The 230,686-nt window shown below is 72.3% G+C and carries 181 protein-coding genes (1 of these 181 only partly in view); 94 read left to right on the forward strand and 87 right to left on the reverse strand.

Features of this window, described 5'->3' with window-relative positions; genetic code table 11:
- Window positions 1-306: 306 nt before the first annotated feature.
- The 4 genes from O0S08_RS18240 to O0S08_RS18255 all read right to left on the reverse strand — a co-directional run bounded on the left by O0S08_RS18240 (window position 307) and on the right by O0S08_RS18255 (window position 14,414).
- A complete protein-coding gene (locus O0S08_RS18240; RefSeq protein ID WP_269040448.1) occupies window positions 307-918 on the reverse strand; it encodes a hypothetical protein in 612 nt (203 codons plus the stop codon).
- Window positions 919-1,216: 298 nt separating this feature from the next.
- A complete protein-coding gene (locus O0S08_RS18245; protein WP_269040449.1) occupies window positions 1,217-10,846 on the reverse strand; it encodes a tetratricopeptide repeat protein in 9,630 nt (3,209 codons plus the stop codon).
- 1,595 nt (window positions 10,847-12,441) lie between these two features.
- Window positions 12,442-13,413, reverse strand: a complete 972-nt coding sequence (locus O0S08_RS18250; protein WP_269040450.1) for a DUF4215 domain-containing protein — start codon at window positions 13,411-13,413, stop codon at window positions 12,442-12,444.
- A gap of 179 nt (window positions 13,414-13,592) precedes the next feature.
- Window positions 13,593-14,414 (reverse strand): phosphatase PAP2 family protein, encoded by an 822-nt coding sequence (locus O0S08_RS18255; protein ID WP_269040451.1) that lies wholly within the window; start codon window positions 14,412-14,414, stop codon window positions 13,593-13,595.
- A 495-nt stretch (window positions 14,415-14,909) separates the two neighbouring features.
- On the opposite strand from O0S08_RS18255, the gene O0S08_RS18260 reads away from it, so the two are divergent.
- Both O0S08_RS18260 and O0S08_RS18265 read left to right on the forward strand, forming a co-directional pair.
- On the forward strand, window positions 14,910-16,229 hold the full coding sequence (locus O0S08_RS18260; protein WP_269040452.1) for an SMI1/KNR4 family protein: 1,320 nt from the start codon (window positions 14,910-14,912) through the stop codon (window positions 16,227-16,229).
- Between the two features lie 246 nt (window positions 16,230-16,475).
- The gene (locus O0S08_RS18265; RefSeq protein ID WP_269040453.1) at window positions 16,476-16,964 is read left to right on the forward strand and encodes a hypothetical protein; all 489 of its coding nucleotides are present in this window, start codon (window positions 16,476-16,478) and stop codon (window positions 16,962-16,964) included.
- Between the two features lie 50 nt (window positions 16,965-17,014).
- On the opposite strand, the gene O0S08_RS18270 is transcribed toward O0S08_RS18265, so the two are convergent.
- On the reverse strand, window positions 17,015-18,559 hold the full coding sequence (locus O0S08_RS18270; RefSeq protein WP_269040454.1) for a hypothetical protein: 1,545 nt from the start codon (window positions 18,557-18,559) through the stop codon (window positions 17,015-17,017).
- A 344-nt stretch (window positions 18,560-18,903) separates the two neighbouring features.
- On the opposite strand from O0S08_RS18270, the gene O0S08_RS18275 reads away from it, so the two are divergent.
- A complete protein-coding gene (locus O0S08_RS18275; protein ID WP_269040455.1) occupies window positions 18,904-19,611 on the forward strand; it encodes a TetR/AcrR family transcriptional regulator in 708 nt (235 codons plus the stop codon).
- Between the two features lie 25 nt (window positions 19,612-19,636).
- A complete protein-coding gene (locus tag O0S08_RS18280) occupies window positions 19,637-20,770 on the forward strand; it encodes a S41 family peptidase (RefSeq protein ID WP_269040456.1) in 1,134 nt (377 codons plus the stop codon).
- Window positions 20,771-21,241: 471 nt separating this feature from the next.
- Here O0S08_RS18280 and O0S08_RS18285 read toward each other — a convergent pair whose 3' ends face one another.
- The 3 genes from O0S08_RS18285 to O0S08_RS18295 form a co-directional block, all read right to left on the reverse strand.
- Window positions 21,242-22,006, reverse strand: coding sequence for an SDR family NAD(P)-dependent oxidoreductase (locus O0S08_RS18285; protein WP_269040457.1), 765 nt, complete (start codon window positions 22,004-22,006; stop codon window positions 21,242-21,244).
- An 83-nt stretch (window positions 22,007-22,089) separates the two neighbouring features.
- Complete coding sequence (locus O0S08_RS18290; RefSeq protein ID WP_269040458.1) at window positions 22,090-22,509, reverse strand: hypothetical protein; 420 nt, start codon at window positions 22,507-22,509, stop codon at window positions 22,090-22,092.
- A 70-nt stretch (window positions 22,510-22,579) separates the two neighbouring features.
- On the reverse strand, window positions 22,580-24,574 hold the full coding sequence (locus O0S08_RS18295) for a hypothetical protein (RefSeq protein ID WP_269040459.1): 1,995 nt from the start codon (window positions 24,572-24,574) through the stop codon (window positions 22,580-22,582).
- A gap of 464 nt (window positions 24,575-25,038) precedes the next feature.
- On the opposite strand from O0S08_RS18295, the gene O0S08_RS18300 reads away from it, so the two are divergent.
- A complete protein-coding gene (locus O0S08_RS18300; protein WP_269040460.1) occupies window positions 25,039-27,750 on the forward strand; it encodes a M16 family metallopeptidase in 2,712 nt (903 codons plus the stop codon).
- 250 nt (window positions 27,751-28,000) lie between these two features.
- Here the strand turns inward: O0S08_RS18300 and O0S08_RS18305 are convergent, their stop codons facing one another.
- On the reverse strand, window positions 28,001-28,240 hold the full coding sequence (locus O0S08_RS18305) for a hypothetical protein (RefSeq protein WP_269040461.1): 240 nt from the start codon (window positions 28,238-28,240) through the stop codon (window positions 28,001-28,003).
- A gap of 4 nt (window positions 28,241-28,244) precedes the next feature.
- Between O0S08_RS18305 and O0S08_RS18310 the strand changes: the two genes are divergently transcribed.
- Window positions 28,245-28,532 (forward strand): hypothetical protein, encoded by a 288-nt coding sequence (locus O0S08_RS18310; RefSeq protein WP_269040462.1) that lies wholly within the window; start codon window positions 28,245-28,247, stop codon window positions 28,530-28,532.
- A 134-nt stretch (window positions 28,533-28,666) separates the two neighbouring features.
- On the opposite strand, the gene O0S08_RS18315 is transcribed toward O0S08_RS18310, so the two are convergent.
- The gene (locus O0S08_RS18315; RefSeq protein ID WP_269040463.1) at window positions 28,667-29,095 is read right to left on the reverse strand and encodes a hypothetical protein; all 429 of its coding nucleotides are present in this window, start codon (window positions 29,093-29,095) and stop codon (window positions 28,667-28,669) included.
- Between the two features lie 428 nt (window positions 29,096-29,523).
- Window positions 29,524-29,739 carry a hypothetical protein gene (locus O0S08_RS18320; RefSeq protein ID WP_269040464.1) on the reverse strand — a complete coding sequence of 72 codons (216 nt, stop codon included), beginning with the start codon at window positions 29,737-29,739 and terminating at the stop codon, window positions 29,524-29,526.
- 214 nt (window positions 29,740-29,953) lie between these two features.
- Here O0S08_RS18320 and O0S08_RS18325 point away from each other — a divergent pair, with 214 nt between their 5' ends.
- Window positions 29,954-30,583 (forward strand): hypothetical protein, encoded by a 630-nt coding sequence (locus tag O0S08_RS18325; RefSeq protein WP_269040465.1) that lies wholly within the window; start codon window positions 29,954-29,956, stop codon window positions 30,581-30,583.
- Between the two features lie 575 nt (window positions 30,584-31,158).
- On the opposite strand, the gene O0S08_RS18330 is transcribed toward O0S08_RS18325, so the two are convergent.
- Window positions 31,159-32,934 carry a hypothetical protein gene (locus O0S08_RS18330; protein WP_269040466.1) on the reverse strand — a complete coding sequence of 592 codons (1,776 nt, stop codon included), beginning with the start codon at window positions 32,932-32,934 and terminating at the stop codon, window positions 31,159-31,161.
- A 181-nt stretch (window positions 32,935-33,115) separates the two neighbouring features.
- Complete coding sequence (fabG, locus tag O0S08_RS18335) at window positions 33,116-33,895, reverse strand: 3-oxoacyl-ACP reductase FabG (protein WP_269040467.1); 780 nt, start codon at window positions 33,893-33,895, stop codon at window positions 33,116-33,118.
- A gap of 173 nt (window positions 33,896-34,068) precedes the next feature.
- Here fabG and O0S08_RS18340 point away from each other — a divergent pair, with 173 nt between their 5' ends.
- The 11 genes from O0S08_RS18340 (at window position 34,069) to O0S08_RS18390 (ending at window position 45,838) form a co-directional block, all read left to right on the forward strand.
- Window positions 34,069-34,356 (forward strand): phosphopantetheine-binding protein, encoded by a 288-nt coding sequence (locus O0S08_RS18340; RefSeq protein WP_269040468.1) that lies wholly within the window; start codon window positions 34,069-34,071, stop codon window positions 34,354-34,356.
- A gap of 8 nt (window positions 34,357-34,364) precedes the next feature.
- A complete protein-coding gene (locus O0S08_RS18345; protein ID WP_269040469.1) occupies window positions 34,365-35,015 on the forward strand; it encodes a COG4648 family protein in 651 nt (216 codons plus the stop codon).
- The gene (locus tag O0S08_RS18350) at window positions 35,012-36,940 is read left to right on the forward strand and encodes an AMP-binding protein (RefSeq protein ID WP_269040470.1); all 1,929 of its coding nucleotides are present in this window, start codon (window positions 35,012-35,014) and stop codon (window positions 36,938-36,940) included. Before O0S08_RS18345 ends, O0S08_RS18350 begins: the two co-directional genes overlap by 4 nt.
- A 228-nt stretch (window positions 36,941-37,168) precedes the next feature.
- Window positions 37,169-37,945 (forward strand): glycosyltransferase family 2 protein, encoded by a 777-nt coding sequence (locus O0S08_RS18355; protein WP_269040471.1) that lies wholly within the window; start codon window positions 37,169-37,171, stop codon window positions 37,943-37,945.
- Window positions 37,946-37,977: 32 nt separating this feature from the next.
- Window positions 37,978-38,961: a lysophospholipid acyltransferase family protein gene (locus tag O0S08_RS18360; RefSeq protein ID WP_269040472.1), complete on the forward strand. Its 984-nt coding sequence runs from the start codon at window positions 37,978-37,980 to the stop codon at window positions 38,959-38,961.
- Window positions 38,958-40,487, forward strand: coding sequence for an HAL/PAL/TAL family ammonia-lyase (locus tag O0S08_RS18365; protein WP_269040473.1), 1,530 nt, complete (start codon window positions 38,958-38,960; stop codon window positions 40,485-40,487). Before O0S08_RS18360 ends, O0S08_RS18365 begins: the two co-directional genes overlap by 4 nt.
- Window positions 40,484-40,888: an acyl-CoA thioesterase gene (locus tag O0S08_RS18370; RefSeq protein WP_269040474.1), complete on the forward strand. Its 405-nt coding sequence runs from the start codon at window positions 40,484-40,486 to the stop codon at window positions 40,886-40,888. Before O0S08_RS18365 ends, O0S08_RS18370 begins: the two co-directional genes overlap by 4 nt.
- Window positions 40,889-40,952: 64 nt before the next feature.
- Complete coding sequence (locus O0S08_RS18375) at window positions 40,953-41,630, forward strand: outer membrane lipoprotein carrier protein LolA (RefSeq protein ID WP_269040475.1); 678 nt, start codon at window positions 40,953-40,955, stop codon at window positions 41,628-41,630.
- A 22-nt stretch (window positions 41,631-41,652) separates the two neighbouring features.
- Window positions 41,653-44,040, forward strand: coding sequence for an MMPL family transporter (locus tag O0S08_RS18380; RefSeq protein WP_269040476.1), 2,388 nt, complete (start codon window positions 41,653-41,655; stop codon window positions 44,038-44,040).
- The gene (locus tag O0S08_RS18385) at window positions 44,037-44,678 is read left to right on the forward strand and encodes a DUF3261 domain-containing protein (RefSeq protein ID WP_269040477.1); all 642 of its coding nucleotides are present in this window, start codon (window positions 44,037-44,039) and stop codon (window positions 44,676-44,678) included. Before O0S08_RS18380 ends, O0S08_RS18385 begins: the two co-directional genes overlap by 4 nt.
- The gene (locus O0S08_RS18390; protein WP_269040478.1) at window positions 44,663-45,838 is read left to right on the forward strand and encodes a serine hydrolase domain-containing protein; all 1,176 of its coding nucleotides are present in this window, start codon (window positions 44,663-44,665) and stop codon (window positions 45,836-45,838) included. The genes O0S08_RS18385 and O0S08_RS18390 overlap by 16 nt, the downstream gene beginning before the upstream one ends.
- A 72-nt stretch (window positions 45,839-45,910) precedes the next feature.
- On the opposite strand, the gene O0S08_RS18395 is transcribed toward O0S08_RS18390, so the two are convergent.
- From O0S08_RS18395 to O0S08_RS18410, 4 genes are all read right to left on the reverse strand, one after another.
- A complete protein-coding gene (locus O0S08_RS18395) occupies window positions 45,911-46,270 on the reverse strand; it encodes a hypothetical protein (RefSeq protein WP_269040479.1) in 360 nt (119 codons plus the stop codon).
- 315 nt (window positions 46,271-46,585) lie between these two features.
- Window positions 46,586-47,506 (reverse strand): hypothetical protein, encoded by a 921-nt coding sequence (locus O0S08_RS18400; protein ID WP_269040480.1) that lies wholly within the window; start codon window positions 47,504-47,506, stop codon window positions 46,586-46,588.
- Window positions 47,503-47,799: a tetratricopeptide repeat protein gene (locus O0S08_RS18405; RefSeq protein WP_269040481.1), complete on the reverse strand. Its 297-nt coding sequence runs from the start codon at window positions 47,797-47,799 to the stop codon at window positions 47,503-47,505. Before O0S08_RS18405 ends, O0S08_RS18400 begins: the two co-directional genes overlap by 4 nt.
- 23 nt (window positions 47,800-47,822) lie before the next feature.
- On the reverse strand, window positions 47,823-48,383 hold the full coding sequence (locus O0S08_RS18410) for a hypothetical protein (protein ID WP_269040482.1): 561 nt from the start codon (window positions 48,381-48,383) through the stop codon (window positions 47,823-47,825).
- Window positions 48,384-48,557: 174 nt separating this feature from the next.
- Between O0S08_RS18410 and O0S08_RS18415 the strand changes: the two genes are divergently transcribed.
- The 6 genes from O0S08_RS18415 to O0S08_RS18440 all read left to right on the forward strand — a co-directional run bounded on the left by O0S08_RS18415 (window position 48,558) and on the right by O0S08_RS18440 (window position 57,933).
- Complete coding sequence (locus O0S08_RS18415; RefSeq protein ID WP_269040483.1) at window positions 48,558-51,383, forward strand: VWA domain-containing protein; 2,826 nt, start codon at window positions 48,558-48,560, stop codon at window positions 51,381-51,383.
- 556 nt (window positions 51,384-51,939) lie between these two features.
- Entirely contained in the window at window positions 51,940-52,788 is an 849-nt protein-coding gene (locus tag O0S08_RS18420; RefSeq protein ID WP_269040484.1) for a glycine-rich protein, read from the forward strand.
- Between the two features lie 454 nt (window positions 52,789-53,242).
- Entirely contained in the window at window positions 53,243-54,259 is a 1,017-nt protein-coding gene (locus tag O0S08_RS18425) for a glycine-rich protein (RefSeq protein WP_269040485.1), read from the forward strand.
- Between the two features lie 180 nt (window positions 54,260-54,439).
- Window positions 54,440-55,276: an alpha/beta fold hydrolase gene (locus tag O0S08_RS18430; protein WP_269040486.1), complete on the forward strand. Its 837-nt coding sequence runs from the start codon at window positions 54,440-54,442 to the stop codon at window positions 55,274-55,276.
- Between the two features lie 9 nt (window positions 55,277-55,285).
- Window positions 55,286-56,569 (forward strand): alpha/beta hydrolase family protein, encoded by a 1,284-nt coding sequence (locus O0S08_RS18435; protein ID WP_269040487.1) that lies wholly within the window; start codon window positions 55,286-55,288, stop codon window positions 56,567-56,569.
- Between the two features lie 305 nt (window positions 56,570-56,874).
- A complete protein-coding gene (locus tag O0S08_RS18440; protein WP_269040488.1) occupies window positions 56,875-57,933 on the forward strand; it encodes a hypothetical protein in 1,059 nt (352 codons plus the stop codon).
- 393 nt (window positions 57,934-58,326) lie between these two features.
- On the opposite strand, the gene O0S08_RS18445 is transcribed toward O0S08_RS18440, so the two are convergent.
- The 3 genes from O0S08_RS18445 to O0S08_RS18455 form a co-directional block, all read right to left on the reverse strand.
- A complete protein-coding gene (locus O0S08_RS18445; RefSeq protein WP_269040489.1) occupies window positions 58,327-59,637 on the reverse strand; it encodes a radical SAM/SPASM domain-containing protein in 1,311 nt (436 codons plus the stop codon).
- 4 nt (window positions 59,638-59,641) lie between these two features.
- On the reverse strand, window positions 59,642-60,085 hold the full coding sequence (locus tag O0S08_RS18450; protein WP_269040490.1) for a hypothetical protein: 444 nt from the start codon (window positions 60,083-60,085) through the stop codon (window positions 59,642-59,644).
- A gap of 182 nt (window positions 60,086-60,267) precedes the next feature.
- A complete protein-coding gene (locus O0S08_RS18455) occupies window positions 60,268-61,602 on the reverse strand; it encodes an FAD-dependent oxidoreductase (RefSeq protein WP_269040491.1) in 1,335 nt (444 codons plus the stop codon).
- 602 nt (window positions 61,603-62,204) lie between these two features.
- Here O0S08_RS18455 and thrS point away from each other — a divergent pair.
- From thrS to O0S08_RS18475, 4 genes are all read left to right on the forward strand, one after another.
- Entirely contained in the window at window positions 62,205-63,425 is a 1,221-nt protein-coding gene (thrS, locus tag O0S08_RS18460) for a threonine--tRNA ligase (protein WP_269040492.1), read from the forward strand.
- Between the two features lie 1,244 nt (window positions 63,426-64,669).
- Window positions 64,670-65,740, forward strand: a complete 1,071-nt coding sequence (locus O0S08_RS18465) for a methyltransferase (protein ID WP_269040493.1) — start codon at window positions 64,670-64,672, stop codon at window positions 65,738-65,740.
- A gap of 95 nt (window positions 65,741-65,835) precedes the next feature.
- Window positions 65,836-67,128: a M16 family metallopeptidase gene (locus O0S08_RS18470; protein ID WP_269040494.1), complete on the forward strand. Its 1,293-nt coding sequence runs from the start codon at window positions 65,836-65,838 to the stop codon at window positions 67,126-67,128.
- 164 nt (window positions 67,129-67,292) lie between these two features.
- Window positions 67,293-68,618 (forward strand): M16 family metallopeptidase, encoded by a 1,326-nt coding sequence (locus O0S08_RS18475; RefSeq protein ID WP_269040495.1) that lies wholly within the window; start codon window positions 67,293-67,295, stop codon window positions 68,616-68,618.
- A 182-nt stretch (window positions 68,619-68,800) separates the two neighbouring features.
- Here the strand turns inward: O0S08_RS18475 and O0S08_RS18480 are convergent, their stop codons facing one another.
- The 3 genes from O0S08_RS18480 to O0S08_RS18490 form a co-directional block, all read right to left on the reverse strand.
- Entirely contained in the window at window positions 68,801-70,135 is a 1,335-nt protein-coding gene (locus O0S08_RS18480; RefSeq protein ID WP_269040497.1) for an OmpA family protein, read from the reverse strand.
- A gap of 218 nt (window positions 70,136-70,353) precedes the next feature.
- Window positions 70,354-72,663 (reverse strand): ATP-binding protein, encoded by a 2,310-nt coding sequence (locus O0S08_RS18485; protein WP_269040498.1) that lies wholly within the window; start codon window positions 72,661-72,663, stop codon window positions 70,354-70,356.
- Window positions 72,664-72,965: 302 nt separating this feature from the next.
- The gene (locus O0S08_RS18490) at window positions 72,966-73,988 is read right to left on the reverse strand and encodes a Glu/Leu/Phe/Val dehydrogenase dimerization domain-containing protein (protein WP_269040499.1); all 1,023 of its coding nucleotides are present in this window, start codon (window positions 73,986-73,988) and stop codon (window positions 72,966-72,968) included.
- 2 nt (window positions 73,989-73,990) lie between these two features.
- On the opposite strand from O0S08_RS18490, the gene O0S08_RS18495 reads away from it, so the two are divergent.
- The 3 genes from O0S08_RS18495 (at window position 73,991) to O0S08_RS18505 (ending at window position 78,383) form a co-directional block, all read left to right on the forward strand.
- Window positions 73,991-74,308 (forward strand): hypothetical protein, encoded by a 318-nt coding sequence (locus O0S08_RS18495; protein ID WP_269040500.1) that lies wholly within the window; start codon window positions 73,991-73,993, stop codon window positions 74,306-74,308.
- Window positions 74,309-74,410: 102 nt separating this feature from the next.
- On the forward strand, window positions 74,411-76,909 hold the full coding sequence (locus O0S08_RS18500) for an SPFH domain-containing protein (RefSeq protein WP_269040501.1): 2,499 nt from the start codon (window positions 74,411-74,413) through the stop codon (window positions 76,907-76,909).
- Window positions 76,910-77,063: 154 nt separating this feature from the next.
- A complete protein-coding gene (locus O0S08_RS18505; RefSeq protein WP_269040502.1) occupies window positions 77,064-78,383 on the forward strand; it encodes a radical SAM/SPASM domain-containing protein in 1,320 nt (439 codons plus the stop codon).
- 286 nt (window positions 78,384-78,669) lie between these two features.
- Here O0S08_RS18505 and O0S08_RS18510 read toward each other — a convergent pair whose 3' ends face one another.
- Window positions 78,670-79,254: a hypothetical protein gene (locus tag O0S08_RS18510; RefSeq protein WP_269040503.1), complete on the reverse strand. Its 585-nt coding sequence runs from the start codon at window positions 79,252-79,254 to the stop codon at window positions 78,670-78,672.
- 89 nt (window positions 79,255-79,343) lie between these two features.
- Here O0S08_RS18510 and O0S08_RS18515 point away from each other — a divergent pair, with 89 nt between their 5' ends.
- Together O0S08_RS18515 and O0S08_RS18520 are read left to right on the forward strand one after the other, a co-directional pair.
- Window positions 79,344-81,773 (forward strand): HTTM domain-containing protein, encoded by a 2,430-nt coding sequence (locus tag O0S08_RS18515; protein ID WP_269040504.1) that lies wholly within the window; start codon window positions 79,344-79,346, stop codon window positions 81,771-81,773.
- Window positions 81,774-82,198: 425 nt separating this feature from the next.
- On the forward strand, window positions 82,199-83,911 hold the full coding sequence (locus tag O0S08_RS18520; protein ID WP_269040505.1) for a KGGVGR-motif variant AAA ATPase: 1,713 nt from the start codon (window positions 82,199-82,201) through the stop codon (window positions 83,909-83,911).
- A 461-nt stretch (window positions 83,912-84,372) separates the two neighbouring features.
- Here the strand turns inward: O0S08_RS18520 and O0S08_RS18525 are convergent, their stop codons facing one another.
- The 3 genes from O0S08_RS18525 to O0S08_RS18535 all read right to left on the reverse strand — a co-directional run bounded on the left by O0S08_RS18525 (window position 84,373) and on the right by O0S08_RS18535 (window position 88,157).
- Complete coding sequence (locus O0S08_RS18525) at window positions 84,373-84,798, reverse strand: GFA family protein (RefSeq protein ID WP_269040506.1); 426 nt, start codon at window positions 84,796-84,798, stop codon at window positions 84,373-84,375.
- Window positions 84,799-84,960: 162 nt separating this feature from the next.
- Window positions 84,961-86,373, reverse strand: coding sequence for a DUF1552 domain-containing protein (locus tag O0S08_RS18530; protein ID WP_269040507.1), 1,413 nt, complete (start codon window positions 86,371-86,373; stop codon window positions 84,961-84,963).
- A gap of 5 nt (window positions 86,374-86,378) precedes the next feature.
- Window positions 86,379-88,157: a DUF1592 domain-containing protein gene (locus tag O0S08_RS18535; RefSeq protein ID WP_269040508.1), complete on the reverse strand. Its 1,779-nt coding sequence runs from the start codon at window positions 88,155-88,157 to the stop codon at window positions 86,379-86,381.
- Between the two features lie 142 nt (window positions 88,158-88,299).
- Here O0S08_RS18535 and msrB point away from each other — a divergent pair, with 142 nt between their 5' ends.
- Window positions 88,300-88,710 carry a peptide-methionine (R)-S-oxide reductase MsrB gene (msrB, locus tag O0S08_RS18540; protein WP_269040509.1) on the forward strand — a complete coding sequence of 137 codons (411 nt, stop codon included), beginning with the start codon at window positions 88,300-88,302 and terminating at the stop codon, window positions 88,708-88,710.
- An 11-nt stretch (window positions 88,711-88,721) separates the two neighbouring features.
- On the opposite strand, the gene O0S08_RS18545 is transcribed toward msrB, so the two are convergent.
- From O0S08_RS18545 to O0S08_RS18565, 5 genes are all read right to left on the reverse strand, one after another.
- On the reverse strand, window positions 88,722-89,315 hold the full coding sequence (locus tag O0S08_RS18545; RefSeq protein ID WP_269040510.1) for a hypothetical protein: 594 nt from the start codon (window positions 89,313-89,315) through the stop codon (window positions 88,722-88,724).
- Window positions 89,316-90,242: 927 nt separating this feature from the next.
- A complete protein-coding gene (locus O0S08_RS18550; protein ID WP_269040511.1) occupies window positions 90,243-91,226 on the reverse strand; it encodes a hypothetical protein in 984 nt (327 codons plus the stop codon).
- Window positions 91,227-91,365: 139 nt separating this feature from the next.
- Window positions 91,366-92,475, reverse strand: a complete 1,110-nt coding sequence (gene rsgA, locus O0S08_RS18555) for a ribosome small subunit-dependent GTPase A (protein WP_269040512.1) — start codon at window positions 92,473-92,475, stop codon at window positions 91,366-91,368.
- Complete coding sequence (locus O0S08_RS18560; RefSeq protein ID WP_269040513.1) at window positions 92,472-93,959, reverse strand: WG repeat-containing protein; 1,488 nt, start codon at window positions 93,957-93,959, stop codon at window positions 92,472-92,474. Before O0S08_RS18560 ends, rsgA begins: the two co-directional genes overlap by 4 nt.
- Before the next feature lie 85 nt (window positions 93,960-94,044).
- Entirely contained in the window at window positions 94,045-94,704 is a 660-nt protein-coding gene (locus O0S08_RS18565; RefSeq protein ID WP_269040514.1) for an RNA polymerase sigma factor, read from the reverse strand.
- A 72-nt stretch (window positions 94,705-94,776) separates the two neighbouring features.
- Here O0S08_RS18565 and O0S08_RS18570 point away from each other — a divergent pair, with 72 nt between their 5' ends.
- The 5 genes from O0S08_RS18570 to O0S08_RS18590 all read left to right on the forward strand — a co-directional run bounded on the left by O0S08_RS18570 (window position 94,777) and on the right by O0S08_RS18590 (window position 105,568).
- Window positions 94,777-98,187: a protein kinase domain-containing protein gene (locus O0S08_RS18570; RefSeq protein WP_269040515.1), complete on the forward strand. Its 3,411-nt coding sequence runs from the start codon at window positions 94,777-94,779 to the stop codon at window positions 98,185-98,187.
- Between the two features lie 415 nt (window positions 98,188-98,602).
- Window positions 98,603-99,601 carry a hypothetical protein gene (locus O0S08_RS18575; protein ID WP_269040516.1) on the forward strand — a complete coding sequence of 333 codons (999 nt, stop codon included), beginning with the start codon at window positions 98,603-98,605 and terminating at the stop codon, window positions 99,599-99,601.
- 95 nt (window positions 99,602-99,696) lie between these two features.
- The gene (locus O0S08_RS18580) at window positions 99,697-101,544 is read left to right on the forward strand and encodes a c-type cytochrome domain-containing protein (RefSeq protein WP_269040517.1); all 1,848 of its coding nucleotides are present in this window, start codon (window positions 99,697-99,699) and stop codon (window positions 101,542-101,544) included.
- A 202-nt stretch (window positions 101,545-101,746) separates the two neighbouring features.
- The gene (locus O0S08_RS18585; RefSeq protein ID WP_269040518.1) at window positions 101,747-104,635 is read left to right on the forward strand and encodes a serine/threonine-protein kinase; all 2,889 of its coding nucleotides are present in this window, start codon (window positions 101,747-101,749) and stop codon (window positions 104,633-104,635) included.
- A 189-nt stretch (window positions 104,636-104,824) separates the two neighbouring features.
- Window positions 104,825-105,568 (forward strand): SDR family NAD(P)-dependent oxidoreductase, encoded by a 744-nt coding sequence (locus tag O0S08_RS18590; RefSeq protein ID WP_269040519.1) that lies wholly within the window; start codon window positions 104,825-104,827, stop codon window positions 105,566-105,568.
- Between the two features lie 85 nt (window positions 105,569-105,653).
- Here the strand turns inward: O0S08_RS18590 and O0S08_RS18595 are convergent, their stop codons facing one another.
- Window positions 105,654-107,222 carry an NAD(P)H-binding protein gene (locus O0S08_RS18595; protein WP_269040520.1) on the reverse strand — a complete coding sequence of 523 codons (1,569 nt, stop codon included), beginning with the start codon at window positions 107,220-107,222 and terminating at the stop codon, window positions 105,654-105,656.
- 95 nt (window positions 107,223-107,317) lie between these two features.
- Here O0S08_RS18595 and O0S08_RS18600 point away from each other — a divergent pair, with 95 nt between their 5' ends.
- Complete coding sequence (locus O0S08_RS18600) at window positions 107,318-108,400, forward strand: alpha/beta hydrolase family protein (RefSeq protein WP_269040521.1); 1,083 nt, start codon at window positions 107,318-107,320, stop codon at window positions 108,398-108,400.
- Window positions 108,401-108,615: 215 nt separating this feature from the next.
- Here the strand turns inward: O0S08_RS18600 and O0S08_RS18605 are convergent, their stop codons facing one another.
- Window positions 108,616-108,825 (reverse strand): hypothetical protein, encoded by a 210-nt coding sequence (locus O0S08_RS18605; RefSeq protein WP_269040522.1) that lies wholly within the window; start codon window positions 108,823-108,825, stop codon window positions 108,616-108,618.
- A gap of 978 nt (window positions 108,826-109,803) precedes the next feature.
- On the opposite strand from O0S08_RS18605, the gene O0S08_RS18610 reads away from it, so the two are divergent.
- From O0S08_RS18610 to O0S08_RS18630, 5 genes are all read left to right on the forward strand, one after another.
- Window positions 109,804-110,778: a hypothetical protein gene (locus O0S08_RS18610; protein ID WP_269040523.1), complete on the forward strand. Its 975-nt coding sequence runs from the start codon at window positions 109,804-109,806 to the stop codon at window positions 110,776-110,778.
- Window positions 110,779-111,214: 436 nt separating this feature from the next.
- Entirely contained in the window at window positions 111,215-111,769 is a 555-nt protein-coding gene (locus O0S08_RS18615; protein ID WP_269040524.1) for a polyhydroxyalkanoate synthesis regulator DNA-binding domain-containing protein, read from the forward strand.
- 138 nt (window positions 111,770-111,907) lie between these two features.
- Complete coding sequence (locus O0S08_RS18620; protein WP_269040525.1) at window positions 111,908-113,431, forward strand: class I adenylate-forming enzyme family protein; 1,524 nt, start codon at window positions 111,908-111,910, stop codon at window positions 113,429-113,431.
- Between the two features lie 12 nt (window positions 113,432-113,443).
- Window positions 113,444-113,842 (forward strand): hypothetical protein, encoded by a 399-nt coding sequence (locus O0S08_RS18625; RefSeq protein WP_269040526.1) that lies wholly within the window; start codon window positions 113,444-113,446, stop codon window positions 113,840-113,842.
- Window positions 113,839-114,996, forward strand: coding sequence for an alpha/beta fold hydrolase (locus O0S08_RS18630; protein ID WP_269040527.1), 1,158 nt, complete (start codon window positions 113,839-113,841; stop codon window positions 114,994-114,996). Before O0S08_RS18625 ends, O0S08_RS18630 begins: the two co-directional genes overlap by 4 nt.
- 15 nt (window positions 114,997-115,011) lie before the next feature.
- Here the strand turns inward: O0S08_RS18630 and O0S08_RS18635 are convergent, their stop codons facing one another.
- From O0S08_RS18635 to O0S08_RS18645, 3 genes are all read right to left on the reverse strand, one after another.
- Entirely contained in the window at window positions 115,012-116,523 is a 1,512-nt protein-coding gene (locus O0S08_RS18635) for an esterase/lipase family protein (RefSeq protein WP_269040528.1), read from the reverse strand.
- A 61-nt stretch (window positions 116,524-116,584) separates the two neighbouring features.
- Window positions 116,585-117,637: an alpha/beta hydrolase gene (locus O0S08_RS18640; RefSeq protein ID WP_269040529.1), complete on the reverse strand. Its 1,053-nt coding sequence runs from the start codon at window positions 117,635-117,637 to the stop codon at window positions 116,585-116,587.
- Between the two features lie 185 nt (window positions 117,638-117,822).
- Complete coding sequence (locus O0S08_RS18645; RefSeq protein ID WP_269040530.1) at window positions 117,823-118,371, reverse strand: MYXO-CTERM sorting domain-containing protein; 549 nt, start codon at window positions 118,369-118,371, stop codon at window positions 117,823-117,825.
- A 357-nt stretch (window positions 118,372-118,728) separates the two neighbouring features.
- Here O0S08_RS18645 and O0S08_RS18650 point away from each other — a divergent pair, with 357 nt between their 5' ends.
- Window positions 118,729-119,382: a hypothetical protein gene (locus O0S08_RS18650; protein WP_269040531.1), complete on the forward strand. Its 654-nt coding sequence runs from the start codon at window positions 118,729-118,731 to the stop codon at window positions 119,380-119,382.
- A 135-nt stretch (window positions 119,383-119,517) separates the two neighbouring features.
- On the opposite strand, the gene O0S08_RS18655 is transcribed toward O0S08_RS18650, so the two are convergent.
- Together O0S08_RS18655 and O0S08_RS18660 are read right to left on the reverse strand one after the other, a co-directional pair.
- Entirely contained in the window at window positions 119,518-120,324 is an 807-nt protein-coding gene (locus O0S08_RS18655; RefSeq protein ID WP_269040532.1) for an SIR2 family NAD-dependent protein deacylase, read from the reverse strand.
- Between the two features lie 115 nt (window positions 120,325-120,439).
- Window positions 120,440-121,168, reverse strand: coding sequence for a 2OG-Fe(II) oxygenase (locus O0S08_RS18660; RefSeq protein WP_269040533.1), 729 nt, complete (start codon window positions 121,166-121,168; stop codon window positions 120,440-120,442).
- Window positions 121,169-121,335: 167 nt separating this feature from the next.
- Here O0S08_RS18660 and O0S08_RS18665 point away from each other — a divergent pair, with 167 nt between their 5' ends.
- From O0S08_RS18665 to O0S08_RS18745, 17 genes are all read left to right on the forward strand, one after another.
- Window positions 121,336-123,243 carry an acyl-CoA dehydrogenase family protein gene (locus tag O0S08_RS18665; RefSeq protein WP_269040534.1) on the forward strand — a complete coding sequence of 636 codons (1,908 nt, stop codon included), beginning with the start codon at window positions 121,336-121,338 and terminating at the stop codon, window positions 123,241-123,243.
- A gap of 193 nt (window positions 123,244-123,436) precedes the next feature.
- Window positions 123,437-125,095: a DNA methyltransferase gene (locus O0S08_RS18670; protein ID WP_269040535.1), complete on the forward strand. Its 1,659-nt coding sequence runs from the start codon at window positions 123,437-123,439 to the stop codon at window positions 125,093-125,095.
- Window positions 125,096-125,264: 169 nt separating this feature from the next.
- Window positions 125,265-126,674: a sigma-54-dependent transcriptional regulator gene (locus O0S08_RS18675; RefSeq protein WP_269040536.1), complete on the forward strand. Its 1,410-nt coding sequence runs from the start codon at window positions 125,265-125,267 to the stop codon at window positions 126,672-126,674.
- Window positions 126,675-126,683: 9 nt separating this feature from the next.
- Window positions 126,684-127,742 (forward strand): type II secretion system protein GspC, encoded by a 1,059-nt coding sequence (gspC, locus tag O0S08_RS18680; RefSeq protein WP_269040537.1) that lies wholly within the window; start codon window positions 126,684-126,686, stop codon window positions 127,740-127,742.
- Window positions 127,739-130,150: a type II secretion system secretin GspD gene (gene gspD / locus O0S08_RS18685; RefSeq protein ID WP_269040538.1), complete on the forward strand. Its 2,412-nt coding sequence runs from the start codon at window positions 127,739-127,741 to the stop codon at window positions 130,148-130,150. The genes gspC and gspD overlap by 4 nt, the downstream gene beginning before the upstream one ends.
- A 19-nt stretch (window positions 130,151-130,169) precedes the next feature.
- Window positions 130,170-132,035: a GspE/PulE family protein gene (locus O0S08_RS18690; protein WP_269040539.1), complete on the forward strand. Its 1,866-nt coding sequence runs from the start codon at window positions 130,170-130,172 to the stop codon at window positions 132,033-132,035.
- A gap of 6 nt (window positions 132,036-132,041) precedes the next feature.
- Window positions 132,042-133,280, forward strand: a complete 1,239-nt coding sequence (gene gspF, locus O0S08_RS18695) for a type II secretion system inner membrane protein GspF (protein WP_269040540.1) — start codon at window positions 132,042-132,044, stop codon at window positions 133,278-133,280.
- 25 nt (window positions 133,281-133,305) lie between these two features.
- Window positions 133,306-133,752: a type II secretion system protein GspG gene (locus O0S08_RS18700; protein WP_269040541.1), complete on the forward strand. Its 447-nt coding sequence runs from the start codon at window positions 133,306-133,308 to the stop codon at window positions 133,750-133,752.
- Window positions 133,753-133,799: 47 nt separating this feature from the next.
- Window positions 133,800-134,786, forward strand: coding sequence for a pilus assembly FimT family protein (locus tag O0S08_RS18705; RefSeq protein ID WP_269040542.1), 987 nt, complete (start codon window positions 133,800-133,802; stop codon window positions 134,784-134,786).
- 1 nt (window position 134,787) lies between these two features.
- On the forward strand, window positions 134,788-135,555 hold the full coding sequence (locus tag O0S08_RS18710) for a type IV pilus modification PilV family protein (RefSeq protein ID WP_269040543.1): 768 nt from the start codon (window positions 134,788-134,790) through the stop codon (window positions 135,553-135,555).
- Between the two features lie 26 nt (window positions 135,556-135,581).
- Window positions 135,582-136,277, forward strand: coding sequence for a type II secretion system protein GspJ (locus tag O0S08_RS18715; protein ID WP_269040544.1), 696 nt, complete (start codon window positions 135,582-135,584; stop codon window positions 136,275-136,277).
- A 12-nt stretch (window positions 136,278-136,289) separates the two neighbouring features.
- On the forward strand, window positions 136,290-137,660 hold the full coding sequence (locus tag O0S08_RS18720; protein WP_269040545.1) for a type II secretion system minor pseudopilin: 1,371 nt from the start codon (window positions 136,290-136,292) through the stop codon (window positions 137,658-137,660).
- A gap of 40 nt (window positions 137,661-137,700) precedes the next feature.
- Window positions 137,701-139,455 (forward strand): pilus assembly protein PilM, encoded by a 1,755-nt coding sequence (gene pilM / locus O0S08_RS18725; protein WP_269040546.1) that lies wholly within the window; start codon window positions 137,701-137,703, stop codon window positions 139,453-139,455.
- On the forward strand, window positions 139,452-140,057 hold the full coding sequence (locus O0S08_RS18730; RefSeq protein ID WP_269040547.1) for a hypothetical protein: 606 nt from the start codon (window positions 139,452-139,454) through the stop codon (window positions 140,055-140,057). The genes pilM and O0S08_RS18730 overlap by 4 nt, the downstream gene beginning before the upstream one ends.
- On the forward strand, window positions 140,054-141,598 hold the full coding sequence (gspN, locus tag O0S08_RS18735; RefSeq protein WP_269040548.1) for a type II secretion system protein GspN: 1,545 nt from the start codon (window positions 140,054-140,056) through the stop codon (window positions 141,596-141,598). Before O0S08_RS18730 ends, gspN begins: the two co-directional genes overlap by 4 nt.
- 161 nt (window positions 141,599-141,759) lie before the next feature.
- Window positions 141,760-143,181 (forward strand): sigma-54-dependent transcriptional regulator, encoded by a 1,422-nt coding sequence (locus tag O0S08_RS18740; protein WP_269040549.1) that lies wholly within the window; start codon window positions 141,760-141,762, stop codon window positions 143,179-143,181.
- Window positions 143,182-143,346: 165 nt separating this feature from the next.
- Complete coding sequence (locus O0S08_RS18745) at window positions 143,347-145,746, forward strand: hypothetical protein (RefSeq protein ID WP_269040550.1); 2,400 nt, start codon at window positions 143,347-143,349, stop codon at window positions 145,744-145,746.
- A 113-nt stretch (window positions 145,747-145,859) separates the two neighbouring features.
- Here O0S08_RS18745 and O0S08_RS18750 read toward each other — a convergent pair whose 3' ends face one another.
- Window positions 145,860-146,867: a hypothetical protein gene (locus O0S08_RS18750; protein WP_269040551.1), complete on the reverse strand. Its 1,008-nt coding sequence runs from the start codon at window positions 146,865-146,867 to the stop codon at window positions 145,860-145,862.
- Between the two features lie 109 nt (window positions 146,868-146,976).
- Between O0S08_RS18750 and O0S08_RS18755 the strand changes: the two genes are divergently transcribed.
- Complete coding sequence (locus O0S08_RS18755) at window positions 146,977-147,822, forward strand: hypothetical protein (protein ID WP_269040552.1); 846 nt, start codon at window positions 146,977-146,979, stop codon at window positions 147,820-147,822.
- Window positions 147,823-148,269: 447 nt separating this feature from the next.
- Here the strand turns inward: O0S08_RS18755 and O0S08_RS18760 are convergent, their stop codons facing one another.
- From O0S08_RS18760 to O0S08_RS18775, 4 genes are all read right to left on the reverse strand, one after another.
- Window positions 148,270-153,792, reverse strand: coding sequence for a hypothetical protein (locus O0S08_RS18760; RefSeq protein ID WP_269040553.1), 5,523 nt, complete (start codon window positions 153,790-153,792; stop codon window positions 148,270-148,272).
- Entirely contained in the window at window positions 153,789-154,370 is a 582-nt protein-coding gene (locus tag O0S08_RS18765; protein ID WP_269040554.1) for an RDD family protein, read from the reverse strand. Before O0S08_RS18765 ends, O0S08_RS18760 begins: the two co-directional genes overlap by 4 nt.
- 70 nt (window positions 154,371-154,440) lie before the next feature.
- The gene (locus tag O0S08_RS18770; RefSeq protein ID WP_269040555.1) at window positions 154,441-155,130 is read right to left on the reverse strand and encodes an RsmE family RNA methyltransferase; all 690 of its coding nucleotides are present in this window, start codon (window positions 155,128-155,130) and stop codon (window positions 154,441-154,443) included.
- Window positions 155,127-156,095 (reverse strand): 50S ribosomal protein L11 methyltransferase, encoded by a 969-nt coding sequence (locus O0S08_RS18775; protein WP_269040556.1) that lies wholly within the window; start codon window positions 156,093-156,095, stop codon window positions 155,127-155,129. The genes O0S08_RS18770 and O0S08_RS18775 overlap by 4 nt, the downstream gene beginning before the upstream one ends.
- Before the next feature lie 245 nt (window positions 156,096-156,340).
- Between O0S08_RS18775 and O0S08_RS18780 the strand changes: the two genes are divergently transcribed.
- The 3 genes from O0S08_RS18780 (at window position 156,341) to O0S08_RS18790 (ending at window position 159,619) form a co-directional block, all read left to right on the forward strand.
- Window positions 156,341-156,565, forward strand: coding sequence for a hypothetical protein (locus O0S08_RS18780; RefSeq protein WP_269040557.1), 225 nt, complete (start codon window positions 156,341-156,343; stop codon window positions 156,563-156,565).
- A 217-nt stretch (window positions 156,566-156,782) separates the two neighbouring features.
- Complete coding sequence (meaB, locus tag O0S08_RS18785) at window positions 156,783-157,784, forward strand: methylmalonyl Co-A mutase-associated GTPase MeaB (RefSeq protein ID WP_269040558.1); 1,002 nt, start codon at window positions 156,783-156,785, stop codon at window positions 157,782-157,784.
- A 338-nt stretch (window positions 157,785-158,122) separates the two neighbouring features.
- On the forward strand, window positions 158,123-159,619 hold the full coding sequence (locus O0S08_RS18790) for a DUF1963 domain-containing protein (protein WP_269040559.1): 1,497 nt from the start codon (window positions 158,123-158,125) through the stop codon (window positions 159,617-159,619).
- Window positions 159,620-159,688: 69 nt separating this feature from the next.
- On the opposite strand, the gene O0S08_RS18795 is transcribed toward O0S08_RS18790, so the two are convergent.
- The 4 genes from O0S08_RS18795 to O0S08_RS18810 all read right to left on the reverse strand — a co-directional run bounded on the left by O0S08_RS18795 (window position 159,689) and on the right by O0S08_RS18810 (window position 166,146).
- A complete protein-coding gene (locus O0S08_RS18795; protein ID WP_269040560.1) occupies window positions 159,689-161,104 on the reverse strand; it encodes an MATE family efflux transporter in 1,416 nt (471 codons plus the stop codon).
- A 43-nt stretch (window positions 161,105-161,147) separates the two neighbouring features.
- The gene (locus O0S08_RS18800) at window positions 161,148-162,737 is read right to left on the reverse strand and encodes a glucose-6-phosphate isomerase (protein ID WP_269040561.1); all 1,590 of its coding nucleotides are present in this window, start codon (window positions 162,735-162,737) and stop codon (window positions 161,148-161,150) included.
- A 696-nt stretch (window positions 162,738-163,433) separates the two neighbouring features.
- Window positions 163,434-164,558, reverse strand: a complete 1,125-nt coding sequence (locus tag O0S08_RS18805; RefSeq protein ID WP_269040562.1) for a UTP--glucose-1-phosphate uridylyltransferase — start codon at window positions 164,556-164,558, stop codon at window positions 163,434-163,436.
- Between the two features lie 493 nt (window positions 164,559-165,051).
- Window positions 165,052-166,146: an NAD-dependent epimerase/dehydratase family protein gene (locus tag O0S08_RS18810; protein ID WP_269040563.1), complete on the reverse strand. Its 1,095-nt coding sequence runs from the start codon at window positions 166,144-166,146 to the stop codon at window positions 165,052-165,054.
- Between the two features lie 447 nt (window positions 166,147-166,593).
- Between O0S08_RS18810 and O0S08_RS18815 the strand changes: the two genes are divergently transcribed.
- From O0S08_RS18815 to O0S08_RS18865, 11 genes are all read left to right on the forward strand, one after another.
- Window positions 166,594-167,850: an aminotransferase class I/II-fold pyridoxal phosphate-dependent enzyme gene (locus O0S08_RS18815; protein ID WP_269040564.1), complete on the forward strand. Its 1,257-nt coding sequence runs from the start codon at window positions 166,594-166,596 to the stop codon at window positions 167,848-167,850.
- Window positions 167,851-167,872: 22 nt separating this feature from the next.
- The gene (locus O0S08_RS18820) at window positions 167,873-168,883 is read left to right on the forward strand and encodes an ACP S-malonyltransferase (protein ID WP_269040565.1); all 1,011 of its coding nucleotides are present in this window, start codon (window positions 167,873-167,875) and stop codon (window positions 168,881-168,883) included.
- Window positions 168,871-169,425 (forward strand): 3-hydroxyacyl-ACP dehydratase FabZ family protein, encoded by a 555-nt coding sequence (locus O0S08_RS18825; protein ID WP_269040566.1) that lies wholly within the window; start codon window positions 168,871-168,873, stop codon window positions 169,423-169,425. The genes O0S08_RS18820 and O0S08_RS18825 overlap by 13 nt, the downstream gene beginning before the upstream one ends.
- A 15-nt stretch (window positions 169,426-169,440) precedes the next feature.
- A complete protein-coding gene (locus O0S08_RS18830) occupies window positions 169,441-170,751 on the forward strand; it encodes a beta-ketoacyl-[acyl-carrier-protein] synthase family protein (protein ID WP_269040567.1) in 1,311 nt (436 codons plus the stop codon).
- A gap of 8 nt (window positions 170,752-170,759) precedes the next feature.
- Window positions 170,760-171,503 carry an SDR family oxidoreductase gene (locus O0S08_RS18835; RefSeq protein WP_269040568.1) on the forward strand — a complete coding sequence of 248 codons (744 nt, stop codon included), beginning with the start codon at window positions 170,760-170,762 and terminating at the stop codon, window positions 171,501-171,503.
- A 17-nt stretch (window positions 171,504-171,520) separates the two neighbouring features.
- A complete protein-coding gene (locus tag O0S08_RS18840) occupies window positions 171,521-172,762 on the forward strand; it encodes a hydroxymethylglutaryl-CoA synthase family protein (protein ID WP_269040569.1) in 1,242 nt (413 codons plus the stop codon).
- Between the two features lie 108 nt (window positions 172,763-172,870).
- Complete coding sequence (locus O0S08_RS18845) at window positions 172,871-173,626, forward strand: enoyl-CoA hydratase/isomerase family protein (RefSeq protein WP_269040570.1); 756 nt, start codon at window positions 172,871-172,873, stop codon at window positions 173,624-173,626.
- Window positions 173,623-174,399, forward strand: coding sequence for a polyketide synthase (locus tag O0S08_RS18850; protein WP_269040571.1), 777 nt, complete (start codon window positions 173,623-173,625; stop codon window positions 174,397-174,399). The genes O0S08_RS18845 and O0S08_RS18850 overlap by 4 nt, the downstream gene beginning before the upstream one ends.
- A 3-nt stretch (window positions 174,400-174,402) precedes the next feature.
- Window positions 174,403-175,227 (forward strand): SDR family oxidoreductase, encoded by an 825-nt coding sequence (locus tag O0S08_RS18855; protein WP_269040572.1) that lies wholly within the window; start codon window positions 174,403-174,405, stop codon window positions 175,225-175,227.
- Complete coding sequence (locus O0S08_RS18860; protein WP_269040573.1) at window positions 175,224-176,039, forward strand: SDR family oxidoreductase; 816 nt, start codon at window positions 175,224-175,226, stop codon at window positions 176,037-176,039. Before O0S08_RS18855 ends, O0S08_RS18860 begins: the two co-directional genes overlap by 4 nt.
- Window positions 176,040-176,102: 63 nt before the next feature.
- On the forward strand, window positions 176,103-176,369 hold the full coding sequence (locus O0S08_RS18865; protein ID WP_269040574.1) for a phosphopantetheine-binding protein: 267 nt from the start codon (window positions 176,103-176,105) through the stop codon (window positions 176,367-176,369).
- Between the two features lie 275 nt (window positions 176,370-176,644).
- On the opposite strand, the gene O0S08_RS18870 is transcribed toward O0S08_RS18865, so the two are convergent.
- The 5 genes from O0S08_RS18870 to O0S08_RS18890 form a co-directional block, all read right to left on the reverse strand.
- On the reverse strand, window positions 176,645-177,442 hold the full coding sequence (locus O0S08_RS18870) for a hypothetical protein (protein WP_269040575.1): 798 nt from the start codon (window positions 177,440-177,442) through the stop codon (window positions 176,645-176,647).
- Between the two features lie 63 nt (window positions 177,443-177,505).
- Window positions 177,506-177,733 (reverse strand): hypothetical protein, encoded by a 228-nt coding sequence (locus O0S08_RS18875; protein ID WP_269040576.1) that lies wholly within the window; start codon window positions 177,731-177,733, stop codon window positions 177,506-177,508.
- Window positions 177,730-178,338 (reverse strand): cob(I)yrinic acid a,c-diamide adenosyltransferase, encoded by a 609-nt coding sequence (locus O0S08_RS18880; RefSeq protein WP_269040577.1) that lies wholly within the window; start codon window positions 178,336-178,338, stop codon window positions 177,730-177,732. The genes O0S08_RS18875 and O0S08_RS18880 overlap by 4 nt, the downstream gene beginning before the upstream one ends.
- A gap of 95 nt (window positions 178,339-178,433) precedes the next feature.
- Complete coding sequence (locus O0S08_RS18885) at window positions 178,434-179,444, reverse strand: DUF4388 domain-containing protein (protein ID WP_269040578.1); 1,011 nt, start codon at window positions 179,442-179,444, stop codon at window positions 178,434-178,436.
- Window positions 179,445-179,751: 307 nt separating this feature from the next.
- Window positions 179,752-181,101: an NADH-quinone oxidoreductase subunit H gene (locus tag O0S08_RS18890; RefSeq protein ID WP_269040579.1), complete on the reverse strand. Its 1,350-nt coding sequence runs from the start codon at window positions 181,099-181,101 to the stop codon at window positions 179,752-179,754.
- Between O0S08_RS18890 and O0S08_RS18895 the strand changes: the two genes are divergently transcribed.
- Window positions 181,094-181,570 (forward strand): hypothetical protein, encoded by a 477-nt coding sequence (locus tag O0S08_RS18895; protein ID WP_269040580.1) that lies wholly within the window; start codon window positions 181,094-181,096, stop codon window positions 181,568-181,570. The two genes, O0S08_RS18890 and O0S08_RS18895, sit on opposite strands and share 8 nt — an antisense overlap.
- Before the next feature lie 67 nt (window positions 181,571-181,637).
- Here the strand turns inward: O0S08_RS18895 and O0S08_RS18900 are convergent, their stop codons facing one another.
- The 5 genes from O0S08_RS18900 to nadB form a co-directional block, all read right to left on the reverse strand.
- Window positions 181,638-181,985 carry a hypothetical protein gene (locus O0S08_RS18900; protein WP_269040581.1) on the reverse strand — a complete coding sequence of 116 codons (348 nt, stop codon included), beginning with the start codon at window positions 181,983-181,985 and terminating at the stop codon, window positions 181,638-181,640.
- Complete coding sequence (locus O0S08_RS18905) at window positions 181,985-182,512, reverse strand: macro domain-containing protein (RefSeq protein WP_269040582.1); 528 nt, start codon at window positions 182,510-182,512, stop codon at window positions 181,985-181,987. Before O0S08_RS18905 ends, O0S08_RS18900 begins: the two co-directional genes overlap by 1 nt.
- Window positions 182,513-182,525: 13 nt before the next feature.
- Entirely contained in the window at window positions 182,526-183,017 is a 492-nt protein-coding gene (locus O0S08_RS18910) for a CarD family transcriptional regulator (protein WP_096333423.1), read from the reverse strand.
- A 460-nt stretch (window positions 183,018-183,477) separates the two neighbouring features.
- On the reverse strand, window positions 183,478-184,158 hold the full coding sequence (locus O0S08_RS18915; RefSeq protein ID WP_269040583.1) for a hypothetical protein: 681 nt from the start codon (window positions 184,156-184,158) through the stop codon (window positions 183,478-183,480).
- Window positions 184,159-184,195: 37 nt separating this feature from the next.
- On the reverse strand, window positions 184,196-185,809 hold the full coding sequence (gene nadB / locus O0S08_RS18920; RefSeq protein ID WP_269040584.1) for an L-aspartate oxidase: 1,614 nt from the start codon (window positions 185,807-185,809) through the stop codon (window positions 184,196-184,198).
- A 125-nt stretch (window positions 185,810-185,934) separates the two neighbouring features.
- Here nadB and O0S08_RS18925 point away from each other — a divergent pair, with 125 nt between their 5' ends.
- From O0S08_RS18925 to O0S08_RS18935, 3 genes are all read left to right on the forward strand, one after another.
- Window positions 185,935-186,627 carry a lytic transglycosylase domain-containing protein gene (locus tag O0S08_RS18925; RefSeq protein WP_269040585.1) on the forward strand — a complete coding sequence of 231 codons (693 nt, stop codon included), beginning with the start codon at window positions 185,935-185,937 and terminating at the stop codon, window positions 186,625-186,627.
- Between the two features lie 77 nt (window positions 186,628-186,704).
- The gene (gene pgsA / locus O0S08_RS18930; RefSeq protein ID WP_371879540.1) at window positions 186,705-187,304 is read left to right on the forward strand and encodes a CDP-diacylglycerol--glycerol-3-phosphate 3-phosphatidyltransferase; all 600 of its coding nucleotides are present in this window, start codon (window positions 186,705-186,707) and stop codon (window positions 187,302-187,304) included.
- Window positions 187,301-188,566 carry a chorismate-binding protein gene (locus O0S08_RS18935; RefSeq protein WP_269040587.1) on the forward strand — a complete coding sequence of 422 codons (1,266 nt, stop codon included), beginning with the start codon at window positions 187,301-187,303 and terminating at the stop codon, window positions 188,564-188,566. Before pgsA ends, O0S08_RS18935 begins: the two co-directional genes overlap by 4 nt.
- A gap of 261 nt (window positions 188,567-188,827) precedes the next feature.
- Here O0S08_RS18935 and O0S08_RS18940 read toward each other — a convergent pair whose 3' ends face one another.
- The 5 genes from O0S08_RS18940 to O0S08_RS18960 all read right to left on the reverse strand — a co-directional run bounded on the left by O0S08_RS18940 (window position 188,828) and on the right by O0S08_RS18960 (window position 192,717).
- Window positions 188,828-189,418, reverse strand: coding sequence for a signal peptidase II (locus tag O0S08_RS18940; protein WP_269040588.1), 591 nt, complete (start codon window positions 189,416-189,418; stop codon window positions 188,828-188,830).
- Between the two features lie 143 nt (window positions 189,419-189,561).
- Window positions 189,562-190,098, reverse strand: a complete 537-nt coding sequence (gene lspA / locus O0S08_RS18945; RefSeq protein ID WP_269040589.1) for a signal peptidase II — start codon at window positions 190,096-190,098, stop codon at window positions 189,562-189,564.
- A 226-nt stretch (window positions 190,099-190,324) separates the two neighbouring features.
- Window positions 190,325-191,221 carry a hypothetical protein gene (locus O0S08_RS18950; protein WP_269040590.1) on the reverse strand — a complete coding sequence of 299 codons (897 nt, stop codon included), beginning with the start codon at window positions 191,219-191,221 and terminating at the stop codon, window positions 190,325-190,327.
- Between the two features lie 42 nt (window positions 191,222-191,263).
- Entirely contained in the window at window positions 191,264-192,136 is an 873-nt protein-coding gene (locus O0S08_RS18955; RefSeq protein ID WP_269040591.1) for an NAD-dependent epimerase/dehydratase family protein, read from the reverse strand.
- 2 nt (window positions 192,137-192,138) lie between these two features.
- Entirely contained in the window at window positions 192,139-192,717 is a 579-nt protein-coding gene (locus O0S08_RS18960; protein WP_269040592.1) for a hypothetical protein, read from the reverse strand.
- A gap of 371 nt (window positions 192,718-193,088) precedes the next feature.
- Between O0S08_RS18960 and O0S08_RS18965 the strand changes: the two genes are divergently transcribed.
- A complete protein-coding gene (locus O0S08_RS18965) occupies window positions 193,089-193,781 on the forward strand; it encodes a hypothetical protein (RefSeq protein ID WP_269040593.1) in 693 nt (230 codons plus the stop codon).
- A 40-nt stretch (window positions 193,782-193,821) separates the two neighbouring features.
- Here the strand turns inward: O0S08_RS18965 and O0S08_RS18970 are convergent, their stop codons facing one another.
- From O0S08_RS18970 to O0S08_RS19000, 7 genes are all read right to left on the reverse strand, one after another.
- On the reverse strand, window positions 193,822-194,733 hold the full coding sequence (locus O0S08_RS18970) for an NAD-dependent epimerase/dehydratase family protein (protein WP_269040594.1): 912 nt from the start codon (window positions 194,731-194,733) through the stop codon (window positions 193,822-193,824).
- Window positions 194,730-195,650 carry a lysophospholipid acyltransferase family protein gene (locus tag O0S08_RS18975; RefSeq protein ID WP_269040595.1) on the reverse strand — a complete coding sequence of 307 codons (921 nt, stop codon included), beginning with the start codon at window positions 195,648-195,650 and terminating at the stop codon, window positions 194,730-194,732. Before O0S08_RS18975 ends, O0S08_RS18970 begins: the two co-directional genes overlap by 4 nt.
- 282 nt (window positions 195,651-195,932) lie before the next feature.
- Entirely contained in the window at window positions 195,933-197,030 is a 1,098-nt protein-coding gene (locus O0S08_RS18980) for a DUF4215 domain-containing protein (protein WP_269040596.1), read from the reverse strand.
- Window positions 197,031-197,194: 164 nt separating this feature from the next.
- Window positions 197,195-198,088 (reverse strand): succinate--CoA ligase subunit alpha, encoded by an 894-nt coding sequence (gene sucD / locus O0S08_RS18985; RefSeq protein WP_269040597.1) that lies wholly within the window; start codon window positions 198,086-198,088, stop codon window positions 197,195-197,197.
- A complete protein-coding gene (sucC, locus tag O0S08_RS18990; RefSeq protein WP_269040598.1) occupies window positions 198,085-199,284 on the reverse strand; it encodes an ADP-forming succinate--CoA ligase subunit beta in 1,200 nt (399 codons plus the stop codon). The genes sucD and sucC overlap by 4 nt, the downstream gene beginning before the upstream one ends.
- Window positions 199,284-200,249: a malate dehydrogenase gene (gene mdh / locus O0S08_RS18995; protein WP_269040599.1), complete on the reverse strand. Its 966-nt coding sequence runs from the start codon at window positions 200,247-200,249 to the stop codon at window positions 199,284-199,286. The genes sucC and mdh overlap by 1 nt, the downstream gene beginning before the upstream one ends.
- A 178-nt stretch (window positions 200,250-200,427) precedes the next feature.
- Entirely contained in the window at window positions 200,428-202,245 is a 1,818-nt protein-coding gene (locus O0S08_RS19000; RefSeq protein WP_269040600.1) for a M20/M25/M40 family metallo-hydrolase, read from the reverse strand.
- Between the two features lie 558 nt (window positions 202,246-202,803).
- Between O0S08_RS19000 and O0S08_RS19005 the strand changes: the two genes are divergently transcribed.
- Window positions 202,804-204,000 (forward strand): PQQ-binding-like beta-propeller repeat protein, encoded by a 1,197-nt coding sequence (locus O0S08_RS19005; RefSeq protein WP_269040601.1) that lies wholly within the window; start codon window positions 202,804-202,806, stop codon window positions 203,998-204,000.
- A gap of 234 nt (window positions 204,001-204,234) precedes the next feature.
- Here O0S08_RS19005 and O0S08_RS19010 read toward each other — a convergent pair whose 3' ends face one another.
- A complete protein-coding gene (locus O0S08_RS19010) occupies window positions 204,235-205,941 on the reverse strand; it encodes a M3 family metallopeptidase (protein ID WP_269040602.1) in 1,707 nt (568 codons plus the stop codon).
- Window positions 205,942-206,312: 371 nt separating this feature from the next.
- Window positions 206,313-206,939: a TetR/AcrR family transcriptional regulator gene (locus tag O0S08_RS19015; RefSeq protein ID WP_269040603.1), complete on the reverse strand. Its 627-nt coding sequence runs from the start codon at window positions 206,937-206,939 to the stop codon at window positions 206,313-206,315.
- A 92-nt stretch (window positions 206,940-207,031) separates the two neighbouring features.
- On the opposite strand from O0S08_RS19015, the gene O0S08_RS19020 reads away from it, so the two are divergent.
- A complete protein-coding gene (locus O0S08_RS19020; RefSeq protein ID WP_269040604.1) occupies window positions 207,032-208,594 on the forward strand; it encodes an FAD-dependent monooxygenase in 1,563 nt (520 codons plus the stop codon).
- Window positions 208,595-208,651: 57 nt separating this feature from the next.
- Here the strand turns inward: O0S08_RS19020 and O0S08_RS19025 are convergent, their stop codons facing one another.
- The gene (locus O0S08_RS19025; RefSeq protein ID WP_096333403.1) at window positions 208,652-209,014 is read right to left on the reverse strand and encodes a hypothetical protein; all 363 of its coding nucleotides are present in this window, start codon (window positions 209,012-209,014) and stop codon (window positions 208,652-208,654) included.
- A 76-nt stretch (window positions 209,015-209,090) separates the two neighbouring features.
- Here O0S08_RS19025 and O0S08_RS19030 point away from each other — a divergent pair, with 76 nt between their 5' ends.
- Window positions 209,091-209,873, forward strand: a complete 783-nt coding sequence (locus O0S08_RS19030) for a dienelactone hydrolase family protein (protein ID WP_269040606.1) — start codon at window positions 209,091-209,093, stop codon at window positions 209,871-209,873.
- A gap of 84 nt (window positions 209,874-209,957) precedes the next feature.
- On the opposite strand, the gene O0S08_RS19035 is transcribed toward O0S08_RS19030, so the two are convergent.
- The 9 genes from O0S08_RS19035 to O0S08_RS19075 all read right to left on the reverse strand — a co-directional run bounded on the left by O0S08_RS19035 (window position 209,958) and on the right by O0S08_RS19075 (window position 216,386).
- The gene (locus tag O0S08_RS19035) at window positions 209,958-210,539 is read right to left on the reverse strand and encodes a hypothetical protein (protein ID WP_269040607.1); all 582 of its coding nucleotides are present in this window, start codon (window positions 210,537-210,539) and stop codon (window positions 209,958-209,960) included.
- Window positions 210,532-211,254, reverse strand: a complete 723-nt coding sequence (locus O0S08_RS19040; RefSeq protein WP_269040608.1) for a molybdopterin-dependent oxidoreductase — start codon at window positions 211,252-211,254, stop codon at window positions 210,532-210,534. The genes O0S08_RS19035 and O0S08_RS19040 overlap by 8 nt, the downstream gene beginning before the upstream one ends.
- Window positions 211,255-211,298: 44 nt before the next feature.
- Window positions 211,299-211,703 carry a hypothetical protein gene (locus O0S08_RS19045; protein WP_269040609.1) on the reverse strand — a complete coding sequence of 135 codons (405 nt, stop codon included), beginning with the start codon at window positions 211,701-211,703 and terminating at the stop codon, window positions 211,299-211,301.
- A complete protein-coding gene (locus O0S08_RS19050; RefSeq protein ID WP_269040610.1) occupies window positions 211,700-211,885 on the reverse strand; it encodes a hypothetical protein in 186 nt (61 codons plus the stop codon). The genes O0S08_RS19045 and O0S08_RS19050 overlap by 4 nt, the downstream gene beginning before the upstream one ends.
- Before the next feature lie 95 nt (window positions 211,886-211,980).
- Entirely contained in the window at window positions 211,981-212,712 is a 732-nt protein-coding gene (locus tag O0S08_RS19055; protein WP_096333397.1) for a response regulator, read from the reverse strand.
- 279 nt (window positions 212,713-212,991) lie between these two features.
- Window positions 212,992-214,488 (reverse strand): AAA family ATPase, encoded by a 1,497-nt coding sequence (locus tag O0S08_RS19060; RefSeq protein WP_269040612.1) that lies wholly within the window; start codon window positions 214,486-214,488, stop codon window positions 212,992-212,994.
- 24 nt (window positions 214,489-214,512) lie between these two features.
- A complete protein-coding gene (locus O0S08_RS19065) occupies window positions 214,513-215,256 on the reverse strand; it encodes a hypothetical protein (RefSeq protein WP_269040613.1) in 744 nt (247 codons plus the stop codon).
- Window positions 215,253-215,732 carry an SsrA-binding protein SmpB gene (gene smpB / locus O0S08_RS19070; protein WP_269040614.1) on the reverse strand — a complete coding sequence of 160 codons (480 nt, stop codon included), beginning with the start codon at window positions 215,730-215,732 and terminating at the stop codon, window positions 215,253-215,255. Before smpB ends, O0S08_RS19065 begins: the two co-directional genes overlap by 4 nt.
- A 15-nt stretch (window positions 215,733-215,747) precedes the next feature.
- Window positions 215,748-216,386, reverse strand: coding sequence for a ComF family protein (locus O0S08_RS19075; RefSeq protein WP_269040616.1), 639 nt, complete (start codon window positions 216,384-216,386; stop codon window positions 215,748-215,750).
- 320 nt (window positions 216,387-216,706) lie between these two features.
- Here O0S08_RS19075 and O0S08_RS19080 point away from each other — a divergent pair, with 320 nt between their 5' ends.
- The 7 genes from O0S08_RS19080 to O0S08_RS19110 all read left to right on the forward strand — a co-directional run bounded on the left by O0S08_RS19080 (window position 216,707) and on the right by O0S08_RS19110 (window position 222,048).
- On the forward strand, window positions 216,707-217,192 hold the full coding sequence (locus O0S08_RS19080; RefSeq protein ID WP_269040617.1) for a hypothetical protein: 486 nt from the start codon (window positions 216,707-216,709) through the stop codon (window positions 217,190-217,192).
- A gap of 267 nt (window positions 217,193-217,459) precedes the next feature.
- Window positions 217,460-218,575: a GRAS family protein gene (locus tag O0S08_RS19085; RefSeq protein WP_269040618.1), complete on the forward strand. Its 1,116-nt coding sequence runs from the start codon at window positions 217,460-217,462 to the stop codon at window positions 218,573-218,575.
- Complete coding sequence (locus tag O0S08_RS19090) at window positions 218,572-219,114, forward strand: hypothetical protein (RefSeq protein ID WP_269040619.1); 543 nt, start codon at window positions 218,572-218,574, stop codon at window positions 219,112-219,114. The genes O0S08_RS19085 and O0S08_RS19090 overlap by 4 nt, the downstream gene beginning before the upstream one ends.
- Before the next feature lies 1 nt (window position 219,115).
- A complete protein-coding gene (locus O0S08_RS19095) occupies window positions 219,116-220,042 on the forward strand; it encodes a PP2C family protein-serine/threonine phosphatase (protein WP_269040620.1) in 927 nt (308 codons plus the stop codon).
- Window positions 220,039-220,554, forward strand: a complete 516-nt coding sequence (locus O0S08_RS19100) for an ATP-binding protein (RefSeq protein WP_269040621.1) — start codon at window positions 220,039-220,041, stop codon at window positions 220,552-220,554. Before O0S08_RS19095 ends, O0S08_RS19100 begins: the two co-directional genes overlap by 4 nt.
- Complete coding sequence (locus O0S08_RS19105) at window positions 220,551-220,958, forward strand: hypothetical protein (protein ID WP_267708056.1); 408 nt, start codon at window positions 220,551-220,553, stop codon at window positions 220,956-220,958. Before O0S08_RS19100 ends, O0S08_RS19105 begins: the two co-directional genes overlap by 4 nt.
- A 1-nt stretch (window position 220,959) precedes the next feature.
- Complete coding sequence (locus O0S08_RS19110; RefSeq protein ID WP_269040622.1) at window positions 220,960-222,048, forward strand: adenylate/guanylate cyclase domain-containing protein; 1,089 nt, start codon at window positions 220,960-220,962, stop codon at window positions 222,046-222,048.
- An 84-nt stretch (window positions 222,049-222,132) separates the two neighbouring features.
- Here O0S08_RS19110 and O0S08_RS19115 read toward each other — a convergent pair whose 3' ends face one another.
- The 5 genes from O0S08_RS19115 to O0S08_RS19135 all read right to left on the reverse strand — a co-directional run bounded on the left by O0S08_RS19115 (window position 222,133) and on the right by O0S08_RS19135 (window position 230,093).
- Entirely contained in the window at window positions 222,133-222,576 is a 444-nt protein-coding gene (locus O0S08_RS19115; RefSeq protein ID WP_269040623.1) for an HAD domain-containing protein, read from the reverse strand.
- A gap of 13 nt (window positions 222,577-222,589) precedes the next feature.
- Window positions 222,590-223,174 carry a YdcF family protein gene (locus tag O0S08_RS19120; protein WP_269040624.1) on the reverse strand — a complete coding sequence of 195 codons (585 nt, stop codon included), beginning with the start codon at window positions 223,172-223,174 and terminating at the stop codon, window positions 222,590-222,592.
- A gap of 11 nt (window positions 223,175-223,185) precedes the next feature.
- Complete coding sequence (locus tag O0S08_RS19125; RefSeq protein ID WP_269040625.1) at window positions 223,186-224,133, reverse strand: hypothetical protein; 948 nt, start codon at window positions 224,131-224,133, stop codon at window positions 223,186-223,188.
- 453 nt (window positions 224,134-224,586) lie between these two features.
- Window positions 224,587-226,671: an alpha/beta hydrolase family protein gene (locus O0S08_RS19130; protein ID WP_269040626.1), complete on the reverse strand. Its 2,085-nt coding sequence runs from the start codon at window positions 226,669-226,671 to the stop codon at window positions 224,587-224,589.
- Window positions 226,672-226,907: 236 nt separating this feature from the next.
- Window positions 226,908-230,093, reverse strand: a complete 3,186-nt coding sequence (locus O0S08_RS19135; RefSeq protein WP_269040627.1) for a tetratricopeptide repeat protein — start codon at window positions 230,091-230,093, stop codon at window positions 226,908-226,910.
- A gap of 89 nt (window positions 230,094-230,182) precedes the next feature.
- Between O0S08_RS19135 and O0S08_RS19140 the strand changes: the two genes are divergently transcribed.
- Window positions 230,183-230,686, forward strand: partial view of an NAD-dependent epimerase/dehydratase family protein gene (locus O0S08_RS19140; RefSeq protein WP_269040628.1) — the beginning only. It continues 522 nt past the right edge of the window; only the first 504 of its 1,026 coding nucleotides appear in the window; the start codon lies at window positions 230,183-230,185; its stop codon lies beyond the right edge, outside the window.

Consider the following 230,686-nt stretch of genomic DNA (forward strand, 5'->3'; position numbering starts at 1 on the left):
TGCCGGCCTCGCCCCGCGGTCGACATCGACCCTTCGCGCCGCCCCGATCGCGGTCCTCGCGAGCACGACGTCATGTCCTTGCGGACAGGTGCATCACGACCGATCCGTCGCCGAGCTGCCAGGACTGCGAGATCTCACGCTCACTCATTCAGGCCAGCGCCTTGTCTCAAAGTTATGGACAGGCCGCCGCCGGCGGTGCAGCCGCGCTGCCGTTGCTCGCGCTCGCATCGCACCTCCGTGCTCGTCATGCACGGCGAGACCGTGGCGGAACCCGCGGGCCGCCTGCCGGCGTGCGACAGACCGCTGCTACGTGAAAACGACCTGGACGGCAGTGAGCAGGAACTCGAACAGTTGGTCGTCGCCGCTGAACGGGTACTCCACGTCGGCGATCGTCACGGTGCCCGAGAAGGTGGCGCTGCGGGTCGAATCGAACTCGAGGACGTTGACCAGCACTCCGTCCAGGTTGTCGTGCGTGGTGATCTTGTCTTCGGCGACCTCTCCGACTCCCTGCCATGTGACGGCGAACGCGACCTCCACGGGCTCCGGCTCGGCCCCGTTGTCGAACGATTTTTTCGTGGCGAACGTGAACGAGGCCGCTCCTCCGGCCAGGCTCACGGCGAGCTCCTCCGGCGGAATCTCCCCGCTCACGAATCCACTATTGATCGTGGTGCCTTCGCAAGTGTTTCTCACGAACACCCGCGCGGTGAACGATGCGGAGTCGGCCGCGTCGCTGCCGGGCAGCTCGTCGGCTTCCTGAACGGAGATGTCGAAGACCCGCCGCTCGCAGCTGTCTTCGCTGAACGTAAAGGCTCTGGCGAGGCTGACATGGGTCCTGAAGAGTTGCTGTTGGGGCTTCGCCGAGGCGCTCGCCGTGATCAGGAGCGCGCAGCCTGCCGCAACCATCCATGAGTTCTTCATCGAGCCTCCGGTCCGCCAAAGGTAGCACCTGTCCCCGCAAGACCCGTGAGCCGCTGCCCGATGTTCGTGTCTCGCGTCACGTCGGCGTGCCCACGGCCGGCCGCGACCTGTCCTCGACGACAGCTCATCATCGAAGCCCGAGAGCGCTGACGCGGGGCCATGGAGACGGCGGGCACAGAGCGGCGGAGCGGGGCACTCGCGACGACTGAGTGTCTTCGGGTGCCGCTTCGGAGCGACGTGCTCGAGCGCTCGGACGCACGCGCGCCGCGAGCACGGGCTCGCGGCGCGCGGGAGGGCGTCAGCGGGACTTGACCTCGAAGCCGAGGGCGCGGCGGGCACCGACGTAGGCGGGGCTGACCGCGAACACCAGCAGGTCGCGCAGGTCGGCGTCGTGGGCGGCGCGGGCCTTGAGAGCGGCGCTGCGTTCACCTGGCTCTTGGGGCAGGCCGAGGATGTCGAGGGCGGCGCCGAGGTTGCGCGACAGGCACAGGCCGACGCGATCGCCGGAGCGCTGGACCCATGCACGCCAGTCGCGGCTGTCGAAGCCCTCCTGCTCGCGCTCCTTGAACTGGCTGCTGAGCTGACGCGCGAGCCGGATCGGCAGCTTGCGCGCGAGGGTCTGGCCGAGGCGCGCGGCGAGGTCGACCTCCTCGCGGGCGCGCACGCGCCGGGTGTGGCGCGGGTGGAACGCCTGCAGGGCGGCCGCGAGGACGCCGGCGAACAGCGGCTTGGGCAGGCCGGCGACCAGGATCGCGGCCGGGCGGGTGAAGAACAGCGCGCGACCGAGGGCGAAGCGCAGCCGCGGGGCGGTGGTCTCGGCGCGGGCGGCCGGGCCGACCATGATCACCGGCGGGTGCACGCACGAGACGCTGGTCCAGCCGCCGTCGACGCGGCCGTCGGGGATCAGCTCGACGTCGGCGATGCGCACGCCCTGGGCCGGCATCTGCGTGCCGAGCTCGGTCCACACCTTCCACAGCAGGGTGTCCTTGTCGGTCTCGGCCTCGATCCAGGCGGCCTCGCTGAACTGCGGGCGCGGCAGCTCCTCCGCCAGCAGCTCGGCGGCGCCCTCCCACAGGGCGGTCATGGCCGGGACGACGCCGGCGTCGGCCGGGGCTGGCTCGACGACGGTCGACGGGTCGAGCTTGCCGCTGCGCACCGACAGCAGCTCGTGGCTGGTGAGGAAGGCGCCGGCCTCGGCGTGGCCGGGGCTGACGATCCGCAGCAGCTGGTGGATGGCGTGGGCGCGGTCGCGTTCGCCGTGGTCGGCGCAGTGACGGGCGAGGGCGGCCAGGCTGGCCTCGTCGAGCGGGTCGAGGTGGAGCAGCGCGTCGGAGTTGCTGCGCACCTGCGGGCCCTGGATCTTCTCGTCGACGTAGAGCCGCGCGAGCTGCCGCCGCGGGGCCAGGCCGAGGCCGGCGGGGTCGAGCTCGGCGGCCCGCTCGAGCAGCCGGATCGCCTGCGCGGGGCGGCTGTCCTTCGGGTCAGGCGGTGGCTCGGCCTGGACCACGAGGTCGGCCAGGCGGACCAACAGGCGCTGGCGATCGCGGGCCTCGCGTGGGTCGCCGGGCGGCTTCTGGACGCTGTCTCGGGCCAGGTAGGCGCGCACCGCCGGCTCGATCTCGTCGACCTCGCCGGCGGCCCGCAGGGCGTCGACGAGGCCGTGGATCGGGGCGGCGGCGTCGGGCAGGAGCTCGACGGCGGCGCGGGCGTAGCCGAGGGCGCGCGCGGGGTCGTCGGGCTGGCCGCGCTGGAGGGCGATCTTGACGCCCTCGAGCAGGAAGGCGGCCCGCTTGGCGTCGCGCAGGTCGGGGTGGTGGAGCAGGCGGTCGAGGCAGCCGAGGGCGATGCCGGCGTTGCGGGTGACGGCGGTCCAGAAGGCGGCCTCGAGCTGGCGGCGATCGAGGACCGGGTGCGGGATGTCCTGGATCAGCGCGAGGCCGGCCTGGACGGCGTCGAAGGCGGCGCCGAGGATCTTCTGCGCCGAGGTGCTGGCGACCGTCTCCTCGCCGGCCTCGGCGGCGGCGCCGGCGGCCTCGTGGAACAGCATGCCGGCGGCCAGGAGCGCCCGGCCGCGCGCCTCGGGATCGGTCTCGAGGTCGGCGAGGGCGAGGGTGTGCTCGGCCGCATCGACGAGTCGACCTGACTCTTGGGCCAGCTGAGCGAGGGCCGCGCGGGCCTTGCGGTGGCGCGGGGCCAGCTCGAGGGCGCGGGCGTAGCGGGCGGCGAGGCGCTCGGCGGGGGCGTTCTGCTTGGCGTCGCACTCGGCGGCGAGGATCAGCAGGTCGGCGACCACGGGGGCGCGCTCGGGCGGGACCGGGGTGCCGGCGGCGAGGCGCTGCTCGACCGGCTCGAGCGCGGCGACCGCGTCGCGGTGGCGCCCGGCGGCGGCGCGGTTGTGGGCCATGGCGGCGCGGATCTCGAGGTCGTCCGGGACGTGGCGCAGGGCCATCGACAGCCGGCGGTAGGCCTCGTTGGCGCGATCTGTCTGTTCGAACAGGTGCGCCAGCATCAACAGGCCCTCGACCAGGCGCGGCTGGTCGCGGGTGAGGCCGAACGCCTCGACCGCGGCCTCGAGCGTGGCCTCGGCCTCGGCGTGCAGGCCGGCGTCGATGAGCGACGCGCCGAGGGCCAGGCGCGCGGGGGCGTAGTCGGGGTCGGCGGCGAGGGCGGCCTCGAAGCGCTGGCGGGCGCGGGCGAACTCCTGGCCGCCGCGCAGGAGGGCGCGGCCGCTCTCGGTGAGGATCCGGGCGCGGATCTCGGGGTCGTCGATCTGCGCCAGCTGGGCGTCGAGCAGGGCGTCGGCGCCGGCGAGGTCGCCGGCGGCCAGGCGCAGGCCGACCAGGCCCTCGATCGCCTGCGACAGCCGGCGGCTGCGCTGCGGGGCGCCAGGGGCCAGCTCGGCGAGGACGCGGGTGAACAGCTGGGCGGCCAGCTCGGGCTCGCGCAGGCGGTCGCGGGCGATCGCGGCGGCCTCGAGCAGGCCGTCGGGCTCGCCGACGGCGGCGAGGCTGACGGTGAGGGCCCGGTCGTCGCCGAGGGTCCGCGCGAGGGCGACGCGGCGCTGCTGCAGGCCGAGCGCGGCGTCCGGCGGGGCGGCGGCGAGCGCCTCGTCGAGGGTCTCGAGCGCGCCCCGCGGGTCACCTGCCTCTTCGGCCAGGGCGGTCGCCAGCGCCTCGGCGATCCGCACGCGGCGGGCCGCCAGCGCCGGCGAGACCGGCTCGGGGACGTCGAACGGCAGCGGCTCCTCGTCGAGCGGCTCGCTGCGCACTTCCATGTCGCTGACGATCTCGGCCAGGCGCCGGCGCAGCATCTCGACGCCGTCGTCCATGCGGCCGCCCTTGCGGTAGAGGCGGGACAGGCCGAGCACGACGTCGTCGTTCTCGGGCGCCTCGGCGGCGAGGGTCTCGAGCGTCTCGAGCGCGGCGGCCTCGTCGCCCTGGCCCTCTTGCAGGGCGCGGGCCTTGACGACGAGGAGGGCGATCCGGGCGTCGCGGTCGCCGGGCGCGACCTGGCCGAGGCGGCGGTCGAGGATCGGCAGCAGCTTGGCGTACTGCTCGGTGCGCAGGTAGAGGTTCTGCAGGCGGGCGAGGGCGTCGGGGTCGCCGGGGTTGTAGATCAGGACCTCGCACCAGGTGGCGATCGCGGCGTCGAGCTGGCCGAGGCGCTCCTCGGTGAGGGTGGCGGCGCGGGCCAGGCAGCGCACGCGGGCGTCGGGGTTGGGCACCACCTCGGAGGCGGCGCGCAGGGCCTCGACGGCGCGGACCCACAGGCCCTCGCGCTGGAGGATCTCGATCAGCTCGGCGTGGACGTCGGCGGTCTCGGGGGTCTCCTTGACCAGGGCCTCGAGGCGGCGGATGGCCTCGAGCGAGCGGTCGGCGCGGTAGGCGAGGTCGCGCGCCAGTTGGAGGACGCGGGGGATCCGCTCCTCGAGCGTGAGGCCGTCGACCTCGGCGTCGTAGAGGCGCGCCGACGCCTCGGCGGCCTCGCGCTCGCGGCCGGTCTTGGCGTGCAGCGCGGCCAGGCTGCGCAGCGCCGGCAGGTGCTTCGGCGAGACCGCCAGGACGCCGCGGTACTGCTCCTCGGCGCGCTCGGGTTGACCTGTCTGTTCGTACAGGTCGGCGAGGCGCGAGTGATAGGCGACGATGTGCTCCGGCAGGGTGAGGTCGGACAGCAGGCGCGAGAGGGCGGTGATCAGGCGCTCGGGGTCACCTGTCCGTTCGGCCATGTTGACGAGGCCCGAGAGCGCGGCCGCGTCGTCGGGCACCAGCGCGAGGGCCTCCTCGTAGCGCTCGAGCGCGGCGTCGGGCATGCCGGCGCCCTCGTCCCACAGGCGGGCGAGCAGGCGCTGCAGGCCGGCGCGCTCGGACTTGCTGGCGGGGACCACCGAGGCGTAGGCGTGGGCCAGCTCGTGCCAGGCGGAGCTGGCCGACGGGCGGGTCGGCAGGACCGGGGCGTCGAGCTCGGGCAGCGCGGGCAGGCCGGCGGTGACGGCGTCGATCAGCTCGCGGCTGGCGACCGGCGGCGGCGGGGGCAGGCTGGCCGCAGGGACAGGTTCGGGCGGACGCGACGGCGGCGGCGGAGCGGCGGGGCGGCGGGTCGGCGGCGGGGCCTTGGCGACCGGCTTGCCGCCCGGCGGGCGCGGCGGGATCGGCTTGAGAGGCTTGGCCGCGGGCCGCGGCAGCGAGCGCTTGTGCGAGACCGGCCGCGGGGCGTCGTCGTCGAGCTCGAGCATCTCGTCGAGGTCGAGCACGCCGGACACCTCGGCGCTCGGCCGCTTCGGCGCCGGACCGACCAGGCTGTCCTCGATCGGCTCGAGGTCGGCGAGGTCGAACACGCCGCTCTCCTGCCGCGGCAGGCCGGCCGCGCGGACGCTGACCGACGAGGCCTCGACCGGCTCGAGGTCGGCGATGTCGACGATGTCGGTCTCGCCGCGGGGCGGCCGGGGACTGCGGATCTTGACCGCGGTGGCCGACAGCTCGACGGGCTCGAGCTCGGCGATGTCGACGATGTTGGTGTGCGTCTCGGCGCGGACGTTGCCCTTGCCGGGGCGGGCGACGACCTCCTTGCCGCCGCCGCGCCGCAGCTCCTCGAGCGGCTCGAGCTCGGACAGGAGGATCTCGGCGGTCGGGCGCGAGACCTCCTCGAGGTCGTCGAGCTCCATCACGCTCGACTCCTCCTTGTCCTTGGTCGTGGCGCGCGGCTTGACTGCGATCCGCGGGGCGAGAGTGTCGGGGTCGAGGCCGAGCTTGCGCCACTGGTCGCGGTCGGCGAGCTCGGGCGGGACGATCTGCGGCCACAGCAGCGGGTCGCGGGCCGGCGGCGGGGTGTGGTAGGTGCCGGTCAGGCCGGCGAGGTGCCACATCTTGCTGTGCGTGGGTCCGAGCTCACCTGTCTCGGGGGGCAGGTCGCCCTGCAGCTTCCAGGCGGCGATCCGGGCCCTCAGCGCGTACTCGGGCCGGCCGAGGCAGTTCTCGTAGAGCTCGGCGATCTGGGTCAGCAGCTTGCCCTGCTGGGCCTTGCCTGTCCCGAAGGCCAGCTCGCTCGCGGGCGCGAGCAGCAGCAGGTGCCACAGGTTGTCGCGCTCGGCCAGGCGATCGAGCTCGAAGCGGGCCTCCTCGCTGCCGGGGTGGAGCGAGAGGGCGCGCAGCCACTCGGCGATCGCGCCGGCGGTGTCGCCGAGGCCGGTGCGCAGCTCGGCCCGGCGCTTGAGCAGCTGCAGCTTGAGCGCGGGGTCGACGGTCTGGCCGATGATCTGCTGGGTGACCGAGAGCAGGGTGAGGGCGCCGGTCGGCGGGGTGTCGGGGCTGCGCTTCTCGTCGACCTTGGCGGCCATCGCCTCGATCGCGGGCATCAGCGCGGCGCCGTCGCGGTCGTAGGCGACGCCGAGCCGGAGGGTGCGCAGGGCGGCCAGCGGATCCTGGCGCTTCTCGTAGTCGATGCGGGCCGAGTCCTTGAGCTGGTTCAGGCCGCCGCGTTCGTTGCGCTGCAGCTTGGCGAGGGCGAGGCCGCGGTGGTGGTCGGCGAGCTCGGGCCACAGCGCATGGCGCTGGGCCAGCTCGGTCATCAGGCCGGCGGCCTCCTCGGCCAGCGACGGGTCGGCCGGGCGCAGGTCGGTCTCGGCCCGGCGCAGCCACTGGAAGGCGCGCTTCGGGTCGCTCAGGTGGCGCTCGTAGAGCTTGGCGATCGCGACGCAGGCGTCGAAGCGGCCGAGGCCGGTCTTGGCGCGGGCGAGCTTGGCCTCCTGCAGGTCGATCAGCGCCTGCCACATCTGGTGCTGCTCGCCGAGCGCCTCGATCTGGCGCCCGAGGTCCTCGTCGTCGGGGCGCAGCTTGTAGGCGCGCTGCAAATAGCCGATCGCGCGGGCGGGGTCGCCGAGGCGCTCGCGGGCGATCTCGGCGGCCGACATCAGCAGGGCGATGGTGCCGAAGTCGCCGTAGTTGGGGGTCTTCTCCTGGAAGGCCAGCTCCTGCTCGCTGACCTCGAGCATCTGCGGCCACAGGCCGTGGGCCTGGGCCAGGCCCTCGAGGCGGCCCTGCACCGGGCCGGCGTCGAGGCCGGCGCGCAGGGCCACGAAGTAGGCCTTGCGGGCCCAGGCGAAGGCGAGGTCGGCGTCGCCGATCTTCTTCTCGGCGGTGGCCGAGGCGCCGAGGCACAGGTCGATCTGGCCGCGGCTCTCGGCCCGCCCGCTCATCTCGGTGAAGCGCTCGCCGTAGACGACCAGCAGGTCCTTGTACATGCCGTGGCGCTCGGCGAACCCCTCGATCTTCTGCTTGAGGTCGCGGCTGCCGGGGGCGATGCCGAGGGCCCGCCCGAGCAGGGCGAGCGCCCGCTTGGCGTGGCCGAGGCCGTACTCGCACACCTCCGCCATCTGCTCGAGGGTGACGACCTGCTGGGCGGCGTCGGTGAGGCTCTCGAGCCGCTTGCCGAGGGTGTCGAGGGTGGCTTGATGGTCGCCGGCCAGGGCCTGCAGCTCGCCGAGGATCTTGAGGCCCTCGCCGTCGTCGGGCTCCTCGCGCATGAACCGCTGGAAGGCGGCGATGGCCTTCTGCGGGGCGCTGAGGTTGACGACGTAGGTGCGGGCGACCAGCGAGAACAGCTCGCGCCGCTCGTCGGTCTCGAGCGCCGAGAGCAGCAGGATCTCGGCGTGGCGGATCAGGCGGTCGAACTGGCCGGCGCGCTCGTACAGCTCGAGCAGCTTGAGGGCGACGTCGCGGTTGCCGACGGCGGTGGTCGAGGCGAGCTGCTCGAGCACGCGGATCGCCGCGGCCGGGTTGTCGAGCCGGTCGGCCAGGATCTCGGCGCGCTCCCAGCCGATGCCGAGCGCCTCCTCGTCGCTGTCGGCCATCTCCTGCAGGGTGCCGAGCGAGGCGGCCAGGCCGTGCCAGCTGCCGAGGTTGCGGTAGAGGCGGGTCAGGGCCTCGGTCGCGCCGCGGTGGTCGCGGTGGATCCGCAGGGCGCGCTCGAAGGCCGAGCAGGCCAGGTCGGCGTCGCCGAGCGACGACTCGGCGACGTGGCCCAGGCGCATGAGGTAGTCGAGCTGGCGGATCGGCGGGGTGCGGGCCGAGCTGGCGGCCTTGCCGAGCAGGTTGGCCAGCTCCTCGCGGTTGCCGAGCGCCTCGTAGGCGGCGATCAGCTTGTCGGTGACCTCGAGGTTGTGCGGGTCGCCGGCCTGCAGCTGCGTCCACGCCTGCGCCGAGCGCTGCGGGTCCTGCAGCTTGCGGTCGGCGACGTCGGCCATGCGCCGGATGATGCGGGTGCGCTGGGCCGGGTCGCCGACCAGGCCGAGCTCGCGCGACAGCGCCTCGTACTCGCCGCCGGCGTCGCCGAGCTCGGCGCACAGGCCCTGCATGCGGTGCACTGCGTCCATGTCCGACGGGCTGTAGCCGAGGATCTGCTCGCACGCCCACAGCGCCTCGCGCGGGCTGTGCAGCTCGTGCTGCCACAGCTCGGCCATGCGCCGCAGCAGGACCACGCGCTGCGAGATGCTGCGGGTGACGTCGTGCTGGCGCCGCAGCAGGTCGATGACCTGGTCGTAAGCACCTGTCCGTTCGTACATCTCCGCCAGCGCGCGCAGGGCCCCCTCGTGGCCGGGCGCCAGCGCCAGCATCTCCTGCAGGAGGAAGATGGTGCGCTGCGGGTCGGTCATGCGCTCGCGGTGCGCCTGCGACAGCCGCCGCAGCACCTCGAAGCGGCGCTGCGGGTCGGCGGTGCGCTGCAGCTCGGCCTCGAGGCCGGCGAGGTTGGCGTCGAGCATGCGCGCGCGCTTGTCGATGCGGGCGATCTGGTCGCGCGGCCGCCAGTCGTTCGGGTAGGCGAGGGCGAGCCGGTTCCAGGCGTCGAGGGCGCCGGCGAGGTCGCCGAGGCGCCGCTCGTAGATCTCGGCCAGCTCGACGAAGTGCTCGGCGAACTCGGGGCGGGCGAGCGGGCTGTCCGAACCACCGCCCATCTGCAGCGCCTGGTCGACCTGATAGAGGATGAGCCCGGCCAGGTGCGACCAGTTGTTCTTGCGCCGCCAGTGCTCCTTGTAGCCCTCGAAGGCCTCGTGGTTGAAGGGCTCGCGCTCGAGCACGCGGTAGAAGCTGACTGCGGCCCGCTCCTCGTCGCCGAGGTCCTCGCGGGCGACGCGGGCGGCCCACAGCAGCTTGCCGGTCGGCAGGCTGCCGGGGTCCTGCTCCGACCAGCGCTCGTACAGGCTGACGAGGCCGTGGTTGTCGCCGAGCTCGACCAGCAGCGCCTCGAGCCGCAGCCAGGCGTCGCCGCCGGGCCGCTCGAGCCGCGAGGCCTGCTCGTAGCAGGCGCGCGCCTCCTCGCGCCGGGCGAGGCGCGTCTCGAGCAGCTCGCCGCGCGACAGCCACAGGCCGTAGCTGTCGGCCTCGGTGACGTAGCCGATCCACGCCCCGTAGAGGTCGTCGAGCTCCATCCACTTCTCCTGCGCCATCAACAGCTCGGCCAGGGCGTTGCCGGCCTCGTGGTGATCGGGGCGCAGGCTCATGGCCCGGCGCAACAGGCTGTAGGCGATCTTGTCGTCGCTCTGGCTGCGCGCGAGCTTGGCCGCCCGAAAGAACACGTCGGCGGCCTTCTGCAGGCCCTCGTCGCTGGCCTTGCCGCTGCCGAGGTAGAGCGCGCCGAAGGCCCGCAAGGCGGCGACGTCGTCAGGGTTGGCCTTGAGCGCGGCCTGCAGGTGGAGCGCGGCCGAGGGGATGTTCTCGAGCTGCTCGGCCTCGATGCGGGCGAGGCGGAGGTGGAGCGCGGCGAAGCGGTCGCGCTCGCGGACGCTGTCGGTGCGCGCGAGCTCGGCGTTGATCAGATCGATGACGCGCAACCACGCGCCGGCCTGGAGGTGCAGGCGGATCAGCTGATCGCTGGCGTCGCGCTCCTGCGGGTTGATCTCGAGGGCGGCCCTGTAGCAAGCGATCGCCTCGTCGATCTGGCACCGCTGCTCGTCGACCTTGCCGAGCTCGACGAGGGCGCCCGGGACGGCGGCCCGATCGTGCCGCCGCAGGTGATCGAGGCGGAACTTGAGCAGGGTAGCGAGCTCGTCGAGCGCGCCCAGCTCGCCGTAGACCTTGCGCAGCAGCTCGAAGGCGCGACTGTTGTGCGGCTCGGCCTGCAGGGCGCGCACCAGGGCGTAGGCGGCCTGCGACTTGTCCTTGACCCGGTCGTACCAGAGCTCGTACGCCTGCACGCACAGCTCTCCGACCTTCGGCGGGCCGGTGATCGCAGCCGCGTGCACGACGAGCAGGGTGGCGAGCCCGCTCCAGTTCTCGGCCTCGCGGAAGGCCCGCCGCAGCTTCAAGAAGGCGTCGTCGCTGGGCTTGCTGCGAAACGCGGTCAGCTCGGGCGGCTCTCCAGGAGCCACCGGCGGCAGCGGACAGGGCAGATCGTGAGGCGAGGGCTGGCGCTTGGGCGCGACGGCAGTTTCGGGCATGGGCGTGGTGCCGCGAGCGGGGCCGCCCAACGTACCACGGCCGCACAGGCGTGTGGGTGCGCAGGCGGACAGGTGACCGTGGGTGAAAACGCGCTGGGCTCGCGGAGGGGCGAAGCGGTGGGGGGAAGAGGCCTCGGACTTCGCAGACTGCTCGCGACGTTGGCGGTGACCCGCAAGGAGGTGTCGCGCTGCGGCGGGGTGAGTGCCCAGGCCGACGATGCCGGGCGATCGGGGGCGGGGCCGCGATCGTGGCAGGGGCAGCCGTCCGCCCTGTCATCGCCGTCGCCCGTGGTCGCGCAACGCCGGTACTGCTGGCGCAGGGCCGGGGCCCGCCACGGAGCTCGTGCCGCATGGTTGCAGTGCCGTCGCAGACGCCGCGGCTGGTGCCGCCGGTCGTCGGCTCCTGGCCCGTGATTCGCGGAGGTCGGACCTCGATCGCAAGATCCGCGGAGGCGATCGCCTCGAGGCCTGCGGGGCCGGGCCAACATGACGTCGACTTCGGCCGCGCGAGGTCGTCCAGAAAGGAGCGCGTCACTGGCTTCCGATCGGTCCGGCGCTCCGGCAGGGTCGAGACGCGACGAGGAGCACACAGTGCTGTCCTTGGAGACATGTTCGAAGGGTATGGCATGCGAGCGCGGCGTCGCTCGTTTCTGTTTTTGGAGACATGTTCGAACGGGCATGTCATGCGATCACGGCATCGCGCGGGCGAAGAGCGTCGCACGGCGCGAGCGGGTCCCGGATGGATGCGCGGCGAAGGTCGCGGGGCCGGTGTCCGGGGCGCCCTGTCCCCTCAAACAGTTGCTCGGACTTCGTGACGGGTGGGGCGCTTCGAGGCGAAACTTGCCTCGTCCTGCGCAAACTCGGTGCCAGGGCGCCCCGGCCCCCGTCCTCCGGGAGCTTTCTTGGGGCGGTGACGGTCGGCTGCGCCGAGATCCGGGACCCGCTCGCGCCTGAACCACGAGCGGCCCCTCGCGGCGAGTTGAAGGTGCGGCCTGTTCGATGAGACAGGCATGGCAGAGGTTGTCGCGGCGCTCAGAAGTGGAGACATGGGCTGTCCGATGTGACAGGTGACGCGGGAGTCTGCGAGCCGCCGGGTGCGGCGATCTATGTCTTTATAGATATGTTTTAAAAAGCATGTGATGCGATCGCGGCATCGCGGGTCCGGCGAGCGTCGCACGGCGCGAGCGGGTCCCGGATGGATGCGCGGCGAAGGTCGTACGGCGCGAGCGGGTCCCGGATGGATGCGCGGCGAAGGTCGCACGGCGCGAGCGGGTCCCGGATGGATGCGCGGCGAAGGTCGCGGGGCCGGTGTCCGGGGCGCCCTGTCCCCTCAAACAGTTGCTCGGACTTCGTGACGGGTGGGGCGCTTCGAGGCGAGACTTGCCTCGTCCTGCGCAAACTCGGTGCCAGGGCGCCCCGGCCCCCGCGACGCTCGTAGCGCATCGATCCGGGACCCGCTCGCGCCGTGCGACGCTCGTCGCGCATCTGTCCGGGACCCGCTCGGCGCTCCTCGCACCTCGGTGCCGCGACGCGCGCCTGCCCGAGCTAACGTTCGGTCCGCGAGCCGGGCGAGTGAATGTCGACAGTCGGGAGCGTCAGCCGGTCTCGATGCAATAGAAGCGGTGGGCCTCGTCGCAGTTGGTGACGTTGCAGGCGGTCCAACTGCTGACAGTGTCGCCGTAGGCGCCGTAGACGGCGGAGGACAGGGGGTCGGTCCAGTTGAGGCAGTTCTGGTCCTCGGCGTTGCCGCCCTCCATGGTGGTGCCGGTCCACACGGCCTCGTTGGGGCTGTCCGCGCACTTGGCCTTGTCGGGCGGGGCTTTTTTGCCGTCGTCCTGGACGTCGATCGGAGCCAGCAGCGGGCCGGACCAGAAGGCGGCGGTGCCGTTGGCGACGACGGTGCCGCCGGGCAGGACGTAGTTGCCGGCGAATGCGGTGAGGCGCGAGCTGGCGCTCTGCCCGTCGGCGCTGAGCCAGGCCTTGAAGGTGCGCTGCTTCAGGGGGGCGGCGGACTCGGCGAGCTGGGCCCGGGCGTTGCACGCCGCGTCGGCGCCGGCGAGGCCGCCGAACTCGCCCACGGTGTAGGCGACGCCGGTGAGGAAGACATAGCGGATGCCCGCTTCGCTCTTGCAGGAGGCGCTGCAGCCGTCGCCGTCGACGAGGTTGCCGTCCTCGCACTCCTCGTCGACGCCGTGAATGCCGTCGCCGCAGATCGATTCCGGCGCAGTGGTGCCCGGATCGCCCGAGGTGTCGGTGTCGATGGACGAGGTCAGGGTGCCCGTGGCGGACGGGTCCGTCGATTGCGTGGTGGCGGTGCCGGTGGTGGCAGGGTCGACGTCGGTGGTGACGTCGGGGGTGGCGGGCCGGGTGGTGGTTCCGGAGAGACCGGCCTCGGTGGTCGGCCCGGGGGCGGTGGTCGTCGTGGTCGCGCCGGGGCTGGTGCCGGTGGTGCCCGCGGTGACTGGATCGCTGCCCTCGGGCGAAAAACAGGCGGCGAGGAGCCCCGCCGGTGTGAGGGCGAGGAGGCCCGCGCACGCACGGCCGCGAAGGACGGCGAGGAGACGCATGGAGAGTGGTTCTACCGCGAATCGCCGGCGCGGCCAAACGGCTGAGCGGGCGCGCAGACGCTCGCGGCGTTCGTGTCGGCCGAGGCCCCCAATCGAGGGGCGCGAATGAGGGCAGTCGATCGCGCGGGGCGAGTGTGACGATTCGCGGGCGAACGGCCGAGCTCGCCGGGATGCGCGCTTCAGAAGCGACCGCTGAGGTTGAGGAGGGCGCCGCGCGCGGTGGGGCTCATGCCGGCGGAGAAGCGGCGGCCGAGATCGTTGCGGTGGAGCAGGGGGACGAGGACGCCGAGCGAGGCGCCGGCGAGGGAGCCGGCGATGACGTCGGTCCAGAAGTGCTTGCCGGCCTCGACGCGCAGGACGCCGGTGGTCGTTGCGAGGGCGATCGCGGCCAGCCACACCGGGACGGCCGCGCGCGCCCGGGGGTGCCGCAGGGTGAAGAGGGTGGCCCAGGCGGTCATCATGGCGAAGGCGGTGGAGGTGTGACCTGAATAAAAGGACAGGCGCGCCTCCTCGGCCTGGACGTCGCCGAGGTCGCTCTCGGGCTCGTAGCTGTAGGGCCGCGGGCGCCGGACGGCGTATTTGACGAGGTTATTGAGGCCGACGTTGACGGCCAGGACCTCGAACAGGACGACGACGTCGCGGGCCCAACCGCCGGCGGCCCGACGAACCCCGCCGGGGGCGCGACGGCCGGTGACGAGGGCGTCGGCGAGGTCGGCGACCAGCGGGGCGGCGATCGCGGTGTAGAGCAGGGCGTCGGAGGCGTGGGCGGCGGCGAGGTTGTCGTTGCCGAGGACGCGGCGATCGAGGCCGTTGATGTGGCTGCGATCGCAGGCGGCACAGCCGGACCAGCGCATATCGCGAGCGGCGAGGTCGGTGCCGAGCCACATGACGAGGCCCAGGGTGATGACGGGGACGTCGACGGCCGGCCGCAGACGCATGAGGTGCAGCGGGAGCGGCGGCGGGAGCGGGGGGTCGGCGGCCGGGAATGTCCTCGGGGACATGTCCTGAGAGACTTTCGTAACTGTCCCTGGGGACATGTCCGGAGCGGCGGGCGGAGATGTCCCGGGGGACATGTCCGCGGTGGGCAGCTCCGTCCCGGGGGACGGGTCCGGTGCGTCCGCTGGCGACGGCGCGGACGGTGATGTCGCCTGCGACATGTCCTTCGAGTCATGTACGAAAGGACCGGGCTGCCAGGCGCCCAGGGGGACGCCGCTCGGCGGGCTCTGGAGCGGCGCGAGGCCGGTTCGGGCGGTCACGAGCGGATGGGCGGCGACGGGCGGGGCGGCCAGGGCGACGAGCAGGGCGGGGAGCAGGCGGCGCGTCATTCGGGTCCGAAAAAGTATGCCCGGTCGCGGTGGTGAAGGGGGTGCGTCGGTCCCCGGCGCGCCGGGGTCCGTGAGCCGGTCGTCGCAATGGTGAGAGTCGGCAGGTCGCCGCAAAGCGTAGACCGCGCGGCGTGGTCGGGAGGCGCGGTTGCGAGTAACCTGCTCGCCGCGATGCAGACCGAGACGTTGGCGGAGCTCGAATCACGATGGACGGCGCTGGCGAGGGCGGCCGCGGGCGGGGACGCGGCCGCGGCGGCGTCGCTGGTCACGGGGCTGGAGGCGCTGGCCGAGGCGCCGCCGTGCCGGGAGGGCTGGCCGCGGCCGGGGAGCGTGGCGTTCATGGCGTTCGACGCGTTCCTCAAGGTCGAGGGGGCCGATCGGGCGCTGCTGGGCCGGCTCGCGGGGCCGTTCCTGCGGGTGATCGCGGCGCACTCGGAGACGATGAGCGTGCCGTATCGCTTCGAGCCGGCGAAGATGCTCGGGCCGTCGGCGATCCCGCTGCTGGTGGAGCTGCTGGATCGCGGAATGCGGCAGACGTCGCGGGCGGCGATCGAGGCGCTCGGCGAGTACCACCCGGGCAACGAGGTCGGGTTCAAGCTGGCGAGCGACGCGGTGACGCGGCTCCTGGCGTACGAGGACGGGGAGGCGGTGGCGGCGGGGCTGCTGGCGATCGAATGGACGGACGAGCGCATGTGGCTGCTGTTCCGCGTGCTGACCGAGGCGCACGCGCTGCGGCCGGGAGAGGTCGCGCCGGGGATTCGAGCGGCGCTGGCGCGATTGGTGGCAGAGACCGCGACGATCACGGGCTCGGGCGCGGACAGGCTGCGGGCGCTGCTGCTGCGCGCGAAGGTCATCCCGAAGGCGATGGCGCCGGGGGTCAAGCTGACGACGCTGCCGAAGCAGCTGCCCCAGACGGTGGCCGAGGCGCTGGCGCTGATGGGCACGTGGAACTTGGCGGCGGCGGAGGTGCCGGCGAAGGGGCCGGCCAAACCGCGCGAGATCGAGGCGCTGGCGAAGCAGGTGAGCCCGCGACTGCCGAAGGAGTTGACGCAATTGCTGGCGGTGCACGCGGCGCTGGGGGACCGCGAGTTCGGGCCGCCGGCGCGCATGCGCCAGCTGGTCCGCGAATTGGCGGAGACGCTCGAGGAGGACGATGAAGACGCGGACGAGGCGCCGAGCGGCCGCGGAAAATACGACGTGCGGGGCTTCGATCCGGGGAAGAAGGCGATCCCGCTCGGCAGCGATCCGTCGGGCGACATGTTCTTCCTGGCGACGGGGGCGAAGTCCGGGGCGAACGCGGCGCCGGTGATCCGCTACCACCACGATCAAACGCTGGTGGCCACGCTCGCGGCCGATTCCCTCGGCGAGTACGTGGCGCTGCTCCTGGCCCGCGCGTACGCCCGCCGCGAGGGGATCGAGGCGCAGTTCGACAAGCTCGAGGGGCGCAAGCGGACGATCGTGTCCGGTTACAAGCCGCCGAAGCAAGGCTGACCGGCGGGTCGATCGAGCGGGGGAGCACAGCTCGGCGGCGAGCGATGCGGGCGGCTGTTGGGCCGCGGCGAGTGTTCGCCGAGGAAGGGCGCGAGGGCGGTTCGCGGGCGCGGCGAGGGCGGGCGTCCGGGGGTCGGCGCGGGCAGGTCCAGGGAGGGCAGGCTCGTCTTTCCAGGTGTAGCGGCGGGGACGGTCCCGACAGATTTTGGTCGGAGCACGAGGAGGCGCGGCGTATCCTCGCGGACGATGAGCCGGGCGAGCTTTCCTCCCGACCGCCGGGTCGTGTTCGTCGATTGCGTGTACCGCGTGCTCGAGGGCAGCGGCACGATCGCGCGCGCGCGCGAGGTGCTGTGGGCGGCGGAGCAGCGGCACGGGGTGTTCCTGCGGCCGGCCGACGACGACCGGCCCCACATCGACCACTCGCTCCACGAGGACTGGTTCGAGCGCAACCTCTACCCGTTCCTCGACGACACGCACATCACCCTGGCGGGCGGCGACTTCTGCAACGACGTCGACGTGTGCGACGCGTACGGGGCGCAGCTCGGGGAGACGTGGCGCAACTGGGGCGGGATCCTGGCGGACTGGGCCAACCTGCGCGGCTGGCCGGCGACCTCCCCCTCGGCGCCGAAGCGGTGGGAGTACCTCGACTTCTACATGGCGGGCTACCGCGGCGCCGAGCTCGAGCGCTACGACGAGTTCGCGCGGGTGGTGCGGGCGGTGATCGGGGTGAAGTAGGCTGGCGGCGAGGGCATGTCACGGCGGACATGACGTTTGGGACATGGCCTTCAGGGCATGTCCTTCGGGAAGGGGAGGGCGCGCACGCCGGGCTCGTCGCTGAAGAGGTCGAGGTAGATCCACCCCTCATCGAGGCGGAGGACCTCGGGGACGTCGTCGGCGAGGCGCCGGCGGGCGCCCGTGGCCGGGTCGATGGCGAGGATGTCGGAGGGGTAGAAAGCGACGTGCTGGCGGAAGGGGGCCTCGACCAGGCGCGACTGGGTGAAGGCGATGTACTCGGGGGCGCCGGGGACGTGCGAGCGCGGGATGCTGGCGAACAGCTCGACCGTGTCGCCGGTGCGCAGGTCGACCCGGACGAGGCGGCCGTCGGGCTCGCCGTCGACGTCGCCGAGGAAGATGTCGGCGAGGTCGCCGTCGAGGCGGCTCAGATACGGCCGCGGGTGGTCGCCGCGGTACCACTCGCGGACCTCGCCGGTCTCGATGTCCCACAGGGCGGCGACGGTCTGGGACGGATCGCCGAGGCGGAGGCCGAGGACGTGCGAGAGCTGGACGACGAGGTCCTCGGGGTAGAGGTGGGCGGGGACTTCGACCGGCTCGCCGGTGTCGGTCCGGACGGCGGCGGCGAAGCTGCCGTCGAGGCCGATCTGCAGGGCGTAGGCGCCGTCGAGGGTGAAGCTCCAGGTGCCCACGCGGCGGTAGACCGGCCCGGAGTTGTTCTCGGCGGGGTGCCAGGACTGCGCGCCGTGGGTGTTGCTGCCGAGCTGGAGGTCGTCGCCGCCGTCGAGGTCGCGGAGGTACACGGGCTCGGAGCCGCCGTCGCCGAGGGGTTGCCACAGCAAGCGCGAGCCGTCGGGCGAGAGCTCGAAGTAGCGGACGCCGGCGAGCAGGAGCTCGCGCTCCTGCGTGCGAGGGGAGGCCCACTCGAGGGTGCCGTCGTCGTGCTGGAGGAGCAGGCGCTGGTCGGGTCGTGTCATGCGGACGACGCTGTCGCCGAGGTGCCAGGCGGGGACGTCCGGGTCGCCGGCGTGGGTGTACATATCGTGGTAGTCGGCGTCGACGCCGGCGACGCCGTACAGATCGGCGCCGTTGTCGGTGCCCTCGCCGTAGAAGATCACGAAGGTCGTGTCGGGGATGTAGGGGGCGTCGGAGTAGGCGAGGACACGTCCGGCGGGGAGGCCGGTGATCCGCCGGCGCGGCGTGGCTGCGTCGTCGCCGAGATCGTCGATCAGGTAGAAGCTGCCGGCGCGGTCGTTGGCGTAGACGAGCGGCCCGTCGGGGCCGTGGATCCAGAGCACGTTGTGCAGGCCGGGGGCCATCGGGGCGTAGCGCTCGGGCTCGCCGCCGCACAGGCTCTTGCGCCAATAGACGCGGTCGGGATCCTCGGGGCTGTCGAAGGTGAACAGCAGCTCGTCGCCGACGACCGCGAGGTCGTAATAGGTGTCGCGCCGGGCGACGAAGGACTCCGGCGCGGCCGCGAGCAAGGTGGGTGCGGTCAGCGGGCACGCGCCCTCCTCGCCGGTGGCCGGGGGCGAGTCGTCGCCGCAAGCGGGGAGGGCGAGGAGGAGGACGACGAGGACAGCTGGCCGATGAGACATGAGAGGAACTCCGGGGCGGTGCGCAGGCCGGCCGGGGCGAGAGCGCTGGCAAGTTAGCATGTGCAGGCGGTCGGCGAGGGAAGGGCCGCGCGTTCGCGGCCGGAGCACGGCCAGGAGCGGTCGCCGGTGGTGAGCCGAGGTCGGAGCGGTCGCCCGCCCGCGCGAGCACGAGCGGCGCGGTCGGGCGGCCGGTCGGGGGCACACGGGGGCGAGGGTCGCGAGTTCGACGGCGCCGACGACCGGCGAAGACGAGGGGGGGGCGTGACGGTTCGCTGCACAAACTCGGCCGGGTGTGCAATGGTGCCTTGCACAATGTCGTCTCCGTGTGCAATGCTGTGTGGGCGGTGAACGGCTCGCGGGGCAACGGTGAGACGCGGGAGGCCATCCTCGACGCGACCGATCGGCTGCTGACCACCCGCGGGTTCCGCAGCGTGACGATGGAGGACCTCGCCGGCGAGGCGGGGGTCAGCCGGCGGACGATCTACATGTACTTCCCGAGCAAGGAAGAGGTCGGGCTGTCGTCGATCGACCGGGTGGTGGCGCAGACGTACGCGCGGCTGGTCGCGCTGGCGAGCGGGGGCGACGACCCGGCCGAGGTGCTGCGGGCGGTGCTGATCGAGCGGGTGCTGCGGCGGTTCGACAGCGTCAGCGCGTATCGCCAGAGCCTCGACGAGCTGTTCGAGGCGGTGCGGCCGGCGTACATGGCCCGAAGGACAGCTCACATGGCGCGCGAGGTGGCGCTGGTGGCCGGGGTGCTGGCGGCCGGCGCTGCGAGCGGGCGGTTCGTGATCGACGACGCGGCGGCGACTGCATCGACGCTGGTGAAGGCGACCAACGCGTTCCTGCCGTACAGCCTGAGCGTGCACGAGCTCGGCGAACGGGTGAAGATCGAGGTCGAGGTGCGGCGCATGGTCGACCTGCTGCTGCGCAGCCTGGTCGCGCCGGCGGTCGTCGGGACGCCGGCCCGGCGGCCCAGGCCCGCGCGTCGGGAGGCGAAGACGAAGACGAAGACGAAGGCGCAGCCGGCGAAGACGCGAGCGCGGGCGCGGTGAGGCGAGCGAAGATCGGAGGTCGAAGATGCGATTGTCCACGGGGATCCTCGGTTGGCTGGTTCTGTCCACCATGGCCGCGATCGGCTGCGCGCAGGCGGCAGCCGCGACGCCGGCCGCGCTGCCGCCGAGCAGCGGCGGGCCGCAGATGGCCGCCCCGGAGGCGCCGGCCCCACGAGGCCCCGACGGGCCGATCACCGCGGCGGAGCGCGACGCGGCGATCGAGGCGCTGGCGCGCGAGCTGACGGAGAAGTACGTGTTCCCGGCCAAGGCGACCGAGGTGGTCAGGGCGATCCGCGCCCGCCGCAAGCGCGGCGAGTACGACAAGATCGCGACGGGCCACGCGCTGGCGACGACGCTGACGAATCATATCAACGAGGTGCTGCGCGACGCGCACTTCCACGTCCGCTACAGCAAGGAGCCGCTGCCGCCGCGGCAGGACAACGCGAGGCCGTCGGCGGAGGAGCTGGCGCGCTACGAGCAGTTCTCGCGGCGGGCGAACGGCGGGTTCGAGAAGGTCGAGCGCCTGCCGGGCAACATCGGCTACCTCGAGGTGCGCGGGTTCGCGTTCCCCGGCCGCGGCTTCGAGGCGGCGACCGCGGCGATGGCGTTCCTGGCGGAGACCGACGCGCTGATCATCGACCTCCGCCGCAACGGCGGCGGGGCGCCGGAGGTGGTGGCGTACCTGTGCAGCTACCTGTTCGACGAGCCGGTGCACCTGAACGACCTGTACTTTCGGCCAGCCAACGAGACGCGCCAGTTCTGGACGGCGCCGGTGCCGGGCAAGGCCTACGTCGGCCGCGAGGTCTACGTGCTGACGAGCAAGAAGACCGGGTCGGCGGCGGAGGAGTTCGCCTACAACCTGAAGAACCTGAAGCGCGCGACGATCGTCGGCGAGGTGACGTGGGGCGGGGCGAACCCGGGCGACCTGGTCCGCCTCGGCGACCACTTCGCGGCGTTCGTGCCGACGGGCCGGGCGATCAACCCGATCTCGAAGACGAACTGGGAGGGCGTGGGCGTGCTGCCCGACATCGAGGCGCCCGCCGACGACGCGCTGCGCGTGGCGCAGGTCAAGCTGCTCGAGCGGCAGATCGCCCAGGCGACGGACCCGGAGCTGAAGGCGAGCCTCGAGGAGCGACTGCGCGAGCTGCAGCCGCAGTGAGGCGGCCGACTCGGTCGAGAGCCTCGTGGCCGTACGCGACCTCGGCGGTCATGGCGGAGGCCGGCGATCCGACGGTGGCGCGGATTTTCGTGTACGACGCGAGCTGTTCGCGCGCAGATGACCGCAGACACCAGGCGATAGGTCGTGAAGGATATGTCCTTATGGACATGTTGGTGAGAGCAGGCCGATCCCCCGGAGATCGGCGATCAGACTGCCAGCTGGGCGCCGGCGATCGCCAGGCGCGCAGTGGGCCGCGGACGCCAGGCGACGGGTCGTGAAGGAGATGTCCTTTGGGGCATGTTCATCGGGGCAGGGGTGTCGGCCCGGGTCGGCGGCACTTTAGAGGGCCAGCTGGGCGCCGCGGAGCGCCAGGCGCGCAGTCGGCCGCGGACATCAGGCGACGGGTCGCAAAGGACATGTCCTTTGGGGCATGTTCGTAGAGGCAGGGACGTCGGCCCGGTCGGCGGCACTTTAGAGCGCCAGCTGGGCGCCGTCGATCGCCAGGGAGTGGCCGGAGACGAAGGAGGCTTCGTCGCTGCTGAGCCAGGCGATGGCGCGGCCGACCTCGTCGGCGCGGCCGGGCCGGCCCATCGGGATGGCGGCGATGACGGGCTCCATGACCGCGGGGTAGTTGGCCAGGGCGTCGTCGACCATCGGGGTGCCGGTGATCGCGGTCGGGGCGACGCAGTTGACGCGGATGCCCTGCCTGGCGTGACCGAGGGCGGCGGCGCGGGTGATGCCGAGGACGGCGTGCTTGGTGGCGACGTAGGCCGAACCGGTGGGCGTGCCGACGTGGGAGAGGATCGAGGCGACGTTGACGATGCTGCCGCCGCCGCCCTGGGCGACCATCTGCCGCAGCTGGTGCTTCATGCCGAGCAGGGTGCCGCGGACGTTGACGGCCATCATGCGATCGAAGGCGGCGCCGTCGACGTCGGTGACGGGGCCGAAGTCCTCGCAGATCCCGGCGGAGTTGACGGCGCAGTCGAGCCGGCCGAACTCGGCGACCGTGGCCGCGACGCCGGCGACGATGTCGTCCTCGACGGTGACGTCGAGGGCGACGAAGATCGCGGCCGCCCCGCGGGCGCGCAGCTGCTCGACGACCTCCTGCCCCTCGGCCCGCCGCCGCGCGGCCACGACGATCTTGGCCCCGGCGTCGGCGAAGGCGAAGGCGGTCGCCTTCCCGATGCCCGAATTGCCCCCGACGATCAGCGCGACCCTGTCTCGCAATGAAACCATACGGCGATGTCCTCGCCGCCAGAATAGCCGGAGGCGCGGCCGGGGGACGAGGAGGTCGTCGCTGCGACCCTCGGCGAGAGCGATCAACGCGCGCCGGGGTCGACGCGAACGCAGGCGCCCCGGGCACCCTCGGCGACGAACTTGGCCAGCAGCGCCTCCATCTCGACGCGGGTGCCGTGCGCGAGGCGATCGAGGCGCGCCCGCGCGGCGGCGGGCCAGAACCCGAGGATGTCGCGGATCGCCCGCAGGACCCAGATCGGCCGCGGGCCGAGGCTGGTGAGGGCGACGGTCCACTCGCCGTGGGCGGCCAGCACGGCGGCCCGCGCCTCCAGGTCGCCGACGTCGTCGTCCGACTCCTGGCGCAGGCCGCATGCGAGGCAGTGGACAGAGGCGGACCAGCGGATGTCGTCGACGCGGCGGGCGACGGTGTGGCGCACGATCACGTCGGCGCCGCACTCGGAGCAGCGGGCGGACGTCGTCGCGGTTTCGCGGGTGACCGACATGGGGACGTCGCTGGGCAAGCGGTGGCTCGAGGTGCTCGCACGGGCGGCCGCACGCGTGCCGATCGCGTCGCTACGGCGCGGTCACGGGCTCGGCGCCGAGATCGCGGGCGAGGTCGGCGAGCTCGCCGATCGGGACCTGCAGCGCGGGCAGGCGCGTGATGTCGGCGCGCGCGGCCTGGGCGATCGACTCGCTGGCGCGCATGACGAGGCCGCCGTGGGCGTCGGTGACGACGGTGTAGCCGGCCTTGCGCAGGCGCGTGAGGCGGGCCTGGGCTGCGGGCGAGAGGTCGGTCGCGGTCATGCGCAGCGAGGGCACGCGGCTGGGCCAGATCGCGGCGAGGTAGGCGGTGATCCGCGGCGGGTAGACGACGCCGCCGGCTGTCTTTTCGTTCAGGTGGACGTCGACCAGGGCGGGGTAGCCGTGGACGTCGCAGCGGACTGCGCCGTGGAGGTGGCTGGTCCACATCGCCTCGGGGCTGACGGGGGCGGGCCACAGGCGGTCGAACCACGCGGTGATGGCGTCGTAGCTGGGGAGGCGCTGGCCGCCGAGGGCGTCGCCGAGGCGCTGGACCTCGGCGCCGAACCGCTCGCCGCGCTCCTCCCGGTGCAGGCGCAGGAGGACGGCGAGGACGGCGATCGGGGCGGCGACGTACCACAGGCCGAACAGCAGCAGGCCGGCGCAGACGACCGCGGCGAACAGGAGGCCGAGGCCGCCGTCGCGGACCTGCTGCTGGCGCCGCTCGTCGGCGTGGCGCGCGAGGAGGGCCCGGCGGGCGACCGCGAGGGCGGTGGCGGGGATCCGCCCCTCGGGCTCGGGTCCGGCGGCGTCAGGGCGATCGGGGAGGAAGGAGCGGACGGCGGCGACGAGCACCTCGGTCGCAGGGGCGGGCGCGCCGTCGGCCGGCTCGCGCACTGCAGACACCAGCAGCGGCGCCTCGGCCAGGCCGCCGGGCGGCGCGGTCAGGCCGGCGCTCGAGGAGGGGGTGCTGAGGCTGGCGCCGGAGCGGTTGTAGAGGATCGCCAAGAGCGACGAATTCGCCGGGCTGACCGCCGCGCCGGGGACGGTGTCGCCGGCGCCGCTGCGGACGGCCGGGTCGCGGGCGAGGCTGACCCCGAGGACAGAGCTGTCGCGCGGGGCCGGCAAGGGGCCGGACAGGGCGGCGGGGTCGAAGCCCGGAGCGACGGCGGAGACCGGCGCGTCGGGGACTTCGTGGTCGGGGCTGTCCGCGGGGACAGGTGCGCGCGAGGCGGGGGCGGACCCAGGGAAGCGGCTGTCCGCGGGGACAGGTGAGCCCTGGGTGTCCGAAGGGGCAGGTCTGGACGAGGTGTCCGAAGGGACAGGTGAGACCCGGGTGGCCGAAGGGGCAGGTCGGGATGAGATGTCCGCGGGGACAGGTGATGCGTGGATGTCCGAAGGGGCAGGTCGTGGTGGGCTGTCCGCGGGGACAGGTGAGGGCGGGGCCAGGTGGGCGAACCGCGAGGCCGGGGCGGGGCCGTCGAGGGGGGCCTGGGACAGGTGGGCGAACTGCGGGGCCGGGGCGAGGTCGTGGCGGTCGGCGGCAAGGCCGGCCGCCAGCTCGGCGGACAGGGAGCCGGGGCGGCTGGGGCGGCCGGGGCGGGTCGCGGGCGTGGCGGCGGGCCCCTGGAGGGTGTCGCCGGGCTGGAGGCCGTCGAACGCGGGTGAGCTGTCCTGCAGGACAGGCCGCACCGGGGCCGCGACGGACGGCGGGGGGGCAGGACCGATGGACAGCAAGGTGGTCGGCGGGACCGGAGCGGCGAGCAGTCTGGCCGAGGGGCCCGGCTGGCTCTGCGCGCGGACCGGTGGGCTCGCCGGCGCGAACTCCGCCGCGGTCTCGTGGCTGGCCGTCGGGACAGGTCCGCCCTGGATCAGGTCGCTCACTGCCTGCTGGATCGCCCGCTCGTAGAGGGCCAGCGCGTCGGCGACGGTCGGGGGCAAGCCGTGGGGCTGCCCGCACGCCGGGCAGGCGGGGGCGCCGCGGAGATCGGCGAGCGAGAGCGCGTGCTGACAATGTGGGCAGCGCAACGCGAGGGTCGGAGAGAGCACGCCGGGACGATACCGCAGAACCCGGGCGACGCACCGGCCTGCGGGCGCGGGCGCCGGCGCGCAGGCCGAGCGACCGCGGCGAGGGCCGGACGAGATCGACCGAGGAGGCGCGTCCGCGTCGCGCGTGGCGACCGGGATCGACCGAGGAGGTGGGTCCGCGTCGCGCGAGTCGACCGGGAGCGACCGTGACGTCGGGGATCGAGGCGCGTGACGGGAGCGACAGGGTGAGTCGCCGAGCACGAAGGCGCGGCGACTGGAGCGATCGAGGCCTCGCCGGTTCGCGGGCACGGGGACGCGGGCGCGGGGTTGCCGAGGCCGGTCGCGGGCTCGGGGGCCGCGTGGGCGGCGGGCCGCTGGCGGACAGAGGACCGGGCGACCGCGGAGGTGGCGGGCGAGGATGCGCGCGGCGGCGACTCGCGGTATGAGGAGGCGCCGCGCGCGACCGGCGAGCGGCGAGCTTCACCGTGCCCGATCTGCCCGTCTCGCCCCCTTCGCCCCGCGGCCTCGATCTCCCCGGCGCCGTCACCCAATTCGCGCCGCTCGTCGACGAGCGGCTGGCCAACGGCGCCCGCCTGCTGGTCCTGCCTGGACGACCGGTCTGCGCCGGGCCGGCCTCGGTGCAGCTGTGGGTGGGCTCGGGGACGGCGGCGGAGCGCCCGGACGAGCACGGCTGCGCCCACCTGCTCGAGCACATGCTCTTCAAGCCATGTATTTTGGGACATGGCCCGAAGAGCAACCGCGCGCGCCTGGCCGCGGCCGGGGTGCGGCGCGCCGAGGAGGCGCTCGACCTGGCGGGGGCGATCGAGGCGCTGGGCGGCGACATCAACGCGTTCACCAGCCACGACGAGACCGTGGTGCACGTGACCGCGCCGGCGGCCCGCGCGGCCGAGGCGGCGGCGATCGTCGCCACTGCGACGCTGTTCCCGACGCTCGACCCGGCCACGCTGGCGCAGGAGCGCGAGGTGGTGATCGAGGAGATCAAGCAGTACGACGACGACCCGGGCCAGCGGGTGACGCAGGCGGCGCTGTCGCGGGTGTACGGGGCCCACCCGTACGCGCGGCCGGTGCTCGGGCTCGCCGAGGAGGTCGCAGGGCACACTGCGGCGCGGCTGCGGGCGTACCACCGGCGCGCCTACGCCGGGGAGCGGCTGACTCTGGTGGCGGTCGGCGCGGTCGACGTGGCGGCGCTGCGCAAGGTGGCGCGGGCGATCGTCGGCGCGCTGCCGGCTGCCAAGGTGCGGGCCGCGGCGGGCGAGCCGGCGCCCAAGCCGGGGGTGACGGTGCGCCGGGCCGAGGTCCAGGAGACCTACGCGCTGCTGGCCTGGCCGGCCCCGGCGGCGGGGGCGGCCGAGGCGGCGGCGATCGACGCGGCGGCGGTGGTGCTCGGCAACGGCGAGTCGTCGCGCCTGGTCGCCGAGACACGTCGCAAAGAACAGGTCGTTTCGGACATCCAGGCCCACTGCGACACGCTGCGGCTGGGCGGGACGGTGATGGTTTCGGCGCGCACGACCGCCGGCCAGACGGCGGCGGCGGTGGCGGCGGTGCTGGCCCAGGTGCGGCGGCTGGCGGACGCGCCGGTGTCGGCGGAGGAGCTGGCGCGGGCCAAGGCGATCCTCGAGAGCGACCTGGTGTACCGGCGCGAGACGGTGCAGGGCCAGGCCAACGCGCTCGGGGCCTGCGCGACGCTGTTCGGCGACCTGGCCCGCGAGCGCGAGTACTACGCGGCTCTGGCGGCGCTGACGCCGGAGGCGGTCCGCTCGGCCTGCGTGCGCTGGCTCGACCCGGCCCGCGCGTGCGTCAGCCTCGAGCTGCCGCGCGCGGAGGTGGATGTCCAAACGGCCAGGTCCCTCAAGACAGCCGTGAGCGAGGCGCTGAAGCCGGGGCCGGCGCGGGCGCGCAAGGCTTCGGCGCCGCGGCGGGCGGCCGACGGGATCGACACGATCACGCTGCCGGGCGGGCTGCGCCTGCTGGCCCGGGTCGAGCCGGCGGTGCCGGTGGCGGCGGGCTGGCTGATGTGGCCCGGAGGGCTGCGGCGCGAGCCGGCGGCGCTGGCCGGCGCGAACTCGCTGATCGCGGCGCTGCTCACCCGCGGCAACGCCCGCACCGGCGGCGAGGCGCTGAGCCGGGCGATCGACGGCATGGCCGCGGGGCTCGACGGGTTCGCCGGCCGCAACAGCCTCGGCCTGCACTTCGAGTGCCTGGCCCGCCACTTCCCGGCGGTGCTCGGGCACGCGCTCGACTGCGCGACGACGCCGAAGTTCGCCGCCGACGAGCTCGAGGAGGAGCGGCGGGTGGCGCTGCAGGACCTCGCCGCCGAGGTCGACGACCCGGGGCAGGTGGCGAGCCGCGGGCTGTACGCGCTGCTGTACGGCGAGCACCCGTTCAGCCGGCCGGGCCGCGGCACGCCGGCGGGGCTGCGCGCGCTGACGCCGGCCAAGCTGCGCGGGCTGTGGCGCCGCGACTACCCGATCGGCCAGGCGGTGCTGGCCCTGGCCGGCGACATCGACGTGGCGGCGGCCGCGGCCCAGGTCGAGGCGGCGCTGCGCGAGGCTGGCCTTTCAGACAGGCTGTCCTCTGGGCCAGGTGCGCCCAAGAAGTTCGCGGCGCCGACCGGGCCGCGCGAGCGCGAGATCTTCCAGGACCGCGAGCAGGCCCACATCGCCCTCGGCTGGCCGGGCATCGCCGTCGGCGACGAGCGCGAGCCGACCCTCGACGTGCTCAGCGCGATCCTCGGCGGGCAGACCGGGCGGCTGTTCACGGCGCTGCGCGAGGTCCAGGGGCTGGTGTACGAGGTGTCGATGAGCAGCGTGGAGGGCGTCGACGCCGGCCACGTGGCGATCCACGCGTCTACGAGCCAGGACAAGCTGCCGAAGGCGCTGGCGGCGATCGCGGCGGAGGTCGATCGCGCGGTGCGAGAGCCGCCGTCCAGGGCGGAGGTCGAGCGCGCGCAGGCGTGGCTGGTCGGCCAGTTCGAGCTCGGCCAGCAGCGCCGCAGCCGGATGGCGTCGCTGCTGGCGCTGTCCGAGGTCTACGGGCTGCCGCGCGCGCGGGCGTTCGCGTATCCGCAGCGGGTCGCGGCGGTGACGACGGAGGGGGTGTGGGCGCTGGCCCGCACGCTGTTCCGCCCGCAATGGGCGGCCCGCTGCGTGGTCCGGGCGCGCCGGCGCAAGGAGTGAGGCGGGGGCGCCCGGATATGTCCGAAGGGGCAGGTTCGGGGTGCGACGCTGGGAGCGTGGCAGGCGCGACGCTCGCAAGGGCGAGCTGGCGCTCGGGACATGGGCGAAGAGGCAGGTCCGAGGCGCCACGCAGTGAGCGTGGCAGGTGTGACGCTCGTAAGGGCGAGCTGGCGCTCGGGACATGAGCGAAGGGGCAGGCGTCGCGTCGGCGCGAGCGCGACGCGGACGCCGTCGCAGGCTGCTTCCGGGGTCAGCCGCCGCAGCTGAACAGAACGCAGCTGCCGCTGCAGCACTGGGAGCTGTTGCCGCAGCTCTGGCCGGCCAGCTTGCAACACTTGGCGAAGTCGAAGGCCGTGCAGGTCGGGTTGCACGAGAGAGCTCCGCCGCCGTAGCTGGCGGGGAAGTCGGAGCACTCCTTGCCCTTGGTGTCGGCGCCGTCGCAGGTCTCGCCCGCCTCGGCGACGCCGTTGCCGCAGACCGGCTCGGACATCGTCGTGGTCCCCGGGTCAGGCTCGCCGCTGCTGGTCGAGCTCGTGGCGTCGGTGGTGGTTGTGGTCGTGCTCGGGTCGCCCGTGGTGGTCGAGGTCGTGCTCGTGCTCGTGGTGGTCGTGCTCGTGCCGACGCTCGAGTCGCTCGCGGTCACGGTCGACGAGGTGGTCGACGAGGACGAGGTGCTCGTCGAGAGCGTTGCGTCGGTCGTCGTCGTGGCCGTGGTCGAGGTGGTCGAGGCGGTCGAGGTGGCCCCGGTGGTCGAGGATCCACCAGCCCCGGCAGGCTGGTAAAAGCAGGCCGACGTCAGGCCGAAGAGGAGCCCCAGGGCACGTCGCGTCACGTTCCCTCTCTAACACGGAAGCGCGGACGGAACGGCGCGGATGCGCCCCTCCGGCTCATCTCGCAAAGGGAGTGGGCCGGAGGATCAGTCGTCGTCCGGGTCGCCGTCGGGCTCGGCGACCGAGCGCGCGCCGGCGACAGTGAGGTACTCGTCGCGGTCGCGCAGGCGATCGACTCGCAGGTCGCCGCCGACGTAGAACTCGGTCTCGAAGATGGCCAGCTCGCGGGCCACGAGGTCGCCGAGGACCACTGCGCACATCAGCCGATCGGACACGCAGAGGCGGCCGCGCACGACGAGGTCGCCGGTGACGACGAGGGTGCCGATGTCGTCGGGCGCAGCGGCGACCTGCAGCTGCGACCAGTGCTCGTCGCTCAGCCAGCCGTCGCCGTCGATCGTGACGTCGCCCTCGTAGACGGCGCAGGCGCAGTCGTGGCGGCCGCCCGAGGCGAGGCGGGCGAAGGTGCCGTGGCGACGGTCGAGCTCGGCCTCGCTGATGACGACGGGCTTCAGCACGCGCGGAGTGTGCCAGGCGACAGCAGGGCTGTCACGCGGAGGAGCCCTCGATCGTGCGGCCGATCGAGGGCTGGTGCGATCCCTGCTCGTCCGTCGCCCATACGGGCCGCGACGGGCTGGTTCAACCTCGCGGTGAGGCTTCCATGAGGCCACTGCGGCGCGGAATGGACATGTGCTGCGGGACATGTCGAAACAGACTTGTCATGCACAGGCCCGCGCGAGGCCGCAGCGACCGAACCCGTCATGGCTCGGACGAGGCTGCAGGGTTGCGTCGACCATCTCGTCTGAACTCGTGATGCCGAGGCGGCCTCGGGGCGGGAGCTCGGCGTCACGGGCTGAAGCGAGGCGTGGTGAAGTGCGGTGTCCGGTGGCCGCGCGCCAGAGACGGCCGCGATGGACCTACGCGAGGTGGCCTCAAGGACATGTCCTCATGGCCAGTCGTCGAGGTCGAGGTCGCGGGCCAGCTCGGGGTCGTCGGCCAGCAGATCGCGCAGGGTCGCCTCGCGCAGGCCGAGCGCCCGGGCGCCGGCGCTCACGCTGGCCTGAGCGCCGAGGACGGCCCGGACCTCGCGGCGGAAGGCGAGCGGATCGGCGCGGCGAAGGGCCAGGAGCAGCGGCTCGCGGGGCTCGGCGGGCAGGGTCACGCGCAGGGACTGTAGCGCCTGTCGCCGCCCCGGGTCGCGCGTCGCGCTTTGGGTGGACGTTGAAGTCGAGGCCGATGGGAGCTCGACGAGCACCGTGGAGCCTGTCGCGGGCGGAAGCGCTGAAGTCGGGGCCGATGGGGCTCGGCGGGCGGGGCCACGCGCAGGGACTGCGGCGCTTGTCGCCGCCCGGGCGGACGTGCTGAAGTCGAGGCCGATGCAGGGGAGACGAGTCGAGGTGTGGTTCGTGCTGGGGCTCTTGCTGAGCGGGTGCGACCGCGCCGCGGAGGCGGAGCTGGCGGGGATGCGGGCGGAGCTGGCGGCGACGTCGACGCTGCTCAAGGAGCAGGGGCAGCGGATCGAGACGCTGACGGTCGAGTTGGAGAAGGCGCGGGCCGAGCGCGCGGCCTGCGAGGCCGACCGGTCGAGGCCGGTGCGGACGGGCAGCGACCCGTGGGCCGACCCGAGCGACCCCGCGTCGGCGATCCTCGACGAGGTGCGGCCGACGCTGACGGCGACCTGCGCCGACGGGACCTGCGTGGTGAAGCGCAGCGAGCTCGACGCGTTCCTGGCGAACCCCGCGGCCATGGCCCGGCAGGTGCGCGTGGTCCCGGCGGTGGAGGACGGCAAGCCGGCCGGCCTCAAGCTGTTTGCCATCCGCGCCGAGTCGCTGCTGGCCCGCGTCGGGTTCAAAAATGGCGACGTGGTGCGCACGATCGCCGGCTTCGACGTGAGCGACGCCGATGCGGCGATGAGCGCCTACGCGGAGCTGCGCAAGCTCGACCGCTGGACGATCGCCGGCGTGCGCAAGGGGGCGCCGTTCGAGGTGACGATCGTGTTCGAGTGAGCGCGGGCGGTGCCCGAGAGGCGGCCGGAGTTGTTCGAAGGGCGGCGTTCGACTCGCACGATGGGGCAGGGAGCCGGGTGGGTCTCCGACGGAGCGGGCGAGAGCCGGCTGAGTGATCGTGTCCGAAGGGACAGGCGGCCGCGTCGAAGCGGCCGCAGTTGGATGTCCTGAGGGACAGCCGGCGCTGGGGCGTCGATGCAGACAGGGGCTCGGGATGGGGCACAGGCCGCGGGGCGAGGCTCACGTAGATGTCTCAAGAGACAGGCAAGATGCGGCGGGGCTCGGGCCGGCCGGTGTCTGCTCGATGTGTCTGAAGGGACAGGTGAGGGCGCGCGGCCTCGGGGACAGGTCCTGTGGGACAGGTGTCCGCGGCGGACGGATGGATTGCGGAGATGCCTGGCCTGCAGCCGCTGGCGGGTGCGCGGGCGATGTTGCGCGATCACGAGGTCGCCCGGTCGGCGCTCCACGCGGTGTGGCGCGGACCACACGGATCTGCTCCAGAACGCGGGCTGTCCGATCGGACAGGTGACGCCGCGGCCGCGAGCGAGGGGCGCGGATCTACGGGCGGCGCGGGCTCAGGCGGCGGTGGCGACGCCGAGGCTGCGGGCGAGGGCGCGGGCGACGGCGAGGGGGCGGCCCTTGAACACGCGGACGTAGGGGATGGCGCTCGCACGCGCCGCGCGGGCGAGGATCCCGTCGATGTTGTGGGCCTGGAAGCCGGTGGCGATCAACACGTAGTCGTAGCTGTGGCGCGAGATGCTCTCGCACTGGGCCTGGACCTTGCGGGCGTTGCCGTCGCACCAGGTGATGTCGAGGCCGAGCGACTCCTCGAGCTTCGACTTGAGGTCCGGGTCCTCGCGGTTGCTGACGAACAGGACCCGCTTGCCCTCGACCTTGGGCCGGACCTGGGCGACCAGGTGCGCGCCCGGATCGTCGACGTCGTCGGTCTCCTCCTCGAGGTCGCCCTCGCCGTCGGACGGCAGGACGCCGAGCTCGCCGCGCTTTATCACGTCTTGCAGGCCGGTGAGGCGGCGACGCATGCGTCGGTCCTCGAACAGGTCGGGGCGCAGGGCGTCGATGCGCGGGCGGATCGGCTGGACCAGCGAGGCCACCTCGGGCGTGTTGTGGGCGTCGAAGGCCCGGCCGAGGAAGGCGAGCAGGACCTCGTCGTCGAAGCTGTCGGCGGCGACCAGCGCGTCGCGTTCGGCCCGCACCGCCGCCTGTTGCTGGCGCACCTGATCGGCCGAGGGCCCGGTCTTGGCGCGCTCCGGCGGCGGGATGAACTCGGGGTCGAGCCAGCGCCGCAGCTGCGGCAGGCGCTCGCCGAGGCGCCCCGCGAGCCAGCGCAGGCGGCCCATCACCGCGCCCCAGGTCTCGGGGTCCTCGGCGGCGATGAAGCGACGGATGTCGCGCAGCGCCTGCGCGTGCTTGACGAGGGCGTCGAGCTGGTCGTTGGGCAGCTCCTCGGGCGGCGTGGTGAGGTGCCGCGGCGGCGGGTCGGTGACGTTGCCGGCGATCGACTCGATGGCGCGCTGGGCCTCGCGCAGGACGGTGCGGGGCGGGCCCGGCGGGGTCTTGCGCGGGCGGTCGGCCCAGCCGTAGTCGTCGACCGGGACCTCGCTGGTCATCGCCCGCTCGCGATGGTTCTGCACGAACTCGTGCGCCTCGGCCCAGGTCTTGGGCGCGTGCAAGGTCTTGAGCCCGAGCTCGGTCACCACACAGGCCGGCACCGCGTTCATCTGCAGCGCCTGCACCGAGCCCGGCCACAGCGTCTTGCTCAGGTTCGTCAGCTCGTGGGCGATCCGCCGCACCAGCACGGTGATCTTGTGCTCGCCCTGGAACTGCTCGTCGAAGCTGCGCGCGCGCGAGATCCAGGCCAGCATGTAGACCTTTTGATAGCGCGGGGACATCAGCGCGAAGTCGGGGCGCATGTCCTGGATGTCCTTGAGGATCTCTTCCAGGGTCTCGCGCGCCTCGGCGACCGCGGCCGCCGGATACGTGGGCAGCTGGATCCGGCCGACGATCGGGCTGCGCGGCAGCTCGGGCTCGGGCGAGGCGGGCGGGACGGGGATAACTTCGGCGGATACCGCGGCGCTGACCGGCGCCGACTGCGGACGGGCTGGCTCCTGGAGGCCCTCGCGGAAGCGATCGAAGAGCTGGCGGGCCGCCGCCGACGGAAACATCTGCGTCAGCGCATCTTCGAGGGCGCTGTCGCGGTCGGGCCCGCGGCCGAGCCAGCGCTCCGCGTCGCGCCAGATCAGCACCTCCGTCCACTGATGGGTATACATCGCGTGGCGGTAGCCGCTGTCCGCGAGAAACTTGGGTAGCCAGCGCGCGCCGTCGTCGTGCATCGCCCGTTACGCTAGTCTTTTCGCGCTGCTGCTGCAACGAAGGGGCAAAATGCCGCGCGCGGCCCGAGGTCCGCGCGGGCAGGGTGAGGGCCTGCCGTGGCGGAGGCTGTTCAGCGCCGCGCGCGCCGACACGGACGCCGTTCGCCGCCCGTGAGGCCCGACCGGAACCTCGTGCCGAGGTTCAGGTGCCGATGACCGAGCCGCCGTCGACGCTCAAGATGGCGCCGTTGATGAAGCTCGACTTGTCGTCGGCCAGGAAGAGATAGGCGCGAGCGATGTCGTCGGGTTGACCGGCGCGGCCGACCGGGGTGTGCTCGATCAGCGCGTTATAAACCTTCTCCGGGATCGACTTGACCATGTCGGTGGCGATGAAACCCGGGGCGACGGCGTTCGCCGTGATGCCGTAGCGGCCGAGCTCGCGCGCCCATACGCGCGTCATGCCGACCACGCCGGCCTTGGCGGCGACGTAGTTGGTCTGGCCGAAGTTGCCGTACAGCGCGACCACCGAGCTGGTGCTGACGATGCGGCCGTACTTCTGGGCGATCATGGTCGGCACCACGGCCTGGGTGCAGTTGAACACGCCCTTCAGGCAGACATCGAGGACGAACTGGAACTGGTCGGCGCTCATCTGTCCGACCACCTGACCGTCCTTGACCTTGACCAGCTGGCCGTCGCGGACGACGCCGGCGTTGTTGATGAGGACGTCGATGCGGCCGAACCGCTCGAGCACGGCGGCGACCCCGGCGACGCAGTCCTCCGGCTTGCTGACGTCGACCTTGCGGGCGATGGCGACGCCGCCGGCGGCGGTGATCGCGGACACGACCTCCTCGGCTGCCTGTTCGGCCAGGTCCCACACGGCCACGGCGTAACCCGCCTCGGCGAACTTGAGGGCGGTGGCGCGGCCGATGCCGTTGCCGCCGCCGGTGACGATGGCGATCCGCGGTTGATTGGTGCTTGTCATGGGGCGGCGAGGGTACCGAGAGGCTCCGGACGCCGCCTGCACCAAGAGTCCGAGAGAAGATGTGAGCTTGCGCAGTGTCGGTGGGGCGGGACACGCGGCGCTCGGGCGTCCACGGAGGCCGATGGCCGCCGCTTGTCGTCTCCAGGGCGATCCCCGTAGGATGCGCCGACCCCATGACAGATGCCGCCCCGCCCGACGCGCTGGTCCGCGAGATCAAGGAGCTCATCATCGAGGCCCTGATGCTGCAGGACATGACCCCCGAGGACATCGACCCAGAGGCGCCGCTGCTGGTCGAGGGGCTGGGCCTCGACTCGATCGACGTGCTCGAGCTGGCGATGGCGATCGGCAAGAAGTACGGCGTCAAGACCCGGGCCGACGACGCGCAGAACCGGCACATCTTCGCCAGCGTGACCAACCTGGCCCGCTTCGTCGCCGAACAGCGGGCCGCGGCGATCAGCTGAGGCCGAGCATGGCGGACCCGAGTGGCGAGCCGCGGCGAGCCGCGGGGGTCCCGAGGTGGGTGCCGGCCGCGCTGCGGTCGGTGCTCGTCGGCGGTTATCCGCTGGTGGTGTACCTCGGCATGACGCGCTGGAGCCCGCGCACGCTGGCGCTGGTGCTGGCGGCCGCGCTGCTGCCGGGGCTCCTCCTGCGCCTGCGCGAGGCCCGGCGCGAGGACCTGTGGCCGGTGCTGCGGGTGCCGCTGTCGCTGCTGGGGCTGTTCGCAGTGGCGGCGCTGTCGGGCGAGCAGCGGCTGTTCATGGCCCTGCCGGTGCTGGTCAACCTGGGCCTCCTGGCCAACTTCGCGGCCAGCCTGCGCGGGCCGGTGTCGCTGGTCGAACGGTTCGCCCGCCTGCAGGAGCCCGACCTGCCGCCCGGCGGGCCGGCGTACTGCCGCAAGGTCACCAAGGTGTGGTGCGGGTTCTTCGTCGCCAACGCGGCCGTCAGCGCCGGCCTGGCGCTGTGGGCCCCGGTGGCCTGGTGGACGCTCTACACCGGACTTTTGGCCTACCTGCTGATCGGGGTAATGTTCACCGTCGAGTACGTCGTCCGCAAGGCGACCTTCCGTCGCTTCGGCGACGCGCTGCCCGACCGCCTGCTCCGCCGGCTGCTCCGCGCATGAGGTCCTTCGTCCCGCTCGTCCACACCGATCCCGCGGCGCCCGTCGCCGTGGGCGAGGCGGGTGCGCGCACCGCCGGCGAGCTCATGCGCGACGCGAAGGCGGTGGCCGCACGCCTGCCGCCCGCGGTTCCCGGCAGCGAGGTGCTGGCGGTCTGCGGCGATCGCTACCACCTCGCGGTGACCGCCCTGGCGGCGTGGCTGCGCGGGCACGCGGTCGCCCTGCCGCCCAACGCCCAGCCGGCGGCGGTGCGCGAGCTGGCCGGCCGGCCGTCGGTGGTCGCGCTGCTGCACGACTCCGACCTGGCCGACGCGCAGGACGTCCGCGAGTGGCTGGACGGACATGTTTTGAGGGACATGGCCGATCCGACATGGCCCGAAGCGCTGGCCGCCGAGCGCCGGCTGGCGGTCGTGTACACCTCGGGCAGCACCGGCGACCACCAGCCGTGCGCCAAGACTGCCGCGCAGCTGCTCGGCGAGGCGCAGGCGCTGGCGGCGACGTTCGCCCTGCGGGCCGGCGAGGTGGCGCTGGCGACGGTGCCGCCGTACCACCTCTACGGGCTGCTGTTCGGGATCCTCGCCCCGCTGGCCGCCGGGGCGGCGTTCGCCCGCGAGACGCCGCTGCACGCCGAGACCGTGGCCCGGGCGGCGCGGCAGGTCGGGGCGACGGTGCTGGTCAGCACGCCGGCGCACCTGCGCGGGCTGACGGTGCTGGAGCGCGGCGACCTGCCGCCGCTCTCGCGGGTGTTCTCCTCCGGGGCGCCGCTGCCGCGGGCGACCGCCGACGAGCTGCTGGCGCGGCTGGGGCTGCAGGTGACCGAGGTGTACGGCTCGTCGGAGACCGGCGGGATCGGCTGGCGTCGGCACGAGCATGTCCTCGGGGACATGTCTCCAGAGCCAGCCTGGACGCCGCTGCCCGGGGTCGCGGTCGAGGTCGCTTCCGAGGGGCGGCTGCTGCTGCGCTCGCCGTTTTTGGCCCCGGACGCGCCGGTGCCGTACCCGTGCGAGGACCGGGTCGAGATCGACGCGCGCGGCGGGTTCCACCTGCGCGGCCGGCTCGACGGGGTGGTGAAGATCGCGGGCAAGCGGGTCGCGGTGGCCGAGGTCGAGCAGCGCCTGCTGGCCCTGCCGACGGTGGCCGACGCGGCGGTGGTCGCGGTCGAGTCGCCGGGCGCCCGCGGGCACGAGCTGGTGGCCGCGGTGGTGCCGCGCGAGGCCGGACGCGACGCCGAGCTGGTCGCCGAGCTGCGCCGGGCGCTGCTGCCGTGGTTCGACCCTGTCGTGGTGCCGCGGCGGATCAAGCTGGTGCCGGCGCTGCCGCGCGAGCCGAGCGGCAAGCTGACGCGGCGCAAGCTGCACGCGCTGCTCGGCCTCGCGGTCGAGGCGGGGGCGGAGGGTCCGGGGCAGGACTCGGGTGGCCCTGAGGACATGTCCGAAGGGCCAGCGAACGAGCCGTCGCGAACGAGCGGGTCGGACGGCTCGCGGGACATGCCTGCGGGGACAGCGAGGGGTCCGTCCGGAGCTTCTGGCTCGAAGGACATGTCCGATGGAGCCGCCGCGAACGCGGGCGCACGCGCGTTCGCGCTGGGCGAGCCCGCGCGGCGCGACGAGGGCGGGGCGGCGGTGCACGAGGTCGAGGTCGGGGTGCCGGCCGATCTGGCGTACTTCCGCGGGCACTTCGAGGGGATGCCGGTGCTGCCGGGGGTGGCGCAGCTGACCGCGCTGGTGGTGCCGCAGGTGGCGGCGCTGCGGCCGGAGCTGGGGCCGCTGCGGCGGGCGGCGCGGCTGAAGTTCACGCGGCCGATCGCGCCGGGCGACGCGCTGGTGCTGCGGCTCGAGGTGCGCGGGACGAACGTGCGCTTCTCGCTCGCGCGCGCGGGCGAGGTGGTCACCGCCGGCGCGCTCGAGTACGAGGCGCGCGGTGGGTGAGGTGGTACGTATGTCCGGAGGGACAGGTCGTAGCGAGGGGGCCGAGGTCGTGCGGATGTCCGGAGAGACAGGTCGTCGCGGCGCGCGCTCGGGCGCGAGGCGTGCTGCGGCGCGAGCACAAGAGATGTCCGCAGGGACAGGGCGGCCCGGGGGGTGGACGTGAGCGCGGACGGGGTCGGAGCGGCGGGTCCGCGCGTGGTAGGAGGAGGGACCCGGGGCGCAGGGGACATGTCCGCCGGGACAGATTCGTTCCGGCCGTGCGCGCTGATCCCGACCTACGACAACCCGCGGACGGTGCGCGACGTGGTGCTGCGGGTCAAGGCGCACCTGCCGGACGTCGTCGTCATCGACGACGGCTCGGGGCCGGAGGGGCGGGCGGCGGTCGAGGCGCTCGGGGCCGAGGGGCTGGCGCACGTGCGGCGGCGGGCGCAAAACGGCGGCAAGGGGGCGGCGGTCAAGACCGGGTTCCAGTTCGCCCACGAGCTCGGCTACACCCACGCGCTGCAGGTCGACGCCGACGGCCAACATGACCTCGGGGACATCCCGCAGTTCCTCGCCACCGCGCGCGGGCGGCCCGACGCGCTGATCCTCGGGGCGCCGGTGTACGACGCGTCGGCGCCGAAAGGGCGGCTCATCGCCCGCAAGATCACCCTGTTCTGGACCAACTTTGAGGCCGGGCGCGGCGTCATCACCGACCCGATGTGCGGCTTCCGGGTCTACCCGCTGGCGCCGGCGCTGGCGCTCGGGCGCACCGGCGACCGCATGGACTTCGACATCGAGGTGGCGGTCCGCCTGGTGTGGGCCGGCGTGCCGGTGATCAACCTGCCGACGAAGGTCCGCTACATCGGCCGCGACGAGGGCGGGGTGTCGCACTTCCGCGTGTTCGGCGACAACGTCAAGATCTCGTGGCTGCACACCCGGCTGTCGTTCCAGCGCGTGATGGTGCGCCCGTGGATCGACCTCTACCGCCGCCTGCGCCGCCCGGCGCTGCCGGCCGGTCGCTGACCGGCTGCGCGAGAGGACAGGTTCGATCGGCCATGGTGGAAGAGGCAGGCGCGAAGGGACATGTCCCGGCGGTCACGTCCTCCGGGGACGCGAGCGCGGCGCCGGCGGTCGGCGCCGGCGAGGGCGACCGGGCGTGGATGACCCGGCCCGAGCGCGGGACGGTGATCGGGATCAAGGCGACCCTGCTGTTCTGCCGGGTGTTCGGCCGCCGCGGGGCGGGGGCGCTGCTGGCGGTGATCACGTTCTACTACGCGCTGTTCGCCGGAGCGGCGCGCCGGGCCTCGCAGGACTACCTGCGGCGGATCGGCCAGCCGCACGGGTTCTGGGCCAGCTGGCGCCACATCTACACGTTCGCCCGCTGCGCCCTCGACCGCGTGTTCCTGGTCCGCGGGGAGACGTCGCGGTTCCGCATCACGCACACGGGCATCGAGCACCTGCGGGCGCTGCAGCAGCAGGGGCGGGGGGCGCTGCTGCTGGGGGCCCACCTCGGCTCGTTCGAGGCGATGCGGGCCAGCAGCGTCGACAAGCGGCTGCCGATCCACATCCTCGCGTACTGGCAGAACGCCAAGATGATCAACGACTTCTTGCGCACGGTCGGGGCCGACTTCGACGTGCGCGTGATCCCGATCGACCCGCGCGACACCAGCTACATCCTGGCCGCGAAGGAGGCGATCGAGCGCGGCGAGCTGGTGGCGGTGCTCGGCGACCGGGTCGGGGTCAACGACAAGACCTCCACGGCGACCTTCCTCGGCGCCCCCGCGCGCTTCCCGACCGGCCCCTACACCCTCGCGGCGCTGCTAAAGTGCCCGATCTACTTGACTTTCGGCCTCTATCACGGGCCCGACCGCTACGATCTTTATTGCGAGCCTTTCGCCGAACAATTAGAACTCCCCAGAGGCCGCCGTGAGGCCGCCACCGCCGCCCATGTCCAGCGCTACGCCGAACGCCTCGAGCACTACTGCCGCCTCGCGCCGCTCAATTGGTTCAACTTCTACGAGTTCTGGAGGTCGGAGTGAGTAGCGCCCGCGTGCTCATCGTGGGGCCCGGCGGGCTCGGCCTCGACGACGTGGTCCAGCTGGCCGAAGGGACAGCTTTCCCCGCACTCGACGACGCCCCGGAGTACCGGGCGCTGCTGGCCCGCGGCGCCGACCACCTGGCGCGGCGGCTGGCCGCCGGCGAGGTGGTCTACGGGGTCACGACGGGGTTCGGCGACTCGTGCGAGACCGCCGTCCCGGCGGAGCACGTGGCGGCGATGCCGGTCAACCTGATGCGCTTCCACGGCTGCGGTACCGGGCGGATCCTCGACGAGGTCGAGGCGGCGGCGGTCGTGGCGGTGCGCCTCGTCGCGCTCGCGCGCGGCTGGTCCGGCGTGCGCGTCGAGGTGCTCGAGCGGCTGTGCGACTTGCTGAGGCACCGCTTGTTGCCGCGGATCCCCGCCGAGGGCTCGGTCGGGGCCAGCGGCGATCTGACGCCGCTGTCGTACGTGGTCGCGGCGCTGGTGGGCGAGCGCGAGGTCTGGTTCAAGGGACAGGTCACGCCCGCCGCCGAGGCCCTGCGCGAGGCCGGCGTCCCGCCGCTGACGCTGCAGCCCAAGGAGAGCCTGGCGCTGATGAACGGGACCAGCGTCATGGTCGGGCTCGGTTGCCTGGCGGTCGCCCGCGCGCAGCGGCTGGCGCGCCTGTGCGCGGCGCTGACGGCGATGGGCAGCGACGTCCTCGGCGGCAATCCCGCTCACTTCGACGACCGGATCTTCGCCGCCAAGCCGCACCCGGGCCAGAGGACCTGCGCGCGGTGGATCCGCGAGGATATCGAGTACCCGCGGCCGGCCGCCCCCGCGCGGATCCAGGACCGTTACTCGATCCGCTGCGCCCCGCACGTGATCGGGGTCCTCGTCGACGCGCTACCCTGGGTCCGGCAGTGGCTCGAGGTCGAGATCGTCGGCGCCAACGACAACCCGCTGGTCGACCCGGAGACCGGCGAGGTGCTGCACGGCGGCAACTTCTACGGGGGTCACGCCTGCTTCGCGCTCGACGCCCTGAAGACGGCGGTGGCCAACCTCGCCGACCTGGTCGATCGCCAGATCGCGCTGGTCTGCAACCCCGACACGAACGCGGGCTTGCCGGCGAACCTGGTCGGGCGCGAGGGGCCCGATCGTGCGGCGCACCACGGCTTCAAGGCGATGCAGATCTCGGCCTCGGCGCTGGCGGCCGAGGCGTTGAAGCTGACGATGCCGGCCAGCGTCTTCAGCCGAAGCACCGAATGCCACAACCAGGACAAGGTGAGCATGGGCACGATCGCGGCGCGCGACTGCCTGCGGATCGTCGAGCTGACCGAGACGGTCGCCGCGATCGGGCTGCTCACCATGTGCCAGGCGGTCGACCTGCGCTCGGGCCACAACGTCCACGCGCGCGCGCGCACCCTGCACGCGGCGGTGCGCGGAGTCATCCCCAGGGTCGACGCCGACCGCCGCCAGGACCACGACATCGCCGCGGTGCTGACGCTGCTGCGCGCGGGCGCGTTGCCGATCGGAGCGCTGTCGTGAGCCGGCTGCACGAGGTCTCGGTCGAGTTCGAGGTCCCGTTCCACGACGTGGACATCCTCCACATCGTCTGGCACGGGCATTACTACAAGTACATGGAGTACGGCCGGACCGCGCTGATGCGCTCGCGCGGGCTCGACGTCCCCGACCTCCACCGCCTCGGCTACGCCGCGCTGCTGGTCGACAGCCACTGCCGCTACACCTACCCGCTGCGCTACGCCGACCGCGTGCGCGTCGACGCGTGGTTCGTGTCGGTCCAGCCGCGGCTGGTGGTGGCCTACCGGATCCGCAACCTCAACCAGGACCGCTGCTCGGCCCGCGGGCAGACGATCCTCGTCACCACCGACCAGGAAGGTCGCCTCTTGCAGGAGACGCCCGATGCGCTGCTCAAGTACCTGGTGTAGCCCGCTCACGCCGCGAGCACGCATGTCCGTGAGGACAGGTCGTTTCGCGCATGTCCTCATGGTCATGGCCGTCATGACAGGCTCGATCGGCCAGGCCCAGGCGGCCGAGCCGCTGCCGATCACGGTGGCCGCGCCGGCGGTCGCCAGCATCACGCTGGAGCAGCTGCTCGGGCAGTTCGCCGGGATGAGCGGGCTGCAGGCCAGCTTCCGCGAGGAGAAGCGGATGGCGCTGCTGGCCGCGCCGCTCGTCAACGAGGGCACGATCTACTTCGTGCCCAACGGCAAGAAGTCGCGCCTGGCCCGGCACACGGCCAAGCCGGCCCGCTCGGTGGTGGTGATCGACGGCAGCGCGCTGAAGCTGGCCGACGACGCCGGCCGCGAGGAGATCGCGCTCGACAAGAGCCCGGCGGTGCGGCTGTTCGTCGACTCGTTCGTCCGGATCTTCGCCGGCGACCGCGAGGCGCTGGCGGCCATGTACGCGATGGAGCTGCAGGCCGAGGGCCAGCGCTGGACGCTGAAGCTGAAGCCGAAGCTCGCGCCGCTCGACAAGCTGATCGAGCGGGTCGAGATCGCGGGCGACGGGGTCGTGATCTCGACGATGCGCGTGGTCGAGGTCGGCGGCGACGAGGCCGTCACCACCTTCTCGGGCGTCGATCCCAGGCGCAAGTTCTCCGCCGAGGAGCAGGCGTCGCTGTTCAGCCTGCCGCCCAAGCCGGCCGCGGCGGCGCCGGCGGGCCGCTGAGGCCGCGCTCATCACCTGTTCCATGGAACCTGCCCGATCAGACAGGCCGAGCGCGTGGCGGGCGGGGCTCGGCGCGGCGCTGGTCGCCGGGCTGGTGGCGTTCTGCGTCCTGCGCCTGCAGGTGGTCACCGACATCACCGCGTTCATGGCCGACGTCGCCGACCCCAAGCTGGCGGCCCTGTCGCGCGGCATGGCCAGCTCGGAGCTGACGCGCACTCTGGTGCTGTCGGTCTCGGACGAGCGCGGCGAGCCCGACGTCGCCATCGCCGGGGCGCAGGCGCTGGCCGACCGCTTGCAGAGCCGACCCGAGGTGGCGTGGCTGCGCACCGGGCCGGGCGAGCTGCACGCGGAGGCGATCCACAACCTCTACTACCCGCGGCGGTTCTTCCTCCTGGCCGACGAGCCAGCTGCGCTTCAGGACAGGTTGTCCGACGACGGCCTGCGCGCGGCGGCCCGCGAGCTGCGGCGCCAGCTCGGCCTGCCGACGTCGGGGGTGATCAAGCAGATCGCGCCGGCCGACCCGCTGCTGGCCTATCCGGCCCAGCTGCGCCGGCTCGAGGCGGCCCAGGGCGGCGGGGTGGGCCTGCGCGACGGCCACTTCGTCGCCGAGGACCAGCACGCGCTGGTGATGCTGGCGACCCGCAGCTCGCCGTTCGACGCGACGGACCAGGCGCCGCTGCAGGCGGCGATCGAGGCGGCGTTCGCCGAGGTCGACGCGCAGTCGGGCGGACGCCTGGTGCTCGAGCAGTCGGGCGTGGCCCGCTTCGCCCTCGCGGCCGAGACCAGCATGCGCGCCGACATCGGCCGGATCTCCACCGTCTCGCTGGTCGGCATCGTCGCGCTGTTCCTCGTCATGTTCCGCTCGCCGCGGCTGGTCCTGCTGTCGCTGGCGCCGCTGGTCGCCGGCGTGGCGGCGGCGCTGGCGGCCTGCCTGGCGCTGTTCGGCGCGGTGCACGGGCTGACTCTGGCGTTCGGGGCGACGCTGATCGGCGTGTGCATCGACTACTCGGTGCACCTGTTCAACCACCACATGCTCGACCCGGCGAGCGGCGGGCCGCGCCACAGCGCGCGGCGGATCTGGCCGGGCCTGCTGCTCGGGGCGCTGACGACCGTGGCGGGCTTCGCCGGGCTGGCGTGGACCAGCTTCCCCGGGCTGCGCGAGGTGGCGCTGTTCGCCTCGATCGGGGTGCTGGTGGCGGCCCTGGCGACGCGCTACTGGCTGCCTGACCTTTTGCCCATGGCCCCAAAGCCAGGTTGGGTGCAGCGCCGGGCGGCCGCCGGGCTGGCGCGCGTGGTGGCGGCGATGCGGCGGCGGCGGTCGGCGGTGGCGGTGCTGCCGGCGGCGGCGCTCGGCCTGTGCGTGGTCGGGCTGCCGCGGATCGAGTTCTCCGACGACGTGCGCCTGTTGACCGCGCTCGATCCGGCGATGCTGGCCGAGGACGAGCGGGTGCGGTCGCGGGTGTCGCGGATGGACGGCGGCCGCTTCGTGGTCGCGTTCGGGGCCGACGAGGAGGAGGCGCTGGCCGGCAACGACGCGGTCGCGGTCCGCCTGCGCGCGGCCCAGGCGGCGGGGGAGATCGAGGCGTTCCGCAGCCTGCACGCGCTGGTGTGGTCGGCGGCGCTGCAGAAGGACAACGCGGCGGCGCTGGCCGACCCGAGCCTGCCGGCCCGGCTCGACGCGGCGTTCGTGGCCGAGGGCTTCCGCGCCGGCTCGTTCGCCAAGTTCTTTTCGGACATGTCCCACGGGCCAGACGTGATGCGACCGGCCGACCTGGCCGCGACGCCGCTGGCCGAGGCGGCGCGGACGTTCCGGGCGGAGATCGAGGGCGGCGAGGTGGCCCTGGTGACGCTGCTGCGCGGGGTCGACGACGTCGCGGCGCTGCAGGCCCGCCTGCAGGGCCTGGCGCAGGTGCGTTACTTCGACCAGCAGGGCATGATGCAGGCGGCGTTCGGCCGCTACCGCGCGCGCACGCTCGAGCTGGTGGTGTTCGGGCTGTTCGCGGTGCTGGCGATGGTGTGGCTGCGATATCGCCGGCTGGGGCTGGCGCTGGCGGCGTTCACCCCGGCGGTGCTGGCGGCCGCGACGGCGCTGTCGCTGGTGGCGCTGTCGGGGGTGACGATCGGGATCCTCCACGTCGTCGCGCTGCTGCTGGTGCTCAGCATGGGCGTCGACTACGGGGTGTTCCTGGCCGAGAGCCGACGCGACCCGGGCGGCTTCGACGCGACGGTGCTCAGCGTGCTGCTGGCCTGCCTGTCGACGGTGCTGGCGTTCGGCCTGCTGGCGATGTCGCAGAGCCCGGCGCTGCAGGCGATCGGGGTCACGGTCGGGCTCGGGGTGCTGCTCAGCCTGGTGCTGGCGCCGGCCGCCCTGGTGCTGGCGGGGGCGGGCGAGGGGAAGGACCGCGAATGAATCTCAGGACATGGGCGATCGGGCATGTCGCCTCGGTCATGCTCCTGGGAGCATGTTCGAAGGGACATGAGGCCGAGACGGCGCCGCCGCAGCTGTCGGAGGCCGACTACCCGGGGGCGCTGGCGACGAGCCTGGCCGGGCCCGACTTCATGGCCCGCCAGCGGCTGCGCGGGACGGCGCGGGGCCGCGAGATCGGCGGCGAGGTGGTGCTGCAGAAGCAGGGCGACGCGCTGACCCTGGTCGGCCTGACGCCGTTCGCGACCAAGGCGTTCGTGGCCGCGCAGAAGGGCGCCGAGGTGAAGGTCGAGGTGTTCGCGCCGGAGGGCAAGCTGCCGTTCCCGCCGCGCTTCATGCTGCTCGACGTCCACCGGGTGCAGTTCCTCGGCCTGCCGGGGGCGCCGCTGGCCGACGGGACGCACCGCGGCGAGGTCGGCGAGGAGGCCGTGACCGAGGTGTGGCAGGGCGGGGCGCTGCTCGAGCGCCGCTTCGAGCGCAAGGACGGCAAGCCCGCCGGGACGATCGTGATCACCTACGAGGGCGGGATGAAGGACGGGGCGCTGCCGCCCAGGGTGAAGCTCGTCAACGGGTGGTTCGGCTACGAGATCGCGGTCGAGACGGTGCAGTGGCAGCCGCTGTGATCTCGCGCCGCAGCGTGCTCGGCCTGGTCACGCTCGCGGCGTGTCGGGCCGATCCGCGCGACCCGGAGTGCCGGCGCGCGAGCGGTTACGTGGGCGCGCCGCGACGCGACGCGCTGCCCCTCGACGGGCGGCAGGCGGGGGCGATCGGCGGCGTGCTGGCGCCCGACTTTGTGGCGCGGCTCGAGACGCGGCTCGACGAGGTGCTGGCGAGGTCGCAGGCGCCGGCGATCTCGGCGGCCTACGCGGTGCCGGGGAGCGGCATGTGGACTGCGACGCGCGGGCTCGCGTGCGTGGAGCCGGCGACGCCGGTGGGCGAGGGGGCGCGGTTCCAGGCGTGCAGCGTCGGCAAGCTGATCACCGCGGCGCTGATCTGGCGGCTCGTCGAGCGCGGGCAGCTCGGGATCGAGGACCCGATCTCGAAGTGGTTCCCGCGTTACCCGGGCGCGGCGAACATCACGATCGATCAGCTGCTCTCGCACACGAGCGGGATCTACAGCTTCAACAGCGACCCGAACTTCGAGCGCGAGCTGCGGGCGTACCACTCGCCGGAGGCGCTGATCGAGGAGGCGGCCGGTCACGCGAACCTGTTCTGCCCGGGCGCGACGTGGTCCTACTCGAACACCGGCTACGTGATGCTCGGGCGGATCGTCGAGCGCTGTCACGATCGCTCGCTCGCCGAGGTGATCGCGGCCGAGGTGGCGCAGCCGCTGGAGCTGCACGGGCTGGTGGGGCAAGAACCGGGCGTGGCGGTCGCGGGGCTGGTGCGCGGCCACCGGGCGCGCGTTCCGGTGCCGGCGGACACGCGCTACGAGGTGCCGCACGGGGCCGGCTCGGTCGCCACCGGGGCCGACGATCTGGTGCGGGTGCTGCACGCGGTGCTGGCCGCACGACTGGTGGCCGCGACGTCGCTGCAGGCGATGCTGCGCGACATGGCGCCGATGTTCGAGGATCCGTCGCAGCGCTACGGGCGAGGATTGATGATGGTCGAGGTGCCCGGCGGGCCGGGGCTGATGATCGGGCACAGCGGCGGCGCGCCGGGCTTCCGGGCGGTCGTCGCCTACCTGCCGGCCGAGCCGGCGTTCGTCGCGGTGATGATCAACGACGAGTTGCCGGCCGAGGCGGGGCTGTGGGCGCTGGTCCAGGCGGCGCGCGCCGCCTGAGGATCCGCGGTGATGATCGACGACGAACGCTCGGCCGAGCCGGCCGTGCAGGCGGCGCGCGGCGCCTGAGGATCAGCGGTTCTCCAGCTTGAAGCCGGTGAGGCAGCGCTCGCCGCCGTTGCCGGCCTTGTAGGTCGGCGTGACCTCGACCTGCTTCTTCTCGCGCAGGGCCTGGAACAGCAGGTTGATCGAGTTGGCGCTGAGATCGCGGCCGGGGCACAGCGAGCCGCCCCACTTGTAGTCGCGCTTCTGGCCGGTCCGCTCCTTGATCGTGACGGCGCCGTTGAACATGGCGTGGTTGTCGCTGCTGCTCTCGTAGACGGTGAGGGCTTCGACGTTGCCGGCGCTGCCGGCGGAGTCGGCGAGGGCGACGGCGGGGAGCATCACGGACGTCAGCGCGGCGATCAGGGAGAGACGAATACGGTGCGACATGAGCGGTTCTCCTGGGGGGATGGGCCCTTGGTGGGCACTCGGACTGCGGGCTGCAGGGTCCTATTTGCGTCCGCGACCTGCAACCCAAAGTGAGCGCTCGATCCGGGCGCGATCATGCGGGAGACGGCGCGTGAGCGCGCTGCGGGGCGCGCTGACCCGCGCCGCGCGGGCCCTCGGCGACAGGGCGACCTGGAGACAGAGATGTCTCTCGGGACATGTCGCGTCGGGCCGGCCGGCCCCGAGCGACAGGAGTGGCCTGGAGCCGGGGATGGCTCTCGGGACATGTCGAATGCGACAGTGTCCCGAAGGACAGGCTCAGCCGCGCTCGCGCAGGGCGGCGCGGATCTTGTCGAGGGTGGCGTCGAGGCGCGAGGCGGGGACGCTGACGCGGGTCGGCATGCCGCCGCCGAGGCCGAGCAGGGCGACGAAGTCGAGGCCGCTGTCGAAGCCGGCGGCGATGTTCAAGGTCTGGCCGTCGATGACGACGGCCACGGTGGCGCGCTCCTGGCCGAGCAGGAGCAGCTCGGTCTTGTCGAACGGGCGCGGGTTCGGGGGCACGCGCACGAGGGCGACGTCGTCCTCGACGACGTAGGCGCGGGCCAGCGCGGCCGCCTCGGCGGCCATGGCGTCGAAGTCGGCAGCGGCGACGGCGATCGCCTCCTGCTCGGGGCCGCGCGGGCGGCCGGCGACCAGCCAGCGGACGATCTTGATCAGGAGGACGGTGTCCTCGTAGTGGGCCCGCAGGGCCTTGTCGACGAGGGTGCCGACCGGGCCGACGGCGCCGATTCGGGTGTCGACCGCGCGGGCGTCGGCGTCAGCGCCAGGGTACGGCTCGACGCCGCCGAGCAGCCACTTCGCCGCCGAGTAGAGGCCGTCGAGGTCGAAGTGGGCGACGATGGTGTCGATCGGACCTGTCTCTTCGACCATCCTCGGTGTGATGATCTCGGGGCAGGCGCCGTGCTCGGCCTTGGTGTGGAGCACGAACCGCGGGTCGCCGCGGAACTGGGCGTGGCGCTCGTGATCGTGGTGGTCGACCCACCGGGCCAGGCGCGCGCCCAGGCCGGTGAGGAACTTGCCGGTGATCTTCTCGAAGCCGCTGCCGATGCCCTCGGCCGCGAAGGCGACGTCGAGCACGACCACGCGCCCGCGCAGGCTCGCGGGCTTGGGCAGCCGCCGCGGGCTGGCGAACACGAGGTCGATCGCGGCGGCGTGGGCGGGGCCGGACGTGGCGCTCACCCTTCCAGCGCGGCGCGGGCGGATTCGAGCTCGCCGAGCGCGTGCGCGTCACCGGCCGCGCGCGCGGCCTGTTCGCCCTGCGTGAGGATCTGCAGGGCGCCGTCGCGGTCGCCGGCCTCGACCAGGGCGTTGCCGGCCATCAGGTAGGCGGGCACGTACTCGGGGTTGTTGGCGATCAGGGCGCGGAATTCGATGATCGCGTCGACGAGCTGCCCGCGGCGCTTCAGCTCCATCGCCAGGCCGTAGCGCGGGAACGCCTCACCTGGCTTTTGGGCCACGAACTGTCGGAGCATCGCCAGGCGATCCACGGCGGACCTCAGGAGGCGGCCTGCTGCTGGCGCATGCGCGGCTTGTAGGTCTGCTTGTGCTTCTCGATGTAGTCGGCCGCGGCCGCGTCCTCGACGCCCAGCGCCTTGAGGACCTCGGGGGTCTGGTCGAACACCGGGGTGTCCTGCAGGTGGCCGACCAGCAGCAGGTAGCTGGCGACGTGCGCGGGCGGGTACTTCTTGAGCAGCTCGGCGACGCCCTCGCGCAGCTTCTCGGGCGTGTTGGTGACGCAGAAATCCTCGTCGGTCTCGCCCATGGTGTGCTTGACGCCGAGGAAGTCGAGGTAGTCGACCAGCATCTGGCGGTGGTGGCGCATCAGCCACTCGAGCAGGAGCGCGAGCGCGAGGTTGTCGTTGCCCCCGGTCAGCTCGGTGTCGAAGCGGCGGCGCCAGGCGCGGCGGCGGGCGGCCTGCGTGTACGCGGTCGGCGGGACGTTGACGCTGCAGCCGCCGGCCTTGAGCACCTCGCGGACTTCCTTGCCGGAGAGCTCGTCGTAGTACGCGTCGATGTGGCCTTGGCCCAGGTGTTGACAGATCTCGATCGGCTTCACAGCGCTTCCTTCGGGTGGGCGGCACCCTAACCGCCCTGCCGCTTCCGCGCAACCCGGCCGCGCCGCGAACGCCGTCCGGCAGCAGGCCGGCTTTTGCCGGGCGGTCCGGGGCGCTATGGTTGCCGGACCCTCGCCGATGCGATTTTTCCCTGGCCCGCGCGCCCCGGTGCGCCCGTGACCCGCTCACAACCCCACGGGGCTCGCCCCTGGGCGCTCCTCTGGCTGGCGCTCGGCCTCGCCGCCGCGGCGGCGCTGCATCGCTTCGGCCCCGACGTTCCTGTCCTTTTGTTCACCCTGCCCGAGTGGCTGGCCGCCAGGCTGTCCGAGGCCGGCGACCGCACGCTCGTGCTGGCGCGCCCGTCCGTGCTGTGGCTCATGCCGGTCGCGCTGCTGCCGTTCCTCGTCGCGGTCGCGCGCCGCTCGCTGGTCGACCTGCCGGCCTGGCAGGTCGCGCTGCAGCTCGGCGCGCGCGTGCTGCTGCTGCTGGCGCTGGCGCTGGCGCTGTCGGCCCCGAGCCTGCAGGCGCCGCGGCGCGGCAAGACCGTGGTGGTGGCGGTCGACGTGTCGGCCAGCGTCGACGACGGCCAGCTGGCCGCGTTCACGGCGGTCGCGCGCGACGTGGTGCGGCTGGTGAAGGCGGAGACCGGCGACCGCGACGACCGCACGCGGCTGCGCCTCGTGAGCTACGCGAGCCGGGCGCAGGCGGTGCCGCTGTCCGAAGAGGCAGGTGAGATCGAGCTGCCCCGAGAGACAGGCGGCGGCCTGGCCAGCGACCACGCGGGGGCGCTGCGGCTGGCGGAGGCGTTGCTCGACCCCGACACCGAGGGCCGGGTGGTGCTGGTCAGCGACGGCGCGGCCAGCGTGGCCGAGCGCACCGACCTGATCGCCGCGGCCGAGGGCCTGCGCCGCCGCGGGGTCGCCCTGCACACCCGCACGGCGGCGCCGGCGGCCCGCGGCGACGTGCTGGTCGCGGGCGTGCACCTGCCGGGCGAGCTGCGCGTGGGGCAGACGTTCGACGCGGCGATCGACGTGTGGGCCAGCGGGCCGCGCACGCTCAAGCTGTACGTCGACAAGGACGGGGTGCCGAACGCGCTGTCGCCGAGCGTCGACGTGGCGCTGCGCGGCGGGCCGCAGCAGATCAAGGTGCCGGTCCGCGCCAACGCGCCGGGGCCGATCGTGGTCGCGGCCAGGCTCGACGCGGCCGAGCTCGACGCGGCCGACAACCGCAGCCTCGACAACGATCGCGCCGCGGCCGTCGGCGAGGTCCGCGGGCGACCGCGCGTGCTCCTGGTCGGCGAGGGCGACCCGTCGGGCGCGCTGGCGCGGGCGCTGCGGGCCGACCACCTGCAGGTCGACGCGGAGGCGGCGTCGGCGATCCCGGCGGCGGCCGAGGGGCTGTCGCCGTTCGACCTGGTGATCCTGTCCGACGTGCCGTCGCGCCACGTGTCGGGGGCGCAGCAGCAGGCGATCGCGAAGTGGGTCCAGGACGGCGGCGGCTTCGTGATGATCGGGGGCGAGAGCGCGTTCGGGGTCGGCGGCTGGGGCGGCAGCGTGCTCGAGGACGTGCTGCCGGTCCGCTTCGAGGGCGAGCGCCAGCGCGAGCAGCCGACGCTGGCGCTGGTGCTGGTGATCGACAAGAGCGGATCGATGTCGAGCGAGGACCGGCTCGACCTGGTCAAAGAGGCAGCTCGCTCGACGGCCAGCACGCTCGACCCGGGCGACGAGATCGGGGTGATCGCGTTCGACTCGCGGCCGGTCACTCTGGTGCGCCTGCAACCGGCGGCCAACCGCATCCGCATCGCCGGCGACATCCGCAGGCTCAGCGCCGGCGGCGGGACCAACGCGCTGCCGGCCCTGCGCGAGGCGTACATGCAGCTGGCCGGCAGCAAGGCGCTGGTCAAGCACGTGATCCTGCTGTCCGACGGGCAGTCGCCGGAGGCCGGGGTGTCGGCCCTCATCACCGACATGCGCGATGCCGACATCACCGTGTCGGCGGTCGGCGTCGGCGCGGGCGCGGGCAAGGACTTCCTCGCGCGGGTCGCCGAGCGCGGCCGCGGCCGCTACTACTTCAGCCAGGACGGCACCGACGTGCCGCGGATCTTCTCCCGCGAGACCCGCGAGGTGACCCGCAACGCGGTGGTCGAGCGGGATCTGTTCCCGCGGGTGGCCAAGAGCGCCCAGGTGCTGCGCGGGATCGACTTCGACCGCGCGCCCGGGCTCGGCGGGGTGATCCCGCTGAAGACCAAGCCGCTGGCCGAGCTGCTGCTGCGCACGCACGTCGGCGACCCGCTGCTGGTCCGCGGCCGCCGCGGGCTCGGGCGCACCGCCGCGTTCGCGTCCGACGCCAAGCCGCGCTGGGCCCACCGCTGGATCGGCTGGGACGGCTTCCCCAAGTTCTGGTCGCAGGTGGCCCGCGACCTGATGCGCCAGGGCGCCGCGTCGCTCGGCGGGGCGTCGCTGCGGATCACCCCCGGCGCCGACGAGGGCAGCTTCCGCGCGGTCGTCGACCTCGACGCGAGCACCGGCTTCGTCAGCGACCTGCGCGGCGAGCTGCAGGTCATCGACCCGTCCCTTCCGCCAGGTTCCGAGGGACATACGACGAAGCTGGCGACCCAGCTGACGGCGCCCGGCCGCTACGAGGCGACGGTCCTCGGGGTGCGCGCGGGGCAGCGGCTGATCAAGGCGCAGATGTTCGACGACGGGCAGACGCCGCCGCGCCTGGTGGCCGAGGCGACCGGCCAGGCGAGCGTGCCGTACCCGGGCGAGCTGGCCCCCGATCAGCTCGACGCCGACCCGGCCTGGCTGGCCACGCTGGCGCCCGAAGGCTCGCACGCAGGGCCGATCGACGCGGTGGTGACGACCCCCGGGGCGCCCCAGGGGACCCGCCAGCGCGCGGTCTGGCCCGAGGTGCTGTGGGCGCTGGCGCTGCCGCTGCTGATCCTCGATCTGCTGCTGCGGCGCGTGGCGTTCGGCCGGGCGCGGCGCGGCGAGATCGGCTGAGGCCGCGACGGGCGACGGCTCCCCGATCGGGGGTGAGGTTGCGAGGTGTCCTGGAGGACATGTCTTGAAGGGCATTCTACGAGCGCGGGCGAGCGGCCTTCGGCCGGCGCGGCTCCCGGATCGGCGCGGTGGGGTCGCGTCGGGTCTTGAGGACATGTCCTGAAGGTCATGCGATGAGCGTGGGGAGGGCGTTCGGCGTTGCGCGGCGAGCTCGGCTGAGCCCGCGATCGCCGGTGCGGCTCCCGGAGCGGCGATCGCGGGGTGACCTGGGCGATATGTCTTGAAGCTCATGCGATGAGCGCGGGAGAGGGGCTTTCGGCGCGGCGAGCTCGGCCGAGCCCGCGATCGCCGGCGCTGCTCTCGGGTCGGCGCGATGGAATTTGTTAGTGTCCTTCAGGACATGTCTTTATAGGCATTCAAGAACGCGGTCCGCCCGGAGGGCAGGAATGCTTGAATGGGTATGTCCTTGAGGACATGTTTGAACCGCCCGTGACGCGCAGCACGGCCGCCGTTTGCGTCGCGGACGGCGCCGCGCATCTGTGGAGAAGGGGGCGAGATGCAGGGGAACGACACTCACACTCGACGCGGCCGCGGGGCCGTGGCGCTCGTGGCGCTGCTCGGTTGTCACGCGCCGGAGGTGGCCGGGCTCGACGGGATGGTGCTCGACGCCACGCCGGCGTGCGCGGGGCCGGGAGGGCGCGGGTTCGCGTTCACGCGCGCCCCGCAGGTGTTCGTGGTGCCTGACTGCGTGACGACGTTGACGGTCGAGCTGTGGGGCGCGCAGGGCGGTCCCAGTCGCTGCGGCATCGACGAGGTCCACGGCCTGCCCGACGTGCAGGAGGACGGGGGACGCGGCGGCTGGTTGCGCGCCGACGTATCGGTCACTCCGGGCCAGATCCTGGTGGTGGTGGTGGGCGGGCGCGGGGGCATCGACGGCGCTCCGGGCTGGAACGGAGGCGGGCGCGGCGGCGTGTGGGGGGGCGGCGGCGGCGGTGGAGCGGACATCCGGATCGACGGCGCGAGCCTGATCGATCGCGCGCTGGTGGTCGGCGGCGGGGGCGGCGGCTCGTGCGGCTTCCCCGATCACGGCGGAGGTGGCCACGGCGGCGGCGTGATCGGCGAGGACGGGGTGGTCGGCGACGAGCTGTGGAACGCGGGCGGCGGCGGCCAGCAGCACGCGGGAGGCGCGGCCGGCTCACCGCCCGGTCAGCCGGGCGTGTTCGGCCTCGGCGGCGGGTCGGCGCGCTACCACGTGGCCGGAGGCGGCGGCGGCTGGTACGGCGGCGGCGGGTCGTTCGGCGCGGGCGGAGGCGGCGGTTCGTCGCACGTCGGCGTCACCGCCAGCGGGGTGGAGTTCGAGGCCGGCGTCCACAGCGGAGACGGGGCGGTGCAGATCTACTGGTGACGAATGGGCTGGTCGTCGCGGCCCGGGCTCGCTGCGCCGCGGCGTCCCTTCGCCCCTTCGGGGATGACCGCGAGGCGACGACGGTGACGTGATGCGGCTGGAGCGTCGTTGCGACGATGGGCCGCGAGACGGCAATGATCGGACCGCGCGTGCGAGCGGAGGTGAATGGGGGCAGTCGTGATCGCGGCGACGGAATCGTCGCGCGGCCGGGTGGCCGTACACGCTCGGGCAGCGGAATTGACCGGCGCACGGGCGGTCGCCACGTTCGCGAGTGCGGGGCGCGGCGCGCAAGAGGATGTCTTTCGGACATGTCTCGAAGGACATGCGATGCGATCGCGTCGCGATCGCTCGTGACAGGGGACACAGCCGTGTTTGCGTGCCTGCCTCGTGCGCATCATGCCTACAGGTCGCAGGGGAGGCCGCGCCGATGGTACTCGAGGGTCGATGGTGCACGATGTCGGTGATGCTCGCGATCGTGGTCGGCGGCTGCGACGAGATCAACGACGCGCGCCAGCTGCGGCCGGTGCCGAACACGTTCGCCGACGCGAGCGCCGAGGCGGACGCCGACGAGGTGCTGGCGCGGGCGTGCGAGGCGGAGGCGCTCGACCTGTGCGCGGCCGAGTGCGTCGACCTCCAGTTCGACGCGCGTCACTGCGGTGGTTGCGGTCGCGAGTGCGCCGGCACGTGCGCGAGCGGCTACTGCGAGGGGTCGTGCGAGGTCGGGCAGATCCGCTGCGACGGACGCTGCGTCGACCGCACGCGGGTGGTGCCCGGCGGAGGCGCGCGCGAGTTCGAATTCAGCGGCGCGGCGCAGACGTTCGTGGTGCCCGACTGCGTGGCGCGGATCACCGTCGAGCTGTGGGGCGCGCAGGGCGGCGGCTCGCGCTGTTGCGACGGGCCCGAGCAGGACGATGGAGGCCTCGGCGCCTACGTGCGCGCGGAGCTCGACGTGGTGCCCGGCGAGGCGCTGCAGATCCGCGTCGGCGGGCGCGGCGGGCTCGAGGGCGCGGCCGGCTACAACGGCGGCGGCCTCGGCGGAGAGTTCGCGGGCGGCGGCGGCGGTGCCAGCGATGTCCGCCAGGGCGGCGCGACGCTCGAGGACCGGATCTTCGTCGCCGCGGGCGGCGGAGGCGGGCAGTGCGGCTGCCCGGATCACGGCGCGGGCGGCCCCGGCGGCCTGGCGCTCGGCGGCCCCGGCGTGGCGCTGCTGCCCGAGTGGCAGGCCGCCGGCGGTGGCTCGCAGAGCGCTGGCGGGATCGTGGGCTCGACGCCCGCCGAGGCCGGTGAGTTCGGCGACGGCGGCGGGGGCGGGCGCTATCACGTGGCGGGGGGCGGGGGCGGCTGGTTCGGCGGCGGCTCGGCCTTCGCGGCGGGCGGCGGCGGTGGGTCGTCGCTGCTCGGCAGCGATCCGGCCACCAGCGGCCTCCCGGGCGTGCGCGCGGGCGACGGGCTGGTGCGGATCCGCTGGTGACCGCGGCGCGAGGTCCTGTGTTTGTTCGCACATGACCGAAAAGACATCCACTCGACCCGCCGGCCCGGCCTTCCCCCCTCTGCCGCGGCCGGCGGGTTTTCTTTTGCCGAGGTCGTGGCATCCTCGCCGGCGCGCATGTCCGCTCGTGACCGCAGCATTTTCGCTGCCGATGGCACCCGCGTGGCCTATCGCCGCGAGGGCGAGGGGCCGGCGCTGCTGCTGTGCAATGGGATCACGACGTCGCGGTTCTTCTGGACCCACCTGGCGCCGCGCTGGGCCCGGCGGTTCACCGTGATCACGTGGGACCTCAAGGGCCACGGGCGCAGCGAGCCGGCCCGCACTGCGGCGGGCGTGGAGATCCCGGCGCTGGCGCGCGACGCGTTGCAGATCCTCGACGCCGAGGGGCTGACCGACGCGGTGCCGGTCGGCTTCTCGATGGGCTGCCAGGTGGCGCTCGAGATCTATCGCGCGGCGCCGCAGCGAGTGCGCGGGCTGGTGCTGCTGCTCGGGCCGTCGGGGCGAGTGTTCGACACGGCGCTCGGTCCGTTCGGGCCGGCGCTGCACGGGCTCATCGCCCGCATGCCGGCGCCGGGCTTTCGGCTGGCGTTCCGCGGGGCGCGCAGGATCGTCGGCCTGCCGGGCAGTCGCCGCCTCGGCCAGCTGCTCGGGCTCATCGGCCCCACGGCCGCGCCGGCCGACGTGAAGCTGTACATCGACCACTTCGTGCGCGAGCTCGATCCAGGCACGCTGGCGGCGATGGCGCTGGCGGCCCAGAGCCACTGCGCCGCCGATCTGCTGCCGACGATCGCGGCGCCGACGCTGATCGTGGCCGGCGATCGCGACGTGTTCGCGCCGGCGCCCCGGGTCGGCGTGCCGCTGCATCGCGCGATCCCGGGCAGCCGGCTCGTTCGCCTGGCGGACGGGACACACACCAGCCTGTTCGAGCACCACCGGGAGATCGGGGCCGCGGTCGAACGCTTCTGCGAGGACCTCACGGGGCGCCGCGAGGTCGGGTAAAACGGCGCCATGCGCCGCTTCGCCTCGCTTAGTCTCCTCCTCGCCGCCTGCAGCACCGCCGCCCAGAGCTCCGGCCCCGGTGTCGGCGGCGGCACCGACACCGCGGACACGTCGCCGGGATCGTCGACGCTCGACGAGCCGCCGGGCGGCACTGCCAGCGGGACGGACACGCCGACCACCGGGGCCGGGACGACGGAGAGCGACACCTTCGCGCCGACCACCTCCGGCACGTCCAGCGGCTCCGAGGAGGACTACGACGCGCCCGGTGCGGCGCCGGTCGGCAACGCGACGTTCTCGGTGGTGGCCGGCGACCGGACGCTGCTGGTGGAGGCGTGGTACCCGGCCGACGCGTCGGCGCAGGCGGCCGCCGACGCCGGGCACCCGATCGCCGAGTTCGTGCCCGAGGGCCCGAACCGCGACGCGATCGTCGGCATGCTGGCCAAGCTGTCGGAGCACGGGCAGGTCGGGGTGCGCGAGCAGACCCGCTCGGCGCGCGACGCCGCGTCGGCGGGCACGGGGCCGTACCCGCTGGTGATGTTCTCGCACTGCCACGGCTGCGTGCGCTTCTCGATGTTCACGATCGCCGAGCACCTGGCCAGCCACGGGTTCGTGGTCGTGGCCCCCGACCACGCCGGCAACACCCTGTTCGACGAGTCGCAGCCGGAGCTCGGCGAGGCGTTCTTGCAGGTCCGCGTGGCCGACCAGAGCGCGGTGCTCGACGCAGTGCTCGACGCCGGCAACTCGGCTGTCCCGGAGGCCATCCGCGGGGCGATCGACGCGACCCGCGTCGGCGCGATGGGCCACAGCTTCGGCGCAGCGACGGCCGGGCGACTGGCCCAGGAGGACGACCGGATCGTGGCCGCGATGCCGATCGCCGCACCGGTCCAGAACCCGCTCTTCCCCGGCTCCAAGCTGGCCGAGATCGTCGAGCCGGAGCTGTTCGTGCTCGCCGTCGAGGACAACAGCATCCAGAAGATCGGCAACAACCTCATCGAGTCGAACTTCGACGCCGCGGCGACGCCGGCCTACCTGGTGCGGATGAAGGACACCGGCCACTGGGGCCCGACCGACATCTGCGGCCTGGTCGAGCAGTTCGACGCCGGCTGCGGCCCGGGCGCGCGCCAGAGCGATGGCACCGAGTTCGTGTACCTCGAGCCGCTGCAGGCGCGGGCGATCGTCGCCGCCTACGCGGTCGCGTTCTTCGACCATCACCTGCGCGGCAACGTCTCGGCGCTGGATTACTTGCAGACGGCGACGCCGCCCGAGGTGGTCGAGGTCGAGACGCGGCTGTAGGCCGTGGGCTGCGTTCGCGGTGAGATGGCCTCGAGGACATGTCCTCGAGGCCATGGAAGAGATGCCCCCACGGAGGGACGCGGGCGGCCGCGGACTCGCTTCGGTGACGAGGGCGGCGCTCGTCGAACGATTGATCTATGTCCTCAAGGACATGTCTTCAGGGCCAGCGCGGTGACGCCCGGCGGGGTGCGGCGGCGCCCGCGGACCCGCCTCGCCCCCGACGAGCGGGGGCTGGGAGCGGCGCCTGAGCGGCGCCCGGCGAGCGGCGCTTGTCGAGCGGCGCGGGGCGGGCGAGACTGCGGGGCATGGAGTTCGCACGGCTCGCGGAGGCGCTCGGCGGCGAGACCCTGGCGGTGGAGCAGGGCGGGCGGAGCGAGCTGGCGCCGTTCGTGCTGCGCTCGGGGACAGGTCCCGAAGTACAGGTGTATCCCGAGCTCGAGGAGGGGGCGTGCGTCGGCGCGGTGTTCGCGGTGGCGCGGGCCGACGCGGCCGAGACGCCGCGGATCGTCCTGCGGGCCGAGGGGGCGCTCGAGCGCGGCGCCAAGGCGGTCGGTCTGAGCCGCGAGCTGCAGCTCGGCGACCCGGCCTTCGACGCGGCGGTCTACGTCGAGTCGGAGGCCCCCGAGGCGCTGGTGGCCCGGGTGCTGGCCGACCCGGCGGCCCGCGCGGCCGCGGCGGCGCTGGTCCGCGGGCCGGCCGGCGAGGTCCAGCTGGGCGAGGGACGGGTGACCGCGCGGCTGTCGGCGGCGCAGCTCGAGCAGCCGGCGGCGGCGCACGAGCTGGTGGCGTCGCTGCGGGCCCTGGCGGCGGCCATGGCTGTCCCGAAGGACATGCCGACGCGCGGCGAGCTGGTGCGCCGGCGCGCCGTCGGCCACATCTTCGGCATCGCCTTCGCCTGGCTGCTGACGCTCGGCCTGGCGGTCCTGCTGCGCCCGCCGCAGGTGCTGGCGTGGGGGCCGGTGTTCGGCGCGCTCGGGCTCGGCGGACTGCTGTGGCTGCTGGTGTGCGCGCCGCTGGGCCTGGTCCTGCGCGGGGCGCCCGACTCGCTGCGGTGGTTCGCGCTGGCGGCGGGGGCCTTCTTGCTGACGACGCCGTTCGCGGGGATGAAGCTGGCGCTGTGGGCCAACGCGGCCCTCGACAAGGGGCCCGAGGTCGCGGTCCGGCTGCCGGTGACCCTGGTCGATCGGAGCGAGACGCTGGTGCTGATCGACGTGGTCGGGCTCGAGAGCGGGCGCACGTCGACGCGACTGGCTGTCCCGATGGACAGGGTCTTCGGGACATTGCCGAAAGCGCCCGGCTCGTTGATCCTCACGACCGGCGAGGGCGCGCTCGGCTGGCCGTGGCTGGTCGACGTGCGGCCGTGAGCGAGGGCCCGCGCGGGCGCGTCGTGCGGTCGGGCTGTCCCTCGGGACAGGACGGGCGGGTGGTCCGAGGAGCGCCCGAGGCGAGCCCGCGCTTGACCGCTGCGGCCAGGGGCGGGCGACTCCCACGGGTTCTTCGCCGCGCTGTGCTCGTCGGAGCCGGAGGTGTACCGGCACAGACGGAGCTTTTCGGGGCGTCGTGAGGCGTGGCCCCGTTGAGCGGGAAAGGGCCGCCGGGAGGGGTTCTGCTCGCCGGCCGAGGGTCGACGGCCGGTGACTTCCCCCGAAGCATGCGCAGCCTTCTCGGGGATGCTCTTGTCCATATCGGCGGGATATGACCCGCCGCTGTCGACCGGCGCGAGGGTCGAGCGCAGAGATGTCCCAGAGGACAGGCGGTCAGCCGATCGGCCGGCCGGGGCCGAACGGCTCGACGGCCCGTGACACGCGCGGCTCGTCGACGCCGACCGGGCCGTGCTGGCGGCGCAGCTCGGGGTCGATGTGCTCGCGGACGACGCGGAACAGGCCGTTGTCGAACGGCAGGCCGCTGGCGGGCGCGACGTGCTCGATGCGCTCGCGCAGGCCCTGGCGCTGCAGCGTCTCGGCGCGGTGGTGACAGAACGGGTTGTTGCCGGGGCGGCCGAGCAGCGGCTCGCTGGCGGCGGTGCAGCCGGCCATGCAGGTCTCGGCGTAGTAGCACTCGCGGCAGAAGCCCCACAGGTCGTCGACGGTGCGGGCGCGGATGTAGCCGAGCTGGTAAGAGTCGTCCCAGATCTCGCGGATCGATCTCTGGCGCCAGTTGCCGCCGACGTTGAGCGGACCGCCGAGGCTCGGACAGCTCTTGATCCCGCCGTCGCTGTCGATGCCGAGGGTGTTGACGCCCGCGCCGCAGCCGCGCCAGTGCGTGCGCAGGGCGGCGCGCAGGCGGGTCTCGAGCGGGCCGAAGTAGCCGAGGCTGTTGGCCGGCCAGAACTTGATGCCGAGCGCGCGACAGCGGTCGAGGACCTGCGCGAGCGTGTCGAACAGCTCGGGGATCATGTACGGCTGAAGGATCAGGTCGGGGTGGTCGGCGGCGTTGCCGTGGGCGACCGTCAGCTGCAGCTGCCAGGCGCGGATGCCCTCGGCGGCCAGCAGCTCGAGCAGGGCGAGCAGCTCGTGGCGGGTGCGTTGATTGATCTGGCAGTTGCTGGCGATCGGCAGGCCGGCCGCGCGGGCCCGTCGCAGCGCCGAGAAGGCGGCGCGCCAGCTGCCCGGGACGCCGCGCAGAGAGTCGTGGCTGGCCTCGAGGCCGTCGATCGAGACGGCGAGGCTCGACACGCCGGCCTCGATCATGGCGGACAGGCGGTCGTCGTCGAGGTTGAGGCCGCCGGTGGTGATCATGCACTTCATGCCGGCCTCGCGGATGGCCCGCACGATCAGCACGAAGTCGTTGCGCAGGTAGGCCTCGCCGCCGATCAGCACGACCTCGCCGCAGCCGAGCTCCTTGAGCTCGGCGACGACGCGCAGGGCCTCGTCGGTGTCGAGCTCGTGCGGGCGGCGGTGCCCGGCCCGCGGCCCGCAGTGGATGCACTTCTGATCGCAGGCGAGGGTGAGCTCCCAGATCGCCCAGGTCGGGCGACCCTTCGCCGCGCCGGGGCGGCCGTAGCGATCGGCGGCCGGCGGCAGGGCGGTGACGACGGGCAGGCGGCGACGGGCGTCGGCGAGCTTCATCGCGCTACTCGGGCTCGCCGGTGTCGTCGGTGTCGCTCTCGGTCACGGCCGGCGGCGCGCCGGCGGACTCGCCGTCGAGCGCGGCGGCGTAGGCGGTGGTGACGTTGAACGAGTCCATCGAGTCGGAGGCGCTGCCGTCGGTGGTGCTCGTGGTCGTCGTGCTCGTGGTCGTGGTGTTGCCCTCGGTCACGGCGGTGGTCGGGTCGGTCGAGGTCGAGGTCGAGGTCGGCGTCGAGGTCGAGGTCGTCGTCGAGGTCGAGGTCGATGTCGTCTCGGTGTCGGGGCCGGACTTTTCGCCGCAGCTGGCGGTCATCAGCCCGAGCCATACGCCGAACACGATGAACCTCGGGCCCTCGATGCGCCGCTGCTCGGCGCCGCAGAACGGACAGGCGGTCTCCTCGCGTCGGAGGGCGCGCGCACACGCGGGACAGTCGATGAGTTGCGGCATACCGGCCCACGCTAGCAGAACCTGCGCGGGGCGGGGCGGGGCATGTCCGCGCCCGGACGCCGGGCCGCCGGTGAAGCGCAGTTCGTGGGTATCTCTTTGGACATGTCTTTGTAGACAAGACTCAAGAGGTAGGTTTTTTAAGACATGTCCTATCGGGCATGTCTTAATGAGCAGCGAAAGGCTCAGCGCGCCAGCAGGGCCCGGCGTAGCACGCTCGGGTGGAACAGCGCGCGGCTCGGGCGCATCAGGTGCAGCACCTCGACGAGGCGGAGGTGGATCTCGGGCGAGCGGGTGGCGGCGGCGAAGATCCGGTCGACGAGGCGGTGCAGGACCTTGAGGCCAGGCGAGGCCTTGCCGGTGGTGCCGGGCCAGCGCAGGTCGTCGCTGCTGGCGGTCATGAAGGCGGCCAGGTTGCCGGCGGCGAGGCGCTTCTGGAAGCGCAGGCCGAGCGGCTCGCCGGGGCGCTCGCGCAGGGCCGTGTCGAGGGCGGTGGCGGCGACGGCGGCGACGCTCATGCCCTGGCCGTAGACGGGGTTGAGGGCGCAGGCGGCGTCGCCGAGGACGACGAAGCCGCCGGGCCAGCGGCGCATCCGCTCGTAGTGGCGCAGGCGGTTCTCGGTCTTGCGATAGCCGTGGATCGGCGTGCACGGGGCGGCGCCGGCGAGGACGTCGCGCAGGGCCGGGGTCTCGAGCGCGCCGGCGAAGTCGAGGAAGCCGGCCTCGTCGACCGGCGGGAAGACGCCGCCGTAGCCGACGAGGGTGACGATGTGGCGGCCGCCCTCGACCGGATACACGACGCCGCCGCGCGGGTTCTTGCCCGGCTTGCCCATGACGTAGAGGACCTTCCAGCCGGGCCGGGCCCGCAGCTCGTAGAGGCGGGTGGCGTAGCCGAGCTGGGCGTCGATGACGGTCTCGGCGGGCTCGGGGTAGCCGAGCGCGGCCAGCCAGGTCGGGGCTTTGGAGGCGCGGCCGCCGGCGTCGACGACGAGCTCGGCGCGCAGGTCGTCGGGCGCGAGCTCGGGGGCGCCGCTGCGGCGATGGACCTGGACGCCGACGATCCGGTCGCCCGCCGCCTGAAGGCCGGTGACCTCGAGGCCCGAGCACACCTGGACGCGGCCGTCGGCGAGCAGGGCAGCGCGCGCGTGGTACTCGAGCAGGCCGCGGGTGCAGGCGCGCGAGCGCAGCGGCGAGGGCACCCGCGGCGCCTGACCGAAGGGGGTGTGCCAGGCGACGTCGTCCAGCCAGTCGATCTCGTGGGCGCCCGCGGCCGTCAGCGCGTCGCCGAGGGCGGGGAACTGGTCGCTCAGGATCTGCCAGCCGCGCGTCAGCAGGACGTGGACGTGGTGGCTCTGCGGGGCGCCGGCGCGCGGGTCCGGGCCGGCCGGCAAGGCGTCGCGATCGAGGAGGGTGACGCGCTCGAAGTGACGCGTGAGCACGCGAGCCGCGAGGAGACCGGCGATGCCGCCGCCGACCACGATCGCGCGGCGACGGGCCGGCGCGGAGCCTGATGTGGGCATGGCGCAGTGATACGACAGCGCGGCCACGGCCGGAAGCGGGCCCGCTTGCAGGGGGGGCGCGCGATCGCCCGCACCGGGTCGGCGAGGTCGGCGAGCTCGCCGACCAGGAGGTTCAGGTCCGGAGGTCGCGTACGCGGGCCGAGGCGGGCTGGCTGAAGAGACAGGTTGTGGACGGTCGTCGCGGGGAGCGGCTTCGCCGGCGGCGATGGAGGATGTCTGAAGAGACAGGTCGGTAGTAGCGACGGTGATCGACTGCACGCGGCGGCCGACTCGCCGCTCGAGCGGGCAAGCGGTGCGGAAGGCGGAGTGCTCGCAATCGCAGGTGTCGGCGGTGCTGCGATTCGCGGGTCGATGCATACGAGCTTCCGCACGAACTTTCGCCTTGACCGGGTGCGGGGCCGCGTGTATCCCCAAATCGATGCTCCGGCGCGCCACCACCGCGACCACTACCACCACCCTTCCGGGTGGGGTCGGTCGCGTGCGCGTGCGCTGAGAGTCTCGTACACACGCCCTGCGAAGCCCCGCCCGAGCCGGCGGGGCTTTTGCGCGCATGGTGGCGTCGCTCCGTCCGGCCGGCCCTTTCCACCCCGGAGACCGCCGCCATGAGCCACGACATCAGCCCCAATTCCGTCCTCGACGCCCACGACCACCGCGCCCTCGGCCCCCGCCTCGGCCTGTTCCATCTGCAGGAAGAGGCGCCGGCGATGGTGTTCTGGCACCCCCGCGGCCTGATCCTCGCCCGCGCGCTCGAGGACGCGGCCCGCCGCCGCGCCAGCGCCGACGGCTATCGCGAGGTCCGTACGCCGCAATTGTTGAGACAGCCGATCTGGGAGAAGAGCGGCCACTGGCAGCATTTCCGCCAGGGAATGTTCGCAGTCGCCGACGAGGGCTGCGGGGCGGCGCTGAAGCCGGTCAGCTGCCCAGGCCACATCCAGATCGCCCAGCGCAGCGCGCTGTCGTACCGCGACCTGCCGCTGCGCCTGTGCGAGTTCGGGCTGTGCCACCGCGACGAGCCGAGCGGGACGCTGCACGGGCTGTTCCGACTGCGTCAATTCACGCAGGACGACGGCCACGTGTTCTGCGCGGAGGACCAGATCGCGGCCGAGATCGTGCGATTCTGCCGGGGGGCCCGCGAGTTCTACGCGGGCTTCGGCTTCGAGGAGTTCGCGGTGGGACTGTCGACGCGTCCGCCGGAGCGGGTGGGCGACGATTCGCTGTGGGACCGCGCGGAGGCCCAACTGGCGGCGGCGGCCCGCGAGGCGGGGCTCGAGTACGTGGTGCAGCCGGGCGAGGGCGCGTTCTACGGGCCGAAGCTCGAGTTCTCGCTGCGCGACCGCCTGGGCCGCTCGTGGCAGTGCGGGACGATCCAGCTCGACTTCAACCTGCCGGAGCGCTTCGGCCTGCATTACATCGACGAGGCCGGCCAGCGCCGCCGCCCGGCGATGCTCCACCGGGCGATCTACGGCAGCCTCGAGCGCTTCCTGGCGATCGTGCTCGAGCACCACGCGGGGGCGCTCCCGGCCTGGCTGGCGCCCGTGCAGGTGGTGGTGGCTCCCGTCGCTCCGGGGCAGCAGGCTGCGGCGGAGTCGGCGGCGGCGGAGCTGCGCGCGGCAGGGGTCCGCGTGGAGCTCGACGACCGCCGCGAGACGCTGGCGCGCCGGGTCGCGGAGGCGCACGCGCAAGGGGTGCCGATGTTCGTCGTCATCGGGGCGCGCGAGGCGGCGAGTGAGGCGATGACGCTGCGCGTCCGCGAGGTGCAGCAGGTGCTGCCGCGGGCGCAGGCGGTGGCGCAGATCGCTCGGGACTGCGCGCCGCCGGTATGAGCGGGGGCAGTTCTCGTGCGTGGGGGAGGGATCGGCGGTTCGCGAACTGCCGAGGCCGCCGTGCAGCGGTCGGGGACGCGGGCCGGCGCCCAGTCCTCGCGGATGCACCCTCCTTCGTCGGGCGCATCTCGCTGCGGATGGGCGCCGACCCGCGTCCCCGACCGCTGCACGGCCAGCCTCGTGGGTGGCCCGAGCGCCGGTCGTGGGCTTCGCCGGGAGCTTCTTCGCTGCGCAGGCCCTCTCCGCGCGATGGCCGGCCGGGGCCGGCCGGCCATCGCACGGACCTCTCGACGTCCTATCCGGCGCTCGCCGGTGGTGCGGCGATGGGCGGCACGGCGGGGGCGAGTCGGTGCGAGCGCGGCGACGGAGCGGTGCGAGGAGCTGGATCCTCGCGCCGGCAGAGCGCGGTCTGGCTGGCCTTGGGGACATCTGTTCGTGGGGCGTGGCGGGAGGTCTGCACGAGCGCGGCGCTCGTCGGTGTGAGGAGCCGTGGTTGGCTGTCCTTCGGGACATCTGAGGGCGTTGCGCGGAGGGAGGTCCTCACGAGCGCGGTGCTTCATCGGTGTGAGGAGCCGGGTCTGGCTGTCCTTCGGGACATCTGAGGGCGTTGCGCGGAGGGAGGTCCTCACGAGCGCGGTACTGCGTCGGTGCGAGGAGCCGGGGATGGCTGTCCTTCGGGACATCTGAGGGCGTTGCGCGGAGGGAGGGCCTCACGAGCGCGGCGATGAGTCGGTGTGAGGTCAGGATCCTCGCCTCGAGGAGGCGCCGATGGGCTGTCTTCACGGACAGGTGAGAGCGTCGGGCGAAAGGAGATCCGCACGGGGATGGCGAGGAGGTGCGATGCTTTGTACGGATTCGTGGCACCTGGCGTCGGGCCGCGGACTCTGGTGATTCGCGGCCCGCGAGTCCGGCGAATACGCCGAGCGGGATGCGGCTGCGGTGCGGGGCGCGAGGGGCGGGCGGGCGAGGGTGGCGCGAGGGCGCGAGCGGGGAATGGGGTGTCGAGAAATTCGCCGCGGCATTGCGAATCGGACAGACCCGGGGGCGAGGGAGATCGCCCGCGTCGCGCGGGCCGGAGGCCGGGCGCTCGGGCCGCCCGTGGCTGGCGGGGAGCCGCTCGCGGCCTGTCTGGGGGGCCGTAGCCGCGGGTCTGGCTCCGGGGGATGGGCGAAAGCGCGCGTCGCGCTCCTGGACTTCTGCCACTCGTCGGCGGGGCCGTGGTGAGCGAAAGTCGGGCCCTCGGCATGACCGTCCACGCCCCCAAGCCCATCACCGCGCTCGAGGCGCTGGAGCGCGCGCAGTGGATCGCGTTCGCTCCGTTCGTGTTTCAGGCGGCCCGCGTGCTGCGCGACCGCGGGATCCTCCTCGCCATCGAGCGCAGCCGGGACGGGCTCACGCTCGAGGAGGTCGCGGCGGCGGCGGAGCTGCCGATCTACGGGACGCGCGTGGTGCTCGAGGCGGGGCTCGGGATCGGGCTCGTGACGGAGGTCGAGGGCCGCTATCGCCTGACCAAGACCGGCGTGTACGTGCAACACGACCCGATGACGCGGGCCAACTTCGACTTCACCCGCGACGTGAATTACCACGGGATCGCGGGGCTCGACGCGGCGGTGGCGTCGGGCAAGCCGGAGGGGCTCAAGGTGTTCGGCGAGTGGCCGACGGTGTACGCGGGGCTGTCGCAGCTGCCGGAGTCGGTGCGAAAGTCGTGGTTTCAGTTCGACCACTACTATTCCGACGGGGCGTTCGGGGCGGCGCTGCCGCTGGTGTTCGCGGGCAAGCCGAAGCGGCTGCTCGACATCGGCGGCAACACGGGCAAGTGGGCGGCGGCGTGCATGAAGCACGACGCCGACGTCGAGGTGACGCTGATGGACCTGCCGGGCCAGCTGCGCAACGCCGAGCAGAACCTGCGCGAGGCGGGGCTGCTGGCGCGCGCGCGCTTCCTCGAGGCGGACCTGCTCGACGAGCGCACGGTGATCCCGGGCGACTTCGACGCGATCTGGATGAGCCAGTTCCTCGATTGCTTCTCCGAGGCCGAGATCGTGTCGATCCTGCGCCGCTGCGTGGCGGCGACCGGGCCAAATTGCAAGATCTACATCCTCGAGGCGTTCTGGGACCGCCAGCGCTTCGAGGCCGCGAGCTTCTGCCTGCAGATGACGTCGCTGTACTTCACGGCGATCGCCAACGGCACCAGCCAGATGTACCGCTCGACGACCTTCCTCGCCTGCGTGCACGCGGCCGGCCTCGAGGTCGAGCGCGAGTACGACGACCTCGGGGTCAGTCACACGCTGCTGGTGTGCCGCCCGCGACCGATGTGACGGCGAGGCGGTGACGGCCCGCGGGTGAGGACGGCGGTCGCGTCCGATCGGCGACCGCGGCGCCGAAGCGCGGGCTCGCGGTACCTTGATCGGCGATGCTCGCCGCCGTGCTCGCGCTGCTCGCCGCTCCGATCGTGACGCCGGGCCAGGACGCGCATTACCGGCTCGACAACGGGCTGGAGGTGATCCTCCGCCACGATCGGCGAGCCCCGCTGGTGGCGGCGCGGCTGCGCGTCCACGCGGGCAGCGTCGACGACCCGCGCGGGCGCAGCGGGCTGGCCCACGTGGTCGAACACGTGGCCCACGAGGGCTCGACGCACGTCGATCGCGGCCGCCGCGAGGGCCTCGAATACGCGCTGTCGGCCCACGCGAACAACGCGGAGACGGGGTTCTACGCGACGGAGTATTACTATACCGCGCCAGCGCAGGCGACCGAGCACGTGCTGTGGATCGAGGCCGATCGCCTGGGCTTCGTGCGCGGCCAGCACGGCGAGACGACGCTGGCGGAGGTGCGGCGGATCGTGCTCAACGAGCGGCGCCAGCGGGCGGAGCAAGACCCCCTGGCGCGGCTCGAGATCCAGGCGATGACCGCGTTGTTCCCGGCAGAGCATCCGTATCACGGGGCCATCGTCGGCAGCGCGGACGATCTGGCGGCGGCGAGGATCGCCGATGTCGACGCGTTCCTCGCCGCGTGGGTCCAGCCGGGCAACGCGACTCTGGTGATGGTGGGCGACCTGCCGGCCGAGACGCCGGCGTGGATCGAGCGGCAGTTCGGCGGGCTGCCGGGTCGGCCGCGACCGACCGCGCGCGGGGTGCCGCCGGTGACGCGCTCGAGCGAGCTGCGTCTGGCGGCGGAGCGACCGGTCGGCGCGGCCCCTGCGGTGCTGATGGCCTGGCCGTCGCCGGCGCTCGACGCCGAGGGGGACGCTGCGGCCGATGTGCTGGCCGAGGCGCTCGAGCGCGGCGGATTCTTCCGCCTGGCCCGCGCGGAGGGTCCGCCGCAGGTGGCCGAATTTCAGGCGACGCAGCGCAGCCTGCCGAATCAGTCGATCTTCTTCGTGCGGGTGATCGGCCGGGTCGGCGGCTCGCCGGCGCAGCTGATCGCGGAGGTCGATCGCGTGCTCGCGGAGGTGGCCGCGGGGGCGCTGGCGGAGCCTGCGGTGCGACGCGCTCGCTCGCGGATCGTGCGAGAGCATCGCAGCGCGCAGCAAGACCTGCAGGACCGCGCGGCCATCCTGGCGGACGAGGCGGCCGCGGGCAAACCGCTCGGCGGATCGCAAGACGTTGCGGAGTGGACGGCGGTGACGCCCGCGGCGGTGGCCCGCTTCGCCCGCGAGGTGCTGCGACCCGAGGCCCGCGTGGCGGTGGTGGCGGAGGGCGAGCGATGAGCTCGAGGATGCGTCGCGGTGCGCCGGAAACCGGTGGCGCAGGTGGTGGCGGAGGGCGAGCGAGGAACGAGGGAGGTGCGTCGATCGCCGGGTGCGGCGCGGGCCGTGGTGGCGGAGGGTGAGCGGCGAGCGATGGGCGACGCGGGCGAAGGACCCGGACGTGGTTGCTCTCGGGGGCGCTGCTGGGCGCGTGCGCCGGCAATCAGTCGTGGCGGCACACGGGGCCCGAGCTGCCGGGCGAGGCGCCGCCGGTGGTCGCGCCGCGGGTCGAGCGGAGCGGGCCGTCGCTGCTGCAGGTGCGGCGGGCCGGGCCGACGGCGGCGATCGGTCTGGTCTTGCGGACAGGTGGGGAGATCGATCCGCCGCTCGGGAGCTTCACCCTCGAGCTGCTGGCGCGCGGGCCCGATCGCGCCGTCGAGGACGCGCTGGGCGAGCTCGGCGGGGCGATCGAGGTGGTGTGGCTCGGGGACGGGGCGCTGCTGCAGGTCGAGGTCGAGGCGTCGGCGTGGAAGCCGGCGCTGGCGATCTTGACGGCGGCGGTGCGCAGGCCGGAGCTCACCGCGGAGGACGTCGAGGTGCTGCGGAGCGAGCGGCTGGCCGCGCTGCAGCGGCGCGACGGCGATCCGGCCGGGCGGGCGCTGCACCTGCTGCAGCGCCGCTCCGCGCCCGGCCTCGACGCGCTCGGCGAGGCGCGGGCGACGGCTGGCTGGTCGATCGAACATGTCCGAAAGGCGCATGAGCAGTGGCTGCGGGCCCGGCCGGCGCTGGTGTTCGTCGGCGAGGCGCCGCGGGCCGAGCTGGCGCAGGCGGCCGCGGACGCGCTGGCCGATTGGCCCCTGTCGACGGAGGGGCGGGCGGCCGCGCCGGGGCCGGTCCTGCCGCGCCGCGAGGTGCTGGTGGTGCCGCGGCCCGGGCTGGCCCAGACGGCGATCGCGGTGGGTCGAACGGTCGCCGGCGACGCCGACGACCTCGCGCTCGAGCTGGCGTCGGCGGTGGTCGGCTCGGCCCTGCGTGAGGTGCTACGGCGCGAGCGCGGCGACACGTACAGCGTGTCCGTCAGCCACGCGCCGGCCGGTCGCGGCGGCCTGCTGGCGATCGAGACCCAGGTCGACGCGAAAGCGACCGGATCGTCGCTGCGGGCGATGTTCTCGCAGCTGAGGTCGGTGCAGGGCCGCTTCCTGACCGGCGACCTGCTGCGCCTGCTCGGGCGGGCGTTCCAGGTCGAGCGCATGCTGGGACACCAGCGCCGCTCGGCGGTGGTCGAGGCCGTCGCGCGCATGCAGGCGGGCGGACGCCCCGACGACGCCCTCGCGGACGAGCTGCGCCGCCTCGGCGCGGTGCGCGACGACGACGTGGAGCGCGCGCTGGCGGAGTGGTTCGAACCGGCGCAGCTGCAGGTGGTGCTGGTCGGCGATCCCGAGACGATCCGCGCCCAGGTCGAGCCGCTCGGCCTCGGTCCGCTGAAGCTGATCGACGACGGTGTTCATTAATCGACGGCGCCATGGCCCCCGGCCTCGTGCTTTTCAGGACATGTTCATGAGGGCATGTTTGATAGTGCATGTTCTGTTGGACATGTCTTTATCTACATGAAGCGAGCGGACGCAAAACGCCGGGAGCCCGGACTCGGGCTGCCCGGCGGGGGGATCGTCGATGACGTCGAGGGGTGTGCGGCTCACGACTTCGGTTGCAGCACGCGGAGGGCGATCCGGCGGTTGTGGGCGCGGCCCTCCTCGGTGGTGTTGGAGGCGACGGGGTGTTGCTCGCCGTAGCCCTCGGTCTCGATGCGATCGCCGGCGATCCCGCGGGTGACCAGCTCCTTCTTCACGTTGTCGGCGCGCTCCTGCGACAGCTTGAGGTTGGCGTTCGGATCGCCGGTGTTGTCGGTGTAGCCGCCGATCTTGACGTGCACGTTGGGATAGGCCTTGAGGATCGCCGCGAGGTTCTCGAGCTGCTCGTGCGAGCCGGCGGCCAGAGTCTGCGCGTTGGTGTCGAACACCAGGCGATCGAACTCGAACCAGGTCTTGTCGTCGACCTTGGCGTTCTTGTCGCGCAGGAACGTCAGCAGCTGGGACTCGATGCCGTTCTCGGCGAACCGCAGCTCGCGGTTGACCTCGGCGACGTGGACCGACTTGACCTCCGGCTCGGGCCTCGTCGCCGGCTTGCTCTCGGGCGTCGGTTCGGGGGCGGGCGCGCGCTGGGTGGTGGGCGCCGGCGCAGCGGGCCGGGTCGCGGGCGGCGTGGCCGGAGGCGTGCGCGTGGCCACTGCGGCGGGGGTCTCGTAGCGCGTAGTGGTGGTGTCGACCTGCTTCTCGAGCCGGCGCTCGCCGAGGAACCACCAGGCGAGCAGGGCAAGCGGCAGGAGGGCCAGCGGGATCGCCCACCAGGCCGGTCGCTTGGGCTCGACGACCGCGGGATGCGACAGGTGAGGCAGCTGTGGCGGGGCCTCGCGGACGACGTCGTAGATCTGGGCGCGGCCGACGAGGTTGGCGATCGACGGCGGCACCGCGTTCATGATCTCGCTCTGGTTGCCGAGCAGCGCTTGCCCGAGCGAGCCGACAGTCAGGCCGCTGCCGCGCACGAGGCCGCCGACGGCTCGCAGCACGAGCGGGGCCGCCAGGCCCATCAGCGAGGCGGCGGCGGTGGTCCCGACCCCGGAGTGGCGGGCCAGCCCGGCGACGACGTCGTCCGTCCGACCGCCGAACAGACTCGACGTGAAGCGGCTGCCGAGCTCGCGCGCGCGGGTGGCCTCGGGAGCGCCGCTGAGCAGACGCGCCGGGTCGTCGAGCGTGGCGCTGCTCAGCGCGGGGTCCTGGACCATGTTGAAAAATTCGCCGAGCGCCAGCGGATCCCGGGCCTTGTTGGCCAGACCGGCGAGCATGACCGAGCCCGCGGCCCCCATGGCCTTCGACGCCGACGCGGCCGAGATCCCGAGGGCGGACGCGGCGCCGTTGACGATGCCGCCGGAGGTCAGGGCGTCGCGAACTGTGTCTGTCAGGGAGAACGTCATGGTGGTTCCTTTCGAGTCCGCGCAAAGAGTAATCAGGTCGCGCGATGCGACAACCCGAGGACGCTGCCGCCCGCCGCCGGCGAGCGAGCGGCCGCGCGGCGAGCTCGCGGCTGCGACGAGCGCCGGGGCGGATCGTCACAATGACCCAAGGGACATGTCGAAAGGGATATGCGGTCGGCGCCCGGGCCCGCCGGCGCGCGACGCGGCCGCCGCGGCGCTCACGAGACCGCCGGCCCGCCGTCGAGGATCCGCCGGACCAGGCCGACGAGGACCTCGCCGGTGAACGGCTTGGCGATGAAGCTGGCGGTGGCGTCGACCTCGGCGGCGGCCTGCAGCGCGCGCTCGGACGAGCCGCTCATGAACAGGACGCGCATGCCGGGGCAGCGCGCGGCGATCCGCTGGGCCAGGCTGGCGCCGGTGGTCCACGGCATCACGAGGTCGGTGATGAGGAGGTGGATCTCGCTGGTCTTGCGCTCGCAGAGGAGGAGCGCCTCGGCCGCGTCGGTGGCCGTCAGGACGCGATAGCCGGCCGCCTCGAGCACGCGCAGGACGAGGCGCCGCACCGGCTCGCTGGCCTCGACGAGCAGGACGGTCTCGCCGCCGGGCTCGCGGGACTGCGGCGCGAGGACGACCCCGCCTCGTCGCGGCAGCGGCTCCTGGTCGCGCGGGAAGTAGATCCGGAAGGTGGTGCCGCGGCCCGGGTTGCTGTCGACGACGATGGCGCCGCCGGCCTGGCGGACGATGCCGTAGACGATAGCGAGGCCCATGCCGGTGCCGAGGCCGGGCGCCTTGGTGGTGAAGAACGGCTCGAAGATCCGCGCCCTGGTCGCCGCGTCCATGCCGCTGCCGTCGTCGCGCACGGTCATGACGACGCGAGGACCGGGCGGCAGGTCGAGGTGCACGCCGTCGTGGTCGTCGGCCTCGATCGTGGCGGTGGCGATCACGACGCGGCCGCCGGCGCGGGTGGCGTCGCGGGCGTTGATCACGAGGTTGACGAGGACTTGATCGATCTGCCCCGGACCGATCCGCACCGGACACGGCGCGCCGGCCAGCGAGACCGTCAAGAGCCGCTCCTCGCCGAGCAGGCGGGCGAGCATGCCGCGGAGCTCGCGGACCTTGTCGCCGAGGTCGAAGACCTCGGGCGCGACGATGTCGCGCCGGCTGAAGCTCAGCAGCTGCTGCGTGAGCGCGGCGGCCCGCTCGCTCGCCTTGCGGATCTCCTCGAGGTCGGCGACGTCGGAGCCGGCGGCCTGGCTGGCGGCGACGCTCTTCTCGAGGATGCCGGTGTAACTGAGGATCACGGTGAGGAGGTTGTTGAAGTCGTGGGCGACGCCGGCCGCCATGCGCCCGAGCACCTCCATCTTCTGCGCCTCCTGGAAGCGGCGCTCGAGGTGGCGCTCGCGGGTGACGTCGACCACGTGGGTGAGCACGAGGTCGGGCGGGACGAACCCGAACGAGACGACGTAGATCGCCGACGGGACGTCGGCCCTGGCGAGCTCGACCTCGCGGCGGAGGGGGCTCTCGGTGGCGACGCAGACCTTCATGGCGTCGACGAGCTCGGGGCGGTCGGGCAGCAGCTCGGCGAGGCCGTGGCCGACCCACGCCGGCACGTGGCCGTCGCTGAGGGCGAAGGCGGCCCGGTTGTGATCGACGAGGACGAAGGCGTCGCCGCGGCGCTGCCACACGAGGGTGGCGATCGGCAGGCGCTCGTAGAGCTCGCGGGTGTGGCGCTCGCTGGCCCGCAGGGCCTCGACGATGCGGGCCCGCTCGGCGAGGGCGCCGATCCGGCCGGCGATGACGTGCAGCATCTCCTGCTCCTCGCGCAGGAAGTAGCGCGCGCTCGGGATCTCGGAGTCGGAGATCCGGCACACCTCGAGGACGCCGGCGGCCCGGCCGGCGACGCTGATCGGCGCCGATTGACGGCACGGGTCGGGGGCGAAGCGCGGCGAGGTGTAGAGGCGGTCGCCGAGCTGGATCCGCGCGGCGACCTCGGGCGGGTAGCTGTAGCCGCGCGGGATCCGTTCGGCGATCTGCCACAGAGCCTCGTCGAGCGTGATCTCGTCGCCGGCGATCGACGAGACCTCGTAGAGCAGCTCGAGCTCCTTGATCCGCTCGCGCAGGTCGTGCTCGGCGCGGCGCAGCGGCGAGACGTCGGTGACGAAGCCCTCGAGCACGGCGGCGCTGCCTTCGCCGCGCAGCAGTCGCCCGCGCTCCCACACGTGCTTGGTGCGCCCGGCGCGGTCGCAGATCCGATACTCCATGGTGAACGACTGGCCCGCGGCGACCGCCGATTCGACGGCCGCCTCGACCGCGCGGCGATCCATGGGAATGATGAGATCGGCGTACGACCGCCGCTCGCTCGCCAGCAATTCGTCGGGTCGATATCCCGTCAGCTCGAGCGCGCCGGCGCTGACGTAGTCGAGCGTCCAGAGGCGATCGGCCCGGCAGCGATAGACCATCCCCGGGAGGCTGTCGAGCAGCGCGGCGAGGTCGTGCGGGGCGCAGGCGTCTCCCTCGGACTTTTGCATACGCGCCTCAGCATAGCGGACCGGCCGGGCGTGTTCTCGTCGCCGGAGCAGCGAACGCGGTTGACGCCGTTCGTGGCGCGGCGGGCGCGACACCTGTTTCAAGGGATAGGTGCGGCGAAAACGACTGTGGTCATTCACCCGCGCGGGGTCGCCGGCCGAGCGGCGTCGGCAGCAGCAGACGAGCGGAGGACCTCGGTCGCGTCGGCCCCCACGTGGTCCGCACGTGGGGGCAGCGCTCCTCGCGACCTGCAGCCATCAATGACCCATCAGACATGGCGCCTCGGACATGTCCAAGGTGACAGCTAGCGGCGGGCGGCGGCGATCCGGGCGGCGGCCCGGGTCGCTGCGAGGGCCTCGGTGGTGCGGCCGGTGGCGGCGCTCTCGGCCAGGAGCTCGCCGGCGGTCACGCCGAGCGCGGCGATGAGCGGCTCGCGGTCGGCGAGGTTCATCACCGAGCGGCCGATGCCCTCGATCACGGCGCCGGCCGAGGCGACCACGTCGGGCACGTGCAGGACCCCGCGGGCCCGCAAGGCCTCGGCGACCGCGGGCTCGGCGAGCAGGTTGTTGGCCGCGCCGCACAGCGCCCACGCCGGCATGGCGGCGGCGACCTCGGCGGTGATCACCCCGCCGACGGCGCAGGGCGCCAAGATGTCGACCGGCGCCAGCAAGATGTCCTTCGGGTCATGGACGTGAGAACCTGTCGCTTCGGCCACGTCGTGGGCGCGCCGGGGGTCGACGTCGGCGACCAGCAGGAACGCGCCCTCGGCCGCGAGCGCGCGGGCGACGGCCGAGCCGATCGCGCCGCAGCCCTGCACTGCGACCCGGAGTCCGCCGAGGCCGCGGCCGCGGGCGCGGGCGCAGGCGCGGACGCAGGCGACCAGGCCGCGGGCGACTGCGTCGGCGAGGCCGCGGTCGTCGGTGTGCACGTAGGGGCAGGCCTCGGCCATCGCCGCGAGGTCGGCGGGGGTGGTGCCGAGGTCGCCGGCGGTGCGGAAGATGCCGCCGAGATCGGCGATGAAGCGGCCGAGGGCGCGGAAGGCCGCCGGGCGGTCGAGGCCGGGGTGGTCGAGCACGACGGCCTTGGCCCCGCCGGCGTCGAGGCCCGCGAGCGCGCACTTGCGGGTCATCGCCCGCGCCAGCGCGGCGGCCTCGGCGATCATCGCCGCGGCGTCGGGATAGGCCCGGGTCCGGACGCCGCCGGCAGCTGGCCCGAGGGACAGGTCGTCGATCACCAGGGCGGCGGCCAGGCCCGAGGGAGGGTCGCGCCACAGCACGCAGCGAGCGGCGCCGGCGGGGTCGAGGAGCTCGGAGATCGTCGCGGACATCGGTGCGATTTTACCCGGCTTGTGCGCGCGCGGGCGCCGGCCCACCGTCGCATGGGCACCTGACGGGCGAGCGGGCGGCGAAGGACCTCGAGCGCATCGACCGTGGCGGCCTCGATCCGTACGAGATCGCGGGCGACCTCGGGGCGCTCGGCGTCGTCGTCGAGCTGGTCGACGCCGGCTTGTGGAAGCCTGCGCTGCGCGCCTCGCCGAGTGGCGTCGGCTTCGCGCGCGCCGACGAGGCCACCCGCGCCGAGCGGGGCTTCCGGGACACGTACGCCGCGCGCGTGCGCCTCGGCTTCGAGCTCGTCGCGCGCGCGTGAGCGCGCCTGCGCGATCGCGGCGCGCGGCCCCGGGGCTGCCGTAGCGCTGCGCCGGCTCGTATGCTCGGGGCCCGCGACGTCCGCCGTCGCGACAGGAGCCCCATGAACGACCGAGGCCGTGAACGAGACCTTGTCCTCGCACCGAACGAGTTCGCCTTCATCCTGGACGAGACGAAGGGCAACATCAACGTCTACGTCGGGCCGCACAAGACGAGCCTCGCCAACACCGACGCGCCGGTGGTGTTCGACGCCGGCAGCAAGCGGTTCGAGCGGCGCCAGCTCGACGGCGCGATCCAGGCGCTGTCGATCGCGCCCGAGGGCTGGTACCTGGTGCTGAAGAACCCGGCGACCGACAAGAGCCACCCGCGGACCGGCGCGCTCAACAACCTGCCGTCGCTCGACACCGGTCGCAAGGTCAACATCCCCGGGCCGGCCTCGTTCGCGCTGTGGCCCGGGCAGATGGTGCGGGTCATCCAGGGCCACCACCTGCGCTCCAATCAATACCTGCTGGTCCGCGTGTACGACGAGGAGGGCGCCAAGGCCAACTGGAAGAACGCGGTGCTGCGCATGCGCCCGGAGGCGGCCGCGGACGAGGGCGAGGCGGTCCACGTGCAGCGTCCGCCCGACCTGACGATGGGCACGCTGTTGATCATCCGCGGCACCGAGGTCGCGTTCTACATCCCGCCGACCGGCGTCGAGGTGGTGCCCGACGTCGAAGGCAACTACGTGCGCGAGGCGATCACGCTCGAGCGGCTCGAGTACTGCATCCTGCTCGACGAGAACGGCAACAAGCGCTACATCCAGGGCCCCGCGGTGGTGTTTCCGCAGCCGACGGAGACGTTCGTCGCCATGCGAGGCGCGCGCAAGTTCCGGGCGATCGAGCTCAACGAGAACACCGGCCTCTACATCAAGGTCATCGCGCCGTACGAGGAGAACGGGGTCCGCTACAAGGTCGGCGACGAGCTGTTCATCACCGGCAAGGACACGATGATCTACCTGCCGCGGCCGGAGCACGCGATCATCAAGTACGGCGATCAGGAGCGGCACTACGCGGTCGCGATCCCGGCCGGCGAGGCGCGCTACGTGCTCGACCGCAACAAGGGCAGCATCACGCTCAAGCGCGGGCCGGCGATCTATCTGCCGGATCCGCGGATCGAGCTGATCATCCGCCGCGTCCTCGACCCCAAGACCGTCTCGCTGTGGTTCCCCGGCAACCGCGAGGCCTACGATTACAACCGTCGACTGGCGCAGCAGAACGCGCCGCAGATCGCGGCCGAGTTCGCGGCGGTGACGTCGGTGCCGGCGCAGGCGACGCGGGCCTCGGCGGCGCCCAAGGCCGCGCCGGCCCCGGGTGGCCCGGCCGCGCCGCCGCCTCCGCCGCCGCCGTCGTCGGAGTTCGCCGGCGACGACTTCACGCGCAACCAGACCTTCACCGGGCCGCGCACGATCGTGCTCGACACCCGCTACGACGGCGCGGTCGCCATCGACGTGTGGACCGGCTACGCGGTGCTGGTGGTGTCGAAGACCGGCGAGCGCAAGGTCGTGGCCGGGCCGCACACGCACCTGCTCGAGTACGACGAGACGCTGCAGGTGCTCGAGCTGTCGACCGGCACGCCGAAGACCGAGCAGAACCTGTACAAGACGGTCTACCTGCGGGTGCTCAACAACAAGGTGTCCGACCAGGTCGAGGTCGAGACCCGCGACCTCGTGCGCGTGCAGCTGCAGCTCAGCTACCGCGTCAACTTCGAGGGCGACCCGAACAAGTGGTTCGAGGTCGAGAATTACGTCAAGTTCCTGACCGACCACCTGCGCTCGCTGATCCGCGCGGCGGTCAAGCGCCACGGCATCGAGCAGTTCTACGCCGACTCGGTGGCGATCCTGCGCGACGTGATCCTCGGGACCGCCGGCGACGACGGCAAGCGGCCGGGCCGGCGCTTCGAGGAGAACGGGATGCGCGTGTACGACGTCGAGGTGCTCGAGGTGACGATCGGCGACGAGGCGATCGCCGAGCTGCTGGTCCAGGCGCAGCACGCCGCGGTCCAGCAGACGCTGTCGCTGGCGGCCGAGCAGCGCCGCCTCGACATGGTGCGGCAGACCGAGGCGGTCACGCAGCAGGTCGCCGAGGCCAAGTCGGCGACGCTGCAGCAGGCGATCGGGCTGCGCACCCGCGAGGGCGAGCAGCAGCAGCGCTATCAGCTGGCGGAGCTGGCCGCCAAACTCGACCTGCACGAGCGCCAGCAGCAGGCGCTGCAGGCCGAGCAGGAGCGGCTCGGGGCGATCCACGGGGCCGAGCTCGGCCGGCGCCAGGCGACCGCGACGCTCGAGCTGTCGGTGCAGCAGCAACAGCTCGACCAGCGGCTGCGCGAGCTGCAGGCCGAGGTCGCGGCGGTGGTCGAGAAGGCGCGGGCGGTCTCGCCCGACCTGATCGCGGCGTTGCAGGCGTTCGGCGACCGGGCGCTGGCCGAGAAGATGGCGGAGTCGATGGCCCCGCTGGCGATCCTCGGCGGCGAGAGCGTGGCGGAGGTGCTCGGCCGACTGCTGCGCGGCTCTCCGCTGGCGCGCCTGCTGCCGGGCGCGGCGAACGAGCCGGACAGGGCGTGAGCGCGGGGCCCCGGCGCCGCGCGGGTGTGGCCGCGGCGACCGGGGCAGCGACGTCGCGGTCGCGCCAATGAAGTCGTGAGGCTTCAGCCTCGCGCTCGCAGGCCGGCTCGCGCCCGCGCGAGCGTCGGTCCGGGCGGCGTGTTAGGCTGTCGCCATGAGCTTAAGTGATGTGCGCCGTCGTTTGCCCGTGGTCGCCTCGTTGCCCACACCAGCCAACCGCTGGATGACCCACGAGGGCCGCAGGGAGGCCAAGGCGCCGCGCTGGGCGGTGTGGGAGCTGACGCTGGCGTGCGACCAGCACTGTGCGCATTGCGGGCCGCGGGCGGGCCACAAGCGGCCCGACGAGCTGTCGACCGAGGAGTGCCTGCAGGTGGTGCGCGAGCTGGCGGACCTCGGCTGCGGCGAGGTGGTGCTGATCGGCGGCGAGGCGTACCTGCGCAACGATTTCATCCTCATCATCCGGGCGATCCGCGAGGCCGGGATGGCGTGCACGATGACGACCGGCGGCCTCAACCTGACCGAGGAGCGCGCGGCGGCGATGATCGAGGCCGGGATCGGCAGCGTGACCTTCTCGGTCGACGGCCTCGAGGCGACGCACGATCGCCTGCGCGGGGTGCAGGGCAGCTGGAAGCGGGCGTTCGCGGCGATGCGGCGGATCCGCGCGGCCGGCGGCAAGATCGCCAGCAACACCCAGATCAACGCGCTGACCCGCCACGAGCTGCTGCCGCTGTTCGAGCTGCTGGCCGACGAGGGCATCCATTCGTGGCAGCTGCAGATCACGGTGCCGCACGGCAACGCGGCCGATCACCCGGAGATCCTGCTGCAGCCGCACATGTTCATCGACATCTTCGCCACGCTCGAGCAGGTGCTCGACCGCTGCGAGGCCCGCAAGGTCCGGCTGTGGCCCGGCAACAACCTCGGCTACTTCGGCCCGCTCGAGCGGCGCCTGCGGAGCTCGCAGCGCAAGCACTGGCGCGGCTGCACGGCCGGCGTGTCGGTGATGGGCATCGAGAGCGACGGGTCGATCAAGAACTGCCCGAGCCTCGGCGGCGGCACCAACATCGGCGGCAACTGGCGCGTGCACGGGGTCAAGAAGGTGTGGGAGGAGTCGTATCAGCTCGGCTACGTCCGCGCGCGCACGGTCGACGACCTGTGGGGCTATTGCCGCGAGTGCTACTACGCCGAGATGTGCATGGCCGGCTGCACCGCCGCCGCCGAGCCGCTGCTCGGCAGGCCCGGCAACAATCCGTTCTGCCACCACCGCGCGCTGATGATGGACCGCGCCGGGCTGCGCGAGCGCATCGAGCAGGTCCGCGGCGCCGGCGGCAAGTCGTTCGACAACGGCCTGTTCCGGGTGATCCGCGAGCACGTCGATCCGGCGCTGCGCGAGCAGCACGGGCCGGTGGCGATCGAGGAGCCGCGGGTGTCGCGGCTCGAGGAGCCGTACGGGGCCGGTCGCACGGTCACGCTGTGAGGCGATCGACCTCGCGGTGAGGCACGCAGCCGTTCGCCTCGAGGGTGAGCGCGCCCCCGGGGCTCCTCGAGCGCCCGCGGCTCGTGGGGCCGCTGCTTGTATTCGGGCTGGGCGCTCGGAGTCCTCGGCGCGAGCGCCGGATTCGACGGATGACGTCGAGGACATGTCCTTTCGGGCATGCCATCCAATCGGCGAATGAAACAACGCATGGCCTCGCACGAACGGGTTCGTGCGGCCATGCGTCGTGGGCCGAGATCTCCGCGGCGGCGAGGACCGCCGGGGGGGCTCAGAAGGTGTCGGTGTCCGGGCCGGCGTAGGTGCTGGCGTCGGACGTGCTGGTGGTCGAGTCGCTGGTGCCCCAGGTCTCGTCGGGGCCGGCGTAGGTGCTGGCGTCGGACGAGTCGTTGGTCGCGTTCGTCGTGGTCGTCGTGGTGCCGGGCGTCGTGTTGGTGGTCGTCGACGTATCGGTGGTGGTCGTGGTGGTGGTGGTGTCCCCCCACGTGTCCCAGTCCTCGTCGGGGCCGGCATAGGTGGCGCCGTCGCTGGAGTTGGTGGTGATCGTCGGATCGATCGTCTCGCCGCCGGGGTCGGTCGATTCGGTCGGCTTCGAGGTGTCGACGGCGGTGTTGGCCGTATCGGCCGTGTCGCCGGTCGACGTCGAGGTCTGGTCGCCGGCGGTCGCCGAGGTCTCGTCGCCGAGGTCCCGGTCGACCTGGCAGGCGGCGCCGAAGGCTCCCAGACTGGCGGTGAAAGCGACGGCGGCCCACGTCGAGCCGAGCGAGTGACGCTGCGTATGGCCGCAGAACGGGCAGGTCGCGTCGGAGGCTCGGAACAAACAGGCGCACTCGGGGCAATCGATAAGCGAAGACATGTCCGGACCTTAGCAGATCGGGTCCGCGTGACGCCAGAAAATCTGCCACCGTCCGGACGCCTCCGCCGCGCCTCGGCTACACTGAACCGGTGTCTCCGGGACTCGCGGTGGCGCTCGCCCTGATGGCGGCGAGCCTCGTCGGCCTCGTGGCTCTCCACCGCGAGGGCCTCCGCCGGGTGCTGCTCCGCGCGGTCGATCCGCGGCCGCTGGCGCTGTTCCGCATCGCGTTCGGTTGCTGTCTGCTCGTCAACTTGCTCGAGATCGCGCCGCTCGCCGACTATCTGTTCTCCGACGAGGGGCTCCTGCCGCGCGCGGCGGTGCCGGAGCTGATGGGTCGCGGGGCGCTGGTCGGGTTCGGCGACGGGGTGCGCGAGCCCGCGGGCTTGCTGGACGGCGCGGCGGTGCTCGAGTTCGTGACCAGCGGCCGGTGGTCGCTGCTGTACTTCGCCGACAGCCCGGGTGTGGTCGGCGTCTACCTCGGCCTGTTGTTCGCGGCCACGCTCTCGCTCACTCTCGGGTTTCGCACCCGGCTCAGCGCGATCGCCACGTGGTTGCTCTACGCCGGGCTGCTGCGGCGCGGCGACGCCCACTGGGGCGGGGAGCAGGTGTTCTGCGCGTTCCTGTTCCTGCTGATGTGGTCGCGCTGCGGGGCGGCGTACAGCGTCGACAACTGGCGGCGCTGCCGGGCGCTGCGGCGACGTGGCCTTTTGAGCATGCCCTCGGGGCCAGGTGCGGGCGCGGGGGCGGGGCCGTCCCCGGCGGCGCCGCACGGGCTGGCGGCGATCTACCGCCGGATCCCCGCCTGGCCGCAGGCGCTGATCGCCGCCGAGCTGGCCCTGTGCTACGGCGCCAACGGGTGGGCCAAGGCCGGCGTGGCCTGGCAGAGCGGCGACGCGCTGCAGCTGGTGCTGCTGCGCGACACGTATGTCCGTTGGGACATGTCCTCCGCGATCGCGGCGATTGGCCCGTGGCCGCTGCGCCTGGCCAGCTGGGGCGTGATGTGGTGGGAGCGGCTGTTCCCGCTGGTGCTGGTCGGCCTGGCCGCGCGGGCGCTCGGGCGCTCGGGGGCGGCGGCGCTGCGCGGGCCGGCGGCGGCGCTGGCCCGGCTGTGCTGGGGCGGGCTGGCGGCGGCGGCGGCGATCGCCGCGGCTGTCCCCGAGGACCTGGTCGAAAAGACAGGGATACCGGGGGCGGCGGAGCGGGCGGCGGCGCTGGGGGTGCTGGCGATGGTGGCCGCGGCGGTGGCGATCGCGGGGCCGCGGGCGGGGGCGGCGGCGCGGCGGCTGGCCGCGGGCCCGCTGGCGCCGAAGTGGTGGCTGGGGTTCGGGGCGCTGTTCCACCTCGTCAACCACGCGATGCTGGCGGTCGGGGCGTTCGCGCCGGCGACGATGGCGGCGTACCTGGTCTGTGGGGCAGGCCCGTGGGCGGTGGCGACGCTGCAGCGAGGGCTGGGCCGGCTGAGACGATGGGGCGCGCCTGTCCCGGAGAGCATGTGCAAAGAGACAGCCTCGGAGGACACGTCGCTGCCGCACCTGCACCGCGACGCGGCGGCGCTGCCGGGATGGGCGATCGCGGGGGCCGGCGGTCTGGTGCTCGCGGGCGGGGCGATCGCGCTGGTCGCCGGCGGCGGGCCGCGGGTGTGGCACGCGGCCTGGCTGGCCGCAGGGACAGGTCTGACGCTCGTCGGCTGGCGGATCGCGCGGCGCGATCGGGACGAGGTCGCGCCGCTGCGCGAGCCGTGGGCGCACGGCCCCGCGGGTCGACTGGCGGCGGGCGGGCTGGTCGCGTACCACGTGGTGGCGCTGCTGGTGTGGCAGCTGCCTCCCTGGTCGAGCCTGCCGTGGCGCGCGCAGGCGCGGGCGCTGGCAGGGCCGTGGGTCGAGCTCAGCTACACCAGCCAGCTGTGGTCGATGTTCGCCCCCAACCCGCCGCGCGACCAGGCGCTGCTGCGCGCGACCGTGGTCGACGCTGCCGGGGTGCAGCACCGCTTCGGCGCGGAGCCGCAGCGCGAGGACGATCTGCCGCGGCCGTACTTGTGGCACGACCGCTGGCGAAAGGTCGGCGACAACGTGCTCGGGCAGCGCGAGCGTATGTCGCGGTTGCACGCGCGCTACCTGTGCCGCCGCTGGGCGCTCGCGCACGACGGCGAGCCCGCGCGCGAGGTGGTGCTCGAGATGCTGCTCGCCCCGCTGACGCCGTCGGGGAGCGACCCGCGCGAGCACTTTGCGGCGCAGCAGAAGTCGCGAGCGCTGGTCCAGGTGAGCTGCGCGGACGAGCCGTTCGCCCAGCTGCAGCCCGAGGTGCGCGCGCGCCACGGGCTGGGACCCGTGTCGGAGGGGTCGCTGCAGTTCGCGTGGGAGCGGCCGGCGACGTGGGCGGAGCGCAAGACGCGACGCGATCCGCTGGCGCCGCTGTGGCCGCTGGCTGCCCTGGGGCTGCTGGCGGCGCTGGCACGCTGGGCCCGCGAGGATCGCCGGGCTCGCGTGGCGGCCCGGGTGCGCGAGGCAGAACCGCGGTGAGCATCCTGGATTGTGAGCGGTTCGGCCCGGACCCGGCCGATCATCGCCGGACCTGCGTCCCGGTCGAGTCGGGCCGGGAGGACATGTCCTCGAGGTCCTGTGTCTCGCCTCGCGGACGTCGGCGCGAGACGGGCGTGAGGCGGCGCTTCGCTCGCGTAGCTGTCTAGAAGGACATATCATCGCCGGGCCTGCGTCCCGGTCGAGTCGGGTCGGAAGGACATGTCCTCCAGGTCATGTATATCACCTGCGGACGTCGGCGGGAGACGGGCGTGAGGCGGCGCTTCGGTCGCGGAGCGGTCTCGAAGGACATGTCCTCGAGGGCATGTACGTGGCGCGCCGGGCGGCGCGGGCGACCGGGGGAAGCGCACGTCGCTCCCGGGGTCGGGGCGCGTGCGCGGGCCGGAGCCGCACGGTAAGAGTCGCGCATGCAGACGCCGTCGTTCGTCGCGTTCGGTTCGGCTCACGGCGGGGTGGGGCGCACTCTGGCGGTTTGGGGCGTGGGGCGAGTGCTGGCGGCGCGCGGGCTGCGGGTGCTGCTGGTCGACGTCGATCTCGAGTCGCCGGGGTTGACGCGGCTCGTGGCGCACGACTGCGAGGGCATCGTCGAGTGGGCCGCCGCGCGCGGATCGGGCACCGAGCAGGCGCTGGTCGAACGGTGCGTGGCGATCGCCGAGGGCCTGAAGGTGTTGCCCGCCGGGCGGCTCGACGCGGCCTACTGGGACCGGCTGGAGGCGTGGACGCGTGGGGAACGATCGGCGGTGTGGGAGGAATTGCGGGGAGCGATCGCGGCGGCCGGGATCGCGGACGTCGTGCTCGTCGACGTCGCGGCCGGTTCGTCGCGGGTCAGCGAAAAAATCGTGCGCGCTGTGGCCGATCGGGCGGTGCTGTTCACGGCGCTGAATCGCCAGCACGTGGCGGGCACGGCGGAGTTGGCGCGTCGCTGCGGCGAGGCGGGGGTGCCGACGCGGGTGGTGGGCAGCCTGTTGCCGCTCGGCGAGGACGAGCTGAGGGCGGCGCGCGAGGCCGCGGCGCGCGAGGCGGGGCTCGAGCTGTCGCTGGTGATCCCGCAGCACCCGCGCGTGGCCCTCGACGAGCGGGCGTGCGAGCGCGGGCCGGTGTTCGCGGCGCACGTGGAGCTGGCGCGGGCGGTGGTGGTCGACGCGGGGTTCGAGGTGCGATCGATCCTCCGCGCGCTCGAGGCGGCGATCGCCGAGGAGGCGTGGCCGCGCGTGCTGTCGCTGCTGCGGCTGGCGCGGGTGGTCGAACCCGGCGGCGAGCCGCTGACCGCGACTCTGGCGTGGCTGCGCGAGCACACGGCGCCGGCAGACGCGACCGACCCGGTGTTCGCGCTGCTGGCGGAGGCGCTGCCGGCCGACTCGCCGACGCACGCGAGTTTCGCCACTGCGCTGCACCGGACCGAAAATCCGCGGGCGCGCGGCTTCTACGAGCGATTCCTGGCCGGGGCGCCTGACCACGCGGACATGCTCGGCAACTTCGCGGCGTTCCTCAGCGACGTGTGCGGCGAGCACGACCTGGCCGAGACGTACTACGAGCGGGCGCTTGCGGCCGACGACGAGGACGCCGATCATCGCGGCAACTACGCCAACTTCCTCGCGCTGGTCCGCGGCGATCGGTCGCGGGCCGACGCGTGCTATCGCGAGACGATCGCGCGGGCCCCCGAGGACGCGCATCACCTCGGCAACTACGCGAATTTTCGCGTCAGCGCGTTCGCCGACGTCGCGGGTGCGGAGGCGCTGTACCGCCGGGCGCTGGCGGTCGAGCCGGACGACTGCAACCTGCTCGGGAACTTCGCGCGGCTGCTGTTCGCGGAGGGCCGCGCGGAGGAGGGGCGAGAGCCGCTGGCGCGAGCGCTGGATGCGTCCGAGCCGGGGTCGGCGCTGCGCTGCGAGCTGTGCTTCTACGCGTTGGCCCACGCGCCCGAGCTGTGCCCCGACGCGACGTCCCAGCTGCTGGCGGCGCTGACCGCCGGGGTGCGCTCGCCGGGCTGGGACCTGGCGGCGAACGTGGCCCGGGCGCGACGCGACGGGCACCCGCAGCCGGAGCTGCTGGCAGCGCTGGCGAAGGTGATCGCGGACGAGGCGCCGCTGGCCGTGCTCGACGCATTGCCGCGAGCGTGACGGCTACCCGACGCGAACGAGCGGCCGAGCGCGTTCGCGGACGCATCGGCGTGGGATCGCAGCGCCGCCACGAATGGCGCGTGCCACAGCGCGAGGCGATCACTCGGGTCACGCGTGGGTGCTCGCCGGACGTGTTGCGAGGCGAGCGCAGGGTCGTCGCGTCCGCCCGATATGAGCCCGCAGATGCTTGCGCGAGGGCCATGCGCGGACAGTCTCGCCACGGGCACGCGCGTGCAGGGCGTTCGCTCTCGGCCAGGGTTTCCTGATGCGCCTCACGGCATGTTCATGCGAGTCGAGGCGCGCCGCTCGAGCATGCTCGAACCATTCCGCTGCCTCGGCCGCGGTGACGAGCCGAGCAACCGCATGAGGGGGCCGACAGCAGGCTCATGCGACTTGGACATCAGGGCCGCGAGTCCGTCAATCCTCGCGGCGTACTTGCTGTCTTTGTGACCCGCGGCGAATCACAGGTAGGCGGTGATCGCCGGCGGGCGGTCCTGGCGGTCGCGCTTGCCGTCCTCGTAGAGGACGGGAGCGGCTGCCAGCTCCTCCTCGGTGGCGTCGTCGAGGCAGGCGACGTTGACCGCCCAGAAGTGGCCGCCCATCTCCTTTTCGAGGTAGCCGCGCGAGAACACGTGGGCGCCGCAGGTGCCGCAGTGGTAATGGTTGATGTCGCCGGGCGGCCAGTGCAGCGGGGTCGGCTGGTAGTCCTTCATGACGTCCTGGCCGGCGGTGATGCGCACGGCCTCGTGAGGCACGAGGGCCTTGCGGTAGCCGAGCTTCCAGCAGAAGCTGCAGTTGCACTTGCGAATGCCGGTGGCCGCCAGATCGATGTCGGCCTCGAAGCGGATGGCGCCGCAGTGACAGCTGCCGTGATACGTCCTTGGCATGGTCGTGTCTCCGCGAGGAGCATGGGCGACGGAGCATCGCCGCGCCAGTAGCGACGCTGCTCGCGGCCGGACGAGCTGTCTTTCGGGACATCTTCAGCGGGTGACCCAAGGACAGGGAGACCGCCGGGCCGCGGCTCGGTGGTCTCCGTCTCTGCCTGTCTCTCAGGCCAGGAGCTCGGCGTACTCGCCCTGCTCGAGGCCGGCGCGGCCGAACTGCGTGACCGGGCCGCCGTTGTCGGTGCAGCCGACGGCGTTGAGGAGGGTGATGAGCAGGCGGTTGTGCGGGTGGGTCTGGACCCAGGGGTCCTGGCCGCCGATGAGGTCGAGGTAGTGGCCCTGCTTGAGGTAGCCGCCGGCGCCGCCGGCGATGACGACCGGGAGGTCGAGGTACGAGTGGCCCTTGCCGTCGGACAGCTCGTTGAACCAGGCGACCGCGGAGTTGTCGAGCACGGTGCCGTCACCCTCGGTATAGGACGAGAGGCGGTCCAGGAGGTGCCGGTACTGCTCGGCGTGCCAGCGATCGATCTGGGTCAGCATCTCGAGGTAGCCGGCCACTTCCTCGCCCGAGTTGTCGTCCTTGGTGTTGCCGTGCGACAGCTTGTGGTGGTTGAACTCGTGGTTCATGCCGTCCCACTTGTAGATCGGGCCGCCGGAGCCGGAGGCCCATTGAATGCTGCCGACGCTGGTCGCCCCGCAGGCGATCGCCATGGCCAGGATGTCGAGCTGCATCAGGCCGATGGCCTTGAACTGCCAGTCCTCGAGCACGGAGTCGGGGTCGATGGCCTCGATCTCGGCGGCCCGCGCGGGGTCGAGGGCGCACTCGATGAGGCCGTTGCCGACCATGTCGATCTCGAGGTCGCGGATCGAGTCGGCGTGCATCTCGATCTTCTGCACGTCAGCCTGGCTGAGGTTCTTGGCCTTGAGCGCCTTGAACTCCTCCTCGACCAGGTCGAGGACGCTCTGGCGACGGGCGGCGATCTGCATCTTCACCATGTCGTCGAGGCCGCCCAGGCCCATGAGGTCCTGGTAGGTGAGCCACGGGTTGCCCTCGGGCGTGACGGGGGTGTTGTTGCCGGCGTACGAGATGTGGCCGAGCCAGTTGGTGTGGCGCCAGCCGACCGAGAGGGTCATCGACGGGCCGCCGTCCTTGTTGAGCTGCTTGGCCGCGAACTGGTCGATCGAGATCCCGCGGGCGTAGAGGGTGCCGGGATCGAGGGCCTCGGCGGTGAGCTTGTGGCCCATGCCCTTGGCGTGGTCGTCGCCCGGAGTGTCGGCGTCCTGGCCCCAACCCTTGGGCACCATGTGCATGCCGCGAGGGATCAGCAGCTTGCCGGCGTAGTCGGCCACGGGCTCGAGGCTGGTGCCCATCAGCGAGGCCGCGGTCAGCGGGCCGGGCGCGGCGGGGAAGAAGGTCTCCATGTTGACGCCGTTGCACATGAAGAACACGACCAGCCGCTTGCCGCCGGGCTCGGCGGCCCGGGCGGTCCTGATGAAGCGCCGCCAGTTCAGCGACTCGAGGAAGGGCAGCGCGACCGCGACTCCGCACGCGCCTCGCAAGAAGTTGCGCCGTCTCATGGTCATCACTCCTCCACCGCGCGGAAGCGGAAGGTTCGGGTCAGGGTGAGGGACACCAGCAGCTCCTTGATGTTGTAGCCGGAGGCGGCCAGCTCGGCGTCGAGGGCGTCGATCGTGCAGCGATCGATCGGGCTGACGTCGCGGCCGTAGCCGTAGCGGAACCAGTTGGTGAGGTAGCAGCGGGTGCCGTTGGCGGACTCGCCGATCTGGCCGACCATGTCGACCGCGTCGGTGAACGAGAACAGCCACGCGCCCGAGACGGCCTCGCCGCTGGCGTCGACGGGGGCGCCGTTGTCGAGGTCGCGCCACTTGCCGAGCGCGTCGTAGTGCTCGAAGGCGAAGCCGGGCGGGTTGATGATGCCCTTGTGGCAGCCGGCGCAGTACGGGTCCTGCTGGGTGTGGGCCTCGACCTGATCGCGGGTGGTGACGATGTCGTCGCCGGGCGGCGGCAGGTTGGGATCGATGCCTCCCGGCGGCGGCGGAGGCGGGGTGCAGAGGATCTGCTTCTGCACGAAGGCGCCGCGGAAGATCGGCGACGACATGCTCTGGTAGGCGTGGGTGGCGAGGAAGCTCGGCTGGGTCAGGATGCCGGCGCGCTTCTGCGGGTCGAGGGCGGCCTCGGTGAAGTCGGCGCCGAACTGGCCCTGGAGGCCGTAGAGGGCGGCGAGCTCGGCGTTGACGAAGGTGACCGGGGCGGTCAAGAGGGCGGCGTAGTCGCCCTCGAGCTCGAACACGACGTGACGCACGAACCGCTGCGTCTCCTCGCGCATGGCGCCGGCGAGGCCCTTGTTGAACTCGGGGTAGAGGTCGCTGTTCTTCTGCAGGTTGTCGACCTTGTCGAGCTCGAGCCACTGGCGGTGGAAGTCGGCGACGGGAGCCTCGGCCTTGGGGCTGTCGAGCAGGCGCCGCGCCTGGGCCTCGATGCCGGCAGGGGTGCCCAACTCGCCGGCCTCGGCGGCGGCGAGCAAGACGTCGTCGGGCATGCTGCCCCAGAGCAGGTAGGACAGGCGCGAGGCGAGCTCGTAGCCGCCGAGCGGGATGACCTGGTCGCTGTCGACGCTGTCGCTCAGCTCGACGCGGTACAGGAAGTGCGGCGACTGCAGGATGGCCTCGATGATGAAGCGGATGCCCTGCTCGAACGGGGTGCCCTCGGGATAGAGGCCCTGGCCGGCGGTGAAGAGGCCGCTGTAGGTGGTCTGCTCGCCGGCGGTGAGCGGGCGACGGAAGGCGCGGCGGCCGAACTCGGTGACGAACTGGGCGGCGCACTGCGAGCCGTCGCCCTCGGGCTGGCACGGGAGGAGGGCGGCGAGCGCCGCGGGGGCGACCGCCTCGCCGGCGAGGCGCTCGGCGGCGCGGCGATAGTCGCGGCCGAGGCGGTCCTTGACGACCATCTGCTCGGCGTTGTTGTCGAAGCCGGCGACCGCGGGATCGGCGAGGAACTCGGCCGAGGGCAGCGGGTCGAGGTTCAACTTCAAGAGGTCGGCGACGGTGAGGTCGTACTGGTGATGCGTGAGCCGCACGAGCCGTGGGGTCGGGCCGGGCTGCGGGCCGTCCTCGCACGAGACGGGCTGGCCGCCCTCGGTGGGATCGTCGCTGGTGTCGCCGCCACCCTCGGTGGGATCGCTGCCGTCGGTGCCGGCGGAGCCCTCGGTCGGCCCGGGGTTCTCGGTGACGCCGGCGGTCGCGGTGGCATCGTCGTTGCCGCCGCCGCCTCCGCCGCCGCAGCCGCTCGCCAGCGCGGCGACTGCCAGCGCGGCCAGGGTTCGTGGTAGGGATCGTGACACTCGGGTCGCCTCCTCGGACGCCACGGTAGAGGCCGGCCGGAGGGCTTGCAACGCATGTTCGCCGGGGGGCCCATGGCCCCGCTCGCGCGCGTCGGCGCCAGCGAGCGCGAGCGTTCGGGCGCGGACGCGCTATGGTGCCGGCATGTCGGAACGAGAGGTGAACAAGGACGACGCCGAGTGGCGCGCGACGCTGACCCCGGAGCAGTACCGGGTGCTGCGACAGGCAGGCACCGAGCGCGCGTTCACGGGGGCGTACTGGGACGAGAAGGCGCCGGGCCGCTACCTGTGCGCCGGCTGCGGGGCGCTGCTGTTCGACGCGACGACGAAGTTCGACTCCGGCTGCGGCTGGCCGAGCTTCTTCGACGCGGTCGATCGCTCGGCGATCGAGGAGCGGCTCGACACCAGCCACGGAATGCGGCGCATCGAGGTCCTGTGTCGCCGCTGCGGCGGCCACCTGGGGCATGTGTTCCCTGATGGTCCGCAGCCGACACGTCTGCGTTATTGCATCAACTCGGCGAGCCTCGACTTCGAGCGCGAGGGCGGATCGGCGTAGCGGATCTCGCGTCAGTCGGTCAGCCAGTGGCTGCGAAAGCGGGCGCCGTCCCAGTAGACGAGCGCGCTCGAGGACTCGAGCTTCATCATGACGATGCCGTCGCCCTTGAGCTCCGGCGGCTTGCCGCCGGGGCCCGCGGGCACGGAGGTGCCGCGGTCGTGGACGTACCAGGCGTCGCGCGCGGGCAGGGTGAGGCCGGCCTTGGGGTCGTCATCGAGCCAGATCGCCGGGCGACCGCCGCCGCGCAGGACGACGAGCCGCGGTACGGCGCCGGCGCCGAGCTTGGGCACGACGCTCACCAGGTAATCGGGCGCGCCGTCGCCGTCGAAGTCGCCGCGCAGGTAGAACGGGTTGATGCCGCGGTCGATGGCGTGGTCGGCCCAGATCTTGGCGGCCGCGCCCCGCTCGAGCAGCTCGGGCGGGGTGTTGGCGTCGCCGAGGCGATCGGCGAGGGCGGTATCGTCCTGGGCAGGCGGCGGCGGTGGCGGCGGCGCGGCGGGGGTGGGCTCGACCTTCGCCGGCGCGGGCGAGGGGGTCGCCGCCGGCGCGGTGCAGGCGAGGACGGACAGGCCGAGGGTGACGAGGAGGTCGATGCGGGCGCTCATGACGAGGAGGCGGAGCGTGACGACAACGGCAGCGGCCGGCGATGCATTCCGTCGCGGCACGAGATAGCACGCTCGCCCCGCGCGCCCAGTCGTCGCGGCCGCCGGACGCGCACGCGGCCGTCGGCGCGGCGAGCGGCCGGGAGGGCGCGGGCGGCGGCCAGCGAGCTCGGCCGTGGGTGCGCGGCGGGTGCTCCTCGGGACATGGTGAGGAGGGCATGTGTTTTTGCACATGCTTCGAGGAACATGCCCGATCGAGCGCGGGGAGGATCGCCCGTAGCGACCGGCATGCGCCTCGACGGGGAGCGAGTGGGTGTCTCATGGGACATGTCTAGAAAGACGTGCGGGCGAGGGCGGGATGAGCGACCCCTCGGCGTCCGGCTTGCGGCTCGACGAGGGGAGAATTGGTGACTCATGAGACATGTCGAGAAGGATATCCTCCGGCGCGTCGAGGTCGTCTCGTCGCGGTCGGTATTCGCTTCGGCGGGCCGGGGCCTCATGAAACATGTCGCCGAGGACATGTTTTAAAATTGCCTGTCCGGAGAACATGTCCAAAGGGACATGGCCAAGAGATCGGCGATGGATTGCGGTGAAGAGCCGGGGTCGGCGAGGTCGGGGTCGAAACATGTCGCCGAGGACATGCTCCAAAATCGCATGCCGGGAGAGCATGTCCCGAGGGACATGATCTGGAGCTCCGCGCGGGCTTGCGCGCGAGAAGCCGGGCCGGCGAGGTCGGGGTCGAAACATGTCGCCGAGGACATGTTCTAAAATCGCATGTCCGGAGCGCCTGTTCCGAGGGATATGGCTCAAAGATCAGCGCGGGCGTGCGGGGAGAAGCCGGGGCCGACAGGCCGGGTCGCAACATGTCGACATGGACATGTTCTGAAGCGCATGTCCGGAGAGTATGTCCCAAAAGACATGGCCACGAGCTCAGCGCGGGCGGGCGGGCGAGAAGCCGGGGCCGGGGTCGGGGCCGACGGGGGTCGGGAGCGCGGCGGGAGGCAATGGATCGGGGGGCGGCGGCTCGGCGCGCGGGGTGTCGGCGGCGGTGCCGAGCTCGGCCTCGGCGTTGATGTCCTGCGGCAGCACGGGGGCGTCGTAGGGGCGAAAGCGGGTCTTGCCGGCCCGCCCGGCGTTGAAGCGATCGAGCTCCTCGTCGGTGAAGGCCTGCGGTGAGCCGAGCGGCGCGACCTGGCGGACGAAGGCCTCGATCTTGGCGCGGGCGGTGCGGGCGACGTCGAGGCGCATGTCGTCGATGTCGGTGCGGCGGGTGCTGGTGGCGTCCTCGCACTCCTCCCAGCGCTCGAAGATCCGCCGCTTGCGCTCGGTCAGCGGCAGCTTGGCGTCGCGCCACACCTCGAGCAGCTGGCCGCCGAGGTCGGCGAGCTCGCTGCGCAGGCGCTGCTTGTACCAGGCGTTGGCGAGGTGGAAGCGCAGCTGCTCGGTGGCGATCATGAACGCCTGCTTGGCGCTCTTGTGACGGTTCTTGCGGCGGCCGTCGGCGAGGCCGCCGAAGCGGGCGCCGAAGGCGGCGAGGATCGGCGCGGGCCCGTACGGGGCGAATCGCTTGGAGTAGAGGGCCTCGTCGACGACGCCCATGAACCACGGCGGCTGACGCTCGGGCTCGGGCTCGCGGAGGCGACGACGCCACAGGTCGAGGCCGAGGAAGTTGATGTCGGCGGTGCCGCCGTGGTCGCGGAACTCGACCGAGCCGTCGGGGTGGATGATGGCGGTGAAGCCGTCGCCGCGGTGCTTGAGGCGGCCGGCGCCGTCAGGCTCGAGGTCGACGGAAGGGCGCGGGATGTTGGGCGGGAGCTTGGCCGGGGCGGCGAGGGCGACGGGCGCGACCGACAGGCCCAGGACGACCGCGCTGGCGCGGACGAGACTGGACAGGGGCGAGGGTCGCGGGCGCATCGACGGGCTCCAGCACGAACACGACGGGCTGGGCCGGCATTTCCGCGGCCGGTGCCGCCGTGGGCCCTCAGTTCATCGCTGAACGCGGTGGCTGTAAAGCGGCGCGGAGGTCGCTGGCGTGGCCAGGCCGACAGGCGAATCAGTCGCGCTGGCCACGGGTGCGCGGATCCTTGTAGTAGGACCGCAGCGCCCGGTGGTCGGCCCTGCGGGCGCGATTTCGCGCGGCGGTCTCGCGGTCGCGCGCGAGGGAGGCCAGCTCGGCGACCAGCTTGCGGTAGCTGTCGAGGCGCTCGGGCTCGATCTGGCCGGCCGCGGCGGCGGCCACGACGGCGCAGCCGGGCTCGTGGGCGTGGGTGCAGTCGCGGAAGCGGCAGGCCTCGGCGACCGCGGCGATGTCGGCGAAGGCCTCGGGCACGCTCTCGTCGGCGTTCCACAGCCCGAGCTCGCGCATGCCGGGGGTGTCGATGACGAGGCCGCCGCGCGGCAGGACCAGCAGCTCGCGGTGAGTGGTGGTGTGGCGGCCCTTGCCGTCGTCGCGCAGGCCGCCGGTGCTGAGCCGCTCCTCGCCGAGCCAGCGGTTGATGAGGGTGCTCTTGCCGACGCCCGAGGCGCCGATCAGCGCGGTGGTCTGCGGGCGGGCGACGTAGGCGTCGAGCTCGTCCAGGCCCTGGCCGCTGACGCTCGACAGCACGTGGACCGGGACCGGGCGATCGCCGGCGACGCGGGCGAGCAGCGGGCGGATGGCCGAAAGGACAGGTTCAGCGCTGTCGACCAGGTCGGCCTTGGTCAGCGCGAGCACCGGGGCGGCGCCGCTGGCGAGGGTGATCGCCAGGTAGCGCTCGAGCCGGCGCAGGTTGGGCGCCTGGTCGAGCGGGTGGACGATGAAGACGGCGTCGACGTCGGCGGCGACGATCTGCGGGGCGGCGGCGCGGCCGGCGGCGCGGCGGGTGAGGACGGTCTTGCGCGGCAGGACGGCGTGGATGGTGGCGGTGCCGGCGGCGGCGTGGACGTCGAGCGCGACCCAGTCGCCGACGGCCGGCTTCTGCATGGCGTCCTTGGCCGCGGCCTTGCGCAGCTTGCCGGCCAGCTCGCCGCGCAGCTCGCCGGCGGCGGCGAGGACGATGTAGCCGCCGCGGTGCTCGGCGGCGACGCGGCCGGGCAGGTTGCCGTCGCCGCGGTGCGCCGCCCAGGCGCCGGCGGCGTGCTCGTCCCAGCCGAGGCGTGCCAGTGGATCTGGCGCTTCGGTCATGTCTTCTTGCCCATGTTGATGATGACCTTCTTCGACCCGGTATGGATCACGGGGCGCGGGTCGGCGAACTTGCGCACGCAGGCGACGCCGTCGCCGAACGGGCCGGCGCCCTCGTAGATCGGCTCGATGACGACGCGGCCGGCGCGGTCGATGAAGCCCCACTTGTGATCGAGGCGCACCGCGGCCAGGCCCTCGCTGAAGCTCTGGGCCAGGTCGAAGCGCGGCTCGATGACCATGCGGCCCTCGCGGTCGATGAAGCCGGTCTTGGCGCCGACGCCGACCGGCGCCAGGCCCTCGGCGAAGTTGCCGGCGCGGAGGAAGCGGAAGTCGACCACCGCGGTGCCGCTGGTGTCGCAGTAGCCGTACTGGCCGCTGTCGCCGACGGCGGCGAGGCCGCCGTGGAAGTCGCCGGCGTCGGTGAAGCGCGGCTCGATGGCCCAGGCGCCGCTGGTGTCGATGAAGCCGAACAGGTCGTCCTGCTGGACGCAGGCGAGGCCCTCGCAGAACTCGCCGGCGTAGTCGAAGTTGGCCGGGACGACGACCTGGCCGCTGCGGTCGAGGTAGCCCCACGCGGGCATGCCGATCCGCGAGAGGGCGCGGAAGGGGGCCCGGCCCTCGGCGAACCGGCCGAGCTGCGAGGCCTGCGGCGGCGCCGGCACGAACGCGCCGGCGCGGTCGCAGTAGCCGGTGTGATCGCCGAGCTGCACGCACGCGAGGCCGTCGGCGAAGCTGGCGGCGGCGGCGAAGCGGGCCGGGATGACGAGCTCGCCGCGGACGTCGATGAAGCCCCAGCCGCCCTCGACCTTCACCGCCGCGAGGCCCTCGCTGAAGCCGAGAGTCAGCGCGAAGGCCGGGGCGATCACGACCTCGCCGGTCGGGCGGGCGAAGCCGAAGCGGTCGCCGTCGCGGAACGGCAACAGACCGCTGGCGTGGGGCAGGGCGAACCGCAGCGACGAGGCCGCGAGCACCTGCCCGCGCGGGTCGATCAGCTGGAACACGCCCGGCTCGCCGTGCGGGTTGACGTAGGGGAAGTCGATGTTGCGGAGCAGCGCGCCCATCAGCGCGTCCGGCGACTCGGACAGGTCGGCGCCCGACTCGACGCGGCTGGCGACGCGGTCGAGCAGGGCGACGACCTCCTTCATGCCGATCGGCGCCTCGCCGAGGTAGGTGCCGAACTCGTGGCCGAGCCGCAGGGTGCAGCGCGACTTCTTCTTCGGCCCCTCGAGCACCTCGATCTCGTGCTGGTAGTCGGCCATCGCGTCGCCGTGCAGGCCGGTCGCCGCCTTGAAGCCGTACTGCGCCAGGCGGCCGAGGATGTCGCCGTAGACCTCGGGCGGCAGCTGCACCTCGCAATGCCGGCCCTGCGAGGTCCAGGTCGCCCGCCCGTCGGGGTCGAGCGTCAGCGTGTCGACCTCGCTCGAGTGGCGAGAGCCGACGCGATAGACGATCTGGGTCGCACGGCTGAGGGTGCCGGTGGCGTTCATCTGGGGGGACCTCGGGGGGCCCGACTATAGCGCGGCGATCGGCCGCGGGAGGCCGGCGAACCCGCGCCGTCCCCGGCGCGCCCGCTCACGAGCCGGTCGCGGCCGGGCCGGCGTCGCCGTCGTCGCGGTCGAGCGCGCGGCGGATGCTGGCGGCCCAGCCCTCGAGGTCGGTGAGGGTGGCCTGGAGCTCGGCCGGCGAGCGGGCCAGCTCGGCGAGGCGGGCCCGCAGCTGCTCCTTGCCGAGTCGCAGCCGGCCGCGAACGGTGCCCTCGGGCACGCTGAGCAGCTCGCTGATCTCGCGCCCCGACAGGCCCTCGAAGATGTTGAGCTCGAGCACGATTTGCTGGTCGAGCGGGATCTCTCGCAGCGCCAGCACCAGCAATTGGGCCTCGCGCCGGCGCATGACGATCGAGCTCATCGACGACGGCGCGAGGTCCTTGACGCACAGCGCTCCGAAGTCGAGCGCCTCGCCCTGGCGCTTGTGCTTGGTGCGGATGTAGAGCCGCAGCACGTTGAGGGCGATGGCGAAGACGAAGCGCTTGAAGCTGGTCTCGCCGCGGAACCCGTCCTTCGCCTTGGTGCACTCGAGGAAGGTCTGGCTGACGAGGTCGGCGGCGTCGTGTTCGCTCGAGACCTTGTTGCGGAAGAACCGCGCGATCGCGCCGAAGTGTCGCTTCACCAGCCGCTCTCCCGCGCCGCGATCGCCGCTGCGCCAGGCCGAGAGCAGTTCCCAGTCGGGGTCCATGGCGCCTCGATCTTACCTCGATCGCGGCGCCCGCGGGGACGCTTCGCCTGTTATCTTCTCCGCGATCCGACGATGTCGACGCCGCCCCACACGCCGCCCGACTCGAAGGCCGCCCGCGGCGCAGGTGCGGGCACGTGGGCCGACGTCGACGTCCATCGTCTGCACGCGCGCGTGATGGGGCGACTGTTCGGCGAGCCGGCCGCGCCCACCATGATCGGGCGGTTCCACGTCGAGCGTCGACTCGGGGAGGGGGCCATGGGCGTCGTGTATGCGGCTGTCGACGCCCAGCTCAATCGCCGCGTCGCCATCAAGCTGCTGCACCCGCACCTCCAGGGCGACGAGCAGGGCCGCGCCCGTCTGCTGCGCGAGGCCCGGGCGATGGCGCGTCTCGAGCACGAGCACGTGGCGCGGATCTACGAGGTCGGCGCGTGGGGCGACCAGATCTACATCGCCATGGAGCTGATCGAGGGCGTGACCCTCGACGCGTGGCTGCGCGAGCGCCCGCGACCCTGGCAAGAGGTGCTCACGGTGTACCTGCAAGCCGGGCGGGCGCTGGCGGCGGCGCACCACGCCAACCTGCTGCACCGCGACTTCAAGCCGGAGAACGTGCTCGTCGACAGCCGCGGCCGCGCGCGCGTCCTCGACTTCGGGCTCACGTGCGCGCTCGACAACGGCGAGGCTCTCGACGACGAGCTGATGCCGCTGACCCGCACCGGCAGCATCCTCGGCACGCCCGCCTACATGGCGCCCGAGCAGCAGCGAACGGGCAACGCCGAGCCGCGCTCCGACCAATTCAGCTTCTGCGTGGCGCTGTTCGAAGGATTGTTCGGTCTGCGACCATTCGGCTCGCTGCCGCGCTTCGGGCAGGTCGAGATCGCGCCGATTCCGCGCGAAAGTCGCGTGCCGTTGCGCATCCGCCGCGCGATCGCTCGCGGCCTGTCCGAAAAGCCAGATGCTCGCTGGCCGACGATGGAGGAGCTGCTGGCGGCCCTGCAGCCGCGGCGACGGTTCGCCGAGGTCCCCGAGGCCGGACGCGCGCGGACGTGGGTGATCGCGGGCGGGGCCGCGGCGGCCGCCGCCGGGCTGGTCGCGCTCGGCGTGTCGCTGGCGCAGCCCGAGGCCGGCGAGGGGGCCGTCGCGCCGCAGCCGGAGGTCGCGCCGGCGGAGGCCCCCGTCGACGCGCAGGCGGACGAACTCGCGGCCGAGCGGGCCGCCGCCGAACGCCAGGCCCACGCGCTGCGCGTCCGCGAGGCGGCGTTCTCGCTGCTGCCGCGCGACCCGACCGCGGCGGCGCTGCTGCTGCGCGAGCTCGACGACCCCGGCGCGCTGGCCCAGCGCGTGCTGGCCGAGCCGATCAGCGCGGTGATCCTGCGCGGCCACGACGGGCCGGTGACTGCCGTGCGGTGGGTCGAGGCTGTCCCGGAGGACAGGAGAGGCGGGACGGTGCCGGGGGCGGCGGCGGGCCGCGAAGGCGGAGCTGTCCCGGAGGACAGGCGAGGCGGGGCGGCTGGGCGGGGCCGCGACGTGGTGCTGGCGAGCGCCGCCGCTGTCTCTCGGGACAGGTCGTATGAAAGCCGCGACGGGTCGGAGCGGGCGGAGGCTCGGGCGGTCGCGGGGTCGTCCGGAGGGCGGAGCGGGTCGACGCCGGCGCGCGGTGGGGCTGTCTCTGGGGCCAGGTTGTCTCGGGACGGCGCCGTGCTGGCGAGGGTGGTGCTCGGGCAGGCCGAGTCCTTCGACGCCGCCGGCGCGGCAGCTGTCCCCGGGGACAGCCAGGCAGTCGGGCCCGCCGCGTCGCCACCTGTCCCTGCGGACAGGGCGGACGACCTGCGCGGCGCGGTCGAGACGCTCGACGCCGGCGGGCACGTCCGCCGCTTCGCGCTCGCCGGCGGTCCGCCGGTCCCGGGCAGCGCCACCTTCGCCCCCGATCCGCGGCGCGGCCCGGCGGGCGAGGTGCTCCGCGCCGACGCGCGCGGGGTCGTCTCGCTGGTCGCCGACAACCGCGTCACCCCGCTGCGCGGCGTCGCCGGCCCGCTCGGGGTCGTCGCCTGGAGCCCCGACGGCGCGCGCGTGGCCGCGGCCGGTCCGCGCGGCGAGGTCTGGCTGGTGACGGACGGGCGCGCGGTCGCGGTCGGCGGTCGCGGCGCGGCCGTCGGCGCGCTGGCCTGGGATCGCAGCGGGCGGCAGCTGGCGCTCGGCCGCGACGACGGCGGCGTCGAGGTCTGGCGGGTCGACGGCGCGCCGCGGCGGATCGCGGCGGTGGTCGGCGACGGCGGCGTCACGGGCCTGTCTCTCGGGACAGGTTGGTTCGCCAGCGGCAGCGACGACGGCAGCGCGCGGGTGTGGCGGATCGGCGGCTCCGGTCGGCCGTACGTGCTGCGCGGTCACACCGGGCCGGTGCGGGCGCTGGCGTTCGCGCCGGTGGGCGTCCGCGTGATCACCGGCAGCGACGACGGCAGCGCGCGGGTGTGGCGGCTGACGCCGGCCGCCCTGCGCGAGCACGACGTCGGCGCGGCGGTCCACGCGGTCGCCTGGAGCCCCGACGGCACCGCGCTGGCGGCCGCGGGGGCGCGCAGCGTGTGGCTGCTGCCGACCGACGGCGGACCGGTGCGCCGGCGCGACCACGCCGGCACCGCGCTGGCCCTCGCATGGCGGCGCGACGGCCAGGAGCTCGCGGTCGCCGACGACAGCGGCGCGGTCACGTGGATCCCCCGCGGCGAGGGCGAGACGCGGCGCGCCAGCGTCGACCGCCGCCCCGTGTCCGCGCTGGCCTGGGACCCGCGCACCGGCGACCTGGCCGCCGGCGGCAGCGACGGCGCGTTCTTCCTCTGGCCTTCGGGACATGACTTCAAGGACATGGTCGATCCGACACGCGCGCCGCAGGGCCGCGGGGCCATCACCGGGCTGGCCTGGTCGCCCGTCGACGCGCGCCTGGCGGCCGTCACCGCCTCCGGCTTCGTGCTGGTGCGGGTCGAGCAGACGGTGTTCATCGAGCTCGGCCACCCGCTGCGCGGCCTGGCCTGGAGCCCCGCCGGCGACGCCCTCGCGGTCGCGGGCGAGGGCAGGGCGCTGGTCCGCGTGGCCGCGGCCACCGGCGTGCGCACGGAGCTGGGGCGGGCCGCCGCGGCGCTGAACAGCGTGGCCTGGGACCCGCGCGACGGCTGGATCGTCGCCGGCGCGGCCGACGGCGCGCTCCTCTTCTGGTCGCTGCAGGGCGACGCCGGTCCCGAGCTGCTCGCGGGCCATGGCGGCGGCGTCAACGCGCTCGCCTTCGACGCCGGCGGCGAACGCCTGGCCTCGGCCGGGGCCGACGGCCGCGTCGTCGTGTGGGGCCGGCCGGGCGAGGGCCTGCAGGCGCGCCTCGTCGCCGCCACGCGTGCCTGCCTGTTGCCTGCGGAGCGCCGGCGCCATCTGGGTGAATCCGACGACGTCGCCGAGGCGCGAGCCGGCGTGTGCGAGCGATCATTTGGTAATTCGAATTACTAAATGATCGAATGCGGCCCGTCGGGTGTCGCAATGCGCATACTCGATCGCACGGCGGTCTTTCGCCCCCAGGGTTCGCGAGTGACCCGGGCAGGCGCGCGCCGCGACCGCCAAATCGTTGTCATACACCTGTTACACAGCTTTCGAGAATTTTTTGTCGGTGGCGGTGATCGATCGGGCGGGCGCCGTTACTCGAGGGACAGGTCGGGTCCCGCGGTCGTCGCGGAGATCCCGCCCATGCGCCACGGATGGTGCTCTGCCATGGAGGCTGTCTTTTAGGCCAGGATGGCCAATCCTAATTCCTCGCGGTCCGCCACGGCCGTCGCCAGCCTTGTATGTCCCATACAAGGCCGGCCTGTCGGACAGCATCGTCGCCGCGCGCCGCAATGACGCGGCCGCGGCCCTCTAAGGAGAGCACATGTCGACAGTACGATCGCAGGGGCGCCGTTCGCTCCTGGTGGTGGGGATCGCATTGTCCCTGGTGGCGCCGGCGCCCGCGTGGGCCGGCCAGCCGGGGGAATCCAATGGATGGAAGACCGAATCGTCGGCCGCGCCGGCCGAGGACGACGACACCGTCGTCCTCGACGACTCGCCGGGGCCGGCGAAGAAGAAGAGCAGCAGCGGCAAGAAGAAGGACAAGGTCAAGGCGCAGCCGCGCGAGGCGATGATCAAGGCCCAGGTCGAGAAGGCCGAGGCCGAGCGCGCGCCGCTGCAGGACCAGGCGCAGCAGCTGTCCGACGCCGGCAACCTCGAGGGCGCCGTCGGCCTGCTCGCCGGCGGGGCCGAGGCCCTGCGCGACCCGGTGCTGCACCTCGCGGCCGCTGACGCCCGGCAGAAGCTCGCGCGCAAGCGCAGCGCCGACCAGGCCAAGGCCGAGTGGGAGGCCAGCCTGCGCCACATCGACCGCGCCGACGCCTTGCTCGCGGCCAACAGCGGCGGGGCCGTCGACGGCATCCGCGTCAACCCGGACGACCTCGAGACCATGCACGCGTGGAGCACCGAGCTGCGGACCGCGGCCGACGGCGCGCTCCCGGACCTGGTGCGGCGCACCAACCCGGTGCGCCGCAACGCCCGCGGCGAGCTGATCGCGGGCTCGATCTTCCTCGCCGGCGGCCTCGCGGCCCTCGGCGTCATGGGCGGCGGCATCTACCTCAGCAAGTCCGCCGACCGCGAGCTGCCGAAGGCCGGCGACAACCCCGAGTACCTGGCGCCGCTCGAGGCGCAGAAGAAGCAGGGCGACACGATGACCGCCGCGGGCGCGGTCGCCGGGGTCCTCGGCGTCGCGCTCGGCGTCACCCTCGTCGCCCTCGGCGCGACCGACTTCAAGAAGGCGCGCCAGGAGCAGCTCTCGCGCGTCCGCGTCTCGCCGGCCGTCGCGCCGACCTTCGGCGGCCTGTTCGTGTCTGCTCGCTTCTGACCCCCTCCGGCCTGAGGGCCGCGATCGTCGCCTGGCCCGGGCCCCGCGATCCCCACCTGTCCTACGGGCCACATCTTCCAGGAGCACCTTCGACCATGACTCAACGATTCTACTCATCGATCCCGCTGATCTCCGCCGCAGCGCTCGCGCTGATGATGGGCGGCGCTTGCAAGGTCGTCCAGCTGCCGGGCAACGAGGGCGGCGACGAGACCGAGGGCACGGGCACCGGCGCCACCGGTGCCGGCGGCACCGAGGGCGCCACCAGCACCGACGGCGGTGACGGCGAGCAGGGCGAGGCCAACTGCGGCGAGCTGTCGGCGCAGACCCTCAACATCCTCGACAAGAACTGCAAGCAGTGTCACGGGGCCGACAGCGCGGCTCTCGGCAGCATCAACTACATCACGAACCTCGACGCGCTGATCTCGAACGGCAAGGTCGTCCCCGGCGAGCCGAACAACTCGGCGATCTACCGCCGCATGAGCGCGACGATGCTGCCGATGCCGCCCGAGGGCCAGGAGCCGCGTCCGAGCGAGGACGACATCCGCGCGGTCGAGCAGTGGATCGGCGAGTGCGCCGGCGTGACCGGGTGCGGCGAGAACCCGTGGATGACCCGCACGCAGGTGATCGACCTGATCCGCAACGACCTGCTGAACACGCAGGAGATCTCGGCGGACGCGCGGCCCTTCATCCGCTACTTCAGCCTGGTCCACCTCTACAACTACGGCTGGTGCGACGACCAGATCGAGATCTACCGCAACGCCCTGTCGAAGCTGGCCAACAGCCTGTCGAACGAGATCAAGGTCGTGGCGCCGGTGCCGATCGACAAGGACAAGCTGATCTTCCGCATCGACATCCGCGACTACGACTGGGACGCGCCGGGCCGCGTGCTCGACATCGAGACCAACACCTTCGTCGAGGAGTTCCGCGACACCTGGGAGCTCATCGCCAACAAGGACCCGTACGCGATCGAGTTCATCGGCGACAGCGCCGAGGACGTGAAGCAGGCCACCAACACCAAGTTCTTCCTGCTGCAGGCCGACGCGTTCGTCGAGGTGTCCGCCCAGCCGCCGCTCTACCACGACGTCCTGCGGATCCCCGCGACCCGCTTCGAGCTCGAGCAGAGCTTCGGCATCGACGTCGACGCCAACGTCACCGAGGAGATCGAGACCAACCCGAACCGGGTCGCGCGCGCCGCGTTCCACGAGTCGGGCGTGTCCGAGAACCACCGCGTGATCGAGCGCCACGACTTCCCGAACGCCAGCAACCGCGTCTACTGGATCAGCTACGACTTCCAGAGCAACGCCGGCGACGCCAACGTGTTCGTCGATCCGTTCGGCTTCGTCGAGGACGGCAGCGAGATCATCTACAGCCTGCCGAACGGCCTCCAGGGCTACATGATCGTCGGCGGCGACGGCCGCCGCATCGACGACGCGCCGATCCAGATCGTGCAGGACAAGAACGCCCCCGACGGCGTGGTCCGCAACGGCAAGTCGTGCATGGGCTGCCACAGCGTCGGCATGATCAACAAGGAGGACGACCTGCGCTGGGAGGTCGACCAGAACCTCGGCGAGGGCGACTTCGACGACAACGAGCTCGACGCCATCCGCGCCCTGTACCCGCAGCGCGACGACTACAACGGCCTGCTCGCGCTCGACTCCGACCGCTTCAACCTCGCCGTCAAGGCGGCCGGCGTGCCGCTCGGCGGCGACAAGGAGCCGATCGTCACGGTGTTCAACGCCTTCGACGAAGACGTCGAGATCCGCCGCGCCGCCGCCGAGCTGTGGACCACCGAGACGACCCTGCGCGAGAAGCTCGGGCAGCTGAGCCCCGACCTCGACGACCTCGGCAAGAGCCAGACCGGCGTCCGCCGCGACGTGTTCACCGCCGCCTACGCCGACGCGATCTGCCAGCTCAAGGTCGGCCTCACCAAGGCCTGCAAGTAATCCTCACCCACCGGACCGCCCGGGCAGATCTGGCGACCTGCCCGGGCGGTCGTCTGTCGATTCCACCACCTGTCCGAAAGGACAGAGCGCCGGTCCGCGCGGCCATAGGTCCGCGCGTGGGCCGGAGCACGCGGGGTGGGGCGGTCGCGCCCGTGCGCGCTGGCGTCCTCGCCGGAGGGGCACAGGTCGTGTACCGTCCTCCATGGTGGGCGCCTTCGACGACAAGCGCTCCGGGCCCCCGGACCCGGACCTGCTCGCGACCACCGACACCAAGTCGCCGGCGCTCGACGTCACCGCCCGGGCGCGCCCGAGTCCGATCGAAGAGACCGTTCTCGCTACACCTGTTCGAAGGGACAGCACCCCGGTCCAGTCGGCCTCGGGCGTCAGTCTGCGCGGCGCTGCGGCCCCGCTCGAAGAGTCGCTGGCGATCCGCCAGTCGCGCCGGATCGGCCGCTACGCGATCCTGAGCGAGCTCGGCGAGGGCGGCATGGGCGTGGTCCTGTCGGGCTACGACGAGGTGCTCGAGCGCCGCGTCGCCATCAAGGTCGTGCGCTCGCACCACCGCCAGGACGACCGCCTGCAGGCCCGACTGCTGCGCGAGGCGCAGGCCCTCGCCCGCCTGTCGCACCCCAACGTCGTCCAGGTCTACGAGGCCGGCACGCTCGGCGACGAGCTGTTCATCGCCATGGAGTTCGTCCGCGGCGTCACCCTCTCGGCCTGGCTGGCGGACCGCGAGCGCACGCAGCAAGAGATCCTCACGGTGTTCGCCGAGGCCGGCCGCGGTCTGGCGGCGGCCCACCGCGTCGGCCTGACCCACCGCGACTTCAAGCCGGGCAACGTCCTCGTCGACCTCGAGGGCCGCGTCCGCGTGGTCGACTTCGGCCTGGCCGCGCTGGCCGAGCAGGCCGAGCGGCCCGCCGACGACGACCTCGGCGACGTCGGCGTCCTGCGCACCGTCTTCTTCGCCGGCACCCCGGCGTACATGTCCCCGGAGCAATGGCTCGGAGGACAGGTCGACGCCCGCACCGATCAGTTCAGCTTCTGCGTCGCGCTGTGGGAGGCGCTGTGGGGCTCGCGGCCGTTCGCCGGCGAGTCCGTCGACGAGCTGCGCGACCAGGTCCTCGTCGCCGACCTGCCCCAGCGCGTCCAGGTCGGCCCGCGCGTCGGCAAGCGGCTCTACCGGGCGCTCTCGCGCGGCCTCGCGCGAGTCCCCGACGCCCGCTACCCGAGCATGGACGCGCTCCTGGCCGACCTCGCCGGCCCGCAGGTGCGCGCGCGCCATGCCGTGGTCGGCCTCGGCCTCGGCGCGGTGATCGGCCTGGCCGCGGCCGCGTGGAGCCTGCAGGACGAGGGGCGCTGCGTCGGCGGCGAGGCCCGGCTGGAGGGGGTGTGGGACCCGGCCCGCCGCGACGCCGCCGCCGACGCCTTCGAGGCCACCGGGGTCGACTTCGCCGACGAGGCCTGGACGCAGGTGGCGAGCCGCCTCGACGCCCGCGCCGACGCGATCGTCGCCATGCACCGCGACGCCTGCGAGGCCCACGCCCGCGGCGAGCAGTCCGAGCACCTGCTCGACCTGCGCATGGCCTGTCTCTCGCGCCATGTCCATGAGGTCAGGGCGGTGACCGACCTGCTGGTGGCCGCCGACGCCGGGGTGGTCGAGCGGGCCGTCGACGCAGTGGCCGCGCTGCCGCCGATCGAGCGCTGCGCCGACGTCGCGGTGCTCCGCGCCGAGGTCCCGCCGCCGGCCGACCCGGCCACCGCGCTGGCGGTCGACAACGTCCGCCGCGAGCTCGCCAACGTCGCCGCGCTCGAGCACACCGGCCGCTACGAGGCCGGCCTGCTCGGCGCCGACCAGGCGGTGTCCGCCGCCGAGGTCGCCGCCTACGCCCCCGCCGTCGCCGAGGCCCAGCTCGCGCGCGGCCGCCTGCTCGCGCTCCTGCAGCGCGACGCCGAGGCGGAGGCCAGCCTGCGCGCCGCCTTCACCACCGCCACCGCCAGCCGCCAGGACGCGGTCGCCCGCGACGCCGCGGCCGCCCTGGTCGAGACCCTCAACACCCTCGGCCGCCTCGATCACGCCGAGGTCTGGTTCGAGATCGCCGCCGCCGCCCAGACCCGCGCCCCCGACGACGGCGCCGCCGCGTTCCTCGACCTCGCCCGCAGCAAGCTGCTGTGGTCGCTCGGGCGCTACGCCGAGTCCGAGGCCGTCATCGAGCGCAGCGTCGCCGCCTACGACGCCCTCCACGGCCCCGACAACCCCGCCACCGCCCGCGCCCGCCAGTGGTTCGGCACCGCCCTGTGGGGCCGCCAGGAGTTCGACCGCTCGAAGGCTGTCCTTCCGGACAGCCGCGCCCGGCTCGAGCGCCTCTACGGCCCCGAGCACCCCGAGGTCGCCACCGCCCTGCGCTACGAGGGCAACCTCTACTTCGTCCTCACCGACTTCGACGCCGCGCTGGCGACCTGGCGCCGCGGCCTCGACATCATCCTCCGCACCCGCGGCGAGGACGACCCCCTGGTCGTCGTGTTCCAGGGCAACATCGCCGCCGCGCTGGCCCGCGCCCGCCGCCCGGTCGACGCCATCGCCGCCTTCGAGGCGGTCGTGCGCTCGCTCGAGCGCCGCTACGGCCCCGACCACCTCGAGCTGTGCACGCAGCTCGACAACCTCGGCGCCTCGTACCTCGAGGCCGGCCAGCTCGGCCCGGCGCGCGAGGTCATCGACCGCTCGCTGGCGATCCGCCGCCGCGTCCTCGGCGACGGCCACGCCGAGGTCGCGCGCTCGCTGCTGGGCCTGGGCGAGTGGGGCCTCCATGCCGGCGACTACGCGACCGCCATCCCCGCCTTCGAGCGCGCCCTGGCGATCCGCGCCGGCACCGACGTCCACGCCCTCCTGCGCGGCCGCGCCGAGTACGGCCTGGCCCGCGCGCTGTGGCTGTCCGACCGCGACCGCGTCCGCGCCCGCGCCCTCATCGACCAGGCCGTCGCCACCTTCACCGCCCTGGGCCCCGCCGGCTCGCTCGACCTGACCGAGGCGGTCGCCTGGCGCGCCGAGAACGTGTCGCCCGGCGGCGCCGCGCCGGTCCAGCCCAAGCGGTGAGGCCGTCGGTCATTGTTCCTGGCGAAAAGAGCATGTTCGAAGGACCATGACTTTTTAAGCATGTCGATCCAGGAAGGCGCTCGCCACCTGTCCGAACGAACAGCTCCAAGGCCCGGCCGCTCTGAACGGTCCGCAGCGCCCGCATCGCCAGGCTGGTGCTCGCCCGCCCGAACGCGCTACCTTCCGCGCATGCGTCACGTCATCGTCTTCGGGGCCACCTCCGCGATCGCCGCCGAGGTGTGCGCGCGCTGGGCCACGCGCGGCGATCGGCTTCACCTCGTGGGCCGCGATCCCGACAAGCTCGCCGCCGTGGCCGCCCGTTGCGCCGGCGCCGACATTACGACGGCGGCGGGCGACTTCACCGACCTCGCGCGCGCCGAGGCGCTGGCGAGCGAGGCAGTGGCCGCGCTGGGCGGTCGCGTCGACGTCGTCCTCGTCGCCCACGGCGACCTCGGCGATCAGCAGCGCAGCGAGCACGACGTCGCCGAGGCCGCGCGGATCGTCCAGACCAACTTCCTCTCGGTGATCGCCCTGCTGGTCCCGCTGGCGAACGCGCTCGAGCGGCAGCGCAGCGGCACGCTCGCCGTCATCACCTCCGTCGCCGGCGAGCGCGGACGCCCGCGCAACTACACCTACGGCGCGGCCAAGGGCGCGCTGCACGTCTACCTGCAGGGCCTGCGCAGCCGCCTCTACCCCGCGGGCGTCACCGTCACCACCCTCAAGCTCGGCCCGGTCGACACGCCGATGACGGTCGGCCACCCCAAGAACGCCCTGTTCGCCACCCCGCAGCGGGCCGCCCGTGACATCGACCGCGCGCTCGCCCGCCGGGCCGTCGTCGCCTTCGTGCCCTGGTACTGGCGCCCGATCCTCTTCGTCGTCCGCCACACCCCCGAGCCGCTGTTCCAGCGCCTCGGCTTCCTCTCGGGCCGCTAGCAGGTCCGACCACGGGCGCGGGCGTCCGCGGTGGGACAGTGAACGAGATGTCCTTGAGGACATGTCCCGAAGGCTGCCTGGATCTTCAATACAAGCGCAGCACCGCCACGCACGCGTCCCACAGCACGTGGCAGACCAGCACCACGAACAGGCTGCGGGTCTTGAGCCCGAGCCAGGCCCAGAAGAACCCCGCGCCGGCCGCGGCGACCACCAGCGCCGGCACTCCCAGGCTCACGTGCGCGACCGCGAAGGCCGCCGCCGACGTCGCCGCCCCCCACCACGGACCCGCGCGAGACGCCACCGCGAACGCCACTGCGCCGCGCCACACCACCTCCTCGGCCGCTGCGATCAGCGGCAGCAGCACCGCCGCCGCGCCGATCGGCAGCAGGTGGACCCAGCTGTACACCGCCGCCACCTCGGTCCGCGCCTCCGGCGTCACCGCGAACAGCACCAGGCTGCCGAGCCAGCCGGCCACGAGCAGCACCGCCGCCGCCGCCACTCCTTGCAACAGCCCGCGCAGGCTCGGCCGCCACAGCTCCAGCCACGGCAGCCGCACCATCGCCAGGCACGCGGGCACCAGCACCAGGTTGGCCGCCAGCATCCGCCACCACACGTGCGGCGTCAGCGAGCCCAGCACCCAGATCAGCGCCACCGCCAGCGGCACCAGCCAGGCCACGTGCACCGCGCCCTTCGAACATGTCTTTAAAAACATGTCCTCATCGCCACGTCGTAGCCGCAGCGACAGCCCCAGCCACGGCTCGACCCCGGCCGACAGCGCCACGATCTTGGCGGCGGTGAGCGGTTGCGCCACCAGCCCCAGCTCCGCCGTCGCCGGCCCCGGATCGCCGACCAGCCCGTGCGTCAACAGCCCCAGCTGCGCCCGCGTCAACAGCGGCTCGGGCAGCTTCTCGAGCGCCGCGACCGCGACCGCCAGCAGCGGGGCAGGGCAGGGCACCAGAGTCACCGGCAGCGCCAGCGCGTCGGCCACCCGCGTCACCACCTCGCGCAGCGTCAGCACCTCCGGGCCGACCACGTCGTAGCAGCGGCCGATCGCTGCCGGCCGCTCCAGCGCCGCCGCGATCGCCAGCGCCACGTCCTCGACCAGCACCGGCTGCAGCGGCGCGTGTCCGCCGTCGGGGGCGGGGAACACCCCTGCGTGGCGGATCGTCGCCGCCAGGTTGCGCACGAAGTCGTCGCCGGGCCCCGCCACCGGCCCCGGGCGGAGGATCGTCCAGTCTGTCCCCGAGGACATGACCGCTCGTTCTCCCGCGCGCTTGCTCGCCAGATACTGCGTCGGTCGGTGCGGCTCCGACCGGGGCCTGGCCACGCTCACGTGGATCAGCCGCCGGATCGCCGCCGACTGCATCGCCGTCATGATCGCCGCCACCGCCGCCACGTGGGCCGACTCGAACGTCTGTCCGGGCTCGGGCCGCTTGATCCCCACCAGGTTGATCACCGCCTCGCAGTCCGCGAGCGCCGAGGCCAGCTCGGGCCCGCCGCGGCTCGCGTCGACCTCGCGCCACACGAGCCCGGGCCGGTCGGAGCGGCCCCGACGGCCGCGCGACAGCCCCACCACCTCGTGTCCGGCCTGCAGCAGCGCGTGCACGGTCGCCTGTCCGATGAACCCGCTCGCTCCGGCCACGGCGACCCGCATGCGCAGCCAGCCTCGCACCGGCGGGGTCCGGGGCGCAAGGCGGGTTTTTGCTTCTCAAACGCCGTCCGCGCGCCTACAACAAAAATCAGACCCGCATGCTCAGCGCTCTCGCCGACCACGCCTGCGCCCGCTTCGACCGCGTCATGCGGCATGGCCTTCGCCGCGTCCTCATGCAGCGCAACGAGCTCGACCGGCTCGCCCGCGCCGAGCACGAGCGTCGCCTCGAGGCCATCGCGCGGTACACCGATCCCGCAGTGCTGGCCGAGCCCGACCGCCTGCTCGCGCCGCCGCCGGGCCCGCCGCCGCTCGCGCCGCAGGCGGTGCGGCGCCTCGTCGACGGCCGCGCCACCCACTTCACGTTCGCCTCTCCGTACCGCCCGCGCGACCCCGACTACGCCCGCGAGTACGCCACCTACGATCGCGTCGACACCGTGCACCTGCACGCCTGGCAGCACGATCGGCCCGCGCCCGCCTCGATCTTGCTCGCCCACGGCTGGTGCGTCGGCAACCGGCGCCTGCACGAGTTCGAGTTCAGCATCTCCACCCTCTACCGGGACCTCGGCCTCGACGTCTACCTCTACGTCCAGCCGTTCCACAGCCTGCGCAAACCGACCTCCGCGCGCTTCTCGGGCGAGCTGTTCCCCTCGACCGACCTCGTGCGCACCAACGAGGCCTTCATCCAGACCGCCCAGGACGTGCGGGCCGCCATCACCGCCATCCTGCGCCGCAGCCCGGCGCCGCTCGGCATGATGGGCTCGAGCCTCGGTGGTTACACCTCCGCGCTGGTCGCCTCGATCGATCCGCGGCTGTCCTTCGTCGTCCCGATCATGGCCCCCGCCTCCTTCGCCCACCTCTTGTGGGATCACGGCGAGGGCGACCCGTTCCGCCGCCAGGCCGAGGCGCTCGGCATGACGCGCGAGCGCTTCCACAGCGCGTGGGCCCTGCACAGCCCCCTCACGTACGCGCCCAAGGTCCCGTGGGAGCGCCGCCTCGTCGTCTCCGCCCGCGGCGACGCCCTCGTGACCGAGGCCCACGCCGACGTGCTCTGGAACCACTGGCAGCGCCCCCGCCGCTTCCGCTTCACCGGCGGCCACTTCCTGCAGCTGGGCCGCCGCGACTACATCCGCGAGCTCGCCCGCTTCCTCGCCGACCTCGACATCATCCCCGCGCCGCGCTGAGGGCAGGGGGGTCGCCGCCCGAGCTGCAGCCGGCGCGACTGCATGGACATGTTCGATGAGACATGCCCATAAAAGCATGTTCAAAGGGGAATGACCGAGCGGACATGCTCCTCAAGGCATGCGTGCTGGTGGGCCCCGGGCGCGCGGGCGAGCGCCTGGGAGCCCTCAAGGACTCGAGAGCCGTACTCCATCGCGCCGCTGCTCGCGGCGCCGGCTCACCCCCGCGTGACCGCCCGCGTCTTCGGGATATTGGCGATGGCCAGGTCCGCGGCCTCCTGGGCGAATTCATCCAGCGGCTTCTCGTCAGGGCCGCTCGGGTTGGCGAGCCTTTGCATGTAAGCCACGGAGAACACGTGGGCGTACACGCGTCGCCAGATATCCTGCCGCTCGTCCTGGTTGTCGAAGTGCTCGATGTGCTTGCTCATGACTCACCGTCGCGTGGCGTTCTGTAGCACGGGACGTCCCAGCAGAGTCCTGTCCACGCGCGGCTGCTCGATCGTCTCATCCGGCCTCCGTGGCGAGTGCCGGCGCGGAGCGGAATGACCGCCTTGCGCGGGCGCGCCCCGGAATTACGCAGCCCGACCCAGTGCGCTTCTCCTCGGCCACGCGTGCGAGCGCCTCGGTGCACGCATTTGCTTTCGGGACCCGGAGGCGAGTGCCGACGCGAAGCAGAACAACAGACACGCCCCGGAACCACGCAGAACAATCGCAGCGCGATCTCCTCGGCCACGCGGGTGAGCGCCCGGGAGCACGCATTTGCTTCGGGCTCCGCAGGCGAGTGCCGGCGCGAAGCAGAACAACCCCCCATGCAGGCGCGCCCCCGGAACCACGCAGGACCACCACAGCGCGCATCTCCTCGCTCGCGCGGGCGCCGGCGTGCATAGCGACAGGCCACGCGGGCGGCGTCGTGCATGGCGACAGGCGTGGGCCTCTCCTCGGCCACGCGAGCGAGCGCCGTCATCCTTCATGACAGCCGGCCGCGCCGACTTGCGCGGGTATTCGACGGTGCGGCCCCCTGCGCCTGGACACGTGTACTGCCGACGCCGAAACCGCCGGCCACCGATGGGCGCATCGTACTTCGCCGATCGGTCCTGGCGCAGGGCCGAACGGCGCGCCGAGAGCCGGCACGCGCACCTCATGGCCGAAGAAACACATTCGGGCGTGCGGCCGCGACGGCCCCGAAGAGCCGCGTCCCTGGCGACTCGTGATGCCCGGCTTCGTCTCCAGAAAGGGCGTCGAGCGGCGGCGTTCCGGCGAGCATCGAGTGTTGCCTCGTCACCTTCTTACACCGGAGATGCTCGCCCACATCTCGAAGGGCCCACGGTGTGCTCCTTGTCGCCGCGCACGGGCCGCCTGCGCCGCGATTTCTTGATCTCGTGGCCGCGCTCTGGCAACATGGAACCGTGCGGCTTAGTTTTGGCGCTTGCTGGGCAGGCGTCGCCTATCTCTTCTCGTGGCTGGTGACGACCGGGTGTAACCCTGGCCGGTCCGACGCGGCGTCGCGCGGCACCGACAGCGAGGGAACCACCCTTGCGACCCCGAGCGAGGGTGGCACGACCGGCGTCGTCGGTGCTTCGAGCACGGGCGAGGCTGGGACCGGCGTGCCTGCCACGGGCACGGGCGCGCTCGTCACTCCGCCGCCGGACCTCGCGCCCGAGCTCGCGCCGACGCCCGTCGAGCCGTGCGAGTCGCACGCGGCCGAGGGCGACTGCGACGCCGCCGGTTGCATCTGGTTCGCCACCGAGCGTGTCGCCGATCGCTCGAGCTGCGCCCTCGAGCCCGCGGGTTTCTGCGCCACTGCCAGCGCCTCGACCGGCGACGAGGACTACGACTCTGCCTTCTTCAAGCGCGTCGGTGATGTCGTCCACCTCCGCCGCGTCGGCCGCAAGTCCAGCGACTTCCCCGGCCCCGAGCACCCGGCGGGCTGGACCGAGTGCGGCCTCGGCCCGGGCGATCCGGACGAGTGCGCGTGCGTGTGCGCGGCCGGTCGCTGCCCGGGCGACATTGCCCTCGCGCTGCTCGACGCCTGCGGCGCGCCGCGCCCGTGCGACGACGAAGTCGACGGCGACGCCTGCCTCTACCAGTCGCTCGCCGCCGCCGCCGCCGCCAGCCTGCGCCTCCGCAACCTCCTCGACGGCCGCAGCGTCGACGACCGCGTCTTCCTCCGCGGCGACGGCACCGCCACCTGGATGCGCAGCACTTGCGATCCACGCGACCACAGCTGCAGCGACCGCAAGTGGGAGCTGCCGCGCCTGTGTACCCTGCGCGACCGCGCCGTCTTCACCGCCTGCGCCGCCTCCGCCCAGCTCGACCCACAATGCCGCGACGTCGCCGCCTGGTTCACCGACTGCAAGCTGGCCCCGCCGACATGTCCATAAGGTCATGTCCTGCCCGCCCGCCAGCACGGGGCCGCCAGGACATGCCTGTGAGGCCATGTTTTGAAGTGCATGAGCGATCGGTCTGATCGCGAGGTCTGATCGCCACCTCCGCTCCGGCCCGCTGCGCGTCCCTCTCTTTCGTTCTGCTCACAAGCTTGGGTGCGACGAGTCGCACGCGACCCTCGCCGCGCATCGATCCGGGACCCGGTCGCGCCGTACGACGCTCGCCGTGTCCCGAGCTCTCGACGACCGCCGTCCCATCTGTCCTATCGGACAGGCAGTGCCTCCCGGCAGCCGGCCCTGCGACCTCGCTGCGCCGTGCGACGCTCGCCGCGCCGCGTTCGCCGAGCCTCGGTGCATCGCCGACTCCGCTGCCGATCAGGCGCGAATTCGCCCATCGCACCTGCAGCACCACCTCGGCTACCGTATCGGCCGCATGTTGCAGGTCAAGAAGTACGGCAACCGTCGGCTCTACGACACCGAGGGCAGCCGGTACGTCACCCTCGAGGAGATCGCCGAGCGCGTGCGCATGGGAGAGGACCTCAAGGTCGTCGACGCCAAGAGCGGGCAGGACCTCACCCAGGTCACCCTCGCGCAGATCATCCTCGAGAGTCGGGGTGCAGCGCGTCTGCTCCCTGTCTCCTTGCTCAAGCAGCTCGTGCGCATGCGGGACGACGCCCTCGCCGAATTTTTCGGCCGCTACATCGCCTGGGCGCTCGAGGTGTACCTGCAGCTCAAGGGGGGCGCGCGAGCTGTCGTCCCGTGGAACCCGCTGGCGGATCTGGCCATGCCCGGGATCCTCAAGCGCTGGTTCGGCGGCGGTGCGCCTGCCGCGGGCGAGCCTGCCCCGCCGCCGTTTCCGGACGAGCCGCCGCCCGAGCCTGCGGGCATGGGCGACGAGCTCGCCGCCTTGAGGCGGGAGCTCGCCGAGTTGCGGCGGACCGTCGAGGACGGCCGGCCCGCCCGCAAGGGCAGGCGGTCCACCTCCTGATCCATTTGTGCGCCGCACAATTCTCGTCTTGACCCTCGGTCACGGCGGCCTATCCTCGGCCGACAGACCCCGGCCGGGCCTTTCGCACGTGCAGCACGGACCGGCCTTCGGGTAGCCTCGGGAGCGGAGGACCAGAGCATGTTCATCGGCGACTGGATGCGGCGCGGAGCGCAGTACTGGCCGGACCACCTCGCGGTGGTCGACGTCGCCAAGGGCGAGGGCGGCCGCTTCACCTACGCCGCGCTCAACCGGCGCGCCGACACCGTCGCCGGGTGGTTGCGCGGCCGCGGCGTCGTCCGCGGCGACCGCGTCGCCTTGCTCGCGCACAGCGGCGTCGAGGTCCTCGACTTCTTCTTCGCCTGCGCCAAGCTCGGCGCCGTCTTCGTCCCGCTCAACTGGCGCAGCCCCTGGCGCGAGCTCGTCGACGTCATCCTCCCGGTCGCGCCGAAGGTGCTCGTCTTCGGCCCCGAGTTCGCCGCCGCCACCGCCGAGCTGCGGCCGCACACCGCCATCGCCGAGCTCGTCCACCTCGAAGGCGCGCCCGTGGCCGGCAGCACCGCCTACGCCGAGGTCCTCGCCGGTCCGGCCGACCCCGTCGACAACCCGGCCGTCGACGCCGAGGACATCGCCTGCCTGCTGTTCACCGGCGGCACCACCGGCGCGCCCAAGGCCGCGCGGATCTCGTACCGCCAGATCGCGTGGAACACCCTCAACACGATGGTCCACGAGATCCAGCGCGGCGACGTCACGATCACCCACACGCCGATGTTCCACACCGGCGGCCTGTTCGTGTACACGATCCCGCTGCTCACGCTCGGCGGCACCGTCGTGATCATGAAGAAGTGGACCGCCGACGACATGCTGGCGCTGCTCGAGCAGTACAAGGTCACCGCGCTGTTCTGCGTGCCGACGCAGTACCAGATGATGCTCGACTCGCCGCGCTTCGCCGCCACCTCGTTCGCCAGCATCCGCTTCTTGACCAGCGGCGGCGCCCCGCTGCCCGTGCCGCTGATCCACGCCTTTTGTGCGGTGCACAAGGTCGCCTTCAAGCAGGGCTTCGGCATGACCGAGTTCGGCCCCGGCGTCTTCTCGCTCGCGCCCGAGTTCGCCGAGGCCAGGGCGGGCAGCATCGGCCGGCCCAACTACTTCATCGACGCGCGGATCGTCGACGACGACAACGTGCCGGTGAAGGACGGCGAGGTCGGCGAGCTCGTCCTCAAGGGCCCGGTCGCCTGCTCGGGCTACTTCGGCGTCGACGCCCCGCACTTCGACGAGGCCGGCTTCTTCCACACCGGCGACCTCGCGCGCCGCGACGCCGACGGCTTCTACTACATCGTCGATCGCAAGAAGGACATGTTCATCTCCGGCGGCGAGAACGTCTACCCGGTGGAGATCGAGAAGATCCTCTACGAGCACCCAGCGGTGGCCCAGTGCGCGGTGATCAGCGTGCCCGATCCGCAGTGGGGCGAGGTCGGCAAGGCCGTCGTCGCCCTCCGCCCCGGCGCCGGCGTCACCGAGGCCGAGCTGCTGCAGCGCTGCCGCGACCACCTCGCGCGCTACAAGGTCCCCAAGTCGGTCGTCTTCCTCGACGCCCTCCCGCTCTCGCCGGCCGGCAAGATCCTCAAGCGCGAGCTGCGGGTCCTGCTCTCCACCTCCGCATAGGACCCTTTCGCCATGTCCCAAGAGACAGCCTCCAGGAACCTCACCGCCCGGATCCTCCGGCTCGTCGGCTACCTCACCGACCCCAAGAGCGGCCCCGGCAAGCTGTGGATGCGCTTCGAGGGCGCCTCGACCGGCGTCATGGCGCGGCTCGCCACCAGCCCGCGCTACCTGCGATTCGCCGGCCGCGGCCTGACGAAGATGTTCCACCTCCACCGCGACCTCGTCGACCTCACCGAGGAGGTCCTGCACTTCTGGCGCGTGCCCACGCTCGGCGACTTCAACGAGGTCCGCGCCCAGCTGCGGCGGGCCGAGGACCGGCTCGAGATCACCACCACCCAGCTCGAGCTCGCCCTCGAGCTGCTGGAGAAGCTGCAGGCCGAGATGGCGCGCTCGGTGCGGGGGGCCGCGTGACGGTGGCCGACGGCGGGCCGTTCTCGAGGGTCAAGGGCGCCGCGCGCAAGCTCGCCGACATGGCCGAAGGGACAGCCACGATCGGGGCCGCCTGGCAGCGGGCGCTGCGCGACCGCGCCGTCAGCCCCACGCGCTATCTGGCGCCGCTGGTCAAGCGCGCCGCCGGGCTCGGCGACCCACCGGTCAACTCGACGCCCAAGCGGGTCGTGTACGCGCGCGGCGGCATGAAGCTGATCCGCTTCGAGCCGGCCGTGCGTCGCTTCCGCACCCCGATCCTGTTCGTCTACTCGCTGATCAACCGCTACTACATCCTCGACTTCCTGCCGGGTCGCAGCCTGATCGAGTTCATGACCCAGCAGGGCTTCGACGTGTACGCCATCGACTGGGGCACGCCCGGTCCCGTCGAGCAGGACATGACCTGGGAGGACCTGCTCGGCGGCTTCGTCGAGGCGGCCAAGCGGTGGGTCCTCAAGCTGTCCGGCGCCGACGACCTGACGATGTACGGCTACTGCATGGGCGGCACCATGGCGCTGGCCGCCGCCGCGCTCTACCCGAAGGGCGTGCGCAACTTCGTCGCCCAGGCCACCCCGGTCGACTTCAAGCACGGCGGCATCTTCACCACCTGGACCGATCCGGAGTTCTTCGACGTCGACGCCATGGTCGACGCCTACGGCAACGTCCCGATCGACCTGATGGAGTCGGGCTTCTCGATGATGGCGCCGGTCCAGCGGATCTCGAAGTGGTTCGAGGTGTTCCGCCGCCTCGACGACCGAGAGTTCGTCACCAGCTTCCTCGCCATGGAGCACTGGGCCGCCGACAACGTCCCGTTCCCCGGCGAGGTGTACCGGCAGTACATCCGCGACTGCTACCAGGAGAACAACTTCTTCGAGGGCCGCATGGTCGTCGGCGGGCGGCGCGTCGATCTGCGCGAGATCCACGGCCCGCTGCTCGTGCTCGTCGCCGACAACGACACCATCGCCCCGCCGCCGTCCTCGGAGGCGCTGCTCGGCGCGGTCGGCTCGACCGACAAGACCCTGCTGCGCTTCCCGGTCGGGCACATCGGCCTGTCGACCTCGAGCAAGGGGCCCAAGGTCATCTGGCCGAAGGTCGCCGCCTGGCTGGCCGAGCGCAGCGAGCCGCTGCCGCCCGGCTGAGGCCGCGGGCGCGCCTCACTGCCCCAGCCACGTCGAGATCTGGGCGGCGGCCGTCGGGTGCCAGCCCAGCTTGAGGTGGTTGATGTCCGCGAGGACAGCCGAGTCCGAGAGCGCGCCGATGCCGTCGGGCGCCGCGCAGCTGTCGACGAACACCACGCCGTCGCTCGGTCCGGCGATCTCGTTGGGGATCCCCGGGATCAGCACGCTGTTGTCGTTGAGGTCGAGGTCGCCGCACAGCAAGTGGGTCGAGATCGAGGCCGGGATCCCCGCGTCGATCATCTCCTCGATCACCGAGCCCTGCGAGATCGCGTAGTCGATGCCCTTGCCGCGGGCATACACGCCCTTGTACTCGCCCTCGCCGTAGTAGGTCGACTCGCTGTCGCCGACGATCCACTGCATCAGGCCGTTGTTGGCCGTGCCGGTCAGCGGATAGACGTCGTCCCAGGCCGCGAGCATCTGCAGCTGCCCGCGGTAGTTGTCGCCGGCGGCCGACTTGTAGATCGCGTACTCCGAGCGGTCCTCCCACAGGCCGAAGATCAGCAGCTCGTCGTGCGGCCCGGGCGCGTGGATCTTGCCGCCGAAGTCGGCGTAGACGCCGGCGTTGTGGGCCGTGCCGTAGCGGAAGATGTAGTCGAAGCCGAGGTTCGGCCCGCCGATCAGGATCAGCTTGCCGATGTCGTCGCGGTACTCGAGCTTGCCGCCCGTGAGCCCCGACGCGTACATGCGCGTCGACATCACGCCCTTGCTCCACCCGATCACGTCGACCTTGTCGACGCCGGTGCGCTCGCGGATGATGTCGATGGCCCACGCGATCTGCAGGGCCCAGAACACGTTGTCGCCCTGGCTGTGCGGATGCGACACCGCGAACACGCGGTGGCCGGCGGCGGCCAGCTCCTGCATCAGGCCGATGTCGGGGCAGGTCGACTGCCCGCAGCCGAAGTCGCCGCTCTCGCCCGGGTTGGCCCACGCGCGGTCGGCCTGGTCATTGGCGCCGTGGGCCAGCAGCACCGTCGACTTGGCGCCGTTGTTCCAGCCGGGCGCGTAGTACAGCAAGAACCGCCCGCTGTGCGGCACCGGGTCGTTGCCGAAGAACTCGAGGCGCTGGCCGGTCTGGTGGGCCCGCTGGTCGAGGTCGAAGCGATCTTCTTGGATGAAGAACGGATCGGGGTCGAACCACCGCTCGACGCGGACCCATCCGTTCAAGATCCCGTCCTCGAACGTGTCCTCGAGGACGAGGCCGTGCAACGAGTCGCCGGTGGTCTCCGTCGTGGTCGTGGCCGTGTCGGTCGGCGAGGTCGTCCCGTCCGTCGTCGAGGTCGAGGTCGACGGCGGCTCGCTCGTCGTGCCGGTCGGCGGCTCGTCGCCGGTCGACGTCGGCCCGGTCGTCGCCGTGCCGGTCGCGTCGCTCGAGTCGGTGCCCGGCGTTGAGTCGGTCACCGCCGCGGTCGAAGCGTCGGTGTCACCGCCACCTTCCGGCGTGCAGGCGAGGAGGAGGGTGAGGGCGGCGCAGGGACGGCTTGTTCGCATGTGCAGCAATTTAGCCCATTCCGGCCCTGTGCAATAGCGCGTAGAACCGCAGCTAGCGGCCCTAGAACGCGGAGTCTGCAAAATTTCGCAGCGCCGCAAGGAAGCGCTCTGCCTGCTCGATGTGCGGGGAGTGCCCGCATTCGCTGAAGACCTCTTCGTGGACCCGACCGCCCGCCGCGGCGTAGGCGTCGAGGACCGCGCGGGTCTGGCCGATCATCGGCTGCGGCGGCACGACCTCCTCGCCGGGCCAGCCCGGCACCGCGCCGACCTTGCCGAGGAAGCCGAAGTCGAACAGCGAGGTGTCGCTGACGATCTGGTCGTCGGCGCCGCGGATCCACAGCACCGGCGGTCGCGGGTCGATCGCCGCGAAGCCCGAGAGGTCGACGTACTTCGGCGAGATCGCATTGTTCATGCCGCGCGTGCCGGGAGCGACCCCCGGCCAGTTCGACGAGGCCGTCATGTCGCCCGGGTAGTGGTCGTCGCCGATCTTGGTCTTCAGCAGCGCCTCGACGAACGCGTCCTCGAGCGCCGGCTCGACCCGGAACGGCGGCTTGAAGTAGAACGCGTTCATGACGTTGCGCGGCGACACCTGGCTGTCGTTGCCGCGGTCGCCGGCCTTGATCAGGCGCGCGAACTCGGGGTTGGCAGTGCCGCCGCCCGAGCCGGCGAAGTCGGCGCTGGTCGGGGTGCCGCGCGCGTCGCGGGTGCCGCCGAAGCCGTACGGCGACATCGGGTTCTCGAGCACCAGGCCGGCCACGCTGGCGGCGTGATCGATCGCGTACTGCATGATCACCCCACCGCCCGCCGACCAGCCGACGAACAGGGCTGGCCGCGAGGACAGGTCGAGCGCGACCAGCAGCGCGTGCAGGTCGTCGGCGAAGTCGCGCACGCCGCGGGTCGCGTCGATCGGCGCCGGCTCGGTGTCGCCGAACCCGCGCATGTCGGGCGCGAGCACGTGGAAGCGATCGGCGAGCGCGTGCATCAGCGGCTCGAAGAAGCCGCCGCTCGAGGCGTTGCCGTGGACGAGGACGACGACCGGGGCACCGGCCGGACCCGCGATGCGGGTGTGGACGCGGATACGCGAGGTGGGGACGAGCTGCTGATCGATCGGCATGAGGGCAGCATCGAGGGTCGCAAATGGGTCCCCGCTTGTCGATGCGCGGGCGATGCGCGATTGCGACCGTCTGGCGTAAGGGACAGGTCGCCCGCCCTCCGCGGCGACGCGAGCAGGGCAGGGGAGCCGCGCCGTGCCACCGGTCTGCCCCTGCGTTTCGGGTCGTGCCCGAGTGCGGTCGGTCTTCAGCTGCGCCGCTGCGATCGCCGCCGGATCACCAGCCCGAGGAGGCCCAGGGCCAGCAGCGGCAGGGCGCCGTCGTCGCCGGCCCGGCAGCCCTCGCAGCCGTCTTTCTTCGGCGGCGTGCCGCCGCTGGCGCTGTCCGAGTCGCTGCCCTGCGAGGTGCCGGTGCCGTCGCCCGTCGTCTGGCCCGTCTCCGAGACGCACAGCTTGAACGACCTGCACGTGCCCACGGCACAGGAGTCGCCCTCGCCGCACGCGCCGAGGACGTTGTCGGCAGTGTAGCCGCCCCCGGTGCTCGTCAATCCGCCGCCGCACGAGACCGTGTCGGCGCACCGCTCGACCTCCATGCAGACCTTGCCTTCGGAGCAGTTGGAGTCGTCGACGCACGTGTTCGGATCGCAGTACTCGCCGCCGTGGCAGCCGCCGGGCGTCGTGCCTTCGGGGCAGCTCGGCGGCTCGGAGATGGCGTCGGCGTGGGCCGATCGACTCGCGGTGGCGAGGAGCAGCGTCGCGGCGACGACGGACAACTTGCGCTGGAGGGACCAAGTCATCCCGCCATCGTACACGCCGCACGTCCGCCTCCGCAACCGCGGGCGCGGGCGCGCCGGCTCGATGGAGATATGACGCATGGGACATGTCCATACGAACACCTTGAATCAGGCGCGCGACGGGGCGGGGGCTGGTGCCCTCGCTCCGTCGATCGGACATGTCCGAAGAGACAGCATCTCACGCGCCCGCGAACGAGACGCGAACGCGTGGCTGGGCGACGAACTCGTGCTCGCCGACCGCGTGTCCTCGCGGCTCGGTCGAGCCCGGCGAAGCTCGGCCGACCTCGCTGCGCGCCCAACGTGAATCCGTCGCGCTCGATTTGCCGTTGCCGCGCTGGACCCCGGTGATACGTTCCGGCGATGATGAGAGCTCTCGATGGAGCGGCGGCGCTGTCGATCCTCGCGGCGTGTCCGGACTCAGGGTCAGGGATGGGTCCGCACACCACGACCACGACGACTGAGGCATCGACGACCACGACCGAAGCGAGCACGACGGGGGGCGAGGCCGAGGCGCTCACCGTCCACGGCGTCATCAAGGGCCGCGAACTGACCGAGCCCGTCAAGGTGGTGGTTCTCTGGTGGGTCGAGACCGAGGAGGGCGACGGGCTGTACAAGTTCGGCGACGGGGCCGTCGACGGCATGGACTTCTCGCTGACGCTCCCCGCGCCGCTGCCGGCCGGGGCCACCCTGGGCGGGGAGCTCGGCGTCGGGTTGGTGGCGCTCGTGCCGGCGACGCTCGAGCTGCCCGATGGGCTCGTCATGGACGACATCGAGGAGCAGCTCGTCGGCGCCGCGGGCGAAGAATTGCTCGTCTGGCGGACGGCCGGGCCGATGACGTTGATCGGTCCGGACTGGGTGGAGGCGTTCCCGCCCGGGTACTCCTGCAGCGACTGCGTCCAGGCGATGGACGTGGGCAGCTTCGACTCCTTCGACTCGCTGGCCGTCGGCCCTTGCGACGACCTCACCCTGTACGTCCCGTTCGACGCGGTGGCCCCGTTCTGCGAGTGGTCGTGAGGCCGCGATGCTGCGGCGTAAAATGTCCGAAGAGACAGGTTTTCCCGGCGCGCGCAAGGATGCCCGAAGAGACATGCAAGAGACTCGACCTCGGCGAGCGCGTCGGACGAGCGCTCGCGGCCCTGCCTCACGCGCTCAGTCGGCCCCGAGCGCCCGGCACAGCGCCGGCAGCCCGTCCTCGGCGGTCGCGACCACGGGCACCACGCTCGGGTGCGGGTCGCGGGCGACGGGGTCGAGCGCGAACAGCTTCGCGCCCCGCGACAGCCCGCGCTCGAGGATCATCTCCGTCACCCCGACCGCGAACGAGGTGCCGACGAACAGCACCACCGCGGCGCGCTTCGCAGCCTGCAGCACGCGATCGATCTCGTAGTCGCGGTGACCCGTGTAGTACTCGTCGAACCACAGCACGTGCTGCCGCAGCGGCGCGTCGCAGGCCGGGCAGCGCGGCAGGTTGGCGGCCGTCGGTTCGCGCAGGAACGCCTCCTCCCGCTCCCGATCGCGCGGCAGCCAACCCTTCGGCTGCGCGTATCGGCAGCCGAACTGCGAGCAGCGGACCCGGTCGGCCCGACCGTGCACCTGCACCAGCTCGCGCGACCCGGCCTGTTCGTGCAGCCCGTCGACGTTCTGAGTGACCAGCAGGAACTCGCCGCCGCGCGCGACCTGCCAGCGCTCGAGCGTCGCCAGGGCGAAGTGGGCAGGGTTCGGCCGGGCGGCGTGCAGGGAGCCGAAGCGGCGGAGATACCATTGCCACGACCCGATCGGATCGCGGCGAAAGTAGTCCACCGTCCCGAGCTCGGTCACGTCGACCGACCACACCGCGCCCGGATCGGCGCCGCGGAACGTCGGGATCCCGCTCGCCAGACTGACGCCGGCCCCGGTGACCACGAGCAGCAGCCCGGAACTCGCCATTGCGCACGCGGAGGTCAGCGGATCGATCGACACGCCGCGAGTGTACCGGGCCCGCCCGCGGCGTGCGAGAGGTCAGGACCGCTCCCGTCGCTCGCGCGCGAGCTGTCCTTGATTGCATGTCCTTCGAGACATGCATCGCGCCTCCGGCCTACTTCGCCGCGTAGATCACGTCGGAGCGCACCGCATACTTCACGCCGGCCGTCACCTCCGCGCCCTCGTGGAGCAGCAGGTGATCGAACACCACCGCGCCGCCGACGGCCGGCTTCAGCGCGAACCTCACCTTGTTGTCGAACTTGCGCCCGCGGCCCTCGCCGCGGCGCTGCGACTTTTCCTTCTCCTCGAAGAAGCGGGTCGCGCCGCCCTCGAACTCGGCGTTGAGGAAGATGACCAGCGACTCGCGCGTCTCGCCGAGCGGCACCGCGGTGCGGACGTCGACGTGCGGGGAGAAGCGCATGCCGACCTCGTAGCGGTACACGCGGAAGCGGAAGTTCAGCCCGCGCACCGGAGCGCCCTCGTGCTGAGGATTCACCGCGCCGCGGATCCGCTGCCACAGCCCGTCCGCCAGCTCCGGCGCGTCGAACACCACCCGCAGGTTGTTGCGGGCCGCCAGGTTGACCCGGTAGGTGTCGTCGCCGATCGCCAGGCCCGCGTGCGTGAAGCCGATCGCCTCCGCCGCCGCGATCAACCGCTTGCACTCCTTCGGCGACATCACCCCGTGGAGCACATTCACCGCGGGCGCCACCTCTTCGCGGCGGGCGGTCGCCTCGCGGTCCGCCTCGAGCACCGTCTCCGTCAGCGCGTGGGGCGCCGCGTGAAACGTCGCCTCGCGCCGGAACGACGCGTGCTCCCGGTTCCGCATCCCCTTGCCCCGGCTCACAGTCCTCCTTTTATAAACCAACGGCGAGGCGCTCCGCGGCGCGGACATTCGACCGGCCTGGCGCTGCTCGCGCAGTGTCCGCATTGGCCCAAACTGCCTCCAGGCCGCCGCCTGCACGGACTTTTCCTGAGCTTGCTCAGCATATCGGCCTCGGCTAGTGTCGTCTCGTGGCCAACTACTTCGACGACAACGAAGACCTCCAGTTCTACATGGATCGCGGCCTCGACTGGGCGCCGATCGTCGGGCTCGTCGAGCAGGACTTCCGCATCCCCGGCGGTTACACCTCGCTGGACGAGGCGCGGGCGGCCTATCGGGACATCCTCGGCATGGTCGGCGAGTTCGCGGCCGAGCAGATCGCGCCGCGGTCGATGGCCATCGATCAGAAGGGCGTGCACCTGAAGGACGGCGAGGGCCACCTCGCGCCCGAGACCGACGCCCTGTTCGAGCAGATCAAGGGCCTCGACCTCCACGGCCTGGCGCTGCCGCGCGAGCTCGGCGGCATCGGCTGCCCGGCGGTCGTGCACTTCATGGTGTGCGAGCTGATGGCGCGGGCCGACAACGTCGTGATGACCCACTACAACTTCTACAGCGGCATCGCCTTGATGCTCCTGCTGTACTCGGTGCACGAGGGCACGACCACCTTCGACCGCGAGCAGCGGGTCATCACCGGCACCCGCTTCCAGCCCGAGATCGCCGAGATCCTGCGCGGCGACGCGTGGGGCAGCATGGACATCACCGAGCCCGACGCCGGCAGCGATATGGCCGCGCTCAAGGCCCGCGCCGAGCAGGACGAGCAGGGCAACTGGTACATCTCCGGCCAGAAGATCTTCCTGACCTCCGGCCACGGCAAGCACCACATCGTCATCGCCCGCACCGAGCCCGACAAGCCCGGCCTCGGCGGCCTCTCGCTGTTCCATGTCCCTGCCTACGAGGACATGCCCGATGGGACACGTCGCCGGATCGCCGTGATCGACCGGCTCGAGGAGAAGCTCGGCCACCACGGCTCGGCCACCGCCGCCGTCAGCTTCGACCGCGCCCCCGGGCGCCTGATCGGCAAGCGCGGCGAGGGCTTCCAGCTGATGCTCCTGCTGATGAACAACGCCCGCGTCGGCGTCGGCTTCGAGTCGATCGGCGCCTGCGAGGCCGCCTACCGCAAGGCCAAGGCCTACGCGGCCGAGCGGCGCAGCATGGGCAAGTCGATCGATCGCCACGAGATGATCGCCGACTTCCTCGACGAGATGCAGACCGAGATCCTCGGCCTGCGCGCGCTCGCCATGCAGTGCGCCTACCACGAGGAGCTGCACCAGCGGACCCGGATGCAGGGCGTGCTCGACACCGACCCCGACAGCCTCGAGCGGGCGCGCGTGCTCAAGCAGGCCAAGCGCCACGCCAACCGGGCCCGCCGGCTCACCCCGCTGCTGAAGTACATCGCCAGCGAGAAGGCTGTCGAGATGTCGCGCAAGTGCATCCAGATCCTCGGCGGCGCCGGCTACATCCGCGAGTACGGGGCCGAGAAGCTGCTGCGCGACGCCATGGTCCTGCCGATCTATGAGGGCACCAGCCAGATCCAGTCGCTCATGGCGATGAAGGACGCGATGAGCGGCATCATGCGCAACCCGCAGCGGTTCCTCACCCGCGTCGCCCAGGCCCGCTGGCGCAGCCTCTCGGCCCTCGACGCGCTCGAGCGCCGCGTCGCCCGCCTCACCTCGCTGACCCTCGCCGCCCAGCAGCACCTGATCCAGCGCACCGCCGCCGACAAGCTGCGCGGCCTCGGCAAGCACAAGATCACCGAGTGGTCGAAGGAGTTCTTCCAGAACTGGGACCCCAAGCGCGACTTCTCCTACGCCATGCTCCACGCCGAGCGGCTGACGCGCCTGATGGCCGACACTGCGATCGTCGAGATCCTCCTCGAGCAATCGCGCAAGCACCCGGAGCGCCGCAGCATCCTCGAGCGCTGGCTAGAGCGCGCCGAGCCGCGCTGCAACGCCCTCTACGAGGAGATCACGACCCGGGGCGACCGTCTCCTGGCCCAGCTGCGCGAGCAGCAGGACGACGAGGCCGCGTCCGGCCGCTGAGCCCGCGGTCCTGAACGGCGCCGGCCGGTCCTGCCGCGGGCGGGCCGCGCCGGCGCGCGCAATTCGGGCCAGCGGCCGCGAGATCGGGTACCGTCCGGCCCCCATGGCCGCCCGCCGACGACCCGCTGCCGAGCCGCGTCCCGCCACCGCGCGCCGCGTGAAGGCCCGCGAGGCTGCGGCTGAGTCGGGCACCGTGGGCAACCGCGGAGCCGGGACCGAGCCGCCTGCGGCCGCGCGCCGGGTGCAGGGCGGGGTGGCCACTGCGGACGTCGTCGTATCCGCGCGGGTCGGCGACAACGCCGAGTTGTTCGCCCAGATCCTCGAGCTGCACGTCCCGCACGGCAGCACCGTCGCCGACGTCACCTACGGCCTCGGCGTGTTCTGGCGCCGGGTCCCGGACGGGCGTTACACGCTGCTCGCCAGCGACATCGCCCTCAAGCCCGAGGCTCCCGCGCGGGCGGGCGCCGAGCTGACGAATGGCGTCGACTGTCGCGACTTGCCGTTCGCCGATGCCAGCCTCGACTGCGTCGTCCTCGACCCGCCGTACATGGAGGGCATGTACCGCCGCAGCGTCGATCACATGGCCGGCTCGGGCACGCACGCCGCGTTCCGCCGCGCCTACTCGGCAGCCGCGGCCACCGAGGCCGGGCCCAAGTGGCACGACGCCGTCGTCGACCTCTATGAAAAAGCCTGCCGCGAGGCTGCCCGCGTGCTCGTGCCCGGCGGCGTGCTGATCGTCAAGTGCCAGGACGAGGTCAGCGCCAACAAGCAGCGCCTCACCCACGTCGAGCTGATCACGGGCGGCGAGTCGCTCGGCCTCTACTGCAAGGACCTGTTCGTGCTCGTGCGCCCCAACAGCCCCGGGGTCAGCCGGCTCAAGGCCCAGGTCCACGCGCGCAAGAACCACTCGTACTTCCTGGTGTTCGAGAAGCGGCGGGTGGCGATCCGCAGCGTCCGCGACTTCGCGGCCGGCGCCGAGCTGCCCGCCCGGACGGACGAACCCTCCCGGTCGAAGCGGCCGTCGCGTGCCACCGTCGCGGCGCACAGCGCGGAGCTGGCCGCAGGGACAGGTGGATCTTCGCCGGTCGAGGTGGACGCCGAGCGCGCTGTGACGACCACGGCCGTCGTCACGCCGCCGGCAGCGGCTCAGCCCCCGGCAAAGACCGGCGAGAAGAAGCCCACCAGGACCGGCGGGAGCAAGCGGCCCGCCGCCGAGGCGAACGTGTCCCCCCGGACAGCCGCCTCCAAAGACGAGAAGGGATCGCGGCGGACCGGCGGGAGCAAGCGGCCCGCCGCCGAGGCGAACGTGTCCCCACGGACAGCCGCCTCCAAAGACGAGAAGGGATCGCGGCGGACCGGCGGGAGCAAGCGGCCCGCGGCCGGATCGAACCTGTCCGCCAGGACAGTCGCACCGAAGGGCGCGACGCGACCCGAGCGTACCGGCGGGAGCAAGAGGCGCGTTGCCCAGCCGACCCTGTCCGTCGGGGCAGCCGCGCCGGACGGTGAAAAGGGCGCCAGGCGGAACGGCGGGAGCAAGCGGCCCGCTGCTGAACCGAACCTGTCTGTCGGGACAGCCGCTCCGAAGGGCGCGACGCAGAATCTGTCCCTGGAGACATCTTCTGCGGCTACTCTCATCCTGTCCCCAGGGACAGCCGATCCACCTCCTCTCGCCCTTCCAGACATGTCCGAAGGCGCAGGTTCAGCGGCACCCATCCTCGCGCCTCGATCCGTCCCCGAGCGCTTGCCGCGGCAGACCTCGTTCCTCGACATGACCGAAGAGACAGCCGCCGTGCCCTCGACCAAACCCTCCGCGCGTCGCCCTGGAAAAGCGGGGAAGGGGGGCGGCGGTTGAGGCGCCACGCGTTCCGCGCGTGGAGCGCGGTTGCCATTTTGGCAAGCGGCCTCGGACTGCCTGACAATTGCGCGTGACAGCCCCGTTCTGGCTCCAGGAGATGCCGTAGAATCATTCGTTTTTCGCCCAGGACCCCGACTTGCACACCCCGGCATCGACTCGAGCGCCCATGACCAGCACCGCCCGTACCCCGACCATCCTCGTCGTCGACGACGAGCCCAGCATCCTCGACGCGTTGCAGAAGGTATTGGCCAAGGAGAACATGTCCGTTCGGACAGCCTCGAGCGGCCAGCAGGCGCTCGAGATCCTGCGGACCGTGCCGGTGCAGGTCATGATCACCGACCTGCGCATGCCGGGCATGACCGGCGAGGACCTGCTCAAGGCGGTCAAGGCCCTCACGCCCGAGGTCGAGGTGATCATGATGACCGCCTACGGCACCGTCGAGAACGCCGTGGGGGCGATGAAGCTGGGCGCGTACGACTTCATCTCCAAGCCGCTCAAGCGCGCCGCGATCATCGCCGCGGTGCAGAAGGCGCTCGACAAGCACGCGCTGGTCGCCGAAAACCGCGAGCTCAAGGCCCAGCTGGCGGCCGCGACCAACCGCCCGATCGTCGGCAACAGCCAGGTGCTGCGGGCCGCCCTCGACATGGCGCGCCAGGCCGCGGGCTCGTCGGCGACCGTGCTCCTGCTCGGCGAGAGCGGCACCGGCAAGGAGCTGTTCGCCCGCTACATCCAGCAGCACAGCCCGCGCGCCGCTCGGCCGCTGGTGCCGACCAACTGCGCCGCGCTGCCGGAGTCGATCCTCGAGAGCGAGCTGTTCGGCCACGAGAAGGGCGCCTTCACCGGCGCGGTGCGGGCCCGCGAGGGTCGCTTCCTCGAGGCGCACACCGGCACGCTGTTCCTCGACGAGATCGGCGAGATCCCGCTGCACATCCAGGTCAAGCTGCTGCGGGCGCTGCAGGAGGGTGAGATCGAGCCGGTCGGCGGGCGCCTGTCGAAGGTCGACGTGCGGCTCATCTGCGCCACCAACCGCGACCTGTCCGAGGAAGTGAAGGCCGGGCGCTTCCGCGAGGATCTTTTCTACCGCATCAACGTCATCCCGATCCGCGTGCCCCCGCTCCGCGACCGCCTCGAGGACGTCCCGCTGCTCGCCGACCACTTCCTGCGCATCTTCGCCGGCAAGCACGGCAAGCCGGTGTCGGGCTTCACCGAGGCCGCGCTCTATCGCATGGGCAACTACGGCTGGCCGGGCAACGTGCGCGAGATGGAGAACGCGGTCGAGCGCGCGGTCGTGCTGTGCCGGGGCGGTCTCGTCGACGAGCACGACCTCCCGCCGGAGCTCCGCGACCCGCAGGCCGGTCATGGGCGTCAGATCACATTCTCCGTCGGGACCCCGCTGGAGGAGGTCGAGCGCCGGATGATCACGGAGACGCTAAAGTTCACGCGCGGCGACAAGCGGCTGGCCGCCGACCTGCTCGGCATCGCCACCCGCACGATCTACCGCAAGCTCGAGTCCGGCGCGCAGCAAGTCGAGCCCGCGCCGCGCGTCGAGTCGGAGAGCGACGAGGTCATCCACTAGCGGAGAGCGATGGAAGCCGTCTTCAAGCAGCACTTCTGGGTCGTCAAGGCGCTCGGCCTCAGCGTCGCCGCTGCGTTCGCCGCCTCGGCGTTCACCACCTGGCTCGGCACCTCGTACATCTACGAGACGCCGACCGACGAGGCGGAGGCGACCGGCACCGACACCGACGGCGCCGCCAGGGAAGAGGACGAGGACGAGGAGGACAAGCCCATCATCAACCCGCGGATGATGTCGAGCCCCTCGCGCGGACCTTCCGCGGCCGACCGCAACAAGGTCACGCAGACGATCCTCTCGCTCAACCTGTTCTGCCCGACCTGCACCAAGGTCATCACGCCCGAGACCGGCCCCGGCGGCACGGGGCTGCCGCCCGACAACGGGCCCGGCGACCTGCAGCCCGTGGCCGGGGGCAAGCAGCCCGGCGAGGGCCCGTGCACGCAGCCGCTGCGGCTCATCGCCACGATGGAGACCAACATCCCCGAGTACTCGTGGGCGACCATCCGCGACGAGGAGGACGGCAGCGTCGGCCCCTACTGGCCCGGCGATCGGATCCGGTCCGGCGTCTACCTCGTCAGCGTCGAGCGCAGCCTCGTGCACGTCAAGAACAGCGGCGCCCTCGAGTACATCGAGCTCGGCGTCGAGCCGCCGAAGCCCACGGCCAAGCCGGTGCAGGTGGCCGAGAAGAAGGAGGACGCGCCGCCGGCAGCGGGCGCCATCCCCGGGGCCGAGGACGCGATCAAGTGCGAGAGCGAGAACTCGTGCACCGTCGATCGCATGTTCATCGACAGCCTGTTCGCCAACCCGGCCGCGCTGACCAAGCAGGCGCGGGTGATGCCGTCGATCAAGGACGGCGAGACCAAGGGCTTCAAGTTCTACGGGATCCGCCCGGGCAGCCTGCCCAAGCTGCTCGGCATGAAGAACGGCGACCTCCTCACCTCGGTCAACGGCATCGAGCTGAAGTCGGTCGATCAGGTCATGGGCCTTTTGACCAAGATGCGCAGCGCCAGCAACCTCCAGGTCACGATTGAGCGCAAGGGCGAGTCGATCACCAAGGACATCACGATCCAATGATTGCGCGTAGCACCCCCGTCCGCCCGACTGCTTTGGGCCTCGTCTCTCTCGGTCTGGCCGCTCTGACGCTCGGCCCGACCACCGTCTCCGCGCAGGATCCGACCACCGGCGCGCCCAGCCGCGGCGGCGAGCTGATCGGCGACGAGGGCGGCGGCACGCCCGGCGGCGGCCCGATCCCGTTCAACACGTGCAAGAAGACCCCGCGCGGGGCCAAGTTCACGATCACGTTGCCGAAGGAGACCGAGCTCGAGGACCTCGTCAACTGGATCATGTCGATCACGTGTCAGAAGTTCATCTGGGACCGCAAGGTGCGGTCCGGCAAGGTGACGATTCTGTCGCCCGAGCCGGTCACGGCGGAGGAGGCGTACGCGGCCTTCTACGCCGCGCTCGAGACGATGGGCCTGACGGTCGAGCCCTCGGGCAAGTACTTCAAGATCGTCGAGACCACCGACGCCAAGAACCGCACCCTGCCGACCTACGGTGACGACGCCGACGCGCCCAACAGCGACCGTTTCGTCACCAAGCTGATGCGCGTCAAGCACGGCAACAGCAAGGAGATCAGCGACGTCCTCGGCCAGCTGAAGAGCAAGTCGGGCAGCGTCGACCTGGTCGGCAACCTGCTCATCATCACCGACAAGGGCTCGATGGTGCGGCGGCTCGAGACCTTCGCCGCCGAGCTCGATCAGCCGATGGGCAGCGAGAAGATCTTCTTCTACCAGCTGCAGTACGCCAACGCCGAGGAGGTCGCGCAGATCATCCGCGACATCTTCGGCGAGTCCAAGGCCAGCGGCGGCGGCGGCGGCGGCGGCGCGGCCACCGGCGGCCGCGCCGGTCGGCGGGCCAGCGGCGGGGGCGGCGGCGGCGCTGCGACGGAGTCCGCGATCAGCCGCGTGATCGTCGACGAGCGCAGCAGCACGCTCATCATCGTCACCACCGAGTCCGACTACGTCGTCATCCGCAAGCTGATCGAGCGCCTCGACGTCAAGCTGCCCGGCGGCGGCGGCCGGATCCACGTCTACAAGCTCAAGAACGCCGACGCCACCGAGGTCGCGCAGGTGCTGTCGCAGCTGGCGACCGGCGCCAAGCAGGCGGCCCAGGCCTCGCAGCAGGGCGGGCAGAAGCCGCCGGCGGGCAACCCCGTCAGCGCCGACCTGTTCTCGGGCGACGTCAAGGTCACGCCCGACCCGGCCACGCGCTCGCTGGTCATCATCGCCTCGGCGGCCGACTACAAGAACTTGGAGCCGGTGATCGAGAAGCTCGACCGCGAGCGGCGCCAGCTCTACATCGAGATCTACATGCTCGAGGTGAGCATCAAGCACAGCACCGACGCCGGCGCGGGCGGCCACTTCGGCTACCCGATCAACACCACGCTCGGCGGCAACGCCAACACCGCCATCGGCGTGGTGAGCAGCGCCCCGACGCCCGCGCTCAACTCGCTGCTCCTCTCGCCCGACTCGCTGAAGAACTTCACCCTCGGCCTCATCGGCCCGCCGCTGCTCAACTCGGGCACGATCCTCGGCACCGGCCGCGACGTGCCGGCGTTCGGCGCCGTCATCCAGGCGCTGCAGAGCAACAGCGACGTCAACGTCGTCAGCGAGCCGCACATGTACGCGGCCGACAACCAGGAGGCCACCATCGAGGTCGGCCGCAACGTCCCGACCCCGGGCGCCCTGTCCTTCGGAGCAGGCGGCGGCGGCGGCACCGGCCTGGTCCCGCTGCAGTCCGTCGAGCGCCAGGACGTCACCCTGCGCATCAAGGTCAAGCCCTACATCAACGACGAGCGCAACGTGACGATGGACGTCGAGGTCGAGGACCGCGACATCACCGAGAAGGACCCGGTGCTCGGCGTCACCACCACCAAGCGGCGCATCAAGCTCGACAAGATCGTCGGCCGCGACGGCCAGCCGGTCGTGCTCGGCGGCCTCATCCGCGACCGCGAGAGCGAGAACGTCAAGCAGGTCCCGGGCCTCGGCTCGATCCCGCTCCTCGGCTGGCTGTTCAAGAACCGCGTCAAGGAGAAGGAGAAGATCAACCTCCTCCTCGTCATGGTCCCGCACATCATCGACAGCCCCGACGACGTGCGCCGGATCCACGAGCGGCGCGACAAGGAGCGGCTCGAGTTCATCGAGCGCGAGACCAACTTCCGCAAGCGCGAGCTCAAGAGCAACATCAACTACCGCAAGAAGTCCGGCATCTTGGCCGCGATCGACAAGGAGGCCCGGCGCATGGAGCAGGAGGAGCTGCTGCTGCGCCGCGCCGAGGAGGAGATGCGGCGCGAGATCATCACCGGCGAGCTCGGCCTCAGCCCGCGCTCGGCCGCGGTCGACGACAACGTCGGCGGCGAGGGGGGCGGCGGCGCGCCGCCCGCGACGGTGAACCCGGCGCCGGTGATCCGGCGCGAGCCCTGAAGCTATCCTTTCGTCTGACATGCCCGAGTCATCCAGGCAGGCCATGGACACCGCCCTCAAGACCACCGCAGAACGCAACGCCGGCCCGACCTTCGCGCCGCTCGGGGTCCGTCCGCTCTCGCGCCCGCTCGGCGAGATCATGATCGAGATGGGCTGCATCACCGCCGAGGCGCTGGCCGAGGGCCTGCAGGCGCAGCACCTCGAGGGCGAGAAGATCGGCGAGACGCTGGTGCGGCTCAAGCACTGCAGCGAGTGGGACCTCGCGCGCGGCCTGGCGCGGCAGTTCGGCCTGCCCGCGCGCGAGAACGTCGAGATCGGCGACATCCAGGACGAGCTGGTCGAGCAGCTGCCGATCCAGTACGCGCGGGCCAACAAGGTCCTGCCGTACCGCCTCGACCGCGAGCGCGGCGTGCTCGGCGTCTACGCCGCCGACCCGCTGCGGATTCTCGACCTCGACGACCTGGGCACCCTCTACGAGGCCGACGTCGACGTCACGCTGATGCCGGAGTCGAACGTCCTCGAGCTCATCAACCGCACCTACGCCCGGCGCACCAAGGACGTCGACCTCGAGAAGAAGGAAGAGGAGTACGAGGAGGAGGACGAGGACATCCTGCACGCCTCGGCCGAGGACGCCCCGATCATCCGCTTCGTCAACAGCCTGATCTTCAACGCCTCGAAGGAGAAGGCCAGCGACATCCACATCGAGCCGGGCGACAAGGAGATCATCGTCCGCAACCGCGTCGACGGCGTGCTGCACGAGGTCAAGCGGGCGCCCAAGGCCCACCTTCCCAGCGTCATCGCCCGCGTCAAGATCATGGCGGGCCTCAACATCGCCGAGAAGCGGCTGCCGCAGGACGGCCGCATCCGCCGCAAGATCGCCGGCAAGGAGGTCGACATGCGCGTCGCCACCGTGCCGACGGCCCACGGCGAGCGCGTCACGGTCCGTCTCCTCGACAAGTCGGCGGTCGCGCTCAAGCTCGACAACATCGGCATCGCCGCCGACCACCTGCGGATGATCCGCGACGTCATCAACCGGCCGCACGGCATCTTCCTCGTCACCGGCCCGACCGGTTCGGGCAAGACGACCACGCTGTACTCGGCGCTGACGGAGATCAACACGCCGGACCTCAACATCCTCACCGTCGAGGACCCGGTCGAGTACCAGCTCGCCGGCATCTCGCAGGTGCAGGTGCAGAGCAAGATCAACCTGACCTTCGCGGCCGGCCTGCGCTCCTTCCTGCGCCACGACCCCGACGTGATCATGGTCGGCGAGATCCGCGACGTCGAGACCGCCGAGATCGCGATCCAGGCGTCGCTCACCGGTCACTTGGTGCTCAGCACCATCCACACCAACGACGCCGCGACCGGCATCACCCGCCTGGTCGACATGGGCGTGCAGCCGTTCCTGGTCGCCTCGTCGCTGGTCGCGCTGCAGGCCCAGCGCCTGATCCGCCGCGTGTGCGTGCACTGCTGCGAGCCGTACCGGCCGTTGGCGACCGAGCTCGAGGAGATCGGCATCATCCCCGCGGCCTTCTACGCCGGCGAGCAGGCGTTGAAGGTGCCGGTGCGCGACGAGAACGGCGAGGTCATACCGCTGTCGGTGCCCGAGCCGCGGCGGCTGCCCCCGCGCGGGCACGTCTACCGCGCGGTCGGCTGCGACAAGTGCCAGGGCAGCGGCTACGCCGGGCGAACCGGCGTGTACGAGGTCCTGATGGTCAGCGAAGAGGTCCGGCGCCTGGCGATCCGCAACGCCGACGCCATGCAGATCAAGCAGGCGGCGCTGGCCCAGGGTCTGCGTACGCTCCGCGACGACGGCGCGCACAAGGTCGTCTGCGGCATCAGCACCCTCGACGAGGTCCTGCGCGCGACCTCGGTGGAGTCGTAACGGGGCATGCCGGCGTACGCGTACACGGGTCTCCGCAAGGACGGCAAGACGGTCAAGGGCGTCGAGTCGGCCGACACTGTCGCCGCGCTCAAGGCCAACCTCAAGCGCGCCGGCGTCTTCCTCACCGCGGTCAGCGAGACCACGGCGCAGGTGGCGGCGGCCGGCGGCGCGGGCGGCCGCGAGGTCGACCTGGGGGCGCTGTTCGACCGCGTCTCGCAGAAGACGGTGTCGCGGACGACGCGGCTCCTGGCCACGCTGCTGTGCGCCGGCGTCACGCTGCCCGAGTCGCTGGCGGCGATCACCGAGCAGAGCGAGAGCCGGCGGCTCAAGGGCATCCTCAGCGACATCGCCAACAAGGTGAACGAGGGCAGCTCGCTGGCCGACGCCTGCGCGCGCTACCCCGACGTGTTCCAGCCGCTGTTCATCAACATGGTCCGCGCGGGCGAGGCGTCCGGCTCGCTCGAGACCGTGCTCCTGCGCATCGCCGACTTCATGGATCAGCAGGAGGAGCTGAAGGGCAAGGTCACCTCGGCGATGATCTACCCGGCGATCATGACCGTGCTGTCGGGCGGCATCATCACGATGCTGATGCTCAACGTGGTCCCGCAGATCACGGAGATGTTCGAGGGCATGAACGCCCAGCTGCCGTGGAACACCGCGTTCCTGATCTGGCTCAGCGACTTCATCGCCGCCTGGTGGTACATGATCATCGCCGGCTTCTTCGGCCTCGGCTGGCTGTTCCGCCGCTGGCGCAAGACCGACATCGGCCGCGCGACCGGCGACACCATCTTGCTCAAGCTGCCGATCATCGGCGACCTCGCGCGCAAGCTGGCGATCGCGCGGTTCGCCCGTACACTTGCGACGATGCTCGCCAGCGGCGTGCAGCTGCTCGCGGCGCTCGACATCGTGCGGGCGCTGCTCGGCAACTGGGTGCTCGAGAAGGTCGTCGCCACCGCCCGCGACAACATCCGCGAGGGCGAGGGCATCGCGCCGGCGCTCAAGCGCAGCGGCCAGTTCCCCGCCCTGGTGACGCACATGATCTCGGTCGGCGAGCGCTCCGGCCAGCTCGAGCAGATGCTCACCGACGTCGCCAACGCCTACGACCGCGAGGTCAACACCGCGCTCACGCGCATGACCGCGCTGCTGGAGCCCCTCATGATCGTGCTCATGGGCGGCAGCGTCGGCTTTATCGTGTTCTCGATCATGCAGCCGATCATGATGCTCAACGAAATGGCCGCGCAGTAGCCCGAGTACTCAGGAGAGACCATCCATGAACCCGCAACTTCACACCGTCCGCCAGGCCGTCCGCCGCCGCCGCCGCAGCCGCGGCATGACGCTGATCGAGATCCTCGTCGTGCTGGCGATCATCGGCCTCATCGTCGGCGGCGTCAGCGTCGTCGCCTTCAACGCGCTCTCGGACTCGAAGGTCAAGGTCGCCTACAACGAGGTGGTCGAGATCCAGAAGCTCAGCGAGCAGTACATGCTGCAGAAGAACGACAAGTGCCCGAAGAGCATGGCGGACCTCAAGGCCGCCGGCGTCACGGCGCGCGTCAAGAAGGACCCGTGGGGCGAGGAGTACGTCATCGTCTGCCCCGGCCAGCACGGCCCGGTCGACGTCACCTCCAACGGCCCCGACAAGAAGCCGGCCGGCGGCGACGACATCAACAGCTGGGAGGACCCGAAGGAGATCGAGGCCGCCAAGGAGGAGAAGAAGTGATCGGGCGCTAGCCCCGATCGTTCTCTCCCGCGAGGATCGTCATGGTCATGCGGAGCCCCACCACAGCAGCGCGCCGGCGGCGAGGGAGCCTCGGCTTCACGCTGATCGAGGTCCTCGTCGTCATGGGGATCCTCGCGCTGCTGATCGGCTCCGTGATCACCGGCCTCGGCGCCAGCAAGCAGGCGCAGGTGGCCCGCGTCACCAACCAGCTCGCCAACACGATCCGCTTCGCCTACAACAAGGCCCGCGTCACCGGCACCTACTACCGCCTCCTCATCGACATCGACAAGAACTCCTTCACCATGCAGCGCGGCGACGACCGCATGTACCTGCCGGCCACCGACCGCTACGGCCGCATCGTCATGGTCGACCCGGGCAAGGTGAGGGAGAAGGAGGAGCGGGACAAGCGGGCCGAGGAGAACTACAACCGCTCGCTGCAGGCGCGGGTGCTCGACGCAGTCAAGGGCGCGCCGGTCGGCAAGCCGGGCCAGACGATGGGCCCGCTCGGCCAGCCGATGGCGGGCGTGTCCCAGGGGACAGGTACTCCGGGACAGCCGACCAAGGCGGGCACCCCGGGCGCGCCGGGGCAGCCCGCGGCGGCCGGCGCGGCCAAGCCGGGAACGACCCCGCCTTCGGGCCAGTCGCTCGACAAGTACATCACGCCGCCGAAGAAGGTCCCGCGGCGCAAGCCGCCGATCTTCGGCGCCTTCGAGGACGACAACAGCCTGTCGGAGCTGCGCAAGCCGTTCAAGTTCCCGCCCGAGGTCAAGGTCGTCGCAGTGCGCACCGCCGAGGACCTCAAGCCGATCACCAAGGGCGAGGCGAGCCTCTACTTCTTCCCGCAGGGGCACACCCAGCTGGCGCACATCCACGTGCAAGAGGTCGCCAACCCGGAGAACGAGTTCACCATCATCGTCAAGCCGCTGACCGGCCGGGTCGAGGTCAAGGAGGGCCACGTCGACCTGGCGCTGCCCGAGGACCCGATGGCGATCCGCGACGACCTCGGCAAGAAGATGAACCGGAGGGCGTTCTGACATGACCGCGCCGGAGACCGTTCGCCCGCGCCTGCGGCCGCCCGAGCAGCGCTACGCTGCCGCCGGCTTCACCCTGCTCGAGGTCATGATCGCCATGGCCGTGCTGGCGCTGTCGCTGACGTCGATGCTGACGTCGCAGATGGCCAGCCTGCGGGCCACCCGCTACGCGCAGACCATCACCTCGGTGGCGTTCCTCGCCGACTACCAGCTGATCGAGACCGAGTTCATCGTCCGCAAGGAGGGCGGCTGGGTGCTCGAGGACAAGTTCTACGAGGGCACCTTCGCCGACCAGGGCTGGCCCGACGTCAAGTACAAGTGCATCGTCGACTTCCTCAAGCTGCCCGAGTTCACCGAGCTGCGCGCGGCCAAGGACGATACCGACCGGGCCAACCGCGGCGAGAGCAGCATGTACTACCGCAGCGCCGCCGACCAGGCGTTCACGGCGCTCGGCATGGTGTGGACCCCGGTCAAGCAGGCGATCGAGCGCTCGATCCGCAAGGTCAAGTGCACGGTCAAGTGGAAGAACGGCAACCTCGACGAGGAGTTCATCGTCAACACCTTCTGGGCCGACCCCGACAAGCTCAAGCAGCTGCCCGGCCTCGGCGGCGAGGCGAAGGAGGGCGACCTCGGCAACGAGCAGCAGGGCGGCGGCAGCGGCGGCAGCGGCACCGGCACGCCGTCGACCGGCGGCGGCGGCCCGGGTCGCCAGCCGGCGGGCGGCGCCTCGGGTCCGGGGGCCAACATGGGCATGGGAGGCACGAGGCGATGAGCACCTTCGGCCATGTCGTTCCAGTCATGTCCCGGCGGACAGCCCGCCAGCGCGGCCTGTCGCTGATCGAGATCCTCGTCGCGGTGGCGATGATGACGATGATGACCGCGTCGGTCTACGCCAGCTTCAGCACCACCGCGCAGAGCATGCGCACCGCGGAGAAGACCCAGCAGAAGTACGCGGTGCTGCGCAACTGCCTGGCCCGCATGGGCACCGAGCTGTCGCTGGCGTACCTGTCGCACAACCGCCCGGCCACCGAGGACCTGCACTACACGCTGTTCGAGGGCCGCGACCAGTTCAACTCCGACAGCGTCACGTTCTCGGCGTTCGCCCACGTCCGCATGCGCAAGGACGCCAACGAGAGCGACCAGTCGGTCATCCAGTACTTCCTCTACAAGGACCCCGTCGACGGCAACCGCACCCACCTCTTCAAGCGCGAGGCGCGGCGGCTGATGGGCGACCGCCCGGAGAAGCTCGAGGAGTTCTTCCCGGCCTACGTGTTCTGCGAGGACATCAAGTCGTTCGACGTCAAGTACTGGGACAACAAGCGCATCGAGTGGCGCGACGAGTGGCGCACGATGAAGCAGGACATGCAGCCCAACCGCCTGCCCGAGCGCGTCAAGATCACCCTGGGCGTGTGGGACGCGGACCTCGGCAAGGAGGTCAAGTACGTCACCCAGACCCTCATCCCGATGCAGGAGCGCATCGACTTCTCCCGCTGAAAGGCCCGCGCCGTGACCGCCCCCGCCGACAACACCAAGCCCAAGCGACATGTCCGTCCGGCCAGGTCCGGCGCGGCGCGTCGGCGCGGCGGCGGCAAGGAGCACGGCATCGCCCTGCTGATGGTGCTGGCCTGCATCGCGGTGCTGCTGCCGTTCACGGCCGCCTTCAGCTACACCACCCGCGTCGACTGGCAGGCCGCGATCAACCTGCGCGACGAGATCTCGGCGCGCAACCTGACCCGCGGCGGGATGCGCCTGTCGCTGCTGCTGTTCGAACTGCAGCGCATGGTGTTCAACCAGAAGCAGTTCCGGCAGATGCTCGGCACCTGGGACATCACCCAGGTCGCGCCGTACCTGATGTCGGCGTTCGGCTCGAAGGACGGCCACGAGGCCATCTCCGGCCTGGTCGGCCTCGACAACTCGACCTTCAAGGACCTCGCCATCGAACACGGCGGCTTCGAGATCCGCGTCGAGGCCGAGAGCGGCAAGCTCAACGTCAACTGCCTGGCGTCGGCCGGGCAGGGCAAGGACAACTCGCAGGCGCGCACCGTCGAGACGCTCGAGGCGATGCTGATGCCGACGCTCTACGACCCGCTGTTCGACGAGGAGAAGGCCGACGGTCAGCGCTACACCCGGGCCGACGTCATCAAGGCGATCGTCGACTACATCGACGAGGACAACAAGGCCTGGGACATGGTCAAGCTGGCGTCGTCGTCGACGCAGGAGCGCTACCGCTACACCGAGCTGTTCGACCCGTACCAGCCGCGCAACGCCCGGATCGACAGCGTCGAGGAGCTGCACCTGGTCCAGGGCGTCGACGACGACCTGATGACGGCGATCGCCGCCGACCTCACGGTCTACGGCGGCTGCAAGGTCAACCTCAACTTCGCCAGCGCCGACCAGATCGCGCTGGTGCTGCGCCACTCGGTCACCGCCGAGGACAAGTGGAAGACCGAGGGCGAGAACTTCCTGATCAAGACGCTGCCGCTGGCCCGCTACGTGGTCGACACGCGGACGATGAGCCTGTTCGCCGACATGAAGGCGTTCAAGGAGTTCGTCGAGAAGCCCGACAAGTTCATGAACCCGCTGGCCGCGCTCGGCGGCGGCGGCGCGGCCGGGCAGGCGCTCAACCGGGCCAACCTGCCGCGCATCCCCGAGGGCATGAACATCCGCGAGAACAGCGAGGAGGACAAGGGCACGGGCGAGCAGCTCGGCGGCCTCAGCGACATCGCCACCATCGCGCCCGAGCGGGTCTATCGCATCGAGATCATCGCCGAGGTCGGCGCGGTCAAGAAGCGCCTCACCGCCATCTACGACATGCAATTCGCCCGCAGCGAGGGCCCGAAGGGCAACGGCGCGTGGCTCTACCTCCGCGAGGACTGATCCTCATGGCTCCCATCTTCAACCGCAAGGACTGCCGCACGTGGCCCAGAAGTACGTAGGACTCGACCTCGGAACCTCCGAAGTCAAGGCCGTGCTCATCAACGCCGGCCTGCGCTCCATCCAGGTGCTCGAGACGGTCATCGAGCCGGTGACGCTGGCGCCGCAGGGCGACACCTCGCTGGCCGCCGCGCTCGACATCGGCATCGCCGTGCTGCGCCGCCGCGGCTGGAACCACTACCCGATCGGCGTGGTGCTGCCCGGCAGCTTCGCGGCCTACCGCGTGTTCAAGTTCCCGTTCAGCGACCCGCGCCGGATCGCCCAGGCGATCGCGTTCGAGGCCGAGGGCCAGTTCCCGGTCCCGCTCGAGAACCTCGAGCTCGACCACGTGCCCGCGGTCGTCCCCGGCGGCGGCGGCCAGGCGCTCGCCGTCGCGGTCCGCCGCTCCGCCATCGACCAGGTCCAGGCCGCGTTCAAGGCGGCGACGATCGACGTCAAGCTCATCACCGTCGACGTCCTGGCGACCGCGCAGGTGCTCACCGCCGACCTGCCCGAGCCGGCCAAGGGCGCGCCGGCCGACGCGCGCACGCCCGTGGTGCTCGGCCTCGACATCGGCCACGCCACCACCGACCTGGTGGCGTTCGGCGCCAAGGGCCCGATCGCCGCCCGCATGCTCCGCCGCGGCGGCGTGCACGTCACCCGCGCGCTGCAGCAGCGCTACCAGCTCAGCGACAGCGAGGCCGAGGCGGCCAAGCGCGCCAACGCGTTCGTGCCGCACCGCGGCCAGGGCGACCTGTCGGCCGAGCAGCTCGAGTCGGCGACGCTCGTGGCCCGCGCGCTCGAGCCGGTGGTGCGGGAGATCGAGCACACGCGCATGTGGCTGCGGGCCGAGTTCTCCGCCGAGGTCGTGCAGCTGCGCCTGTCGGGCGGCGGCGCCAACCTGCGCGGCCTCGACGCCTACCTCGCCGAGCAGCTCGGCCTGCCGACCGAGCGCGCCCGCCCGCGCGAGAGCCTCGGCCTCAGAGGTCTCTCGGGACATGACTGGACGGCCATGTGCGCCGCGCTCGGCGGCGCCGTCGGCTGCGCCCGCCGGCCGCTGATCCAGCTGCACAAGGACGCCGCCGTCCAGCGCGGCGGCGACGGCAGCTGGATCGCCGAGCGGATCGCCACCGTCGCCGCGCTCGGGTTCGCCATCCTCGCGTTCGGCGTGGTCGACACCGTGGTCGGCATGAGCGCGCTCGAGGCGGAGCGCGCGGCCTACGAGGAGGAGCTCGGCGAGGCCAGCCACAAGGTGTTCGGCGAGTCGCTCACCTCGAAGTCCGAGATCGAGGATCGCCTCAACGCCGTCGACGGCCGCGACATCACCAAGCTGATCCCGCAGCGCGGCGCGCTCGACGTGCTGGCCGGCTTCGTCAAGGCGGCCACGCCGAGCGGGCCGAAGCCGGCGCCGGCGCCGACGCCGATGGTGGCGGAGGAGGGCGCGAGCCCCGACGCCGAGAGCTCGTCGGCGACGACGCCGACGGCCCCGGTGCAGCTGCCCTCGGTCGACCCCGCCTCGGGCATCGCGTGGGACGACGAGTTCGTGCTGTCGCTGATCGAGATCCGGCCGCGCGCGATCCAGTTCCGCGCCTCCGCCACGCGCTCGTCGGCGCAGGAGCGGTTCAAGAACAAGCTGCTGCAGGCGCTGCCCTGCGTCATCCCGTTCCAGGTCGCCAAGGTCCGCGACGAGGGCACCAAGAAGGTGTTCGACCCCAACATCGAGCACGACTGCTACAGCAGCACGGAGACCGAGTCGTGAGCGCCATCGAAACCACCCTGTTCGGGTTCATGTCCCGCTTCAACCAGCGCGAGCGGGCGCTGCTCGGCGTGCTGATGCTGGTGTTCTTCGTGACCGCCGTCGGCGTGCTGTACATGATGCGCAAGAGCTCGTTCGACGAGGCGCGCGCCGAGATCGCCGAGCTGCGCGAGGGCCTCGTCCTCGTGCGCACCAAGGGCACCGCGTACGACACCAAGAAGAAGGAGAAGGAGGCGCGCGAGGCGAGGATCGCCAACGCGCAGCCGATCGTGTTCTCGATCCTGCTCGAGGAGGCGCAGAAGAGCCTCGTCACCGGCACCCTGCGCGGCGAGGAGGAGCGCCAGGCGGTCGCGGTCGACGACAAGGGCCTGTTCAAGCGCGTGGTCGCGTTCGAGGTCCGCAACGTCGCGCTCGAGGAGCTGCTCACCTTCCTCGCCAAGCTCGAGGCGCAGCCGGGCAACATCCTGTTCGTCGAGCGGCTGATGCTGCGCTCGCCGTCGGCGCTCGAGGACCGCCTCAACGCCGAGGTCGAGCTGGCCACCTGGGAGCTGCAGAAGCAGGAAGAGGCCGCGCCGGCGCCGGCCGCAGAGGAGGGGGAGTCGTGAAGATCCGCCTGCCGAGTCTCGCCAGCCTCCGTCGCGGCGGCGACGCGCCCGCCGGCGCGCCGCCTCCCAGCGGGACCATGGTCGTCCCGGCCGCCCCGATCGGCAGCTTCGGCGATCGCATGCGCCTGCTGTCGCGGCGCCTCCGCAGCTCCGCCGGCTGGGTGTTCCTGGCCGTGTTCGTGTTCTTCGCCTTCATCTGGGTGAGCCTGCCGACGCGCGCGCTCGCCTGGCGGATCGGCCATCAGGCGCGCCAGGCCGGCTACCTCATCGACATCGAGGACATGTCCGTGAGGCCATGGGGCAGCGCGACGCTCTACAACGTCACGTGGACCTACGCGCCGTCGCACCCGGGCCAGATCCCGCACCAGATGGTGCTCGATTCGGTGGACGTCGACTTCTCGCTGCTCAAGTACCTGCTGCTCGGCAACCTCGACGTCGAGGTCGACACCGTCCTCGACGAGGCGCCGATCCACGCCGAGTACGCGCGCAGCGACAGCGAGTCGAGCATCAAGATCGACGTCACCGAGCTGCCGCTCGGCTCGGTGCCCAAGCTGCAGCAGGCGCTGGGCGCCCCGCTGCGCGGCCTGTTCGCCCTGCACGTCGACATGACGATGCCGGAGAACCTGTTCGAGAAGGCCGAGGGGTCGATCTCGCTCGAGTGCGCCTCGTGTTCGATCGGCGACGGCGAGGAGCTGCTGTTCATCCCCGGCTCGTCGGGCATCACCGCCAAGGGCATCACGATCCCCGAGATCGACCTCGGCACGCTGATCGGCAAGCTCAAGGTCGCGGAGGGCAAGGCCTCCGTCGAGGACTTCAAGACCAAGAGCGCCGACATCGAGCTCGAGGTCACCGGCGACATGCCGCTCAAGGATCCGTTCTCGAAGTCCGAGTTCGCGTTCCAGATGAAGCTGCTCGTCACGCAGGCGCTGCAGGACAAGAGCGAGACGCTGCGCTTCGCGGTCCAGACGGCCGGTCCGTCGTCGAAGATGGATCCGCCCGACGACGGCTGGCTCGGCTTCAAGCTGCGCGGCACCGTGGGCAAGCCGCGCTTCATGGGCATCAAGAGCAAGACCGCCGAGGAGCGCATGCTCGAGCGGCGGCAGAAGAACGCCGAGCGCGAGGCGGCCAAGAAGGCGCGCACGAAGTCTCGCTCGACGACGAAGAAGACCGAGGAGAAGGACGCGCTCGAGCGCAACAACGGGCCGGAGCTGCCGAGCGCCGGCGGCGACACGGGTGGCCCCGACAGGGAGCCGCCGAAGCCGGCCGACAGCGAGATGCGGCCGCCCGCCGAGCCGCCGTCGACGCCGTCGACGTTGCCGCCGCCGCCCGAGCCCGAGCCCGAGGCGCGGCAAGACGAGCGACCGGCCGAGCCGCCGCCGCCGCTTCCGCCTGCCATGGAGGAAGTGCAGGCGGAGGGTGGTCAGGGGCAGGGCCAGGGTGACGGCCAGGGTCAGCCTGAAGGCCAGCCCGATGGCCAGGGTCAGGGCGAAGTGCCGCGCGACAGCGAGGCGCCACCCTCGAATGATGCGCCGACAGGCTGAACGCCGTGTAACTGCGCATTTCGTGCCAGCGAAGAAACACTCGCAACGATAGGAGAAAGGTCGTCGTCGTCGGCCGCGGGTTTGCGCGAGCGCGCAAAGTATGCATTACACCCGCGCATCTTCCGCCCGCAGAGTAGGCGAAGCCCGCGGAGGTACCGCCTATGACGAACTTTGAAGAGCCCAAGCCGACCCGAATTTTGGTGGTCGATGACGAGTCAAGCGCACGCTCTGCACTCAGCGAGCTGCTGCGCGAGGAAGGTTATGAAGTCCAGTCCGCCGCCGACGGTTACAAGGCGCTCGGACGCATCGACCAGTGGGAACCCGACGTCGTGATCACCGACGTCAAGATGCCCGGCCTCAACGGCCTCGAGCTCATATCCAAGCTTCGTGAACTCTACCCTGACGTCGCTGTCGTCGTGATGACGGCCTTCGGCTCGGTCGAGGGTGCCGTCGAGGCGCTCCACCTCGGCGCCGACGACTACCTCAGCAAGCCCGTCGACCTGCCGCAGCTGCTCATCGTCCTGCAGCGGGTCCTGCGACACCGCGCGCTGCAACGCGAGGCCCGGCACCTGCGCTCGGCGCTCGAGAGCCAGCGCGCCGACCAGCGCGCCGGCGTCATCGGCCAGTCGAAGGTGTTTCGTGACCTCCTCGGCCTCGCCCGTCAGGTCGCCGACTCTCCGGTGTCGGTGCTCGTCAGCGGCGAACGCGGCACCGGCAAGCAACACCTCGCGCGCCTGATCCATCAATGGAGCGGCCGCCGCGGCCCGTTCGTCAGCCTTCAGTGCAGCGGCTTCACCGACGAGGCCTGCGCGCGCGAGCTGTTCGGCGTGCGCGACGGCGGAGCCGTGCTGCGCGAGGGCCGGCTGGTCGAGGCCGACGGCGGCACGCTCTTCCTCGCCGACGTCGATGAGCTGCCCTCGGGCGTGCAGGCCGGCCTGCTGCGCTTCCTGCAGGACCGCGCGTTCTGCCGCGTCGGCGACGGCGAGCCGCTGCACGCCGATGTCCGCGTGATCGCGGCCACCAGCCACGAGCTCGGCGCGGCGGCCAAGGGCAGCAAGCTGCGCGAGGACCTGTACTACCGCCTCAACGTCGTCACCCTGCGCATGCCGTCGCTGCGCGAGCGCCGGGACGACATCCCGCTGCTGGCGATGTACTTCCTGCGCCAGTTCGCCGCCCAGGCGCACCGACCCGTGGTCGGCTTCAGCGAGCGCGCCCTGGGCGTGCTGCTCGGGTGCGACTGGCCCGGCAACATCCGTCAGCTCGAGAACAGCGTCGAGCGGGCGGTGGTGCTCGCGCGCGGGGCGGAGATCGAGCCGCGCGACCTGCCGCGCGAGCTGATGTCGAAGATGCGCGGCGACGACTCTGCGCCCGTGATCCCCGGGGCGTCGCTGCGAGAGATCGAGCGCTACGCCATCCTGCGGACGCTCGAGCACGTCGGCGGCAGCACCAGCAAGGCGGCCAAGATCCTCGGGATCTCGCCGCGCAAGATTCAGTACCGCCTCAACGAGTACCGCGTCGCTCCGCAGACGGGGATGCCCCCCGTGCCCCCGGAACCGCACGCGCACCGCGGCGCGCTGAAGTAGTCGCGCGGAACATCGAACCGAGGCGCGAGATCAAAGTTCGCGGAGACCTCGGGCTGTCTCGAGGGACAGGTCGAAATTCTCCGCCGCCGTCGCGCTCGTGCGCGTGCCTCCGCGCGTCCGGTGACGTCGTGGCAGCGTGCTACGATCTCGCCTTCGGAGGGTGAGATGAAGGAGATCGAAATTCGGATCGGCCGCGGTGACAAGGCCCCGCGCTTCGCCGCCGTCCTGGTCAAGTCGGGCAGCACGGCGACCCGCAGCTTCGAGCGGGCCCGCAGCGGCCCGGGCGTGCAGATCCACCTCACCGGCGAGCGCAACTACCACCTCGCCCTCGTCGCCGAGCCGTCAGCGGCCGACAGGGCGCTGCTGCGGTCGGCGGTCGGGCAGAAGATCCTGCTCGACTTCCCCGGCCGCCGCGTCGTCCGCCAGCGACTCGCCAGTCTCTCGGGACAGGGCCTTCAGGACAGGCCGGAGCCGCAGCTGGCGGCGCTCGATCTCACCGCCGGCATCCACGGCGCGGCCCCGCTGTTCCTGCTGCCCGGCGGCGAGCTGGCCGGCGACGCGGCCGGACCTGCTCCAAAGGACATGTCCGCTCTGCCGGTGTTCGTCGCCGCCGCGCGCTGGATCTCCGCGCGCCGGACCTCGACCTTCGAGTGCCTGTTCCCGCCGAGCGCGTTCTTCCCCGACGAGCCGCTGCGGGCCGAGCGGCTGACGCCGAGGCAGGCCGCGGCGCTGCTGCAGCAGGTCGAGGCGGTGCTGACCGCGGCCGCCCCGACCGGCCCGCACGCGGCGGTCGACGACGCGGTGCAGCTGCGCTCGGCGGCGCTGACCGTGCTGTCGCACGTGGTCGCGACGGTGCTCAAGGACCCGGACTTCCGCGCCGTCGCCGACGCGGCCGCCGAGCGCATCTTCCGGCTGGTCGACGAGGAGGCGGGCCCCGGCGGGCGCAGCGAGCTGCGGGCCCACGCCGTCTCGCTGCTGTCGTTGCGCGGCCCGGCCCTGCGCCCCGAGCAGCAGACCCGCGCCCAGGTGCTCCTGCGCTCGCTGTCGCGGCAGGCCCCGCCGTACGCCGAGATGACCGGGCCGTGGCGGTTCGCGCTGGCCTCGGCGCCCGAGTTCTTCCCCGGCGAGGTCGAGCTGCTGCAGACCAAGTACGACTTCACCAAGATCGCCGCCCCCGAGGGCGCCCCGCGGTCGCCGAATCCGTGGGGGGACGGCTACGTGGTGCTGCAGGCGCCGTTCGTCGGCAAGGGCGGGCGCGAGATCGTGGTGTTCGCCCGCACGGCCTCGCCGCGCGACGAGAACTCGGAGATGTCGCAGGAGTTCTTCTCCGGCCTCGTCGTCAGCCGCCACGCCAACCTCGGCGCGTACGACATGCGCGCCTCGGCGATCCAGACCCAGCAGGTCGGCTACAAGCTGATGATGAACTGCCAGTGCGCCGGGCTGACCACGCGCTTCGCCATCGCCCGCATGTTCCCCGACGCCGACATCTTCTCGAGCTGGGACTCGACGTACTTCCGCACCGGCGAGAACGACAAGGTGGTCGCGTCCGAGGGCATCGACTGCTTGGTGGCGATCCTGCGCGGCCTCGCCGAGGAGGAGGACTTCGCGGCGATCGATCAGCGGATCCGCAAGGCCCAGTGGCACCACCGCCAGAGCCGCACGCCCGACTTCGTGCAGTTCATCGGCCCCGCCCACCCGCTGGTGGTGGCGCGCTACCAGGACATCAACCGCGATGGCAAGGCCGACTACTACGACGGCTTCCTCGACTTCCGCCTGGTCGAGATCGCCGAGAGCCTCAAGGACTCGGCGCAGCCGCGCGACCCCGGGGCGTCGCCGTCGCAGATCAGCGGCGAGGCGGCGCGCGGGCTCGGCTGGGCCGCCGGCAGCCTCAACCGGGTCACGCAGTACTCTGAACTTTGGGACAGCTTGCCGGGCCAGGCCGAGATCCTCTACGCGTTCCGGGCCGGCGGCTTCTTCAGCGGCGCCGAACCGCCGCGCGACGTGCCGGCAGGCAAGGGCCCGCGCGGCGAGCTCGGTCGGTCGCCGGCGGTGGTCCGCTACGTCCGCGACCCGGCCGGCGACGCCCTGACCGCCGACGTGCTGTTCCACAGCCACCTCAGCCACAGCGCGCAGGAGCTGAAGCGGCTGCTCGTCGCCGCCGAGGCGTGGTGGCGGGCGATCGACCTCGGCTACCTGGCCGACGCGCCGCCGCTCGACACACCGCTCGGCCAGCGCGCCGGGCTCTTGCTGCTGCTCGCGGGCCTGCTCGAGTTCCCCGCCGACCAGAACTTCGTCGACGGTCTGTGGGAGATGGCGCTCGACATGTTGCTGCTGCCGCGGCTGTCCCGCTCGCTGGTCCGCCGCTGCAACAGCGACGAGGACCACAACAACGGCAACTACTACGGGTCGGTGCGAGGCATCCGCGAGCTCGTCGGCACCGCCGACGCGCCCGGCGGCGCGCTCAAGCAGGCCAACCCGGAGGCCTACGAGGAGCTGGCCTCGGCCGACCCTGCCGTCGGCCGGGCTCGGCCGCTCGGCGAGGTCGCCCAGGCCGCGGGGGCGTGAGGCGGTTGCGCGCGGCGCCGCCCGAGTGGCAGGCCGGCGTCGCGCCGTCGCCCGAGCTGTCCGCAGGGACCTGCTCTTTCAGCAATGTCCCTGCGAGCAGGTGCGGGCCGGCGTCACGCCGGCGCGCCGTCGCCCGAGCTGTCCGCAGGGACCTGCTCGTCCGGCAATGTCCCTGCGACCAGGTGCTCCAGCCAGCCGGCCAAGCGCGGCCCGGCGAGCGCGTGGCCGAGGTGGTGGCGCAGCTCGGCCTCGACCGCGCCGCGCCAGGCCTCGACCTCGCCCGAGCCGGCCAGCAGCTCACCCACGGTGACGTCGCCGAGGCCGGCGACCACCTCCGCGAGGACGGCCTCGATCTCGGCGGGTAGGCGGTCCCACTTGGCCAGGGCGGCCAGGGCGGCGTGGATGTCGGCCGCGACCACGGCCGGGTCGAGCTTGACGAGCTCGACGTGCAGGGCCGACTCCGGCAGGTCGAGCAGCGAGGCCAGCACGTCGGCGCGGAAGGCCGCGCCCTCGCCGGCGTGCCTGGGGTCGCTGACGCGATCGACGATCATGTCGATCACGCGGCCGACGGCGCCGTCGACGAAGCCGCGCACGCGATCCTCGACCGAGGCGTCGAGCCCGACCACGGAGGCGACGCCCTTGGCGACGCCGAACAGCTTCGAGGTGACGCCGGCGCCGGGGATCTTGCTGGTGTCCGGCAAGATCGAGCCGACCTTCTTGGCGAAGTCCAGCAGCGTGGTGTGGAGGATCGTGCGCGACAGGTCGCGCACGGTGGCCTGATCGACGAGGGCGCGCACGAGCAGCGGGCTCGGCGTGAAGGGCCGGCGGACCACGGCGCGCAGCAGCGGCAGCAGATCGCCCGGCAGCCGCGCGCGCACGGTGCCCGGCCGCGGCCGGATCCGCCCCAAAGCGTCGCGCAGGCGCTGCTCGAGCCAGGCCGCGTGCCCGGGCGCGGCGGCGACGGCCTGCAGGCCGGTGACGAGCAGCGGGGTCAGCCGTACGGGATCGACGAAGCGGCGCGCCGGCGCAGCGAGGACCTCGTCGACCAGCAGCGCAGCCAGCGCGGCGAGGTAGCGCGGCTCGTCGCGCAGTCGCGCGAGGAGGGCAGGGACGTGGGGCACGCCGGCCCTATACCAAGCTTCCTGCACCGGGGATACGCTGGTTCTCACGACGCGCTGCGCCGAAGTCTCGCCGAGACCCGGCCCTGACAACGCGCGTTGTCCCGCCGCCATGCACAGTCGCAACGTCGAGATCAAGAGCCCCTGCCACGAGTCGTGGGACGCCATGCACGGCGATGACGAGCGCCGCTTCTGCGATGTCTGCGCCAAACACGTGCACAACCTCTCGGCCATGAGCCGGCAGGCCGCCACCGATCTCCTGCAGACGCACAAGGGCGAGCACCTGTGCGTCCGCTACTCGAACCAGGAGGACGGCCGGATCGCGTTCCGCGACACCGTCCCGGTGTCTCGCCTCCGCCCGGTGCGGACCGCCTTCGCGGCGATGATGCTGGCCGCCTGCACCCCGTACGGGGACGGACCGCCGATCCAGGACATCGGCGACATCGCCATCGAGGCGATGGCCCGCGACGCCAAGCCCTCGCCCGAGGGCGGCTGCGAGGTCCAGACCGGGCCCTTCACCACCATGCACTTCCCCGCGGGCCACGAGGTCTGCAAGAACGTGGTCGACCTCGGGGTCCAGATCCGTCCGCCTCAGCCCCCGCCCGTGCCCCAGACGGTGCCGACGATGGGCGAAGCGCCGATCGCCGTCGACCCGCCGCCGCCGCCGCCGGTGACGGAGGAGTTGATGGGCAAGGTGGCGCCGATCGAGCAGCCGAAGATGGGCGAGGCGATGCCCGAGGTGAAGGAGCCGTGCGACCCGCAGCCCGGCTTCGCCCCGCCGCCGCCGCTGCAGATGGGCCAGGCGCTGGTCCCGGCGGTCGCGCCCCCGCCGGACAAGACGGAGGCGTTGATGGGCGACATCGTCGCCGACCTGCCGCCGCCGCCGCCCGAGCCGGAGCGGATGGGCCGGATCGCCCCGGCGAAGACCGGCACCGCGAAGGTCGTCGACGACCGCTGAGCCGCGCTGGAACGACAGAGGGCATGGCTCGTCGGCCATGCCCTTTCATTCATGCCAGTTCGGACATGTCCGAATCGCCAGGCGAATGGGCGCTCGTGCATGTTGCCCGCGCTTCGAGCGACAGCGACGCGGGGTCCAGTCGCGGCGACCATGCGCCGAGCGGCGGAGGCGCATCAACGCTGGTGTCGACCGCGCCCTTCGATCCTTTCGCGCCTGACGAGTGACGGAGAACAGGCGAGGGAGCGGCCACGAGCTCGCCTCGCAGGTGCTCAAGAGAGGGCCGCCACCGGCTCCTTCGATGTCACCGCTCGAGGGCTGAGGCGGCGCGGTCCGCCGCTCCTGCCTCGTTCGGCCGCGAGTGACCGCCGTGCATGCGACGAGCTACATGGCGAATCAGCCATGCCCTCAAGGCCATGCCCGCAAGGCCATGGCCGAGACGACAGGTCCTCAGGAACCGGCGGTGAAGTCCTCGCGGTTGCTGTCCCACCAGGCCTGCCAGGCGCGCAGCGCCAGATCGCGGCTACGGCGGTCGCCCTCGGCGGGGAACGGGATCCGCTGGCCGGTGATCCGCGCCAGCTCGTCGGCGGCCCAGCGGCGCACGGCCTCGTCGCGGTGGCGCAGGCCGTCGATGACCCACTCGATGCGCGGCTCCTGGCCGTGCTCGGCGTACCAGGCGCGCCAGCGCTGGGCGCGGTAGCCGTGGTGCTTGGCGGTGATCGAGCACAGGGCCTCGAGCGCGGCCTCGCGGACGTGCTTGTCGCGGACGGCCAGGAGGTCGATGAGGCGCGGCACGGCCAGCGTGTCGCGCAGGGTCCCGGCGGCCTCGACGGCGAGCAGCTGGCGGTCGCGCTCCTGGCTGTCGAGCTCCGCGCGGATCTCGGCGGCCACGGCCGCGAAGTCGGGCACGCGGCTGTAGGACTCGAGCACGCGGGTGGCGATCAGCCGCACGTCGGGGTCGGAGTCGAACGCGAGCTCGCCGAGCGGCCGCAGGCACCGCGGGTCGCGCAGCTCCTGGAACAGGAAGGCGGCGTAGAAGCGGATCTGCGGGCGCACGCTGGCGAACAGGGCGAGCACGTGCGGGCTGACCGCGTGCCCCAGCTCGACGCACGCGCGCAGCAGCGGGCCGTGGGCGCTCGGCGGCGGGAAGTTGGTCGCGTTGGCGAGATCGATGGGCCCCGGGAAGCGGGCGGCGAGGCGGGCCAGGCCGCGCTCGTCCAGCGCCCGCAGCCGCGAGACGCTGGTCCACTCGGCCGGGTTCTGCAAGAAGTCCTCGATCACCGCGTCGATCTCGCGATCGCTGAGGGCCCCGGCCGGGGCAGCGTCGGCGACCGCGGCCGACTCGTCGGGGTCGTCGGCCGCGGGCGCCGGGCCGGCGGCGGCCTTCGCGGCCGCAGTCTCCGCTGCGGGCCGGTCTTCGGCGACATGCTCGGCGGCCTGTGCTTCGGACCCGGTCGCATCGGACATGTCCTTGACGACATGTTCTGAAGAGCTGGTCGCGGCCTCGTCGTCGGCCTCCGCGTCGCGCACCAGCCGCGGCATGGTCAGGGCGTCGGTCGGGGCCTCGGGTCGCGGCTCGTTCTTGCCGCGCCGCCGGCCGCTGCGCGGGCCGATCAGGGTGGTCGGCATCGACAGCGTCGGACCCCCCTCGGCCTCGTCGGGGTCGCTGCGCCGGGCCATCGGGTGAGGCGTGGCAGTGAGCCCGCTCGAGCGCCGCAGCGTCTTCGGGATCACCAGCACCGGCTCCTCCTCGACCGGCGCGGGGGTGCGGCGGCGTCGGCCCGCGCCGGCCGAGCCCGGCGGAGCGATGAGGTTGGGGATCAGGGTCTCGGGCGGGACGGCGGCGTCGAGCGGCGGGATGTCGAGGACGGTCTTGGCGTCGGGCGCGGCGCGGGTCTCGACCAGCAGCGGCGCGTGCGTCGGCGGGGGCGAGAGGTCGAGGATCGTCGGGGTGTCGGAGGCGGCGCGCGGCCAGTCGTCGAACTCGTCGCGCGCGGCCCCGCGCGCGGCCTCCTCGATGAGGACCCGCGGCGCGCCCGGCAGCGTCGAGGCCGGGTCGTGGTCGGCGCGGGCGTCGCCTCCGGTGGCGGCGGCCCGCAGCGCGGCGGCCACCGGCAGCGGATCCTCGATGCCCGAGGACTCGGCGGCGGCGATCCAGCCGGGCATGTCGGGCTGCGGGGGGGAGGCCGGCGGCGTAGAGGGAGTGTCCGTATGGCCATGTCCGAAAGTGCCTGGTCGATCGGACAGATCAATGGTGACCGTCGGGACCGTGGCCGGCTTGGAGAACATGGCGGCGAAGCGGGCCACGAGCGGGCTGTCCTGGCCGTTCTCGGGGCCGAGGGGCACCGGCACCGGCGCGAGGCCGAGGCCGGGACCGTCGCGGCGCGCGGGCTGGTCGTCGGGCTCCGGCTCGTCGTCGAGCTCCGAGTCCTCGTAGTCCTCCTCGGTCGCGGCGGGCGGCTCCTCGACGAGCGACTGGGCCCGCACGAAGGTGGAGCTCTCGGCGCGTATCGGCAGCGGGGTCACCGTGGCCGGCTCGTCGCGCCGGATCGGGTTTTTTAAAGTGATGACTGCGCGCCCGCGGCTGCTGCTGCGCCCCCGCGAACGGCCGGCCGCGGTGGTGCTGTCCCCAAAGCCAGGTTCTCCGGAGACGCCGCCGGTGGTCGGCGCGACCGCGGCCTCGGGCTCCTCGCTGTCGGCCGGCGCAGCGGGCTCGGCGGCGGCCGCCGCGGGGACGGGGCTGGGCGAGGGGCTGTCCTCTGGTTCAGGTGGCGTCGTGGCCGGCGGGTCGCTGTCGTCGACGGTGACGATCGGGCTGGCCAGGTGCGGCCGCACCGAGGGGCGCGAGCGGTCGGCCGGACCGGCGCCGGGCGTGCCGCCGGGGACCACCCAGCCGAGCAGCCGCAGCAGCGCCTCGAGGCTCTGCCGGGCGGTGTCGCACAACTCGCGCAGGACGGTCCGCTCGCGCGGATCGAAGGCGACGCCGGCGCGGTCGACGTAGAGCATGAGGACGGTGCGACCGCCGGCGAGCACCGGCTCGAAGACGCAGGGGATCCCGAGCGGCTGGCCGACCGCGAACGACAGGCTCGGCTCGATCAGGAGGTGCAGCGGGCCCTGGCCGGAGACGGCGCGATCGAGCAGGCCACCCTCGGGCAGCGGGATCACGAGGCCCTCGGCCAGACGCAGGGCGCTGCCGGGCGCCGACAGGACGCGCAGGCCCTCGCGCTTGACGCCGAACAGGGCCACGCGCGGGGCGATCAGCGCGGACGCCCGCACCAGCGCCTCGGTGATCCGGTCGCGCTCGCGGGCGGTCGCGAGGGCGGACCGCGCGGCGTCGAGTCGCTGGGCCAGAGTCATGACCATCGGCTGCGGCGGCGCCGGCGGCCTCCGCGTCGAGGGCTCGACGAGGCCGTCGCCGCTCGCGTGACCGGCGGTCTCTTCGGAGCTGGTCGAAGGGACAGGTGTTCCCGGGGCGATCAGCGAGCGGGCGATGACGTGGGCAGCGGAGGGCTCGCCGGAGCTGGTCGAAGGGACAGGTGCGCCCGGGCGGGCGACGACGTGGCTGGCGGAGGGCTCGTCGGCGCGGGTCGAGGGGACCGGTGTGCTCGAGCGAGCGACGACGTGGCTCGCGGAAGGCTCGTCGGCGCGGGTCGAAGGGACAGGTGTGCTCGAGCGAGCGACGACGTGGCTCGCGGAGGGCTCGTCGGCGCGGGTCGAGGGGACCGGCGGGTTCGAGCGGGCGACGACGTGGCTCGCGGAAGGCTCGTCGGCGCGGGGCGAGGGGGCCGGTGGGTTCGAGCGGGCGACGACGGGGCTCGCGGAAGGTTCGTCAGCGCGGGGCGAGGGGGCCGGCGTGCTCGACGTGATGGTCGAGTGGGCGACGCCGTTGCTCGGGCCGTGAGGGGCGGGCGCCGTGGGCGCGGCGCCGACCGGGATGCCGACGAGGGTTCGCCTGTCCGGATGGCCAGATGATGTGTTCGAAGAGCCAGGCGCTCCCGAGGCCGCGGCGCCTCCCGGCCGGGTCGTCGGCACCGGCGGCAGGATGATGAGCGGGGTGTCGGGCGCGATCGCCAGCGCCGACAGCGAGACGCCGCCGTCGGCCGCCCCGTCGAAGCCCCGCGGGGCGATCAGGGGCGCATCGGGGGCGACCGGGACGGCGTCGAGAGGCATCCGCGGCCGGACAGGCGTCGGCGCAGCGCCGGCTGGGTCGGCCGCGGACTCGGGCGCGCGCGAGTCGTAAGCCGCCGTCTGCCGGTTGGCGGCCGGAGCCGCGGGAGTGGGGGCGGGTTCGGCGTGGCTGGCCGAGGGCTCGTCGGCTGTCGAGCTGGAGGACCGGGGCGCCGGATGGCTGTCCGAAGAGACAGGCGTCGAGCCGGTCGCGTCGTTCGCCGCGCGCGACGCCTCCGTGTCGCGCGCGCCGGACTCGTGGCCCGCGGCTCGCTCGACAGCTGGGCGGCCCTCGCGGCCGGGCGCCGACGAGGTTTCCGTCGCGGCGGGATGGGTGCTGTCCTCGAGGACAGGTTTCGCGGCTGCGGTGCTGTCCTCGCGACCAGGCGCGCCAGGGATCGCGGTGACATCGGACCTGTCCGCGGAGACAGGTGTGGAGCCGGCGAGGCCGCCGGTCGCGACCTGCTCGGCGCGGGCCGCCGCGCTCGCGGCGTCCTTCACCGTCGGCGGGGCCGATTCGGCGGTCGCGGCCGGGCGCGGCCGGATGCTCGAGTCGTCCGCGAAGTCGTCGGAACCCTCGCGCGACTGGACGGAGCGGTCCTCAGAAACAGCTGCGGCTGGCGTGCCCGACCGGAGGCGCTCCGCGGCCTCGATCGACCGGAGCAGCGAGCTCGACGGCGCGTCCGTCGCGGCTGCAGCCTCGTTGGCGGGGCTCGACGGCGCGGCGGCTCCGGTGGCCCGCGCCGCGACGCTCGGCCCGGACATCGCGGCCGGTCGCGGGCCGGCCAGCTGCCGGTCGGCGGGGATCGGCACGTCCGCCGCGTCGGCCAGCGACAGGGAGGCGCCTGCCGCCTGCCTGTCCGCGGGGACAGGTGCATCGGCGAGGCGGGCGGCGACTTGCGCCGGGTCCTGCCTGTCCTTGAGGACATGTTCGTCCGCGCGCGGAGCCTCGGCCTCTCGCCTGTCCGCGGAATCATCGGCCGGCGACGCGGCGGAGCCCTCGGCCGGCGACGGGGCAGGGGCCTGGCGGTCGGTGACGGCCGGGCGCGCGCCGGCGACGTCTGTGCCTGCCGCATGCCCGTCCGCGGCGGTCGCTCCTCGTGAATCGCTCGGATGGCTGTCCGCAGGGACAGCGGCGCCCGCAGCTCCGGCGCCGAGCCCCTGCATGTCTGCAAGGACAGGTGCATCCGCCGCTCGCGCGTCGGCCTGCCTGTCCGCGGGGACAGCCGCGCCGGCGCCTGCGGCCTCGGGCTGCCTGTCCGCAGGGACAGGTACCTCGCTCGCCGCGGACGTGCCGGCGCCCGGCACGAGGCTGATGGTGATGGAGGCGCTGCGCAGCGCCTCGAGGTAGTCGAGCAGGATCAGCGCGTAGCGCGGCGCGAGGATCGAGCCGGTGCGCTCGGCGGCGATCTTGGCCAGGCAGCACTCGGGCGCGACTACCGGGTAGAAGCCGCGGACCATCCGGTACAGCTGGCCGAGCTTGGCGTCGGGCAGGTCGGGGTGGACGGCGACGATCAGGCGGCCGTCCTCTTGCGCGAGGGGCATGGCCCAGCCGATGTCGACCAGGTCTCTCGGGACATGTTCCCAGGGACGGATCGGCCCGCGCTCGAGCAGCCGCACGGGCGCGCCCGGGAGGCCGCACGCGCTCTGCAGCAGGGCGTCGAGCTGCAGCGGGGTCATCAGCCCGAGCTCGAGGATCGCGGTGTCGAGGCTGCCGCCGGCCTGCTGTTGCCGCCGGCTCGCGGCCTCGAGATCGGCGCGCGACAGCGGACCGTTGGCTTCGAGGTGGCGCAGGAGGAGGCTCACTGTTCCCTCACGACGTAGGTGCCTGTCAGGTAGTCGTGGAAGGCCCGCTTCTCGCGGTCGAAGGCCATCCACAGCGAGCCGAGGCCGCCGGGCACCAGGCCGACGGCGGTGCCCGCGAACCGCACCGTCGCGCGCACCGGGCCGACCTTGCCGCCGGCGCGGTGGACCACGCGGATCCCGGTGAGCTTCTGTCCGGGTGTCCTTCCGGACAGGGCGATGAAGAGCACGAAGTAGAACGCGACCATCACCAGGAGCGGCGCCAGCCACACCAGGATCTCGAGCGGCGCGACGGTCAAGAGCTGCAAGAGACCGGCCCACGAGAAGCCGCCGCGCACCGGGCTGGCCTCGCCGAGCACGCGCTGCAGGCCGAGGTGCAGCGGGCCGGCGGTGACGAGCAGGATCGCCGCGTCGACCACCGCGGCGGCCAGGCGCCGCCAGAAGCCGGCGACGCGCACCGGCACCAGCGCTTGCCCGCACGCCGGACACGTCGGCCGCCCGTCCTTGACGAGACCGATGTCCAGCGCCGCGTCGCAGCTCGGACACGGTGCGGGTCGCTCCTTGCGGGTCCAGAACGCCATCGGCGCGCACCATAACACGGGCCCGGGCCTCGCGGCCGGTCTCCGCGCGGCCGGTCCGGCGCCCCGGCGCTCAGGCGAACATGGCGCGAGCGACAGCGACCAGCGCCGCCGTCTCGGTGCGCAGCGTGTAGGGCCCGAGGCCGAGCGCGCGGAAGCCCGCGCCGCGCAGCAGCGCCGCCTCCTCGGGGGTAAACCCACCCTCGGGCCCGACACACACACGCACCCCCGCGACGGCCGCCGGCGCGTCGCTCGATGTCGCGCGCAATTCCTCCCACGCGAACAAGCCCGGGAGGTCGGCGCGCCGGGTGGTGGCCTCGCGGAGATCGACGGGTCCCGAGATCGCGGGCCCGCGCGGGCGGCCGCACTGCCGCTGCGCCGCTCGCAGCACGCGCGCGATCCGGTCGACGCCGGGCGCCGCGCCCTGGCTGCGGGCGCAGCGGACCAGCACGACCTCGGCGACGCCCACCTCGCACAGCCCCGGCAGCACGTCCAGCACCGTGGCCGGCTCCGGCATGCCGAGCAGGACCACGATCTCGCGCGGCGGCGGCGGCACGGTTCGTTGCTCGAGCAACTTCACGGTGGTGCCGCGCGCGTCGCCGCCGACCACCTCGGCCAGCCACAAGCCGCCGTGATCGTCGATCGCCTCGATGCGCGCGCCGTCGCCGACGCGGCGGACCCGGCGGAGGTAGTGCGACTCCGCGGCGTCGAGGCCGACGCGCGCCGGGTCGGCCGGCGCGCCGACGAACACCCGCGTGCTCATGCCGCCGCTCGCAGGACCAGCGCGCACCACTCGGCGAGGTCGCGGCGGTCGACGAGGGTCAGCCCGGCCGCGGCGTAGGCCGCGAGCACCGCGTCGGCCTCCTCGCCGAGCACGCCGCTCAGGATCACCGCGCCGCCGGAGGCGAGGCGCCGCGCGAGGTCGCCGGCGATCGGGATCAGCACGCCGGGGCGGATGTTGGCGAGGATCAGATCGAAGCTGTCCGAAAGTTCCAAGACGGTCGCGGCCCGGATCTCGAGCCGGCCCTCGAGCGCGTTGGCGGCGGCGTTCTCGGCGGTGGTGTCGGCCGCCTCGGGGTCGTTGTCGGCGGCGACCACCGCGGCCTGCGGGAACAGCCGCGCGGCCGCGAGGGCCAGGATCCCCGAGCCGCAGCCGAGGTCGAGCACGCGGTCGGGGCGCGCGCCGGCCTCGGCCAGGGCGACCAGGACCTCGAGGCACAGCCGCGTCGTCTCGTGCTGCCCGGTCCCGAAGGCACGGCCAGGGTCGAGGACCAGCTCGATCTCGGGGTCGCCGGGCCGGCGATCGATCCAGCTCGGCCGCACCAGCAGCGTCGTCGTCGCCGCCGAGAACACCAGCGGCGCGTAGAACTGCTTCCACGTGTCGCGCCAGTCGTCGTCGGTGCGCACCGCCGGGGTCAGCCGCAGCGGCAGCAGCAGCTCCGCCGCCAGCCGCTCGACCTCGGCGACGAGGCCTTCGAGGCCGTCGGGGGTGGTGTAAATGGTCAGCTCGGGGAGCTCGCACCGACTGCCGAGCGTCGAGGTGTCCCGCGTCTCGACCCCCGCGGCCCGCGGGTCCTCGGCGATCAGCGTCGCCAGCGCCTCGAGCCGCTCGGACGCCTCCGCGAGCTCGCCCGGGTCGATGCCCTCGCCGTCGTCGTCGGACCGGCCTCGGAGCTGGACCAAAAGCGTCGCCCACGGTTCGGCGGTCGTCTCTGCTGTCTCACGCATGGCGCGGCAATATAGGCGAGTTCGTCGCAATATCGACGGATCAAATTGCATGCTCAATTACAAAAACGGCAACAGTGGCCCGTGACATGCGGCCCGCGGGCCCGTGCGCACTTTTTAACTTTATTCGCCCTGAAGCCTCTGCCATACCTCGTGGCCAAGATCTGGGCGGCGCCTCCGGCGACGGCGACCCATGAGGGGTTGGCCGCGACGCATCATCCCCCGGGCGCTGCAAGAGGGAGAGGCACATGGTGGCATTTACGGGAGTCAAAGTGTTCTCGGCGACCAAGGCTTGGGAGCGCGAGCAGATCAGCGATCGCATCAACGAGTGGCTCGAGGCCAATCCCGGCGTCGAGATCGTCGACAAGGTGGTCACCCAGAGCTCCGACAGCGAGTTCCACTGCCTGACCATCACCCTGTTCTACAGCCGCCCCAGCAGCCGCTCTCAGGCCCAGGCGTCCGCCGCGCCGTGAGGCCGCCGGCCCGCGCGCGAGCAGCCTGATCGAGCCTTTCACCCCGCGAGCGCCGGCGCCTTCTGCGTCGGCTGTCGCGTTTTCTCGCCGAGCCGCGGCGTGAGCCTACGAGCGCTCCCGGCGCTCGGTGTCACTGGAACTTCGGGACAGGTCCCGATGGACATAGGACAGCGCCGCTTGTCGCGCCGCCCGGCCAGCGGGTATGGTGCGGCCGGCGATGGCACGAGGGCGGCTCAGCGTCGAGGCGTACGCGGCGGGGGTAAAAGCCGGCGATCGGGCGGTGCTGGCGCGGGCGATCACTCTGGTGGAGAGCCAGCGGGCCGACGATCAAGCGCTGGCGCGCGAGCTGGTGGCGGCGCTGCAGACCGGGGACTCGCGGGCGGGCGGGGCGCTGCGCGTGGGCATCACCGGCAGCCCCGGGGCGGGCAAGAGCACGCTGATCGAGGCGCTCGGGCTCCACCTCGTGCGGGACCTCGACCGGCGCGTCGCCGTGCTCGCGGTCGACCCGAGCTCGGTGCGCAGCGGCGGCAGCATCCTCGGCGACAAGACACGCATGCAGGAGCTGGCCCGCGAGCCCCGGGCCTTCATCCGCCCGTCGCCGTCGCTCGGCGAGCTCGGCGGGGTCGCGCGACACACCCGCGAGACCGTGCTCCTGTGCGAGGCCGCCGGCTTCGACGTGGTCCTGGTCGAGACCGTCGGCGTCGGCCAGTCCGAGGTGATGGTCGCGCAGCTGGTCGACTGCTTCCTCGTCCTCATGCTCGCGGGCGCGGGCGACGAGCTGCAGGGGATCAAGCGCGGGATCCTCGAGCTCGCGGACATCCTCGCCATCACCAAGGCCGACGGCGACAACCTCGCCGCCGCCGGGCGCGCCCGCTCGGAGTACGCCCTGGCCATGCGCCTCATCCGGCCCAAACACGCCGGCTGGTCGGTCCCCGTGGTCACCACCTCGTCGGTCACCGGCGCCGGCCTCGCTGCGCTGTGGCAGACGGTGGAGCGCCACCGCGAGGCGCTCCAGGCCGGCCCCGCGTGGCAGGCCCAGCGCGAGGCCCAGCACGTCTACTGGCTGTGGCGCGCGATCGAGGCCGAGCTGATGCGCCGCTTCGCCGCCGACCCCGAGGTGCTGGCCCGCCGGCCCGCGCTCGAGGCGGCCGTCCGCGCCGGCCGCGTGAGCCCGGACCACGCGGCGGCCGAGCTGCTGGCCGCGTTCGCGGGGCGGTAGAGCGAGGGGCATGTCCGCGAGGGGATGTCTGAACGGGCATGTCCGAATAGGCATGTTCGTACGAGCATGTTGTTTGGAGCATGTCTGAACGGTCCGGCTCTTCGGCCCGCCGGGCCGCGAGCTCCTCGCGCGGCGGAGCCCGCTGGCGCGGCTGCTTCCTGTCGTCGCATGGGTGAAGGCGAGCGCGCTGGCCAGCGAGCGAGCACGCACGAGGACGGGCAGGGGGCGCGGCGGCTTCGGTGCGGACGAGCCCGACGCGGAGCTCCGGCGCAGGGGGCCGTCAGAGCGGCGACAGGCAGGTTTCACGGCAGGGCGGGCGACCGGGGTATCATGCGCCCGTGAGCGTCGACCCGGACCGGTTGCTCGAAGTGCTTCTCCGCTACTTCCCGCTGCGTGCGGGGTCCCTCGAGCTGGGGCTCGTCTCCTCGTACGAGAAGCAGGTTTGGCGCAACGACCGCGGATACCTCCTCGTCGCGGTGCGGCTGACGATGTTCGAATCGGCCGATGCCACCGCGTCGATCGACGTCCGCGAGCAGGAGGTGTGCCTCGGCGACGATCGAGAGCACCCGCCGGAGCGCTGGCTGGCCTACGTCGAAGGCCTCCTGCGCGCCATGCCGACGATCGTCGCGCAGCTCGGCGACGTGGCCGGGCTGATGCCCTGGGACCTGTTCGCCTACGGGGCGGTGCTCGCCGACGCCGGGCTGCAGACCGCCGACGACTTCGCCGCGGCGCTGAACGATCCGGCTCGTATCGAGGCCATGAACGAGGCGGCGCGCGAGGAAGAGTGGCGCGAGCGCCTGGAGCCGCTGGGCCTCGCCGAGCATGCCGCCGCGGTGCGGGCGATGGCCCGACCGTCGTTGCGCCTGCACCTCTCTCGCAGCGAGGACGAGGTCGACGAGGACGAGGAGGACGACGAGGACGACGGCGATGAGGACGAGGTCGAGGTCGACGAGGACGAGATCGACGAGGTCGACGGGGACGACGGGGATGATGGTGACGACGGCGGCGAGGAGGCCGACGACGATGGTGACGACGGCGGCGAGGAGGCCGGCGACGATGCCTGTCCCGTCGGACAGACTCGCCTCGGTGGCGATCCCGATCTCCCGCCCGACCTCCCGTGGCCCGAGGTCGGCGGCGTCCGGCTGACCTTCGTCGCCCAGTTCGACCTCGCCGAGCTGGCGGGCCACGAGGCGGCGCGCGAGCTGCCGGCACAGGGCCTGCTGAGCTTCTTCTACGGCACCTTCCCGCCTGGCGGCGAGCGCGGAGACCCAGTCCGCGTGCTCCACTTCACCGACCTCGACGCGCTCGCCCGGCGCCCGACGCCCGCGGGCGTCGAGCGGCTGAAGGCGCACGAGATCGAGCTCGCCGACGAGCGGCAGTACCCGGCCGTCGAGAGCTACTTCTTCTACGAGGCCTTGCTGCCCGAGGCTCGCATCCTCGAGGTCCATCGCCGGCGCGCGCAGCGGCTCGGCGGCGAGCTGGTGCCGTGGGGCGAGCTCGAATGGTTCATCGCCGAGGCCAACGAGCTCGACGATCCCGCGCGCCCGATGCACCGTCTGCTCGGGCACCCTTCGTCGATCCAGGGCGACCCGTACCTCGACGTCGAGGTCGACACCCTGCCGCAGGGCTACGACGGCTGGGAGGACGGCACCCCCGAGGCGCTGGCGATCCGCCGGCGAGCGCTGGGCTGGCGGCTCCTGCTGCAGATCGACGCCACCGAGCGGGACGGGCTCCTGCTCAACCAGGACGGCGGCTTCTTCTACTTTTGGATCCCCGCCGACGCCCTGGCCGCCCACGACTGGACCCAGGCGCGCGGGTCGCTGCAGTGTCACTGAGGACATGCTCTGGAAGACATGCCCGATCGGACATGCTCGTAGGAGCATGTCCTGGAGGACACGCCCGGATCAGCCGGCCGTGCCGCGGCCGGTGAGGTCGATGCGGCGCCAGGCGCCGGTGCGGAAGCGGAGCACCATGGCCACGGCCAGGAAGACCATGTACACGACCATGCTCCACGTCGCCGCGGCCGCGCCGCCCTCCCAGGTGAACACGGTCAGCCAGGCCAGGGGCAGCCAGATCACCCAGGCGAGGGAGATCCGGAGCACCAGCGGCCAGGCGGTGTCGCCGGCGGCGCGCAGGGCCTCGTTGACGGTGATCACGGTCGCGTCGAGCAGCTGCCAGACGGCGCTGATCGCCAGCAGCTGGGCGCCGAGGACCACGACGTCGCCCGACGACGCGACCTCGTCGCGGGCGAAGATCGTCATGAGCGGGACCGGGATGGCGAAGTAGAGCAGGCCGACCACGCCCTGCCAGGCGGCGGCGACGGCGAAGGTGCGCAGGACGATCCGCGGCACGTAGTCGTGGCGGCCCGCGCCGATCGCCTGGCCGACCAGCACCGCGCCGGCCGAGCCGAGGCCGAACGCCGGCATGAACGAGACCGAGTTCACCGCCACCACCGCCATCAGCGCGGCGACGGCGACGGTCCCGAGCTCGGCGACCACCAGGTTGATGAAGATCAGGAAGGCCGCGAACTCGAGGAACCAGTTCATGCCGTTCGGCAGGCCGAACCGCATCATCCGCGAGAACTCGCGCGCGTTCAGGCGCCCGTCCGAGGTGTCCGGAAGGACAGGCACCGGGTGCTCGACGTGGCCGAGGTTGGCCGGGTCGATCGCCTGCTGGTCGCGCGCGCGCCAGAAGGCGTGGCAGCAGACGGCGAAGCCGGCCACGCTGGCGAACACGCTGGCCCAGGCGGCGCCCTGGACGCCGAGCGCGGGGGCGCCGAGGTTGCCGTAGATCAGGACCCAGTTGAGGGCGATGTTGACGACCATCGCCACCAGGCTGGCGCGCATCGACACGCGGGTGTCGCCCAGACCGGCGAACCAGTTGCCGAGCGCCTCGGTGCCGACGACCACGCCGGTGCTGAGCATGCGGATCGCCATGTACTCGGCCATCACCTCGCGCACCGCCGGCGCGTGGCCGGTGAGCGAGAGGAGCGGCTCGATCGTCGGGATGGCGACGATGGTCGCGACCATCGCCAGGCCGGCCAGCCACAGGCCGTACCAGGCGTAGCGGCGCGCGCTGGCGAGGTCGCCCTGACCGGCGAGCTGGGCCGCGTAGCTCTGGACGATGAACGTGATGCCCATCGGCAGCACGAGGATCCCGAGCGAGTTCATGGCCCCGGTGGTCGCGGCCGCGAGGGCGTCGTCGCCGAGCGGGGCGACCATCGCCGCGTCGCTGAAGCTGATCACCGACTGCGCCGAGCGTGCGAGCACGATCGGCCACGCGAGGGTGATGAGCGCGCGGAGTCCGGGGACCGACGACATGGGCGCGGGAGGATACTCGCTCGCGCCCGCGACGTCTCGCGCGTCAGGTCGCGCGCGCGAACAGTGCAGTCGACGGATCGACGAGGCTGTCGACGCTCACGCGCCCGTTGGTGGCGAGGTGACGCAAAACCTGCCACACCGCGACGGGGTCGGCGCCGAGCGCCTCGGCGAGCTCGCGCGCGGTCTTGCCTCCAGGTCCGGCGGGCATCGCGGCGAGCACCGCGGCCTGCAGCGCAAGCACGCCCTTCGCCGCCTGCTTGCCGGCCTCGACGCCGGGCTGGTGGTACGCGTTGACGTCGATGAGCTCGGCGTAGATCCCGACCGCGCGCTCGAACAGCGCGATCAGGGCGCCGACGGCCGCCGCGTCGACGTGGCGCAACACCAGCGTGACGCTGGCCCGACCGCGCTCGGCGAGGGCGGCGCGGGTGCCCTGGTAGAAGCCGTCGAGGCAGTCGCCCGAGCTCACCTGCGGCTCGACCTCGACCATGCCCGGGCCGGTGACGTGACCGTCGAGGTCGCGGAGCACCCGCACGAACACGGCGAAGAAGTTGTGCAGGCCGTCGCGCAGCTGCTGCACGTAGGCGTGCTGGTCGGTCGAGCCCTTGTTGCCGTAGACCGCGAGCCCCTGCCACACCTCGCGCCCCTGGCGGTCGAGCCGCTTGCCGAGCGACTCCATCACGAGCTGCTGCAGGTAGCGCGACATCAACGACAGGCGATCCTTGTAGGGCAGGATGACCATGTCCCGAAGGCCATGTCCGGAGCCCTGCTGGTACCACAGCCAGGCGAGCAGGGCGGCGGGGTTGCGCCGCGCCGGCCGCACGCGGCCCCACTGATCCATCGCCGCGGCGCCGCGCAAGAGGCCGCGCCAGTCGTGACCGAGCAGCGCGGCCGGCAACAGGCCGACCGGCGAGAGCACGCTGGTGCGCCCGCCGACCCAGTCCCACATCGGGAAGCGCGCGAGCCAGCCCTCCCGCTCCGCCAGCTGGTCGAGGGCGCTGCCCTCGCAGGTGATGGCGATCGCCCGCCTGGGGAACTCGAGGGCCTGCCGGGCACAGGCGGCCCGCAGCTCGAGCATGCCGTTGCGCGTCTCGACTGTGGAGCCGGACTTGGAGACGACGAGGATGAGGGTCTGCGCGAGGGTACCTGTCTCTGCGAGCAGGTCGGCGATGCCGGCGGGATCGGTGTTGTCGAGCACGCGCAGGCTGAAGCCGGGCCCGCTGTCGCGCGCGGTCAAGGCGGCCTCGAGCAGCTGCGGGCCGAGAGCGCTGCCGCCGATCCCGACGAGGATCGCGCCGGTGAAGGGCCGCCCGTCGTCGGCGAGGATCTGCCCGTCGCGCACGCCGGCGGCGAAGGCCTCGATCTGCCGCCAGCTGGCGTGGATCGCCGCGGCGATGGCGGGATCGGGGGCACGTTCCGGGTCGCGCAACCAGTAGTGCCCGACCATCCGCCCCTCGTCGACGTTGGCGACGGCGCCGCCCTCGATCCGGTGGAGGGCGTCGAGAGCGGCCTCCAGCCGCGGGGCGTTGGCGGTCAGGGAGGGCTCGTCGAGCTGGGCGTCGGCGAAGTCGAGCTCGATGTCGAGTTCGGCACGGTAAAGGCGCCAGGTGAGATAGTGGTCGAGTGCGTCGGCCATGTCGGCGCGCTTTATAGCAGCGTCGGCGCTCGCGGGGAGGCTGGGGCTTCTTGGCCTCGGGCGGGCGGCTGTTGGCGCGGATGCGTGGTGGGCGGTTGAGGCCGCTCTGGGAGAGCGGGGGTTCGGTTCCTCGCGGGGGTTCTCGGACGGGGGTTCGCGAACTGCCGAGGCCGCCTCGCGGGCGGTCGGGGACGCGGGTCGGCGCCCAGTCCTCGCGGATGCACCCTCCTTCGTCGGGCACATCTCGCTGCGGATGGGCGCCGACCCGCGTCCCCGACCGCTGCACGGCCAGCCTCGTGGGTGGCCCGAAGCGCCGGTCGTGGGCTTCGCCGGGAGCTTTTTCGTTGCGCAGGCCCTTTCCGCGCGATGGCCGGCCGGAGCCGGCCGGCCATCGCACGGACCTCTCGACGTCCTATCCGGCGCTCGCCGGTGACGCGGCGATGGGCGGCACGGCGAGCGGTCAGGGGCGGCGCGGCCGCTGAGTGAGGGATGGGCGAGGGCGGGGGGCGAGCTCGGCGGAACGTATGGACATGTCCTCTACGTCATGTCGCTATGGGAATGGCGAAAAGGACATGTCGAATCGGACATGTCTTTAGCATCATGGTGCCGATCGGTTGGCCTGCGCTCGTCTCGGGTCTTGACCGGCAAGAAGCGGGGAGCGTCGCCCGCGAGGCGGGGCCGGCGGGGGCGCGTGGTTCAGCCGGGATCGAGGCCGACGCGCTTCACGATCGCGGTCATCGCGGGGCGGGCGGCGGCGAGGTCGTCGCGGGTCTTGATCGGCAAGAAGCGGGAGCGGTCGACTCGCAGGCAGGTGGTGCGCGCGAACTCGGTGATCTGGCCGATGAGCTGCTCGAACTGAATGACGGCGATGTCCTCGCGGCCAGGCCACTCGACGGCCCGCTCGACCGGGAACCAGGTGAGCGGGTAGGGGCGCTCGAGGGCGGCGAGGGAGATCCACAGGGTGTTGGTGTTGAAGTGCGGGTACTGGGCGAGGGAGGTGCCGGGGGGCAAGCGGAAGGACTCGATGATGGTGGCGCGGCCGTCGAGATCGGCGACACAACCACCGGCGTCCTCGGGGGCGCGCGCGACGACCTCGACGCTGAGCTCGGCGCCGCCGTCGACGGCCTCGAGGTGGGCGCCGAGGACGGTGGGATCGAGGGAGGCGCCGAGGTTGTCGACGTTGGAGACGAGGACGTGCTCGACGCCGCGGGCTCGCAGCTCGCCGACGACGCCGCTGTCGCGGACGCGGCGGAGGGTGTCGCCGTGGCCCGGCGCGGCGTAGACGGTGGTGTCGGGCAAGGCGTCGGCGCCAGGCAGGCTCAGCAGCGGGGTGCCGTCGGGCAGGACGCGCGGGAGCAAGGACTGGACGAACTCGTGGCGGTCGCTCGCCGGGATGCCGGACCAACCGATGGTGGCGAGGTGATCGCCGGAGGCGGCCCGGGTGGCGAAGCTGTGCATGACGACGGCAGGAGCGCCAGCCGCCCGGACGCCGGCGAGCTTGACGGCCAGGAACGAAAGGTCAGGTCGATCGGGGAGGACCGGGACGACGCCCTTGACGACGCCGCCGAACCGCGTGGCCATGCCGCCGTTCAAGACCAAGGCGGCGACCTTGCGCGCAGCGAGGGCCGCCTCGCCGCGGGCGCGCCAGCCAGGCCGCGCGTCGGGCCGGTCGAGGTCGAGGAGGGCGTCGTCGGCGAGCGGCCGCGGAGGCGCAGGCAGCCGGGCCCGCGTGGGGCTCAGCTCGCCGCGAGCGAGGGCGCTGCGCAGCTCGTCGAAGAGGGCGGCGTCGAAGGCGATGTCGGCGACCGAGGGGCGGAGCATGTCGCGCTGGTCTTACTTCACGTTGGCCGCGCGGTCGAATCCGGCGGCGCGCGGCCGCCCCGAAAGCGCCCGCGCGTGACGATCGCGCGGCGGCCTCGCGACACGCCGCCGGACCACGACGTTCACTGCGGAATCGCCGCAAGCCCGCGACCTCCGGGGTCCCAGGAGGGGCAGGACGGATCTTGGCCGTGAACGCGAAGGGCGATCCGAGGTTCGAGCGGCTGTCGTCGTCGTCGCCGACGATGTCGTTCGGGAAATCGTGCGGATGATGTGAGCCGAGGACGGCGGCGCCGTCGTGCATCGCCGCGGCGGGGATTCGGCAAGTTCGAGCGGCGATCGTGGTCGCAGGGATGTCGCTCTGCAAAAAACCATGCGGCGACGCAGGAAGCGATGAGCCCGAGGACGCGGTGCCGTCATGCGTCGCCGCCGTGCGACGATTCGGCGAGTTCGAGGTCGCGGTCGCTGAGAGGTGGTCGCGCGAGCCTCGCCAGCGTCACAGGCGGCCGACGGAGCGGGCCCACGCGACGGTGTGCTCGAGCCCGCGAGCGAGCGGCCACTGCGGCGCGTACTCGAGCTCGCGGACGGCCCGGCTGTCGTCGCACCACCAGCCCGGGGCCATGCTGCCGCGGGCCTTGTCGAGCGTCAGCGCCGGGGCCTTGCCGCGCAGGCGGCCGATCGCGTGGTTGATGCCGGCGACGGCCCACACGGCGGCCTGCGGCATCGGCAGCGCGAGCGCGCGGCGGCCGAGCGCGGCGGCGGCGGCCCGGCCGAACTCGACGACGGTGCTGCGCTGGCCGTCGGTCAAGTAGTAGATGCCGGCGCCGGCCGGGTGCGACGCGTCCTCGGGGACATGGTCGAAGGGACAGCCTTGATCGGCGAGCACGTGCTCGCCGTCGCGGGGGATCGGTCGGCCGCGGGCGCCGGCGCGGGCGATGCCGTCGACGAGGTCGAGCGCGTGGATGAAGGACATCCAGGTCGAGCGGAGCCCGGGCTGGGCGATCACCCCGAACTTGGCCGAGCGGATCATCTGCAGCATGTCGAGGTCGCGCGGGCCGTAGACCGCGGGTGGACGCACGATCACGGCCTCGACCTCGCCGGCCCGCGCGGCCGCGAAGATCAGCCGCTCGCCGTCGAGCTTGCTGTCGCCGTAGAGCGTGTAGCCGACCCGCGGGGCGTGGTGCTCGCGGCGCGCGACCTCGGGGTGCGAGGGGCCGGCGGCCATCAGCGACGACACGTACACGAGCCGCCGCGGCCGTCGCGGGGCCTTGCGCAGCGCGGCCAGCACGTTGGCCACGCCGGCGGCGTTGGCCCGCGCGAACTCCTCGCGGGTGAACGCCGCGGTCAGGCCGGCCACGTGGTAGACGACCTCGGCGCCGTCGAAGGCCACGGCCATCGCGTCGACGTCCGACAGCGCCGCGCGCACGAGCTCGGGCTGCGCGTCGGTCCGCGCGAACGCGTCGGCGAGGTTGTCGAGGTTGGCGCTGGCGCGGACCATCGCCCGCACTGCGTCGCCGCCCGCGAGCAAGCGGTCGACGAGGTGACTGCCGATGAACCCGTTCGCGCCAGTGACGACGACCTTCGTGCCCACGATGCGGGGGATTACCCACCGCGAAGCGTGGACGTCAAGGCTGTGACATCAGACCCGAGAGCTTCGCCACGCGTCGCTTCGATCGCGGTCTTCTGTCCGCAGCATGCGTGACATTCAGCCAGTGTGCGACGCATTTCGCAGTCCACACGCGAGCGTGTGCCCTACCTGGCCGTCGAGTTCGCTGGCAGGGCGTGGAGATTGTTGCACTCGAGATTAACTACCAGCGGCGGCTTCCGCCGCATGCTGCCGCAGCGGGGCGCATCATTTTATGCATCGGTTTAAATTGTTCGGCGATAAGGCCAGCGCGTCGCAATCTGCAACACACGCAGCGAAGCGACAGCGCGCGCTACACGTGGATCCGCATGCGCTGGCGAACAAAATTTCCGTGACAGCCGCGATACTTTCGCTGTAACTACGCCGGGCCCCGACATGCCGGGGAGTTCCGTGATGGGCCACGAAGCCGAGCACAGTTTGGCCGACTTCTACTACTCGGACAGCGACGATCCGCTCTGTCCGCCCGAGGGCTTCGTGCAGTGGGCCGAGGCCGGCTCCTGGGCGATGTCGATGTACGAGCCCCACATGCTGGGGGCCGTCGCACCGCGGATGGCGATCGAACGCGCCGGCGAGCGCAGCGACGTCATCAACCTCAGCTCGTACAACTACCTCGGGCTGGCGACGCACCCGGAGGTCGTCGAGGCGGCGCAGGAGGCCCTGCGCACCTACGGCACCGGCGCGTGCGGATCGCCGCTGCTGTCGGGCCTCTCGGATCTGCACCGCGGGCTCGAGCGCGAGCTCGCGGCGTTCCTCGGCCAGGAGGACTGCATCCTCTTCAACAGCGGCTTCGCCGGTGGAATGGGCACGCTGGCGGGCGTGTTGCGCAAGGGCGACGTGGCGATCCTCGACGCCAAGACCCACCTGTGCTCGATCGACGGCGTCAAGCTGTCGCGCGCCAAGCTGGTGTTCTTCGACCACAACGACCCCGACTCGCTCGACCAGGCGCTGACCGACAGCGAGGGCGCGCGCCGGCTGGTGGTGGTCGAGGGCGTGTACTCGATGGACGGCGACACGGCCGATCTGCCGAAGCTCCTGCCGGTGGCCGAGAAGCACGGCGTCGGCGTGCTGATCGACGAGGCCCACTCGATCCTCGTGTACGGCGCGCACGGCCGCGGGGTGGTCGAGCACTACGGGGCCGAGAAGTCGATCGGCCTGCAGTTCGCGACCTTCAGCAAGGCGTTCGCCGGCTGCGGCGGCTTCACCGTCGGGCCGCGCGCGCTGCTGCACTACATGCGCTACTACATCAACGCCTACGGCTTCAGCTGCGCGCTGCCGCCGGCGGTGGTGGCCGGGCTGCGCAAGGCGCTCGAGGTGGCGACGCGCGACAACTCGCTGCGCGAGACGCTGTGGGCCAACACCCGCTACTTCCGCGAGAAGGCGCAGCAGATCGGGCTCGACCTCGGGCACGGCTCGAGCCAGGTGGTGCCGATCATGGTCGGATCGGATCGCCGCCGGCTGTATGAGTTGACGCGCACGCTGCACCGCCGCGGGCTGTTCCTCGCGCCGGTCGACTACCCCTCGGTGCCGGAGGACGGGCTGCGCTTCCGCGTCGCCATCACGGCCGCGCACACGCGCGCCGACCTCGACCGCGCGCTCGAGATCCTCGAGGACACGATCATCCGCGGCCGCGTCGACGAGGCGGCCGAGTGAGCGGGACAGGGCAGGGGGCACGATGATGACGACGCTGGTGTTCATGTTCCCAGGGCAGAGCTCGCGCTACCCGGGGATGCTCGGCAAGCTGGCTCGTCTCCACCGCCGCGCGGCCGAGGTGCTCGCGGTCTGCAACGACGTGCTCGGCCGCGACCTCGACGCCCACACCAGCGAGGACAACCCGACCGCGTTCGACCGCAACGTCGACGTCCAGGTCGGCGTGTTCGTCGCCAACCACATGATGCTCAGCCTGCTTCAGGCCGAGGGCGTCGACGCCGAGCTGTCGCTGGGGCTGTCGCTCGGCGAGTACAACCACCTCGTGCACATCGGCGCGCTCGAGCTGCCGGAGGCGCTGCGCCTGGTCCAGGCCCGCGGCGAGGCCTACGACGCCGGCCCGCGCGGCATGATGGCCTCGGTCCAGCCGCTCGACCTCGACACGCTCGAAGAAGTGGTCGAGCAGATCCGCGGCCAGGGCCTCGGCGTGCTCGAGATCGTCAACCTCAACTCGCCGAAGCAGCACGTGCTGTCGGGCGACGCCGCCGCGGTCGAGGCCGCGGTCGCGCTGCTGGAGGACGAGCACTACGTGGTGCCGACGATCATCGAGCGGCAGGTGCCGATGCACTCGTCGCTGTTCGAGCCGGTCGGCGCGGCCCTGCGCCCGCACCTGCAGCGCGCGCGCTTCAGGGCCCCGCGGCTGCCGTACCTGCCCAACCGGCGCGGCGAGTTCGTGCCGGCGCCGACGCCCGCCGACTTCGTCGACCTGCTCGAGGCGCACGTGCACACGCCGGTGCTGTGGCGCAAGTCGATCGACCGCGTCGCCGAGCGCCACCCGGGCGCGGTGTTCGTCGAGGTCGGCCCGCGCCAGGTGCTGCACAACCTGCTCGACCGCAAGTGGTCGGCGCGGCCGAAGTACGCCACCGACAACCGCGACGACGTCGTCGGCCACCTGGCGGGCGTGCTCGCGGCGCTGCGCCAGCACCTCCCGCCGACGACCCGCAAGGACAAGGCCCAGGAGGCGTCGTGGACGAGCTGAGCGGCCTCGACGCGCTGATCAAGCAGCACCGCCGGCGGCCGGTGTTCGTGCCCGGGGAGGGCAGCGCGCGGGTCGAGCTCGGGCGCGCGGCGATCGAGCGCATGCTGCCGCACCGCGACCCGTTCCTGTTCGTCGACGCGATCGACGCGGTCGAGCTGCCGCGGACGCCCGAGGATCCCGGGATGATCCGCGGGGTGCGGACGATCGACGCCGGCGACGGGGTGTTCGCCGGCCACTTCCCCGGCGATCCGGTCTACCCGGGCGTGCTGCTGGTCGAGGCGATCGGGCAGCTCGGGATCTGTCTCTTGCACCTCATGGCCAAAGGGACAGCCAGCATCGACGCCGCCGACGCGCCGGCGCGGCTGCGGCTGCTCAAGGTCCACCACGCCCTGTTCCAGGGCGGCGTCCGCCCGGGCGACCGGCTGACGCTGCTCGCCCGCTCGCTCGAGCACAGCGACTACGTCTCGACCTGCGTCGGCCAGGCCCTCCGCGGCGAGGAGGTCCAGGCCCTCGCGGTGTTCGAGGTCTACTTGATGGACTGACCCCAGAGAGCACGCATGGTCTCATCGCAGGCACAATCGCCCCGCCGCGTCGTCATCACCGGCCTCGGCATCAACACGCCGCTCGGCGACGATCTCGACACCTTCTACGCCAACCTCCTCGCCGGCAAGTCGGCGATCACGCGCTGGAAGTGGCACAACAACGACGGCGTCTACTCGAAGATCGGCGGCGATCTCTCGCAGTACGACGTCAAGGCCAAGCTCGAGCGCCTGCGCGGCGTGCTGCCGGCCGAGGTGCACAAGCGGGCCCGCCAGCTGTGCAACAAGGCGCCGTTCTCGACGTCGCTGTCGGTGCTGTGCGCCGCCGACGCGTGGCGCGACGCCGGCATGGTCGAGGTCGCGGACCCGACCCGCTGCGCGGTGCTGGTCGGCGGCCACAACCTCAACGAGCGCTACTTCGCCGACAACTACGTCACCTTCCAGACGGAGGACCCCGACTACATCGACTCGATGGCGGCGCTGCACATGCTCGACACCGACCACGCCGGCTCGGTGAGCGAGATGCTGGGCTGGAAGGGCTCCTGCTACACGCTCGGGGGCGCGTGCGCCAGCGCCAACGTGGCCCTGCGCAACGCGATCGACGAGATCCGCCACCACGACCACGACATGGCGATGGTGGTCGGCGCGGTGCTCGACTTCTCGCAGATGGGCGTGCACGCGATGGCGCTGCTCGGCGCCATCACCTTCGAGAGCTTCAACGACACGCCGGAGCTGGCCAGCCGGCCCTACGACTCGCGGCGCGAGGGCTTCGTGCCGTCGCACGGGGCCGGGGCGCTGGTGCTCGAGGAGCTCGGCCACGCGCTGAGGCGCGGCGCGACGATCTACGCCGAGGTGCTCGGCTGCACCTCGACCTCCGACGGCTGCCACCTGCCGTCGCCGTCGACCGAGGGCCAGGCGCGCACGCTCGACCGCCTGCTGCGGCGCGCGCAGGTCCGGCCCGACGAGGTCGACTTCGTCTGCGCCCACGCGACCAGCACGCCGCTCGGCGACCTGTCCGAGCTCAACGCGATCCGCAAGGTGTTCGGCGACCACGCCAAGAAGCTCAAGATCAACGCGCCGAAGTCGATGCTCGGCCACACCTGCTGGTCGGCGCCGGCGGTCGAGACGGTCGCGGCGCTGCTGCAGATGCGCGGCGGCGTGCTGCACCCGTCGATCAACATCGACGAGCTCGACCCCGAGGTCGACGTCGACGTGTGCGCCAACAAGGCGGTCGAGCACCGCATCAACCTGATGGTCAAGAACTCGTTCGGCTTCGGCGGCCTCAATTGCTGCGCGCTGTACCGCCGGTGGGACCCGAACGCCCTGTGAGCCGCGCCATGAACTTCTTCGTCACCGGAGGCTCGCGGGGGATCGGCGCCGGGATCGTGCTCGAGACGGTGCGCGCCGGCCACGACGTGGCGTTCGCGTACCGCAGCAACGACGAGGCCGCGCGCAAGATCGAGGCCGAGGCGGCGGCGATCCGCCCGGGCGCCAAGGTCAAGGGCTACGCGCTCGACGTCGGCAGCTCCGACCGCGTCGGCGAGGTCGCCGACGAGGTCCTGAACGACTTCGACAGCGTCGAGGTGATCGTCAACTGCGCGGGCATCAACCGCGCCAACCTCGTGGTGTCGATGTCCGACGAGGAGTGGCACGACGTGCTGGCGACCAACCTGCACGGGCCGTTCTACGTCGTGCGCGCGTTCCTGCCGCAGATGCTCGCGGCGCGCTTCGGCCGGATCGTCAACATCTCGTCGATCCAGCACAGCGGCGCGGCCGGCCAGGCCAACTACGCCGCCAGCAAGGCCGGCCTGCACGGCTTCACCCAGGCGCTCGCCAAGGAGTACGGGCGCAAGGGCATCACCGCCAACGTCGTCGTGCCCGGCTTCTTCGACACCGACATGACGCGCGAGACCATGCCGCAGGCCGCCAAGGACTACTGGCAGCAGTACTGCCCGATGCCGAAGGGCCGCATGGGCACGCTGGCCGAACTGGCCGCGACGGTGCTGTTCCTGGCCACGGGCGGCAGCTTCATCAACGGTCAGGTCATCCCGGTCACGGGCGGCCTCGACTGGACCTACTGAGAGAGGGGAGGACGGCGATGTCGCACCACCGGCCGCGCGTCGGCATCGAGCGGATCACGGCGTACCCGTGCACGCTCTCGCTCGACATGAAGCTGCTCGCGGAGGCGCGCGATCACGATCCGCGCCACCCGCTCGAGGAGCTGTGGGTCCGCGAGCGCTCCCTCAACCCCGCGTGGGAAGATCCGGTGACGATGGCGGTCAACGCCGCGCTGCAGATCGTCGGGCCCGAGGACCGCAAGGACATCGAGCTCGTGATCGTCGGCACCGAGTCCTCGGTCGACTTCGGCAAGCCGATCTCGACCTACGTGCAGCGCTACTGCGGCCTCACGGCCAACTGCCGCAACTTCGAGACCAAGCACGCCTGCTACGGCGGCACCGGCGGGCTGATGATGGCGGCCCACTGGGTCGCCTCGGGCGCGGCCCCGGGCAAGAAGGCGCTGGTGGTGTGCACCGACCAGAGCCGCGTGCACCTCGGCCAGCCGTGGGAGTACGTGCTCGGCGCGGCGGCGACGGCGATGCTGGTCAGCGCCCAGCCGGACGTCCTCGAGATCGACCTCGACACCTGCGGCTACTGGACGCAGGAGATCTTCGACACCTACCGGCCGACGTCGACCAAGGAAGTCGGCCACGCCGACACCAGCCTGTACGGCTACCTCGAGGCGCTCGAGGGCGCGTACGACCACTTCGTCGCCCGCTCGGGCATGGTCGACTACGACGCCGAGTTCGCCCGCCACATCTACCACGTGCCGTTCGGCGGCATGACCTTCCGCGCCCACCGGGCGCTGCTCCGCCGCGGGCCGCACGAGATGTCGCTGCGCGAGGCCAAGGCCCACTTCGAGCGCAAGTCGAAGCACGCGCTGCGCTACAACTCGCGCTTCGGCGGCACGTACACCTCGGCGACCTTCATCGCCATGCTCGGGCTCATCGACGCCGACCCCGAGCTGCGCGCCGGCGACAAGGTGTCGATCTTCTCCTACGGCTCGGGCTCGTGCGCCGAGTTCTACCGCGCGACCGTCGGCGAGCGCGCGCGCGAGCAGGTCGCGGGCCAGCGGCTCGCCGCCGGCCTCGATCGTCGCATGCCGCTGAGCATCGCCGAGTACGAGGCGCTCGAGCGCCAGCGCGCCGCCCACATCGACCAGAGCGACTACGAGGTCGACCAGTCGGGCCTGCGCGGGCTCTACGAGCGCGCCTACGCCGGCAAGGGCCGCCTGGTGCTCGACGCGGTGCGCGGCTTCCAGCGGGAGTACCGCCTGTCCTGAGGCCCCGATCATGCCGCGCACGTCCCTCGCCAACCCGGCCGCGTCGCTCCCCGGCGACGCGCGCCCGGTCCGCTCGTCCCCTCGTCCCTGCCGTCCGGAGGTGATCGCGTGCGCGTCCGCTGCGAAGAGGGCGAGCTGATCCATCGGCTGTTCCTCGGGGCAGGTCCCGGAGGACATGTCGCATTGGACACGGAGGGGATCGCCGCGCTGGCCGACGCGGTCGAGCTGGCAGCGGCTGGTTCGGCGCGCGCGCTGGTGATCGCCAGCGAGGGCCCCGAGTTCTGCGCCGGCATGGACCTCGCGGCCGCGCTGCGGACCCCGGCGGCGCAGATGCGGGCGGCGATGGAGCGCTACGCCGCTTGCCTCGAGCTGCTGACGAGCGCGAAGCTGGCGACGATCGCCGTGGTGACCGGCGCGGCCAGCGGCGGCGGGGTCGGGCTGGCTGCTGCCTGCGACCTGGTGGTCGCGGGGCCGGCGGCCGCGTTCTCGCTGCCGGAGCTGCGCTACGGGCTGGTGCCGGCCGTGATCTTGCCGGCCCTCGAGGCCCGGATCGGCGCCCGCAGGACCCGACGGCTGGCGCTCACCGGCGAGCTGGTGACGGCCGCGCAGGCCGAGCCGTGGGGGCTCGTCGACATGGTCGCGGACGATCCGAACGGCGCGCTGCGCGGCCTCCTGCGCTCGCTGCTGCGGGCGCGGCCGCAGGCGGTGGCGACGCTCAAGCGGATCACCGGCCAGGCAGGGCAGGGCGGGGTGGCCCAGACCGCGGCCGACCTCGAAGACCCCGAGCTGCGGGCCGCGCTCGCGGCCCTGCTCGCCGACGGCCAGGCGCCGCCGTGGTTCGCCAGGCTGAAAGGACAGGAATGAACGCGCATGTCCCGACAGACAGCCCCGTCGAGGTGACGCTCGAGCGCGACGGGGTGGCGGTGCTGACGATGCGCGACGCCGCCGGCAAGAACGCGTTCGGCCGGGCGTTCGTGGCGGCGCTGACGCGGGCGCTCGAGGATCTCGGCCGGCGCGCCGACGTGCGCGTGTGCGTGGTCGCCGGCCTGCCGGAGGTGTTCTCGGCCGGCGGCGACCGCGACGTGCTGCTCGGCCTGGCCGACGGCACGATCGCCCCGTACGACCTGCTGCTGACGCGGACGCTGCTCGAGGTGCCGGTGCCGACGATCGCCGCCATGGCGGGTCACGCGGTCGGCGGGGGGCTGGTGTTCGGGCTCGCTTGCGACATGGTCGTGATGGCCCGCGAGAGCCGCTACGGCGCCAATTTCATGGACCTCGGGTTCACGCCGGGGATGGGCGCGACGCGGCTCGTGCAGTTCGCGTTCGGCGAGTACGTCGGCGCCGAGATGTTGTTCGGCGGGCAGTACTTCCGCGGCGAGCAGCTGGCCGGGAGCGGCCAGGTCAACGCGGTCGTGCCGCGCGCCGAGGTGCTGCCGCGGGCGCTCGACATGGCGGCCCGGATCGCCGACAAGCCGCGGGCTGCGCTGCTATTGCTCAAGCGTGCGCTGGCGTTGCCGCGGAGGCGCGCGTTCGAGGAGGCGCGCACGGTCGAGTCGATGATGCACGAGGTATGCTTCGCCGACCCGGAGACGGTGGCGCGGATCCGCACGAACTACGGGCCAGGCCAGGGAGGATGACGCTTGCTGCATGACTTCAAGGACAGGGTCGTCTTGATCACGGGCGGGACGCGCGGCATCGGCCTCGCGTGCGGGCTCGCGTTCGGGCGCCAGGGCGCGCGCACGGTGCTGACGCACCGCTGGGGCTCGGCCGACGAGGACGAGCTGCGGGCCCGCTTCGCCGCCGTCGGGGCCCCGGCGCCGCTCGTGCTCGAGGCCGACGCGTCGCGCGAGGAGGACACCGACAGGCTGACCGCGCGGCTCAAGGAGGAGTGCGACGGCGTGTGGGCGTTCATCAGCAACGTCTGCGTGGTCCAGCGCGGCGACGGGCCGACGAACCACACGCGCAGGGCGCTGTACAAGAGCCTCGAGTACTCGAGCTGGCCGTTCGTCGGCTACCTGCAGGCGCTGCACGCCGCGTTCGGCCGCTACCCCCGCTACGCGCTGGCGATGTCGTCCGACGGCCCCGACACGCACTACCCCGGCTACGACTACGTCGCCGTGGCCAAGGCGGTGCTCGAGACGTTCGTGCGCTACATGAGCACGCACCTCTACGAGCACGGCTGCATCGTCAACGCGCTGCGCACCCGCCAGGTGATCACCGAGAGCTACGAGCAGATGTTCGCCGCGGAGCAGCGGGCGCTGGCCGGCAAGTTCCCCGAGTTCGCGTGCACCGTCGACGAGGTCGCCGACACCACTCTGGCGCTGTGCAGCGGGCTGTTCGACGCGATGGGCGGGCAGGTGCTGACGCTCGATCGCGGGGCGGCGTTCGTCGACAACATCGCCACTCTCGGGCCGCGGCTCGTCGGCGGCGGCGACACGGGCGACAAGGAAGGAGCCTCGGCGTGATCCTCCGCAACGACCTCAAGGGCAAGGCAGTCATCGTCACCGGCGGGACCGCAGGCATCGGCCTGGCGACCGGCCTGATGTTCGGCAAGTACGGCGCCCACGTGTACCTCACCCATCGCTGGGGCTCGGCCGACGAGGACGAGCTGCGGGCCCGCTTCGAGGCCGTGGGCGCGCCGGCGCCGACGATCGTCGAGGCCGACGCGTCGCAGGACGAAGACACCGAGGCGCTGATGCAGGCGGTGCGGCGCGACCACGACGCGGTGTTCGCCCTGATCAGCAACGTCTCGTTCGCCCACGTCAGCAAGTCGCACGAGGACCTCGACAAGAAGAGCTTCCTCCGCAGCCTCGGCTACAGCGCCTGGCCGTTCGTCGGCTACCTGCAGGCCATCCGCGAGACGTTCGGCCGCTGGCCGCGCTACGCGGTTGGAATGTCGTCGCGCGGGCCCGAGTACTTCCTCCCGGGCTATGACTTCGTCGCCGCGAGCAAGACTGTGATGGAGACCCTCTGTCGCTACCTCACGGCAGATCTGCTCAGTGAGGATGTTCGCATCAACATCCTGCGCGCGAACCCGGTCGAGACTGCATCGCTGGAGGCGACCTTCGGGCCCGACTTCGTGCCGTTCTGCAAGAAGTACTACTCCGAGGGCTGGTTCATCCACCCCGACGAGGTCGCGGCCGCGGCGCTGGCCCTCTGCAGCGGCCTCATGGACGGGGTCAAGGGGCAGATTCTGCTACTGGACAGGGGCCTCGGTTTCGCCGACAACGTCGTTCGCCTGTTTTCGGCGCGCGAGCGTCACGGGCTGAGTTTTTGACCTTCGCTTCCTGCGAGAATTGCTGCGGGCAACCTGCACCGCGTCCACCAAGGAGAACCGAGAATGAGCACCCGCGATGATGTCTTGGCCGTCGTCAAGCGCCACCTCGTGGACACCGTCGAAGGGATCGATGTGGCCCAGGTCGACCCCGCGAAGTCGATGAAGGACCTCGGGGCCAACAGCCTCGACATCGTCGAGGTCGTCTCCTGCAGCATGCGCGAGCTCAAGGTGAAGATCCCCCGCGCCGAGCTCAACAAGTTGACCAACATCAACGAGCTCGTCGACCTGCTGCACAAGACCGTGCAAGAGAAGCAGGCCGCGGCCTCCTGAGCGCCGTCTCAGGTGTCCCCGAGGACAGGGTCCCGGGGACATGTGCGATCGGCCAGTCATTCGCGCCCGCGCTGCGCTCGTCGCAGCCGGGCGCGCTCGTCGTCGCAGGGGCTCGGAGGCGAGCACCGCTCTTCAGACTGGCCGGGCTGTCGAGCCACCACGTGGCTTTGGGATCGTCCGGCGGCGTCGCGCCGCGGTCGTCCCGCGCTGTCTGGCGAGGACCGCGTGCCAGGCTGAACGCCTGGTCTTTGGGACATGTCTACGGGGCCGCCGCCTCAGGCCGGCGGGAGCCGGCGGACCAGCGCTTCGGAGCGCCGCCAGGCCGACACGACCAGGAGCGCCCAGACGTTGAGGCCGAGCGCGACCGCCAGAGCGGCTGTCCAGAAGGACAGATCGAGGCGGATCGCGGCGGCCGCCGTGGTGACGTAGAGGAGCGCGAGGTGAGTGTCGTGGCCGAGCGGCGCCGCCATGCGCATCGGCGCGGCCAGCAGCGAGCGCGCGGCGCGGGGGGCCGGGCGAGGGCCGGTGTGCTCCGGGCCGAGGAGGGCCGCGGCGATGTCGTGGAACACAGTGGGGCCGAGCCCGCGGGCAAGCGCGGCCACCGAGGGCCGCGGCGAGGGCGGCGCGGCGTCGCCATTTCCGCCGGTCAGGTCGCGGAAGCGGCGGCGGAGCTCGGCGTGGAGCCCGACGTGGATCAGCGCGCTGACCAGCGCCACCGACGCGAGCGTGCAGGCCCACGGGTTGCCCGGCGCGGCCCGCATCGTCAGCGCGACCCAGAACGCGGCGCCGATCGCAAACTCGAGCGTCCCGGCCTCGGCCTCGCCGGCGACGAGGCGACGGCAGCGGCTGGCGACGGTGAACGCGAACAACAGCCAGGCGGGGAAGATCCAGTCGACGCCGCGAGGCGCGGCCAGCAGCACGGCGACGGCGCCGGTGAGGCCGACCACGAGTCCGGCGAGGGTCAGCAGCTCGACGCTCGGCGCTCGCCGCACGCGCGCGAGGACCCACGCTGCCAGCGGCCGATGGAGGTGGCGATCGAAGGTACCCTCGGTGATCGGATCGTCGTCGGCCATCGCCCCGGAGGGTGGGCGGGGCCCTGGGCCCTGTCAAGCGAGCCCCGGCGCCGCGAAAACCGCTCAGGAGCGCGACCTGATGTTGTCGGGGACGATGAGCCCCTGGGCGTCGACGGTCTTCCAGAACGCGGGCCAGCGCGAGATCTCGCGCAGCGTCGGCAGCACGTCGACCGGGTTGTGCGGGTAGGTGCGGCGCAGGAACAGCACCGCCGCCTCGGCCGACGGCGCCTCGAGGAAGTGCGCCTCGCCGGGCGGGTACTCGTAGCGGAACTTGAGGAGGGGCGGGGTCACGGGGCGGGCTTCCGACGGTGCGTATCCCACAGCACCTCGGGCACGTCGAAGGCGTGGGCCGCGGCGCGGGCGACGACGAAGAACCAGTCGCTGAGGCGATTGATGTAGCGGACGGCCTCGGCGCGGACCGGCTCGACGCGGCCGAGCGCGACCACGGTGCGCTCGGCGCGGCGACACACGGTGCGCGCGAGGTGAGCCCAGGCGCCGAGCGGCCCGCCGCCCGGGAGGATGAAGCTGCGCAGCGGCGGCAGCTCGGCGTTCCACGCGTCGAGCTCCTGCTCGAGGCGCGTGACGTCGGCCTCCTCGACCTTGAGCGGCGCCTTGCCCTCGGTCGCGCCCGGCGTCGCCAGCTCGGCGCCGAGGTCGAACAGCTCTTGCTGGATCCGCGCCAGCGAGGCGTCGAGCGCGGCCAGGAACTCGCGGGCGCCGCCGGGCTCGCCGACGCGGGAGATCTCCACGCGCAGCACGCCGATCACTGCGTTGAGCTCGTCGACCTCGCCGTAGGCGGCGACCCGCGGGGCGTCCTTGCCCACGGTGTCGCCGCTGGCCAGCATGGTGTCGCCGCGGTCGCCGAACTTGGTGTAGACCTTGCTGATGTAGACCACGGGGCTGTCCGATCGGCCAGGTTTTTAGGGGCAGGTGCTTCGAGGCAGGTGCTCCGGGACAGGTCCGTCAGGACAGGTGCCCCGGGGCAGCCGGCTCAGCGCCCCTTGAGCGCGGCGATCAGGCGCGGCTGGAGCTCGGGGATGATGACGAACACCCACCCGAGCTGCGCCTTGACGCCGTCGACGAGGATCGCCCAGCGGTGACGCTCGTCGAGCTCGATGACGAAGATCAGGAGGCCGTTGTCGCCCTCGATGATGAACTTGTTGATGCCCTTGGCGAGCGCGTCCTCCGAGCGGGTCAGCGCGTTGTGCAGCTGCTCGGACAGGCGGTTGAACATGGCGCACGCCTTGGGCGCCGAGTTGATGCCCGCGAGCGACATGCCCGAGGCCTTGCTGATGATGTCGACGCTGATGAGGCCGCCCATGAGGTGGTCGTCGAGCTCCTCGAGGATGGCCTTCACGACCTTGAGGTCCATGTCTGACAGCTCCTTGTCGCGCGCTGCAACGTTGGGGGCGGCGGGGAAAGCCGGCGTCGGTGTGGTGATCGGCAGCGGCGGAAGTGGCGGGACGGTGACCGGCGCAGCTCGCTGCGGCTTCTCGATCACCGGCACCGGCGGAGGTGAGGGCGGCGTCGCGGCGCGCGGCGCAGGTTCGCTGCGCGGCGGCGGCTCGCTGCGTGCGGGCGGCTCGCTGCGCGGCGGGGGCTCGTTGCGCGAGGCCTCGTCACGCTGACGCGCCCGGTCCATCAACAGCGCGACGATCGAGGTGTGGCGAACCGTCTGCGGGCAGTTCTCGGGCAACTGCGAAGACGAGACGCTACCTTCGCGCCAGTCGAGGATGGTGTTGACGGCGTCGTCACCCTGGGCCGCGCCGGTCTCGGCGTGGACGAGGTTGCCGCCCTGGAAAAACATCGCGCCGACGCCGTGCGGCGATTCGACGCTCAGCTTGATCGACATGCGCGATGTCTGCGCAAGTTGCAGGATGTCCCAAAGTTCAAATCCACCGATCTGGGCGATCGTGGTTGCCATTACTCGCCTCCCCGTGGCCCACGTGGGCCGCGACCGCGATCGGAGGGAGACATCCCGCCGATGTTGGTCTGGGTACAATACCGCGCCTGCTCATATCTTTGGGACAGGTTCTTCACGCGAGCCTGCGGCGACGCCGTCTCAGCCCAGGTCCGTAGGGCCGTAACGGCGTCGCGTGTGTCCCGTCTCACTCGGATTACGAGGTTTGGCGTCCGAACTAGCATCCGCGCTCGCCGGGCAAGCCTGCGGTCAAGGCTTTTCGCCGGCCACGCTAACACCTGCTTCGGAAAAAAGCTACGTTGGAGACACCGGACACGCTGCGCGCTGAGTGCGCGGCGCCGCACCAGTCTCTCGGGACCTGGCCGTCGAGTCCTGCGCACCTGCAGCGTCACCGCAGCAGGGCGTACGCCGACGTCACCAGCAAATTCGCAATCGCCAGGGGTATCGCGGCCCGCTCGAGAAAGAAGAGAGCAGCGCGCGCACGCGAGCCGGTGGTCGCCTTGTGCAGCCGCTGCACGCACCACACGACCGCAGCGATCTTCGCCGCCACGACGACTGCGCCGATGAACAGCACGAGGCCGTGGCCGGCGCCCGCCAGCGACGTCGTCGGCAAAGTACCGCCGCCAAGGAAACAGGCGACGAACGCCGCCGCGAAGGCGAGTCGCTCGAGCCGCGCCGTCGGCGGCGCGGCGGCGACCGCGAGCGCGACGGCTGCGGCGATCGGTTGCACGAAAATTCCCCACGCGGGGGGGATCGCAGCGCTGCTGATGAGCCCCGCCGCTTGCTCCCCCACGAGGCGCCGTGGATCGAGGGTGCCAAAGGCCAGCAGCGGACCGGCGAATGCGGCGGCGAGGGCGAGGTCGCGCGACGCGAGGCGCCGCGCCAACGCAGCCCGCTCGGTGAGTCGACCGAGACCGGCGAGCACGAGGGCGACGAGATAGACGAGCCAGCCCTCGCCGACCGCCATCAGGGATAGAGGAACGCCGCCGCGTCCGGCGGCGCATTGCTCGACGTCCGCGGGCGAGAGGCTGCGACCGAGGGCGTCGAGGCAGAGGCCCGGACCGAACGGAAACAGCGCGACCACAGCGATCACCGGCAACCATGTCGTCCAGCCTGACCGCGTGCGGCGTGTCGAGATCCACGCCAGCGCGACGAGCGCGAGCAGCACCGCGGTGCGGATGGCGGTACGTCGCAGATCGCTCGCGAGATCGGGCGGCTCGTAGCGGAGCTCGACGATCTGCGGCGCCTCCCCCGCCGCGAAGAGGAGGCGCGCGCTGCCGGGGCGAGACGCGCCGGCGCGAGTGAAGTGGTCACGGTCCACGCGGAGGCGCAGGCTCACGGCCCCGCCGGCAGCGATCTCTCGCGGGTACTCGCGGTTGTCGATCGAGAAGGCGCCCCAGTCCGGGGTGCGCGTGTCAAAGCGGATCCGCGACAGCGGTACGGTCGCGTCCCCGTGATTCACGAGCCGCAGCTCGAGACGCTCGGCCGCCGGAGTGAACACGAGCGTGCCCGGCTCGGCGCGCACGCCCGTCGGCAGTGGGCCGCAGCCGAGCGACGCGAGCGCGAGCAGGGCGAGGCCCGGCAGCAGACGCGACGCGCTCACAGAAGACCGGGACTCGCGTGCGAGCACGAGATTGTGCGACGGGTTCGTCGTACCGGATCGGTAGCGAGTCGTCGGTACGTGGCTCGAAGAAGATGCGGGCACGTCGCTCGACGAGAATGCTGCGTCGTTGAGCAAGGAGAGCGGAGAGGCGGCATCGCGCGCAGAAGCGGGAGCGCCGTCGTTCAGGGACGAGAGCTGCGGGCCGCTGTCGCTCGAAGGAGATGCAGGAGCATCGCCGTCGAGCGAGGAGAGCAGAGCTGAAGCGGCGCTCGAAGCAAGAGTGCTCAGGGACGAGAGCTGCGCGCCGGTGTCGCTCGAAGGAGATGCAGGAGCATCGCCGTCGAGCGAGGAGAGCAGAGCTGAAGCGGCGCTCGAAGCGAGAGTGTTCAGGGACGAGAGCTGCGCGCCGGTGTCGCTCGAAGGAGATGCAGGAGCATCGTCGTCGAGCGAGGAGAGCGGAGCTGCAGCGGCGCTCGAAGCGGGAGCGTCGTCGTTCAGGGACGAGAGCTGCGCGCCGGTGTCGCTCGAAGGAGATGCAGGCGCATCATCCTCGAGCGAGGAGAGCGGAGCGGCGTTGGCCTGGCTCGCCGATGAGCTCGCATGAGACGGAGCCGGCGCCGCGCCACGGCTCGCCGACGCGGGCGCTGGCGAGGCGACGGCGCGCGGGCGGCTCATGGCGCGCGGGTCAGCGAGGGCCAGGCGATCGCGGTGGCCAGGCCGAGCAGGCCGAGGCCGGCGGCGCTGACCCAGAGGGCAGGTCCTTCCGGACATGTCGTACTGGACAGGCAGACCGCGGCGGTCGGCGCGAACAACACGAGCGCCAGCGCGAGGGCGAAGCCGAGGCCGGCGAGCGCGAGCAAGCCGCCTGTGTCGACGGGCTGGCGCGGACGCAGCTGGACCAGGCTGTCGCCGGGCGCGGGCGCGGGCTGCGGCCTCGTACGCGCGTGGACCAGCCCGGCGAGGACCCCGACCAACCCGACGGCGGCGATGAGCGGCAGGTAGTCGAGCAGGGCGCTCATTACGGGATGTTCCCTTCCATGGCGAGCTCGAATACCTCGACGTCGTCGGCGTCCTTGGCCATGAGGAAGGCGCGCAGCGGGCGGTCGCCGCGGTAGACCTTGAGCTCGCTGTGGATCGCGCGAGCGGCCTCCTCGGCCGGGATCCCGAGCTCGAACGCCCCCATCAGCGGGACGGCGACGCTCGTGAAGCCCTTGACCTTGCACGCGACGAGCACCGCCGCGGTGGCGCGCAGGACGTCCTCGACCTGGACGCGGCCGCCAGGGCGATCGGTGTTGGGCACGTGGATGAGGTACTTGGCCTTCATCTTGCCCGCCGGCGTCACGAACGCGGCGCCGATCGCCAGGGGGGTGTGCTCCTTCACCAGCGCCTCGACCTCGCGGCCGGCCAGGTCGCGGATCTTGTTGGCCGGGAAGTGACTCATCACGCCCTCGGAGTTGGTCGGACAGACAAAGGCGTCGACCGCGATCTGTTCCCAGGGCAAGGTCGAGATCTGGATCTCGACGGACTCATTGATGTCGGTGGCCACGCGCGGACCTTACTCAAGCCTGCAGCATCGAGTCCAGCTCAGCGGCGATCGCGGACTCGGGCTCGTTGCGGACGGTCGAGAGCTCTCGGATGACCAGGTTTCGCGCGGTCTGCAGCATCTGCCGCTCGCCGTGCGAGAGGTTCTTGGTGTGCTTGAGGAGGCTCAGGTCGCGGTACACCTCGCCGACCTCGAACAGCGAACCCGTGCGGATCTTCTCCATGAAGCCGCGGTAGCGCCGATTCCAGGTCTGGCGATCGCACGGGACCTCGTGGTCGCGCAGCAGATCGTAGAGCTCGTCGATCATCTCGCCGTCAGCGAGCGGACGCATGCCGTTCTCTTCGGCCTTCGCCACCGGCACGATGATCTTCAGCCCGGAGCCGAGGACGCGCAGGTGATAGAACTGGAAGGGGCGCGACTCGATGATTTTCGTCTCGAGGGCCATGACTTCGGCGACACCGTGAGTCGGGTAAACGGCCTTCTCACCAACGTTGAATCGGGGTTGCATCGGCAGTTCGTCTCCAGGCGTTTGCGCGCGCCCCTCTGCACCTCTTGTGCCGCCTGCTTGGCAGCGTGCGTCGTGGGGACGAAAACCCCCACCTTCAGGGTAGTTCCGGACAGTTGGGCCCGGTGCAGTCCAGCTCGGCGTGTTCGCGCAGGGTGCTCTTTAAGTGGAAAAAAGGCCCAGGGGGCCGATCGAGAGCAATTCTGCGAGGGGACGGCGCGTCGAGCGGTTGGCGCGGCGGAATGGGCGAAGAAGCAGCGACAAGCCAAGGGGTCGGAATTCGGACGGCCGCCCGGACACCGGTCGGCCACTTGCCGGCCATAGCGAGGGGTGGAGCCGGCACTTCAAGGTGGCAACAACTGTCGCCACTCCGGACGAGCGGGTTTGCCCGCCTGTCGGGCAAAGTAGATAGCAGCCGGGTAAGGCGCGTCCAGTGAAAAGAACGCTGTGAACCTGGCATATCTCACTGCAGGGCCACGATCCGCCATCCCTGAGGAGTCTGCTCGAGCGTCAGGGCGCGCCCGGGCTCGTAGCGCAAGATCGCGCGCTCCATCCCGGGGGTGTACTCAATTGCCCCAGGTTGCTTCAGGAGTTGCTCCAGAAGATCGGCTCGCCGATTCCAATCGTCGCGGAGGCGCGAAGAGAGATCGTCCGCGAGCAGCGCAGAAAGCGCACCGAGATCGGCCCGCCGAACTGCGGCCAGAAAGGCCCGAATCGCGCCTGCCGGGGTCGAGAGGTCCGGCAAGCCCGGCAGGCCGGTGACGACTTGATAGTGTCCGCCGACCATCGCCCACGCGAGCACTGCGCCGTCGTGGACGGTCTCGCCGCCGCGCACCGGCGGCTTGAGCGCCGGCGGCAAAGTGTCGAGCGCAGCCTTCGCCGCCGAACGCTCGGCGGCCTGCGCCTTCCAGCGCGCCGTGAAGACCTCCTTGGAGGTGGCGGCGCGCAGCTCCGGGCCGAGCAGAGCGTACGCTGCGGCCGGATCGTCGGCGGTGAGGGCGCGGGCATAGGCCTCGCGCAACGCTTCGGGACTGCGCGCGCCGCCACCGCCGCGACAGGCGAGCAGCAACAGACCGGCGAGCAGCAGCGGCGAGCGGCGAGGCGCAGACCGACGGACGCCAGGTTCGTCGCGGAGCGTGGGCAAGGCTCGAAGGCTTCCTGTCACGAGGGCCAGGTTCGGCTCAGGCCTTGGGCCCGCTGCGCTTGTCGAGGATGATGTCGTGGGCGAGGTCGTCGCGCATGCCGGGATAGTCGATCGTGTAGTGGAGGCCGCGCGACTCCTTGCGCTGGCGGGCGCACTCGATGATGAGGCTGCCGACGAGGGAGATGTTGCGCAGCTCCAGCACGTCGCGGGTCACGCGGAATTTCCAGTAGTACTCGAGGATCTCCTCGCGGATCAGGTCGAGGCGACGCCGTCCGCGCTCGAGCCGCTTGTCCGAGCGGACGATGCCGACGAAGTTCCACATGGCGGCTCGCACCTCCTCCCAGTTGGCCGAGACCATGACGGCCTCGTCGGAGTCGCGCGCGGCGCCCTCGTTCCACGGGCTGACGTGATCGGGCGGGCTGCGGCCGAAGTCTTCGCAGGCCTGGGCGGCGCCGTCGGCGAGGACGACGGCCTCGAGCAAGCTGTTGGAGGCGAGGCGACAGGCGCCGTGGAGGCCGCTCATCGCGACCTCGCCGATCGCCATCAAGCCGGGGATGTCGGTGCGCCCGTGGCGATCGACGACGACGCCGCCGCACATGTAATGGGCCGCGGGGACCACGGGGATCGGATCCTTGCGCATGTCGATGCCGACAGACATGCAGCGGGCGTGGATCGCCGGGAAGCGGGCGACCACGTAGTCCGGATCGAGGTGGGTCATGTCGAGGAACACGCAGCGCTCGCCCGACCGCTTGAGCTCGGCGTCGATCTCGCGGGCGACGACGTCGCGCGGGGCGAGCGAGCCCATGGCGTGCCGCTCGGCCATGAGGTCGCTGCCGTCGGCCCGCCGCAGGATGCCGCCCTCGCCGCGCAACGCCTCCGAGATCAGGAAGGTGTTGGCGTCCGGGTGGTGCAGGCAGGTCGGGTGGAACTGCATGAACTCGAGGTTGGCGACCGAGGCGCCGATCCGGTAAGCGGCGGCGATGCCGTCGCCGGTGGCGACCGCGGGGTTGGTCGTATAGCGGTAGACGCGGCCGGCGCCGCCGGTGGCGAGCACGGTGATCGGCGCGACGAAGGCTTCGACGCGGTCGGCCGCGCTGTTGAGGGCGTAGACGCCGAAGCACCCGCGGCTGCCGTCGACCTTCGACCAACTCAGGAGGTCGATGACGGTGTGGTGCTCGTGGATCGTAATGTTGGGGTGCGCGTGCGCGGCGGCCAGGAGGGCGCGCTCGATCTCGGCGCCGGTGGTGTCGCGGTGATGCACGACTCGCCGGTGCGAGTGTCCCCCCTCACGCCCGAGCTCGAAGGGGGCGTGCTCGTTGTCGCCGACGCGGTCGAAGCGGACGCCGTAGCGCTCGGCCAGGCGGCGCACGAGCGTGGGCCCGCGCTGGACGGCGTAGGTGACCATGTCGCGGTTGCACAGGCCGGCGCCGACGGTCAGCGTGTCCTCGATGTGCTCCTCGAGCGAGTCGTCACCCGCGAACACGGCCGAGATCCCGCCCTGCGCCCAGCGTGTGTTGCTCGACTCGGCGCGGTGCTTGGTGAGGATCACCACCGGCCCGCGATCCGCGACCTCGAGGGCGAAGTAGAGGCCCGCGAGCCCGCTGCCGAGCACGAGGTAGCGCGCGTGATGGATCGGCGTGCCGGCAACCATGGTCGTGCGGCGAAAGTAGCAGAGCGGCGGGGCCGGTCGACAAGGGTCCGTGGCGGCGATAGGCTGGGTCGGTGGGAGCGAATCGGCCCATGTTGCCGCGCGGGCGCCGAGGGGCGAGGTGGGCGGTGCTGGCGGCGAGCCTGGTCGCGCTGCCGGCCGGTGCGGCGGAGCCGACCTACCGCCGCTACACGGACGCGCAGGGGGTGGTCCACGTGACTCCCGTTCGCGCTGTCGGCGCGGGCCGGCGCGAGGTCGAGGAGATGCCCGGCAGCGGCGGCGAAGGCGGTGCGCCCAAGACGGCCGCCTCGGAGGCGGAACCCTCGGCGCCGCGCCGCGATCCCCAGGTCGAGGTCGCCGAGGCGATGGCCGACGAACGCTCGCGCCGCTGGGAGACGCACATCCGCGGGGCGGCGCGGCTGTATCAGCTGCCCGAGTCGCTGGTGCGCGCGGTGATTCACACTGAGAGCAACTACTATCCCGGCGCGGTCAGCAGCACCGGGGCGATGGGGCTGATGCAGCTGATGCCGTCGACGGCGCGCTTCCTCGGGGTCCAGCAGCCGTTCGACCCGCGCCAGAGCATCTACGGCGGGGCCAAGTTCCTGCGCCTCCTGGCCAACCGGTTCGGCGGCGACATGGTGCTGGTGGCGGCCGGCTATTTCTCGGGCGCAGGCGCGGTGCAGAAGTACGGTGGGGTACCGCCCCACGCGGGCGTGCGGGCGTACGTGAAGGCGATCCTGCGCCGGTTCTACGCCTACGAGCGGCTGCTTCAGGACGGGGCCGGCGGGGCGAGCCCCGCGCGGGCGATCGCCGGGCCGTGAGTCGCCGCCGATCTCGCCGGCAGGCGCGTCTTGTCTTGGACCTGGCCCGGGCTTCGCGGTAGGCTCCCGCCGCCTCTGTGAAGAGATACGAAGGTTTCCGCCGGGAGATCCTGAATCTCCCCAATATGATCACCATCGGCCGGGTGTTCCTCATTCCGCCGGTGCTCATGTTGATCGACAAGACCGACCCGTGGCGCTGCGTGCTGGCGTCGCTGTTGTTCACGGTCGCGTCGCTGCTCGACCTCATCGACGGCTGGCTGGCCCGCCGCTCCGGCCTGGTGACGGTGTTCGGCAAGTTCGTCGACCCGCTCGCCGACAAGATCATGGTGGCGGCGGTGCTCGTCTACCTGGTCATGGACGACCGCGCACCGGCGTGGCTGGTGGTGCTGCTGCTGACCCGCGAGTTCTACATCAACGGGCTGCGCTCGCTGGCCAGCTCGGAGAACATCATCATCGCGGCGAGCGCCGGCGGGAAGGCGAAGACCGCGTTCCAGCTGACGGGCATCTCGTTCTTGCTCATGCACTACCGCTACCGGCTGCCGGGCGTCGAGGAGGCGCTCGACTTCCACCGCGTCGGTCTGGTCCTGCTCGGGCTGTCGGTGTTCGTGTCGATCATCAGCGCGGTCGACTACACGTTCGGCTTCCGCGAGGCGCTGGCGCAGAAGAACGCCGAGTGAGCCGCGCGCGCCAGATCGCGGCGCTGGCCGCGTCGGAGCCGGGCGGGGCGCTGGCGTGGCTCGACGGCGGTGGCGGACGCGGGTTCGTGGCCGTCGAGCCCGACCTCGAGGTGGTAGCGGACGACCTGTCGGCGCTGCCGGCGATCGAGGCGTTCTGGCGGGCCGAACCAACCTTCGTGTGGATCGGCTGGCTGACCTACGAGGTCGGCACCGCGGAAATGCTCGGCCGCCCGGCGACCGCGGCGACGCTGCCGGGGCTGGTGCTCCGCCGCTATCGGGCAACGCTCGAGCTCGGAGCGCGCGAGCGGATCCACGGCGACGCGCGGGCCGGGGCGGAGCTGCTGGCGCGGCTCGCCGGCAGCAGCTGGCCCGAGGGACAGGCGTGGCCGCTCGGTCCGGTCGAGGCGTTGATGGCGGCCGAGGACTATCGCGCGCGGGTGCGGCGGGCGCAGGACTTCATCGCCGCCGGGGAGACGTACCAGATCAACCTGACGCAGCCGTTCGTGGCCAGGTGGCTGCCGGAATGGGCGGGTCGGCCGCTGGCGGCCAGGGCGGCGGCCGCGTATGCGGCCGTGCAGGCGGCGACCCCGGCGAGCATGGGGGCGCTGCTGGCGGTCGAGGCCGGGCGGCCGTGCGGGCGCTGGGTGATCTCCAACTCGCCGGAGACGCTGCTGGCGATCGAGCTGGGTGCCGGAGAGGACGGGGGCGACCTGGCGCGCTCGTGGCCGATCAAGGGGACGCGTCCGCGTGGCGCAGATCCGGCAGGCGATCGGGCGGCCCGGGAAGAGCTGACGCAGAGCACGAAAGATCTGGCCGAACATGTGATGATCGTTGATCTTGTTCGCAACGATCTCGGCCGGATCGCGCACCCCGGCTCGGTCCGTGCGCCGGCCCGCCCGGAACTGGTGACGCTGCCGACGGTGCACCACCTGGTGTCGGAGGTCCGCTGCACGCTGCGTCGCGGATGGACGCTGCCGGAGGTGGTGGCGGCGGTGTTTCCCGGCGGGAGCGTGACCGGGGCGCCGAAGCGACGCACGGCCGAACACATCGAGCGGCTCGAGCAACGGGCGCGCGGGATCTACTGCGGGGCGATCGTGGCGCTGACGCCCGATGGGCTGCGCTGCAGCATCCCGATCCGCACGGGGATCGCCGACACGGCGGGGCTGTGGCTGCAGAGCGGCGGGGGGATCGTGATCGACTCGGATCCCGAGGCCGAACGCCACGAGTGCTGGGCGAAGGTGCGCGCGTTCGAACGGGGCTGAGAGGCCACGTTTTCGAGCCCCGGCCGCGCAACTACGCGTGGAAGGTCATGGCGGCGCTTCCCGGGCTCGGTCTTCACTGCGCGAGAGTCTCGCGTGCCGTTCGTGCGACTCCTGGGCACGAGCGAGGAGCCGAAAGCACCGGGTCTTCGGTGCCCGGCAGTCTCGGGTCTGCCGGTGAGACTCCCGCATCTGGTTTGCGGGGCGGCGCGAGCAAGGCGTCAGGCGACATCCAGGTCGAGCGGGCTCGGGGCCCGATCAGGCTCAGGCTGCGGCCTTGGTCTCGGGAGGATTCTCTTTTGTTTCAGGCGGTTGCGCGTGAAACATCAAGTAGGGGATCAGCAGGAGGACGCCGACGACGAGGGCGATGTCGGCGACGTTGAAGTTGGGCCAGCACAGACCGCGGGGGTTCCAGGGGGCGCACACGCGGATGAAGTCGACCACACCGTGGCTGAGGTTGCCGAAGGGGTCGGCGTCCTGGCGCAGCAGGCGGTCGTGCATGTTGCCGAGGGCGCCGCCGATGATGCTGCCGATGGCGAAGAAGCCGTAGAGGCGGTCGGTCGGCAGCTTGCGGACGAGGGCGGCCATGTAGACCACCGTCACCAGGGTGACGAGGATGAAGAGGGGCCGCGAGAAGTCCTGGCCGCGCAGGAAGCCGAAGGCGGACCCGGTGTTGAAGCTGTAGGACCAGTGGAACCAGTTGCCGATCGCGGCGATCGCCTTGTTCGGCGGCCGGAGGTTGTCCCAGGCCCAGCTCTTGGTCACGAGGTCGAGGATCAGAAACACCGCGGCTGCGGACGCGGTGACGAGGATCGGCCGGAGCCGGGCAGACTTCGAAGCTGGCGTGTCGCTCATGTAGGGCCGCTAAACCCGGCCAGTGTACCCGAGGCACCCGGGCGAGCAAGCGCAGCCGCCGCTGCCGCCGGAAGCCCCGGGGAGGTCGCCAGGGGCAGTCTGGGGCAGCTTGCGAGGTCGCAGCGCAGCCGCGGGTGACGCGCTCACGAAGCGGCGCGGCCGTCGGCGGCAGCTTCGGTGCGCGGAAGCACGAGCAAGAACAACAACACGCCGGCGACCAGGACGGCGTCGGCGATGTTGAAGGCCGGCCAGGTCTTGCCGCCCCAGAGGTAGACGACGATGAAGTCGACCACGCAGTAGTCGCCGGCATAGACCCGGACCAGTCGGTCGTGCAGGTTGCCGAGGGCGCCGCCGGCGATGAGACCGATGGCGACGAAGGCGGCGCGGCTGGTGGTCGGCAAGGTCCGCGCGAGGTGCACGAGGTAGCCGACCGCGGCCAGGGTGATGACGATGAAGAAGTAGCGCGCCCAGTCGACGTCGTTGAGGAATCCGAAGGCCGAGCCGGGATTGCAGGCGAAGTCGAAGTGCAGCAGCTTGTCGCTGACCTTCCAGGCCGCCTGGTCGCGCAGGTTGTTCCAGACCCACGCCTTGCTCCAAAGGTCGAGGCCGAGGCTGAGAGCAGCGATCACCGCAGCGAGGGCGATCCGCGGTCCGCGTGTGGGTTCGGGTGGGGCGGCCATGGCGGGCGCGGAGCATACCAGGGTCGCGCCCGCCGTGAACCCGTTGGCGCGACGAGAACCGTGCTGTAGATCGACGATCGGGCTCGCCGGGGACGGCGCAGCGGTACGGCGCGGAGAGATCCGCGGGGCTCGCCGAGGTCGACGCGAGGGCGAAGGGGACGGCGATCGGGCGGGGTGCTCGAAGTCCGACGAGCGGACTCAGCCGGGCGCGTCCGCTGGCGGAGCTTCAGGAGCGCTGGAGCAGGTCGAACAGGGCCGGTCGGCGGCGGCGCGGCCAGGTCGACCGCGGATGGGCGAGGGCTCGCCGGCCACGAGAGACGCGCTGATCCATGGCCTGGCGCGTCATGCCGTCGAGGGCGACGGGACGTTCGGCCTGCAGCTCGGTGAGCTCGCGCCGTTCCTCGCCGAGCAGGGCGGCGAGAGCGTTCTCCAGGAGGACCGCTTCCGGCAAGCGGAGCTCGCGGAGGGCCGCGCGGAGGCGGGCACGCATGCGCAGCTCCTCACGGGTGTCCTCGCCGGTGTCGCGCAGCTCCTCGGCGCGTGTCTGGGCGTCGCGGGCGAGCGAGACCGAGGCGGCCGCGAGCAGGACGGTCAGCGGGCGGACCTCGGGGTCGGCGAGCTCGGGGCGGTGCAGCAGCGTGGCGACCTCGGCGTAGGCGATGGCGTCGACGTCCGACTCCTCACCGCCGACGACCTCGAACTCCTCGCCGCGGAAGGCAGTGACGAACAGACGCAGGCGGATGGCCTCGAACACCAGGAGCTCCGCCAGAGCGGCCTGGAGGGCGCCGCGCCGGTCGTCGTCGCCGCCGCGGGCGAAGTCGACGAGCATGTGCTGCAGCGGCGGATTGCCGGCGCCGTTCGCGGCAAGCCGCGCCCAAGGCTCCAGCTCTTCCGGGATCTCGAGGAAGAGGGCGTCTCGCAGGCCCTGGTGGAAGTTCTGGAGCGCCGGGAAACGCGGGTCGCGAACGGCAGTCAGAAGCGAGAGGCCCTGGCGGCGCGCGCGCAGGGCCTCGTCGGCGAGGACGTCGAGCTCGGACTGGAGCTCGACCACATCAAGGGGGGCGGCGACGCCGCCACCGGCCGGGAGAGGAAGGAGGTGGGTGACGGCGGCGGCGACGTTCATGGCGTGCTCAGGGGTTTAACCACCCGCCCGGGGCACGCAAGATCAGGGGCTCTCCGGGGTGTGAGAGGGATGCAGGAGCGACACTCGCAGGAGCGTCTTCAGGCGCGCGTTGCCGACCTGCTTGCCGATCGCGGCCGGGCCGGGCGGCCGCTCCCACCGCGGGGGGGGGCGACCGGCGAGGGCGGCGAGGCGCGCGAAGATCTCGCGGCGCGGGGTGTGATCGTCATCGACGACGTTGACGACGCTGCGCTGATCCGGCGGGAGGCTCAACGCGGCGAGCACGGCCTGCACGGCGTCGTCGCGGTGGATCAGGTTGGTCGGCTGCATGCCGTCGCCGGGCAGGACGGCGTCGTCGGCGGCGCCGCGATAGAGGCGGAACAGCTCGCGGCCTGGGCCGTAGAGGCCGCCGAGACGGAGGATCGTCCACGGCACGTCATGGCGAGCGCAGGCGTCTCGCACCAGCTCCTCGGCCTCGCGCTGGACGCGACCTCGCGGCTCGTCGGGCCACTCGGCGCAGTCGTCGTCGAGCCAGGCGTCGCGGTCGGGCAGGGCCGAGGTCGAGGAGGTGTAGACGAGGCGCGCGAGCGGGAGGGTCGCCGCGGCCGCGAGAAGTCGCCGGGTGCCCTCGATGTAGAGGTCGCGGCGGTCCTGCTGCTTGCCGGGGGCGTAGCAGACGACCAGCGCGCGCGCGCCGGCGAGGGCCGCGGCGATCTCGAGCGGAGCGCGCGCGACGACATCGAGCGCGCGGAGCTCGATGCCCGCGGGGACATGTCCGTTGGGCCATGTCCCCGAGCGCGTGGTCGCGAGGACAGGTGAGTCGCCGGCGCCGGCGAGCGCGGCCGCCACCGGGGCGCCGAGGAAGCCGGCGCCGACGACGGCGATCGAGGTGGGCAGAGGGGACGCGCCGGCGGGCACGCTCAGAACGAGACGCCGCCGCCGAACAGGAGGTCGAGGCGGGCGACGAAGAAGGTCGGGCAGTACACGCCGGGGCCGCCGCAGCCGTAGTAGCGGTTACCGGGCCCGAGGCTCATGTCGAAGTGGGGGAACTGCAGCCAGACGATCCAGCGGTCGTCGAGCATGAGCTTCAGCGCCATGCCGAACTGCAGGTTGGCGGCGTGGTACGGGTACCGGTAGTAGTACCCGCCGTCGAAGTAGTTCCACGACATGAACTGGTAGCCGAGGGAGACGTTCGGCGAGAGGTAGAGGCCGAGGTCTCGCTTCAGCTGGATGTCGTAGGTGAACTTCGGGGCGATCACGAAGCCGAAGCGGCGGTAGCCGAACTCCTCGTTCAGGAGGACGCCGAGCGCGGGACCCGAGGCGTTGCCGCTGAAGTGGCCGCTGAACTCCTGGGTCAGCTTGAAGGAGCCGTAGCCGCCGAAGCCGGCGCAGGGGAAGCCCGGAGCGCCGCACCCGTAGTATCCGGGCGAGCCGGGGCCGTAGTAGTACGACGAGCCGCCGATGCCCCACGAAGGGCCGACACCGAACAGGAACTGCATCGGCCGGGTGCCTGGCCGGAGCACACGCGGGACGGCTGCTTCAGCGTCCGTGGGAGCGACCGTGCTGCCGAGGAGGGCGGCGCCGAGGACCGCGGCGGCGAGGCCGAGGCGACGTCGGCGACGACCAGTAGTGACAGGCAGGGGACGGTCCGAGGTGGTAGCCTGGGTCATGGGGACTCCTGCGAGCGAGGGATGAGGCACGCACCGTAGACCGGGGCGCGTGCGCCGATTCTAACGCCTGTTGCGGCAGTCGAGGAAGTTCGGGGTTGCACGGAGAGGCTCCGGGGGTGAGGGCACCCAGGACACTGCCGACGACGCGAGTGTGATCTACGCTGCGGTTGGTGCCAGTGGAACGGGGCGACGAAGTGGCGATGACGATTCGGGCGCAGACGCGCACCGCTCGCCACCAGCGGGTCGCTGCGGCGGTCGAGTCACGTCGGCTCGAGCGCCGCAGGCGAGCGAAGATCCTGGCGATCTGGGCGGTGGTCTCGACGATCGCCGTGATCGTCACCGCCCTCATCCGCGGCGTGTTTGACCCGCTCGAACTGGTGTTTTTCGCGAGCACGCTGGGGACGATCGCGTTCGCGTCGTTCTCGGGGGTGCTGGCTCGCCCGGGCTGGCTCATCGAGCGGCAAGCGCTGGCAGGGGCGGACGCGGCGCTGGCCCTCGACCACCTGCCGCCACGCGTGGCCGAGCTGGCCCGAGAGACACGCGCGCTGCGCCTTGCGGTCGAGGCAGCCGACCCGGCGGACGTGGCCATCGACGCCTGGGTGTGGAGCTGGATCCGCAGCGTCCGCGAGCTCGGCGCCGACGAGCGCGAGCTGGTCGCGCACGTCGGGATCTCGACCCGCGACATCGAGGCGGTGCTGCTCGGCGAGGCGCTGGAGGCTGTCCCCGCGGACAGGTCCGCCTTGCCGGCCAGGCGGGCGGAGGCTCGCGATCCGCAGCTGGCGCCGGTCGAGCTGGCGGCGCTGACGCGCCGGGTCGAGCTGCTGGCCGAGCACTTCGAGGCGTTCGAGGTGGCGCTGCTGCGCTACCGGCCGGGGATGTACCGCGGGTCGTGAAGGACATGTCCCTGCGGACATGCTCTTCACGACATGTCCTTCAGGACTCGCGGAAGCTGACCATGACGGCGTGGGCGTCGTGCTTGTGCTCGAAGTTGGTGGCGCGGCGGAAGGCGGTGGCGTCGACGACGATCGGGTGCTTGATGTGGGCGACGGCGCCGGGCGGCAGGTAGGGCAGGCCGAAGCGGCCGGCGCTGTACTTGAAGAGCGGCTCGGGGATCGGGATCGGCTGGCGCCCGGTGCCGCGGGCCAGCGTCGACAGCGGCACCGGCGGCGGGCCGGCGACGTTGTAGATCCCGCTGAGCTGGTGATCGACGGCGCGCACGATCGCCTCGACGCCGTCCTCGTCGTGCATGAAGTGGTAGAGCGGATCGAAGCCGAGGATCATCGGCACCCGCGGTCCGCCGAGGAAGCTGGCGAGGGTGCCGCGATGGGTCGGACCCAGCATGTAGACCATGCGCAGGACGGCGGTCTTGAGCCCGGGCCAGCGCCACAGCGCGGCGGCGGCGAACAGGTCGGCGGCGACCAGGTCGGCCAGCTCGGGGAAGGTCGACACGGCCAGCGGCGGCTCCTCCTCGGTGCGGTAGAGCGGCGCGTCGGGGGCGGCGCCGTAGATCGTGTGGCGGCCGACGAACACGGCCTGCTTGACGCCGAACTCGTGGCAGTACTCGAACACGAGGCGCGTGCCGTGGAGGTTGATCCGCAGCCGCTCCTCGGCGCTGGCGGTGAAGTGGGTGATCGTCGCCATGTGGATGACGACGTCGGGCCGGTGCTGGCGGAACACGTCGGCGGCCGGCCGCTTGCGCACGTCGGTCTGGAACACGTGCACGCCCTCGGGCGCGTCGGGCCAGGGGCGCCGGTCGATGCCGAGGATCTCGTCGCCGCGGGCGCGCAGGCGCAGGGCCACCATGCGCGCGTGGGCGCCGTTGATGCCGGTGATCAGGATCTTCATGGTTCGGGGTCGCTCGGGCCGGAGGACGACGACGCGTCGGGCGCGTCGGGCGAGGGGTCGGACGGGCTGTCCTTTGGTTCCTGTTCGAAAGTTCCGTCGGTGCGCTGGCGGTGGAGCGCGCAGCCGCGGAGGACCAACAGCTCGACGACGCTCTTGACCTGCTCGACGTAGCCCTCGATGACCTCGTCGGGCTCGCGGCCGGTGCCGGGGAAGTGCATCGGCTTGCCGTAGTGGATCTCGCAGCCGAGCGGCAGCGGGAACGGGACGAGGTAGGGCGGGACGGGCCAGTAGGGCGCGCCGACGACCTTGGCCAGAGTCTTGGCGTGGTAGACGGTGGGCAGGGCCTCCTCGCCGCCGATGAAGGCGAAGGGCACGATCGGCGCGCCGGTCTGCAGGGCGATCCGCATGAAGCCGGTGCCGAACTGGACCAGGCGGTAGCGATCCTTGAAGAGCTTGCCGGTGCCGCGCGCACCCTCGGGGAAGATCATCAGGAGGCGGCCGTCCTGCAGCAGGCGCACCGCGTGCTCGGGCAGGCCGGGCAGCTGGCCGACGCGCGAGAACCACTCGGACACGAACGGCCAGTTGCCGGCGAACTTCTCGACCATGCCGGTGGCGTGGCGCGGGAGCTCGCGGGCGAAGAACAGCGAGGCGAGCACCATGCCGCCGTCGACCGGGAGGCCGCCCGAGTGGTTGCCGACGAGCATCGCGCCGCCGCGCTCCGGCACGTTCTCGATGCCGAAGCACTTCACGCGGAAGTAGTTCTTGTAGAACACCTCCAGCATCGAATAGAAGACGCCGAGGTGCTTCTTGGAGATCCCGAACGGATCCATGCCGTATTGATTGAACGGGAGCTCGAGACGTTCGAGGCGGTCCCGGACGTCGCGGCTGGTGAGAGTCTCGAGGCGGAACGGTCCCATCCGGCTCGAGGAAGTCTCAGGCGGCCCGGCTCCTGAAGCAAGTCGCACGCGAGAAGCCGCGGCGAGCGAGGTTCTGTGCGGCCCAGGACGCTGCGGTCCGGACCGCGCGCCGGGGCCGGACGCGTGCGACGGTCGGGGCACTTCGAGCCGGCCTCGCTCGTTCTCCGCCACGCGGGCCGCGACGCTCGCCGGTCACGGAGCGGGCCGACAAGCCCTGTCCTCGCGCCGCGCAAGCCTGTCGGCTTCCGGCGCGAGGACGACTGGCGATGCCCGGTCGCGGCACTAACCCGAGCACTTCAAGGTGCTGCCGAGGATGGTCGAGCTCGCGTTGCCGCCGTGCGAGGTCTTGATCTGCGCGAGCTGATAATAAACGGTCTTGTTGACGCCGTAGTCGGGGAGCGGGCCGAGAGAGATGCGCGGGTCCTCGCCGTTGAGCTCGATGGGCACGCCGATGTTCGAGCACGGGAAGCCGCCGGCTTCGAGCGGCGCGCCGAGGGTGAACATGGTGGCTTTCGAGGTCGGACTGCCGGTGCGCAGCTTGCAGAACACGTCGGCGTCGGCCTGGTCGCAGCCCGAGGCGCCGCCCCACGAACAGGTGCCGGCGCAGTACAGCTGCGGGACCGAGGCGAAGTCGTAGAAGCACTCGTCGGTGCAGCCGACGCCCGCGTACGGATCGGCGCCGTCGCAGTACTCGAAGCCCTTGGACTCGTTGATGTCGACCTTGTACACCTCGCCGTCGCCGCAGGTCGGGCCGAGCTCGCTGCAGCCGGGGGCGCAGCCGTTGTAGCTGTTGTCGTTGAAGCCGTCGTCGCACACCTCGACGCCGTCCCAGATGATGCCGTCGCCGCAGCCGGCGGCGACGCAGCCCGCGAGGCAGCCGTCGACGTCGCTGTCGTTGCCGTCGTCGCACTCCTCGCCGGGCTGAGCCCAGCCGTCGCCGCACACCGGGAGCAGGCACATGGCAGTGCACGTGTCGGTGTTCTCTTGATTGCCGTCGTCGCAGTCCTCGCCCTCGTGGATGATGCCGTCGCCGCACTCGGGCGCACGACACAGCGAGGTGCAGCTGTCGAGGTCATCGTCGTTGCCGTCGTCGCACTGCTCGGCGCCCTCCACGACGCCGTTGCCGCACTCGCCGACGGGCTCGGTGGTGGAGGTGGTGGGCTCGCTGGTCGGGCCCTGCGACGTGACTGTGTCGGTCGGATCCGGCGTCGTCGCGGTGCCGTCGGTGTCGACGGTGGTCGGGTTGCCGGTGACGGTCTGGATCCCCGTGCCTTCGTCCTCCGTGGTCGAGCCGGTCGTCTGCATCGGCTCCGCGGTGGTCGTCATGTTCTCCGTCGGCGTGCAGGCCGCGAACGCCAGCAACCATCCTAATCTGCGCATATAAGGACGGTAGGCCGGCCTGTGCGCGATTGCAAGCGTGTTTGCCGCAGTGCGCCGGGCCTCCGCGCCAAAACGTCGATCGGGGCGAAGCTGCGCGTCGACCAACGAGAACGGGCCCGGATGTCGCCAGGACACCACGGGCCCGCGCGCGCGTGCGCCGACGATCAGGCGCTGGTCTTGGCCCCGAGGACGCGGGCCATGGTCGAGCCGAGGTCGGAGGGCGTGTCGGCGATCGTCACGCCGGCCTCGCGCAGCGCGGCCAGCTTGGCCTCGGCGGTGCCCTTGCCGCCGGAGATGATGGCGCCGGCGTGGCCCATGCGCTTGCCCGGGGGGGCGGTGACGCCGGCGATGAAGCCGACCACGGGCTTGGTGACGTGCTCGCGAATGAAGGCTGCGCCGTCCTCCTCGGCCGAGCCGCCGATCTCGCCGATCATGATGATGCCCTCGGTCTCCGGGTCGTCCTGGAACAACTTGAGGCAGTCGACGAAGTTGGTGCCGTTGACCGGATCACCGCCGATGCCGATCGCGGTGCTCTGGCCGAGGCCGAGCGTGGTCAGCTGATGCACTGCCTCGTAGGTGAGGGTGCCGGAGCGCGAGACGACGCCGACGCGGCCCGGGGTGTGGATATACCCGGGCATGATGCCGATCCGGCACTGCTTGGGCGTGATGATGCCGGGGCAGTTGGGGCCGAGCAGGCGCGAGCCGGGCTTGTCCTGCAGGTACCGCTTGGCCTTGACCATGTCGGCCACCGGGATGCCCTCGGTGATGCAGACGATCAGCGGCACGCCGGCTTCCGCGGCCTCCATGATCGCGTCGGCGGCGAACGGCGGCGGCACGAAGATGACGCTGGCGTTGGCGCCGGTCTTCTCGACGGCGTCGCGCACGGTGTGGAACACCGGGACGCGGCCGTTCAGCACGGTCTCGCCGCCCTTGCCGGGCGTGACGCCGCCGACGACTTGAGTGCCGTAGGCGAGCGACTGCTCGGCGTGGAAGAGGCCGACCTTGCCGGTGATGCCCTGGACGATGAGGCGGGTGTTCTTGTCGACGAGGACGCTCATGGCTTGACAAGCTCCACGATCTTGGTGGCTGCGTCGCGCAGGCTGCTGGCGGTGGTGATCGCAAGGCCGCTCTCGTCGAGCATCTTCTTGCCGAGCTCGACGTTGGTGCCCTCGAGACGGACGACCAGCGGGACCTGGAGGCCGACCTCCTTCACCGCCGCGATGACGCCGGTGGCGATGGTGTCGCACTTCATGATCCCGCCGAAGATGTTGACGAGGATGCCGCGCACGTTCGGATCGCGGGTGATGATCTTGAACGCCGCGGTGACGCGCTCGGCGGTCGCGCCGCCGCCGACGTCGAGGAAGTTGGCCGGCTTGGCCCCGACGTACTGGATGATGTCCATGGTCGCCATCGCCAGGCCGGCGCCGTTGACCATGCAGCCGATGTTGCCGTCGAGCTTGACGTAGCTGAGGTCCCAGCTCTTGGCCTCGAGCTCGCTCGGGTCCTCCTCGGCGGGGTCGCGCAGCTCCTCGAGATCCTTGTGGCGGAAGGTCGCGTTGTCGTCGAACGAGACCTTGCTGTCGAGCGCGAGCACCTGGTCGTCGCCGGTGACGACCAGCGGGTTGACCTCGAGCAGGGCGCAGTCGAGGCGGTCGTAGGCGGCCGCGAGCGCGAGCAGGAACTTGACGAAGCGCGGGGCGACCGGGTCGACGAGGCCGAGCGCGTAGGCCAGCTTGCGCGCCTGGAACGCCTGCAGGCCGACGGCCGGGTCGATGGACTCCTTGAGGATCTTCTCCGGCGTGTGCGCGGCGACCTCCTCGATGTCCATGCCGCCCTCGGTCGAGGCCATGACGGTGTTGCGACCGGTGGCGCGATCGAGGGTGATGGCCAGGTAGAGCTCGCGGGCGATGTTCATGCCCTGCTCGACCAGGACGCGCTGGACCTTCTTGCCCTCGGGACCGGTCTGGATGGTCACGAGGGTGTTGCCCAGCATCTTCTCGGCGTACTGCGCCGCCTCCTCGGCCGACTTGACGACCTTGACGCCGCCGACCTCGGGCTGCTCGACGAAGCGGCCCTTGCCGCGGCCGCCGGCGTGGATCTGCGACTTGACGACGACGACCGGGTTGCCGGTGCGCTGGATCAGGTCGGCCGCGACGATCTTGACCTCGCCGGGGGTGAACGCGACGCCGCCGAGCGGCACCGGCACGCCGAGGCCGCGCAGCAGCTCCTTGCCTTGGTACTCGTGGATCTTCATCAGGTCGCCTGGCCTTTCCCGTAGGGCAGGAGGGCCACCAGCTCGCGCACGGCGTTGGCCGAGACCTCGAGCATGCCCTTCTCCTTGTCGCCGAGCTTCATCTCGATGACCTTCTCGACGCCGCCCTTGCCGATCACGCACGGGACGCCGATGAAGAGGTCCTTGTAGCCGTACTCGCCCCCCAGCAGCGCGGCGCACGGGAGCACGCGCTTGCGGTCGCGGACGATCGCCTCGACCATCGCCACCGAGGCCGCCGCCGGCGCGTAGTAGCCGGAGTAGCCGAGCAGGCCGACGATCTCGCCGCCGCCGCCGCGCGTGCGCTGGATGATCGCGTCGATCTTGTCCTGCGGCAGCAGCTCCGTCAGCGGGATGCCGGCCACCGAGGTGTGGCTCGGCAGCGGGACCATGGTGTCGCCGTGGCCGCCCAGGACCATGCCGTGGATGTCGTCGACGCTGACGTTCAGCGCCTCGGAGATGAAGTACTTGTAGCGCGCCGTGTCGAGCACGCCGGCCATGCCGATCACGCGCTCCTTGGGGAAGCCCGACTCGGCGTACATGACGTGGCACATGGCGTCGAGCGGGTTCGAGACGCAGATCAGGACCGCGTTCGGCGAGCGGCTCGCGATCTCGCGGGTCACGCCGCCGACGATCTTGCGGTTGATCTCGACCAGCTCGTCGCGGCTGGTGAACTTGCCGGTCACCGGGTCCTTCTTGCGCGGGACCCCGGCGGTGATCACGACGACATCGCTGTCGGCCGTCTCGTCGTACCCGTTGGTGCCGACGATCTTGAGGTCGAAGCCCATGACCGGCGCGGCCTCGGCGAGGTCGAGCGCCTTGCCCTGCGGTACGCCCTGGACGATGTCGACGAGGACGATGTCGCCGAGGTGCTTCTGGGCGGCCCAGTGCGCGGCCGTCGCTCCGACGTTACCGGCGCCCACGATCGTGATCTTGTTGCGACGTGACATGTGCGAGATCTTTCCCCCTAGGAGGTCCGCGCTGCATATACCAGCCGCAGCGGCATCGGAGCAACGGCGGCGAAGCGGCCGATGAACGCAGATCCCGCGCTCTGGCGTGATTCTCGGCTGCAGGTGCGAAAATGCGCCCGATCCGGACGGCCGATCGACGGCGAATCGGACCCGGCGACTACTGACGCGTGGGAGCCGCCGGCGTGATCGTCAGCTCGACCTTCGTCCCCTCGCGATCGACGACCAGCGGGACGGCGACGCCGGGCTGCAGCTCGCCGAAGCTGGCCATGTAGTCGTCGATGTTGTGGATCTCGCGCTTGCCGATCTTGACGATGATGTCGCCGGCGCGCAGTCCGGCGGCCTCCGCGGGGCTCTTGGGGCGGACGCCCGACAGCTTCATGCCGTCGGCGTTGGCGGCGTAGTCGGGCACGGTGCCGAGCGAGACGCGGAAGCCGCCGCCGCGCGGGGTCGCGGCCGCGACCTTCTTGAAGTCGAGGACGGGCTGCTCGCGCAGCATCAAGGCGACCAGGCGGACGCTGAGGTCGGCGATCGCGGCGGCGCCGTCGAGGTTGATCTTGTCGAAGTCGTCGCTCGGCCGGTGGTAGTCGTCGTGCGCGCCGCTGAAGAAGTGGAGGACGGGGATGTCGACGGCGTAGTAGCTGGCCTGGTCGGAGGCGCCGAAGCCGTCCTCGCTCGGCTTGACGACGAGGGTCCGTGCGGCGTCCTGCGGGTCGACCTTGGCCCGGTCGAGCAGGCCCGGCCAGACGCTGCTGGTGCCGGTGCCGACGACGATGACGGTGTTGTCGCGCACGCGCCCGACCATGTCGAAGTTGAGCATGGCGACGATGTCCTGGCGCGCGTCGGGCGAGAGCGACTCGACGACGCGCTTGCTGCCGAGGAGGCCCATCTCCTCGGCGGCGAAGGCGACGAACTGGAGGTCGAAGGGCCGCGCCTCGGGCGGGAGCTGGGCGAGGGCGGCGGCGACGCCGAGCAGGGCGGCGACGCCGGAGGCGTTGTCGTCGGCGCCGTTGTGGATGGCGTCGACGCCGGGCGCGAGCGAGGAGCTGCTGCCGTGTCCGAGGTGGTCCATGTGCGCGCCGAGGACGATCCGCTTGCGACCTGTCCCTCGGAGCAGGCCGGCGACGTTGGCGGTGGTGGCGGTGACGCGCTGGATCGGGCTGTGCAGCGAGCCCTTGCTGGTGGCGCCGACCTTGAGGCCGCCGTGCGGGTTCTCGGCGGTGACGGGGCCCTTCTTGCCGAAGGCCTTGAGCAGGTCGGCGGTGCCGGCGGCGGAGACGGTCAGCGCCGGCAGCTGGAGGTCGTTGGCCTCGCCGTGGTTGGGGTACGGGACGGCGACGTCCGGCCGCCAGAGGATGAAGCCGACGGCGCCGCGATCGCGCGCGGCGATGAGCTTCGACTGCACGCGCGACTTGGCGGGGTCGCTGTGCGGATCGGCGGGCGCGCCGCTGCGGGCGACGACGATGGCGCCCTTCACCTTGTCGAGGATCTTGGCGTAGTCGCCGCTGTCGGGGGTGTCGCCGGGGATCCCGTAGCCGACGTAGACGACCTTGGCGGCCACCGGGGCGGCGCTGGCGGCGGCGAACGGGATGAGGGTGTGGGCGATCGGCTTGCCGCCGAGCTCGAGGATGCTCTGCTCGCCGGCCCGCAGGACGACGCCGTCGGTGAACTCGAAGCTCTGGCGGTAGCTGTCCCCAAAGCCAGGTTGCAGGCCGAGCTGACGGAAGGCCTGCTCGATGTGCTCTTCGACCCGCTGGTCGGCGGCGGTGCCGGGCGGGCGGCCCTCCTGGGCGTCGTCGGCGAGGAAGGCGAGGTGGCCGCGCAGGCGCTCACGGTCGACCGGCGGCGGGTCGCGCAGGGCGGTGCGCGGGGTGTCGCTCGCGGACTCGGGCTGGCTCGTCGGGGTCTGCGTCGGCTGCTCGGGCCGGCAGGCGAGCAAGGAGGCGAGGAAGAGCCAGGTGGCGCGGGACGACGACATGGTGCGAGAGGATGCGCGAGCGCGGACGAGCGGCGCAAGAGGCGGGGCCCGGGCCGGCGATGCGAGCGAGCTGTCCCGGGAGACATGACCCTCCGGACTCATGACGGGCGCGGGCGCCGGTCAGGGTCGGGCGCGGCGGTCGTGATCGGACTTACGCGCGAGGACGCCTCCTGAGAGGATTGGGGATTCTCGGGAGGATCGAAAGGTACGGCGTTTGCTTGCGGAAGCGGCAGATGCGGCGTCGCTTCGGGCTGCGACTCTCGGCGGCGAGCCACACTCCCGGTGGTGTTCGCCGCGCGCGCTCGAACCTGTCTCTTCGGTCAGCTCCGGGCGGCCGGCGACGCAGGTGGCGGGCGCCGGGAGCGACACCCGCGAGCGGGGGCTCACAGAGGTTCGTGGGCCGGCTCGACGCGGATGGCGCGCCGAACGCGAGGTCCTCGTGGGGGTGCGTGGCCCGGGCGTGCCGACGAGCGACGAATGTACACGGCCTTCGCGGCCGCGAACGAGGAGATGAATATGTGGCTTAGAACATGGTACATCGGACATGTCTTTGGGTTCATGGCTGTCGTGACAGGTTGCGATCCGAAGGATCCGGGGGTCACGGGCGGGACCGTCAGCGAGGGGACGACGGGCGGTGGGAGCGACAGCGAGGGGATGACGGGCGGCGGGAGCGAGGGGACGACGACCGTGCCCGACACGACCACCAGCCTGGCGACGACCGACGGGCCGGGCGAGACGACCGACGGACCGGACGAGACGACGACGGGAGGGGGACACGACACCGACTCGGGGTCGACGCCGGAGGACTTCGCGTGCGAGGGCGGCGCGTGGCTGTTCGTCGATCCGGAGCCGAGCGGCGCGGGCCAGGTGTCGCTCGCGGCCGACGGGCGGGCGCGGGTGTTCAGCTTCGGTCTGGCGCGTCAGTTCGACGCCGCGGGGACGCTGGTTGCGACGGCGCCGATCCCGTCGGGCGCGGTCCACTGGGACATCGACGCCGCGGGCAACGGCTACGGGATGTTCCGCGACGAGGAGGGCGTGTCGCCGCGGAAGTGGTTGCGCAAGTTCGACCCGGCCGGGGCGATGCTGTGGGAGCGCGACCTGGGGCCGCGCGATCAGGGCTACGCGTGGGGCTACGACATCGCGGTCGCGGCCGACGGGACGACGGTGTACAGCGATCGCGCGGCGGTCGGCGACGGGACGCGGATGGTCAAGCACGCGGCCGACGGGACGCTGCTGTGGGATCTCGAGGTCGAGGAGCAGCTCGAGGTGACGGCGATCGGGGCGTCGGGGGCGATGGCGGCGCTGGTGTGGAACGAGGGCGTCAGGCTGCTCGACGCCAGCGGTGCGGAGCTGTGGACGCGGCCGTGGGAGCTCTCGGTGCTCAGCACGGCGGCGATCGACGGCGCGGGCGCGGTGGTGGTCGGGGCCGAGATCGGGTCGTCGGCGGTGAAGATCGGCAAATTCGCGGCCGACGGGACGCCGCTGTGGGACACGTTCATCGAGGAGATGTGGGGCTTCGGCGACCTGGCGGTCAACGCGAGCGGCGAGATCGCGGTCGGCGGCGAGTACAGCAACGAGCCCCCGTTCCGCGCGATGGTGGCGCGGCTCGACGGGTCCGGGGCGAAGCTGGCGGTGTACGGCTGCGACAGCGATTCGTGGGAGGTCGACGTGGCGATCGACGAGGCGGGGACGATCTTCGCCTCCGGCGCGGTCAACTTCGACGCCTATCACACGTTCGCGACCGCGTTCGAGTGAGTCCCAGGTCGAGGAGGTCCATGCAGGCGGCGGCCCGATCGACGCCGCTGCGAACTGTCCCGAAGTTCAGGCCGGCGACGGCGAACAGGTCGGGTTCGCGACCGCGTACGAGTGAGTCCCAGGTCGCGGAGGTCGCGGCAGGCAGCGGCGGCCCGACCGCCGCTGCTGCGATCTGTCCCGAAGTTCAGGCCGGTGGCCGCGAACAGGTCGGGTGGGCGACTGCTTACGAGCGAGTCACAGGTCGAGGAGGTCGCGACACGCGGCGGCGGCCCGGCCGACGCTGCTGCGATCTGTCCCGAAGTTCAGGCCGGCGGCGGCGAACAGGTCGGGCAGGCGGGCGCGGGCGCCGAGGCCGAGGGCGCGGCGGAGGTCGGCGACGGCGGTCGCGGGCTCGGCGAGGGCCCGCCGGTGCAGCTGGACGGCGCCGAGGCCGGCGATGGCGTACTCGATGTAATAGAAGGGCAGCTCGAAGACGTGCAGGCGGCGCTGCCAGAGAGCGGCGCGATCGGCCTCGAGGCCGCTCCAGTCGACGCCCGGGCACAGGCGTCGGTGCTGCGCGAGCCAGGCGGCGTCGCGAGCCTCCGGATCGCGGGCCTCGTCGGGGCGGGTGTAGACCCAGTGCTGGAAGGCGTCGATGGCGGCGGCGTGCGGGAGGAAGAGGACGAGCTGCTCGAGCTGGTGCCGGGCCGCGAGGGCGCAGGTGTCGGCGTCGTAGAAGGCGTCCAGGTGGGCGGCGCCGAGCAGCTCCATGCCCATGCCGGCGACCTCGCAGAACTCGATCGGCGGGCGGCGGTTCCAGATCAGCGGGTCGCCGGCGCAGGCGAGGGCGTGGAAGGCGTGGCCGCCCTCGTGCAAGACGGTGAGCAGATCCTCGTGGCGGCCGACGGCGCCGGCGAACACGAACGGGAGGCCGCTGGCGGGGAGGTGGACCTGGAAGGCGCCGGCGGCCTTGCCTGGCCGCGACATCAGGTCCAAAAGGCCATGTTCGGCGAGGCGCGAGAACTGGCGGGCGAACTCGGGATCGACGGCCTCGAAGGCGCGCGCGCAGCCGGCGATGAGCTCCTCCTCGCGGGTGAAGGGGGCGAGCGGGCCGCCGGGCAGGACCGCGGGGTCCCACGGGCGGACGGCGGACAGGCCGAGCGCGGCGGCGCGGCGGCGGAGGACGCGGGCGGCGAGCGGGACGAACTCGGCGGCGACGGCGTCGTGCAGGGCGAGGCAGTCGTCGGGGCCGTAGGCGAGGCGGCCGAGGCGGCGGAAGCGATAGGCGCGGTACTCCGGCAGCTCGGCGGCGGCGGCCTGGGCCCGGCGGTTGGCGAGCAGGCGATCGAACAGGTGATCGAGCTCGGGCTTCACGGCGCGGAAGCCGGCGGCGACGGTCCGCCAGGCGGCCTCGCGGCGGGCCCTGTCGGGGTGGTCCTCGCTGCGCTCGACCTGGACGAGGGGCGCGTCGACGCCGTCCCAGCGGAAGCGCATGCCGGCCCGCAGCTGGCCGTAATCGGCGCACAGGTGCTGCTCTTCGGCCTCGAGCGGGACGAGGGCCGGACGGTAGAGCTCGGCGCGGCCGCGCAGGACGGCGAGGGCGCAGGCGTGGCCGGGCGGGAGGCGTCCGGCGGCCGGATGCTCGGCGAGCCGGTGAGCGAGGGCGTGACGCAGCGGCTTGCAGCCGGGGCCGAGGATGTCGACCTGCGCGAGCCAGGCGCGCGCGGCCTCGGGATCGTCGGCGCTGCAGCTGGTCTCGATCTGCCGCCGCGCCTGCTCCTCGGCGAGGTGACTCTCGAGCTCGGACCAGTCGCGCAGCCACTGCTCGAGGGTCCACGGATCGTCGGCCGGGAGCGGCCGCGCGCCGAGCTCGCCGTAGCAGGCCTCGACGTCGGCGAGCCGATCGAGGCGCACGCGGGCTGGCAAGTAGCGCCGCGGCGGCGGCGGGAGCGAGCCGAACACGCCGGCCAGGGTAGCACCGCAGAAGGCCCAGGCCGGTCGCGGCGCGGCACGTCGGCCGGCGGGCGCAGGATCACGAGGATGTCGACGTGCGCGCTCCGGAGGGACCATGCTCGGTCGAATCAGTCGGTCGCGGGCCACACGGGCGATAGCGAGTGCAGTGAGCGCAGGCCCGGGTTGCGCGCGCGCTCACGAGGACGTCGAACGAGCCCGCCGCGGTCCGGGATGGGCGACCGCGAGTGCAGTAAGCGCATGTCCCGGGTTGCACGGCAGGCGACCGAGCTCGTCGACGTGCCGCGGCGGCACGAAGCCATGAGCGGCCGGGTCGAACCTTCTCGGGGGCGACTCACCGGGAGCCTGGTCGAAAAGACAGGTCAGTCGGGGCGCAGGCCGCGGGTCATCACGCCGACGGTGCGCTCGATCTCGAGGTCGTCGTCCCACGGGTGGTCGGGCAGGATCGCCAGGCGCGTGATGATGTAGCCGGCGAGAGCGCTCATGAGGATCCGCAGGACCGTCTCGGGCGGGTCGTCGCGGATCTGGCCGCGCGCCTGGTACTTGCGGATGACCGCGAGTAGCTCGGGGATGACGTGGCGGCCGATGTGGTGGAACACCATGCGCCGCAGCTCGGGGCTGAGCGGGACCTCTTGCAGGAAGATCCGCAGCGCCGGCACGTGCTCGCGCGCGACGTCGAGGCGGTTGCGGGCGAACACCCGCAGGAATTCGGCGAAGTCCGGGTAGTCGGTGTCGATCAGCCGGTTGAGGTCGCGGAAGGCGATCGGCGCCAGCACGCGCTCGACGAACGGCTCGAGGATGTGGTCGAGCAGCAGCTGCTTGGTCTTGAAGTGGCGGAAGATCGTGCCCTCGGCGACGCCGGCGCGGCGGGCGATCTCGCTGGTCGCGGCGCCCCGAAAGCCGCGCTCGGCGATCACTTCGATGGCAGCGCGGACGATGCGCTCGACGCCGCGCACGGGCTCCGGATCGTCTTCGCGCGTGCTCGCCATGACCTCGAGAGGATGGCCTGAGTGAGCACTCACTTGCAAGCCGCGGGAGGTCGTGGCACGGTGAGTGAGCACTCACTTGCAGGAGCGGAGCGATGGAGTCGATCGATGTGCTGGTGGCGGGCGCAGGGCCCACGGGCTTGACGATGGCGTGCGAGCTGAAGCGGTACGGGCTGAAGGTGCGGGTGATCGATCCCGCGCCGCGCACGACCGAGCACTCGAAGGCGCTCGTGATCCACGCGCGCACGCGCGAGGTGTTCGAGGCGATGGGGCTGCGCGCGGTGGTGGAGGCCGAGGCGCAGGCGCTGATGGCCGTGCAGCTGTACTTCGAGGAGCAACTGCTGGGCACGCTCGACGTGAAGCGGCTCGGGCCCGATGTCCCGACCCCGGTGTTCCTCGACCAGAGCTCGACGGAGCGGATCCTCGCCGAGCAGCTCGGACGTCTCGGTGGGGCGGTCGATCGCGGGCTGCGGCTGTTGTCGTTCCGCGACGAGGGCGGGCAGGTGGTGGCGACGATCGGCGGCGACGACGGGCGCACCGAGTCGGTGACCGCGCGCTGGCTGGTCGGCTGCGACGGTGCCCACAGCGCGGTGCGACACGGGCTCGGGCTGCCGTTCGAAGGCTCTGCCTATGAGGACATGTTCGATCAGGCAGATCTGAAAATTCGCTGGGATCGGCCGCCAGGGCTCGGCTGCGCGTTCCTGCGGCCCGCGGGGCTGGTGGTGTTCGCCCCGCTGCCGCGCGATCGCTATCGCATCATCGCGATGGGAGGCGATGGCCACGCGCCCGAGCCGACGCTCGAGATGTTCCAGAAGCTGGCCGACGAGCTGGTGCCCGGGGCAGTGCTGCACGACCCCGAGTGGATCCTGCGGTTCCGCCTGCACCACCGCATGGTGACGAGGATGGCGGTGGGCTCGGTGTTCCTCGCCGGCGACGCGGCGCACATCCACAGCCCTGCCGGCGGCCAGGGGATGAACACGGGGATCCAGGACGCTTTCAACCTCGCGTGGAAGCTGGCGATGGTGGCCCGCGGGGCGGCGCAGCCGGGGCTGCTAGCGACCTACGACGCGGAGCGGCTGCCGGTGGCGAGGCGCACGCTCGAGCTGACGGATCGGCTGTTCCGCGGGGCGACGAGTCGGCGGACCATGACGGTCCGCAAGCTCGTCGTCAGCGCGGTGCTGCGGTCACGCACGCTGCAGCGACGGCTGGTGCGGCGCATGTCGCAGACGGGCGTGTCGTATCGCAACACGCCGGCGGCGATCGACGCTCGCGGGTGGCCGCGACTGTCGCCGCGAGCCGGCGATCGAGCGCCGGCAGCGATGCTCCGCGCCGGGGACACGACGGTGTCGTTGCACGCGCTGGTGGCGAGCGAGGCGAGGATGACCCTGTTGCTCATGCACGGATCGTCGCGCTCGCAGGCGCTGTCGATCGCGGGTCGGGAGCTGGCGGAGAAGTGGGGACGATCGCTGGTGGTTCGCGACCTGGTCCTGGGTACAGGCGACGCGGAGACTCTCGGCGATGTTTCGGGCGCGGTGGTCCGCGGGTGGAGAGTGCGCGCGCCTGAACTCGTGCTGCTGCGGCCCGACGGGCACATCGCAGTGCGCGCGCCGCTTGCTCGCATCGACGAGTTGCAGGCTTACGCGGCGCGCTGGTTCTAGCGTGGCGGAGGGCCAGCGAGGCTGCCCAAGAGGCCGCGCTCGCAGCACGTGTACGAGCTACTTGTGGTTGAGGCCGAAGTACGCGGCGAGCAGGCCGAGCAGCGGCGCGACGAACCACAACACGCGACCGGCGCCGGGCTTGCGGGCGACCAGAGCGGGGGCAGCAGCGAGGCAGATCCACGCGAGCAACTTGGGATGGACCCAGCCCGGCATGGCGCCGCCGTACTTCACGCCGAGCATGCCGAAGCCGGCCGCGACGATGAGCAATGTTCCGACCCCGTGCGTGGCGGCGACGAGGCCGCGCGCGGGGTTGGTCTCGCGAGTGCCGCCGGCGATGCCGTGGAACGCGAGGCCGCCGAGGCCCATAAAGAGGAGGACGATGCCGAAGATGTGGAGGACCAGGAAGAGCTCGTAGGACACGGCGGCGGCGAGCCTCGCACGCCTCTGCGCGATTTGACAAGCTCGCGCCGGCCGGAAGGCTGATACACTCGCGCCGATGTCGATCCAGGGCTACAGCGCATCGGAGTTCACCCACGAGGGCGTCACCAAGACGGTCTATCGGCGCGGGCGTGGCCCGGGGGTCATCATCATCACCGAGGTGCCCGGGATCCATGAGGCGGTGGTCACGTTCGCCAACCTGGTCGCGGACGCGGGGTTCACCGTGGTGCTGCCCGACCTGTTCGGCGAGCCGATGAAGCCGGTGTCCGGCGGCTACCTCGCCAGCACCATGCTCAAGCTGTGCGTGAGCAAGGAGTTCAAGCTGCTCGCCGGCCACGAGTCGAGCCCGATCACCAACTGGCTGCGCGGCCTGGCCCGCGCGCTGCACAAGGAGCTCGGCGGCAAGGGCGTCGGCGCGATCGGCATGTGCCTGACCGGCAACTTCGCGCTGTCGATGGCGGTCGAGCCGTCGCTGATGGCGCCGGTGATGTCGCAGCCGGCGCTGCCGCTGCCGGTCGGCAAGGCCCGCCGAGGTCAGCTGGCGATCGCGCCGGACGAGCTCGCCACAGTGAAGCGCCGGATCAAGGACGAGGGCCTCAAGGTGCTCGGCCTGTGCTTCACCCACGACGGCAAGGTCCCGCGCGAGCGGTTCGAGACGCTGAAGCGCGAGCTCAAGGAGGGCTTCGAGGCGATCGAGATCGACTCCGGCCCGGGCAACGCCCACGGGATCAAGCCGTCGGCCCACAGCGTGTTGACCGTCGATCTGGTCCGCGAGACCGGCCACCCGACCGAGCAGGCGCTGCAGCGCACGCTGTCGTTCCTGCGCGAGCGGCTGCAGTAGGCGGTGGAAGGAGGGCATGTCCCTGGGGGCATGCCCTCTCGTGCATGTCCGAGCGAGCATGTCTCTTGGAGCATGTCCCTGGGATCATGGCCCGCCGGACAGGGTCACGTAGAGCACGGGGACGGCGATCCCGAGCAGCACGAGCAGGCCGCCGCGTCCCATCAGGCCCTTGCGGCCCGGCAGCATGAACAGGCCCGAGGCGGCGAGGAACAGCAGGAACACCGCGTAGCCGTCGGCGATGTAGGTCCAGGCCTGCTTGCCGCGGTTGAGGTGGAGCCAGTTGGCGAGCCGCAGGAGCAGGCGGGGGCGCTGGCCGTCCTCGAGGACCGCGCCGCTGTCGAGGTCGACGTGGAGGGTGCTGCCCTCGAGGAGGATCGACAGCTCGCGCGCGTCGCTGCGGTAGATCTCGGTCGGCGGGCCTGTGAGCGCCAGCTCGGCGAGCACCTTGTCGGCGGCGGCGCGGTCGTCCTCGGGCAGCGGCACCGCGACCTGGTGGCGCGCCTCGTAGTTGTGGAAGTTGGGGTCCCAGTCGGCGATGTGGTTGACCGCGAGGCCGGACAGCGCGTAGACGAAGGTGAGGCCGACGGCGGCGTAGCCGATGTCGCGGTGGAGGGCGCGCAGCCACGGCCGCCAGCGGGCAGGGCGCCGGCGCTCGGGCTCAGGCATAGCGCTCTTCCTTCCACGGGTCGGCGTGGTTGTGGTAGCCGCGGGTCTCCCAGTAGCCGGGCTCGTCGCGGGCGACGAACTTGATGCCCGTCAGCCACTTGGTGCTCTTCCAGAAGTAGAGGCCGGGGACCACCGCGCGCACCGGGCTGCCGTGCGGGCGCGCGAGCGGCTTGCCGGCGTGGCGGTGGGCGACCAGGGCGTCGGGCGCGAGCGCCTCGGCCAGCAGGACGTTGGCGGTGTAGCCGTGGGCGCCCTCGAACACGACGTGGCGCGCGGTCTTCTTGAGACCTGCCCGTTCGGCCAGGTGACTGACGCGCACGCCCTTCCACGCCGCGCCGAGCAGCGACCAGCCGGTGACGCAGTGGACGTCGAGCTCGAGCTCGGTCTGGGGGGCGGCGAGCAGGCCGTTCCAGTCGAGCTCGAACGGCTGCTCGACTTCGCCGTAGACCTTGATCTTGACGTCGGCGGGGCTCGGGGAGCCGGGCACGCCGCCCATCGGCCGCAGCGCCTCGAGCACGCGCTGGCCGGGCGGGAGGCGCGGGCGGCCGTCGCCGAGGGTCATGGCCTTGGCCTCGCGGGTGAGGCGGTCGCTGAGGACCCACACCATGCCGCCGCCCATGGCGGCGACGACGGTGCCGCTGGCGGCGCGGGCGAGGAAGTCGCGCCGGCTCATGGCGGCGTGGACGGCGGGCGGGAGCGGGCGCGGGGCGGACATCGTTCGACCTTCCTGCTCGGGCAACGCGGGGGCCCCGGCGAGTGTTACGCCGGCGGGCGGACGCGCAGCCTGAGGGTACCGTCGGCCGCCTGGGTGGTGTCGACGGCGAGGCCGGCGGCGGCCGCCGCGGCGCGCACGCGGGCGGCCGCCAGCGCCTGCGTGAGCGGGGCCACCAGGCGCTCGGCCAGGACGGCGCGATCGTGCTCGCCGCACACGAGGACGAAGGTGCTGCCGGCCGCGCGCAGGCCGAAGTCGCCGACCGCCGCGAGCGTGCCCGCGGGCAGGCGCAGGTCGACGGGCTCGCCGGCGCACTCGAAGTTACCCTCGAGCATGAGGCCGCCGGGGATCTCCGCGACCTCGGCGACGAGGCCCAGCTCGGCCAGGGCGGCCTCCAGGTCGGCCCGCGCCAGCTCGCGGGCGCCGAGGTCGAGGCGGACGTAGCGGCTCATGGCGGGCTGTCCTTCGGAGCATGACACAAAGGACAGGCCGCTTCGGACTGCAACACGAGCCAGCCGCAGCGGGGGCAGGCGACCGCCGGGGTCGGCTCGGGCAGGTCGGCGACCTCCTGCGGCTCGTCCAGCGCCGGCAGCCGGAGCTGCTGCTGCTGGGCGAGGCTGCGGGCGCGGGACACTGCGTGAGGCTGACCCGAGCGAGCCGGCCTGGCAAATTCTCGCCCGACGGGCGCGCCGGGCCCGTGCAGGGGCGCTCAGGAGCGCGCAGGAGGGCTCAGGGGCGACCCGCGGCGGGCTGGCCGGCGAGGCCTTCGGTCGCCCACAGGACGGCGAGGCGGCGCAGCTGGTGCGCGCTGTGGGCCCCGAGCTTGAGCTTGAGGTTGGACTGGTGGGTCTCGACGGTCTTGATCGAGATCTTGAGCGACTCGGCGATGTTGCGGGTGTCGTGCCCGCGGCCGAGCAGCTCGAACACCTCGAGCTCGCGGTCGCTGAGGTTCTCGATGCCGGTGCCGGCCCGCGGGCGCGAGACCATGGCGTTGAGCATCGTTTCCGCCAGCTGCTCGCTCACCGCCAGCTCCCCCTTCAGCGACTTGCGGATGGCGCCGACGATCCGCTCGGCCGGCACGTGCTTCATCAGGTAGCCGTGCGCGCCGGCCCGCAGCACCCGCTCGCCGAACAGCTGCTCGTCGTGCATCGACAGCACCAACAGCTTGAGCTCGGGCCAGGCGGCGCGGATCTGTTTGATCAGGTCGATGCCGCTGCCGGTCTTGAGCGAGAGGTCGACGACCGCGAGGTCGACGGGCTTCTCGCGCAGGATCGCCAGGGCGGCCTCGGCGTCCTCGGCCTCACCGACGACCTCCAGGTCGGTCTCGGCTCCGAGGAGCTGGGACAGGCCGAGGCGGAAGATCGGGTGGTCGTCGACGAGGAGGACCCGCGCCGGCGACGAGGGCTGGTCCGCGGGTCCTGTTCCTTGAGACAGGGGAGTGATCGGCGGCTGCACGGTCATAATGAGCGCTCGTACAGTATCCCATAGCCGTGATCACAGTGTCACGCACCTGGAGTTCACGGGATGGGTGGGACCCTCGCACGAAAATTCCCACAAGCCTCGCAGCAGGTTTGGCTGTGCGCGTCACGTTCGCACGCGGCATCGCATTCGCTTGAATTGTGTTCAACAGCACAGCCCGTGAAGCATCGTTCGCCGGCTCTGTTCGGGCGATTGGCGTGGTTGTGCAGACATTGCGCGACCGCAGGCCTCGCGCCTTGTTGTAACCAAGAGACAGGTCGCTCAAGCCCGACGCGCCGCAGCGCTCGCCCACGCGCGCAGGGCCGCGATTTCGCCGGCACGACTGCGACTCAGCGGGATCGTCGCGGCGAGCGCGCGAGCGAGGTCCCCGCGCGCGAGCGGTCGCGACTCGGCGAACGCGTCGAGCCGAGCTTCCACGATCGCGCCCTCGATCTCGGCGCCCGAGAGTCCGTCGGCCGCGCGTACGAGGTCGACGAGGTCGGGCAACGGATCAGCCAGGACCGGGGCGGCGCCCATGTGCGAACGCGGCGCATGCTCGAGATGGATCTCCGCGATGGCGGCGCGTTCGTCCGCGTCCGGCAGATCGACGAAGAAGATCTCGTCCAGACGTCCGCGACGTGTCAGCTCGGGCGGCAGGCGCGTGACCTGGTTGGCCGTCGCCACCACGAAGACAGGACGTCGGCGCTCCTGCAGCCACGTGAGCAGCCCGCCGAGCACCCGCGCCGCAGTGCCCGCGTCGCTCGCCGGACCCTCGCTGCCGGCGAGGCCCTTGTCGAGCTCGTCGATCCACAGCGCCACCGGAGCGATGCGCTCGACCGTCGCGGTGACGCGGCGCAGGTTGGCCTCGCTCTCGCCGAGGGTGCCGCCGTAGAGCCGGCCGGGCTCCAGGCGCAGGAGGCCGAGCCCGAGGGCGTGGGCGCAGACGCGGGCGGCCAGGCTTTTGCCGCAGCCCTGCACGCCGACCAGCAGGACGCCGCGCGGATCGGGGATGGCGGCCGCGCGGGCCGCGGGGCGGAGCGCGAGGGCGCGGCGGGCCAACCATTGCTTGAGGTGCGCGAGGCCGCCGAGCATGTCCGAAGGGACAGGATCGACGCGCTCGAGCAGGCCGCCGCGGCGCAGCAGCTCGGCCTTGCGCGCGCCGAGCTCGGTGAGGGCGACCGCGTCGTCGGCCATGTGGGCGGCGCGGCGAAGCAGCCGACGCGCCTGGTGCTCCGACAGGCCGAGGGCGGCGCGCGTCAGCTGCGGGGCGCGCCGCTCGAGCGCGGTCGCGGGGCCGGGGCGGCCGGCGATCCGCAGCTCGTCGACGAGGTCGGCGGCGAGGCCGGTGAGCTCGTCGGTGTCCGGGAGCTCGAGCTCGAGCAGCTCGAGCTCGGGGATGGCGACGACTGCGGCGGGCAGCTCGCCGACGACGATCACCGCCGGGCCGGCGCTGCGTTGCGCGAGCTCGCGGAGGGCTCGCAGGGCGACGGGCTCGAGCGGCGGCGGATCGAGGAGCACCCACAGGCCGGGGTCGGGGTCGCGGAGCAGGTTCCGCAGCAATTCGGTCAGCGGCTCGGGGGCGCCGAGGCCGTCGCGCCCGCCGGCGGCGCTCCAGGTGTGGACCGGCCAGTCGAGCCGCTCGCCGACGTCCTCGCACAGCCGCAGCGCCCGCGCCTCGTCGACCGCGCGCAGGCCGAGGCCGCGCGCGCCCGACTGCAGCGCCTCGCGCAGGCGGGCGCGCGCGCGGGCGAAGGGGGTGTCCTCAGGAGCATGTCTCATGGGGCATGTCTCATGGGGCATGTCTCAGGAGGCATGTCCTTCGGACCATGTCAGCCACGCGGCCAGCAGGTGGCCCTGGGCGGCGACCGACACCGGGCCGTCGTCGGCGAAGCAGAAGCCGTTCAGCCACAGGCGGGTGCCGCGGAGGCGGGCGAGGCGGCCGTGGAGCAGGGCGAGGTCGGCGGCGCAGGCGCGGGCGAGGGCAGCGCGCGGGCGGGGCGGGAGCGTGTCTGGCCAAAAGGACAGGCGGTAGGCGGGCTTGCCGTCGACGCGGAGGACGTCGAGCCGGACCGCGCCGCTCGGGTCGGCGGCGACGAGCTGGGCCCGGCGCAGCAAATCGGGGAACGGTCGCGCCCGCGAGCCGCGGAAGTCGAGGGCCAAGAACACCGGCGCGGCGGCGGAGCCGGGCAGGGCGCGGGTCAGGCCGCCGGCCAGGGCGCGGGCGACGGCCTCGAGCGCGCCCGGGACCTGCGGCAAGCCGAGCAGGCCGGCCACCGCGACCGGCGTGCCCACGGCCGCGAGGGCGGCGACGACGGCCCGCAGGCGGCCAGGGACGCGCGGGGCCAGGGCGATCAGGCGGGCGGCGGCCTCGTCGCTCGTGTCGCCGCGGGCGAGCAGGACGTCGAGCTCGCTCAGCGCCTCGTCGGCGTCGCCGGTGTCGGTGGCGGCAGGGACCAGCCAGAGGTGCGGGCCGGGCTCGTCGCGGGCGCGGTCGAGGGCCGCCAGAGTGTCCGAAGGGACAGGTCCATCCGAGCGCCGACCGCTCACGTCCGCTCCCGCATGGCCCGGTCGATCTCGCGTTTCTGCTCGCGCTCCTTGATCGAGGCCCGCTTGTCGTAGGTCTTCTTGCCGCGGCACAGCGCCAGCTCGAGCTTGATCCGGCCGTTGCGGGCCAACAGCGCCAGCGGGATCAGCGTGAGCCCGGCCTGGTCGACCGACTCGGCCAGGTGGTCGAGCTCCTTGCGGTGCAGCAGCAGCTTGCGCGGGCGCAGCGGCAGGTGGTTGCGGTCGTGGGCCTGCGTGTACTCGCCGATGTGCGATTGATAGAGGTACAGCTGGTCGCCCTGGAACTGGCAGTACGACTCGCCCAGGCTGGCGCGGCCGTCGCGGATCGACTTGACCTCGCTGCCCATGAGCGCGAGGCCGGCCTCGTAGCGCTCGAGGACCTCGTACTCGAAGGTGGCGCGGCGGTTCTGGACGAAGAGGTGGCCATCCTTCGTCGCGGTCTTGTCGATCTTCTTCACGGCGGGGGTGGAAAGCTACAAAGCGGACCGCAGGAGGGCAAGCCCGGCGGCGCGGGCGGCCCCTGCGGACCGCACAGCGCGGAGGCAGGCGTCCAGGGTCGCGCCGGTGGTGGTCACGTCGTCGACCACGAGCACGCGCAGGCCGGCGAGCGAGCGCCCGGACCGGACGACGATCGCGCCCGCGAGGTTGTCGCGGCGCGCCGCCCCGTCGAGCTCGGTCTGCGGCGGGGTCGCGCGCACGCGCTGCAGCAGCCGCGGCCGCAGGCGGGCGCCGAGGGGAGCCTCGCGCGCGGCCCAGCGAGCCAGCAGGGCGGCCTGGTTGTAGCCGCGGGCGAGGGCGCGGCGCCAGTGCAGGGGCACCGGGGCGACGAGATCCCAACCCTCGCGCCACGCCGGGGCGTGGGCGAGGAGCCGGCCCAGCGGCCCGGCGAGCTCGAGCTGGCCGTCGTACTTGAGCCGCCGGACGGCGCTCGCCAGCGGGCCTTCATAAAGGAAGCACGCCTCGACGTCGCCGAGGCGCCGGGCGGCCGGGTCGAGCGGCGCGAGCTCGGGGGCGCAGCGGCTGCACAGGGGCGGCAGACCCCCGCGGGCGGGGGCCCGGAGGAGATGTCGACAGGCGAGACAGACGGGCGGCGAGAGGAAGTCGAGGAGCACACGGAGAGGTCGTGTGAACCGCCGTCGTTGTTGCACGCGCAAGAGATCGCGCTGGAGATCGCGTCGAATTCGCCGGCCGAGGGGCGTGTGAAGATCATTTCGCCGTGCGATGCAAGCGGGCCGTCGTGCGGCCGATCGGCGTCGGCTTCGAGAATTCGCCGGATCTGCGGCGGCGCTCGCGATCCACGGCGGAGGAAGACGCACACATCGCCGCTGAGCCTGATCTGACGTGCAAATCGCGGCAGTGGGCGGCACGCTAATCTCAAGGAGGCCGCGTCATGCTCGCACACGATCTCGGATCTCTCAGCGTCGGAAGTGTCTTGACGACTTCCACGTTCACGGTGAAGCCGGCCGATCTGACCGCGCATGTGGAGTCCAGCTTCTTGGGACAGGTGGTGGGCTGCGGAGAGGAGATGCTGTCGACCGGGAGCGTGTCCGGCGGCGGCGCGCCGGAGCCGTGGGGTCGCGTGTGTCCGCTGCCCGTGGTGATCGGCCGGGTGCTGTCGGCCCTGGCCCACAGCGAGCCGTTCCGCGAGGTCGCGCTGACGCTGCGCAGCATCAGTCGCGTGCGACGCTTCGCCGAGGCGCTGGTGGGGGAGCCGCTGACTGCGATCGCGACGGTGCGCTTCCGCAGCGGCAGAGTACCGAATGCCACGCACGTGACGCTGGCCGTCGAGGTTCACCGCGAGAGCCAGCGCGGCCGCGTCGGTGCGACGGCGGTGAGCTTCGAGATCGGACTCGAGCTGCGATCGCTCGCCGGCGCCGCTACGGGCGTGTTGATGCCTGGCGGCGCCGCCGCCGCGTGACGCGGGCCGGCACTCGCGCCCGCTTCGCCGCGGCGCGTCATGGTTTTGCGACCATGTCTCAAGATGCAGTCTGTCGCGTGCGTCGCGGTCGTGCGGCGCACGCGACCTGCGCAGTGGCCCGCGGTCCGGTAGCGCCGCTGGGTGGTCTTTGAGACAGAGGCCGACGGGACCTGCGATTGGTTGCACAGCGCGTTTTCGCGCCCGAGCCGAGATAATCTTCTCGGCCACGATCGGGTGTGCATCAGCTTGCCAAGGCGGATCCCCTGTGTGACCTTCAGTCTGCGGCGCATGCTCTACGAGGACCGCTACAAGCTGATTTTGGCCGCGTGCCAGGACATTCGCCGGCATCGCGAGCAGGTCGCCAAGACGGTGATAGCGAGCCAGCTCCTCGACGCCCTCGACGTCGATGTCCCGAGCGACGCGCTGTTGTCCCACATCGTCGCCGAGTCGCTGCTGCGGCGGATCGACCGCAACCTGCTCGCGGGGCGGAACTTGTACCTGCAAGCCGAGAAGCGGCCGCAGATCGATCTGTTCACGCTGCTGCAGCGGGCGATCCCGGCCGTGCCGCAGGGCTACGCGCTGGCCAATCAGTACCTGCTCCACGCGATGCGCGAGTCGACCACGCCGGCGCTGCTCGAGATCGGGATCGGCAAGGGCCTGCAAGTCGTCGCGCTGATGCGGGCGCTCGCGCGCGACCCCGGGAAGATCGAGCGCGTCCGCATCATCGCGCTCGATCCCAACCGCACGGCCCTGAACGAGGGCGTGGCGGCGATCGACGAGGTCCGCGCCGAGCTGCCGTTCGACATCGAGATCTATCCGCTGGTCAAGCTGATCGAGGTCTGCGAGGATGACGACTACGCGCACTTCGAGGCGCTCGCCGAGGGGAGCTTGTCGATCAACGCGGCCTACACGCTGCACCACACCACGGGCCCCGACAGCGACGCTCGCACCCGCCTGCTGCGGCGGCTGCGGGCCCTGAGGCCGCGGGTGTTCACGCTGGTGGAGCCGAGCTCGGACCACGACACCGAGCACCTGACCCGCCGCATGCACCACTGTTGGCAGCACTTCGCCACCGTGTTCGACCTGGTCGACCGCAGCGACGCGTCCCCCGACGAGAAGTTCGCCATCAAGGAGGGCTTCTTCGGCCGCGAGGTCCGCGACATCCTCGGCACCAGCGACGCCTTCCGCACCGAGCGCCACGAGACGCTCGAGTCGTGGCTGCTGCGGCTGAAGAAGTCGGGCTTCGTGCCGTACCCGGCGATCGACGTCGACGTCGACCTGCCGGAGTACTGTCGGTCGACGGTCAGCTCGGGGCTCGTGAGGTTGTCGTACCGCGGGGTGCCGCTCATCGCGGTGTTCGCGTTCGCGGGGGAGGCGGGATGAGCGACGAGTCCGAGCCGAGCGAGCCGGTGGTCCATGGGGCGCTGATGGCCGGCTTCGCCCAGGCGTGCGTGAACCTCAACATCGTCGCGGGGCGTCGCGCCACCGCGCTGCTGGCCGACATCGACATGGGCCGGTGGTTCCCGCTCGCCAAGTGGATGGAGATCGAGCGCATGGTCGGCGAGTCGTACGCCAACGTCGAGCCGATCCGGCTCAAGCTCGGCATCGAGATGATGACGCTGTGGTACCACCACGGCCCCGGCAAGGCGCTCATCCACCGCGGCGCCGACTTCCTGCACTTTCAGACAGGCAGCCACGGCATCGCCAGCGTCATCCGCGGGCCGCGCGAGGTGGTCGGCTCGTTCGACCTGGCCGAGTTCGACTCGGGCCGCGGCCACGCCGTGATCCGCTCGTCGACGCCGTTCGACAAGACGATCGAGTGCGGCGTGCTGATCGGCGGGGTGATGGCGCCCGGCGACCTCTACTACGTCGACGTGACGAACGACGGCGACCCCAACCGCCTCGTGGTGGAGTTCCATTGAGATGACGCTCGACGAGATCCTCCAGGGACGAGACCCCGACCGCCTGTCCGAGCTGTCGCGCGAGGACATGCACCGGCTGTTCTGGATGTACAAGGGCTTGCTCAAGCGGGTCGAGCGCGACACCGCGTACTGGCAGGCCACCAACGACAACCTGCGCACCGCCTACGAGCGGCTCGACGAGCAGGAGCGCGAGCTGGCCCGCGCCTACCAGACCATCCGCCAGGACCTCGAGATCGCCCAGCAGGTCCAGCACGCGCTGCTGCCCAAGGACCACCCGGAGATGCTCGCGCGCTTCGAGTTCTCGGTCTACCACAAGCAGATGACCGAGGTCGGCGGCGACTACTACGACTTCTACCGCCTGCGCGACGGCAGCCACGCGATCGGCGTGTTCGACATCTCCGGCCACGGGGTGTCGGCGGCGCTGATCATGGCCTACCTCAAGGCCCAGCTGGTCCAGACGATGGAGCAGGTGTCGCGCCCGCGTGACATCGTCGAGTACCTCAACAACGCGACCGTCGGGTTCCTCCGCGAGGTCCGCCGCTACGCCACGGTCAACTTCGTCGCCTTCGGCGAGCGCACGTTCCGCTACGTGTGCGGCGGCGGCTACGGGGTGCTGATCCGCGGCGGCGAGGTCCACACCTTCAACAAGGGCGACCCGTTCATCGGCCTGCGCCGCCGCGCGTACAGCGAGTATGAGCTGCCCTTCGAGACAGGTGACGTCCTGGCGCTCTACACCGACGGCATGGTCGAAGCCCAGGACAGCGCGGGCGCCGACTACAGCACCCGCCGCCTGCACGAGCTCGTGCGGTCCAACGCCGAGCTGCCGGCGGGCCAGATCCTTCAGCGGTGCCTCGACGACTACGGCCAGTTCCGCCGCGTCGACGCCGACGACATCACCCTCATCGTGCTGCGGAGGCGGGCCGCGTGAGTGACCTCGAGCTCGACGACGAACCGATCACGACCAGCGTCGGCCTGACGCTGACGGTCGCGCCGATGGGCGACGCCCGCGGCAACCTGGCGGCGACCGTCGGCGAGTCGCTGCTGGCGATGCTGACGGTGTTCTACCCGCAGGCCCTGTGCAAGAAGGCCAACGTGGTGATCACCGAGTTTGTCCAGAACGTGATCGACAACGTCAGCGACCCCGCCAGCCAGATGCGCGTCGACCTGCGCATCGACGGCGACGCGCTGCAGGTCCAGGTCACCAACAAGGCGACCCCCGAGCAGTACCAGGAGGTCAAGGACCGCGTCGACCAGCTGAAGACCGCGACCGACCCCAAGCGCCTGTTCGCCGACACGCTGCGGGCCCGCCGGCAGCAGCGGTTGCGCGGCGGGCTCGGCCTCATCCGCCTGGTGTCCGAGAACCGCTTCCGCTTGTCCGCGACCTACACGGGCGAGCAGCTTACCATGCAGGCGGTGTTTCCTTTGCGAGGTGCGCAATGAACGTCCTCACGTACGGCGAGATCATGGACGGCGGCGTCAGTGTGTTCCACTGCGTCGCGCGCGAGGACGAGGGGAACTTCTCCCTCACGTTCTCCGGCGTGGTCCGGATCGACAACCCCTATCGCTATCTGTCGGCCCTGCTGCAGGACCTGCGCGAGATCTTGCCGAAGCGCGAGATCCAGCGCAGCGTGCTCGACTTCACCGAGCTCGAGTTCTGCAACTCGAACGGCTTCTACGTGATCATGGACATCGTCGAGCTGGTCTACCTGCTGCTGCCCGGGCCGGTGCTGGTCCGCCGCCTGCAGGAGGACGACTGGCAGCAGGAGACGCTGCCGATCCTGCTCAACCTCGACGAGGAAACCATCGCCGCCCGCACGACCTTCGAGGACGTGCGCGAGTTCTGACATGGTCGCCATCCTCGAGCTGGTCGAGTCGATCGCGCTGCGCGTCGATGCCGACGGCCGGGTGACCCCGGCCTCGCCCGCGGCCGCGCGCTGGCTGGCGGCCCGGCCCGGCGCGCCCAGCCTCGGCGCGCTGTTCGGCGCGGCCTCGCCGGCGTTCCTCCGCAGCCTGGCCGAGAGCAGCGGCAAGGCGGTGCCCGAGAACCCCTGGCCCGAAGGACCTGTCACCTGGGACCTGTCCTTGGAGCCATCCGACGGGGTGCTGGCGGTCGGCGTGGCGATCCGCCCGCCGCGGGCGCTGGCGTCGCAGCTGGCGCACTCCACGTTGCTCGACAAGAGCCTGGCGCTGGCGGTGCTGCCGCGCGAGTCGGCGGCGCCGCTCGGCGAGCGGCTGCAGCCCAAGGCCTACCGCGAGTCGACGGTGATGTTCATCGACGCGGTCCAGTTCTCGCGCCTGGCCGCCCGCGTCGACCCGGTCACCTGCCTCAAGCAGCTCGACTTCTTCTTCTCGGCCTTCGACCAGCTCACCTCGGCGTTCGGCGTCGAGAAGCTGCGCACCGCCGGCGACACCTACGTGGCCGTCTCGGGCATCCCTCACCGCCGCCTGTCGCACGCGGTCGACGCGACGTTCGCCGCGCTGCGCTGCGCCCAGGTGGTCGCGTCGGGGCTGACGCCGATCGTCGACGAGTGGGACTGGAGCTTCCGCATCGGCCTCCACTCGGGGCCCTGCATCTCGGGCGTGCTCGGGTCCAAGAAGCCGGTCTACGACCTGTGGGGCGACACGGTCAGCGTCGCCAGCCACGTCGAGCGGGTCGGCCAGCCCGACTCGGTGTGCGTGTCGGGGGCCGTCCGCCAGCTCATCGAGCCGTTCTTCGCGCTCGAGTTCCTGCAGACGACGGTGACCCGCAGCGTCGGCGAGATCGAGGTCTACGCGGTCCGCGGCCTGCTCCCCGAGCTGCAGGCCGAGGGCCAGCCCGGGGTCGCCAACGCCGAGTTCACCGCCCGCTACGAGTCGCGCTTCGCCTCGCCGTGCCCGGCCGCCGCCCAGGAGGCGCTCGGCGTCGAGCTCGGGCAGGGGCTCGACGAGTTCTGAGCGACCGCGCGCCTACCTGTCTGTGAGGGCAGGCGCGAAGGGACATGCCCGATCGGGCATGTCTCCGGGAGCATGTCCCCGCGGTCACTCGGCCAGCAGGGCGAGCACCCGCGGCAGCTCGTCGTCGCCGAGGCCGCGGCGGGAGTCGGTGCGGACCAGGCGGCCGGGCAGGCCGTCCATGTCGCGGTCGTCGTCGAGGATGCAGTAGGCCCGCGGCGGCTCGGCCTGGGCGGCCAGCCAGGCGGCGATCTCGCGGTCACGGCGGGGGGCGTCGAGGTCGGGGGTGACGTCGACGATCTCGGCGACGCAGCCGGCCGCGCGGAAGTGGGCGCGCAGCTCGGCGAGCGGCATCGTCAGGCGCCAGGTGGAGGTGACGACGACGACGGCCCCGGTGGCCTGCACGACGCGGTTGAGCGCGGCGACGCAGCCGGGCAGCAGCAGCGAGGTCAGGCCGATGGCCGGGTCGACGGGGCTCGACAGGGTGTTCATGACGCCGTCGATGTCGAGGAAGAGGACGCGGTCCGGCACTGGGTCGCTCCGATCAGTCGAGGTCGTAGTCCTTGAACAGGTAGGCGTAGAAGCCGACGACCTCGCGCAGGAGCGACCACGGCTCGCGCAGCTCGAGGTCGAGGTCGGCGTGGGCCCCGGTGGCGTCGACGCCGAAGCGGCGCAGCGCCAGCTTGCTGCGGGTGACGTGGTAGTACTGGCTGACTGCGATCGCGGAGCGCTCGCCGCGGGCGCGCAGGTCGGCGGCGACGAAGCGGGCGGTGGCGTACGTGTTGATGCCGCCTCGGTCGACTGCGATCCGCTCGGCCGGGACGCCGCGGGCGACCAGGTAGTCCTTCATGACGTCGGCCTCGTGCGGGCTGCCGGGGTCCTGGCCGCCGCTGACGATGAGCCGCGGGACGAGGCCGGCGGCGTGGAGCGCGGCGGCGCGATCGAGGCGCAGTTGGAGGCGGCGCGAGGGCTCGCCCGCGGGGCTGACGTGGTTGCCGAGCACGACGGCGACGTCGGCCGGCCGGGCCTCGTCGGTGCAGCCGTCGATCGCCAGGACGAGGAGGTGGACCAGGCCCCAGGCGCATAGCAGGGCGAGGAGGCGCAGGCTGTACTTTCGAACCTGTCGCATGCGACATGTCCTCATGGACCTGTGACCTGGGCCGCGGGCGGGCGAACGGCCAGGCAGGTGAGCCGGGCGGACTCGGGGTCGTAGCGGAAGGCGTCGTGGCGGGCCAGCAGGCGGCGCGCGTAGCGGTGCAGCCGCGTGGGCCGCATGGCGCGCCAGGCGACGCCGGCGGCGCCGGTGGTGTCGAACACGTGCACGCGGCCGAGGCGGTCGCGGGTCGGGTCGACGATCATCATGTGATGGTACATGCGCTCGCCGCCGCGGGCGCCGGCGCGGTGCGAGACGCTGCAGAGGTGGAGGGCGCCCGGGACGAGGGCCGCCAGCGCGGCCTCGGGGTCGAGCTCGCCCAGGCGCAGATCGAGCAGATCGAGGCCGCGCGGGAGGTCGGCTTCGGGCAGGCGGGCTGCTATCTGCAGGAGGGCGGCGCGGCCGGCGTGGGCGCCGTCCTGGCACGACTCGAAGCCGCCGGGCGGATCGCAGGGGACGAGGTCGGCGAGCTCGAGGCGCGGCAACCACAGCAGGCGGACGCCCTCGAGGAAGCCGCCGAGGCAGCCGAGGTCGTATGTCCCGGGGGACAGCCGCACGGGCTGGCCGGCGTCGGTGCGGCAGAAGCCGGCCGGATCGGCGAGGCGGATGTGGCCGAGGCGTTCCCAGGCGTCGATCTCGGCCCAGCGATCGGGCTCGAACGCGAGCTCCAGGCCGCGGAAGATCGCGGCGGGGTCGTGCGCGCGCAGGCCGGCGGCGAGCGCCGGCGGGACGCGCGGGTAGTGGGTCAGAGAGGGCCAGCGCGCGAGCAGGTCGGCGTCGCGCGCGTCGACGGGCTCGAGACGGACCGTGGGGCGCGGAGGGACGGAGGCGGGCGCGGGCGTCGGGTCGTCGACCGGAGCGGTCTCCGGTGACGACTCGATCCCGCACGCGAGAGCGAGCGCCAGACCGGCCGTGAACCCCCGCGGGCCGCGCACTGGATGCATCTACCGCAGCGAGGTTCGTTCGTCGAGGTGCGGGCGGGCGCGGAGGCTGATCGGGACCGCGCGACCCCGAGGCGTGAGCGTGTCGCTCGCGTCTGCGAGCACGCGTTCGGCGGGTCGTACGAGCGCGGGGGGTCGCCGGGGAGGTGGTTGGGGGGCGCGGGGTCGGCCGGTGCGACAGACACGACGAGGGGCGATGGTCCAAGAGTTCGGCGGGTCGGTACGAACGCGGTGCGTCGCACGGACGCGGTTGGGGGGCGCGGGGTCGGCCGGTGCGACAGACACGACGAGGGGCGATGGTCCAGGACCTGTGCGGCCTGCGTGTCGACGCGCAGGGGATGGCTGCTCGCTCACCTCGGCCAGGCGGAAAGAGCATGTCTGTTGAAACATGTTCTTCAGAACATGCTCGAGGATTAGTGTCCTCGAGGACATGGCGCCAAAGCCATGTCAGTGCGAGGCGGCGATCACCGTGACCGTGCGGCGCAGGACCAGCCTGGTCCAGGTGTCGGTCAGCGGCAGGGCGGGGATCGTGACGCTGCCGTCGGGGCCGGCGACCACCTCGCCGTGCTGCTTGCCGAACGACCACGCGATTCGCTCGCCGGGGCGGCAGCGGAACGCCTGGGTGCGGCGCGGGGTCACGTCGACGTAGGCGGGCAGCTCGGCCATGACGCGGTCGCCCTCGCTCGGGTAGCCGGGGGCGGGCGGGTCGGCGCCGTCACCGGCGTGGACGCGCAGGGCGAACTGCAGGCGGTCGACCGTGTCGACCACCGAGTCGCCGTCCCAGCGGAGAAAGCGGCCGAGCGCGCCGGCGATGGCGCCGTCCCAGCCGGTGTCGCCGGGCACCGCGACCTCGCCGGCGAAGCCCGCGTTGGCGCTCCAGTCCTGCTTGCCGTTGCCGACGCCGACGCCGGGGTCGTCGTCGAGCGAGGAGCGGGAGAAGGCCGGGAACGCCCGGTCGCGTCGCAGCGTCGCCTCGTCGCCGTTGATGGGGGCCCACGAGCCGGACCACCAGCTGTCCCCCAGGACAGGATCGGCGACGCCGTGGCCGCCCTCGTCCCACACCGCGAAGTGGCCGACGCCGCGGCTCTGCAGGGCCTGATAGAAGCTCTCGCCGGTGCGCGGGCTCGGCAGCACGGTGGCGCCGAAGTGGATGGTCGGGTCGTCCTTGCCGTGCTTGAGGAACAGGAACTGATCGCGGGCCTCGTTCGACTCGGCGAGCGCGCGCGTCAGGTCCATGTGGTCCCAGGCAGAGAGGCCGCCGCCGCCGTCGAGGTCGAGCTCCGGCGCGCCCCACCAGCCGGACAGCTGGGTGATCCGCCCCGGCCGGTGGTTGCGCGCGATCGCCTGACCGAGGCGCGCGTCGACGTAGGCGAAGTGCCGGCCGCGCAAGAGGCCGAGCAGCATCGCCCCGGCGCCGCCCATCGAGCTGCCGTAGACGTGCACCCGCTGGGGGTCGGCCTCGGGGTAGTGGCGCAGGACGTACTCGACGAGGTGGAGCACGCGCCGCATGGTGTAGTCGGGCGCGGCGCCGCCGGCCACGGGCTCGACGTCCGGCAGCGACGTCGCGTAGCCCCACCAGTAGGTGTTGTCGGGGTCGTGCGGCGAGATCCGGATCTCGGCCGACGACCCGGTGCCGCCGGGGTTGGCGGTGGCGAAGCCGTGCAGGCCGACCCGCACCGCCACGCCCTCGGGCGGGACGTCGAGCGGGACCATGACCTTGGCGACGAACTCGCGGCCGGCGTAGCCCGGGCTGTCGAGGTAATCATCTGTCTTTTGCGACAGGGTGTAACGGACATACCCGCTGCCGTCGAGGAACTCGGTGTCGACGACCTCGGGCCACGGCGGCTGGATGGTGTCGCGGACGACGACGGCGAAGGTGGTCTCGACCCGCGACTCGCCGTCGTGGGCGAGCACGGTGACGGTCCAGCTGTCGCCGCCCTGGGTGAAGTCGGGGGTGAACAGGAACCTGCGGGTGGGCTCGTCCCAGGTGGCGCCCGGCGGCAGGCCGAGCAGGTGGACCCGCAGGGCCTTGGGATCAGCGACGTCGACGACGTCGATGAAGAGGCCGACCTCGGTGTCCTCGTCGACCGAGACCTCGGCGGGGACGAGGATCCGCGGCGCCGAGCGATCGACGGCGAGGGTCAGGGGCCGCGAGTCCTCGTCGCCGCGGCGGACCAGCACCGGGTAGTCGCCGCGCTTGCGCGGGCCGCTGCGGGCGTGGAGCTCGCCGCCCGAGACGAAGGTGGTGGGCAGCTCCACGCCGGCGACGACGACGACGCTGTCGCGCGTGAAGCCGGCGCCGGTGACGTGGAGGTCGAACTCGACGCCGCCGGGCGCAGGGTCGGGCGAGAGGGCGTCGAGCTCGAGCGGCGCGAGCTGGGGGCCGCCGATCGGGCCCTCGCTCACGGGAGGGCGCGACGGCGGGTCGGATTCATCGACGATGGCGCCCGAGGGGCCGCTGTAACAGCCGGCGAGGGCGAGCCACGCGAGCGTGAGGCACACACGCGGGACCAGGCCAGAGCACGACAACATGCTCTGATTTTTCCCACGACGATCGCCGATCCGCCAGCGCCGACCTGCGGAATTTGTGTGACATGCACGGAATGCCGGCGAGCGGACGACCTGCGATCCGGCGCACAAGGTGGGTCCGCGACGCGCTCCTGGGGCGATGGGCCGCCGCGGCCAACCCGGTTCGCGTGCCCCCCGTTCGCGTGCCTCGGTGTCCGCCGGATGTCGATTGAGACATGGCGGAAAGGACAGGTTGAGGATCAGGCCGGGTGGCGCTCGAGCCAGGTCTCGACCTCGGCCCGGTAGTGCTTCGCCCCGGCCCTCTCGAACCGGGTCTGCGCCGAAGTCGCGAGGGAACGTGCCTGTGCGCGGTCGGCGCGGCTGTCCCATAGGACCTGTGCCAGCTGGAATTCGGCGTGGGCGCGCTGGATGGGGGCGCTTTGCGGGTCGAGCAAGGCGAGGCTGCGGTCGAGGTCGCGGCGCGCCTCGTCGTGGCGACCCTGAGCGTGTCGCACCCGGGCCCGGGGGGTCAGGACCTCGGACATCCACAGCGAGTCGGCGCCGTAGTTGCGCTCGATCGAGGTGACCGCGGCGTCGGCCTCGCGCTCGGCGGCGGACAGGTCGCCGAGACCGACGAGGGCGACCGCCCGCATGGCCCGACTGACGGCGGTATAGAGGTTGTCCTCGCCGAGCACCGAGGTGGCGATCGGCAGCGCGAGGTCGGTGTGGTCGCGGGCCGCGGTGTAGTTGTCGCGCGCCAGCTCGATCTGCGCCAGCGCCAGGTGGGCCAGCACGGTGCCCTGCGGATCGGGGCTCTGCGCCGAGCTCCAGATCGCGAGCGCGCGGGAGGCGTGCTGCTCGGCCAGCCCGAGCTCGCCGCGCACCAGCTGGACGGAGGCGAGCCGCTCGAGCATGGCGGCGACGCGGGTGCTCTGCGGGCCGAAGTGGTGCTCCCAGATCGATCGCGCCTCGTCGAAGGCGTCGAGGGCCGCGCCGAAATCGCCGCGCTGGGCGGCGATGTCGGCCAGCGCCGACAGCGGGAAGGCGAGCCGCTCGTGGCGCGGAGGCAGGGCGGCGCGGAGGATCGCCAGGGCGGCGCGGTGGTGCTTCTCGGCGGTGTCGAAGTCGCCGCGCAAGGTGGCGACGTTGCCGAGGTCGGCCAGCGAGAAGGCGTTGTTCGGGTGACCCTCGCCATAGATGTCGCGGCGCAGCGCGAGGAGCTCCTCGAAGATCGCCTGGGCCAGGTCGAGCTGGCCGAGGCTGAGGTGGACGTTGGCGAGGTTCTGTCGGGTGGAGACGGCCTCCCGCGAGCGATCGGGGATGTCGGCGAGCGAGCGGCGGTAGTGGTCGATGGCGGTGACGTACTCGCGGCGGGCCTCGGCGATCTGGCCGCGGCGGAGCTCGAGGTCGCCGCCGAGGTGGGGCGGGCGGTCGAGCCGCTCGTAGAGGGCCTCGGCGTGGCGCAGCCACGGCTGGGCGTCGTCGGGGTGGCTGAGGACCTGGGCGAGGCGGCCGGCGAAGGCGCTGGCTGTCTTGAAGGCCAGGCGGTCGTCGCCGGCGGCGAGCGCCTCCCAGTAGGCCTCGCCGAACACGCGGGCGCCCTCGTCGTATCTGCTGGCGTCGAACAATTGGTCGGCGAGCTCGGCCAGGACCTGGGCGCGCAGCGGGCGGTAGCCGAGGTCGCGCGAGCGCTGCTCCGCGGCCTCGATCAAGGTCAGACCGGCGCCCGGGTGGCCGGCGGTCGCCTCGGCGTGGGCGACGGAGAGCTGGTCGCGCAGGGCCTGGACTGCGTCGACGAGCGCGGGCGGGGGCGAGTCGACCTCGGCCCGCAAGGCGTCGAGGTCGGCGCAGCGGGCCGGCGGCGGCAGGGCCTCGACGGCGTCGCGGGCGTGCTCGACGGCGTCGGCGTCGGCCCCCGCGAGCACGCCGAGCAGGGCGTCGAGCTCGTGCCGGCGATCCTCGAGGCAGTGCATGCGCCTGTCCAAAAGTTCCTGTGATTGCTCGCCGCGGATGTTGGCGGCGGCGCAGGCGTCGGTGTGGCCGGCGATCCAGCTCTCGGCCCAGACGTCGATGCGCGCGCCGGCGCGGGCGGCCGCGTCGGGGGCGTAGGGGAGGCCGGTGGCGGCGAAGGCGTCGGCGAGGGCGGCGCGTCGCTCGGGGTTCCACGTCGGCGCGAGGGCCTCGGGGGCGCCGGTGCACAGCGCGGGCGCGTCGCCGGCGAGGGCGAAGGCGATGGCGCCGGCGACGAGGGCCACGCCGCCGCCGGCGAGGGCCCAGCGCCGACGATCGCGTCGCAGCGGCCGCTCGAGCGCGTCGAGCAGCGCCTGCATCGACGGCCACCTGTCCCCGGGTTCAGGCGAGAGGCCGCGGAGGATGGCGCGGTGGATCGCCGGCGGGACCTTGATGGCGCGTCGCGGCGGGTCGATGCGCCCGCGGGCCTTGGCCGCCTCGAGCGCGAACAGGTTGTCGCCGCTGAACGGGCGGTTGCCGTACAGGCCCTCGTAGAGGGCGACGCAGAAGCTGAACTGATCGGCGCGCTCGTCGATCGCGGCGCCGCCCCGCTGCTCCGGGGCCATGTACGCCGGGGTGCCGACGAGGGTGCCGACGCGGGTGAGCGGGCCGGACACCAGCGACGAGGAGAGCGGATCGATCAGGGGCCCGGCGTCGGGCGCTCCGCCGGCCGTCGGTTCGGCCTCGCCGGCGGACCGCGCCAGGCCGAAGTCGAACACGCAGATCCGACCTGTCTCTCCGACCAGGACGTTGCCGGGCTTGAAGTCGCGGTGGATGATGCCGACGGCGTGGGCGGCGACGAGGCCGCGGCCGGCGGCCAGGAACACGTCGAGGACCTCGCGCAGGCCGCGGACGCGGGCGTCGAGCCACTGCGCGAGGGTGATGCCCGGCACGTACTCCATCACCAGGAACACGCCGGCGGCTTGCGGTAACCTGTCCTTCGGGACAGGCTCCGTCCGGTTCGGGCCCATCCTCAGGGTGGTCAGCGCTTCGGCGTCGTAGGAGCCGACGTCGTGGACTGCGACGACGTTGCCGTGCGACAGCCGGGCCAGCGCCTGGGCCTCGCGCAGCAGGCGGGCGTGGGCGGCCTGGGCCGGGCCGTCGCCGGGAGCGACGCGCAGCAGCTTGATAGCGACCTTGCGATCGAGGCTCGGGTCGTAGGCGAGGTAGACGACACCCATGCCGCCGGCGCCGAGGCGACGCACGAGGACGTAGCGGGTGAGTTGAAGCGCGCGCTCGCGCTGCGACAGCGTCGAGCGGTCGAGGTCGGGAGGCGGCGTCGCGGGACTCGAAGAGGCGCGCGCGCCGGGTGACAGATCTCCGGCCAGCGTCTCGTCGGTCGCGAAGTCCGGGCGCGCTGGAGGGTCGCCGACAAGCGTGGGATCGGGGTCCGGCCCAGAGGACCGCGGGGTGGGATCACCGCCGGCGCGCGACATCTGCGGGTCCAGGTTAACCCGCCCGGTGCTGCGCTGTCGTGCCGGGCTTGAGGCGCAATGCCGCGCGCCTGTATGATTCCGGCGATCGCATGACCGTCCTCGTCACCGGCGCCGCGGGTCATATCGGCGCGAATTTAGTCCGTACGTTGCTGTCTCGCGGCGAGCGCGTCCGCGTGCTCGTCCGCAACTCCCAGCGCGCGCTCGCAGGACTCGACGTCGAGCGGATCACCGGCGACGTGCGCGATCCGGACGCGGCGCGCCGCGCGACCGCCGGCGTCGAGGTCGTGTATCACCTCGCGGCCCAGATCTCGATCTCGGGCGATCCGCGGGGCCTGGTGCGCGCGGTCAACGTCGACGGGGTGCGCTCGATCGCCGAGGCCGCGCTGAGCGCCGGGGTGCGGCGACTGGTGCACTGCAGTTCGGTGCACGCGTTCGACCTCTACCGCGAGGGCGCGAGCGACGTGGAGGTCGACGAGCGCTGGCCGCGGGTGCCCGACGAGCCGAGCCACTTCGCGTACGACCGCTCCAAGGCGGCCGGCGAGCGGGCGCTCCGCGAGGTGATGGGTCGCGGCCTCGACGCGGTGATCGTGCAC

The organism is Nannocystis punicea, from assembly GCF_026965555.1.
Lineage (GTDB): Bacteria > Myxococcota_A > Polyangia > Nannocystales > Nannocystaceae > Nannocystis > Nannocystis punicea.

Coding starts and splice junctions, on each gene's coding strand:
- O0S08_RS19105 (WP_267708056.1), top strand. CDS start 220,551: ATGAACGTCCTCACGTACGGCGAGATCATGGACGGCGGCGTCAGTGTG.
- O0S08_RS18775 (WP_269040556.1), bottom strand. CDS start 156,095: ATGCGTGAGACAGCAGAGACGACCGCCGAACCGTGGGCGACGCTTTTG.
- O0S08_RS19005 (WP_269040601.1), top strand. CDS start 202,804: ATGGCTGTCGTGACAGGTTGCGATCCGAAGGATCCGGGGGTCACGGGC.
- O0S08_RS18570 (WP_269040515.1), top strand. CDS start 94,777: ATGTCGACGCCGCCCCACACGCCGCCCGACTCGAAGGCCGCCCGCGGC.
- O0S08_RS18675 (WP_269040536.1), top strand. CDS start 125,265: ATGACCAGCACCGCCCGTACCCCGACCATCCTCGTCGTCGACGACGAG.
- fabG (WP_269040467.1), bottom strand. CDS start 33,895: ATGACAAGCACCAATCAACCGCGGATCGCCATCGTCACCGGCGGCGGC.
- O0S08_RS19035 (WP_269040607.1), bottom strand. CDS start 210,539: ATGCCTGAGCCCGAGCGCCGGCGCCCTGCCCGCTGGCGGCCGTGGCTG.
- O0S08_RS18865 (WP_269040574.1), top strand. CDS start 176,103: ATGAGCACCCGCGATGATGTCTTGGCCGTCGTCAAGCGCCACCTCGTG.
- O0S08_RS18620 (WP_269040525.1), top strand. CDS start 111,908: ATGTTCATCGGCGACTGGATGCGGCGCGGAGCGCAGTACTGGCCGGAC.
- O0S08_RS18560 (WP_269040513.1), bottom strand. CDS start 93,959: ATGAACGCCACCGGCACCCTCAGCCGTGCGACCCAGATCGTCTATCGC.
- O0S08_RS18605 (WP_269040522.1), bottom strand. CDS start 108,825: ATGAGCAAGCACATCGAGCACTTCGACAACCAGGACGAGCGGCAGGAT.
- O0S08_RS19000 (WP_269040600.1), bottom strand. CDS start 202,245: ATGTCGTCGTCCCGCGCCACCTGGCTCTTCCTCGCCTCCTTGCTCGCC.
- O0S08_RS18745 (WP_269040550.1), top strand. CDS start 143,347: ATGAAGGAGATCGAAATTCGGATCGGCCGCGGTGACAAGGCCCCGCGC.
- O0S08_RS18285 (WP_269040457.1), bottom strand. CDS start 22,006: ATGGTTTCATTGCGAGACAGGGTCGCGCTGATCGTCGGGGGCAATTCG.
- msrB (WP_269040509.1), top strand. CDS start 88,300: ATGTCGGAACGAGAGGTGAACAAGGACGACGCCGAGTGGCGCGCGACG.
- O0S08_RS18420 (WP_269040484.1), top strand. CDS start 51,940: ATGCAGGGGAACGACACTCACACTCGACGCGGCCGCGGGGCCGTGGCG.
- lspA (WP_269040589.1), bottom strand. CDS start 190,098: ATGGCCGCCCCACCCGAACCCACACGCGGACCGCGGATCGCCCTCGCT.
- O0S08_RS18480 (WP_269040497.1), bottom strand. CDS start 70,135: ATGACGTTCTCCCTGACAGACACAGTTCGCGACGCCCTGACCTCCGGC.
- O0S08_RS19120 (WP_269040624.1), bottom strand. CDS start 223,174: ATGCGACAGGTTCGAAAGTACAGCCTGCGCCTCCTCGCCCTGCTATGC.
- O0S08_RS19045 (WP_269040609.1), bottom strand. CDS start 211,703: ATGAGCCGCTACGTCCGCCTCGACCTCGGCGCCCGCGAGCTGGCGCGG.
- O0S08_RS18500 (WP_269040501.1), top strand. CDS start 74,411: ATGAACGACCGAGGCCGTGAACGAGACCTTGTCCTCGCACCGAACGAG.
- O0S08_RS18950 (WP_269040590.1), bottom strand. CDS start 191,221: ATGAACGTCGCCGCCGCCGTCACCCACCTCCTTCCTCTCCCGGCCGGT.
- O0S08_RS18380 (WP_269040476.1), top strand. CDS start 41,653: ATGGAACCTGCCCGATCAGACAGGCCGAGCGCGTGGCGGGCGGGGCTC.
- O0S08_RS18600 (WP_269040521.1), top strand. CDS start 107,318: ATGCTCAGCGCTCTCGCCGACCACGCCTGCGCCCGCTTCGACCGCGTC.
- O0S08_RS18445 (WP_269040489.1), bottom strand. CDS start 59,637: ATGAAGCTCGCCGACGCCCGTCGCCGCCTGCCCGTCGTCACCGCCCTG.
- O0S08_RS18965 (WP_269040593.1), top strand. CDS start 193,089: ATGACGATTCGGGCGCAGACGCGCACCGCTCGCCACCAGCGGGTCGCT.
- O0S08_RS18330 (WP_269040466.1), bottom strand. CDS start 32,934: ATGCACGACGACGGCGCGCGCTGGCTACCCAAGTTTCTCGCGGACAGC.
- O0S08_RS18245 (WP_269040449.1), bottom strand. CDS start 10,846: ATGCCCGAAACTGCCGTCGCGCCCAAGCGCCAGCCCTCGCCTCACGAT.
- O0S08_RS19015 (WP_269040603.1), bottom strand. CDS start 206,939: ATGGCGAGCACGCGCGAAGACGATCCGGAGCCCGTGCGCGGCGTCGAG.
- sucD (WP_269040597.1), bottom strand. CDS start 198,088: ATGAGCGTCCTCGTCGACAAGAACACCCGCCTCATCGTCCAGGGCATC.
- O0S08_RS18700 (WP_269040541.1), top strand. CDS start 133,306: ATGAACCCGCAACTTCACACCGTCCGCCAGGCCGTCCGCCGCCGCCGC.
- O0S08_RS18910 (WP_096333423.1), bottom strand. CDS start 183,017: ATGCAACCCCGATTCAACGTTGGTGAGAAGGCCGTTTACCCGACTCAC.
- O0S08_RS18740 (WP_269040549.1), top strand. CDS start 141,760: ATGACGAACTTTGAAGAGCCCAAGCCGACCCGAATTTTGGTGGTCGAT.
- O0S08_RS18345 (WP_269040469.1), top strand. CDS start 34,365: ATGGCGGACCCGAGTGGCGAGCCGCGGCGAGCCGCGGGGGTCCCGAGG.
- O0S08_RS18795 (WP_269040560.1), bottom strand. CDS start 161,104: ATGTCGTCGGTCCCCGGACTCCGCGCGCTCATCACCCTCGCGTGGCCG.
- O0S08_RS18270 (WP_269040454.1), bottom strand. CDS start 18,559: ATGTCTCATCGGCCAGCTGTCCTCGTCGTCCTCCTCCTCGCCCTCCCC.
- O0S08_RS18305 (WP_269040461.1), bottom strand. CDS start 28,240: ATGTCCGAGCCGGTCTGCGGCAACGGCGTCGCCGAGGCGGGCGAGACC.
- O0S08_RS18645 (WP_269040530.1), bottom strand. CDS start 118,371: ATGACTTGGTCCCTCCAGCGCAAGTTGTCCGTCGTCGCCGCGACGCTG.
- O0S08_RS18835 (WP_269040568.1), top strand. CDS start 170,760: ATGAACTTCTTCGTCACCGGAGGCTCGCGGGGGATCGGCGCCGGGATC.
- O0S08_RS18770 (WP_269040555.1), bottom strand. CDS start 155,130: ATGAGCACGCGGGTGTTCGTCGGCGCGCCGGCCGACCCGGCGCGCGTC.
- O0S08_RS19020 (WP_269040604.1), top strand. CDS start 207,032: ATGGAGTCGATCGATGTGCTGGTGGCGGGCGCAGGGCCCACGGGCTTG.
- O0S08_RS18280 (WP_269040456.1), top strand. CDS start 19,637: ATGCGATTGTCCACGGGGATCCTCGGTTGGCTGGTTCTGTCCACCATG.
- mdh (WP_269040599.1), bottom strand. CDS start 200,249: ATGTCACGTCGCAACAAGATCACGATCGTGGGCGCCGGTAACGTCGGA.
- O0S08_RS18265 (WP_269040453.1), top strand. CDS start 16,476: ATGAGCCGGGCGAGCTTTCCTCCCGACCGCCGGGTCGTGTTCGTCGAT.
- O0S08_RS19060 (WP_269040612.1), bottom strand. CDS start 214,488: ATGAGACATGCTCCTGAGGACACCCCCTTCGCCCGCGCGCGCGCCCGC.
- O0S08_RS18980 (WP_269040596.1), bottom strand. CDS start 197,030: ATGCGCAGATTAGGATGGTTGCTGGCGTTCGCGGCCTGCACGCCGACG.
- gspF (WP_269040540.1), top strand. CDS start 132,042: ATGCCGGCGTACGCGTACACGGGTCTCCGCAAGGACGGCAAGACGGTC.
- O0S08_RS19030 (WP_269040606.1), top strand. CDS start 209,091: ATGTCGATCCAGGGCTACAGCGCATCGGAGTTCACCCACGAGGGCGTC.
- O0S08_RS18530 (WP_269040507.1), bottom strand. CDS start 86,373: ATGAGACGGCGCAACTTCTTGCGAGGCGCGTGCGGAGTCGCGGTCGCG.
- nadB (WP_269040584.1), bottom strand. CDS start 185,809: ATGGTTGCCGGCACGCCGATCCATCACGCGCGCTACCTCGTGCTCGGC.
- O0S08_RS18470 (WP_269040494.1), top strand. CDS start 65,836: ATGCTCGCCGCCGTGCTCGCGCTGCTCGCCGCTCCGATCGTGACGCCG.
- O0S08_RS18870 (WP_269040575.1), bottom strand. CDS start 177,442: ATGGCCGACGACGATCCGATCACCGAGGGTACCTTCGATCGCCACCTC.
- O0S08_RS18360 (WP_269040472.1), top strand. CDS start 37,978: ATGGTGGAAGAGGCAGGCGCGAAGGGACATGTCCCGGCGGTCACGTCC.
- O0S08_RS18815 (WP_269040564.1), top strand. CDS start 166,594: ATGGGCCACGAAGCCGAGCACAGTTTGGCCGACTTCTACTACTCGGAC.
- O0S08_RS18755 (WP_269040552.1), top strand. CDS start 146,977: ATGCACAGTCGCAACGTCGAGATCAAGAGCCCCTGCCACGAGTCGTGG.
- O0S08_RS18455 (WP_269040491.1), bottom strand. CDS start 61,602: ATGCCCACATCAGGCTCCGCGCCGGCCCGTCGCCGCGCGATCGTGGTC.
- O0S08_RS18710 (WP_269040543.1), top strand. CDS start 134,788: ATGACCGCGCCGGAGACCGTTCGCCCGCGCCTGCGGCCGCCCGAGCAG.
- gspD (WP_269040538.1), top strand. CDS start 127,739: ATGATTGCGCGTAGCACCCCCGTCCGCCCGACTGCTTTGGGCCTCGTC.
- O0S08_RS18490 (WP_269040499.1), bottom strand. CDS start 73,988: ATGTCCGCGACGATCTCCGAGCTCCTCGACCCCGCCGGCGCCGCTCGC.
- O0S08_RS18575 (WP_269040516.1), top strand. CDS start 98,603: ATGTCGACAGTACGATCGCAGGGGCGCCGTTCGCTCCTGGTGGTGGGG.
- sucC (WP_269040598.1), bottom strand. CDS start 199,284: ATGAAGATCCACGAGTACCAAGGCAAGGAGCTGCTGCGCGGCCTCGGC.
- O0S08_RS19095 (WP_269040620.1), top strand. CDS start 219,116: ATGACGCTCGACGAGATCCTCCAGGGACGAGACCCCGACCGCCTGTCC.
- O0S08_RS18715 (WP_269040544.1), top strand. CDS start 135,582: ATGTCCCGGCGGACAGCCCGCCAGCGCGGCCTGTCGCTGATCGAGATC.
- O0S08_RS18765 (WP_269040554.1), bottom strand. CDS start 154,370: ATGGCGTTCTGGACCCGCAAGGAGCGACCCGCACCGTGTCCGAGCTGC.
- O0S08_RS18625 (WP_269040526.1), top strand. CDS start 113,444: ATGTCCCAAGAGACAGCCTCCAGGAACCTCACCGCCCGGATCCTCCGG.
- O0S08_RS18940 (WP_269040588.1), bottom strand. CDS start 189,418: ATGAGCGACACGCCAGCTTCGAAGTCTGCCCGGCTCCGGCCGATCCTC.
- O0S08_RS18580 (WP_269040517.1), top strand. CDS start 99,697: ATGACTCAACGATTCTACTCATCGATCCCGCTGATCTCCGCCGCAGCG.
- O0S08_RS18805 (WP_269040562.1), bottom strand. CDS start 164,558: ATGCTCCGCCCCTCGGTCGCCGACATCGCCTTCGACGCCGCCCTCTTC.
- O0S08_RS18525 (WP_269040506.1), bottom strand. CDS start 84,798: ATGCCAAGGACGTATCACGGCAGCTGTCACTGCGGCGCCATCCGCTTC.
- thrS (WP_269040492.1), top strand. CDS start 62,205: ATGAGCCACGACATCAGCCCCAATTCCGTCCTCGACGCCCACGACCAC.
- O0S08_RS19135 (WP_269040627.1), bottom strand. CDS start 230,093: ATGTCGCGCGCCGGCGGTGATCCCACCCCGCGGTCCTCTGGGCCGGAC.
- meaB (WP_269040558.1), top strand. CDS start 156,783: ATGGCACGAGGGCGGCTCAGCGTCGAGGCGTACGCGGCGGGGGTAAAA.
- O0S08_RS18255 (WP_269040451.1), bottom strand. CDS start 14,414: ATGTCCCCGAGGACATTCCCGGCCGCCGACCCCCCGCTCCCGCCGCCG.
- O0S08_RS18585 (WP_269040518.1), top strand. CDS start 101,747: ATGGTGGGCGCCTTCGACGACAAGCGCTCCGGGCCCCCGGACCCGGAC.
- O0S08_RS18290 (WP_269040458.1), bottom strand. CDS start 22,509: ATGTCGGTCACCCGCGAAACCGCGACGACGTCCGCCCGCTGCTCCGAG.
- O0S08_RS18350 (WP_269040470.1), top strand. CDS start 35,012: ATGAGGTCCTTCGTCCCGCTCGTCCACACCGATCCCGCGGCGCCCGTC.
- O0S08_RS18595 (WP_269040520.1), bottom strand. CDS start 107,222: ATGCGGGTCGCCGTGGCCGGAGCGAGCGGGTTCATCGGACAGGCGACC.
- O0S08_RS19110 (WP_269040622.1), top strand. CDS start 220,960: ATGGTCGCCATCCTCGAGCTGGTCGAGTCGATCGCGCTGCGCGTCGAT.
- O0S08_RS18705 (WP_269040542.1), top strand. CDS start 133,800: ATGCGGAGCCCCACCACAGCAGCGCGCCGGCGGCGAGGGAGCCTCGGC.
- O0S08_RS18450 (WP_269040490.1), bottom strand. CDS start 60,085: ATGCCGCAACTCATCGACTGTCCCGCGTGTGCGCGCGCCCTCCGACGC.
- O0S08_RS18635 (WP_269040528.1), bottom strand. CDS start 116,523: ATGCGAACAAGCCGTCCCTGCGCCGCCCTCACCCTCCTCCTCGCCTGC.
- O0S08_RS18340 (WP_269040468.1), top strand. CDS start 34,069: ATGACAGATGCCGCCCCGCCCGACGCGCTGGTCCGCGAGATCAAGGAG.
- O0S08_RS18325 (WP_269040465.1), top strand. CDS start 29,954: ATGCAGGGGAGACGAGTCGAGGTGTGGTTCGTGCTGGGGCTCTTGCTG.
- O0S08_RS18375 (WP_269040475.1), top strand. CDS start 40,953: ATGGCCGTCATGACAGGCTCGATCGGCCAGGCCCAGGCGGCCGAGCCG.
- O0S08_RS18850 (WP_269040571.1), top strand. CDS start 173,623: ATGAACGCGCATGTCCCGACAGACAGCCCCGTCGAGGTGACGCTCGAG.
- O0S08_RS18900 (WP_269040581.1), bottom strand. CDS start 181,985: ATGAGCGCCCTGCTCGACTACCTGCCGCTCATCGCCGCCGTCGGGTTG.
- O0S08_RS18260 (WP_269040452.1), top strand. CDS start 14,910: ATGCAGACCGAGACGTTGGCGGAGCTCGAATCACGATGGACGGCGCTG.
- O0S08_RS18820 (WP_269040565.1), top strand. CDS start 167,873: ATGATGACGACGCTGGTGTTCATGTTCCCAGGGCAGAGCTCGCGCTAC.
- O0S08_RS19040 (WP_269040608.1), bottom strand. CDS start 211,254: ATGTCCGCCCCGCGCCCGCTCCCGCCCGCCGTCCACGCCGCCATGAGC.
- O0S08_RS18640 (WP_269040529.1), bottom strand. CDS start 117,637: ATGCCGATCGATCAGCAGCTCGTCCCCACCTCGCGTATCCGCGTCCAC.
- O0S08_RS18550 (WP_269040511.1), bottom strand. CDS start 91,226: ATGCGCCCGCGACCCTCGCCCCTGTCCAGTCTCGTCCGCGCCAGCGCG.
- O0S08_RS18385 (WP_269040477.1), top strand. CDS start 44,037: ATGAATCTCAGGACATGGGCGATCGGGCATGTCGCCTCGGTCATGCTC.
- O0S08_RS18545 (WP_269040510.1), bottom strand. CDS start 89,315: ATGAGCGCCCGCATCGACCTCCTCGTCACCCTCGGCCTGTCCGTCCTC.
- O0S08_RS18405 (WP_269040481.1), bottom strand. CDS start 47,799: ATGCTCCGACAGTTCGTGGCCCAAAAGCCAGGTGAGGCGTTCCCGCGC.
- O0S08_RS18615 (WP_269040524.1), top strand. CDS start 111,215: ATGTTGCAGGTCAAGAAGTACGGCAACCGTCGGCTCTACGACACCGAG.
- O0S08_RS18840 (WP_269040569.1), top strand. CDS start 171,521: ATGTCGCACCACCGGCCGCGCGTCGGCATCGAGCGGATCACGGCGTAC.
- O0S08_RS19090 (WP_269040619.1), top strand. CDS start 218,572: ATGAGCGACGAGTCCGAGCCGAGCGAGCCGGTGGTCCATGGGGCGCTG.
- O0S08_RS18505 (WP_269040502.1), top strand. CDS start 77,064: ATGAGCTTAAGTGATGTGCGCCGTCGTTTGCCCGTGGTCGCCTCGTTG.
- O0S08_RS18780 (WP_269040557.1), top strand. CDS start 156,341: ATGGTGGCATTTACGGGAGTCAAAGTGTTCTCGGCGACCAAGGCTTGG.
- O0S08_RS18690 (WP_269040539.1), top strand. CDS start 130,170: ATGCCCGAGTCATCCAGGCAGGCCATGGACACCGCCCTCAAGACCACC.
- O0S08_RS18520 (WP_269040505.1), top strand. CDS start 82,199: ATGCAGACGCCGTCGTTCGTCGCGTTCGGTTCGGCTCACGGCGGGGTG.
- O0S08_RS18960 (WP_269040592.1), bottom strand. CDS start 192,717: ATGCAGTTCCTGTTCGGTGTCGGCCCTTCGTGGGGCATCGGCGGCTCG.
- O0S08_RS18465 (WP_269040493.1), top strand. CDS start 64,670: ATGACCGTCCACGCCCCCAAGCCCATCACCGCGCTCGAGGCGCTGGAG.
- O0S08_RS18970 (WP_269040594.1), bottom strand. CDS start 194,733: ATGAAGATCCTGATCACCGGCATCAACGGCGCCCACGCGCGCATGGTG.
- O0S08_RS18975 (WP_269040595.1), bottom strand. CDS start 195,650: ATGGGACCGTTCCGCCTCGAGACTCTCACCAGCCGCGACGTCCGGGAC.
- O0S08_RS18590 (WP_269040519.1), top strand. CDS start 104,825: ATGCGTCACGTCATCGTCTTCGGGGCCACCTCCGCGATCGCCGCCGAG.
- O0S08_RS18355 (WP_269040471.1), top strand. CDS start 37,169: ATGTCCGCCGGGACAGATTCGTTCCGGCCGTGCGCGCTGATCCCGACC.
- O0S08_RS18830 (WP_269040567.1), top strand. CDS start 169,441: ATGGTCTCATCGCAGGCACAATCGCCCCGCCGCGTCGTCATCACCGGC.
- O0S08_RS18435 (WP_269040487.1), top strand. CDS start 55,286: ATGCGCCGCTTCGCCTCGCTTAGTCTCCTCCTCGCCGCCTGCAGCACC.
- O0S08_RS19055 (WP_096333397.1), bottom strand. CDS start 212,712: ATGACCGTGCAGCCGCCGATCACTCCCCTGTCTCAAGGAACAGGACCC.
- O0S08_RS18485 (WP_269040498.1), bottom strand. CDS start 72,663: ATGCAAAAGTCCGAGGGAGACGCCTGCGCCCCGCACGACCTCGCCGCG.
- O0S08_RS18650 (WP_269040531.1), top strand. CDS start 118,729: ATGATGAGAGCTCTCGATGGAGCGGCGGCGCTGTCGATCCTCGCGGCG.
- O0S08_RS18440 (WP_269040488.1), top strand. CDS start 56,875: ATGGAGTTCGCACGGCTCGCGGAGGCGCTCGGCGGCGAGACCCTGGCG.
- O0S08_RS18425 (WP_269040485.1), top strand. CDS start 53,243: ATGTCGGTGATGCTCGCGATCGTGGTCGGCGGCTGCGACGAGATCAAC.
- O0S08_RS18395 (WP_269040479.1), bottom strand. CDS start 46,270: ATGTCGCACCGTATTCGTCTCTCCCTGATCGCCGCGCTGACGTCCGTG.
- rsgA (WP_269040512.1), bottom strand. CDS start 92,475: ATGACCGAAGCGCCAGATCCACTGGCACGCCTCGGCTGGGACGAGCAC.
- O0S08_RS18510 (WP_269040503.1), bottom strand. CDS start 79,254: ATGTCTTCGCTTATCGATTGCCCCGAGTGCGCCTGTTTGTTCCGAGCC.
- O0S08_RS18800 (WP_269040561.1), bottom strand. CDS start 162,737: ATGGCCGACGCACTCGACCACTATCTCACCTGGCGCCTTTACCGTGCC.
- gspC (WP_269040537.1), top strand. CDS start 126,684: ATGGAAGCCGTCTTCAAGCAGCACTTCTGGGTCGTCAAGGCGCTCGGC.
- O0S08_RS19130 (WP_269040626.1), bottom strand. CDS start 226,671: ATGTTGTCGTGCTCTGGCCTGGTCCCGCGTGTGTGCCTCACGCTCGCG.
- O0S08_RS18250 (WP_269040450.1), bottom strand. CDS start 13,413: ATGCGTCTCCTCGCCGTCCTTCGCGGCCGTGCGTGCGCGGGCCTCCTC.
- O0S08_RS18240 (WP_269040448.1), bottom strand. CDS start 918: ATGAAGAACTCATGGATGGTTGCGGCAGGCTGCGCGCTCCTGATCACG.
- O0S08_RS18565 (WP_269040514.1), bottom strand. CDS start 94,704: ATGGACCCCGACTGGGAACTGCTCTCGGCCTGGCGCAGCGGCGATCGC.